195 protein-coding genes, 4 tRNA genes, 8 pseudogenes and 1 CRISPR repeat array are annotated in these 212,771 nt (G+C 63.8%); of the genes and pseudogenes, 109 read left to right on the plus strand and 98 right to left on the minus strand.

Annotated features, from left to right (window positions below):
- Positions 1–586: pseudogene (locus tag C486_RS00940) on the minus strand (thiolase family protein); the annotation flags it as partial.
- 198 nt (positions 587–784) lie between these two features.
- On the opposite strand from C486_RS00940, the gene C486_RS00945 reads away from it, so the two are divergent.
- The gene (locus C486_RS00945) at positions 785–1,783 is read left to right on the plus strand and encodes a DHH family phosphoesterase (RefSeq protein ID WP_049910030.1); all 999 of its coding nucleotides are present in this window, start codon (positions 785–787) and stop codon (positions 1,781–1,783) included.
- Positions 1,784–1,852: 69 nt separating this feature from the next.
- Here the strand turns inward: C486_RS00945 and C486_RS00950 are convergent, their stop codons facing one another.
- Positions 1,853–2,317 carry an Hsp20/alpha crystallin family protein gene (locus C486_RS00950; protein ID WP_008452025.1) on the minus strand — a complete coding sequence of 155 codons (465 nt, stop codon included), beginning with the start codon at positions 2,315–2,317 and terminating at the stop codon, positions 1,853–1,855.
- A 152-nt stretch (positions 2,318–2,469) separates the two neighbouring features.
- Here C486_RS00950 and C486_RS00955 point away from each other — a divergent pair, with 152 nt between their 5' ends.
- Positions 2,470–3,159: a type 1 glutamine amidotransferase domain-containing protein gene (locus C486_RS00955; RefSeq protein ID WP_008452027.1), complete on the plus strand. Its 690-nt coding sequence runs from the start codon at positions 2,470–2,472 to the stop codon at positions 3,157–3,159.
- A gap of 146 nt (positions 3,160–3,305) precedes the next feature.
- On the opposite strand, the gene C486_RS00960 is transcribed toward C486_RS00955, so the two are convergent.
- A complete protein-coding gene (locus C486_RS00960; RefSeq protein WP_008452030.1) occupies positions 3,306–3,488 on the minus strand; it encodes a hypothetical protein in 183 nt (60 codons plus the stop codon).
- Between the two features lie 162 nt (positions 3,489–3,650).
- Here C486_RS00960 and C486_RS00965 point away from each other — a divergent pair, with 162 nt between their 5' ends.
- From C486_RS00965 to C486_RS00995, 7 genes and pseudogenes are all read left to right on the plus strand, one after another.
- Positions 3,651–3,875: a HalOD1 output domain-containing protein gene (locus tag C486_RS00965; RefSeq protein ID WP_008452031.1), complete on the plus strand. Its 225-nt coding sequence runs from the start codon at positions 3,651–3,653 to the stop codon at positions 3,873–3,875.
- A gap of 307 nt (positions 3,876–4,182) precedes the next feature.
- A complete protein-coding gene (locus C486_RS00970; protein ID WP_008452033.1) occupies positions 4,183–4,383 on the plus strand; it encodes a hypothetical protein in 201 nt (66 codons plus the stop codon).
- A 76-nt stretch (positions 4,384–4,459) separates the two neighbouring features.
- The gene (locus C486_RS00975) at positions 4,460–4,909 is read left to right on the plus strand and encodes an RNA-binding protein (protein ID WP_008452035.1); all 450 of its coding nucleotides are present in this window, start codon (positions 4,460–4,462) and stop codon (positions 4,907–4,909) included.
- Between the two features lie 194 nt (positions 4,910–5,103).
- Entirely contained in the window at positions 5,104–5,697 is a 594-nt protein-coding gene (locus C486_RS00980) for a TetR/AcrR family transcriptional regulator (RefSeq protein ID WP_008452036.1), read from the plus strand.
- Positions 5,694–7,169 carry an MATE family efflux transporter gene (locus C486_RS00985; RefSeq protein WP_008452038.1) on the plus strand — a complete coding sequence of 492 codons (1,476 nt, stop codon included), beginning with the start codon at positions 5,694–5,696 and terminating at the stop codon, positions 7,167–7,169. Before C486_RS00980 ends, C486_RS00985 begins: the two co-directional genes overlap by 4 nt.
- 145 nt (positions 7,170–7,314) lie before the next feature.
- A pseudogene (locus C486_RS00990) lies at positions 7,315–7,737 on the plus strand (cation:proton antiporter); the annotation flags it as partial.
- A 37-nt stretch (positions 7,738–7,774) separates the two neighbouring features.
- Positions 7,775–9,535: a YcaO-like family protein gene (locus C486_RS00995; protein WP_008452042.1), complete on the plus strand. Its 1,761-nt coding sequence runs from the start codon at positions 7,775–7,777 to the stop codon at positions 9,533–9,535.
- A 90-nt stretch (positions 9,536–9,625) separates the two neighbouring features.
- Here C486_RS00995 and C486_RS01000 read toward each other — a convergent pair whose 3' ends face one another.
- Complete coding sequence (locus C486_RS01000) at positions 9,626–10,165, minus strand: hypothetical protein (RefSeq protein ID WP_008452044.1); 540 nt, start codon at positions 10,163–10,165, stop codon at positions 9,626–9,628.
- Between the two features lie 165 nt (positions 10,166–10,330).
- On the opposite strand from C486_RS01000, the gene C486_RS01005 reads away from it, so the two are divergent.
- On the plus strand, positions 10,331–10,810 hold the full coding sequence (locus C486_RS01005; protein WP_008452045.1) for a cupin domain-containing protein: 480 nt from the start codon (positions 10,331–10,333) through the stop codon (positions 10,808–10,810).
- Positions 10,811–10,958: 148 nt separating this feature from the next.
- The gene (gene cmk, locus C486_RS01010) at positions 10,959–11,570 is read left to right on the plus strand and encodes a (d)CMP kinase (protein ID WP_008452047.1); all 612 of its coding nucleotides are present in this window, start codon (positions 10,959–10,961) and stop codon (positions 11,568–11,570) included.
- A gap of 67 nt (positions 11,571–11,637) precedes the next feature.
- Here cmk and guaB read toward each other — a convergent pair whose 3' ends face one another.
- Positions 11,638–13,140 (minus strand): IMP dehydrogenase, encoded by a 1,503-nt coding sequence (guaB, locus tag C486_RS01015; RefSeq protein WP_008452048.1) that lies wholly within the window; start codon positions 13,138–13,140, stop codon positions 11,638–11,640.
- 544 nt (positions 13,141–13,684) lie between these two features.
- Here guaB and C486_RS01020 point away from each other — a divergent pair.
- Positions 13,685–14,605, plus strand: coding sequence for a DUF5794 domain-containing protein (locus C486_RS01020; protein ID WP_008452053.1), 921 nt, complete (start codon positions 13,685–13,687; stop codon positions 14,603–14,605).
- A 57-nt stretch (positions 14,606–14,662) separates the two neighbouring features.
- Positions 14,663–14,837: transfer RNA gene (locus C486_RS20710), tRNA-Trp, on the plus strand.
- 386 nt (positions 14,838–15,223) lie between these two features.
- Here the strand turns inward: C486_RS20710 and C486_RS01025 are convergent.
- A complete protein-coding gene (locus C486_RS01025) occupies positions 15,224–16,249 on the minus strand; it encodes a hypothetical protein (protein ID WP_008452056.1) in 1,026 nt (341 codons plus the stop codon).
- A 412-nt stretch (positions 16,250–16,661) separates the two neighbouring features.
- On the opposite strand from C486_RS01025, the gene C486_RS01030 reads away from it, so the two are divergent.
- Positions 16,662–17,723, plus strand: a complete 1,062-nt coding sequence (locus tag C486_RS01030; protein ID WP_008452057.1) for a GIDE domain-containing protein — start codon at positions 16,662–16,664, stop codon at positions 17,721–17,723.
- 133 nt (positions 17,724–17,856) lie between these two features.
- On the opposite strand, the gene C486_RS01035 is transcribed toward C486_RS01030, so the two are convergent.
- Complete coding sequence (locus tag C486_RS01035) at positions 17,857–18,567, minus strand: helix-turn-helix domain-containing protein (protein ID WP_008452058.1); 711 nt, start codon at positions 18,565–18,567, stop codon at positions 17,857–17,859.
- Between the two features lie 128 nt (positions 18,568–18,695).
- Between C486_RS01035 and C486_RS01040 the strand changes: the two genes are divergently transcribed.
- Complete coding sequence (locus C486_RS01040) at positions 18,696–19,340, plus strand: metal-dependent hydrolase (protein WP_008452060.1); 645 nt, start codon at positions 18,696–18,698, stop codon at positions 19,338–19,340.
- A 63-nt stretch (positions 19,341–19,403) separates the two neighbouring features.
- On the opposite strand, the gene C486_RS01045 is transcribed toward C486_RS01040, so the two are convergent.
- The gene (locus tag C486_RS01045; RefSeq protein WP_008452061.1) at positions 19,404–20,165 is read right to left on the minus strand and encodes a competence/damage-inducible protein A; all 762 of its coding nucleotides are present in this window, start codon (positions 20,163–20,165) and stop codon (positions 19,404–19,406) included.
- A gap of 358 nt (positions 20,166–20,523) precedes the next feature.
- Between C486_RS01045 and C486_RS01050 the strand changes: the two genes are divergently transcribed.
- From C486_RS01050 to C486_RS01075, 6 genes are all read left to right on the plus strand, one after another.
- Positions 20,524–21,885, plus strand: coding sequence for a hemolysin family protein (locus C486_RS01050; protein ID WP_008452065.1), 1,362 nt, complete (start codon positions 20,524–20,526; stop codon positions 21,883–21,885).
- Between the two features lie 250 nt (positions 21,886–22,135).
- Complete coding sequence (locus C486_RS01055) at positions 22,136–23,086, plus strand: hypothetical protein (protein ID WP_008452067.1); 951 nt, start codon at positions 22,136–22,138, stop codon at positions 23,084–23,086.
- Positions 23,087–23,287: 201 nt separating this feature from the next.
- The gene (locus C486_RS01060; protein ID WP_008452069.1) at positions 23,288–23,518 is read left to right on the plus strand and encodes an AbrB/MazE/SpoVT family DNA-binding domain-containing protein; all 231 of its coding nucleotides are present in this window, start codon (positions 23,288–23,290) and stop codon (positions 23,516–23,518) included.
- Positions 23,519–23,893, plus strand: coding sequence for a PIN domain-containing protein (locus C486_RS01065; RefSeq protein WP_008452070.1), 375 nt, complete (start codon positions 23,519–23,521; stop codon positions 23,891–23,893). It begins immediately after the preceding gene.
- A gap of 43 nt (positions 23,894–23,936) precedes the next feature.
- Positions 23,937–25,439, plus strand: coding sequence for a replication factor C large subunit (locus tag C486_RS01070; protein ID WP_008452072.1), 1,503 nt, complete (start codon positions 23,937–23,939; stop codon positions 25,437–25,439).
- Positions 25,440–25,580: 141 nt separating this feature from the next.
- A complete protein-coding gene (locus C486_RS01075) occupies positions 25,581–25,778 on the plus strand; it encodes a hypothetical protein (RefSeq protein ID WP_049888096.1) in 198 nt (65 codons plus the stop codon).
- A gap of 17 nt (positions 25,779–25,795) precedes the next feature.
- Here the strand turns inward: C486_RS01075 and bioD are convergent, their stop codons facing one another.
- The 5 genes from bioD to rbcL all read right to left on the minus strand — a co-directional run bounded on the left by bioD (position 25,796) and on the right by rbcL (position 31,445).
- Positions 25,796–26,503 carry a dethiobiotin synthase gene (gene bioD / locus C486_RS01080; RefSeq protein WP_008452075.1) on the minus strand — a complete coding sequence of 236 codons (708 nt, stop codon included), beginning with the start codon at positions 26,501–26,503 and terminating at the stop codon, positions 25,796–25,798.
- Positions 26,500–27,723 carry an aminotransferase class I/II-fold pyridoxal phosphate-dependent enzyme gene (locus tag C486_RS01085; RefSeq protein ID WP_014863182.1) on the minus strand — a complete coding sequence of 408 codons (1,224 nt, stop codon included), beginning with the start codon at positions 27,721–27,723 and terminating at the stop codon, positions 26,500–26,502. Before C486_RS01085 ends, bioD begins: the two co-directional genes overlap by 4 nt.
- A gap of 144 nt (positions 27,724–27,867) precedes the next feature.
- Positions 27,868–28,926, minus strand: coding sequence for a hypothetical protein (locus C486_RS01090; protein ID WP_008452080.1), 1,059 nt, complete (start codon positions 28,924–28,926; stop codon positions 27,868–27,870).
- A 30-nt stretch (positions 28,927–28,956) separates the two neighbouring features.
- Positions 28,957–30,060 (minus strand): biotin synthase BioB, encoded by a 1,104-nt coding sequence (gene bioB / locus C486_RS01095; RefSeq protein ID WP_008452082.1) that lies wholly within the window; start codon positions 30,058–30,060, stop codon positions 28,957–28,959.
- Positions 30,061–30,194: 134 nt separating this feature from the next.
- On the minus strand, positions 30,195–31,445 hold the full coding sequence (rbcL, locus tag C486_RS01100) for a type III ribulose-bisphosphate carboxylase (RefSeq protein WP_049910031.1): 1,251 nt from the start codon (positions 31,443–31,445) through the stop codon (positions 30,195–30,197).
- A 274-nt stretch (positions 31,446–31,719) separates the two neighbouring features.
- Here rbcL and C486_RS01105 point away from each other — a divergent pair, with 274 nt between their 5' ends.
- Positions 31,720–32,604 (plus strand): hypothetical protein, encoded by an 885-nt coding sequence (locus C486_RS01105; RefSeq protein WP_008452085.1) that lies wholly within the window; start codon positions 31,720–31,722, stop codon positions 32,602–32,604.
- Positions 32,605–32,728: 124 nt separating this feature from the next.
- On the opposite strand, the gene C486_RS01110 is transcribed toward C486_RS01105, so the two are convergent.
- From C486_RS01110 to sucC, 3 genes are all read right to left on the minus strand, one after another.
- The gene (locus C486_RS01110; protein WP_169316567.1) at positions 32,729–32,884 is read right to left on the minus strand and encodes a hypothetical protein; all 156 of its coding nucleotides are present in this window, start codon (positions 32,882–32,884) and stop codon (positions 32,729–32,731) included.
- 185 nt (positions 32,885–33,069) lie between these two features.
- On the minus strand, positions 33,070–33,942 hold the full coding sequence (sucD, locus tag C486_RS01115) for a succinate--CoA ligase subunit alpha (RefSeq protein ID WP_008452089.1): 873 nt from the start codon (positions 33,940–33,942) through the stop codon (positions 33,070–33,072).
- Entirely contained in the window at positions 33,939–35,090 is a 1,152-nt protein-coding gene (gene sucC, locus C486_RS01120) for an ADP-forming succinate--CoA ligase subunit beta (RefSeq protein WP_008452091.1), read from the minus strand. The genes sucD and sucC overlap by 4 nt, the downstream gene beginning before the upstream one ends.
- A gap of 356 nt (positions 35,091–35,446) precedes the next feature.
- Between sucC and C486_RS01125 the strand changes: the two genes are divergently transcribed.
- A complete protein-coding gene (locus C486_RS01125) occupies positions 35,447–36,280 on the plus strand; it encodes a UbiA family prenyltransferase (RefSeq protein ID WP_008452093.1) in 834 nt (277 codons plus the stop codon).
- Between the two features lie 136 nt (positions 36,281–36,416).
- Here C486_RS01125 and C486_RS01130 read toward each other — a convergent pair whose 3' ends face one another.
- Complete coding sequence (locus C486_RS01130; protein ID WP_008452095.1) at positions 36,417–36,644, minus strand: DUF5795 family protein; 228 nt, start codon at positions 36,642–36,644, stop codon at positions 36,417–36,419.
- Positions 36,645–36,987: 343 nt separating this feature from the next.
- Positions 36,988–37,785, minus strand: a complete 798-nt coding sequence (locus tag C486_RS01135) for a helix-turn-helix transcriptional regulator (protein WP_008452099.1) — start codon at positions 37,783–37,785, stop codon at positions 36,988–36,990.
- Between the two features lie 179 nt (positions 37,786–37,964).
- On the opposite strand from C486_RS01135, the gene C486_RS01140 reads away from it, so the two are divergent.
- A complete protein-coding gene (locus C486_RS01140; protein WP_008452101.1) occupies positions 37,965–38,294 on the plus strand; it encodes a hypothetical protein in 330 nt (109 codons plus the stop codon).
- Here C486_RS01140 and C486_RS01145 read toward each other — a convergent pair.
- The 3 genes from C486_RS01145 to lrp all read right to left on the minus strand — a co-directional run bounded on the left by C486_RS01145 (position 38,291) and on the right by lrp (position 40,041).
- Positions 38,291–39,064 (minus strand): MOSC domain-containing protein, encoded by a 774-nt coding sequence (locus tag C486_RS01145; protein WP_008452102.1) that lies wholly within the window; start codon positions 39,062–39,064, stop codon positions 38,291–38,293. The genes C486_RS01140 and C486_RS01145 overlap by 4 nt on opposite strands.
- Positions 39,065–39,201: 137 nt before the next feature.
- Positions 39,202–39,456, minus strand: a complete 255-nt coding sequence (locus C486_RS01150) for a HalOD1 output domain-containing protein (protein WP_008452104.1) — start codon at positions 39,454–39,456, stop codon at positions 39,202–39,204.
- 129 nt (positions 39,457–39,585) lie between these two features.
- Positions 39,586–40,041: an HTH-type transcriptional regulator Lrp gene (lrp, locus tag C486_RS01155; protein ID WP_008452106.1), complete on the minus strand. Its 456-nt coding sequence runs from the start codon at positions 40,039–40,041 to the stop codon at positions 39,586–39,588.
- A 246-nt stretch (positions 40,042–40,287) separates the two neighbouring features.
- Here lrp and C486_RS22725 point away from each other — a divergent pair, with 246 nt between their 5' ends.
- On the plus strand, positions 40,288–40,605 hold the full coding sequence (locus C486_RS22725) for a hypothetical protein (RefSeq protein ID WP_008452108.1): 318 nt from the start codon (positions 40,288–40,290) through the stop codon (positions 40,603–40,605).
- Between the two features lie 191 nt (positions 40,606–40,796).
- On the opposite strand, the gene C486_RS01165 is transcribed toward C486_RS22725, so the two are convergent.
- Positions 40,797–40,871: transfer RNA gene (locus C486_RS01165), tRNA-Glu, on the minus strand.
- Positions 40,872–41,280: 409 nt separating this feature from the next.
- Here C486_RS01165 and C486_RS01170 point away from each other — a divergent pair.
- On the plus strand, positions 41,281–42,018 hold the full coding sequence (locus C486_RS01170; RefSeq protein ID WP_008452110.1) for a fumarylacetoacetate hydrolase family protein: 738 nt from the start codon (positions 41,281–41,283) through the stop codon (positions 42,016–42,018).
- A gap of 72 nt (positions 42,019–42,090) precedes the next feature.
- On the plus strand, positions 42,091–42,795 hold the full coding sequence (locus tag C486_RS01175; RefSeq protein WP_008452112.1) for an MBL fold metallo-hydrolase: 705 nt from the start codon (positions 42,091–42,093) through the stop codon (positions 42,793–42,795).
- A gap of 107 nt (positions 42,796–42,902) precedes the next feature.
- Here C486_RS01175 and C486_RS01180 read toward each other — a convergent pair whose 3' ends face one another.
- Entirely contained in the window at positions 42,903–43,208 is a 306-nt protein-coding gene (locus C486_RS01180) for a hypothetical protein (RefSeq protein ID WP_008452114.1), read from the minus strand.
- Between the two features lie 248 nt (positions 43,209–43,456).
- On the opposite strand from C486_RS01180, the gene C486_RS01185 reads away from it, so the two are divergent.
- Entirely contained in the window at positions 43,457–44,809 is a 1,353-nt protein-coding gene (locus C486_RS01185; protein ID WP_008452116.1) for an Nramp family divalent metal transporter, read from the plus strand.
- A 275-nt stretch (positions 44,810–45,084) separates the two neighbouring features.
- Here C486_RS01185 and C486_RS01190 read toward each other — a convergent pair whose 3' ends face one another.
- The 7 genes from C486_RS01190 to C486_RS01220 all read right to left on the minus strand — a co-directional run bounded on the left by C486_RS01190 (position 45,085) and on the right by C486_RS01220 (position 54,593).
- A complete protein-coding gene (locus tag C486_RS01190; protein WP_008452118.1) occupies positions 45,085–46,176 on the minus strand; it encodes a DNA topoisomerase IV subunit A in 1,092 nt (363 codons plus the stop codon).
- Entirely contained in the window at positions 46,173–48,656 is a 2,484-nt protein-coding gene (locus tag C486_RS01195; protein WP_008452119.1) for a DNA topoisomerase VI subunit B, read from the minus strand. Before C486_RS01195 ends, C486_RS01190 begins: the two co-directional genes overlap by 4 nt.
- 119 nt (positions 48,657–48,775) lie before the next feature.
- On the minus strand, positions 48,776–49,132 hold the full coding sequence (locus C486_RS01200) for a DsrE family protein (RefSeq protein ID WP_008452121.1): 357 nt from the start codon (positions 49,130–49,132) through the stop codon (positions 48,776–48,778).
- 150 nt (positions 49,133–49,282) lie between these two features.
- Positions 49,283–50,722 (minus strand): dihydrolipoyl dehydrogenase, encoded by a 1,440-nt coding sequence (locus C486_RS01205; RefSeq protein ID WP_008452123.1) that lies wholly within the window; start codon positions 50,720–50,722, stop codon positions 49,283–49,285.
- Positions 50,723–50,829: 107 nt separating this feature from the next.
- On the minus strand, positions 50,830–51,834 hold the full coding sequence (locus C486_RS01210) for a hypothetical protein (RefSeq protein WP_008452125.1): 1,005 nt from the start codon (positions 51,832–51,834) through the stop codon (positions 50,830–50,832).
- On the minus strand, positions 51,831–53,090 hold the full coding sequence (locus tag C486_RS01215) for a hypothetical protein (protein ID WP_008452126.1): 1,260 nt from the start codon (positions 53,088–53,090) through the stop codon (positions 51,831–51,833). The genes C486_RS01210 and C486_RS01215 overlap by 4 nt, the downstream gene beginning before the upstream one ends.
- 264 nt (positions 53,091–53,354) lie before the next feature.
- A complete protein-coding gene (locus C486_RS01220) occupies positions 53,355–54,593 on the minus strand; it encodes an NRAMP family divalent metal transporter (RefSeq protein WP_008452128.1) in 1,239 nt (412 codons plus the stop codon).
- A gap of 419 nt (positions 54,594–55,012) precedes the next feature.
- On the opposite strand from C486_RS01220, the gene psmA reads away from it, so the two are divergent.
- The 4 genes from psmA (at position 55,013) to gyrA (ending at position 61,011) form a co-directional block, all read left to right on the plus strand.
- Positions 55,013–55,756, plus strand: a complete 744-nt coding sequence (gene psmA / locus C486_RS01225; protein ID WP_008452130.1) for an archaeal proteasome endopeptidase complex subunit alpha — start codon at positions 55,013–55,015, stop codon at positions 55,754–55,756.
- Positions 55,749–56,468 carry an archaeal proteasome endopeptidase complex subunit beta gene (gene psmB / locus C486_RS01230; protein WP_008452132.1) on the plus strand — a complete coding sequence of 240 codons (720 nt, stop codon included), beginning with the start codon at positions 55,749–55,751 and terminating at the stop codon, positions 56,466–56,468. The genes psmA and psmB overlap by 8 nt, the downstream gene beginning before the upstream one ends.
- A gap of 112 nt (positions 56,469–56,580) precedes the next feature.
- Complete coding sequence (gene gyrB / locus C486_RS01235) at positions 56,581–58,509, plus strand: DNA topoisomerase (ATP-hydrolyzing) subunit B (RefSeq protein ID WP_008452133.1); 1,929 nt, start codon at positions 56,581–56,583, stop codon at positions 58,507–58,509.
- A gap of 18 nt (positions 58,510–58,527) precedes the next feature.
- The gene (gene gyrA / locus C486_RS01240; RefSeq protein ID WP_008452135.1) at positions 58,528–61,011 is read left to right on the plus strand and encodes a DNA gyrase subunit A; all 2,484 of its coding nucleotides are present in this window, start codon (positions 58,528–58,530) and stop codon (positions 61,009–61,011) included.
- 176 nt (positions 61,012–61,187) lie between these two features.
- On the opposite strand, the gene C486_RS01245 is transcribed toward gyrA, so the two are convergent.
- Together C486_RS01245 and C486_RS01250 are read right to left on the minus strand one after the other, a co-directional pair.
- A complete protein-coding gene (locus C486_RS01245; protein WP_008452137.1) occupies positions 61,188–61,721 on the minus strand; it encodes an Rrf2 family transcriptional regulator in 534 nt (177 codons plus the stop codon).
- 174 nt (positions 61,722–61,895) lie between these two features.
- Positions 61,896–62,576: a metal-dependent transcriptional regulator gene (locus tag C486_RS01250; RefSeq protein ID WP_008452138.1), complete on the minus strand. Its 681-nt coding sequence runs from the start codon at positions 62,574–62,576 to the stop codon at positions 61,896–61,898.
- Positions 62,577–62,673: 97 nt separating this feature from the next.
- Between C486_RS01250 and rocF the strand changes: the two genes are divergently transcribed.
- Both rocF and C486_RS01260 read left to right on the plus strand, forming a co-directional pair.
- A complete protein-coding gene (gene rocF, locus C486_RS01255) occupies positions 62,674–63,594 on the plus strand; it encodes an arginase (RefSeq protein ID WP_008452140.1) in 921 nt (306 codons plus the stop codon).
- A 103-nt stretch (positions 63,595–63,697) separates the two neighbouring features.
- Entirely contained in the window at positions 63,698–64,867 is a 1,170-nt protein-coding gene (locus C486_RS01260) for an NAD(P)/FAD-dependent oxidoreductase (RefSeq protein WP_008452143.1), read from the plus strand.
- Positions 64,868–64,995: 128 nt separating this feature from the next.
- Here the strand turns inward: C486_RS01260 and C486_RS01265 are convergent, their stop codons facing one another.
- The 3 genes from C486_RS01265 to C486_RS01275 all read right to left on the minus strand — a co-directional run bounded on the left by C486_RS01265 (position 64,996) and on the right by C486_RS01275 (position 67,614).
- Entirely contained in the window at positions 64,996–66,051 is a 1,056-nt protein-coding gene (locus C486_RS01265; protein WP_008452145.1) for a DUF4013 domain-containing protein, read from the minus strand.
- Between the two features lie 122 nt (positions 66,052–66,173).
- Positions 66,174–66,707, minus strand: a complete 534-nt coding sequence (locus C486_RS01270) for an acyltransferase (protein ID WP_008452146.1) — start codon at positions 66,705–66,707, stop codon at positions 66,174–66,176.
- A gap of 97 nt (positions 66,708–66,804) precedes the next feature.
- A complete protein-coding gene (locus C486_RS01275) occupies positions 66,805–67,614 on the minus strand; it encodes an Nmad3 family putative nucleotide modification protein (protein ID WP_049910032.1) in 810 nt (269 codons plus the stop codon).
- Between the two features lie 386 nt (positions 67,615–68,000).
- Between C486_RS01275 and C486_RS01280 the strand changes: the two genes are divergently transcribed.
- The 3 genes from C486_RS01280 to C486_RS01290 all read left to right on the plus strand — a co-directional run bounded on the left by C486_RS01280 (position 68,001) and on the right by C486_RS01290 (position 72,834).
- On the plus strand, positions 68,001–68,735 hold the full coding sequence (locus tag C486_RS01280; RefSeq protein ID WP_008452150.1) for an MBL fold metallo-hydrolase: 735 nt from the start codon (positions 68,001–68,003) through the stop codon (positions 68,733–68,735).
- Positions 68,736–68,950: 215 nt separating this feature from the next.
- The gene (locus tag C486_RS01285; RefSeq protein WP_008452151.1) at positions 68,951–72,082 is read left to right on the plus strand and encodes an efflux RND transporter permease subunit; all 3,132 of its coding nucleotides are present in this window, start codon (positions 68,951–68,953) and stop codon (positions 72,080–72,082) included.
- Positions 72,079–72,834 (plus strand): TrmB family transcriptional regulator, encoded by a 756-nt coding sequence (locus tag C486_RS01290; protein WP_008452153.1) that lies wholly within the window; start codon positions 72,079–72,081, stop codon positions 72,832–72,834. Before C486_RS01285 ends, C486_RS01290 begins: the two co-directional genes overlap by 4 nt.
- 27 nt (positions 72,835–72,861) lie before the next feature.
- On the opposite strand, the gene C486_RS01295 is transcribed toward C486_RS01290, so the two are convergent.
- Complete coding sequence (locus C486_RS01295) at positions 72,862–73,929, minus strand: mRNA surveillance protein pelota (RefSeq protein WP_008452155.1); 1,068 nt, start codon at positions 73,927–73,929, stop codon at positions 72,862–72,864.
- Positions 73,930–74,122: 193 nt separating this feature from the next.
- Between C486_RS01295 and C486_RS01300 the strand changes: the two genes are divergently transcribed.
- From C486_RS01300 to C486_RS01315, 4 genes are all read left to right on the plus strand, one after another.
- On the plus strand, positions 74,123–74,740 hold the full coding sequence (locus tag C486_RS01300; protein WP_008452156.1) for a hypothetical protein: 618 nt from the start codon (positions 74,123–74,125) through the stop codon (positions 74,738–74,740).
- A 279-nt stretch (positions 74,741–75,019) separates the two neighbouring features.
- Positions 75,020–75,562 (plus strand): HTH domain-containing protein, encoded by a 543-nt coding sequence (locus tag C486_RS01305; protein WP_008452158.1) that lies wholly within the window; start codon positions 75,020–75,022, stop codon positions 75,560–75,562.
- A gap of 436 nt (positions 75,563–75,998) precedes the next feature.
- Complete coding sequence (locus tag C486_RS01310; protein WP_008452160.1) at positions 75,999–77,039, plus strand: lysylphosphatidylglycerol synthase transmembrane domain-containing protein; 1,041 nt, start codon at positions 75,999–76,001, stop codon at positions 77,037–77,039.
- 173 nt (positions 77,040–77,212) lie between these two features.
- Entirely contained in the window at positions 77,213–78,490 is a 1,278-nt protein-coding gene (locus C486_RS01315; protein ID WP_014863221.1) for a glycosyltransferase, read from the plus strand.
- Positions 78,491–78,623: 133 nt separating this feature from the next.
- On the opposite strand, the gene rqcH is transcribed toward C486_RS01315, so the two are convergent.
- The gene (gene rqcH / locus C486_RS01320) at positions 78,624–80,792 is read right to left on the minus strand and encodes a ribosome rescue protein RqcH (RefSeq protein WP_008452163.1); all 2,169 of its coding nucleotides are present in this window, start codon (positions 80,790–80,792) and stop codon (positions 78,624–78,626) included.
- Between the two features lie 278 nt (positions 80,793–81,070).
- Here rqcH and C486_RS01325 point away from each other — a divergent pair, with 278 nt between their 5' ends.
- The 3 genes and pseudogenes from C486_RS01325 to C486_RS19765 all read left to right on the plus strand — a co-directional run bounded on the left by C486_RS01325 (position 81,071) and on the right by C486_RS19765 (position 82,584).
- Positions 81,071–81,715: a hypothetical protein gene (locus C486_RS01325; protein ID WP_008452165.1), complete on the plus strand. Its 645-nt coding sequence runs from the start codon at positions 81,071–81,073 to the stop codon at positions 81,713–81,715.
- Between the two features lie 201 nt (positions 81,716–81,916).
- Entirely contained in the window at positions 81,917–82,162 is a 246-nt protein-coding gene (locus tag C486_RS01330) for a hypothetical protein (RefSeq protein WP_008452167.1), read from the plus strand.
- A 62-nt stretch (positions 82,163–82,224) separates the two neighbouring features.
- Positions 82,225–82,584: pseudogene (locus tag C486_RS19765) on the plus strand (hypothetical protein).
- A gap of 434 nt (positions 82,585–83,018) precedes the next feature.
- Here C486_RS19765 and C486_RS01335 read toward each other — a convergent pair.
- A complete protein-coding gene (locus tag C486_RS01335) occupies positions 83,019–84,737 on the minus strand; it encodes a tRNA uridine(34) 5-carboxymethylaminomethyl modification radical SAM/GNAT enzyme Elp3 (protein WP_394295327.1) in 1,719 nt (572 codons plus the stop codon).
- Between the two features lie 65 nt (positions 84,738–84,802).
- Here C486_RS01335 and mbhE point away from each other — a divergent pair, with 65 nt between their 5' ends.
- The 7 genes from mbhE to mnhG all read left to right on the plus strand — a co-directional run bounded on the left by mbhE (position 84,803) and on the right by mnhG (position 91,019).
- Entirely contained in the window at positions 84,803–87,235 is a 2,433-nt protein-coding gene (gene mbhE / locus C486_RS01340; RefSeq protein ID WP_049909994.1) for a hydrogen gas-evolving membrane-bound hydrogenase subunit E, read from the plus strand.
- Complete coding sequence (locus C486_RS01345; protein ID WP_008452175.1) at positions 87,232–87,696, plus strand: MnhB domain-containing protein; 465 nt, start codon at positions 87,232–87,234, stop codon at positions 87,694–87,696. The genes mbhE and C486_RS01345 overlap by 4 nt, the downstream gene beginning before the upstream one ends.
- Positions 87,693–88,046 carry a sodium:proton antiporter gene (locus C486_RS01350; RefSeq protein ID WP_008452176.1) on the plus strand — a complete coding sequence of 118 codons (354 nt, stop codon included), beginning with the start codon at positions 87,693–87,695 and terminating at the stop codon, positions 88,044–88,046. Before C486_RS01345 ends, C486_RS01350 begins: the two co-directional genes overlap by 4 nt.
- Before the next feature lie 73 nt (positions 88,047–88,119).
- A complete protein-coding gene (locus C486_RS01355) occupies positions 88,120–89,769 on the plus strand; it encodes a Na+/H+ antiporter subunit D (protein ID WP_008452179.1) in 1,650 nt (549 codons plus the stop codon).
- On the plus strand, positions 89,769–90,374 hold the full coding sequence (locus C486_RS01360) for a Na+/H+ antiporter subunit E (RefSeq protein ID WP_008452180.1): 606 nt from the start codon (positions 89,769–89,771) through the stop codon (positions 90,372–90,374). Before C486_RS01355 ends, C486_RS01360 begins: the two co-directional genes overlap by 1 nt.
- Positions 90,367–90,657 (plus strand): monovalent cation/H+ antiporter complex subunit F, encoded by a 291-nt coding sequence (locus C486_RS01365; protein ID WP_008452182.1) that lies wholly within the window; start codon positions 90,367–90,369, stop codon positions 90,655–90,657. Before C486_RS01360 ends, C486_RS01365 begins: the two co-directional genes overlap by 8 nt.
- Positions 90,654–91,019: a monovalent cation/H(+) antiporter subunit G gene (mnhG, locus tag C486_RS01370; protein ID WP_008452184.1), complete on the plus strand. Its 366-nt coding sequence runs from the start codon at positions 90,654–90,656 to the stop codon at positions 91,017–91,019. Before C486_RS01365 ends, mnhG begins: the two co-directional genes overlap by 4 nt.
- Before the next feature lie 5 nt (positions 91,020–91,024).
- Here mnhG and C486_RS01375 read toward each other — a convergent pair whose 3' ends face one another.
- The 5 genes from C486_RS01375 to C486_RS22095 all read right to left on the minus strand — a co-directional run bounded on the left by C486_RS01375 (position 91,025) and on the right by C486_RS22095 (position 94,872).
- Positions 91,025–91,519: an SHOCT domain-containing protein gene (locus tag C486_RS01375; protein ID WP_008452185.1), complete on the minus strand. Its 495-nt coding sequence runs from the start codon at positions 91,517–91,519 to the stop codon at positions 91,025–91,027.
- A 123-nt stretch (positions 91,520–91,642) separates the two neighbouring features.
- Complete coding sequence (locus tag C486_RS01380; RefSeq protein ID WP_008452187.1) at positions 91,643–92,095, minus strand: response regulator; 453 nt, start codon at positions 92,093–92,095, stop codon at positions 91,643–91,645.
- A 110-nt stretch (positions 92,096–92,205) separates the two neighbouring features.
- Positions 92,206–93,780 (minus strand): DUF790 family protein, encoded by a 1,575-nt coding sequence (locus C486_RS01385; protein ID WP_008452189.1) that lies wholly within the window; start codon positions 93,778–93,780, stop codon positions 92,206–92,208.
- A gap of 381 nt (positions 93,781–94,161) precedes the next feature.
- On the minus strand, positions 94,162–94,557 hold the full coding sequence (locus C486_RS01395; protein WP_008452193.1) for an OsmC family protein: 396 nt from the start codon (positions 94,555–94,557) through the stop codon (positions 94,162–94,164).
- Between the two features lie 138 nt (positions 94,558–94,695).
- Entirely contained in the window at positions 94,696–94,872 is a 177-nt protein-coding gene (locus C486_RS22095; protein WP_241432449.1) for an FxLYD domain-containing protein, read from the minus strand.
- A gap of 9 nt (positions 94,873–94,881) precedes the next feature.
- Between C486_RS22095 and C486_RS22100 the strand changes: the two genes are divergently transcribed.
- Entirely contained in the window at positions 94,882–95,076 is a 195-nt protein-coding gene (locus C486_RS22100; protein ID WP_083865980.1) for a hypothetical protein, read from the plus strand.
- Positions 95,077–95,172: 96 nt separating this feature from the next.
- On the opposite strand, the gene C486_RS01400 is transcribed toward C486_RS22100, so the two are convergent.
- Positions 95,173–95,898, minus strand: a complete 726-nt coding sequence (locus tag C486_RS01400; RefSeq protein WP_008452194.1) for a metal-dependent hydrolase — start codon at positions 95,896–95,898, stop codon at positions 95,173–95,175.
- Positions 95,899–96,294: 396 nt separating this feature from the next.
- Between C486_RS01400 and C486_RS01405 the strand changes: the two genes are divergently transcribed.
- The 3 genes from C486_RS01405 to C486_RS01415 all read left to right on the plus strand — a co-directional run bounded on the left by C486_RS01405 (position 96,295) and on the right by C486_RS01415 (position 99,389).
- Positions 96,295–96,558: a hypothetical protein gene (locus tag C486_RS01405; RefSeq protein ID WP_008452197.1), complete on the plus strand. Its 264-nt coding sequence runs from the start codon at positions 96,295–96,297 to the stop codon at positions 96,556–96,558.
- Between the two features lie 90 nt (positions 96,559–96,648).
- Positions 96,649–98,856 (plus strand): DHH family phosphoesterase, encoded by a 2,208-nt coding sequence (locus C486_RS01410; RefSeq protein WP_008452198.1) that lies wholly within the window; start codon positions 96,649–96,651, stop codon positions 98,854–98,856.
- A 149-nt stretch (positions 98,857–99,005) separates the two neighbouring features.
- Positions 99,006–99,389: a hypothetical protein gene (locus C486_RS01415; RefSeq protein WP_008452200.1), complete on the plus strand. Its 384-nt coding sequence runs from the start codon at positions 99,006–99,008 to the stop codon at positions 99,387–99,389.
- Positions 99,390–99,473: 84 nt separating this feature from the next.
- Here C486_RS01415 and C486_RS01420 read toward each other — a convergent pair whose 3' ends face one another.
- Both C486_RS01420 and C486_RS01425 read right to left on the minus strand, forming a co-directional pair.
- Positions 99,474–99,989, minus strand: a complete 516-nt coding sequence (locus C486_RS01420) for a DUF7122 family protein (protein WP_008452202.1) — start codon at positions 99,987–99,989, stop codon at positions 99,474–99,476.
- Complete coding sequence (locus C486_RS01425) at positions 99,989–100,897, minus strand: RsmB/NOP family class I SAM-dependent RNA methyltransferase (protein ID WP_008452204.1); 909 nt, start codon at positions 100,895–100,897, stop codon at positions 99,989–99,991. Before C486_RS01425 ends, C486_RS01420 begins: the two co-directional genes overlap by 1 nt.
- Before the next feature lie 354 nt (positions 100,898–101,251).
- On the opposite strand from C486_RS01425, the gene C486_RS01435 reads away from it, so the two are divergent.
- Together C486_RS01435 and C486_RS01445 are read left to right on the plus strand one after the other, a co-directional pair.
- A complete protein-coding gene (locus C486_RS01435) occupies positions 101,252–101,998 on the plus strand; it encodes a proteasome assembly chaperone family protein (RefSeq protein WP_049910003.1) in 747 nt (248 codons plus the stop codon).
- 641 nt (positions 101,999–102,639) lie between these two features.
- Positions 102,640–104,016 (plus strand): geranylgeranyl reductase family protein, encoded by a 1,377-nt coding sequence (locus C486_RS01445; protein ID WP_008452212.1) that lies wholly within the window; start codon positions 102,640–102,642, stop codon positions 104,014–104,016.
- Here C486_RS01445 and C486_RS01450 read toward each other — a convergent pair.
- The gene (locus tag C486_RS01450; RefSeq protein ID WP_008452214.1) at positions 103,983–104,195 is read right to left on the minus strand and encodes a hypothetical protein; all 213 of its coding nucleotides are present in this window, start codon (positions 104,193–104,195) and stop codon (positions 103,983–103,985) included. The two genes, C486_RS01445 and C486_RS01450, sit on opposite strands and share 34 nt — an antisense overlap.
- Positions 104,196–104,310: 115 nt before the next feature.
- Here C486_RS01450 and C486_RS01455 point away from each other — a divergent pair, with 115 nt between their 5' ends.
- The 3 genes from C486_RS01455 (at position 104,311) to C486_RS01465 (ending at position 106,307) form a co-directional block, all read left to right on the plus strand.
- Positions 104,311–105,153 carry an aldo/keto reductase gene (locus C486_RS01455; protein ID WP_008452216.1) on the plus strand — a complete coding sequence of 281 codons (843 nt, stop codon included), beginning with the start codon at positions 104,311–104,313 and terminating at the stop codon, positions 105,151–105,153.
- A 119-nt stretch (positions 105,154–105,272) separates the two neighbouring features.
- Positions 105,273–106,040 (plus strand): hypothetical protein, encoded by a 768-nt coding sequence (locus tag C486_RS01460; RefSeq protein ID WP_049910005.1) that lies wholly within the window; start codon positions 105,273–105,275, stop codon positions 106,038–106,040.
- Positions 106,041–106,118: 78 nt separating this feature from the next.
- Positions 106,119–106,307, plus strand: coding sequence for a DUF7333 family protein (locus tag C486_RS01465; protein WP_008452220.1), 189 nt, complete (start codon positions 106,119–106,121; stop codon positions 106,305–106,307).
- A 51-nt stretch (positions 106,308–106,358) separates the two neighbouring features.
- Here the strand turns inward: C486_RS01465 and C486_RS01470 are convergent, their stop codons facing one another.
- Positions 106,359–107,594: an AGE family epimerase/isomerase gene (locus tag C486_RS01470; RefSeq protein ID WP_008452221.1), complete on the minus strand. Its 1,236-nt coding sequence runs from the start codon at positions 107,592–107,594 to the stop codon at positions 106,359–106,361.
- A gap of 109 nt (positions 107,595–107,703) precedes the next feature.
- Entirely contained in the window at positions 107,704–108,675 is a 972-nt protein-coding gene (locus C486_RS01475; RefSeq protein WP_008452224.1) for a phosphoadenosine phosphosulfate reductase family protein, read from the minus strand.
- 310 nt (positions 108,676–108,985) lie between these two features.
- Here C486_RS01475 and C486_RS01480 point away from each other — a divergent pair, with 310 nt between their 5' ends.
- On the plus strand, positions 108,986–109,732 hold the full coding sequence (locus C486_RS01480) for an SDR family NAD(P)-dependent oxidoreductase (RefSeq protein WP_008452227.1): 747 nt from the start codon (positions 108,986–108,988) through the stop codon (positions 109,730–109,732).
- On the opposite strand, the gene C486_RS01485 is transcribed toward C486_RS01480, so the two are convergent.
- The gene (locus C486_RS01485) at positions 109,729–110,238 is read right to left on the minus strand and encodes a hypothetical protein (RefSeq protein ID WP_008452229.1); all 510 of its coding nucleotides are present in this window, start codon (positions 110,236–110,238) and stop codon (positions 109,729–109,731) included. The genes C486_RS01480 and C486_RS01485 overlap by 4 nt on opposite strands.
- Positions 110,239–110,359: 121 nt before the next feature.
- Here C486_RS01485 and C486_RS01490 point away from each other — a divergent pair, with 121 nt between their 5' ends.
- Positions 110,360–110,926 carry a hypothetical protein gene (locus C486_RS01490; RefSeq protein ID WP_008452231.1) on the plus strand — a complete coding sequence of 189 codons (567 nt, stop codon included), beginning with the start codon at positions 110,360–110,362 and terminating at the stop codon, positions 110,924–110,926.
- Positions 110,927–110,994: 68 nt separating this feature from the next.
- On the opposite strand, the gene C486_RS01495 is transcribed toward C486_RS01490, so the two are convergent.
- The 5 genes from C486_RS01495 to C486_RS20715 all read right to left on the minus strand — a co-directional run bounded on the left by C486_RS01495 (position 110,995) and on the right by C486_RS20715 (position 113,903).
- Positions 110,995–111,579, minus strand: coding sequence for a DUF7110 family protein (locus C486_RS01495; protein ID WP_008452233.1), 585 nt, complete (start codon positions 111,577–111,579; stop codon positions 110,995–110,997).
- Between the two features lie 119 nt (positions 111,580–111,698).
- Positions 111,699–112,043 carry a glutaredoxin family protein gene (locus C486_RS01500; RefSeq protein WP_008452234.1) on the minus strand — a complete coding sequence of 115 codons (345 nt, stop codon included), beginning with the start codon at positions 112,041–112,043 and terminating at the stop codon, positions 111,699–111,701.
- Between the two features lie 128 nt (positions 112,044–112,171).
- Entirely contained in the window at positions 112,172–112,969 is a 798-nt protein-coding gene (locus C486_RS01505; protein WP_008452236.1) for a succinylglutamate desuccinylase/aspartoacylase domain-containing protein, read from the minus strand.
- A 249-nt stretch (positions 112,970–113,218) separates the two neighbouring features.
- Positions 113,219–113,713: a DUF309 domain-containing protein gene (locus C486_RS01510; RefSeq protein WP_008452238.1), complete on the minus strand. Its 495-nt coding sequence runs from the start codon at positions 113,711–113,713 to the stop codon at positions 113,219–113,221.
- A complete protein-coding gene (locus C486_RS20715) occupies positions 113,706–113,903 on the minus strand; it encodes a hypothetical protein (RefSeq protein WP_152419097.1) in 198 nt (65 codons plus the stop codon). Before C486_RS20715 ends, C486_RS01510 begins: the two co-directional genes overlap by 8 nt.
- Positions 113,904–114,005: 102 nt before the next feature.
- Here C486_RS20715 and C486_RS22550 point away from each other — a divergent pair, with 102 nt between their 5' ends.
- Both C486_RS22550 and C486_RS21280 read left to right on the plus strand, forming a co-directional pair.
- Positions 114,006–114,134, plus strand: a complete 129-nt coding sequence (locus C486_RS22550; protein WP_008452240.1) for a hypothetical protein — start codon at positions 114,006–114,008, stop codon at positions 114,132–114,134.
- Between the two features lie 40 nt (positions 114,135–114,174).
- Complete coding sequence (locus tag C486_RS21280; protein ID WP_160164285.1) at positions 114,175–114,351, plus strand: hypothetical protein; 177 nt, start codon at positions 114,175–114,177, stop codon at positions 114,349–114,351.
- Positions 114,352–114,377: 26 nt separating this feature from the next.
- Here the strand turns inward: C486_RS21280 and C486_RS01520 are convergent, their stop codons facing one another.
- The 5 genes and pseudogenes from C486_RS01520 to C486_RS01535 form a co-directional block, all read right to left on the minus strand.
- The gene (locus C486_RS01520; protein WP_152419098.1) at positions 114,378–114,668 is read right to left on the minus strand and encodes a hypothetical protein; all 291 of its coding nucleotides are present in this window, start codon (positions 114,666–114,668) and stop codon (positions 114,378–114,380) included.
- 35 nt (positions 114,669–114,703) lie between these two features.
- Positions 114,704–115,204, minus strand: a complete 501-nt coding sequence (locus C486_RS01525) for a hypothetical protein (RefSeq protein WP_008452246.1) — start codon at positions 115,202–115,204, stop codon at positions 114,704–114,706.
- Positions 115,205–115,940: 736 nt separating this feature from the next.
- The gene (locus C486_RS20720) at positions 115,941–117,173 is read right to left on the minus strand and encodes a C39 family peptidase (protein ID WP_152419099.1); all 1,233 of its coding nucleotides are present in this window, start codon (positions 117,171–117,173) and stop codon (positions 115,941–115,943) included.
- 131 nt (positions 117,174–117,304) lie between these two features.
- A pseudogene (locus C486_RS19780) lies at positions 117,305–117,757 on the minus strand (DDE-type integrase/transposase/recombinase); the annotation flags it as partial.
- 423 nt (positions 117,758–118,180) lie between these two features.
- Positions 118,181–118,447 (minus strand): hypothetical protein, encoded by a 267-nt coding sequence (locus tag C486_RS01535; protein ID WP_228371023.1) that lies wholly within the window; start codon positions 118,445–118,447, stop codon positions 118,181–118,183.
- Between the two features lie 270 nt (positions 118,448–118,717).
- On the opposite strand from C486_RS01535, the gene C486_RS01540 reads away from it, so the two are divergent.
- The 19 genes and pseudogenes from C486_RS01540 (at position 118,718) to C486_RS01620 (ending at position 146,622) form a co-directional block, all read left to right on the plus strand.
- Positions 118,718–118,800: transfer RNA gene (locus C486_RS01540), tRNA-Leu, on the plus strand.
- A gap of 293 nt (positions 118,801–119,093) precedes the next feature.
- The gene (locus C486_RS19785; protein WP_008452252.1) at positions 119,094–120,323 is read left to right on the plus strand and encodes an AAA family ATPase; all 1,230 of its coding nucleotides are present in this window, start codon (positions 119,094–119,096) and stop codon (positions 120,321–120,323) included.
- A gap of 6 nt (positions 120,324–120,329) precedes the next feature.
- Positions 120,330–122,111 (plus strand): 5-methylcytosine restriction system specificity protein McrC, encoded by a 1,782-nt coding sequence (locus C486_RS19790; RefSeq protein WP_083865981.1) that lies wholly within the window; start codon positions 120,330–120,332, stop codon positions 122,109–122,111.
- 421 nt (positions 122,112–122,532) lie between these two features.
- A complete protein-coding gene (locus C486_RS01550) occupies positions 122,533–122,718 on the plus strand; it encodes a hypothetical protein (protein ID WP_049910034.1) in 186 nt (61 codons plus the stop codon).
- Positions 122,719–122,930: 212 nt separating this feature from the next.
- Positions 122,931–123,734 carry an inositol monophosphatase family protein gene (locus tag C486_RS01555; protein WP_008452259.1) on the plus strand — a complete coding sequence of 268 codons (804 nt, stop codon included), beginning with the start codon at positions 122,931–122,933 and terminating at the stop codon, positions 123,732–123,734.
- A gap of 87 nt (positions 123,735–123,821) precedes the next feature.
- A complete protein-coding gene (locus C486_RS01560) occupies positions 123,822–124,949 on the plus strand; it encodes a DUF63 family protein (RefSeq protein ID WP_008452261.1) in 1,128 nt (375 codons plus the stop codon).
- A 131-nt stretch (positions 124,950–125,080) separates the two neighbouring features.
- Positions 125,081–125,347 (plus strand): annotated as a pseudogene (locus C486_RS01565) (nucleolar-like protein); the annotation flags it as partial.
- A gap of 841 nt (positions 125,348–126,188) precedes the next feature.
- On the plus strand, positions 126,189–126,995 hold the full coding sequence (cas6, locus tag C486_RS01570; protein WP_008452266.1) for a CRISPR-associated endoribonuclease Cas6: 807 nt from the start codon (positions 126,189–126,191) through the stop codon (positions 126,993–126,995).
- Positions 126,988–129,117 carry a type I-B CRISPR-associated protein Cas8b/Csh1 gene (gene cas8b, locus C486_RS01575; RefSeq protein ID WP_008452268.1) on the plus strand — a complete coding sequence of 710 codons (2,130 nt, stop codon included), beginning with the start codon at positions 126,988–126,990 and terminating at the stop codon, positions 129,115–129,117. The genes cas6 and cas8b overlap by 8 nt, the downstream gene beginning before the upstream one ends.
- A complete protein-coding gene (cas7b, locus tag C486_RS01580; protein WP_008452272.1) occupies positions 129,110–130,162 on the plus strand; it encodes a type I-B CRISPR-associated protein Cas7/Csh2 in 1,053 nt (350 codons plus the stop codon). The genes cas8b and cas7b overlap by 8 nt, the downstream gene beginning before the upstream one ends.
- A gap of 3 nt (positions 130,163–130,165) precedes the next feature.
- Entirely contained in the window at positions 130,166–130,954 is a 789-nt protein-coding gene (gene cas5b, locus C486_RS01585) for a type I-B CRISPR-associated protein Cas5b (protein WP_008452273.1), read from the plus strand.
- Complete coding sequence (locus tag C486_RS01590) at positions 130,954–133,533, plus strand: CRISPR-associated endonuclease Cas3'' (protein WP_008452275.1); 2,580 nt, start codon at positions 130,954–130,956, stop codon at positions 133,531–133,533. The genes cas5b and C486_RS01590 overlap by 1 nt, the downstream gene beginning before the upstream one ends.
- Entirely contained in the window at positions 133,530–134,090 is a 561-nt protein-coding gene (gene cas4 / locus C486_RS01595) for a CRISPR-associated protein Cas4 (protein ID WP_008452277.1), read from the plus strand. The genes C486_RS01590 and cas4 overlap by 4 nt, the downstream gene beginning before the upstream one ends.
- Before the next feature lie 2 nt (positions 134,091–134,092).
- Positions 134,093–135,085 carry a type I-B CRISPR-associated endonuclease Cas1b gene (gene cas1b, locus C486_RS01600; RefSeq protein ID WP_008452280.1) on the plus strand — a complete coding sequence of 331 codons (993 nt, stop codon included), beginning with the start codon at positions 134,093–134,095 and terminating at the stop codon, positions 135,083–135,085.
- Positions 135,086–135,087: 2 nt separating this feature from the next.
- Complete coding sequence (cas2, locus tag C486_RS01605; RefSeq protein WP_008452282.1) at positions 135,088–135,351, plus strand: CRISPR-associated endonuclease Cas2; 264 nt, start codon at positions 135,088–135,090, stop codon at positions 135,349–135,351.
- Between the two features lie 112 nt (positions 135,352–135,463).
- Positions 135,464–143,097: direct repeats of the CRISPR family, unit length 30 nt; unit sequence GTTACAGACGGACCCTTGTGGGGTCGAAGC.
- A 689-nt stretch (positions 143,098–143,786) separates the two neighbouring features.
- The gene (locus C486_RS21990) at positions 143,787–144,107 is read left to right on the plus strand and encodes a hypothetical protein (protein WP_206536959.1); all 321 of its coding nucleotides are present in this window, start codon (positions 143,787–143,789) and stop codon (positions 144,105–144,107) included.
- Positions 144,104–144,592, plus strand: a complete 489-nt coding sequence (locus C486_RS21995; protein ID WP_206536960.1) for a tyrosine-type recombinase/integrase — start codon at positions 144,104–144,106, stop codon at positions 144,590–144,592. The genes C486_RS21990 and C486_RS21995 overlap by 4 nt, the downstream gene beginning before the upstream one ends.
- 514 nt (positions 144,593–145,106) lie before the next feature.
- Complete coding sequence (locus tag C486_RS01615) at positions 145,107–145,994, plus strand: NOP5/NOP56 family protein (RefSeq protein ID WP_049910018.1); 888 nt, start codon at positions 145,107–145,109, stop codon at positions 145,992–145,994.
- Entirely contained in the window at positions 145,987–146,622 is a 636-nt protein-coding gene (locus C486_RS01620; protein WP_008452295.1) for a fibrillarin-like rRNA/tRNA 2'-O-methyltransferase, read from the plus strand. Before C486_RS01615 ends, C486_RS01620 begins: the two co-directional genes overlap by 8 nt.
- Before the next feature lie 29 nt (positions 146,623–146,651).
- Here the strand turns inward: C486_RS01620 and C486_RS19795 are convergent.
- Both C486_RS19795 and C486_RS01625 read right to left on the minus strand, forming a co-directional pair.
- Positions 146,652–147,153 (minus strand): annotated as a pseudogene (locus C486_RS19795) (IS6 family transposase); the annotation flags it as partial.
- 78 nt (positions 147,154–147,231) lie between these two features.
- Complete coding sequence (locus C486_RS01625; protein WP_014863272.1) at positions 147,232–147,501, minus strand: PhiH1 repressor; 270 nt, start codon at positions 147,499–147,501, stop codon at positions 147,232–147,234.
- 215 nt (positions 147,502–147,716) lie between these two features.
- Here C486_RS01625 and C486_RS22105 point away from each other — a divergent pair, with 215 nt between their 5' ends.
- Positions 147,717–148,172: a hypothetical protein gene (locus C486_RS22105; RefSeq protein ID WP_008452301.1), complete on the plus strand. Its 456-nt coding sequence runs from the start codon at positions 147,717–147,719 to the stop codon at positions 148,170–148,172.
- Positions 148,154–148,309, plus strand: coding sequence for a hypothetical protein (locus C486_RS21480; protein WP_008452303.1), 156 nt, complete (start codon positions 148,154–148,156; stop codon positions 148,307–148,309). The genes C486_RS22105 and C486_RS21480 overlap by 19 nt, the downstream gene beginning before the upstream one ends.
- A gap of 49 nt (positions 148,310–148,358) precedes the next feature.
- Here C486_RS21480 and C486_RS01635 read toward each other — a convergent pair whose 3' ends face one another.
- Positions 148,359–148,961 carry a DUF7282 domain-containing protein gene (locus tag C486_RS01635; protein WP_008452304.1) on the minus strand — a complete coding sequence of 201 codons (603 nt, stop codon included), beginning with the start codon at positions 148,959–148,961 and terminating at the stop codon, positions 148,359–148,361.
- A 465-nt stretch (positions 148,962–149,426) separates the two neighbouring features.
- Here C486_RS01635 and C486_RS01640 point away from each other — a divergent pair, with 465 nt between their 5' ends.
- Positions 149,427–150,143 (plus strand): hypothetical protein, encoded by a 717-nt coding sequence (locus C486_RS01640; RefSeq protein WP_008452306.1) that lies wholly within the window; start codon positions 149,427–149,429, stop codon positions 150,141–150,143.
- A 162-nt stretch (positions 150,144–150,305) separates the two neighbouring features.
- Positions 150,306–151,388 (plus strand): glutamate--cysteine ligase, encoded by a 1,083-nt coding sequence (locus C486_RS01645; RefSeq protein WP_008452310.1) that lies wholly within the window; start codon positions 150,306–150,308, stop codon positions 151,386–151,388.
- Positions 151,389–151,523: 135 nt separating this feature from the next.
- Here C486_RS01645 and C486_RS01650 read toward each other — a convergent pair whose 3' ends face one another.
- Complete coding sequence (locus tag C486_RS01650) at positions 151,524–152,828, minus strand: dicarboxylate/amino acid:cation symporter (RefSeq protein WP_008452311.1); 1,305 nt, start codon at positions 152,826–152,828, stop codon at positions 151,524–151,526.
- 259 nt (positions 152,829–153,087) lie between these two features.
- On the opposite strand from C486_RS01650, the gene C486_RS01655 reads away from it, so the two are divergent.
- Complete coding sequence (locus tag C486_RS01655) at positions 153,088–153,771, plus strand: helix-turn-helix domain-containing protein (RefSeq protein ID WP_008452313.1); 684 nt, start codon at positions 153,088–153,090, stop codon at positions 153,769–153,771.
- 29 nt (positions 153,772–153,800) lie between these two features.
- On the opposite strand, the gene C486_RS01660 is transcribed toward C486_RS01655, so the two are convergent.
- A complete protein-coding gene (locus C486_RS01660) occupies positions 153,801–154,925 on the minus strand; it encodes a M24 family metallopeptidase (protein ID WP_008452315.1) in 1,125 nt (374 codons plus the stop codon).
- A 487-nt stretch (positions 154,926–155,412) separates the two neighbouring features.
- On the opposite strand from C486_RS01660, the gene C486_RS01670 reads away from it, so the two are divergent.
- The gene (locus tag C486_RS01670; protein WP_008452320.1) at positions 155,413–156,117 is read left to right on the plus strand and encodes a ferritin-like domain-containing protein; all 705 of its coding nucleotides are present in this window, start codon (positions 155,413–155,415) and stop codon (positions 156,115–156,117) included.
- A 146-nt stretch (positions 156,118–156,263) separates the two neighbouring features.
- Complete coding sequence (locus C486_RS01675; RefSeq protein ID WP_049910020.1) at positions 156,264–157,142, plus strand: cytochrome oxidase assembly protein; 879 nt, start codon at positions 156,264–156,266, stop codon at positions 157,140–157,142.
- Between the two features lie 23 nt (positions 157,143–157,165).
- On the opposite strand, the gene C486_RS01680 is transcribed toward C486_RS01675, so the two are convergent.
- Positions 157,166–157,657: a metal-dependent hydrolase gene (locus C486_RS01680; protein ID WP_008452324.1), complete on the minus strand. Its 492-nt coding sequence runs from the start codon at positions 157,655–157,657 to the stop codon at positions 157,166–157,168.
- A gap of 138 nt (positions 157,658–157,795) precedes the next feature.
- On the opposite strand from C486_RS01680, the gene C486_RS01685 reads away from it, so the two are divergent.
- The gene (locus C486_RS01685; RefSeq protein ID WP_008452326.1) at positions 157,796–158,428 is read left to right on the plus strand and encodes a uracil-DNA glycosylase family protein; all 633 of its coding nucleotides are present in this window, start codon (positions 157,796–157,798) and stop codon (positions 158,426–158,428) included.
- A gap of 12 nt (positions 158,429–158,440) precedes the next feature.
- Here the strand turns inward: C486_RS01685 and C486_RS01690 are convergent, their stop codons facing one another.
- Positions 158,441–158,743, minus strand: coding sequence for a cupin domain-containing protein (locus tag C486_RS01690; RefSeq protein WP_008452329.1), 303 nt, complete (start codon positions 158,741–158,743; stop codon positions 158,441–158,443).
- Positions 158,744–158,894: 151 nt separating this feature from the next.
- Between C486_RS01690 and C486_RS01695 the strand changes: the two genes are divergently transcribed.
- From C486_RS01695 to C486_RS01710, 4 genes are all read left to right on the plus strand, one after another.
- Positions 158,895–159,956, plus strand: coding sequence for a S1C family serine protease (locus tag C486_RS01695; RefSeq protein ID WP_049910040.1), 1,062 nt, complete (start codon positions 158,895–158,897; stop codon positions 159,954–159,956).
- A gap of 164 nt (positions 159,957–160,120) precedes the next feature.
- The gene (locus C486_RS01700; protein WP_008452332.1) at positions 160,121–161,278 is read left to right on the plus strand and encodes a multicopper oxidase domain-containing protein; all 1,158 of its coding nucleotides are present in this window, start codon (positions 160,121–160,123) and stop codon (positions 161,276–161,278) included.
- 124 nt (positions 161,279–161,402) lie between these two features.
- Positions 161,403–162,578 carry a tubulin/FtsZ family protein gene (locus tag C486_RS01705; RefSeq protein ID WP_008452334.1) on the plus strand — a complete coding sequence of 392 codons (1,176 nt, stop codon included), beginning with the start codon at positions 161,403–161,405 and terminating at the stop codon, positions 162,576–162,578.
- A gap of 35 nt (positions 162,579–162,613) precedes the next feature.
- On the plus strand, positions 162,614–163,792 hold the full coding sequence (locus C486_RS01710) for a tubulin/FtsZ family protein (RefSeq protein ID WP_008452336.1): 1,179 nt from the start codon (positions 162,614–162,616) through the stop codon (positions 163,790–163,792).
- Between the two features lie 26 nt (positions 163,793–163,818).
- Here the strand turns inward: C486_RS01710 and C486_RS01715 are convergent, their stop codons facing one another.
- Positions 163,819–164,049 carry a hypothetical protein gene (locus C486_RS01715; RefSeq protein WP_008452337.1) on the minus strand — a complete coding sequence of 77 codons (231 nt, stop codon included), beginning with the start codon at positions 164,047–164,049 and terminating at the stop codon, positions 163,819–163,821.
- Positions 164,046–165,020, minus strand: coding sequence for a transcription initiation factor IIB (locus tag C486_RS01720; RefSeq protein WP_008452339.1), 975 nt, complete (start codon positions 165,018–165,020; stop codon positions 164,046–164,048). The genes C486_RS01715 and C486_RS01720 overlap by 4 nt, the downstream gene beginning before the upstream one ends.
- 193 nt (positions 165,021–165,213) lie before the next feature.
- On the opposite strand from C486_RS01720, the gene C486_RS01725 reads away from it, so the two are divergent.
- A complete protein-coding gene (locus C486_RS01725; protein WP_008452341.1) occupies positions 165,214–165,627 on the plus strand; it encodes a DUF5830 family protein in 414 nt (137 codons plus the stop codon).
- Here C486_RS01725 and C486_RS01730 read toward each other — a convergent pair.
- The gene (locus C486_RS01730; RefSeq protein WP_008452343.1) at positions 165,624–166,805 is read right to left on the minus strand and encodes a DUF7115 domain-containing protein; all 1,182 of its coding nucleotides are present in this window, start codon (positions 166,803–166,805) and stop codon (positions 165,624–165,626) included. The genes C486_RS01725 and C486_RS01730 overlap by 4 nt on opposite strands.
- A 102-nt stretch (positions 166,806–166,907) precedes the next feature.
- Between C486_RS01730 and C486_RS01735 the strand changes: the two genes are divergently transcribed.
- The 3 genes from C486_RS01735 (at position 166,908) to C486_RS01745 (ending at position 168,829) form a co-directional block, all read left to right on the plus strand.
- A tRNA-Met gene (locus C486_RS01735) sits at positions 166,908–167,058 on the plus strand.
- A gap of 432 nt (positions 167,059–167,490) precedes the next feature.
- Positions 167,491–167,781, plus strand: a complete 291-nt coding sequence (locus tag C486_RS01740) for a hypothetical protein (protein ID WP_008452345.1) — start codon at positions 167,491–167,493, stop codon at positions 167,779–167,781.
- Between the two features lie 286 nt (positions 167,782–168,067).
- Complete coding sequence (locus tag C486_RS01745) at positions 168,068–168,829, plus strand: ParB/RepB/Spo0J family partition protein (RefSeq protein WP_008452347.1); 762 nt, start codon at positions 168,068–168,070, stop codon at positions 168,827–168,829.
- Here the strand turns inward: C486_RS01745 and C486_RS01750 are convergent, their stop codons facing one another.
- The 6 genes from C486_RS01750 to C486_RS22110 form a co-directional block, all read right to left on the minus strand.
- Positions 168,830–169,885, minus strand: coding sequence for a hypothetical protein (locus tag C486_RS01750; RefSeq protein WP_241432450.1), 1,056 nt, complete (start codon positions 169,883–169,885; stop codon positions 168,830–168,832). It lies immediately after the preceding gene.
- Positions 169,886–171,197: 1,312 nt separating this feature from the next.
- On the minus strand, positions 171,198–171,935 hold the full coding sequence (locus C486_RS01755; protein WP_008452351.1) for a cell surface glycoprotein: 738 nt from the start codon (positions 171,933–171,935) through the stop codon (positions 171,198–171,200).
- Between the two features lie 309 nt (positions 171,936–172,244).
- Positions 172,245–172,499 carry a hypothetical protein gene (locus C486_RS01760; protein ID WP_008452353.1) on the minus strand — a complete coding sequence of 85 codons (255 nt, stop codon included), beginning with the start codon at positions 172,497–172,499 and terminating at the stop codon, positions 172,245–172,247.
- A 77-nt stretch (positions 172,500–172,576) separates the two neighbouring features.
- The gene (locus C486_RS01765; protein ID WP_008452355.1) at positions 172,577–174,010 is read right to left on the minus strand and encodes an FAD-dependent oxidoreductase; all 1,434 of its coding nucleotides are present in this window, start codon (positions 174,008–174,010) and stop codon (positions 172,577–172,579) included.
- 130 nt (positions 174,011–174,140) lie between these two features.
- On the minus strand, positions 174,141–174,680 hold the full coding sequence (locus tag C486_RS01770; protein ID WP_008452357.1) for a FixH family protein: 540 nt from the start codon (positions 174,678–174,680) through the stop codon (positions 174,141–174,143).
- A 340-nt stretch (positions 174,681–175,020) separates the two neighbouring features.
- Positions 175,021–175,491 carry a hypothetical protein gene (locus tag C486_RS22110; RefSeq protein WP_241432451.1) on the minus strand — a complete coding sequence of 157 codons (471 nt, stop codon included), beginning with the start codon at positions 175,489–175,491 and terminating at the stop codon, positions 175,021–175,023.
- Positions 175,492–175,512: 21 nt separating this feature from the next.
- Between C486_RS22110 and C486_RS22115 the strand changes: the two genes are divergently transcribed.
- Complete coding sequence (locus C486_RS22115; protein ID WP_241432452.1) at positions 175,513–175,656, plus strand: hypothetical protein; 144 nt, start codon at positions 175,513–175,515, stop codon at positions 175,654–175,656.
- Between the two features lie 697 nt (positions 175,657–176,353).
- On the opposite strand, the gene C486_RS01780 is transcribed toward C486_RS22115, so the two are convergent.
- The 4 genes from C486_RS01780 to C486_RS01795 form a co-directional block, all read right to left on the minus strand.
- Positions 176,354–177,451, minus strand: a complete 1,098-nt coding sequence (locus tag C486_RS01780; protein ID WP_008452360.1) for a glycosyltransferase — start codon at positions 177,449–177,451, stop codon at positions 176,354–176,356.
- Positions 177,452–178,435 (minus strand): glycosyltransferase family 4 protein, encoded by a 984-nt coding sequence (locus C486_RS01785; RefSeq protein ID WP_008452363.1) that lies wholly within the window; start codon positions 178,433–178,435, stop codon positions 177,452–177,454.
- Between the two features lie 92 nt (positions 178,436–178,527).
- Positions 178,528–179,394: a hypothetical protein gene (locus C486_RS01790; RefSeq protein ID WP_008452365.1), complete on the minus strand. Its 867-nt coding sequence runs from the start codon at positions 179,392–179,394 to the stop codon at positions 178,528–178,530.
- A 123-nt stretch (positions 179,395–179,517) separates the two neighbouring features.
- Positions 179,518–181,194, minus strand: coding sequence for a sulfatase (locus C486_RS01795; RefSeq protein WP_275039786.1), 1,677 nt, complete (start codon positions 181,192–181,194; stop codon positions 179,518–179,520).
- Positions 181,195–181,456: 262 nt separating this feature from the next.
- On the opposite strand from C486_RS01795, the gene C486_RS01800 reads away from it, so the two are divergent.
- On the plus strand, positions 181,457–182,476 hold the full coding sequence (locus C486_RS01800; RefSeq protein ID WP_008452369.1) for a lysylphosphatidylglycerol synthase transmembrane domain-containing protein: 1,020 nt from the start codon (positions 181,457–181,459) through the stop codon (positions 182,474–182,476).
- A gap of 57 nt (positions 182,477–182,533) precedes the next feature.
- Positions 182,534–183,046 (plus strand): metal-dependent hydrolase, encoded by a 513-nt coding sequence (locus C486_RS01805; RefSeq protein WP_008452372.1) that lies wholly within the window; start codon positions 182,534–182,536, stop codon positions 183,044–183,046.
- Positions 183,047–183,081: 35 nt separating this feature from the next.
- Here C486_RS01805 and C486_RS01810 read toward each other — a convergent pair whose 3' ends face one another.
- Positions 183,082–183,546 carry a metal-dependent hydrolase gene (locus C486_RS01810; RefSeq protein WP_008452373.1) on the minus strand — a complete coding sequence of 155 codons (465 nt, stop codon included), beginning with the start codon at positions 183,544–183,546 and terminating at the stop codon, positions 183,082–183,084.
- 158 nt (positions 183,547–183,704) lie between these two features.
- Here C486_RS01810 and C486_RS01815 point away from each other — a divergent pair, with 158 nt between their 5' ends.
- The gene (locus tag C486_RS01815; protein WP_008452375.1) at positions 183,705–184,226 is read left to right on the plus strand and encodes a DedA family protein; all 522 of its coding nucleotides are present in this window, start codon (positions 183,705–183,707) and stop codon (positions 184,224–184,226) included.
- A gap of 132 nt (positions 184,227–184,358) precedes the next feature.
- Here C486_RS01815 and C486_RS01820 read toward each other — a convergent pair whose 3' ends face one another.
- The 8 genes from C486_RS01820 to C486_RS01855 form a co-directional block, all read right to left on the minus strand.
- Positions 184,359–185,216: a hypothetical protein gene (locus tag C486_RS01820; RefSeq protein WP_008452376.1), complete on the minus strand. Its 858-nt coding sequence runs from the start codon at positions 185,214–185,216 to the stop codon at positions 184,359–184,361.
- Between the two features lie 177 nt (positions 185,217–185,393).
- The gene (locus C486_RS01825) at positions 185,394–186,791 is read right to left on the minus strand and encodes an aryl-sulfate sulfotransferase (RefSeq protein WP_008452378.1); all 1,398 of its coding nucleotides are present in this window, start codon (positions 186,789–186,791) and stop codon (positions 185,394–185,396) included.
- Between the two features lie 106 nt (positions 186,792–186,897).
- Entirely contained in the window at positions 186,898–187,776 is an 879-nt protein-coding gene (locus C486_RS01830; protein WP_008452380.1) for a universal stress protein, read from the minus strand.
- A 115-nt stretch (positions 187,777–187,891) separates the two neighbouring features.
- Complete coding sequence (locus tag C486_RS01835; protein WP_008452382.1) at positions 187,892–189,049, minus strand: DUF4367 domain-containing protein; 1,158 nt, start codon at positions 189,047–189,049, stop codon at positions 187,892–187,894.
- Between the two features lie 280 nt (positions 189,050–189,329).
- Positions 189,330–189,629, minus strand: a complete 300-nt coding sequence (locus tag C486_RS01840; protein WP_049910025.1) for a HalOD1 output domain-containing protein — start codon at positions 189,627–189,629, stop codon at positions 189,330–189,332.
- A 120-nt stretch (positions 189,630–189,749) separates the two neighbouring features.
- Positions 189,750–192,893 carry a PAS domain S-box protein gene (locus C486_RS01845; protein ID WP_008452386.1) on the minus strand — a complete coding sequence of 1,048 codons (3,144 nt, stop codon included), beginning with the start codon at positions 192,891–192,893 and terminating at the stop codon, positions 189,750–189,752.
- Positions 192,894–192,945: 52 nt separating this feature from the next.
- Positions 192,946–194,001, minus strand: a complete 1,056-nt coding sequence (locus tag C486_RS01850) for a DNA-methyltransferase (RefSeq protein ID WP_008452388.1) — start codon at positions 193,999–194,001, stop codon at positions 192,946–192,948.
- A gap of 179 nt (positions 194,002–194,180) precedes the next feature.
- Positions 194,181–194,735, minus strand: coding sequence for a hypothetical protein (locus C486_RS01855; RefSeq protein ID WP_008452389.1), 555 nt, complete (start codon positions 194,733–194,735; stop codon positions 194,181–194,183).
- A gap of 311 nt (positions 194,736–195,046) precedes the next feature.
- Between C486_RS01855 and C486_RS01860 the strand changes: the two genes are divergently transcribed.
- Positions 195,047–195,682, plus strand: coding sequence for a hypothetical protein (locus C486_RS01860; RefSeq protein WP_008452393.1), 636 nt, complete (start codon positions 195,047–195,049; stop codon positions 195,680–195,682).
- A gap of 8 nt (positions 195,683–195,690) precedes the next feature.
- On the opposite strand, the gene C486_RS01865 is transcribed toward C486_RS01860, so the two are convergent.
- Positions 195,691–196,284, minus strand: coding sequence for an NADPH-dependent FMN reductase (locus C486_RS01865; protein ID WP_014863318.1), 594 nt, complete (start codon positions 196,282–196,284; stop codon positions 195,691–195,693).
- 135 nt (positions 196,285–196,419) lie between these two features.
- Between C486_RS01865 and C486_RS01870 the strand changes: the two genes are divergently transcribed.
- Complete coding sequence (locus C486_RS01870; protein WP_008452397.1) at positions 196,420–197,406, plus strand: nucleoside recognition domain protein; 987 nt, start codon at positions 196,420–196,422, stop codon at positions 197,404–197,406.
- A 91-nt stretch (positions 197,407–197,497) separates the two neighbouring features.
- Here the strand turns inward: C486_RS01870 and C486_RS01875 are convergent, their stop codons facing one another.
- Together C486_RS01875 and C486_RS01880 are read right to left on the minus strand one after the other, a co-directional pair.
- Positions 197,498–197,896, minus strand: a complete 399-nt coding sequence (locus C486_RS01875) for a hypothetical protein (protein ID WP_049910028.1) — start codon at positions 197,894–197,896, stop codon at positions 197,498–197,500.
- A 261-nt stretch (positions 197,897–198,157) separates the two neighbouring features.
- Entirely contained in the window at positions 198,158–199,153 is a 996-nt protein-coding gene (locus C486_RS01880) for a linear amide C-N hydrolase (RefSeq protein ID WP_008452401.1), read from the minus strand.
- A 295-nt stretch (positions 199,154–199,448) separates the two neighbouring features.
- On the opposite strand from C486_RS01880, the gene C486_RS21485 reads away from it, so the two are divergent.
- The gene (locus C486_RS21485) at positions 199,449–199,589 is read left to right on the plus strand and encodes a hypothetical protein (protein ID WP_008452403.1); all 141 of its coding nucleotides are present in this window, start codon (positions 199,449–199,451) and stop codon (positions 199,587–199,589) included.
- 86 nt (positions 199,590–199,675) lie between these two features.
- Here C486_RS21485 and C486_RS01885 read toward each other — a convergent pair whose 3' ends face one another.
- Positions 199,676–200,086: a hypothetical protein gene (locus C486_RS01885; RefSeq protein WP_008452404.1), complete on the minus strand. Its 411-nt coding sequence runs from the start codon at positions 200,084–200,086 to the stop codon at positions 199,676–199,678.
- Between the two features lie 309 nt (positions 200,087–200,395).
- Between C486_RS01885 and C486_RS01890 the strand changes: the two genes are divergently transcribed.
- Complete coding sequence (locus tag C486_RS01890; protein ID WP_008452406.1) at positions 200,396–201,853, plus strand: MATE family efflux transporter; 1,458 nt, start codon at positions 200,396–200,398, stop codon at positions 201,851–201,853.
- 866 nt (positions 201,854–202,719) lie between these two features.
- Here the strand turns inward: C486_RS01890 and C486_RS01895 are convergent.
- Together C486_RS01895 and rdfA are read right to left on the minus strand one after the other, a co-directional pair.
- A complete protein-coding gene (locus C486_RS01895; RefSeq protein WP_008452408.1) occupies positions 202,720–204,675 on the minus strand; it encodes an archaea-specific SMC-related protein in 1,956 nt (651 codons plus the stop codon).
- 63 nt (positions 204,676–204,738) lie between these two features.
- Complete coding sequence (gene rdfA, locus C486_RS01900; protein ID WP_008452409.1) at positions 204,739–205,365, minus strand: rod-determining factor RdfA; 627 nt, start codon at positions 205,363–205,365, stop codon at positions 204,739–204,741.
- 720 nt (positions 205,366–206,085) lie between these two features.
- Here rdfA and C486_RS01910 point away from each other — a divergent pair.
- Positions 206,086–208,302 (plus strand): NADP-dependent malic enzyme, encoded by a 2,217-nt coding sequence (locus tag C486_RS01910; protein WP_008452414.1) that lies wholly within the window; start codon positions 206,086–206,088, stop codon positions 208,300–208,302.
- A 24-nt stretch (positions 208,303–208,326) separates the two neighbouring features.
- Here the strand turns inward: C486_RS01910 and C486_RS01915 are convergent.
- Positions 208,327–208,722: pseudogene (locus C486_RS01915) on the minus strand (oxidoreductase); the annotation flags it as partial.
- Between the two features lie 385 nt (positions 208,723–209,107).
- Positions 209,108–210,547, minus strand: a complete 1,440-nt coding sequence (gene xacF, locus C486_RS01925; protein ID WP_008452419.1) for a 2,5-dioxovalerate dehydrogenase — start codon at positions 210,545–210,547, stop codon at positions 209,108–209,110.
- Between the two features lie 118 nt (positions 210,548–210,665).
- Here xacF and C486_RS01930 point away from each other — a divergent pair.
- Positions 210,666–211,396, plus strand: a pseudogene (locus C486_RS01930) (IS6 family transposase); the annotation flags it as partial.
- Between the two features lie 486 nt (positions 211,397–211,882).
- Here C486_RS01930 and C486_RS01935 read toward each other — a convergent pair.
- Positions 211,883–212,771 (minus strand): zinc ribbon domain-containing protein (locus C486_RS01935; protein ID WP_008452424.1); only part of this gene is annotated, 889 nt, incomplete at its 5' end.

The following is a 212,771-nucleotide window of genomic DNA, read 5'->3' on the forward strand; positions in this document are numbered from 1 at the left end:
CTCGCGCGTGGTGCCGTACTGCTCCATGTGGACCGAGGCCATCTGGGCGTAGACGCCCGAGAAGGTGGTCCCCGAGAGGCGCTCCCACTCGGTCTCCCCGGAGACGCCGAGCCAGTACTTCGTCGCGTCCGAACTCATGTCGGACATGACCTCGAAGCCGCCGGCGAGAACGACGTCCGCCATCCCCGACTTGACGGCTTGGACGGCCTGTCGCACGGCGAAGCCGCTGGCCGCGCAGGCGTTCTCGACGCGCGTCGTCGGCACGCCGTCGAGGCCGACGTGTTCGGTCACGGCCGGCCCGGAGAGGCCCAGCTGCCTGCCGCCGACGCCGAGAGTACCGACGAACGCCTCGTCGATGTCCCCGGCCTCGAGTCCCTTCGGTACGCTGTCCGTCGCCGCGTCGAACGCCGTNGCCGCCGACGCCGAGAGTACCGACGAACGCCTCGTCGATGTCCCCGGCCTCGAGTCCCTTCGGTACGCTGTCCGTCGCCGCGTCGAACGCCGTACGGAACAGGGACCGGTAGCTCTCCGCGGGGAAAGCCCCGTAGTCCGACTGTCCTGCGCCGACGAGATATGCGTCTCGCATACACACTGTTTAGTGAGCCGGATGAAATAAGTGCCCGATTCGCACGGCTCGCGCCAGATAGCCCGTTTCGAGCCCACCGTCACGGGCGACCCGGCGATGGTCCTGTTGGACGGGACCGGAGCCGACACGTCCCGGCTCAGTTTCGTCGCTCCTGAGACGCGACGCGGGATTCAAGCGTTTCGTTCCCGTACGCCGAATATGTCTCGTGCGGCCGACCTCGTGTCCGTCCTCGAGCGGATCGACTCGCTGGCGATCGTCTGTCACGACAATCCCGATCCGGACTGTCTCGCCAGCGCGCTCGCACTCGAGGCGATCGCGTCCGACCACGCGGTCGAGGACGTGACGATCACCTACGGCGGCGAGATTTCCCACCAGCAAAACCGTGCGTTCGTCAACTTACTCGAGATCAGTCTCCGGACACTCTCGGAGACGACGATCGAGGAGTACGACAGCGTGAGCTTCGTTGACCACACCAGACCGGGCGCGAACACCGAGGTCCCGGCAAGCGTCACTCCCGATGTCGTCATCGATCACCATCCAGGCGAGTCGGCCGGTGCCGCGTTCGAGGACGTTCGCGCCGACTACGGCGCGACGGCGACGATCTTCGTCGAGTACCTCCAGGAACTCGAGGTCGATCTGACGTCGCGGCTGGCTTCCGCGTTGCTCTTCGCGCTCCACCGCGAGCGGCTGGACTTCGTCCGCGAACCCACGCGACGGGAGTACGAGGCGGCGCTCGCGGTCTACCCCGACGCGGAACTCGAGATCCTAGAGCAACTGTACGGCAGCGCGTTCTCGCCGGGGACGCTGGACGCGATCGGACGGGCGATCGTCAGCCGCGAACGCCGAGGCTCGTCGCTCGTCGCGAGCGTGGGCAAGACCGGTGAAACCGACGCGTTGCCACAGGCGGCGGATTACCTACTCAATCTCGAGGGCGTCGATACGGTACTGGTCTACGGCGTCGTCGGCGACGCGATCCGGCTGAGCGGCCGTTCGATCGATCCGCGAGTCCACATGGGCGAGACGCTGGAGGCGGGCTTCGATACACTCGGTGCGGTCGGCGGTCACCACGACATGGCGGGCGGTCGAATCGAACTCGGTCTCTTCGCGGACGAAGGCGGGGACGAGGACGAACTGCTGTCCTTCGTGGGCGGACGACTCAGCCGCCGGTTTTTCGACGCGCTGAACCTCGACGAGTGACGCCGACGGGAATCACCGAGATGCTCAGAGCCGGCGGCAACGAGCGAGCGACTCGCCGACGCGGGTCCGCTAGTCGATATCGATCGAGTGTGCGTCGGTCGAGGGCTCGTGCTTCGGCAGTCGAATCGTCAGGATGCCGTTGTTGACGCTCGCTCGAACCGCATCGACGTCGACCGGCTCCGGCACCCGAATCTGACGGCTGAACGACTGCGTTTTCCGTTCGCGCCGAATGTACGTCTCCTCGTCGCCGCCGGTCTCTCGTCGCTGCTCCCGCTCGCCGGACACCGCCACTGTCTGCCCGGAGAGGCGCAACTCGAGGTCGTCGCTCTCGTACCCGGGGACGTCGACGGTGACGACGAACTCGTCACCCTCGTCCGTGAGGTCCAGACTCGTCTCGGCACCGCTCATCGAGAGATCGAGCTGACTTCGGGTGTCGACCTGCGATTCCCACGATCGGGCCGCCGTTTCGATCTGCCGGTTCAGTCGGTCGAGCAGGTCGTCGATACCGTCGAACGGACGCGGTCGGTCTGCCATGAGATCACCTCCCGAAGATAGGGCGTCGACGGCGAAAAAAGCCACCCTTGGTCACCGTGATGCTCCCACAGACGAACCTGTTAGCGCAGGGACTTGCGGCAGAACCGAGGGGTGGGCTGGTCGTTTTTACGCTCCTCGTCGTAGAGGGGGGTATGACGGACGCACTATTCGTCGTCAGCGAAGAAGGATACTGGGGAGAGGAATGCGTCGAGCCGCTCGAGACGCTCTCGAACGCGGGCGTCGAGATCACGGTCGCGACGCCGTCGGGGAGTCCGCCGGTCATCGACGAGCGGTCGCTCGACCCCGACGAGGTCGGCGAGGAGACCGCCGAACACGTCCGCGAAGTCCACGAGACCGACGAGCGACTGAACGATCCGATCCCGGTCGCACAGGCCGACGCCGAGGGGTACGACACCGTCGTCTTCCCCGGCGGCCACGGCACCGCGTGGGATATCAACCAGGACAAACACGCTCGCGAACTCCTCCGGGACATCGTCGAGGGTCACGGCAAGGCGCTCGTCGTCTGCCACGCCGTCGGCATGCTCGGGTTCGCCCGTGACAGCCACGGCGCGTTCATCGTCAACGGACGCGACGTGACCGGATTCCCCAACGAGTGGGAGGAGGGCATCGTCGACGAGGCCGATCGCATGCCTGACGGTCGCAAACTGCCCTACTGGACCGAAGACGAAGTGACAGCGGCCGGCGGCAACTGGGACGCCGAACTCGAGTCGGAGACCAGCGTCACCGTCGACGGCGACCTGATCACCGCCCGCGGGCCCGGTTCCTCGAGCGCGGCCGCCGAAACCCTCCTCGAGGAACTCGACGTCGAACTCGAGGCCTAAACGGACCGAGAGCCGATTCGCCGCGGTCGCTGTTCTTCGATCGAGGCGTCCGTCCCTGCGAGTCCGTTCCAGGCGGTCGCCGTGTCGCCGAACCAAGAGCACACGCCGAGTCGGCTGTGACGGTATGTGACCGCGTCTGAGCTCCGTTATTCGCCGTCGTAGACTCGCGTGTACTGCAAAACTAACCGGTCTTTCTCATCCGTGTCGGTCTCCACGGCAAAGACATCACCCCGCTCGATGTCGAACTCCCGGGTAATCGCCGCTGGAATGGAGAGATCCATCGTCGCGGTCCCTTTTCGCCCACGTACCTTCACAGTCTTCTTCACCATCGTACGTCCTGTTGGCGTCGATACGCAGATACACCTTTTTAGGTATATTGCGTACAATGTACATCGATGATTATTCTATTGACCTGTTCAAAATCCTTAAAACGCTTAGGCATCAACACACGATTGAAAACACGGGGAACGGCCCCAGCAAACCCGAAACCCATGATCGTACGCCAGATCCAGGGGAGTGATTCCCCGAGTCATACCGTCCTCCGCGCTGTCGCTACGGAAACGAATACACCAGTCCTGGAGCTCGAGCCGTTGTACGAGACGATCGACCCCGAGTCCCTCAATACACTCGTCACCGGTGATGCCGCTGTCCGCGTCGCATTCGACTACCAGGACTTCACAGTGACCGTTGATGCGGAGCGAGTGGTTCTCGAATGAGCCGGGTTTGCCTCCGTCGTGTGACGTATCACCCCGGTTTCCTGGTAGCCGTGTGTCGTTCCTTCCGATCGTCCCACCCAAGCCGAGTGCCACACTGAACACACAGCCGTCGTGCGCTCAGGTGTGCAGTGACGGTCCGTGGGTACGCTCTCCGTTGAACTCCGCTTCTGGACACCGCTTTCTCCATCCGAATCGTTCCGAGAACCTCGTCACGCGGCCTGCAACGACGGTTACGTCCGCCTGACGGCGACGATACTGGGACGTCCAAATCAGTCCCTTTTTACACGCAGACGGGGAACCACAATTCATGAGCTTCGAGGAAGACGATCGCGTCGTCCTACACGACGAGCACAGCGAGTTCGACGGCGAAACCGGCACCGTCTCCCAGACGATGGAGTCGATGTTCGGCGACGTTACCTACACCATCAGCTTCGACGACGGTCAGGAGGCCGGCGTCCCAGAGGACGATCTCGAGGCGGCTGCTGCCGACGACGCCGACGACGAGTAAACACCACTTGCGGCCCGGCCTCTCGAGTCCCGTCACCATCGCGCCCGCACTCACCACACCGACTTTCGAATCGCAGATGCCACAAATCCCGCTTCACTACGTCGATTTACGGACGTTCTGTTACGCCACCGAGGACGAAAAACGCGTCGAGGAAGCGCTTCGCACCTTCCTCCCCGACGGCGACGATGAGCCGTTCGAGATCGAGCGCACCGAGAGCGAAGGCCACTACGGCGACCGTATCCTCGTCCTCTCGGCCCGCGTCGAGAACGCCGACGATCTCCGACACGTCCTTTCGCGGCTGGCCGACCTCGAGCGCTTCGACGAACTGATGGACGAACTCGACGAACGGGTCACCGAGAACACCGAACTCTTCTTGCGACTCGACAAGCAGGCGGCCTTCGCGGGGGACGTCCGCCTCGGACAGGGAATCACCTTCCGCGGGAAGGTCGAGGCCTACCCGGCGAAGAAGGAACAAGCCGTCGAGAACGCCGAAACGGTTCTCGAGCGCCTGCGCGACCGGGAGTAAGCCTCGCCGATCGCTCCGAAGCGAACCGGCTCAGTCCGGTCTCCGAGAGCGAGTTCGACGCGTCTCAGCCCTCCCGGGGTGATCCCGTCTGATTCGACCGAACGTGATCGCCGGTTGCGAAGGGCTTTTGACTGGCCAGTCAGTAAGTTCGTGTAGAGATTTTCTGAATGACAGATGGGACGATTGACGATCTCATGGACGCAACGTACGGCGCGCTGTGCAAGCACGGCTACGCGGAGTTGACGATGCAGGACATCGCCGAGGAATCGAGCAAAAGCAAGGGAACCCTTCACTATCACTTCGAGGGGAAACAGGACCTCCTCGAGTCGTTTCTGGCGTTTCTCCTGAACAGGTTCGAGGAGCGGACGCGGACGATTCCCGGGGAGACGCCGACCGAGCGACTTCACGAGTTCCTCGATGAGTTGCTGACCCCGACCGACGAGGAGTCCGCAGAGGAGTTCCGGACGGCGATCCTCGAGATCAAGGCCCAGTCACCGTACAACGAGGCCTATCGGGAGCAACTGGCCGAGTTTGACAGGGCGCTCCACGAGCGTCTCACAAGCCTCATCGCGGACGGTCTCGAGGCCGGGGAGTTCCGCGCTGATGTCGATCCGGACGAGACGGCCGACTTCCTCGTCACGGTCTCGAACGGGACGGAGACGCGAGCGGCCGCGGTCGATCGGTCTCCGGAGCGAACGAAACGTCACGTCCACCAGTACATCGACGAATTCCTCCTGGCGGACGACACGGACACGACGGTCGACGACGAGATGGAGGCTGCCGAATGAGCCTCCTGGATCGGCTTTCCCGACTGTTTAGAACGGGTCTCCTGAATCGAATTTCCCGACTGTTCAAAGGTCGCGACGAGTTCGATCTCACCTCGGGCGGCATCGCGAAACCGCTGTTTTACCTGTCGCTGCCGATCATCGTGACGAATCTGCTGCAGACGGCCTACAACCTCATCGATACGTTCTGGCTCGGCCAGTACAATACCGAGGCGCTCGCGGCGATCAGCTTTGCGTTCCCGATGGTTTTCCTGCTCATCTCCGTCGGGATGGGGCTATCGGTCGCCGGTAGCGTCTTGGTTGCACAGCATATCGGTTCCGACGAGGAAGCCAAGGCCGAGTACGCTGCCTCCCAGACAGTCGCGCTGTCGCTGCTCGGCGCGTCGCTGCTGGGGCTCATCGGCTACGTTTTCGTCGAGGGACTGCTCGGACTCTTCGGCGCGTCACAGGACGTGTTACCGCTGGCGACCGACTACATGCAGGTTATCTCGCTGGGGATGCCGTTCATGTTCGGCTTCTTCGTCTTCATCGCGCTCATGCGGGGTTACGGCGACACGATCACGCCGATGCTGGTCATGTTCGGCTCCGTCCTGCTCAACGTCGTCCTCGACCCGTTCCTGATCTTCGGCTGGGGGCCGTTCCCGAGGTTAGGGATCGAGGGGGCGGCGATTGCGACGGTCTTCTCCCGTTCGCTCGCGCTCGTCGTCGGACTCGCGATCATGTTCCGCGGGACACGCGGGGTCAAGATTCGGCTCCAACAGATGCGTCCGGACCTCGCCTTTGCCGAAAAAATCGTCTCGATCGGCTTTCCCGCGTCCATCGAAGGCATGGGACGAGCCCTGTCGATCAACCTGCTGTTGGTGATCGTCGGCCTGTTCCCAACCCACGTCGTCGCCGCCTACGGCATCGGCACCCGCGTGTTCTCGGTCGTCTTCCTCCCGGCGATCGCGGTCGCCCGCGGCGTCGAGACGATGACCGGCCAGAACGTCGGGGCGGACAAACCGGACCGCGCGGCGGCCGCTGCCGACTTCGCCGCCCGAACCATGTTCCTCGTCCTCGGTGCGATGGGTATCGTCGCGTGGTTCGGCGCACGCCCCATCACCGCCGCCTTCACCAACGACGCCCAGGTCATCGAGGTGGGCGTTACCTTCCTCCGGTATGTCGCACCGTCTTTCGGCTTCATCGGCGTCATGCGGGCCTACAACGGTAGCTTCCGTGGAACCGGGAAAACACTCACCGCAGCGGCGATCGTCCTCGTCACGTACGCTGCCGTCCGGCTCCCGATCGCCTACTCCCTCTCGCAGACGACGATGGAGTACCGCGGCATCTGGATCGCCTTTGCCGTCTCGAACGTTGTCGGTGCCGGCCTCGCCTACGGCTGGTACCGACGGGGCACCTGGCGAGACGTCGCCGTCACCGAGGGCCCGTCGGGGCCGGCGATCGGTGACGACCTCGAGACCAGTACCGACGACTGACCGCCCTATCCAGTCAAGTGGCTGTGTGCCGTCACAGCCGACTGACCTCAGTTTCGAGAGGTGAGTCACCAGTGAGTCCACACCGGCAGGACCGACCGCGGGCCCCACGACACGTTCGACCGCCGGACGACGGGTGGCCGTAACGATGGTCGAAACCGTTTCCATCGATATCCTGAGCCTCCTCCTCGTTCTCTCGGTTGCGTGGGCGTTCGGTGCGATCGCCGAGCGCTTCGGCTATCCGACGATGATGGGCGAACTGGTCGCCGGCATCGCCTTCGGCCCCGCGCTGTTCGGACTCCTGCGCCCCTCGGAACTCCTCTCGGTCCTCTCCGAGCTCGGGGTATTCCTCCTGATGGTCTACGTCGGCATGGAGGTCGATCTGCGGGAACTGTTCGAATTCGGCCCTCAGTCCCTGCTGATCGCTTTCGGCGCGTTCGTCATTCCGTTCGGCCTCGGCTACGCGGCCGGCGTCTGGCTCGGCGTCTCCGTCGGCGCGGCGCTCTTTCTCGGACTCGCAATGGCCGCCACGTCGCTGGCTACGAAGTCCCGCATTCTCGCCGATCTCGAGCGGGGCGTTTTTGCCGCCTGCGCCTGCAGGGAGGAGTATGCAAGTCCACGTCGTGGGTGACGACCCGGTTCGCGAGGCGGTCGTCACCGCGCTCGATGACGTCGATATCGGTGTCCGCGAGGCCGAGCCGGCGGCGCTCACGGACGCCCGTTTCGCGGTCGTCAGCGACGTCGCCGGTTCGGCGACGTTCGACCGAGCGACCGAGGCCGCCCGCACGGGCGGAACGCCCTGGATCGCCGTCGAGATCGGCGGCGTCGGAGGCCACCCGATGCCGGACGTCGACGCCGCGATCACTGGATTCGCGCCTTCGACGGGGTGTTTCGACTGTCTGCGCGCCCGCGTCGCGTCGAACGTCGAAGAGCGGGCCGACGGGCCACAGGCCGACCGCAGCGAAGCGCGATTCGCCGGGGCGGTCGCCGGCCGGGAGTGCGTGCGCGTCCTCTCGGGCGACGAGCGATCGATCATGGGGCAGGTACTCGAGGTGCCCCACGCCCGACGCCGGCTGCTGCCTGTGCCTGGATGCGAGTGTGCCGACGGCGGCCGGGATCGCGCGCTCGACCGCGACGCCGCGTCGCTCACCCTCGACGCCGCTGTCGACCGCGCTGAGGGGGCGATCGACGACCGCGTCGGACCGATCACCAGTATCGGCGAGATCGAGTCGTTCCCGGCACCCTACTACCTGTCGACGGTCGCGGACACCGCCGCATACAGCGACGCGAGCGCACCGCGACAGGCGGCTGGCGTCGCGACCGACTGGAACGCAGCACTGATGAAAGCCGTCGGCGAGGGCCTCGAGCGCTACTGCGCCGGCGTCTACCGCGAGGCCGATTTCGTCCGCGCGAGCGAGGACGCCCTCGAGAACGCGGTCGCACCGACAGCCTTCGTTCGGCCAGCCGACGCGCCGGCCGATGACGGGCGCGACGACCGCCGGTGGGTTCCCGGCGAGGACCTCGTGACCGGCGAGACCGCGCACCTGCCCGCCGCGGCGGTGCAGTTCCCCCAGCCCGGCGCGTCGCCGCTCCCGGCGATCACGACCGGGCTGGGACTGGGCTCCTCGACCGTCGATGCGCTGCTTTCGGGGCTGACAGAAGTCATCGAGCGCGACGCGACGATGGTCGCGTGGTACTCGACGTTCGACCCCCTCGAACTGTCGGTCGAGACGGACGCCTTCGGCACGCTCGAGCGCCGTGCCCGGAGCGAGGGGCTGTCGGTGACGCCGCTGCTTGTCACACAGGACATCGACGTTCCCGTCGTCGCCGTCGCGGTTCATCGCGACCCGGACGGGCTCGAGGGGGACGGAGTCGGAGCCGACGACGACGCCTGGCCGGCATTCGCCGTCGGCTCGGCGGCCGGACTCGACGCCGCGGCGGCCGCGACATCGGCGCTCGAGGAGGCGCTCCAGAACTGGATGGAACTCCGCCATCTCGGACCGGCGGAGGCCGACGATGCCGGCGGGGAGATCGGCGAGTACGCCTCGTTCCCGGAGCGGGCGCGAGCGTTCGTCGACACCGAGCGGACAGTTCCGGCGGCGAGCGTCGGCCCCGATCCCGTGCCGACCGGCCGCGACCGGCTCGAGGCGCTGTGTTCGCGGACGGCCGATGTCGGACTGACGCCGTACGCCGCCCGGTTGACGACCCGCGATATCGACGACCTCGGGTTCGAAGCCGTCCGCGTCCTGGTTCCGGGCGCACAACCGCTGTTCACCGACGAGCCGTGCTTCGGCGAGCGAGCGCGGACGGTCCCGACGGCACTCGGCTTCGAACCGCGCCTCGAGCGGGCGTTCCATCCGTATCCCTGACGCGGTCGCCGATCCCGTCCGGTATCGTCGCCGCTGACCGTCACTGCACACCTGCTCGCAGGATGGCTGTGGGATGGCGTGTGAATCGGTTCAGTCAGTACTATCGCCGTCGGACGGGGGCTCGCGTTCGGTTGCCGGCGCGTCCCCGGTTCCCGACTCGCCGTCGCTCGGCTCGGATTCGTTCATCGCGGGGCCGGCCGATTCGGAGCCGTTCGTCACGGTTTCGTGCGGTTCGGGCTCGGCGGTCGGCCCCGGACCGTCCGCTTCCTCGCTCCGTTGGACATCCAAAATGAGATCGTCGTCGGTGATCCGTACGTTCACGAACGTCGTGTTCGGCGTGATCGTGACTTCCCTGAACGCCAACTCCTCGCCATCCCGGCCGTACTTGACCACGCGAAGTGTCTGCTCGACTGCATCGAGATGCGGGGGCGAGGCCGACTGGTTCGCCGTGATCGTGTAACTCTCGTCGTAGGTCCGCTGTTTCGTCCCGGGCTTGTACGCCTCGAGCGTGATATCGTAGTGGCGTTCAGCCTCACTGTGGATCTCGATGGGCACCAGCCCCTGGAAACTGCCCTGATAGTGCTCCTCGAGCGCCTCGAGACAGCCCGAGAGCCCGACGATCGCGCCCATCCCGGCGGTCCGAAGTACCGTACGGCGGTTCACGTGTGTGGCTCCGGGTCGGACGACTGTATGCGTTACTCTTCTTGGAACACGATCCGGCAGCGGACACAGTCGTAGACTACGTCAGTCATCGCCACCCATGGGACTTTTGTCTCGAGAGACGAACGACAACACATGGAGAAAGTCGCGATCGACGACGTCGACATCGAACGCAACCCCATGGATGTCCACTCGGTGAGACGGCCGGTCTCGGACGCGCTCGGCTTCTCGGATTTCGCGATGAACTACTTCGAACTCGAGCCCGGCGAGTCGTTCTCGGGCGGGATGCACACCCACTACGACCAGGAAGAAGTCTTCTACATACAGGCCGGGACCGCGACGTTCGACACTGACGACGGGACGGTCACGGTCGACGAGGGCGAGGTCATCCGGTTCGAGCCCGGCGACTTCCAGCACGGCTACAACGACGGCGACGGGAAGGTCGTCGGGTTCGCCTTCGGCGCGCCCAAGTCCAAACACGACTGGGACCAACTCGAGTCACTGGTCTACTGCCAGGACTGCGAGGCCGAGGTCGGCCACGGCCTCGACCTCACCGCCGACGGGGACTTCCGGCTGACCTGTACCGAGTGCGGACACGCGTTCGTGCCGCAGTAGCGGTCGCGCGGGTACGACCGACGGCGATCGAGTCCGGATCGTCCACACCTGTGTGACGCGTTCGGCTCCAGACCCCGCACGACACACCGAGCGAAACCGGGCCCGAAAGAGGGGAACGTTGTTGGTGTGGGGCCGCGATAATCGACGTATGGCTGCACAAGACAGTTCGAGTGCGGAGATCGACACGTCCCTCTTTATCACCGTCTCCGGGCCACCGGGCTGCGGTGCAACGACCCTCTGTGAGCGACTCGCCGATGCGATCGGCTGTCCGTACGTCTCGGGGGGCGACATCTTCCGCGAGCTTGCCGACGATCGGGAGATGAGCCTCAACCAACTGACCGCGAAGGCCGACGAGTCCGACGAGATCGACCGCGCGTTAGACCAGCGACTCCAACAGATCGCAGAGGAGTGGGGCATGGCCAACAAACCGTTCATCCTCGAGTCCCGGCTGGCTGGCTGGCTCGCCGGCGACCGCGCGGACCTGCGGATCTGGCTCGACGCCCCGGAACCCGTCCGCCTCGAGCGGATCGACGACCGCACGGAGACCGAGGCCGAGATGCGGGTTCGGGAAGTCAGCGAGGCGGGCCGCTACGAATCGTACTACGAGATCGACATCGGCGACCGCTCGTTCTACGATCTACACATCAACACCGCCCGCTGGAGCAAGGCCGGCGTGTTTACGCTGGCCCGAGCGGCGATCGAGGAGTACGATCCGGAACTCGACGAAGGCGCGTTCACCACCCCGTCGATGGACATCTAAGGCCGCCGGTCCGCGAGCCGTCACACTGTGTCCCTTCCAGCCGCGTGTGCCGTGCCGGATCGGTGTGTTAGTTGCTGTCGGGCGAGTAGTTCGGCGCTTCGTCGGTAATCACGACGTCGTGAGCGTGGCTTTCGGCCTGTCCGGCCGAGGAGACGCGGACGAACTCGCTGCGTTGCTTGAATTCGGGGATCGTCGCCGCACCAACGTAGCCCATGCCCGACTGCATGCCGCCGGCGAGCTGGTGGAGTTCGGATTTGAGCGTTCCCTTGTAGGGGGTCGCCGCTTCGACACCTTCGGGGACGTACTCGTCTTCCTCCTCGGGTTCGTCCTTGAGATAGCGGTCGCCGTCGCCGGATTTCATCGCACCGACCGACCCCATGCCGCGGTACTGTTTGTACTTCTTGCCGTTCATGGTGACGACGCGGCCGGGCGCTTCGTCGGTGCCGGCGAAGTACGAGCCAAGCATGACCGCGTCGGCACCGGCGGCGATCGCCTTGATCGCGTCGCCGGAGTAGCGGATACCGCCGTCCGCGATCACGGGCACGTCGTGTTCGGCGGCCACGTCTGCGACCTGCGCGACGGCCGTGATCTGTGGCATGCCCGAGCCCGAGACGACGCGGGTGGTACAGATCGATCCCGGTCCGATGCCGACCTTCAGCCCGTCGGCGAAGTCGACGAGGGCTTCGGCCGCTTCTCGCGTCCCGATGTTGCCCACGACGACGTCCGCGTCGACGGCGTCCGTAATCTCGCGGGCCCCCTCGATGACGTTCCGGTTGTGCGCGTGCGCGGTGTCGATAAAGATGATATCCGCACCGGCCTCGTCGGCGGCCGTCGCACGGTCCTGCTCGAACGGGCTGACGGCGACGCCACAGCGGAGGCGGCCGTCCTCGTCGCGGACGGCCTCCTTGTACTCGCGGCGCTGGAGGATGCCCTGCATTGTGACCAGTCCCACGAGGAGGTTCTCGTCGTCGACGACCGGAACGCGCTCGATCTTGTGATCGTACATCAACTCGAACGCGTCGCGGGAGTCGACGTCCTCGGGAGCCGTGATGACCTCGTCGGTCATCGCTTCGGTGACCGGATCGTCCTCGTTGACCTCGAGGTGGGGCCGAATGTCCGTACTCGAGATGATCCCCAGGACTTCGCCGTTGGTGTTGACGACGGGTGCGCCGCCGACGCCGTGGCGAGCCATCAGTTCGTCGACCTCGCGGACGGACATCTCCGGAGAAGCGGTGACGACCGAATCCAGCGGGATGATGAGTTCGTCGGCGCTCTTGACGCGACCGATCTCCTCGACCATCTCGTCAACGTTCATGTTGCGATGGAGCACGCCGAGACCGCCGTGGCGGGCCATTGCGATGGCCATGTCGCTCTCGGTGACGGTGTCCATCGCCGCCGAGAGGATCGGGACGGAGACCTCGACGTTTTTCGAGACGTTCGACGTGAGGTCAGCGTCGTCGGGTTCGACGCGACTCTCCTTGGGGCGGAGAAGGACATCGTCGAACGTTAGCGCTTCCGGTACCTGCAGTTTCGAAGAATAGGGCTCGTGCTCGGGAACGTCGTTCGCCATGTAAACCGTCAGACCCCCCGGGCAAAAAGCGTTGCGAGATATCCGCGGGTGTCAACGGTTGACGCCCCCAGAAACGGGTACTGCTGCCCGCTAGCACCTGGACCCGCGATCCCGTTTTGGACGGCCGTCCCCCTCGAGCGGACGGCTTCCTTCCTGATCTTTCGTGTGCGAATGAGAACCATTGTGTCTGCCTGGACGCGGGGCAATCTCGGTTACGAGTGCCCACATCCGAGTCAGACCTGTTCATTTCCGTTCGGATCTGGCCGCCGCTGTCGAAACGCTACCGGATCGTGAAATGGTGTCCCACGCAACGTTTATTGACAATCCACCCATCTGTCGGAGTATGTTCGCTGTGAGTGCAGCCGACGCCCGAACCGCTGGCCGGATGAGTGCCGCCTCCGTTGCCACTTTCGGGAATTTTACACAGAAACTCACAGCTCGAGGCCTTCTTCCCACTCCGATCGACTGGCGTCCGGACCGATCGGGACGGGATTGTCCATCATATCACCCGCAGGCCTCGGGTCATGGCCATCGACTCTGATCGATGAGTACGTCACAACACCCAGTCGCGCTCCAGATGGAGCGTATCATCGGGGGTAACGCCAGGCTCCTCGCGCTGGTCATGATGCTGCCGCTAGTCGACGGCGTCTTCCCCGCGTTGATCCTGGCCGGGGCGCTCAACCAACCGCTCGATGCGATTCAGATCGGGCTATTGATCTTCGGCGGGAGCGCCACCGTCGCCGTGATCCTTGCGGAGATGGACGGGACGCCCCGCGAGCAGGCGGCGGTCGTCCTGCTCGTTGGTATCCCACTGATACTGCTGTCGGCAGTTCAGGCCGCGCTCGCGCCGGCGATCGAGAGCGTGATCGATATCGTCATCTTCGAGCGGTTCGCGGCGCTGGTGATCGCCGCCATCGCGGCCAAGACCGCCAGCGCGACGATCGGCGACTACCTCCCCAACCCCGCCGTCATCATCGGGCTGGGGCTGGTCGCGAGTCTCGAGCCCTCCGGGGCGACGTTCTCGCTGATGACCGAGCCTGCACTCGTGGCCAACGCGACGCTGGCCGCGGCCGTCGGCGTCGCCTTCGCGCTGGCCATCGCGCTGACTGGGCCGTACCTGCGGGAGTACATGGACATCGACCGGTTCCGCTTCGGGAGTGCCGTCGCGCTCGGCCTGCTCCCGCCGTCCCTACTCTGGATGGCCTTCGGGCAGGCCCCGCTGGTCGCCCTGCTCGTCGCCGCCCTGTTCGCCGTCGAGTTCCCGTTCCGGGAGTCCGACGACGCCGACTCGGGCCCCGAGCCGGACGCCGACGTAGACGACACGACCGCGCGGATGGGCGCGGTGACCGACGGCGGGGGCGCAAGCGCCTCGAGCGAGCCGCCGGCCGCGGAGCGCGACGAGGAGCCGAACGCGTATCCGGGCGACGATGGGACGGACACCGCGGGACGGGCCCCGTGGCTGTAGGGCGATTCCGGTCCGAATCGAAACCACTTTACGGTACATCCCCCAACTGGGACTCGAGGGGTCGTGGCCAAGCCAGGCATGGCGGCTGACTCCAGAGGCAACGCGCCCGGGACGACACTCCAGACTGATATACTGATCGGGCACCTGATCAGTGCTCGTGTGATGACCCTCTGGAGTTCCGAGGCGCACCGGAGATATCAGTAGATCGGGGGTTCAAATCCCTCCGACCCCATTCTCATCTTAACTTTAACGTAACCCTTCAGAGAGAAAGATCTTGGAGAATACCCTATTTTTCGGGGTGGTGCGCATGACGGTTTTCGAGCGCACCGAGTATACTCGATACTTCAGTTATCGGTGCCGTCACCCATGGTGTCGATGGCAATGCCTCAATCGAGCGGACGACTTCGTCATCTGGGGACGAGTCTGTCACGATCACCACATCTCATCGACGGTGGCGACTTCCGTGATCGGCTGTACCCTGCTCTCCAGTTACTGACGATCGCTCTCGAGGACCGCGGGCTCGTCGAGTGTGCTATACCAGGGGCCACAGAAGCGGCCGAAGCTCCTCCTTGTGGAGGCTGAGGCTGCTGCCCTCTATGTAGTTTGTCTGAAGCAGTTTTACTCGGCGAACTCGATATTGGTGTATTTGAAGGGGTACGTTCTCACGCCTTCCTCGCTGCAGTAGTCGGCTAACTCCCTTACGGGCGTTTGTTTCCAATCAGAGCCGTTCTCAGTCAGTTGCTCAACGAATACAACGTTGACTGCTTCGTATCCCCTCTCTTCTGGATCAAGTCGCTCCGTCACAAGGCCAGTGTTGGGATCTTCGTCTTCTGTCTTGACGACACGATCTCCTGGCTCAAAGGGATTCTTCGCTAACTCCAGATTCGAGTACTTATACGGATACGTCCGTATGTTCTGATCGTCGCAGTACGATGCAAGCTTAGCGGGGTGGATCTCTCTCCAATCCCCTGGTCCCTCATCCAGTTGCGGAACGAACGCTACGTTGACCGCTTCATAGCTTAACTTCTCTGGCGGCAATCGCTCAATCACAACGGCAGTGTCCGAATCCTCCTCTTCTCCCTTCACGACCCGATCGCCAGGTGTGAATGGATTCTTCGGGTTCTGCTTCATTTGAGCAGTGCTCGGCCCGAGTTCGATCAGTTCGTTCATCGGTCGCGCAGCGAGGTGGTCCAGTTTGTCCGGCTCGTCGCCAGAATATTCCTCCTGCGTTTCCGCCTTCGATTTCAGCGTCTCTACGCGCTCCCAGCCGAGTAGAATCAGGGCATCTTCGTTATCCCGATGCCACGCCATCACGATGATATCATCTTGGTCATCCGTCTCGAGCATTCGCTCTGGAAGAAATGCAGAGACGTCACGCGAAGTCTTCACATCTATCTCATAGCCGAAGACCTCGAAGTCATAACCAGAGAAGCTTTCTGGATTACATCTCCGCATAGCATATTCGTTTTCCCAGTCCCACATTTCGACAGGGATAAATTCTCGACAGAACCGTTCGAATGCCATTTCCCCTAGGTTTCCAATTCGTTTCACGTCAACGTCGCCTGCGTTCGTTTCCGTGACCTGTTTGAGTGCCTGGTGATGCGCACGCTCCTGGTCGATCTCGTCGGGAGTATATCGGTACATACTATCGGAGATAACTGCTGAATCTGGTTGGCCAGATAAAAAGTCTACCTATCATCGGTCTTCCTCGTGCCACAACTGCTCTGACCGACTCTGCCACCCACCGACCAACCCAGTATGGTCGGGTCCGGATCGTCACCAGTTCGCTAAACCAGAGGCCATAGAAGCGGTCTCAGCCCTCGCCAGCAGGACCCTCGGCCGCTTCTAATTAGTAGATACGAACAGTCCACTCTGTTGAATCGGTGCTGAGTCACGCGGTTCACACAGTCGGTCACTGTTGATAATGGCGACTGTCGGGACGTTTTCACGGAACTTCGATACCAGCCAAGCGCTCGCACGGCATCGCCGAGCGCTTCCTGACCGCTGGTGGACTCGCCCGAAACTGTTAGGCTCATCCACACGTCAGCGGACGGTAATGGCTTCCCTCACAGCGTCGGCGATCGGAACGGTCACTGCAGCCGCGATCTCCGGTCTCGATCTGGTCGTCTTGCTCGGTCTCCTACACGTATGGGGGCTCGTTGTCGGGATCGACGCCGCCAACGACAACGTGCTGTCGGGACTCGACTGGGCCAGACGCCGGTTCCACGTCGGCACACGATTGTATGCACTCCTCATGCTCGGTGCGACAGTCGTCGTCTGGCTGCCGTTTGCCGTCGGTTCGTACCCGTTCTTCGGAGCCGGTCCCGTCGGCGGATCGCAGCGCGTTATCGTCCCCATCGCCGTCGGTGGCCTACTGGTCGGCAGCGGGTGGTATTTCCTCGGCGGGCTGCTCACGACGCTCCGTTCCTATGTCTCCCTTCGGCGGGCGACCGTCACCGACGCCGGTGCCGTCGAAGGCGGGCTCGTCGCCGTCTCCGGACGCGTCGCTCCGCTCCGCGAGCCGCTCGAGGCACCCCTCACTGGCTGTGACGCGGTCTGGTATCAACTCACGGTGACGACGCTCCGCTCGGCTGATGACGAAGACTGGCCCGGGGGCGCTGCCGACTCACTGCTTCGGAGCGTCATGACGTACTCGACCGATCCGCCCCGTCTGCTCGCGGATCGGCGGACCCCGTTCGCCATCGAAACCGATACCGGCCGAGTCGTCGTCGATCCCACGGCGGCGGCGGCGTGCCGACTCGAGCGGACGGCGTCGAGACGGATCGCCGCCGACGAGCGTCCGCCGGAACCGCTCGCGAGTCGGCTCCGGGAGGCGGCCGACTTCGAGATCAGTGACCGTGATCGGTGCTACCGCGAGGGGGCCCTCGCGGTCGGCGAGACGGCAACCGTACTGGGCGTCGTCGACTCCGCGGACGGCAAGGGGTCGATCGCCGCGACCGACGACTGGCGCACCGATTTCATTGTCGCTTCCGGGAGCACCCGGGAGGTTGCTCGAGCCCTGCGAGAGACGATCAGTGGCTGTGCCCTCGCCGCGGTCGTCTTGATCGGCAGCGGGACCGCCCTCCTGTGGTGGTTCGCTGGACACGGCCTCCCGTGAACTCGTCGAAAGAAACTGAGATCGGAGCATCAGGCGGTCGGAGTGTCCGCAGTGAGCGACAGCCGAATGGGCCGCCAAGTTGTCCGACTGGAACCGGTTCCTAATACCGTCTCGATAACCGACCCCGCGGGAACTAGTCGAGGGTCATGAGGTGCTCGAGTACGTCGTCGAGCGGGGCCGAGGTGACCGCCAGCGAGTAGCCGTCGATGCGCGCGAGTTCCCGCGCGTGGTCCCAGAGGTCCGCCTCTTCGAGCCCGTGAAGGATCACGGCGTTCGGCGTCGGATTGACGACCCGCAGCGCGATGCCGACGCCCTCACCCTGCGTGACGTTCGTGAACACGAGGACGCGGTTCGTACTCTGCCCGTAGAGGCGAAAGAACTCCTCGCTCGAGAGGCGGGTGATCGCCTCGATGCTGTCGATGACGGTGTGGCCGCTGACCTGCTCGGTCCCGCTCGAGGCCACTTCGGTCGCCTCGAGATCGTCGTACAGTCGCGTGAGGGGAAGCGAGGTGGCGTACTCCCGGAGGTCGTAGACGACATCGCTCTCGAAGCCAGCCGAGAGGACGCGGCCGTACTGTCGAATGCGCTCCCCGCCGCGGCGTTCGTCGATCGCGAGCATCCCCTCGACGAGTCGCCCGACGACGCCGATACCGGGGCTCTCCCGGCGGCCGCTCTCGTAGTCGGAGATGACCGACGACGAGACATCGAGTTCGGCCGCGAGATCGGTCTGTGAGACGTCGAAGTCGGTCCGCCACTTCCGAAGCGTCGCACCGGGGTCCTCACTCAGCGTGATCTCCCCGGCGATTTTCTCCGCGAGTTCCCGTTTCGGTCCGCGTCCGCTCATACCCGACCGTCTCCCGGTCGATGCAAGTAGCTACCGGAGACCGACCGCCCGTCAGGACCGAGAGTCGACGCTCGGTTCCGACTCGAGCGACCCAACAGTCAAGCCCTCGCGGTTCGAGTCCGCGGAACGTGCCATCGACCGTCGTCCACGTCGCGTTCGCAGGCTTGCTCGGGGTCGCACTGCTCGGCGACGAGTTCGATACCCGTGCAATCGCGATCGTGATGGGCTGTGCCGCCGTCCTCGATCTCGATACGCTGATCGGCATCGTCGTCCCCGGGACGCATCGTGCGGCGTTGCACAACGTCTGGATCGTTCTCGTCCCCGCCGCCGCGTTACTGTGGGACGGGACGATCCGCGAGGAATCGATGCTCCGGGATCGGTGGGGGAGCTACGGCCACCGCGTCGCGTGGGTCAGTTTGGCCGGACTGCTCTTCGCCCACGTCCTGTTCGACGCGTTCTTCAACGGCGTCAATCTCTTTTGGCCGCTCCACGACCGATTCTACGACCTGTCGGGATCGCTGCTCGTGACCGATCAACGCGGCCTCGTCCAGACGTTCGTCGAACTCGACGCCGGCCGTCTGGCGGAGTCGACGGCCCGCGGGACCACCGAGAACACCCATTACAGAACCGGGTTCGATCCCACTCGAGACGAGCCGGCGACCGCCGTCGAGCGGATCTTCCCCATCGCGGCGACCGGTGAACGATTCGTGCTCACCGTCGCCGGGTTCGGAACGGTGCTCGTTCGGATCGTCGAAGGGCGGCGGGCCGACTGAGAGCGACGGTCGACCGCGGCCAGGCGAGCCGACCATCCGCTGTCGCGAGTCACAGCGGAACGGTCACTCGGATGCCCCCTCGCTCGCGGACGGCGGCGCGGTCGTCTCGACGCGCTCGCGGAGCCACGCTATCGCCTCCTCAACCGTTTCCGGGTCAGTACTCGAGACGCGAATCCGTCCGGGCCGGTTCTCGCTGCGCGGATAGCTGCCGACTGAAACGTCGAAGCGCTCGGTAACCCCCTCGAGCGCCTCGTGCAGCGATCCCTCGGGTGCCGGCGTGTACAGCGTCTCCGCGGTCGAATCGCCCTCGAACTCGTCGGCGACCGATTCGAACATCGCCCGCATCTCGTCGGGGATGCCGGCGAAGACGTAGACGTTCTCGACGAGACAGCCCGGTGCCCATCCCTCGTTGACGACGATCGGCGTCGCACCCTCCGGAATCGAGGCTGCGGCGTCGATATCCAGCTGGAGATCGTACTCCTCGACCATCTCGGGGTTCTCGTCGCGGAACGCGGCCGCCTTCTCGACGAGTCGCTCCCGGATCTCGCCGTGGACGACGAACTCGCGTCCCAAGCCGTCGGCGACGGCTTCGACGGTCACGTCGTCGGGCGTGCCGCCGATGCCGCCGGTGACGATCACCGCGTCGAAGGCATCGCTCCAGCGGTCGACGTAGTCCGCGATGAGAGCGCGGTCGTCGGGGATCGTCAGGATTCGCTGGACCGTGCTGCCACGTTCGGTGAGCCGCTCGGCCAGCCACGATGCGTTCGTATTGGTCGTCGATCCCGCGAGAATCTCGTCGCCGACGGTGACGATCGCGACGTCCATAGCCGCGGTTCGGCGGCCGGCCAGTTATCCGCTCGGGTTCCGGCCGGCGGTCGGTCGGGGACGGGACCGAGGTCCGATCGCCGGACACGTACCCGCGTGATCGAACACGCGCTCGCGGCCGTCGGAACTGATCCCCGATCGTCGATCGCCAGCGCCACGATTTTGTAAGCCCTGTGCCAAGTGACCGTATGGGAGTGTTCACCGGCGACGAGCGGTTCGCTGTGTCCCCGTCGCCGAACGATAGCCGCCGCCCGTCCGGTGCTGACACGGCGGCGGAGCGAACCGACGATCGAACCCGACGCGGATTCGATGCGAGCCCGACGACGCGGGAGCCGTCGCGACGACCGGGGTGGGCCCGATGGTAGCCGCCGACCTCGCCTTCTCGTTCGGGCGGCTCCTCTTTGCCCTCTTCCTGGTTTTCCTGAACGGCTTTTTCGTCGCCGCTGAGTTCGCGTACGTCCGCATTCGGCCGACACAGATCGAAGAACTCGTCGCGGACGGGCGGTCGTCGGCGAAGCTCGTCCAGGAGGCCGAGGAGAATCTAGACGACTACCTCGCGACGACCCAACTCGGCATTACGATCGCCTCGCTGGGGCTCGGCTGGGTCGGCGAACCGGCCATCGCTTCGCTGCTCGAGCCCGTTCTGGGACCGGTGCTTCCCGCAGGAACGCTTCATCTGGTCTCCATCGCGATCGGGTTCAGTATCATCACGTTCCTGCACGTCGTCTTCGGGGAGCTCGCGCCCAAGACCCTCGCTATCGCGGACGCCGAGCGGATCGCGTTGCTCGTCGCCGCGCCGATGAAGGTCTTCTACTACGTCTTCATCCCTGGGATTATCGTCTTCAACGGCACGGCGAACTTCTTCACGCGGTTCATCGGCGTTGCGCCGGCCTCCGAGCGCGACGAGGGCCACAGCGAAGAGGAGATCCGACGGATCGTCGCCCAGTCGGGCGAACAGGGTGTCGTCGATGCGGACGAAGTCGAGATGATCGAATCCGTCTTCGACCTCGGTGAGACGGTCGCTCGCGAAGTCATGATTCCCCGTCCCGATGTCGTTACCGTCCGTGCCGGCATGCCCCTCTCCGAACTTCGCGGCATCGCCGCCAGCGGGAGCTACACGCGATTCCCTGTCGTCGACGACGACGCCGACGAACCGGTCGTCGGATTCGTTCACGCGAAGGACGTTCTCAAAGCCATCGAAGCCACAGACAGCGACGACGGCCGAGCGGGCGACGAACCGACCGCACGCGACCTCGCTCGAGAGGTCCTCATCGTCCCCGAAACGCGCCGCATCGACGAAATCCTCGCCGAGTTCCGCCAGCGCAACGTCCAACTGGCCGTCGTCATCGACGAGTGGGGTACGTTCGAGGGCATTCTGACCATCGAGGACGTCATCGAGGAGGTGGTCGGCGAGATCCAAGACGAGTTCGACGTCGCCGACATGGTGCCCTCGATCGACGACCTCGCCGACGGTCGATACGCCATGGACGGCGGCGTCCCGCTCGCCGATGTCAACGAAGCGCTCGGCACGACCTTCGAAGGCGACGCGTTCGATACCATCGGCGGCCTAGTGTTGAGTCGCATCGGCCGCGCTCCCGAAGTCGGGGACGCGATCGAAGTCGACGGCTACGAACTCACCGTCGACGACGTGGAGGGGACGCGCATCTCGCGGGTGACCGTCAGCGAGGCCGTGCCGGAGGCCGACGAGTCGTCCCACTGACGCCATCGACGGGGGTTCGCTGCGTACTCGATGGGTGGCGCACTCGAGCGGGCCGACCACCACCAGTCCGAGGTGGTCTCCCGTGTCGAATCGCAGAGTGGTGTCGCGGTCGGACGCGACGGCCCGCGACGGAGGTGGTGTTCCGGGACGACGGGCGGATGGGGCGGACGGGCATGTACGTGTCGATGACTGTACTCGAACATGATATACGTGCTATGTTTTTATCAAGTGAGATGTCCTCCGTCGGGATATGAACCGACGGACGTTCGTGATCGTCTCCGGTCTCGGACTCGGTCTCGCGGGCTGTCTGAATCCGCGTGCCGATACGCCCACGGATTCGAACGGGTTGCGTAGCGATCCCGACCTCGCCGCCGAGAACGCGACGGACGGGGGCACCGAAGAGACGGGCCGGAACGGCGATCCGTCAACAGACACCGAGGCCGAGACGGAGACGGAGACTGCGGGGACCGGTGACGACTCCGGCGGCGAGAGCGGGGACGCGGGGCCAGCCGTCACGTTTCCCTCGTGCACTCGAGCGGAGGTTACGGGGACGTTCGCGGCCGACGATGTCGCCTTCGCGAGCACGGACTTCTATGAGGACGGACTGTACGGAAACACCATGCTCGAGGACGGGATCGTGTTCGGCGAGGACGTGGCTGCACCGTTCTCCGGTACGGTCGCGTTCGAGATCGGGGAGACCGCGGCCGTTCGCGAGGCGGCCGACGAGATCGTCGTCGAGTTGCCGCCCTACGGCAGTGACGGGACCGTCATCTCGTCGGTCACGACCGAGCGGGAGGCATATCTCACCGGCGGTGTCACCCATGGAAATCCGCACGCCCGCGAGTGTCTGCGCGAAATCGACGCCGGCGATGGCGGGGATACCGCCGTCGAAACCTCTGCCGCGTTCGAGATCGTGCGTCTCGAGACGAACGCGCCGATCGACGCCGGCGATGTCCTCGACGTGAGTGCGACGATCGAGAACACCGGCGGCACCGACGGCACGCACGACCTCGCGTTGATCGTCGGCCACAGTTCCGAACGGGTCGACCGGCGGACAGTGAGCCTCGCGGCCGGCGAACGGACGACCATCACGACGGGGTACGAAACGCCGCGCGTCGACGCCGATCAGGAGTTTCCCGTCCGCATCGAAGCGGGCGACGCCGCGGCCGAACGGTCCGTGCTCGTCCACGGGACGGACTGAGACCCCTCGCGCTCACGCCGGTCTCCGACGCCCACGTCGAGACAGCGCCTCCTCGAATCGAACAGCGGTCGGGGGGCTCGAGCGACGACACGCTCGAGGCGTCGTCCCGTCTCGAGCGAGGGTCGGTCACGATTGACAGGCAGAATGGGTATTCCCACATATCGGGGAACGTTTTTATTTTCACCCATCGTACACCGAGGTATGTCAGACGTAGCGCTGGACGACCGTGGCCGTCTCACGCTCCCGAAGGAGGTCCGAGAGCGATACGGGGACCGATATCACGTCGTCCAACTTCCCGACGGGGTCAAACTGGTACCGGTCGCCAACGACCCGCTGGAGGCACTCAGGGAGGAATTCGCGGACATCGAGAAGTCGGCCGACGACCTTCGTGACGAAGCACGTGAAGCGTCGCTCGACGAGGCCGGACGATAGATGTATGCGGAAACCGATTTCCTGCTCGCGCTGATTAAGGACGATGACTGGCTCGGAGACGCCGCCGAGTCGGTGTACCGAGACCACCGCGACGAGTTATGGACGTCACAGTTCACGCTTATCGAACTCCTGATGGTCGCGTACCGCGAGGAACGTGATACCGAACGCGTCGTTTCCAATGCCGCCACCCTCGTCGAAGTACGCGGTGACGTGGACACGGTCATTACGGCGGCGACGTACGTGGAAGACCACGATTTCACACCATTCGACGCGCTTCACCTCGTCGAATCGAACGGTGACCCCATCGTCTCGAGCGACGATACGTATGCGGACGTTACGTCCCGTCTTGACCTGCGGTCGGTCACCGAGGAGTGATGCTCCGCAATCCCTAAACGCCGAACACACCAATGACAGTGCAATGACCGACTGGACCGAGACGTACCGTCCGACGACGCTGTCGGAGGTACGCGGCAACAACAAGGCCCGCGACCAACTCGAGGAGTGGGCCGAGACGTGGGACGACCACCGCAAGTCGGTGATCGTCCACGGCAGTCCCGGCGTGGGGAAGACCTCCGCCGCCCACGCGCTGGCCGGTGACATGGGGTGGCCGGTGATGGAACTCAACGCAAGCGACAGCCGCGGGGCCGATGTCATCGAGAAGATTGCCGGCGAGGCCGCCAAGAGCGGGACCCTCACCGGCGGCGAGGCGGGTCGCCGGCTCGTCGTTCTCGACGAGGCGGACAACTTCCACGGGAACGCCGACTACGGCGGGTCTCGAGAGGTCACGCGCGTCGTCAAGGACGCAAGCCAGCCGATCGTCCTCGTCGCAAACGAGTTTTACGAGATGAGCAAATCGCTGCGAAACGCCTGTGAGACGATCGAGTTCCGCGATGTCTCGAAGCGGTCGATCGTCCCCGTCTTGCGGGACATCTGTCGGCGCGAAGGAGTCGAATTCGAGGAAGAGGCCCTCGAGAAGATCGCCGAGTCGACCAGCGGCGACCTGCGCTCGGCGGTCAACGACCTGCAGGCGGTCGCCGAGGAGGCCGAGCGCCTGACCGTCGACGACGTGGTGACGAGCGAGCGCGACACCACCGAGGGGATCTTCGATTTCCTCGACGAACTGATCAAAGAGAAGGACGCCGAGGGTGCGCTGCGGGCCGCCTACGACGTCGACGAGACGCCGGACGATCTGCTCAACTGGATCGAGGACAACGTGCCGAAAGACTACGAAGGGGCCGAACTCGCCGACGCCTACGAGTTCCTCTCGAACGCCGACCGCTGGCTGGGGCGGGTCCGGGCGACACAGGACTACTCCTACTGGCGGTACGCGACCGACAACATGACCGCCGGCGTCGCCGCTTCGAGACGGGGCGAGAAGGGCGGCTGGACCCGCTACGGCCCGCCGAGCTACTGGTCGAAACTCGGCCGTACCAAAGGGACCCGGAACACCCGCGATTCGATCGCCGAGCGCATCGCCGAGCGGGAAGGCGCAAGCGTCGCAACCGCCCGCCGGGAGATCCTCCCCTTCCTGTCGGCGATGACCCACCACTGCAAGAACCGGGCACTGACCGTCCGCATGGCCGCGGCCTACGATCTCGACGAATCCGAGGTCTCCTTCGTTACCGGCAGCGGATCGGACACCAACAAAGTCGAATCGGTCGTCGCGGACGCCGCCGAACTGAAAGCCGAAACAGCGGTCGAGCACTCGGGCACCGCCTTCTTCGAGGCCGAGCGCTCGAGCGATGACGACGGGACGGCCGCCGCTGCGACCGACGACAGCGGCGACAGCGACGACTCGAGCGGGCAGCAGGCGCTCACGGCGGCGACATCGGACGAGAGTGACACCGGCTCCGTGTCGGACGACACGTCGTCGGCCGACGACCCCGACGACGATCAGGCCGGGCTGAGCGACTTCATGTGACCGGCGTGCCGTCGGCGGCGCACCGACACCGGGTGACGGCGGGGCGGCGTTCGGATACCCTCGCCAACATATGTCTACATATTGACTGACCGGCACTATTACGTCGCTGAACGATGAGTGTACCTCTTGGTGACCCGCCGAATGACTAACCCACATAGCTGCCCGCTCTGTACGGAGACGTACGACGACCGCAACGCCCTTCGCGTCCACCTCGAGGTGACCCACCGGAAATCCGAGGTCGTCTCCTCTCTGGTCGAACTCGACGCGGCAGTGACCGATATGTCGTCCGACCACGAGTCGACGACGGTCGACGAAGAACCACAGGCGCCGTCCGCCTGAGCGAGTGCGAATACGGATCAGCGGTCTTCTACCGGGAGTCGATCACGAAACGCCGCCGACAGTGCGTCGCTGACGCCCGCAGCGAGGGCAGGCGGCTCGAGATCGCCATCGGTTTCGGTCCCATCCAGCGGCGGGACCGTCGTGACCGGGTAGCCGGTCATCCGCTCGAGTTCGTCGGGATTCGTCCGCTCGGCGGTCGTTTCGCCTGCGTACTCGTTGACGACGATCCCACAGATATCGATGTCCCGGGCCTCGAGCGCATCGACCGAGAGTGCGGTGTGGTTGAGTGTGCCCAGTCCCGACCGCGTGACGACGACTGCCGCGGCCGCGAGGTCGGCGACGAGATCGAGGACCTCCCGGTCGCCGGCCAGCGGGACGCGGAGGCCGCCGATCCCCTCAACGACCGGGACCGGGGTCGCCTCGATCTCCCGCTCGCAGGCCACACGGAGCGCCTCGTAGGAGAGGTCCTCCCCGGCAACCTCGGCCGCGACCCGCGGTGCAAGCGCTGGCTCGAGATAGCGGGGACAGGTCGCGGCCGCCGGAGCGCCACAGGCCGCGGCGACGAACGCCGCGTCGTCGTCCGGCGGATGCCCGGTCTGGGCCGGTTTGATCGCCCGTGCGTCGTAGCCCTCCTCGCGGAGCAGGCGCGTGAGCCCGGCCGTCACGACGGTCTTCCCGACACCCGTTCCGGTGCCGACGACGGCGATCGGTTGCCGGGCGCTCACAACAGTCCGACCTCCTTGCCCGCGGCACGAAACGCCTCGAGACAGGCGATGATGTCGCTCCGATCGTGGGTAGCCATCGGAACGACGCGGATGCGACTGGTTCCCTCCGGAACCGTCGGCGGCCGGATCGCCGGCGCGATGACGTCCCGTTCGCGGACCCCGTCGGCGAGCGTGATGGCGTCCTTGCGGTCGCCCACGATGACGGGGAGGATCTGGGAGTCGCCCCACACTTCGAAGCCCATCGATTCGAGGCCGTCCCGGAGATGGGCGACGTTCTCCCAGAGTCGCTCCCGGACACCGCCGTGACGGGCGACGTGGAGCGCCTCGCTTGCCGCTGCGGCCGCCGGCGGCGCGAGCCCGGTCGAGAAGACGAACGAACGCGCGTCGTTGAGCACGCATTCGATCAACTCCGCGCTGCCGGCGATATACCCGCCTTGACTGGCCAGCGCTTTCGAGAGCGTCCCCATCTGTACGTGGACGCGGTCCTCGAGCCCTTCCGCCTGAACGACGCCGCCGCCGTTCGCGTAGAGGCCGGTCGCGTGGGCCTCGTCGACCATCACCCACGCGCCGAACTCCGCGGCGGCGGCACAGATCGCATCAAGGGGCGCGACGGTGCCGTCCATGCTGAACACCGAATCGGTGACGATCAGCCAGGACTCGTCGGCCGGCTCCCGGCCGTTTCGAGCAGCCCGCTCGGCCCGGTCCGCGAGCTTCGATCGCAGGCTCGCCGCATCGCAGTGATCGTAGACGACCGTCTCGGCGTCCGTGAGTCGACAGCCGTCGATGATGCTCGCGTGATTCAACTCGTCGGAGAAGACGATGTCCGGCTCGAGCGCCGTGATCGTGCCGACGTTCGCGGCGTACCCCGACGAAAAGGCCAGCGCGCGCTCGGTGCCTTTCACCTCGGCGAGTTGCCGCTCGAGGTCCCGGTGGACCATCGTATCGCCGGTGACGAGTCGGCTCGCCCCGGCACCCGTCCCGACGGTCGCGGCGGCCTGCCGGGCCGCGTCCTGTATCCGCTGGTCGTCGGTCAATCCCAAGTAGTTGTTCGAGGCGAAGACGAGCGCCTTCGCCGTCTCGAGGACGGGCAACTCGCCGCCCGATGGCTCGGCGAAGTAGCCGTGCTCGGCAACCCGGTCGACGGGCGAGAGGGTACGTTTCAAGTCGTGCTCCTCGAGCGTCTCGAGTCGGTTCTCGAGGTCGAACCCGCGGTCGGCCATTCGGCTAAACCGACTCAGCGCCATGGTTTGATTCTCACGGTTCGGATCGAGTGGCCGGATCGGCGTTGCTGCGGCTCGAGGAGCCCGATATGCGATAGTTCCGGGTGGCGTCGTCGTCTCCCATCGAAACGACCCCCCACGGGGTTAGAAGCCGGGCAGCAGGTCGGCCGGGCCGAAGACGCCGTACTCGCCCGCTCGGTTCCGGCGGACGCCGGCTTTCAGATAGCCCAGCGCGGGCCCGTTGACGTTGGCCTCCATGCTCGTGTCGTCGCCCAGTTGGAACGTGTTCGTCGCCGTCTCGCCGTCGAAGGTGCGGCCGGTCACGCGAACCGTCGTCGTCGTCGGCTTCTCGTCGTTGCGAACGTCGAGAACCCCGCCGACGGTGACGTCGTCGGCGTCACAGACGCCCGCGCGCTCGAGCAGGACATCGTCGGCGTGTTCCATGTCCTCGAACTCGATGACGCCGTCGTGGTCGTCGATGATGGCTTCGATCTCGGACTCGGAGAGCGCGCGCGCGGTTTCGATGTCGTACCCGGGCAGGTGGGCGATGTCCTCGCGGACGGTGCCGCGGTTGTCCTCGTATCCGGACTTGAGACCGACGCCCCACCAGATGTCGACGTCAGTGACCTCGACGAACGACTGGGCGGCTAGCGCGGCGGCACCGGTCAGCAGGCCGGGTGTCGCGCCCGCCCCGCAGATGAACGTGATGCCCGCGTCCTCGAACTCGTCGCTGCGCTCGTCGAGCATGTCGATCACGCGCGAGCGCTTGAGCACGTCGATCATGACCCCGGAGTAGCCGCCGTCGACGAATCGGTCGGCGGTGCGGGGAATGAAGTCGTGTTCGTAGTTCGGCAGCGCCAACAGCACGGCGTCGATCCGGTCGCCGCGGTCGATGATCTCCTGAATGGCGTCCTCGCTCGGACGGGCCTGACTCGAGGCGACGACGCCCCTATCCTCGCCGTGTTGTTTGACGCCGCTCTCGGCGGTCGCCGCGCCCGTGCCGCCGTCGGTCGCGACCTCGCTGTCGATGTTCCCTTCCGTCGCCGCCAGCAGTTCGTCGACGTCGAGGCCGTCGAAGTCGATGGCGACGCCGTGGCGGTCACACGCCGCGACGGGCGTCAACGCGTCCTTGTGCTGGCTCACTTCGAGCGCTCGTCGGCCGATACCTCCGGTTCCGAGTACCGCAAACGTGATTTCGTCCATGGATGTCGATGTGCTGAATGCGTCGTATCGTCAGTCGTCGCTCGGTTCCGCGCCCGCACTCGCCGTCTCGGTCGCCGAGTCCGCCGCCTCGCTGTGACGGGCCTTGACCGCTTCCGGATCGAAGTCGTTCGTGTCCGTATTGGGCTCCAGCCCCGCACGCTCGACAATCTCCAAGTCCTCGCCGGGTGACTGCCCGCCGGTCGTCAGGTAGTCGCCGGTGAGGAGACCGTCCGCGCCGGCCTCGAGCGGCAGGTGCTGCTCGTCGGGTGCCAAGTTGACCTCACGGCCGCCGGTCAGGCGGACCCGCGACTCGGGGTGGAGCAGTTTGTATACCGCAACCGTCTTGACGATCTCGTCGGTCGAGATGTCGACTCCTTGCTCGGCCAGCGGCGTTCCCGCGACCGGATTGAGCACGTTCACCGGCAGCGAGGAGATCCCGATGTCCTGCAGGGCGATCGCGGCCTCGACCCGGTCGGTCGGCGTCTCGCCCATCCCGAGGATCACGCCCGCACAGAGGTCCATCCCGGCCTCCTTGGCCACCTCGAGGGTCTCTACCCGGTCCTCGAAGCTGTGCGAATCGACGATCTCGGGGAAGTAGTTCGGCGAGGTCTCGATGTTGTGATTGTAGTGATTGATCCCTTCCTCGGCGAGGATCGCGGCCTCTTCCTCGGTCAGAATGCCCAGTGAGGCGTCGACCTCGAGATCGCACTCGTCGCGGACGCGGCGGATCGACTCGAGGACTTCTTCCCACTCGTCGGGGCGGTGTTCCTTCGAGACGCCCTTCTCGGCGACGACGATGCCGAACCGCTGGGCACCGTCGCGTTCGGCCCGTTTCGCGGCCTCGAGGATCTTCTCGGGGCCGAGGAAGCCGTAGGTGTCGATGCCGGTGTCGAAGTGGACCGACTGCGCACAGAAGCCACAGTCCTCGGCGCAGTTGCCGGCCTTCGCGTTGACGATCGAGCAGGCGTCGACCGTGCCGTCGCCGAAGTGATCGCGTACGGCCGCACCCGCCTCCGCGAGCGCGTCGGTCGGCTGGGCCATCAACGCGACCCCGTCGGTCCGATCGAGCCGCTCGCCGGCCATCACCCGCTCGAGCGCGTCGTCGACCGTCTCGTTTCCAGTCTCGTAAACCACGCTATGATGTGTGGTTAACAAGACTATAATGATTGTGGATTTTCACGGTGGGTGACCCGTCACGGTCCGTCTCAGTTGTCGCCTTCGTCGACCGCACCTGCGTCGATCGCTGTCAGGTGGTCCGAGTCGACCCGTTACCGCGGTGTCTCCGCGCCCCACTTCTCGAGGGCCGTCGCCAGTTCCGCGTGGTCGTCGGCGTAGGTCTCGAGGTCCGTGCCCGCCATCGAGGCCTCGACGGACTGTCGGAGCGCTTTCGCACCCGCGTGCGTGCCGTCCGGGTGGCCGTGGATGCCGCCGCCGGCCTGCACGATGATGTCGGTTCCCAGCGCGTCGATGAGTTGATCGACCACGCCGGGATGCAGTCCGCCGGAGGCGACCGGGAGGACGGGCCTGAGACCGTGACAGTCGCTCGTGAGCCACTCGTTGATCCCCGGCGTGTCCTCGTTCGCGAGCTTTCCCAACCCCGCGGTCCCGGTGTGGATGTGGTCGACGCCACAGAGGCGGGCGATCTGGGCGATGACGCGCATCGATACCCCATGGTGGTCCAGTCGGTCGAAGGCGGCGTGCATCGCGCGGTGGGCGTGGATCGCCAGCCCGTGGTCCTCGCAACGCTCCCGAACCGACTGGACGGCCGCCCAGCCACAGGTGATCACGTCGACCATGACGAACCCGCCGCCGTGTTCGGCGACGAGGTCGACCCGCTCGAGCATCTCGGTGGTCTCGGCGGTCACGTTCACGAGGTAGTCCTTGCGCTCGCCGGTCTCCTCCTGGGCGCGGTCGCGGGCGGCGAGGCTCTCGGCGAGTCGGTCCGCGAAGGGGTTAAACGCCTGATCGGTGAGGTTCTCGTCGTCTTTCAGCAGGTCGACACCGCCGCGCCAGGCCTCCTCGCCGATCCGGGCATGGGCGTCGGTCGAGAGGCCCACCTTGGGTTTCGGCACCGTCGCCAACACCGGCCGCTCGCCCGCGTCCAGTTTCTCGCGCGCGACGCTTGGCCCGAACTGCGGGCCCGGGAACCCGCTCGTGATCGATTCCGGCCAATCGCAGTCCTCGAGTCGGATCGAGTCGACGGCTTTCATCCCCAGGATGTTGCCGGCGATACACGAGAGGATCTGGGGCATGCTGCCGGCCTCGAACAGTGCGGTCGGGTACGCGACCGTAACCGTCCGTCCGTCAATGCCACAGGCGACTGCACCGAGCTCCGTGAGTTCGTCCTCGTCGACGTGTAAGGCGGCCCAAGTGCCGTTCGATGACTCCGAGGCGACGCGACTCGCCGCCGCCTCCATCGACATCCCCGCGGCCGGTTCGATCGTGAATTCACAGACTAGTTCCGTCCCAGCGGGCTCGTATCCGAGGTCCAGAAAGTCGTCGTACTCGATCCCTGTCATGATACCGTCCGACATACGACGCGTCGAGTAATAGTGCTTGTGCCGGCTCCCGGCGAGTCGCTACGAATGGGCAATATATGCCGACTTTAGCCACGAACGACGATTTTCCCGATTGTCTCTCGTTCCGCTCGTATTCTGCCCGATCGTCAACCCCAACCACCATCGATGGCCGCTAACGGCCAGTACACTAATATTTCACTTCCCAAATCTATCGCGCCGGGAAAAATTCCGAAAATTAAAGTCGTGTGATAATCCACTAGTAGCAAGCGGGTTCATGACAGATAGTACGACAAACAGTCCGGGCGACAGTGGGTTCGACGTGGATGCGAGCACCGACGAGCTGTTCGGGGACCTCGAGGAAACCGACACGGGAACTGGGCAGCGAACGGAACGGGAGGACGACGCCGACGGTGACGAGCCGGACGAGGTCGAAGACAGGACGGCCGCCGAAGTCTTCGATCAGCTCCGTGCCGAAACCGCGGACGAGGGCGGTACCGACGACGTGCTCGCGGACGAAACGCCGGACGACATCATCGCGAGCGCGGCGGAGCCGGACCCCGACCCGGCGACGCCCGTCGACGACGACCTGCTCGCTGACGAGGACGAACTCACGGATCTGCTTCTCACTGGCCGCACGAAAGACGGGGAATTCCTCTGGGTCGACACCGCTGATTCCGACGACCGACGGGACGACGAACCCGACGATTCCACTCCCCCCACGACTGCGGAGTCCGACAGCGGCGACACCGAGACGCCGACCGCCGAGACACAGGCCGACTCACGGACTGCGACGACGACCGCCGGGTCCGTGGAGCCCTCCGACGGCGACCCCACCCTCGAGCACGGGACGGACAGCGCCGTCGAGCCCGACGCGGCTGCGGTGACCGAAACGGACGCGGAGAGCGACGCCGACGCCACACGCGATACGAACGCCGCTCCGGAGACGCCGTCGGACGCGGATGCCGACTCGTCGGTCCAACGCGACGAGGCGGAGTCGCGTCTCGAGGACGGGACGGATGCATCCGCGGTCGACGGTCCCGACACGGCCGACCGCGATACCGATGCCGACGGGAGTGATCTCGATGCGACCGAGACCGAGTCCGCGGCCGACGACGACGCGGCGGGACTGCTCGGACGAGTGCGGTCGCTGTTCGGCTGATCGTTCCGAGCCCTCGAACGCGCGCCGCGAACCCGCGTCCGGTCGCCGAGAAATCCGCGCCGTCCGTATCGCGACGGCCCGGAACTGACCCGTTGTCCTTCTCGTCCCGTCGCCTCGAGTCCAATCACACCTCGGGATGCCATGCGAGCCCGTCCCATCGAACCGTGTACGCGTTTGCACCACACTCCGGACATTGCGTCCCGCCCGTCGTCGGATCGGTCGTCCGCTCCGGGATCGTCTGCGTGGAGCCACAGCGATCACATTCGAGCCAGACCGGCATACTCACACTGACGCGCCGGACGACCATGATCGTGCTGCGGGAGAGCGACGGGGGCCGGCGCTGGGCGGTCATAGTACTGGACGCAGGACCTGCCGCCGCTCGAGTGGGCTCGAAACGGGACGCGAGACCGCAACGGTCGGCCCGCGATTGCAGTTCCGGACCGACGCCTACGCGAGACGGCAGCGTTACGCGAGGAACTCTTCGATGTGGTCGGCGACTTCTTCGGGGGTGTCGCCGACGGGGACGCCGGCGTCGTTGAGGGCGCTGATCTTGCTCTCTGCGGTTCCCGTGCCGGAGCCGGAGACGATCGCGCCGGCGTGACCCATCCGCTTGCCCGGCGGTGCGGTGCGGCCGGCGATGAAGCCGGCGACCGGCGTGTCGACGTAGTCGTCGATGAACGCGGCCGCTTCCTCCTCGTCTTCGCCGCCGATCTCCCCGCACATGACGATGGCGTCGGTGTCGGGGTCGTCCTCGAACAGTTCGAGGGCGTCGACGAAGTCGGTCCCGATGATCGGGTCGCCACCGATGCCGATGGCGGTCGTCTGGCCGATCCCGCGATTGGTCAAGCTATCGACGACCTGGTAGGTCAGGGTCCCGGAGCGGGAGACGAGCCCGACGTTCCCCTCGGCGAAGATGTTCCCGGGGAGAATGCCGAGTTTCGCCTCGCCGGGCGTGATGAGGCCGGGACAGTTCGGACCGATGAGTCGGGTCTCCGTCTCGGAGAGGCGCTTGTTGACGCGCGCCATGTCCTGGGTCGGGATGCCTTCCGTGATCGCGACCGCGAGGTCAAGCTCCGAGTCGAGCGATTCGAAAATCGCGTCACCGGCAAAGGCCGGCGGAACGAAGATCACGGACGTATCCGCGTTCTCCTCGTCGACGGCCTCGTGGACCGTATCGTAGACCGGCACGCCGCTGACCTCCTGGCCACCCTTGCCGGGGACCGCACCGGCGACGACGTTGGTGCCGTACTCCATCATCTGTTCGGCGTGGAACTTGCCTTCCCCGCCGGTGATGCCCTGTACCACGACGCGCGTGTCGTCGTCGACTAGTACGCTCATTGGTCGTTCACCTCCCCAGCGTACTCGACAGCACGCTGAACCGCGTCCTCGAGGGTCTGTTCGACCGTCACGAGGTCCTCGTTGAGAATCTCCATGCCTTCCTCCCAGTTCGTGCCGGCCAGTCGGACGACGACTGGCTTGGGGATCTCATCGAACTGCTCGAGCGCCTCGTTGATCCCCCGGGCGACCTCGTCGCCGCGGGTGATCCCGCCGAAGATGTTGAAGACGACCGAATCGACGTTGTCGTCGGAGAAGACCATGTCAAGCGCGTTCGCGATGCGGGCGGCCTTCGCGCCGCCGCCCACGTCGAGGAAGTTGGCGGGTTCGCCGCCGTAGTGGTCGACCAGGTCGAGCGTCGTCATCACGAGCCCGGCACCGTTGCCGATGATCCCCGTGTTGCCATCGAGACGGACATAGTCGAAGCCGTACTCGTCGGCCTTCTGCTCGAGATCGTCGCCGCCGGCCGCTTCCTCTTCCATCTCGGCGAGTTCGGGCTGGCGGAACAGAGCGTCCTCGTCGATGTTCATCACAGCGTCGGCCGCGATGACCTCGTCGTCGGCCGTGACCATCAGCGGGTTGATCTCGGCGTCGGCTCCGTCTTTGTCGTCCCAGAGCTGGTAGAGCGTGGTGAGGACGCTCGAGACGTCGCGCGCGACCGACTGGTCGACGCCGGCGTCGTAGACGGCTTTGCGGGCCTGGTATGGGTGCATCCCGAAGGAGGGATCGATGTGTTCGCGGGCGATCGCGTCGGGATCTTCCTCGGCGACTTCCTCGATGTTGACGCCGCCTTTGGTCGAGACCATCGCGACGGGCTTGCCCTCGCCGCGGTCCATCGTGATCCCCACGTAGAGTTCGTTCACGAAGTCGACCGCTTCCTCGACGAGGACCCGATCGACGTGATACCCTTTCAGATCCATGCCGAGAATGGAGTCGGCCGCGTCCCGGGCCTCGTCCGCGTCCTCGACGAGTTTAATTCCGCCGGCCTTCCCACGGCCGCCGACCTGTACCTGCGCTTTCACCGCTACTGGGTATCCGATTTCCTCGGCCGCGGATACCACACCGTCGACGTCGGACGCGAGTTGCGAGTCCGGCGTCGGAATCCCGGCATCGGCGAAGACGGTCTTCGCCTGATATTCGTGTAATTTCATGCCATTCGAACGGGCGTGCCGACCTTGCTTAAATCATGCCAGTTTCCACTCGCCGCGGGCGTTCTATCGACGTGCAGCAACGACACCGGGTGCGTCACGGCCGTCCTGTTTTCTCAACCGCTCTCTTTGTGTGGGTTCTCAACTGAGGGCGGGTGTGACCTACCCGCACGTCCGGACTCCGGGCGGATTCCTCGCGATGAAGAGGTCGGCCGATCGCTCGGACGGGTCTCCCGCGACGCTCGCGGCGACCGGCCGACAGGAGCCGACACAGCATTCAAACGTCGCCTCTCCTAAGGGCACGGACAAGGGGCACCGCCGTGAGAAATTCCACCGCGACGCATCGCCCACCCGGCTGGGTGGCATCCGTCAAGACCGGGCTCCGGGTTCTGGTCCATAGCAACCTCTTCATCTCGCTTGCGACGGTCAGCGTCGCCGTGACGACCGTTCTTCTCGCAAACCTGCCGCTCGAGCCCCTACCGCTGTTCATCGTTTTTGCGGCGACGATGTTCGTCTACACCGTCAACCGGTTTACCGACCTCGCGGAGGACGAACGGAACGTCCCACAGCGTGCGGCGTTTACCAAGCGGTACGGAACGCTCTGGTTGGCCGTTGGGGTCGGCCTCTACGTCGCCGCAGTCGGACTCGCCGTCGCGGTCGGCGTTCCCGGCGCGGTGTACATGTTCCTCCCGCTCGTGGTCGTACTCCTGTACTCCGTCGGCGGGGTCAAGCAACTCTTTCTCGTGAAGAACCTCGTGGTCGGCTTCGCCTGGGGCGCGATCCCGTTGGGCGTCGGCTACTACTACGGCCAGTTGCGCTCGCCGGCGATCCTGTTTCTGTTCGGGTATATCACGACCATGATCACCATCGCCGCGGTGATCTTCGACGTGAAGGACATCGAGGGGGACCTCGCGGAGGGCATCCCGACGGTCCCCAACCTGTTCGGCCCGCGCTGGACCCGCCTCCTGTCGTTGCTGGCGACCGTCGCCGTCGCCGCAGCGGTGATCGCCCTCGTCGTCGGTGGCGCGATCGCACACGAGTTCCTCGTCGTGCTCGCGATGAACGCCTACGTCTGTGCGTACATCCCCTTCGCGACCACCGATCGCGGGCCGCTGTACTACGGGTTCGTCGTCGACGGCGAACACGTCTTCCTCGCGGCCGTCGTCGCCGCGCTCGAGTGGCTGATCTGGTAGCGGCTGCGCTCGACGCGACACGCACTGGCAGCGTCACGACAGCCAAAAAGGACACGACACCGCGTTCCGTTCGACGGCGAGTGCCGCGACGACAGCGGCCGCTATCGGTCGGCCGTCGACGCTCGGCTCGGGCGGTTCAGTCGCGGTCGGCTTCGCTCCAGTCGCAGTCCTGGCACTTCCAGCCGGTGACGAGTTCGGTGACCGACGGCATGTAAACAACCCGCAAGACGTTCCCGGTACACTCCGGACACTCTTCGTCGGCCTCCTCGATCGAGTCGACCTCCATCACGGCGTCGCCCTCGACGAGTTCCGCGAGTTTTTCGGCCGTCACCATTCGCCCCTGAACGACGCGATTCTCGCTCACACTCGGGCTACCGGCCGCGATACCCTAAGCGTTTCCTGATTCGGTCGTCGCCTCGAGCGAGATCGATTGGGGCGGGATCGGAGCGCGTCGCGATCGAAAACCGAAGCGGTTCCAGCGGGTCGGAACCGGGGCCGGCGTCGCAGCGGCCCTCGCTATCGTCCGTCCGTCGGCAACCCCATCCAGTAGCCGTCAGCGGCGTCCGAGAGCGCGCTTGCGGGTCTCCACCTACCGCATCGTAGTTGCCGAGTCGAAGTGATATCAGTGTATCCCGCACAGCATGTGCACGGCGTGCACGCACCGCGGTCGCGGACCGACCGGAAGCGTCCCCGATCACCAGCGGCGGCTACTCGAGGCTGTCCATCGCCGTTGCGTGCCGTTCGAGGGCGTCGAATCGATCGATCGCCCACTCCCTGACTCGCGTCTCGGTCGACTCGAGCAGCGCCGTCGGGAGCCCGTTCTCGTCGTGGACGCCGATCTGAACCGCGTCGTCGACGATCCCCAGATAGAATGGCACTTCGTTGGCGACGACCGCGACGGAAAGCGACTCGGCGTCGGCCATCGCCGCGAACGTGTCCGCGACCGGCGGCTCCGTCCGCAGCGTCTCCGCGACTGACTCGGTGACGAGCAACTCGAAGACGGCCCCCGATTCGAGTGCTTCCCGCGACGTCTCGAGCGGTTTCGCCGCCGTCGCCGGCAGCATGGCCCTGACGTACTCCGCGTCGGAGAGACTCGCCGCGCGGTATTCGGTCGGCGCGTAGGGGTTTGCCGTCGTGGACTCGACGACCGTCGCGTCGACCAGCCCCTCGAGATCGAAGTCGAGTTCGATCGCCGGAATCCGCTCGAGCACCGGCCGTAACCGAACCATCGCGTCGACCCGGTCCAGCGTTTCCGTCACCGCCCCCGTCGCGAGGGCCCCGGCCGACGTGAGTTCGTACCGTCGACCCCGTTCGCGGAGCAGTCCGCGTTCTCCCAATCCATCCAGATTTCGTTGTAGCGTCGTTCGCACGACATCGACCTCGGCCCGTAGCGCATCCTTCGAAACGGCACCCTCCGCTGCCAGCGTCTCGAGGATCCGTACTCGGGTCGGTGAACGCGCCACGTACTCGAGCGTCTCGATCGCAGCCCCCGTTCGATCACCCATCACGTCTCGGTTCTCCAACCGAGCCCACTTTATCGCACTGGCCACTGCCGGGGCGCTTCGTCCCCGTACCCGCAATCCGAGCGACCGCTATGGTCGAGCGCTGTAACCGATTGGGACGCCGTGATCGGCCTGTGTCTGCGGGCACAATCGTATAGACGGTCACGGCCGAACCAGCGAATATGGAGACGCGCTGGGCGACCGTCGACGGCGTCACCCTCGAACTACCGGCCGACAGTACCGTCAACGAACTCCGGGACGCGCTCTACAAACCCGACGACGCGGTGCTGGTCGCGGTAACGGGTGATCTCGTCTCGGTCGTCCACGACGAGGATCGACGGCTCTCCGAACTGGTCGCCGGCTGTGCCGAGACCTATTACTTCCGGCGGCGGGACGGTCCCGAGCGAAACGACCTGCTGGCCGCGCCGGAACTCGAGGACGCACTGGCCGACTCGAGCGACGGCCGGGAGGTTGCCGAGACGACGTTCCAGCGGCCGGGCATCGACCACTAGTTCCGGCTGATTTCGACCGGGTCACCGACGCGGAGCGTCCGGCCGCGATCGGACGCGGGGACACGCGTGATAAGCATCAGCGAGTAGTAGTGATCGAACGCGTCGAGGTCGGCCCACTCGGGAAACGTCTCCTCTCGCTTTCGAACGAACCGCGTTCGGAACTCCTCGGTCGGGTCGCCCGTATCGGGATCGCGCCGGGGGACGACACAGCGGCCACAGGGTGTCACCCCGTCGAATCGGATGCCACCGATCTCGAACGCCGGTGCGTTCGCGCCGACGAATCGATCTTCCCAGAACGGGTCGACGCCGGCGACCTCGATGTTCGCTCGGAGTCGTCGTCGTGCACCCGCGACGGTCATCCCGTCGAACCAGGACGCGACCGTCTCGAGCGTCGCCGTACTGACCACCGACGGCCCCATCTCGCGCCGATCGACGAACCCCAGCGACGTGTCCCGCTCGAACGACAGTTCGACGTCGAAAAACTCGCTGAACCAGGTGGCGGCAGTTTCGCGGTCGGCCTCGAGATCGAACTGCCGCTCCTCGCCGTCGGACGTCTCGACCGCGAGCAGGCCCGTCGCGGGATCGTAATCGGTCTCGAGAGCGTGGACGCGCTCAGTCCGTTTGCCGTTGAGAACGTCACCACCGGTATCGAACAGTGCGTACTCCCTGTCGTGGGCCACCGTCCCGCCTTCGAGAACATCGGCCGCCTCGAGATCGATGCCGTCGAGTCCCTTCACCGGATACACCCTGAGCCGGGCAAGTCGCGCCATTGCCACCACGTACCGGGCGAACCCCTATCAGTCTTCTTTCGATCAGGATCGGAATGCAACTCACGGCCGCGGTTCGTGGCCCTCCATCGGCGATCGAACCGCGCAATCGAGCGATCGCTCGGAGCCGATCCCCGCGATCAGTCGATCGTCACGACAGGATCGTCGCGCTGATCGAACTCGACCGTTATCTCGTGGTCAGCGTACGAAAACCCGATCCGACCGGCCCGGCGCTCGCCCGATTCGGTCGTCGCAAAGATCGCTGCGAGGGCATCGGGATCGACCGCCTCGAACAACGGCGGCAACGACAGCGGATCGATGCCCTCGAGCGTCGCGACGCCGGTGACGATACGCTCGTGCACCTCGTCGGTGTCGACTGCGAGGGATTGGCCCATCGGTATCTACCGCCACATCGTGCTATTAATAACTTGCGGAACGACCGATTGTTGTGGTTATTACCGAACCAAACAAGTGTTGTCACGTATCGTTCGCGATCCGGGTCGGAGACCGCGGTCTTCGGCGGCTTACTCCGTGTCGAGTTCGAACTGTTCGTTCTCCGAGACGGAGTTGAGAACGATGCTCGTATTCGACTGATTGATGTCGGGATCGGTGATCAGCGTCTTGATCTGATCGTTCATATCGTCCGTGTCCTGAAACTTCCCGATGGCGATCACGTCGTAGTCACCAGTGACTTCGTACACCGAGATCATCTGCCGGTGCTCTCGCAGCGTCTCCGTGATCTCGGGGAGGGCGTTCCCTTCGGCTTTGAATTGCATGACGGCGGTGACGTCGTAACCGACGGCATCGTAGTCGACTTTCGGTGTGTAGCCCTCGATCACGCCCTCGTCCTCGAGATCGGAGAGGTGGTTCGAGACGGTCGTGACGGAGACATCGAGTTCCTCGGCGAGGCTTCGCAGACTCGCGCGGCCGTCGTCGAGCAGTTCGTTGACCAGATCGGCATCCAAGTGTTCGTAGGTCATTGTCCGATATAAATTCCTCCTCGTACTAGGGGTTTACGAATATCCAGTTCTATCCGGTTCTATTGAGACGGTGTTGCGATGTGTGCGGACAAGTCGTGCGGAGGGGTGAATTAGTGACCGGCTCCCGAGCCACCGTCGCGGTCGCTCGCCGGAGACACCACCGTCCCTCGGTGCCCGATTGACGCGTATATGACTCGCGAACAATTCAATGAACGCGGTCATAGAGACCGAGCCGAAACGACCCGTATGACCGACCTACTCGTGGGGGCAGTCCTTTTGCTCTGCCTCCTTCCGTCGCTGCTTTTCCTGGGGTTCTGGAATGGACTCGTCCGCATGCAACGGAGTTCACTGATCGCTCGGACGAACTCCCGTGCTGGCCACTCCGACCCTCGCGTCACGTGGAGCGATGTCATCGACGCGTACACCGATCCACGACACCGCTTTCTCGCGGCCCCGTCAGAACCGCAGTCGGCGACTACTCGTGACGGACGGTGTGCCGTATGTGCCACAGCGAACGACTCGATCGCGTCGTTCTGTCGCAACTGTGGCCACAAACTCGAGTGAGACGATCGCCCGCCGCTCACGGAGCGGTCGCCTCGTCGCTTCCTACCGGCCACGCGGGCGGATCGCCACCTGTGACCTGTCTCGGGAGCGAACGCGAGGCGTCCCGGAAATCGCCTCGCTTCGCTCGGACATCCGTGCGTCGGCTGCCGGAGCGTTCGCTCCCCGTTTCGTTACGTCGATCCTCAGGAGAATGCTCCGTCTGGGATTTGAACCCAGGTCATCGGCTCGAAAGGCCGAAATGATTGGCCGGACTACACCAACGGAGCGTGCTTCGCAACTGGTTGTTGCCGAGGGCTAATGAAAAACGTTCCGTTCCGATCCAGCAGTGTCACGAGATCACGCACGCTAACCCGTTATTTCGCCGACAACAGACGGTATCGCCCGCTCGCGGACGCTGACTACTACCACCCCTTGCTCTCGGTCAGCCGGGCGACCAGCTCGAGGCGGGAGAGCGAGCGTGGTCACCGAACCTTATCGGACCGGCGAGTCGCTGTCAGTACGAGGGTGAGAACCGTTGTCCGACGACCCGTCGAGCGAGACGACGCCGGTCTCCGAGGAAACGGGTCGGAGTGGGCGACGCTTTGTTTGCCGTGGCTGGACGCCCGGTCGTGGCCGTCGGCCGGGCAACACCCGCCTCCTCAATCCTTTTTAGCCCCTGCGCCCATTCCATTGAGCATGAAATACGTCCGCTTTCGCGATCCGGCCGGTGCGGTCCGCCGCGGCGAGTACGAGAACGGGACGGTTCGGTTCGGCACCGAGCGCTACGCGCTCGAGGACGACGATATCGATGTCCTCCCGCCGTCGGAGCCCTCGAAAGTCGTTTGCATCGGGAAGAACTACGCCGCCCACGCCGCGGAGTTCGACTCCGAGGTCCCCGACCGCCCGATGCTGTTCCTGAAGCCGCCGAACGCGCTCGCGGCCCACGGCGACACCGTGTCCCCGCCCGCGGGCAAGGACCGGATCGACTACGAGGCCGAACTCGGCGTCGTCATCAGCGAGCAGTGCCGGCACGTCTCCGAGGCCGACGCGATGGACGTCGTGGAAGGGTTCACCTGCGTCAACGATCTCTCGAATCGCGACGACCAGCGCCAGGAGCAAAACTGGATCCGCGGCAAGGCGTTCGACGGCGCTGCGCCCATGGGTCCCGTCCTCGCGACGCCCGATGAAGTGCCCGCCGACGCGTCGGTGCGGACGCGAGTCAACGGCGAGCCGAAACAGGACGGCTCCCGCGAGCAACTCATCTTCTCGATCCCCGAACTGATCGCCGAGATCACGACCTACCTCACCTTGGAGCCCGGCGACGTGATCGCGACCGGCACGCCCGAGGGCGTCGGGCCCCTGTCCGACGGCGACGAGATCGAGATCGAAATCGAGGGCGTCGGCACGCTCGAGCACGCTGTCCGGATTCCCTGAGTTGCGAGCCACGAACCGCGCCGCCGACGCGATCGGTGAACCTTTTTCGGGTCGCTCGAGGAACCACGAGGCATGACGGTCCGATTCGACGCGATAACGCTCGAGTGGCTCGGCCTCGCGACCGTCAGGCTCGAGGGACAGACCGGCGCGGTCGTCTACACGGACCCCGGCCCGGAACGAGCCGGCGTTCTGGACGGCTCCGAGCCTCGGGACGGGGATTTGATACTCGTTTCTCACGACCACCACTACGATCCCGACTCGATTCGACGGGTCGCTCGCGATGATGCACTGGTCGTCGTCCACGAATCGATCGACGGAAGCGAGATCGAGGGGATCAGCGAGCGACCCGAGGACCTGCCGTTCGATGTCGAACGCGTCCGCGCGGACGAGTCGTTCGTCCTCGGACCGCTCGATCTCTTCACGACGCCGGCGTACAACGACCCCGACGGGCCGCACACGAACGAGGAGGGCGTGCCCTATCACCCCGAGGGACGAGGCTGTGGCTTCGGCATCACGATCGACGGCGTGACGGTCTTTTGGCCCGGCGATACTGATGGCCACGACGTTCACGACACCGTGTCCGTCGATTGCTTCCTGCCGCCGATCGACGGCACAGTCACGATGGATCGCCACGCGGCCGCGTCGCTGGCCGACCGAATCGAGCCCGACCTCGTGGTCCCGGTCCGCTACGATACCGTCCCCGAGACCGAAGCCGACGTGGACGCGTTCGTCGTCGACGTCGCGAGACGCGGGATTCCGGTCGCCCTCGACGGATAGACGACACGACGGCCGCGCCGCGAGCGCCCCTCTCTCGAGCGACGAGCGCGGCTACGGCGGTCGTCACGGACACGTTAGAGGTGGTCGGGAAACACGTTGCGGTGGGATCAGACGCCCAGTCGCGACCAGACGAACACCGTGAGACCGACGAGTACCACCACTGCGAACGCCGCCCACTGCCCGAACCCGGTGTCCGCGATCGGTGCGAACAGATCGACGAGGCCGGTCCCTTGCAGGAGGCCCAGACCGAGCACCACCATGGCACCGATGGCGATGAGACCGATCGAGACGCCCTCCTTTAACATCCACGCGGTTTCGTCGGCCTCTTGGGCGGAGGAGGTCGTCGGCTCGTCGATCGCCTCCTCGTCGGGCTCGCTGTGCAACGGCCGTTCGCTGTCGTTGTCGTCGGCCATATCACGAGTCTAGCCGAGACGACCCGCCACAGACGGGAACCGATTGCACCTGCAGTCACAGGGCACCGACGGGAGACTCACCCATCTAACCGACATGATCGGTACCGATTCGAAAGTCGCACATTATAAGTGCCCCGTGGGGAATTCTCCGACAGTCATGATGGTTGTTACCATAGCCGGAGAGACGGTCCGACTCACCCCCGCGTTCCCGGGCAACGGGACGACACCCGGAACGATCGGTGATCCGGATGGGCAGTGAGGAGACGACGGTCCCCGAACCGGACCTCGAGTACCCGGAGCAGGACTGGCGGGGGTTTTTCAGGGAACACTTCGGCCCGTCGATGCTGTGGGCCCTGATCAGTATCGGTGGGAGCCACATCGTGCTCGCACCCACCCTCGGCGGGACCTTCGGACTCGTCGCGATCTGGATGTTCGGTCTCATCTACGCCGCGAAGTACGGTGCCTGGGAGCTCGGCATCCGGTACAACTACGGCGCGGGCGCGAACCCGATCGAAGCCTACGATCAGCTCCCCGGTCCCAAGAACTGGGCGCTCTGGGTGACGCTCCTCGTGTTCACCGGGATGTACACGTTCATCACGGCCAGCGTCGGAATGAGCACGGCCGCGTTCGTCGCCGCGCTCACGCCCGAGTGGGTCACCGCTCCCATCGCGTACGTCGTCTTCGTCGGCGGCGCGGGGCTGCTCGTCGTCGTCTCGCGGTACAGCCTGCTCGAGACGGCTCTGATCGCCTTTACCATCGCGCTGGGTCTGCTTGTCCTCCTGGGCGTGATCGTCGGCCCGCCGGCGGGCGATATCGTCCTCGAGACGGCCTTTGCGGTGCCCGATCCAACCGGGCCGGTCTTTGTCGGACTGTTCGCCGCCGCCGCGGGTTTCGCGCCGACCGGCTTCAGTACGAGCATCCTGATCGGGAGCTGGAGCATGGCGAAAGGCGACGGCGCGAGCGAACTCGAGGAGCGAGGGCTCGATCCCGACGACCCGAAACACCACGACTACATCCGGGCGTGGATCCGGACCGGTCGCCGCGACTTCAATATCGGCTACGCGTTCAGCTTCCTGCTGATCGTCGCCATGGTGATGCTGGCGTCGAACGTGCTCTATCCGGAGCCGCCGACGGATACGAACCTCGCGGTTGCGATCGGCTCAATCCTGAGCGACTCCTTCGGCGAGTGGTCGTCCTACGCCATGCTGCTCGGCGGGTTCGCCGCGCTGTACTCGACGGTCATCACGCTCCTGGATGGGGCTGCCCGCGCCACCGGTGACATCCTTCCGATGGCCCTCGAGAACGACGACATCGACAGCGAACGGGTACGAAAACTGGTCGTCGTCGGCGTCGTCGCCGTCAGCAGCGCGATGGTTCTCGCGTTGGGCGAGGTTCCGGTGACGCTGTTGCTCTCCGTCGCCGCGGTGTTAGCGGTCACCGAGATATTTTTCTACCCGGCCAACTGGTACGTCGTCGAGAAGAATCTGCCCGACCCGTTCCGTCCCTCGCGGGTCTGGCACGCGTACTACGTCGTCAGCCTGCTCTTGGTGTTGCTTTTCGGGGCGATGGGAGCGGCGGTTCGACTCGGGGTCATCGGTTGACTGCCCGGGTTGGAACGCCGACGGCTCCACGGAATTCGTGTCGCAGTCACCGACGGACGACGATGCGCAGTGACCGCCCGCTCGAGCGGATACGGGCCGCGAGCCAGCGGGGACGATCGGCCGCGATGCGAACGCGGAACGGAACCGTGTCCGCAATCGCCGTTCGCGGGGATCGGTCGCACTCGAGACACGGACAGCGACCTCGAAGCGGAACCCGATCGCGTCCGGCCCGACCCGTCTGTGGGGTCGCCGGGAAATCGGTCCAGCAGCCCGTCTCAGAGGACGCCCATCTCGTCCAGTCGCTCCGGCAGATAGGTTTCGGTCACGAAGTCGAGGCCGTGAGACGCCAGCGACTGCTGTTCGGACTTCTTCCCGAGGTCGAGTTGCAGTTCGATCTGTTCCTCCCAGTACTCGGTCTGGAACCGCGGGTCCTCGAGTTCGCTCTCTAAAGCGTTGATGTCCGAGTCGGAGAGCGGGTCGGTCGGCAGTTCGTACTCGACAATGTCGGCGGGCTGGATGCCGATGAAGTCCGCTTCGGGGGTCGCGAGGTACTCCGACAGGTGGGCGGACTTGATCGAGCCGTAGGCGACGGAGCCGTAGATGCGGTACGACCACGGGTCGCCGTCGGTAAACACGGTCACCGGGAGCCCGAGTTCGTCGTGGAGTCGCTTGGTGATCCGACGGGTCGCCCGCGCGGGTTGGCCCTTGAGATGGACGATCAGGGCGTTGTACTCCTCGTCGAACCCGTTCTCGACCAGTCGGTCCCGCATGCCACCGGTTTCGACGGCGAGAATGAAGTCGGCGTCACAGTCGAGAAACTCGATCGTGTCCGGGTTGTTCGGGATCTGGTACCCGCCCTCCCCGACGTCTTCCTGACAGTGGATCTCGCGTTCGCCCCGCCGGGTCTGCTCGCGGAGGTGCAGCGGCCCCATGAGGGTCGCACCGGATTCTTCGGGGCGCATGTGGAAGTCCTCGCGAGTGACCCCGGAGACGATTTCGAGGTCCTCGACCATGCTGTTGGACTCGTCCTGGTCGTTGAACTGGGCCTCGTCGTTGTCCCAACTCTCGGAGAGATAGTAGAGTTCACGCAGGGTCGACGAACGGTCCGCCTCGAGCTGGTCGGCGAGGAACTCGATCGTGTAGACCGCTTTCAGGAGCTTTCGCGCGCCGCGGACGGAGTTGGCCGATCGCGTCGACTCGCGGTCGCCGTAGACCCAGACATCCATCTCCTCGTCGTACTCGATGTTGTTCTTCGTCCGCGTCGGCACGGACATGTGGGGGATCTCGCCCAGTTCGAACTGGTCGTAGAACTGCGCCGCGAGATCGATCAACTGTTCTCGTGCCTGTTGGGTGTCGTCTGCGCTCATTGGTTTACGGTCAGTTTCTCGCTTTCGACGCCTTTGATGTCCAGATCGAACGTCGCGTCGGCCGGGACCTCGTACTCGAGGGCCGCCTCGTCGTCGCTTCCCACCTCGGGTTCCCACTTGACGAACCACTCGCCGTCCATCTCGACGACCGTCGCGCCGTCCGAGAGGGCGGTCGGCTCCGCCGAAACGATGTCGGTGATCTCGAGGGATTCGTTCGTACTCGAGTTGTTTTCGACCACGACCGAGACCGCCTGTCCGTCGCCGTTTTCGGTCACGTCGCGCTCGACGAGGACGTTGTTCATGATGCGGGCGATCGCGTCGTCGATGTCGGGCTCGTCGCGGCCGGTCACTTCGGCGACTTTTGTGGCCATCTCCGGGAGGATCTTCCCAAGGACGTTCTGTTTCTTCCGGCGCTGTTGCATCGACCGGCGCTTGTTGAGGTAGCTCTTGAGGTCGCGGGCCGCCTCCCTGATCGCGAGCTCGATCTCGTCTTCGATCTCCGGGACGTTCGCGACGGCGTCTTTCGACTCGCTCGTGAAGGGAACGTTCGTCGAGGCGACGTGGATCATGATTACGACCGGCCCGTTCGGCAGTCCGGAGCCCCCGGGCTGGTCGAGCCCGTAGTTGCGCCAGCCGATCGACTTGACCACGTCCGTCGTCGCACAGGCACCGCGCTGATAGACCAGCGGCACGCGGTTCGCGAATCGCATGACGTCGCCGGTACCCTCCGCCGGTAACTCGCCGCCGTAGGCGATCCCCGCCTCGACGATGAACGGATCGCCGCCGGAGACGCCCGCATCGCGGGTCGCGGAGGCGTAGAAGTCCGCATCGAACTCCTTCTTGAGACCGGCGGTGATGAGGTCCTCGGAGATCGGTGCGAGACACCGCGTCGGCGGTGCCATGATGTCGGTCGCGCGCATCGCGTCGACGAGGTCGCTGGTGGCGTCGCGGTCGCCGTCGAGTTCCCGGACGAGCGGCGGGTCGTCCGGCACGGTGGCCATCACGTCCCAGATCGCATCGGTGACGTTCCCGCGGGCCGTCTCGCCGAAGGAGACGTCGTCGTACTCCTCGGTGAGGTCGGCGACCCGGTCGACGTGTTCCCGGAGGTCCGTGCGGGTGAGTCGGTGGCGAACGTTCCCGCCGTCCTCCTCGTCGCTCTCGAGTTCGGCGTCGAACTTGGCGGCGAGTCGGTCGGCGAAGGCGTGGATGATCTCGTCGTCCTTGCGGGTACTCGTCGCCTCATCCGCGAGGTCGGAGAGGTCGGCGACCAGCCGGGAATCGCTGTCTCCCTCGGCCCCGTCGCTCTCGTCCGTCTCCGCGTCCGCCTCGGCGTCGATCAGTTCGAGCCAGACCGCTTCGACTGCGTTCTCGCGGACGGTGTCGCCGAACGTCGTTCCGTGCTCGTCCTCGACCGCTTCGGCCGCCGATTCGACCGTCTCGAGCAGTTCGTGGTGTGCGATGCGGTCGTGGTCGGCGACGCCGTCGGCGATGGCCGCGGCGAACGCCGCCGTCGCCTCGGCACCCTTGTTCGCCGTCGCGTCCTCGACCGCGGCGTGGAGGTCAACGGCCTCGTGTGTGGCCGGCGGCCGCCAGCGCATTTCGCGGCCGTAGTAGCGGTCGCGGAACGCGTCGATGATCGAGTCGGCGGTCTTCTTGCCGACGCGGGTGAACTCCTCCTGGACGAACCCCGAGACCGTCTGGGAGTCCGTCGCCGTCAGCATCTTCATCACGGTGCCGAGTTCGACGCCGTGGGGGTGGGGCCGGATCTCCTCGGTCTCCTCGGGAAGCTGGTCGGTCGCGCGCTCGAACTTGAAGTGTTCCTGCGGTTCGCGCAACTCGAGGCGGGCGTGGGGGTTGACGACCGCCGTGTGCTTGATGTAGTCGTGGAGTTGCTGACGGGCGCGCATGTTCGCCTCCATCTCGAGTTCGATGCGCGTCCCGTGGGGGCGATCCCAGGTGGTCGTCTCCTCGACGCTGATCTCGGGCTCGTTGGTATCGGTGTCGACGATGAGTTCGAAGTACTCGGCCTCCTCGGAGCCCTGCGTGCGACTGGTGATCTTGGCGGGTTTGCCGCTGGTCAGTTGGGCGTAGAGCACGGCAGCGGAAATCCCGATCCCCTGCTGTCCGCGAGATTGTTCGCGTGCGTGGAAGCGAGAGCCGTAGAGCAGTTTCCCGAAAACCTTCGGGAGCGATTCCTTGGTCAACCCCGGACCGTTGTCCTCGACGATCAGGCGATAGTAGTCGCCGACTTCCTGAATTTCGACGTAGATATCCGGGAGAATACCCGACTCCTCGGCGGCGTCCAAGGCGTTGTCGACGGCCTCCTTGACGGCCGTGACGAGGCCTCGAGCGCCGCTGTCGAAGCCGAGCATGTGCTTGTTCTTCTCGAAGAACTCGGCGATGGAGATCGACTGCTGGCTCTCGGCCAGCTCCTCGGCGATCCCCGGCTCGTCACCGAGTGTCGACTGGAACGACGTCATCGTCACCCTGTACTAACGGCGGGGCTAAAAGCTGTGTGCTACCGGAGTGAAAGTGAATCCGCAGCGGCGTTTTCACTGCGTCGGTGCCACAACCCGGGACGTTTGCGGGCTCCACCCCGTTAGTAGGTGATGATCCCGTAGTCGTCGGCGACCAGCGAACGGATGCTCGGGTGGCCCTCATTGTCGTCGATCGTGACGACCCCGGCATCGTCGATCGCATCCTCGACGCCGAACGCGCCCGCGCAGTAGTCACAGGCCGCCGCCTCGTCGCTGACCGACCGATAGAGGTCGTGGTAGTCGTGGTCCTCGTCTTCCAGTTCCGGAATCCACTGGGTCCCGGCCCCGTCGAAGATGAGTTCGAGGTCGTCGTCGGGGTTCTCGGCGAACTCCCTGGCCGCCTCGAGACCGTTGACGAGTCGCCCGGTATCGCTGTGCGATTCGGTGCCTGCCAGGATTACGATTGCTGCGTTCGTCATTAGGGAGGAAGGTATGCCGGTGGACTACAAAAGGGAACGGCGGTCGTGTGCCGCGGTCGAAGAGCCGTCGCGGCGGCGACTGTCAGTCGACTCGAGGCGTGCGATATCGGGGACGGAACGCGACGGGCGGTCTCATCCTGCCGGATGGTGTCAGTGATCGTGGCTGTGATCGTGATCGTACCCGCCACCCTGCGTAAACTGCCCCGAGAAGGCCCGCTGGACGACCTCCGAGAGCGCGGGGTGGATGTGGACCGACTCCCGGATGTCCCGAACCGTCCCGGAGCCGGCCGTCATCGCGACGACGACCTCCTGGATGAGATCCGAGGCGTCGGGACCGATGATGTGACAGCCGAGGATTTCCCCCTCGAGGTCGATGATCGGCTTGACGAACCCCTCGGCGTTCATCGCCGATCCGCGGGCGGTATCCTCGTAGCGGTAGGTCCGCTTCGCATACTCCCGCCCGGCGTCGCGAAGTTCTTGCTCGGTGAGGCCGACGCCGGCGACTTCCGGCGAGCCGAAGACGGCGAAGGGCATCGCCGAGTAGTCGACCGGCTCGAGGACCTCGCCAAACAGGTTCCGTGCGACGGCCTGCGCCTCGTGGTTCGCGTTGTGTTTCAGCAGATACTCGCCGACGATATCGCCCAGCGCCCAGACGCCGTCGGCAGTCGTCCGTAGGTACTCGTCCGTCTCGACGAAGCCGGCTGCGTCGGTTTCGATGCCGGCGGCCGCGACGTTCAGCGTGTCCGTGTTGGGAACGCGGCCGGCCGCGACGAGCAGTTCGTCGCCGGTGACCGAGACGGGATCGACGTCGCGTCCGTCCCCCTCGGGTTCCGGAAACGGGCGCGCTTCGACAGTGATCGACTCTCCCGACTGCATGGCCGCAGTGGCCTCGGAGCCAGTGTAGACGTCGAACCGGTCAGCGTAGCGCTCAGTGAACGCGGCGGCGACCTCCGCGTCGGCGTCGGGCAGCAGGTGTGGGCGGCGGCCGATGATCGACACGTCGCTGCCGAAGGTGCCGAAGAATCGTCCCAGTTCGGCGGCGATGTAGCCGCCGCCGACGATGACCAGGTGATCCGGCGGGGACTCGAGTTGGAGCGCCTCGCGGCTGGTGAGGGAGTCGACGGACTCGATACCGTCGATCGGCGGGACTGCCGGGCGGGTCCCGGCCGCCACGAGGACGGTGTCGGCGGTGAGCTGCTCGCCGTCGTGATCGCCGCCGGCGAGTTCGATCGTCCGCTCGTCGACGAACCGGGCCTCCGCTTGGTACAGGTCATGGCGGTCCGACGAGGCGAGGCCGCGCTCGATCGAGTCGGAACTGCCGTGGACGTCCGCGGTGACCCCGCGGACGATCTCGGCGAAGTCGACGTCCTCGACGGTCGCGTCGATGTGGAACGCATCAGCCTGCTCGATCGTTTCCAGCACATCGGCGTGATACAACAACCGTTTCGAGGGGATACAGCCCCGATTCAGACAGGTCCCGCCGAGCCGTCCCTTCTCGACGATCGCGACCGACTGGCCCTGATTCGCCGCCGCGTTCGCCACGTCGAGCCCCGATCCGGAGCCGATGACGAGGAAGTCGTACTCCTCCATGGGCGGCAGACGGCCCCCGAGGCAATGAATACCGGGCCGCGTTTCCGCGGGACCCGAGCGGAATCCGCGCCGGTGGTGTTCGAAAACTACCGAAAACCGACCCTGTGCTACTCCTCTACCGGCGGCCACTCCCAGGCGTCCGCCTCGACCACGCCGAGGAGTCGCCGTCGCCGGTCAGTCAGGTCGGCGAGCGCCTCGGCGAAGGCCTCGTCGGAAACGGTCGGGATATCGTCCTCGCGCAGGCGATCGAGGTCCGGCGCTCGCGGGACCGACGGCGCGGGATCGATGAACGACTCGTCCAACGTCTCGAGGTAGCTCCGTGCGCTCGAGCGCCCGTTTTCGACGAGTGCAGGGTCGAGCCCCGCCTCCTCGGGCATCGCGTATCGGGATAGCATGAGCGCCTCGTCGAGGATCGGAACGGCGACGGCCGAGGCCCGCTCGGCCTGCTCGCTGTGGTAGTAGTGCAGGATCGGGTAGGATTTGTGTTGTTCGGCGAGGGAACTGAGATCCGCCGCGAGCGACTCGACGGTCAGCTCGAGCCCGCGGAAATCCGTGCCGTTCCAGCCGGTTCGGAGGACCGCCTCGCTGCGGGTTCCCAACCCCGTCACGGTGCTGGCGAAGGAGCGTTTGTCGGCGACGGCACCGAGGACTGTCAGGACGTAGGAGACGCCGAGCGTGACGAAGGCCATTCCGGAGGCCGTCGTGAACGCGCTGGCGACCTCCCAGACGTTACCGCCGTACACGGGAGTGTAGTCGCCGTTACCGTCCGTGAACATCGTGTAGGCGACGTAGTAGAACCGCCCCCACCAGTCGGCGGGACCGCCGGTCCGGCTGTTGACGACGGCGAGGGGCTCGCTCGAGAAGATGATCGTCCAGCCGATCCAGATGAGGCCGATCCACATCGCGAGCGTAAGGATAAGAATGAGCGGGCCGGCGAGGCTGAGCGCCCGGTTGCGGTCCCCCGTCGCGGCGCGTAGCCCCTTCCAGACGCCGGTCGTGAACCGACCGGAAACGGGGCCGGAGCCGCCGTCGACCCACAGCGTCGTCCAGATGATGTCGACGATTCCGGTGCCGAGGACGGCGATCCCGACGACGAGAGAGACCGGGTTCATTCGGCGACCGCCCGCTCCTCGATGACCGCGGCCAGCACCTGCGCGATCTCGGCGTTGGTCTCGGGGCTGTAGTGGCCACCCTCACCGCGCTCGACGTACAGCGACTCGACATCGCCGTCGTCGGGGACGAGATGCGTGGCCATGTCGATCGTCGTCAACGCGTCGTATCGATCCTCGAGTCGCTCGAGCAGGTCGCCGTAGATGGGGCCGTGTTCTGACTCGTAGGTCGCGTACCGAAGTTGCTGGACCATCACGAACGTCGGCTCGAAATCCCGTTCGGCCGCGTAGTCGACGAACTCCTCGACGAGCGCATCGAAGAGGAACGCGTGGGTCTCGAACAGCCGCTCGTGATACCGGACGCGAGGGTGCTCCAGTCGCAGTGCCGACCGGGTCTGGGCGAGATCGAAGTCGATCCCCGGCAGCGATTGGCCGAGTCGCCGCTCGAGTTCCTTTGCGGCCGTATACGCCGCATACCGGACGTGTTCGTTCCGCTCGAGGAAGGCCGCGGTGTAGGGTCGGGTCGCGAAATGTGGTTTGAACCAGTGATCGTAGTGGAAGTCGTACTCCCGGAGGACGTCGGCTTTCGACTCGAGATCGAGCAACTCCGCCTTCTCGTCGACGGGGCTCTCGATCCGTTCTAACTCGCCGTCCTCGAGGACGTACCGAGGCTTGACCGCGAGGACGTTCCCGAACTCCTGATAGTGTTTCCAGACCGAGAGGATGCGCGCGATCGAGGACGCGGTGACGACCATGAACACGTGGTCGGTCGGGTCGTCCGGATACTGGCGCTTGAGCCGCATGAGCGCCTGGTCGAGGCCGTAGTTCCCGCCGCCGTAGTTGGCGACGTGAGTGTCGAGTTCCGCCGCGAGATAGTGTTGGAACGTCTCGTCGTTGTCGACCTCCCGGCAGAAGCAGTAGGAGTCGCCGTAGGTCGAGACGGTGAGCTCGGCGTCGGGGTCGCGCGCTGCCGCCGGACAGACCCGGCTCGCGTACTCGTCGGTGGCGTAGGTCACGACGCTCCGGACCTCCTCGCCGGGAAGATGGTCACCGGTGTCTTTCTGTTTTTTCCGGTTCGGCTGGGGACACCAGCCCAGTTCGGGGTCGAAGCTGCTGAACTTGTCCAGTAACTCCCGATCGATCTCGGGGAACTCCTCGGTGGCGACCGACGGAATCACTTCGAGCGCCCGATACGACACGACCTCGAGAACCACCGCACAACCGACGAGAACGAGCACGCCGGCGACGAGCGGAAGCATCGGCCCAGCCTACCAGAACGGGGGATAAGTCGATTGTGCTGGAGCATGCCACATTCGGAACGACGGCGACGGCCGTCCCGTTTCGCTCCGGTGGACCGGATCGGCGAGGGTCTCGACGGGCAACTCCCGACGAGGGAAGGGGGCAGTCGAGACGCACGAACGGTCCAGTGAGCGGGCCGAAAAGCAGTTCGGACGGCGGTGAGACCCGTTCCCGACGTCTCCACACCGGGACCGCTGACTCCGTCGCCCGCCAACGGGCCGCTCTCAGAGGAGGTCGACGATCGATCGAGTCAGCGATTCGGCCGTCACGAGCGAGATCAGGAACATCAGCACCACGGCGGCGAGGAAGACCGCTTGCTCGAGTCGACTCGGATCGACGTATCGCTTGATCGCCGCGAACAGCGCCAGCGCCGTGATCGGCAGGCCGATGACACCGTTGACCGCGGGCATCAGGAGCGCCAGTCTGACGGGTGTGAACTCGGTAAACGCCAGGATCGGGATCGCAAGGGCGACGGAGAGCCCGATGAGGAAGTGAACGGTCCGGCGGAAATGCATGTCGCCGAACTGCGTGTGCAGTGCGTAGGATTGGGGCACCATGAACCCGGCGGCGAACAGCGTGCCAGTCGCGCTGGTAAAGGATGCAGCGCCGACGGCGAGGACGAACACGCCGAGGACCCACGGTCCGATCATGTCCATGAGCGGCTGTGCGGGTGCGGTTAGCGTGAGCGTCCCGTCGGGAACGGCCATCGCCGCCGCGATGATCACCGTCGCGCTGAGGACGACGACGGCGGCCAGTCCGAACGTGTGGTCTTTCCGGTACCGGGAGACGGCCTCCCAGTCCTTTTCGTGTTGCATGCTCGTCTGAATGAAGAAGTTCGGATAGTAGACCGTCGTCCCCATCAGCGCGATGATCATCGTCAGGTAGTCGAAGTCAGCGGAAATCGTCGGGACGAAACCGAGGGCGACCCCTCCAAGCGACGGCTGGAGGTTCGCGACGATAACGAGATACGAGGCGAAGATCCCGAGCACGAGCGTGGCAATGACGCCCTCGATACGGCTGTAGACGCGGAGTTCGACCAGCGAGATCCCGAGCGCAGCCATGACGATAATTCCCACGTACAAGCTCGAGAGCGGGGTGAGAAAGACCAGTGCGGCCCCGGCGAGCGCGTAGTTGGCGACGCTCCAGAACTGCATGATGAATGCGATCCCGATGGCGAACGGTTTCGCCGCCGTCGGCCCGATCACGTCCCTGATGTACTCCATGAGCGGTTGGTTTCTCGCCGCCAGCCGGGCCGACATTTCGTGCATCGTTAGCCCGACGGCGAGCGCCAGCGGCATGACCCACAACAGACCGAACCCGAAGCTGACGCCCGCCTGCGTCAGAATGTACACGGACCCGGCTCCGAAAATATTCGCCGCAAGGAGGAGCCCGAGCCCGTATTGCTGAATGGTTTCTTTGGCCTTTTCGACGGAAACGTCCACCGCGGTACTGTGTTTTTCCATGAGTCGTGGCGTCCCGAAAAGCGGCAGGTGTCTCGGCCACCTCGAGCCACCGACGGCCGCCGGTCGCGAGGCGGGCCGGCCGGAATGCACGCACCTGTACGGAATGCTGTACCGGAACGACGGCCGGGGATCGGTTGAGGGGAACGCTTGAGATAGCAGACGGCTCTTTCGGTGGCCGGCTCGAGAACGGTCGTCGGCACCGGAATCCGATACGTGTCTTGGAAACGGGTGCGACGCCGTCGGACCGTGCGGACGACCGCCGAGCGGCTCCGAACGACCACGCCGCGATCCCGCGCTCGCGGCGTATGCTGGCAGTACGTTCTTGTGTGTCCGGGACGGACCGACCGTCGTAGGCCAGGTTGCCTTCAGAAGAAGGCCTATATATTTCTATCCCTTACCAGAGGTGAAGACTGAAATCTATGCAAGGACAATCCAATCAGCAGGCGTACGATCGGGGAATCACCATTTTCTCCCCGGACGGACGCCTCTACCAGGTCGAGTACGCCCGCGAGGCCGTCAAGCGCGGCACCGCGAGCGTCGGTCTTCGAACGTCCGATGGCGTCGTTCTCGCCGCCAATCGGCAGGTCAGTTCGCCGCTCATGGAACGCGAGAGCGTCGAAAAGATCCACAAGGCCGACGACCACGTCGGCGTCGCGAGCGCCGGTCACGTCGCCGACGCCCGCCAACTCGTCGATCTCGCTCGCCGCCGCGCGCAGGGAGAACAGCTCCGGTACGGCCAGCGAATCGGCGTCGAAACGCTGACCCGTGCGGTCACCGACCACATCCAGGAGTACACACAGACCGGCGGTGCCCGGCCGTTCGGCGTCGCCCTCCTCGTCGGCGGCATCGACGACGGCGAGCCGAAACTGTTCGAGACCGACCCTTCGGGGACGGACTACGAGTGGAAGGCGGCCGCCATCGGCGGCGATCGCGACACCATCCAGGGCTACCTTGAGGAGCACTACCGTGAAGACCTCGACGTCGACGGCGGCATCGAACTCGCCTTGAGCGCGCTCAGCGCGGCCGAGGACGACCTCGTCGACGCCGTCGACGTCGATGTCGCGACGGTCACGACCGACGACGAATCGTTCCACTCGGTCGAACCCGACCGCCTCGAGTCGATCCTCGCGGAGATCGACACGCCGGAGGAGACCGATGAATAACTGGAATCAGCCGTCGACACCCCAGGGGAACGGCGACCCGTCGCCGTACGAGCCCGAACTGGGCTCGCTTCCTGCTGGCAGCCAGGCGAGCGACGACTACGGCGAGAACGTCAACTCCACGGGGACGACGACCATCGGCATCACGACCGACGCGGGCGTCGTCATCGCGACGGACATGCGTGCCAGTCTGGGCGGGCGGTTCGTCTCGAACAAGGACGTCCAGAAGGTCGAGCAGATCCACCCCACGGGTGCGCTGACGCTGGTCGGTTCGGTCGGCGGCGCGCAGTCGTTCATCCGAACGCTTCGCGCCGAGGTCAACCTCTATGAATCGCGTCGCGGCGAGCCGATGCCCATCGAGGCGCTGGCAACGCTTGCGGGTAACTTCGCCCGCGGCGGTCCGTTCCGTGCGATCAACCCCATCCTCGGCGGCGTCGACGACGAGGGGAGCCATGTCTACAGCATCGATCCTGCCGGCGGCGTGATGGCCGACGACTACACCGTCACCGGCAGCGGGATGCAACTCGCCTACGGCCTCCTTGAGCAGGAGTACGAGGACGACCTCTCGCTCGAGGCCGCCCAGTCGGTGGCTGCTCGTGCGATCAAAAGTGCCGTCGAGCGCGATACCGTCTCCGGGAACGGCGTCTTCCTCGCGGCGGTCACCGACGAGGGCGTCGACATTCGGGGCCACGACGACTTCGACGCGGTTATCTAGGCCACGCACGGGGCCGTTCGTCCGGCGTTGTTCCGGCGCTGTCCTGGTCGCGCTCGCGCGCGTACACGTGACTTTTATTAGGGCCGGACTGCTATCCGAAAGCAGGTTTTACATGTCCCAGGAAAGCGAGTACGGAGCCGGACAGATTCAGGTCTTGGAAGGCCTGGAGGCTGTACGAAAGCGTCCGGCGATGTACATCGGCTCTACCGATTCTCGAGGACTCCACCATCTAGTCTACGAAGTGGTGGACAACTCGATCGACGAGGCACTGGCCGGCCACTGCGACGACATCACCGTCTCGATCCACGAGGACGGCTCGGTGAGCGTCGCGGACGACGGCCGTGGTATCCCCGTCGATACACACGAGGAGTACGACCGCCCTGCGCTCGAGGTCATTCTGACCGTCCTCCATGCCGGCGGCAAGTTCGACAACAAGTCCTATCAGGTCTCCGGCGGCCTCCACGGCGTCGGCGTCTCCGTCGTCAACGCCCTCTCCGAACGCCTCGAGGCCGAGGTCAAACGCGACGGTGTCTTCCGTCACGCGTTCGAGGCCGGGGAACCCGTTGGCGACATGGAGCGCGTACGCGACATGGAACCCGACGACGAAACGGGCACGGAGATCCGGTTCTGGCCGGATACCGACATCTTCGAGACCGGCGAGATCTCGTTTTCGACGCTGTCGAACCGGCTTCGAGAACTGGCATTCCTCAACTCGGGGGTTCGCATCACGCTCCGCGACGAGCGCGAGGAGACCGATGCGGGCGATCCAGTCACCGAGACCTACGAGTACGACGGCGGCATCCGCGAGTTCGTCAACTATCTGAACGAGACGCGCTCGGCGATGCACGACGACGTCATCTACTTCGAGGACGAAGCACAGAACATCCAGGTCGAAGTCGCGATGCAGGCCACCGAGGAGTTGCAGGGGTCGATCCACGCCTTCGCGAACAACATCAACACCCGCGAGGGTGGGACCCACCTCACCGGCTTCAAGACCGCGCTGACGCGGTGTGTCAACGACTACGCCAACGAGAACGACCTCCTCTCGGACCTCGATGACAACCTCAAAGGCGAGGACATCCGCGAGGGGTTGACGGCGGTCATCTCGATCAAACACCCCGATCCCCAGTTCGAGGGGCAGACGAAGACGAAACTCGGCAACTCCGAAGTACGGGGCATCGTCGAGAGCGCCATGCACGAGGGGCTTGGCACCTACTTCGAGGAACACCCCGACACCGCCGAGGCGATCGTTGCCAAAGCAGTCGAGGCCGCGAAGGCCCGGATGGCCGCCCAGAAGGCCGAGGAACTCACCCGCCGGAAATCCGCCCTGGAGTCCACCTCGTTGCCCGGGAAACTGGCGGACTGCCAGACCAAAGACCCCGACGAGGCCGAACTGTTCATCGCGGAGGGCGACTCCGCGGGCGGCAGCGCGAAACAGGCCCGGAACCCCGACTTCCAGGCCATCCTCCCCATCAAGGGGAAGATTCTGAACGTCGAAAAACACCGTCTCGATCGCATCCTCGAGAACGACGAGATCCGGAACATGATCACCGCCATCGGGGCGGGGATCGGCGACGAGTTCGACATCGAAGACGTCCGCTACAAGAAGATCATCATGGCGACCGACGCCGACGTTGACGGGGCCCACATCCGAACGCTCCTGTTGACGTTCTTCTACCGGCACATGCGCCCGCTGCTCGAGGGTGGGTACGTCTACGCGACCCAGCCGCCGCTGTACCGCATCCGGTATCGCGGGGAGACCTACGACGCGATGACGGAGGCCGAACGCGACGCGATCGTCGCGGAGAAATGTGACGGCACCCCTTCGCAAGTCCAACGGTTCAAGGGACTCGGCGAGATGAACCCCGAACAGCTCTGGGAGACGACGATGAACCCTGACAACCGCATCTTAAAGCAGATCACCATCGAGGACGCGGCCGCGGCGGACAAGATGTTCTCCGTCCTGATGGGAGACGCCGTCGAACCCCGCAAGCAGTTCATCAAGGACCACGCCCCCGAAGCCGAGTGGATCGACATATAGACGACGTGATGTAACCATATGAGTTCAGACGTACCCGATCCGACGGACGTAGAGGCACGGTCAGTCGAAAACGTCCGTATCGAAGACGAGATGGAGCAGAGTTACATCGACTACGCGATGAGCGTCATCGCCGGTCGCGCACTACCGGACGCCCGTGACGGACTCAAACCCGTCCACCGGCGCATCCTCTATGCGATGCACGAGATGGGTGTCTCGAGCGGCTCGAGCCACCGCAAGTCCTCCTCGATCGTCGGGGAGACAATGGGTGACTACCACCCACACGGCGACAGCGCGATTTACGACACCTTGGTCCGGATGGCCCAGGATTTCTCGATGCGATATCCGCTGGTCGACGGCCAGGGGAACTTCGGCTCGATGGACGGCGATCCGGCCGCCGCACCCCGATACACGGAGGCCCGGATGGCCCCCGTCGCCGAGGAGTTGCTCGAGGACATCGACAAGGATACGGTCGACTTCTCGGCGAACTACGACGACCGCCTCCAAGAGCCCGACGTGCTTCCGGCGGCGTTCCCGAACCTGCTTGTCAACGGGTCCTCGGGGATCGCGGTCGGGATGTCGACGAACATCCCGCCGCACAACTTGGGCGAAGTCATCGACGCGACGATCGAACTGATCGACGATCCCGACGCGACCGTCGACGACCTGATGGAGCACGTCAACGGCCCCGACTTCCCGACGGGCGCGAACATCGTCGGCCGGGATGCGATCTACTCGGCGTACAAGACCGGTCGCGGCCGCCTCCGCGTTCGCGCCGAGTTCGAGGTCGAGGAATGGAAATCGAACCGGGAGCGGATCGTCGTCACCGAACTCCCCTTCCAGGCCAACAAGGCTCGTCTGGTCGAGCGCATCGCCGATGACGTCAACGAGGGCGAGCTCGACGGGATCACCGACCTGCGCGACGAGTCCGACCGCGATGGTGTCCGTATCGTCATCGAACTCAAACGCGGGGCCAACGCCGAGGTCGTCAAGAACAAACTGCTCGAGAACCATCTCGAGCGAACGTTCGGCGTGATCAACCTCGCGCTGGTCGATGGCCAGCCGCGCGTGCTCTCGCTCAAGGAGACGCTCGAGGAGTACATCTCCCACCGTCGCGAGGTCGTCCGCCGACGCAGCGAGTACGACCTCGCGGAAGCCGAGGATCGAGCACACATTCTCGAGGGGCGGCTAACGGCCGTCGAGAACGCCGAGGACGTGGTCGAGTTGATCCGGGACAGCGAGACGCGGTCGGACGCGAAGGAGAATCTCCAGGCGGCCTACGACTTCTCCGCGGACCAGGCCGACCACATCGTCCGCATGCAACTGGGTAGCCTCACCTCGATGGAGGCCGCCGAGATCAACGAGGAGTACGAGGAGGTCCAGGCCGAGATCGAACGGCTGACGGCGATCCTCGAGAGCGAGGACGAACTGCTCTCGGTCATCAAAGACGAACTCCGCGAAATCAAAGACGAGTACGCCGACGACCGTCGGACCTCGATCATCGAAGACGAGGGGACGGTCACTCACGAGGATCTCATCCCGGAAGAGGAGGTGTTCGTGGTCATGACCGAAGACGACTACGTCAAGCGGATGCCGATCGAGCAGTTCGACCCCCAGGGTCGCGGCGGGAAAGGGATAATCGGCGCGGACGTCAAAACGGACGACAGCGTCTCGACGGTCTTCCGGGCGAACACTCACGATTACCTGCTGTGCTTTACGAATCAGGGTGCAGTCTACCGGCTCAAGACCTACGAGATCCCGGAGATGGGACGGACCGCACGCGGGAAATCCGCCGTCAACATCCTCGATCTCGATCCCGGTGAGGACATCACGGCTATCGTCGACACGGACGCCTTCGGCGACGACGAGTTCGTGACGATGGCGACCCGGAACGGCTACGTCAAGCGGACCGCCGGCGAGGAGTTCGACAACATCCTCTCGACGGGCATCATCGCCGCGGACCTGGAAGACGGCGACGAACTCGTCGACGTCGAGGTCACCGACGGCTCGCAGGACCTCGTCATCGCGACCGAAGGCGGCATGACGATCCGCTTCGACGAGGCGGAAGTCCGAGCGATGGGCCGGAACGCACGCGGCGTCAACGGCATCAAACTACAGGAGGGCGATGCCGTGGCTGGCCTCGTCGCGACCGACGAGGACGACGAGCAGGCGCTGTTGACCGTCACGGAGAACGGCTACGGCAAGCGGACGCTGCTCTCCGCGTATCGTACCCAGTCCCGGTACGGCAAGGGGCTGATCGATATCAAGACCGGTGAACGAAACGGTCCCGTGACGGCCGTCAAGGCGGTCGACGACGACGATCAACTCGTGGTGATGAGCGAGCGCGGCCAGATCGTCCGGACCCGCGTCGACGAGATCTCGACCGTCGGCCGCAACACGATGGGCGTGATCGTCATGGAAGTCGAAGACGATGACGCGGTCGCCGCGGTCGACGACATCCCCGCGTCGGCGACCGCCGACGACGCGTCCGACGCGGCCGACTAACGCGTTTTCGGCGGCCGAACACGACTCGAGACAGGCAGTTGGGGTCGGTCGACGGCAGGAGAACGAACGGTCGCGGAGTCGCCGAGATGTCCGCTGCTCGCGCGGCCGTCATACGAGCGGAGATCAAGAGACGGTGGCAACGCTCGAAGAGAGGGAGAACGCGGCCGCCCGGCGGATCAGTGAGCCGGTTCCTCGGCGGGCGCGACCATGTCGTCGATCCGCAGGATGAGGATGTTGTTCGTGTCGTCTTTGCCGTCGACTGTCCCCTCGATGAGGAGCTTCGAGAGCGGCGTCGGACCGACGGTGACGGAGTCGTCCTCGTGAATCTCGCTGAGTGTGCCCTGAATGTGGACCTCCGCGCGGCAGAGTTCCGGATGGTGAACGCTCGAGAGGTCGATCTCTTCGATGATGGTGTCGTCGATGGGCTCGCCCTCGTGTTGCATCGGGACGGCGGCGGGTTCGTCCATCTGCTGGATCTCGAGGGCCTCGTAGGCGGCTGCCGTCGGTTTGTACCCGCCTTTCGGGCCGGGGACGCCTTCGACCAGTTGGAGGGCCTTGAGGCTCTGCATCTGGTTGCGGATCGTCCCCGGGTTGCGGTCGACCTGTTCGGCGATATCCTCGCCTTTGATGGCGTCTTCGGTCTCCTTGTGGAGGTTCGTGAGCGCGCGGAGAATTTTCTTCTGGCTCGGCGTGAGTTCGATTGATGACATAGGTATTTATTCGTATTTGGATTCCTTAAACCCGGCGGGTCAGCGGAATCGTTTCGCCAGGATTGTGACGTTTGAATCGGGTATGGGAAGGTGTTTCTCTTCGTTCGTCGGGGAGAGTAGACTGTGGAGTCGCTTGCCAGCGAGTTGGAAAGAGCGGGTCGCAGTCCGGATCGGCTACGCCTCGGGCTCTGCGGGCGCTGCGACCCAGACGTGGCTCGCGACGGACTCCGGCAGTGACACGGGATCGTCGGCCTCGCTCGAGCGGGCCGTCACCATCCCGAAGGGCGCGATTTCGATGATCTCGAGTTCGACGCCGGGTTCGACGCCGTGCTCGGCGAGATAGGAGAGGACTTCCGGATCGCGGTCGGCGACCTCGGCGACGGTCACGACGGTCCCCTCCTCGAACTCGGCGATCGATTTCCCCTCAGGCCGCGTCGGGGGTTCGAGGTCGGCGCTCGGAATCGGCGAGCCGTGGGGGTCGACCTCGGGTTCGCCGAGGGCGTCCGCGACGCGCGCCTCGAAGTCCTCGCTGATGTGGTGTTCGAGTCGATCGGCCTCCGCGTGGACCTCCGACCAGTCGTAATCGAGGTGCTCGGTGAGGTAGGCCTCGAGCAGCCGGTGATGGCGGACGATCTCCAGGGCGACGGTCTCGCCCTCGTCGGTCAGGGTCACGCCACGATACTTCTCGCGATCGACGAGTTCCCGGTCCTCGAGTTTGTCGAGCATACTGGTGACCGTCGGCGACGTGACATCCAGCTCCTCGGCGATCTCAGAGGTCTTGATCCGATCGTCGGTCTCGCGTTGAAGCTGGTAGATCGCTTTGAGGTAGTCTTCCATCACGTCGCTCAGCATCATGCTATGCCGAGTTTAGACGGGTCTAACCCTAAAGCTGTCGCCAGAGCGACCGCACCGCAATCGCCACGACCAAGCCGGGCGGTGATCTATCGGGCGTATGGAACGGACCGTCAGAATCATCGGGGCACCGATGGACTACGGAGCGAACCGCCGCGGCGTCGACATGGGACCGTCAGCGATTCGATACGCGGACCTCGCGGACGGCCTCGAGCGAGCAGGCGTCGACCCGATCGATGACGGCGACTTGACGATGCCGCGGGCCGAAGAGCGCGATCCGGACGCCGATCAGCCCAGACGGGGGGACGCGAAGTTCCTCCGGGAGATCGAGGACGTCTGTAAGCGGGTGCGCGATCGGGTCGCGACAACGCTCGCGGACGGCGAGTTCCCGCTCGTGCTGGGCGGGGATCATTCGGTCGCGATCGGGTCGCTGACTGGTTCGGCACGCGACGCCGACCTCGGGGCGATCTGGTTCGACGCCCACGCCGACCTCAACACGCCCGAAACCTCTCCCAGCGGGAACGTCCACGGGATGCCGCTGGCCGCCGCCCTCGGCCGCGGCGCGTTCGGCGAAACGGAGTGGGCACCTGCGCCTCGGCTCCAGGAGTCGTCGATTGCTTACGTCGGACTCCGGAGCATCGACGACCGCGAGCGCGAACTGATCCGTGAAAGCGAGATCACCGCCTTCACCATGGCCGACATCGATCAGCGGGGCATCTCCGCGGTCGTCGACGACGCCCTCGCGGTCGCGACCGACGGCACCGACGGCGTCCACGTGAGCCTCGACCTCGACTGGCTCGATCCCAAGACGGCACCCGGGGTTGGCACTCCCGTCCGCGGCGGTGTCACCTACCGGGAAGCCCACGCCGCGCTCGAGACGCTGTCCCGACGCGACGAGGCGGAGGGGATCCTCCGATCAATGGACGTCGTCGAAGTGAACCCAATCCTAGACGAGGGGAACGAAACGGCGACGCTAGCGGCGGAGCTAACGGCCAGCACGTTCGGCAAACGAATCCTCTGAGGGCACTGGCGACGGGGTTCGGCCGAGCCGACGGCCTGTCAATCGTAACCATGCCGAGTCCTGTTTCAACAGCTTTGTATCATAGTGCTTCCCAGTGTGGCATATGACTGAGAACGTCGTCGTGCTCGGTGCTGGATACGCCGGTACTGGTGCAATCAACAAGCTCCAGTCGGAGCTCGGGGGTAACGCGCGGCTGACCTGGATCGCCGATGTCGACTATCATCTCGTGCTACACGAAGCACACCGCGTTATTCGGGACCCGGACGTTCGATCCGACATCACGTTCCCGACCACGCAGATCGCCGACCCGTCGACCCGGTTCATCCAGGACGAAGTCACCGGCCTCGACATCGACGAACAGGTCGTCGAACTCGCCGACGGCGACGATGTCGAGTACGATTACGTCCTCGTCGGACTCGGCAGCCAGACCGCCTACTACGGCATTCCGGGCCTCGAGGAGCACTCCCTGACCCTCAAGAGCTTGGACGACGCCCTCGAGATCCACGAGGCCGTCAGCGACGCCAGCCGCGACGCAACCCGTGGCGAGCCCGCACAGGTCGTCATCGGCGGTGCCGGCCTCTCCGGCATCCAGACTGCCGGCGAGATCGCCGAGTTCCGCGACGAACACCGCGCACCCATCGAGATCCATCTCGTCGAAGCACTCGAGGAGATCTTCCCGGGCAACGATCCGGAGATTCAACAGGCGCTGCGCGACCTGCTCGAGCAAGCGGGCGTCCAGATCCATACGGACGACCCGATCACCGAGGCCACTGCGGATCACATCGAGTTCGACGAGGGCGAGCCCCTCGACCACGACGTTCTCGTCTGGACCGGCGGCATCACGGGACGGGACGCGATGGAGACCGCTGACCTCGAGAAGGAACACAACCGCGTCAACACCGGTGCGAACTTCCAGACCTCCGACGAGCGCGTGTTCGCGATCGGCGACTCGGCGATCATCGATCAGGGCGACCAGCCCGCACCGCCGACGGCACAGGCCGCCTGGCAGGCCGCGGAGGTCGCCGGCGAGAACATCGCGCGTGCGATTGAGAACCGACCGCTCCGGACTTGGGAACACGAGGACAAAGGGACGGTCGTCTCCGTCGGCGAAAAGGCGGTCGCCCACGACGTGAAGCCGGCCTTCGGGATTTCCCTGCCCGTCGACACCTTCGGCGGTCTCCCGGCCCAGAACCTGAAAAAGATGATCGCAGCCCGCTGGATCGCCGACGTTACCTCCTGGAACGAAGCGCGGAAGTCCTGGTCGTCGCTGTAGTCCCGGCGTTTGAACCCGGGATTAGGTGTGAGTCGCCCCAATCGAGACGGTTTGCTCGCCGTCTCGCGGGCCACTCCCATCGCGGACCGTTTGTGCTCGAAGTCGGCGCGATCCGTCCGACCCGACCGCTATCGCAGGCCGAGCGATGCGTCGGGATCGACGGGTTCGACGTCGCCGGCCGCCGCCGCTTCGTTATAGATGTAGCCCCACATGGCGAACGCGAGGTTCGCAGTGTACGCCGTGAACACGAAGTACAGCGGAATCAGCAGGACGATACCGAAAACGGTGATCGCGAGGAGCACCGCAGCGATACTGGCCGCGATCGACAGGATGATCCAGAACACGAACAGGAGGACGACGCCCTTGAGATAGTGTCGCGAGAGCGCGAACTCGAGGAGGCGGCCGTTTGAAAACGTCTCGGTGAGGCTGCCCGTGCCGATCAGGACGGGGACGATCGCGCCGGCGACGTAGACGCACGCGAAGACGAGCAGCGTCCCGATCGCGAGGAGGGTGAGCATGAGCGCCGACGACTCCCCGACCACGGCTATCGCGCCGAGGAACGCGGCCACGAGCACACTGATTGCGAGTACGACGCCGAGATAGACGCCGACGAGGAGCAGGCCGTCCGTTCCCAGTCCACCCCAGTCGTCGAACGAGGGGACATCGCCGTCTCCCCGCGCCGCCGCGCGACCGACGCGATAGGAGTAGCCGTAGGAAAACAGCAGCGGCACGAGCAGAACGGACAAGAGAAGGAGGACGGAATCGATCAGCAGCGGCTTGCCGCCCTTCCCGAGCGGGAACGCAAACGAGAACTCGAAGATATCCCTGTCGTGGTAGCGCGGTTCCGACGCGGCGGTCGGCCCCGGTTCCCGGTGGGCCGTCGCCGCGCCACTGGTTGCCGTGGCATCGGCGCTCCCCCACCCGGAGTCGTCCTCCGTCGAATCAGTGCTCGACCACCCGGACGTATCGTCGCTTGCAGAAGTATCCGTTGTCCATCCGGACGTGTCAGTACGTGCCGAGTCGTTACTCGACCACCCGGACGTGTCGTCGCTTCCGGACTCGTCGGTCGACCAGCCCGACGCGGTTCCTGTGTCATTGTCCGCCCCGGTTAATTTCCCCCCACACTCCGGGCAGAGGATGGTCCCCGGTTCGTATTCCTCGTCACAGTCGTGACAGTACGACATGGGCAGGAATTCGTTCACGTTGGTATAGTAATTCTGTTCCCGATGACACTCGTCGTGACTGAAACGAGACGACGGCCAGGCGGACCACACGACGACATCGGAAGGTGACCGCGCGGAGACGGTTACGTCGCGGCCGGAACGTCGCCCTCGTCGCCCATCTGCCGGGCCGGGACGCCGGCAACCGTCGCTCCGGGCGGTACGTCGCGTGTCACCAGGGAGTTCGCCGCGACGCTTGCCCCCTCGCCGATCTCGACGCCCGGGAGGACGATTGTGCCGGCCCCGATCATCGCCCGCTCGCCGACGACGACCTCGCCCGTTCGATACTCGTCCTGGAGGAACTCGTGACAGAGGATCGTCGCGTCGTAGCCGACGATCGCGCCCGCCTCGACCGTGATCAAATCCGGCCAGAAGACATCCGGTGTCGCCTCGAGTCCCCACGAGACGCCCGCGCCGACCGTGACGCCGATCCGGCGGAGGAGCCAGCGCTTGAGTCGGAGGCTGGGCGAAATCCTGACGAGCCAGACGACGACGTAGTTGATCGCGACCCGGAGCGGGTTGCGAGCGGCGGTCCAGTGGGCCAGCGAGTTTCGCGGTCCGGGCGTCGCGTGACGCTCGAGGCGGTCGTGTCGCGGCGTCGGTTCGTCTGAAGCTGTCACTGACTGTCACGTTAGACACAGTGGTACATCAAACCGAGCGATGCGGAGCCGGCTCTCGACGCGACGAGCGCGATCGAGTCGAACGAACGCCGGCCCGTCAGTCGCGCCCGTCCCGCGGGGCCGTGCGATCACCGGGGAGACCGACCAGCTCCCGGAACGCAGCGCCCGAGAGTGCACACCGGTAGGCGGGCTTGAACATCATGTTCGCGCCGCCGGCCCGAACGTTCCACTCGTCGGCGATCTCTTCGCGCAAGTAGTACTGCGCCCGCTCGTTGCCATCCCTGACGTAGTAGTCGCTGAGCCGGATCGGATCGCGCTCGAAGAGGCCACCCGGCTCACGGCCGTCGACGATCACGACCGGCTTCTCGAGATACAACTCGCCGTCCCGGGCGCGTTTCGCGTGGGCGTTCGCCGGATGCGCCTCGAGAACGGCCGCGCGTTCGGCCGGCGGCGTGTCCGGACCGACGACGACCACGTCGTCAACGGTGATGTAGCCGATCAGGTAGCGGTGAGCGCGGTCCCCGCCGGGCCGTCGCAGACCGGCGTAGAACCCAACGACGTCGCCCGGCTCGAGCGCGCGCAGCCGCGAGACGTAGCCGCTGGTCCGGTGTTCACCGTACGTCAGCCCCTCGAAGTTCGGGTCCCGATGGAGCGGCCAGGACTCGAGGGCCTCACCGGTGACGGTTTCGGTCCCGTCGTGGACCGGCTGGGGGGTGATGCGGGTCGTCAGGTCCGCGGCAGTGCCGTCACCGGCTCGGAGCTCCCACGAACCGAGCGTTTCGGACTCGTCGGTCGCCCGCGTTTTCTCCGGGATCGGGACGTATTCGAACCGGCCGTCGTCGTAGAGCGGGGCCAGCGCGCCGACGTTCGTGCTGTCAGCGCCGACGCCAGCGAGAACGACAGTCATGGCTTCGTCTCCGTCGATCGGATCGACGGGGCGATAAAGCCGCCGATCGGTCGCCGAACCCCGCCGGCGGTGTCGTCGCGACTGGCTGTCACGGGCGGTCCACGCCGTCTCGCTCTCCGGCAACCGACTCGAGGCGAAGACGGCGCTTTCGCGGGGGCACGGACCGACTCGAGCCGCTCGACACGCTTCCGAACGGCTCGGGGCCGGGCTCTTCGAACAGCAGGCCCGACCTCGGTACTGAGGGCGTGGATACGGAACGTGGCCCCAGACCGCCGCCGCGGACCGATCGGATTCATCTTCTTGCTGTAGCGAGGAAAACCACTCCCCTTAGGGCGGGCGAGGATGTCACAACAACTGTTATCGGGACGGCCGTTCCAAAGCCGCGTATGCGTGTCACCTTTCTCGGCACGGGCAGCGCGATGCCCACCGGCGAACGCTTTCAGGCGGGGATTCTCGTGCAGGACGATGGCCGAACGCTGCTGCTAGATTGCGGTGCCGGCGTGCTCCAGCGACTCCAACAGTCCGGCGTCGGCTACGAGAACGTCTCGACCGTCCTCCTGACCCATCACCATCTCGACCACGTCGCCGATCTGCTGCCGCTGTTGAAGGCCCGCTGGCTCGCCGGCGAGGACCACCTCGAGATCGTCGGTCCGCAGGGGACCAAGGGGTTGGTCGACGATCTGCTTTCGGTCTACGACTACATGCAGGACAAAGTCGACCTGCAGGTTCGAGAGGTCGTTCCCGGTGACTTTTCGGTGGCGGGATTCGATGTCGCCGCCTACGAGACGCGCCATTCGCTGCCATGTTTGGCCTACCGGTTCGACGACCGCTTTACCTTCAGCGGCGACAGCGAGGCCTTCGCCGGGCTGGCGAACTTCGCGGAGGGATCGGCGATCCTCGCCCACGATTGCTCGTTCCCCGACGATGTCGACGTCTCTAACCACCCGACGCCCGAGACGCTGGGTCGACAACTGGACGGCCGCGACATCGGGCGCGTCTACCTGACCCACCTCTATCCCCACACCGACGGCCGCCACGAGGAGATGCTCGAGTCGATCGGTGCCCACTACGACGGCGATGTCCGGTTCGCCGAGGACCTCATGACGGTTTCTATCGAGTAGCCGCGCCGATCGCCGCCCGAATCGCTGCCTCTGAGTCTCGTTGTGCAACGACCACGAAGTACTGACAGTCGTGACCGTGTGAGTTTATTCTATTCCACTATCTGTAATATCAATCCATCTAGTAGACGGAACACGTATGTACCGCCGCGTTTGTAGGATCGTAACAACAGTATGGCTCCCACCGATGAGACGAACACGAACGGAGCGGTGACCGAATGAGCGTTCCCGACCGGCTCGCGGACGCGATCACCACGCACACACGACTCGTACTCGTGGTCCTCCTCGTCTCGACGGCGTTGATCGGTGCCGGCATGCCGATGGTCGACGACGACTCCTCGCTCGACCAGTTCGAGAGCGACTCGGCGGAAGCGAACGCCCTCGAGCGCATCAACGAGAACTTCACGAGCCAGCAACAGGAGAACACGACCAGCGTACAGCTGATCACGCGCGGCGACGACGTTCTCACGAGGGAGTCGCTGCGCTCGTCGCTCGAACTCCAGCAGGAACTCCGGGCGAACGAGTCGATCGAGTCGACGCTCGCCGAGAACCAGTCGATCACCGGCATCGAGAACCTCGTCGCCATCACGGCGATCAGAACCGAGCGGGCCGCCGACCTGAACGAGACGAGAGCGGGTCTCGAGGACGGCCTCAACGAGACGGTCGAGTTGCAGCGGCAGTACGAGGCGTTGAACCAGTCGGTCGAGCGTAGTTCGACTGACGCACCGACAGCAACCGCTTCGACTACCGCGTCCGCCGAAAACGCCTCGGCCAGCGAGTCGACTACGGACACTTCGACCACCGAATCCGCCGAAAACGCCTCGAGTAGCGAGTCGACCGAACCCGACTCCATCAGCGAGGACGAATACCGGATTCGATCGGCCGACCTCGAGGCGCAGTTCGATGTCGTCGTCGCAAACGCGACGGCGGGGCTCACCGAGGCCCAGACGGCCCAGTATGCGTCTGCAGTTCAGGAGGTGCGGGAGATCGAATCGCAGCGCGCCGAGCTCCGGTCGGAAACGGCGACCCCGGTGGACGACTCCGACTATCAGCGGCTCTCCGCGCGACTCGAGGAGGCGTATCGGGCCGGCACGGCCGGCGTACTCGAGGACGAGTACGCGGCGCTGGACCGTGAGGACCGGCCGCCACTCGACGAGCAGATCGCGGCGCTCGAGGACCTAAGCGACGAGGAGTACGAGCGTACCCTCGAGCGCACGCTTCCGTCGAACGGCTCCGACGACAGCGTCGCGACCGCGTTACTGCCTTCCTCCTACGAGCCCGGACGGACCGCGGCCGACGCGCGGCTGACCTCCGTGATCCAGTCGACGGCCGCCGGCGACGCGAGCGGCATGGAAGCCGGCGCGGTCAGCGATCGAATCGTCGAGAGTCAACTCGACATTCGCGACCTGGCGGAGAGCCAGGAGCAGTCGTATCTCGTCTTCGGCGGCGGTCTCATGACCGACGAGATCGACCGGTCGATGGGCGACAGTCTCGCTATCGTCGGGCCGCTCGCGCTCCTGTTCGTCGTGGTCGCGCTGGTCGTCGCCTACCGCGACCTGCTCGATATCGTCCTCGGAATCATCGGCATCGTCGCCGTCCTCGTCTGGACGTTCGGCGTCATGGGCTGGGCCGGAATCGCGTTCAACCAGATGTTCGTGGCAGTACCGGTGCTGTTGATCGGGCTCTCGATCGATTACGCGATCCACGTCTTCATGCGCCACCGGGAACAGCGCGCGGCCGACGGTCCTGACGGGACGGTCCGCGGCTCGATGACGGTCGCGCTCGCAGGCGTCGGTGTCGCCCTCGTCTGGGTGACCGCCACGACCGTCATCGGCTTCCTCTCGAACCTCGTCAGCCCGATCGGCCCCATTCGGGAGTTCGGCATCGTCAGCGCGGTCGGGATCGTCGCCGCGCTGATCGTCTTCGGCGCGTTGATCCCCGCCGCCAAGATCGAACTCGACGAGTTCCTCGAAGGCCGTGGCCTCGACCGCCGCAAGCGAGCCTTCGGGACCGGCGATAGCCGTTTCGGCGACGTGCTCGCCATCGGCGCGACCGCCGCCCGGAAAGCCCCGCTTGCCGTCCTTCTCGTCGCTCTCCTGCTCTCCGCGGGCGGTGTCTACGGTGCGACGCAGGTCGACACCAGCTTCGAACAGGAGGACTTCATCGCTGACAGCCCGCCGGACTGGACCGACTCTCTGCCCGGGCCGGCACAGCCCGGCGAGTATCAGGCCAAAGACGACCTCGAGTACGTCAACCAGCATTTCCAGCGCCAGGACAGTCAGGCACAGCTCCTCGTCGAGGGGAACGTGACCGATCCCGACGCGCTCGAGCGGATGGACGTCGCTCGAGCGGAGATCGCCGTGGACGACGATGTCGTCTACACGCTGGCGACCGGCGACGAGGACGTTCAGGACCCGCTCTCGACGATGGAACGGGTCGCGAGACAGAACGAGTCGTTCAACGAGTCGTTCACCGCGGCCGACACCGATGACGACAACGTCCCCGACGTGAACGTGTCGGCGCTATACGACCAGCTCTTCGAGATCGACGGGGAGGCTGCAACGCAGGTCCTCCATCGAACCGACGACGGAGAGTACCAGTCGGCGCGGCTGATTATCGCCGTACAGGGCGACGCCGCGAACAGTGAGACGACACGCGAGATGCGCGATATCGCCGGCACCATCGAGGACGGCAGCGACGGCCGCTGGAGCGCCACCGCGACCGGCGACCCGATCGTCGGGTACGTCGTCGAGCAGGACCTGCTCGATACCGTCCTCGAGAGCCTGCTGCTCACGCTCGTGGCGGTCTTCGTCTTCCTGACCGTCGCCTACCGGCTGACGGGGAGCAGCGCGACGCTGGGGATCGTGACGTTGCTCCCGGTCGCGTTCTCGGTGAGTTGGATTCTGGGGACGATGTACTGGATCGGCATGCCGTTTAACGTCCTGACGGGGATGATTACGAGTCTCACGATCGGACTCGGCGTCGCCTACAGCATCCACGTCAGCGACCGCTACGCGCTCGAACTCGAGCGGCAGGGCAACGTCTGGGCGGCGCTTCGGACGACCGTTACCGGGACCGGGGGCGCGTTGCTCGGCAGCGCGGCCACGACCGTCGGCGGGTTCGGCACGCTCGCGCTCGCGATCCTCCCGGCACTCCAGCAGTTCGGGATCATCACTGCGCTGACGATCACGTACGCGTTCCTCGCGAGCGTTGTCGTGCTCCCGGCGTTGTTGGTCCTGTGGACGCGGTACTTCGGACCGGACGTCTCGTTCGACCCGTCCGAGCTGCAGCCGGGAACGCCGACCGCGAGCGACGGCGGCATCGACTCGACTCGAGGTGACGACGAGTGAGCGGCGACGAAACCGCGGCCATCGACGCCTTCGAACAACTGGGTCTCACCAGCTACGAGGCCAAGGTGTTCATCGCACTGCATCGGTTGAGCGCGGGCACGGCCAGGGACATCGCCGACATCACGGACGTGCCGCGCTCGCAGGTCTACAGCGTCGCCGAGAGCTTGGAGGACCGCGGCCTGCTCGAGGTCCAGCAGTCGAACCCGATTCGGTACCGCCCGGTCAGCGTCGAGGAGGCTCGAGAGACGCTGCGGAGCCAGTTCGAGCGAGAACAGGAGCGGGCGTTCGAATACGTCGCAGCCGTCGAACGCGAACCCGAGGGTGAAGAAACCCGAGAGGACATCTGGACGGTTCGCGGACGGGATCGCGTCGACGACCGGACGGTCGACATCCTCTCACAGGCCGAGCAGCGGATCGTCTTCGGGACCCGCCTCCCGGAATTCGTCACGCCGCCGATCGAACGGACGCTCGCCGAGCGCGCGGCGGCCGGCGTCTCGGTCTCCGTCGTGAGCGGCCGGGACGCCGTCCGGGAGCAGTTCGCCGCCGTTGACGGCGTCACCATCGAACGTCCGCCGGCCCACCGGACGGACGATCAGCGGTCGGGTCGGATCGTCATCGCCGACGACGACGGCATCCTGCTGAGCGTCCGGGGCGGCGCGGACGGCGAAACCGCGATCTGGAGTTCGGGCTCGCTGTTTGCCTCCGTGCTCATCCAACTGATCGAAGCCAGCGACGAGCTAGCCGTCGAGTGAGCGCACGGCCCCGCGGGCGTCGGCCGCTCACTCGAGGCGATATCGCAACAGTGCCGCGATCCCGCCGAGGTTCGAGAGCTGCTGGCCGGGGGGGAACTCGCTCGAGAAGACCGTCACCTCGCCGCCTTTCTGCTCGGTCGTCCGGACGATGTCGTCGACGCTGATCGCCCACTCGCCGTCGGGTCCGCGTTCCCGCTGCAATCGATCGTCGAGCACGAGCAGGCGTTCGATCGCGCCGAACTCCGCGGCCTGTTTGACCTGTTCGGGACCGTACGCCGCCTTCGCGCCGTCGGCGATGCGCCGCGTGAGTTCGTCGATGTACTCGGCCTCGCTCTCGATGCGAGTCTCCTCCTGGACGTCCGCGACCGCGCCGCGTTTGAGCACCTCGTGGACCCCGCGGTCGCCGACGGCCGCCGTGTCGACCATCGTGACCAGGTCGGCCACGTCGCGTTCGTTCTCCTCGAGATACTTGTAGGCGTCTTGCTTCGTAAAGCCCGGCCCCGCGAGGATGATCGCGTCGACCTCGAGGCGTTTGAGGACCGTCGCAAGTTCGTCGAACAGTTCCGAGCGCCCGCGTGCGTACTCGCCTTTGCCGGTCGTGCCGGTGATCGTCGCCCGCTCCTCGGTGCCGTACTGGGCGACGGTGTGGACATGGGCCTGTCCCTCCTCGACGGTCGCGATCGCCACGTCCGGGTTCTCAGTGGCTTCCTCGGCCTCCTCGAGACGGGCCGTCTGATCGGGTTTGAACCGCTTCTCGATCGAGAGTTCGTCGCGCGGTTCCACGTTGAGGGTGTGATGAAAGTGCAACTGATCCTCGCGCGAACAGGCGACGATCTCGCCGCCGACCCGCAGCCGATTGGCGAACTTGTGGAACTCGACGGTCTCGACGGCGAGTGCCACCCACATGTGCTCGCGTTCGCCGCCAGTGTCGCGCATCTGATCGTCGTTGCGCTGAATGCGCCGGGTCGTATCGCCCGCGACGCGGTCGCCGGGCTCGAGGACGTACTGTAAGTGCCAGAGGTCGTCGACGCTCTCGGGGACGACCGTCACCCGTTCGCGGCCGCCCTCGACCTGCTCCCGGTCTTTGATCTGCATGGGAGTTCGTTTGCAGGGTGACGGTAAGTGGACTGCGATCGGGTCGTCTCGATCGGCGACGCGCTCGCGCTTCGGTGGACGTTCGATCCCCCTGCGCTCGGGAGGGATCGTGACCGGCGACGTTCCATGTTACTTGCCCACGTCTTTCACAGTTAGGGGCTGCGGCTATCCGCGTTGCGCGCCAACACTACCTATGAACCTCGGACACATTTCCCAACTCGAAGACTTCGGCACCCGGTCGCTTGTCACCCACGCGATCATGGCGGTGACGTTTACCAGTGCGATCGCCGTCGGGCTGTTCGTCGACGGTCAGGTCGGCCTCGTCTCGTTCGTCGCGTTCCTCAACTTCACCGCCGGCGTGTGGGTCGCACAGTCGACGCACTCGCTCGGCAACGCCCGAACCGACGATTCCTACGACGGGATTCTGTCGGTGTTGTTCGATACGACCGGCGAGAAGACCTACCACGGGTTCGATACCGGCCGACTCGCGCGACTGCTCACGCTGATCGCGGCCGTGACGGCGGTTTCGCTGCTGGTCTCCGGACAGGTCCTCTCCGGTACGGTCGCCTCGATCGGTGCCGTCGCGATCGGCGTCGTCGCGCTCGTGACCGCGATGGTCGGGTTCCTGATCGCGATGGGGTCGTCCTACGATGCGGCCGAGCGCCGAGCGGTCCGCAACATCGACCGCACCGACGAGGACACCGACCCGGAACAGTCGCCCATCCCGACGACCGAGTTCGACGACGCCTCCGATATCCGCATCTCGATTCACGAGATGCACATGGACGACTCGGCCGCGAAACGACGGTAACGATCCGGGACGAACACGTTTCTCATCAACCGATCGGGGGCAACCCGGCGTCGGTTTGCCGCCTCTTTCTCACTCCGGGCGACGTGTCGCGACGACGCACGGTCGACCGCACGGGACGGACGGGTGAAACCGACAGCCCGTCTCGGGGCGTCGCAACGCTCGCGCGTAATTCGACGACTGATCTGATGGGGGAGCCGACAGTCGGCGTCGCCCGGACGTTGTTAGCTTTATAGTCCTGACTGGTGGCGGCGATGATGTGGTTGCCACCGAACAGCAATAATGAGAGACGCAAACCCAGCCTCCACGGAGACGGTCCGGATCGAGGTGTTTCTCCGAAACAACGCCTCCGCGGCCGTCGTGGAACCGCTCAAATCGATCGTTTCGCGAGCGCGGTGCCTCGAGGAGCGAGCGATAGCGGCCGACGTGCGCGTCAAAACGTGGACATCGGTACGGACTGCGCTCGAGGAACTCGGCGACGCCAGGCCGTCGGTCTCACTCACCGTCGACGCGTTCGAGTCCTGGGCCGACCGCGAAGGGTACACGCTTCGCCCGGCGTTCGACCAACACGAGACCGAATCGCTGCTCGAGCACCGTCCTGCCACCGAAATTCAGGTCCCGACGGTGTGCGTCGCCGTCTACGAGGACGACGATCTCCAGTGTGTCGCACCCTGTTCGGACGGTGACCGCACCTACACCGTCGAGGAGTGCCTCGACGCACTCGAGGACGGCAGCACCCGTCCGTTCCCCGACCGAGGCGAGCCGATTCGGGACGGGTTGGGCGGCACTATCGAGTCCTCCGCGCAAACGAAGCACGGAGAATAACACGCCGCTCGAGGCCGGACCCGGCGGCCGCCTCGCTCGATTCTCGAGTCCCCTTCCATCGCTGAGTCGCCACTCCAGAGACGGATTGGTTCAGCACGCTTACTCGAGGGAGACGCTGAATCGACGGAAAAGTCAACGTGGATATCGGCGATTGAATCAGCGAAAGACAGGGGACAGCCGCGTCCTCCATTCAGGTGAGCGAACCCGCTCGGATCGACCGCCCGTGTAGTGATCCGCCGAATGAACTAAGTTTAAATGCGATCCGGCCGTTCAGCCGGACATGAAATTCAGCCCTATCCGATCAGTGAGCATCTCTTTATTGTCCTCTCGTCAACGACCGGCCCCCATCTCGAACCATGTGTTCCTCGACTAATACCGTCTCTATCGGCACGTGCAACTCCCTGCCACTGGATTGCGTTCCCACTGAGACAAAGTAATGTCATCCGAGGAGCTCTTCGATTGGCGGTCCATCCTGATCGGATTCGTCGGTGCCGGACTCGTTCTCGCGTTGCTGCTCTTCCTTGTCGGCGTCGATGGAATTGTTGCACAACTGCGTCGGGCCCAGCCTCCCGTCATCGCCATCCTGCTTGGTCTCATCCCGCTCTGGCTCGTCGCTTGGGGGCTCTGTCTCCACACCGTCTTGCGCGCGCTGGGAACACCAACCTCTCGAGTGCGGTCAATCGTCGTGTTTACTGCTGCGACCTTCGCGAATCAAGTCACCCCGTTCGGGCAGGCCGGCGGTGAACCAATCAGTGCCTTCTTGATTTCCGAGGCTGCCGACACGGAGTACGAGAACGGGTTGGCCGCCATCGCGAGCGTCGATACCCTGCATTTTTTCCCCTCGATCGGGATGGGGCTCGTCGGTATCGGGCTGTTCGTCTTGCGTGGGTTCGATTTCGGCCGGAACCTACTCCTTGCTAGTCTCACTGTAACGGCACTCCTCGTCGGGTTTGTTCTCACGCTGACGCTCGGATGGCGGTTCCACCATCGGATCGAGACACTGGTTCTCTCTGTGCTTCCGCCGATCGTTCGCTGGGTTGGCGGCACCGTCCCACGCGTTAGCGCACCGACGCGAGCGGACATCGAACATCGCGTAAATGGGTTCTTCGATTCGATCGCACGGATCGCTAGCAATCCGCGGCTCCTGGTCCTGGCTGGCCTGTTCTCGTGTCTCGGGTGGCTCACGCTGTCGATCTGTCTTTGGATCTCGCTTGCGTCGATCGGAGTTACCGTCCCCTTCATGGCGATGCTCATCGTACTGCCCGTCGCCAGCATCGCCGGAGTATTCCCGCTTCCAGGCGGCATCGGTGGCGTCGAGACGGCGTTTATCGTTCTAGTCGTCTCCACAACCGGAGTTGCGACGACGGCTGCGACGGCCGCCGTCGTCATCTATCGGGGAGCGACCTACTGGGTTCCGATGCTGGTCGGTGGCGGTATCACTGCCGTTATCCTCGACAACCTGCATCGTCGTTATTAATATCGAACGAGTCGCGAGCTTCTTCACCCGTCGAGCTGTGTGATCCGTTATTTTAAAGAAATGTTGACAACTGTTGGAAGATGTAACGCTGCTCAGGGATGCTCTATATGGAAGATTTGTGAATGTTAAACAACATATGAAGGTTTATGTTGCCATCGTTACAAGCCGGGAGTATGGCATCCCTCCATCGATATCTCCTAACCACTGGTATCGTTGCCTGCGTTCTCGCTCTCACGGCACTCACACTGATGGCCGATTTTCTCGCCATCGTCGTCATCGGACACGCCCTTCCGCTCCTCGGTGCCGTCTTCGACACTCGTGTCTGGCTCGTGGTTGCGTTCGCGGCCCTCGCGATCTCGTTGCTGTTGTATCTCTCGTCGCTGTTGCGGGAGGATCCCGACGCGCTGGTCCATTCGGGCCGGTCCGTCGAAGCGTTGGTTCCCGTCCACGACGAACCCGAGGTACTACACCGCTCGGTGGAACGACTGGCAGCCTCGACCTACGAGGACCTCACCGTCACGATCGTCTGCGAACCGGATGATCACTCCGCTATCGAACGGGCTGGCGATTTGGCGGCCGACTACGAGTGTGTCAACTATATTCAGAATCGTCGGTCGGGATCGAAGGCAGGCGCGCTCAACGATGCCATCGAACGGAGCGATGCCGACGTGATCGCGATGTTCGATGCCGATCAAGAACCCCACCCGGAACTGATCGCCCACGGGATGGCCGCGTTACGAGAACACGACATCGCGCGAGTCCGGAGCCTTCCCCGGCCGACTGGCCTCATAGAATCGCTCGCGTACTACGAGTATCTGCTGCTCTTTTTCCTGCCACAGAAACTCGCTCGCTCTCTGCTGGGACTTCGCATCGTCGGCAGCCGCAGTGTCCTCATAGAGCGATCGGTCTTCGATGAGGTGGGACGGTTCGACGAGGGAGCGCTGACCGAGGATATGGACTTCACTCATCGGTGTCACCAAGCCAACCTCTCGATCCGGGAACTATCGTATTATCCCTGTTTCGAGGAGGCAGCGCACACGCTGCGGGACTGGTGGGGACAGCGGGTTCGCTGGATCACGGGCCATCTCTCTATTTGTCACGGTCACGTCCACGACTGGCGTAATCTGTCTGATCCGGCGTATCTCAGTTCGCTCCTGTCACTCGTGGGGACGTTCGTTGCGGGGATTGTCCTCTCGGTAACCGTCCCGAAACTCATACTGGCGTCGCTCTCGTATCCCAGTGTCGTCGCTGCGGGACTGGCTGGTATCTACGGCATCGTACTCACAACCCGTGTCATCGACAACTACACCGCCGGCATTGACGGATTTGATCTCGCGTGGCTCCTCATCCCGGTCTCGCTGACGCTCTACGGACTCGTCGTCGTGCAAGTCGTCGTCAGCTATGCCCTCGGGCGGGAAGTCACCTGGTACCAGGTGGAAAAACACGGCTGACCGACGCGACTTCGTTCGGATAACTCCGCTTTCCCGATCGGAGTCAAAACACGAACTGATCTATCAACGGTGTTCTGAAGCGCCCGCCGCTCCCGACGGTATCCGCCGATCGTAGCCGCCAGCACTCCAGGCCTCAGTCGTCCGCGATCCGACTGCCACCCGGCGGCATAAAGTGTTGAATCCGGTCCGGACTAGCGATCTTGCGGACGAACGTCTCGTCCTCGAAGCGCTCGCGGAAGCGCCGATAGAGCCGTTTGGCCGCGTCCGCCTGGGCGTACCGCCCGGGCTCGAGTTCGATCGTCGTCACTGCCTGTCCCTCGATTGCCGACGGCGGGCCGCCGATGACGCGGGTATACGGCTCGCACTGAATCCCGACCGCCGCACCGACCGCCGTATCCCGGTAGTAAGTCCGGTCGCCCCGGATCGCGAACCCGCCTTTCTCCAAGTACTCGCCGCTCTCGGGGGTCTTCGAGACCTGATCGGAGTCGACGGCGTAGACGTCGCCCGCGTAGCGACCGTCCTTCCAGACCGACGAGTAGGAGACGGAGAACTGCGCCGCTTCCGCGACGCTCGAGTCGGGGAGGTCGATGTCGCTCGAGGAGGCCTCGCTCGGGTCGGTCGCCTTCAACACGGTGACGGGGCCGCCGTGGGCCTGCGTGTGAAGGACTTTGTCCCCGGGCTCGAGGTACTTCTTTACGAGTTCCTCGTTCTGGTCGGCGTTTCGACCGCCGATCACGAGGAAGCCGTCGCTGGTGTGGAACCAGCGGAAGCGATCGAACCAGGGCTCGTTCTCGCGGATCGGGATGGACGACTCCGAGAGCCAGTCGCGCGGGAGGTCGTCCCCATCTGCGTCGGTCTCGTCGTCGTCTTCGCCGCCGCTTTCGTCGGCTTCCCACTCGTCGCGGCGGCGCTTGGCGTCCGCTAAGTCCTGGCGAGTGTTCTCGATGGCCGCGAGCGCGCCGTCTTTCTTCTCCTCGACGCGTTTGGCCTCGGTGTAGAGCCGATCCGCGTTCTGTTCGACGCCCTGCTGGGCGTCGAGATCGATCCGTTCATCGTCGATCTCGACGGTAACCGTACCGTCGCTGCCATCGATATCGACGATGGCCTCCGCGGCGTCGATACCCTGTTCGGCACCTTCTTCGAACCGCTCCCTGATCTCGTCCCACGAGCGCTCCCGCTCGCGGGCCCCCTGGATCGTCGAGAGGATCTCGTCGACCAGCCCGTACTCCGCGTAGAGCAGTTCTGCCTGCTCGCGCAACGACGCGGCCTCCTGTTCGAATCCCTCAATCGCCCCCTGCTGTTGCTCGATGATGCGCTCGTGTTTGGCGATCTCCGACTCGAAGTCGGGCCGCTGGTCGGTCGGATCGGGCTCTTCCTCCGCCGCGAGCTCCAGCCGGAAGAAGTAATCGTCAAGCGCCGAGAGAAACGAATCGTAGGGCTCGCCCTCGAGGTCGTCGTGTTCCTCGAGCGGGAACGGCGTGACGTCGACGACGCGGGCGGCACCGCTTTCGGCTGTCCCGTCACCGTCCGCATCGTCGCCCGCCGCGTCGTCGGGCTCGAGATAGAGCCGCGGATCGAAGGTCCCGTTCCGGATGTCGAGCGCGAGGCGTTCGATGGTCTCGTAGAGCCGGCCGTAGACCTCTTCGTCGGCGTCGTCGATGTCCATGCCCTTCTCGACGCCGGCGCGGGTACACACCTCCTCGGCGTAGAGCCCGCCGAAATTCAGTTGGGTCGCGAGCGTCCGGACCACGTCCGTATCGGAGTCGTCCATCTCGTGGTCGAACGCCTCTCGCGAGACCGTCAGCGGGTTCGTTCGAGTGTCGGGGAACTCATAGCGCGAGCCCGGGACGACGGTCCGGGACTTCAGGCGGACGGTCTCGAGGCAGTCGATCACCTCGTACTCGCCGTCGGTGACGGCGACGTTGCCCTGTCCGAACAGTTCGACGATGATTCGGGTCGTGCCGTCGTCGCGCTCGAAGACGAATTCGAGGATGCGGTCGAACTCGTACTGTTCGACGCCCGCGAAGTCCGCGCCCGACAGTCGGTTCCGGAGCATCATCGCGAACTGTGGCGGCCGACCGGGGGCGTCGGGCACCCGCTCGGGGGCGACCGTGTGGGCCCGCTTGACCTCGCCGACCTCGAGGATGAGTTCCATGCGACCCCGATCGAAGTCCCGCATCTTGAGCCGGACGAGGTCGTCGCCGTAGAGGTACGCTTTGTCGACCTTCGCTCCCTCGTAGGCACCGAGTTCCCCGACGAGGGCGGCGAGATCGACGCTGGTGAGCTCCCGCTTTGGATCCATACCACACACTGCCCGGCCCGGTCAAAAAGACGTGTCGCTCCGACGCCCACGCGTCCGCCCCGCCCGGCGACCGCCGGCCTTGTCCTCCTCGCCCGTGAGTGAGCCCGCTGACTCGCACGGCACCGGGACGCTGCCGAGGTCGGAAAGCCTAATCCGTGCCAGCACGCAGAAGGAGCCATGCACGAGGCTACCGGTGGAGCCACCCGCGAGTCGACCGGCTCGATGTCGGGTGACGGACAGGGGTCCCGATCGCACACTCCCCACGGGGGGCGGACCGTATGAGCGCGGGCGACGACCAACCGTGGGAGAACGTCTCTCGGTTTCCGGACTTCCTCGAGCATCTCGAGGGGCAGGGCGGTGCCACGGTCAGCGGGATCGTCGACCGGATCGAGGCGGACATCGACATGGACGGGGTCGTCTACCACGACCGGGGCATCCGATCGCCGGGCTACGACGCCACCTTCGTTCCCGAGTCCGAGGGGGATCGACTGCGACCCGCGTTCAGCGTCGAACTCAATGCCGTCGGTCCGCGCAGCATCTGGGCGGTGTTCGACGCGACGCTCTCCTGGGACTTCTACCTGCTCGAGTCGGCGGGCATCGCGGCGATTGCCTGGGTGAGCGACGAGGAGTACAACGCCGAGGAGGCCGGGATGTTCCTGTCGAAACACGACGCCCTCGCCGCGGGTCGGTTCTCCTTTGGCACCTTCATCTACGCGGACGAGGACTGGCAGGAACAACTGGCTCTCATCGAGGGAACCGACACCCCTGCCTTCCTCCAACGCGACGACGGCAGCACGCTCGTGCCGACCAGTCAGTCCGATTTCTACAACGTCGTCAACTCGACGCCGACGGAGTTTCGCACCAACGGCGGCGGTGCGCCCGCCCACCTCGGGCTGCTCGAACTCGAGGTCACGATCGACTGACGGCGGTCCCTCGGTCGGGACGCGAGCGGCGGAGTCGGCTTCGGCCCACCCGATCCGAAGCCCCATCATGTCAGAATTCGAACTGCAGCTATACTCTCACGAGAGAACCGAGTTCTCGCCGTCGCCAGTGTCTTCTTTTTCGCCGGACTGGGCGTCGGAATCGTCCTCGAGATCGACCACCTCCTCTTCGGTGTCCTCGTAATGATCGTGATTCCGATCCTCGGACCGCAGTTGTATCTCGCGGCGACCGACGGCGACGACGAGTTCGCGCCACGAACGCGGGTTCGAACCGCAGTCGGCGTCAGTCTGTTCTTGCTGCTGTCGTTTTCCGGGGTTGCCGGCGGGACCGACCGGACGCTTGTCGGCCTGCTTGCCGCCGGACTGCTGATCGGCTATCTCGCTTCCGAGGGCGTCGGCGGCTACCGGAGTACGCGTGAGGTAGTGTGAGACCGCGGTCGGCGACCGCGTCGAACGGAAGCGTTTTGCCCGCCCGCCCGAACCGGGTCGATATATCGCCGCTCGGGGATGTCGTCATCGTCGCGACCATTGCGGGCTGTATGACGGGGATCGGCGCACTCCCGATTCTGTGTACCGACCGCAATCAGCCACCGCGTCTACGACGGCTCGCTCGGCCTCGCAGCGGGAATCGTGGTCGGCGCTGCCGTCTTCGCGCTCGTACTCCCCGGCCTCGAGTTGGGCTCGCCGCTCGAGGTCGTCGCCGGACCCTCGCCGCCGGCGCGATGATCGCCGTCGTTTTCCGAGAACTCATCCCCTCGAGTCACGGCCACGGGTACGCCGATACCGCGACGGCGGCGTTCGTCCTCGGCTTCGCTCTCATGATCGTCGTCGACACCGTTCTCGCGGTCTAAACCGTCCCACACACCACGCTTCCGATGGCGGCTCGCACGAAAGAGCGGCGACTCAGCAAGCCACGGTCCTTCTCGGGGTACTCAGGACCCACGTCACGTTCGTCTCCGTTTCTCCCGCGGTGCTACTCGAGACGGCCATCGGAACCGAACGCGGAAAAGGATCCGGGCGACGAGCGCGCCGCAACGGTCGCCCCAGGGGATCGAGCGACCGGATGGCGGAATCGGCGCACCCGAACGGGACAGTGCGGTGTGTCGCTGTCGAAGTGGGGGGAGTCGACAGCGGACCGACGATCGTCGGCATCGGATAGTAGACCCGTACCCCCTATAAATTTTGTGCCATTCCTTGAGGATGAAATAAGGGAACGGCGTCGAACAGCCGTGATCGTTCCGCGTCGGCGGATGGACTCGACGCCGGGACGCTCGACTCCCTCGTGTCAGAGTCGCTTGCTGACGTACGGTCCGTCCTGATGGTAGCCGAGCTTGTTCCGGTAGTACTCCCGCGCGCCGATGCCGGAGATCACGCTGACCTTGTCGTAGCCGGCGTCGGCGGCGAGTTCCTCGGCGCGGGCCATCAGCCGGCGGCCGTACCCCTGATGCTGGTGTTGGTCCGTCTCGCTTTCGTCGCCCATCGCGACTTCCGACCCGTAAACGTGGAGTTCCCGGACCAGCGCCGCGTTCTCGAGTTCCGGCCGAACGGGGTCGTTGGGGAACCGGAGTCGGCAGAAGCCGACCAGCAGGTCCTTCTCGAAGTCCTCGACGGAAATGAAGTGCTCGGTGCCGCCACAGGCCTCGTAGCGCATCACGTCGAGATCGACTGTTTCGGGTTCGTCGTCGTGCATCCCGGCCTCACGACAGCGGATGCACTCACACTCCCAGCCGTGTTCGTCCATGCGCTTGCGCGCGAGCTGCCGGAGGTTCGACTTCCAGACGCCAGCATCGATGAAGTCCGCCGGGATGTCCCGCTGGACGCGCTGGAGCCGCGTGTACCGGGGGATCATGTCCTTGATCTCCGCGATCAGATCCGCCGCTTCGTCGTTCGAGAGGGGCTCGTACTCGTCTTTGTGCCACCAATCGTAGGTCGCAGTGCCCCACCTGTCTCTTATACACATCTCTGAGCGGNAGATGTGTATAAGAGACAGCATCTCCTTGCTCATCCCCGGCTGGCCCGGCATCATGTGAAAGCCCACTTTGAACGCCGAGTCGCGCAGCCGCTGGTTGGCGTCGATCGAGGCCTGTGCGCCGTGGCCGCGGTGCATGTCGCGGTTGATCCGCTCGTAGGTCGTCTGTACCCCCACCTCGACTTTGGTGCCGCCGAGATCGAGCATTCGGTCGATCTGTTCGGGGTCACACCAGTCGGGTTTCGTCTCGAACGTCGTCCCGATGTTACGGATGTCCGCGGTCTCGTTTTCGGCGATGACGTCCTCGAGGTATTTCCACTCGTACGCCTCGGGATCTTCGGCGAAGCTAACCCCCTGTGCCGGCTCGGGCTCTTTGTCGACGTCGTAGTCGTTCATCGCCTCGAGGGCTCGCTTGACGAACCACTCCTGATAGTCGTGGCTGCGGGCGGTCATCGTCCCACCCATCAGGATCAGTTCGACCTTGTCGACGGGGTGGCCGATCTGGCGCAGTTGCTCGAGTCGCAGCGTCACCTGGCCGTAGGGATCGTACTCGTTTTGGACGCCGCGGGCGGCGGCGGGCTCCTCGCCGGTGTAACTCTGCGAGGAAGAGAACTCGGAGTCGGGGCCGCCGGGGCAGTAGAGACACTTGCCGTGGGGACACCGCTCGGGCGAGGTCATGATCGCGACCGGCGAGACGCCGGAGGCCGTCCGGACCGGCTTGCGCTGGAGCACGGTCTCCAAGTCCTCCCGGTGCTCCTCGGGCGCGTAGTCCAGCAACTCGGAGTTCTTCGGCACCTTGGGTGCCGAGTGTTCCGAACAGGCCTCGAGTTTGGCTTTCTCGACCTCGTCGCGCTCGACCTCGCCGGCGAGGATCCGCTCGACGAGCGTCTCACAGACCCGCTCGAACGCTTCGGTTTCGGTCGGTTCTGGCGTCTCGGTACTCACTACACGTGATTCGTCGCCGTTCGCGAATAAGCGTGTCGGACTCCCGGATCGAGTCGCCGATTCGAGCCGACGCGCGTGCGTCGATTCCACGTACAGTCGCGGCTTCCGAAAGGTAATCGTTTAAGGGTGGTCTCCCCCTACCCTCGGCGTACTGAATGTCTCCCGACCTGGCGATGGTCATCGCCGCGGTCGCGTTACCGTTCGTCGTTGCAGCACTCACGCCGGTCGTCTTTCGCGTCCTCGGAGAGGGAACCGGGTTCGCCGGGACCGTCGTGGCGCTCACCTCGTTCGGCCTCCTCGCGACCCAGTACGGGTCGGAAGGGACCGTCGGACTCGAGTGGGTCCCCTCCCTCGACCTCGCGCTCCGGTTCTACGTGGACGGCTGGGCGCTGCTGTTCGCGATGTTAGCGTGTGGTATCGGCGCGCTGATCTTCGCCTACTCGCCCGCGTACATGCACGGCGAATCGAGCCTCGTCAGGTACTACGCCGCATTGCTCGCCTTCATGGGCTCGATCGTCGGCGTCGCGCTCGCCGCCGACCTGATCGCGATGTTCCTCTTCTGGGAACTCACCAGCCTCGCATCGTTCGTTCTCATCGGCTACTACACCGCGGACGACTCCTCACAGTACGCCGCCCGGATGGCCATGCTCATCACCGTCGGCGGCGGCCTCTTCCTGCTCGTCGGCCTCCTCTTGCTCTCGCTGGTCGCGAGCGATGTCCTCGGTTCCGGCGCTGCGTTCAACCTCGCAGCGATGCTCGAGAACCCTGAAACGATGCAAGCGGCCCTGCGAGAGCGGGGATTGTTCCTCCCGGTGCTCGGACTGCTCGCGATCGGCGCGGGGACCAAGTCGGCACAGGTGCCGCTTCACTTCTGGCTGCCGAACGCGATGGCAGCGCCGACGCCCGTCTCGGCGTTTCTCCACTCCGCGACGATGGTCAAGGTCGGCGTCTACTTCATCGGCCGGGTCCGCCCGATGCTCGTGAGCACCGAGTGGCTGTTCCTCTTTGCGACGCTCGGCCTGACGACGATGACGGTCTGTGCGATCCTGGCCGTCGCCTCGACGGACATCAAGGAACTGCTCGCTTACTCGACGGCGAGCCATCTCGGGCTGATGGTCGCCGGCTTCGGCTTTACGTCGGTCTACGGCGCGGAGACCGGCGTCTTCCACCTGCTCAACCACGCGCTGTTCAAGGCCGCGCTGTTCCTCGTCGCCGGCATCATCGCCCACGAGGCGGGGACGCGAGAGATCGACGAACTCAGCGGGCTCCGCCACGATCTGCCGGTGACAGCGGTGATTACGACCGTCGTCGCGCTCAGCATGGCTGGCATTCCGCCGTTCAATGGGTTCTACTCGAAGGAACTCCTCTTCGAGGCCGCAGTCGAGGCGAGCCATCACCACGACATCGGCCTGCTGGGCTGGCTCTACCCTGCCGTTGCCGTCTTCGGCAGCATCTTTACCGTCCTCTACTCGCTGCGATTCCTCTCTCTGTTCTTCGGCGAGCGACCCGAGGCGCTCGGCCACGTCCACCGGCCGCCTGTCACCATGCTCGTCCCACCGGCCGTACTGGCGCTGCTCGCCGCGGTCGTCAGCGTCGATCCCCAACTCGCCGTTGACGCCATCGTCCAGTCCGGACTCGAAGCGACGGCGGTCGAGCCCCATGCCATGCACGTCGGCCTCCCGACGTCCTACTCGCCCGCGCTGGGGATGAGCGCCGTCACGATCGGCGTCGGGCTCGTCGCGTACCCGTCCTACGGTCGGCTCCACGACGCGATTCGATCGATCCCGCGGGCAGTGCCGCCGATCGGAGCGAGCTGGTGGTACGATACCGCCGTCGACGGCCTCAGCGACGAGGGGCGAGCGTTCGCCGAAACGGTCCACGACGGCACCCTCCGTACGTACGCGACGTGGACGCTGACGGCGACTTGTACGCTCGCGCTCGCCGGCTTCGTCGCGGCCGGTGCCATCGTGCCGACCGAACTGGGCGTCGAGGTCTCGCTCGCCATCGCCCTCGTCTTGCTCGTTGCCGTGATCGGCGGCGTCGCCGTCGCGACGGCCGGCTCACACATCGCCGGCGTGCTCACCCTGTCGATCCTCGGGTTCATGGTCGCCATTTTCTATATCCTCGCGAGCGCACCCGACCTCGCCCTGACTCAGCTCGTCGTCGAGACGCTGGTGCTCGTGATCTTCCTGCTCGTGATCGAGGAGATCCCCGAGCGCTACGAGGTCGAGATCGGGGCGGTCGCCCGCGACGCCGTCCTCTCGGTCCTCGTCGGCGCGACCGCGTTCGTCACCGTCCTCGTCACGACCGGGACCCGTCCCGACGGCCCGAGCGAGATCGCTCGTGCCTACGCCGAACAGGCCATTCCGCGGGGTGGCGGGGCCAACATCGTCAACGTCACCCTCGTCGACTTCCGTGGCTTCGATACCCTTGGCGAACTCGCCGTGATCACACTCGCCGCGATTTCGATCCTGACGCTGATCGTCATGCGTGACCGCGACGGCGACCGAACCGCGATTCGCGACGGCGATGAACTGACCGGCGACGATTCCGCGGGGCCACCCAGCGACGGGGGTGCCGACGAATGACGACAGTCATCATGCGCACGACCGCTCGAGCGATCGTCCCGATCATCCTGGTCGTCGCGATCTCGCTGTTCTTCGACGGACACAACCTCCCCGGCGGCGGGTTTATCGGCGGCGTGCTCACGACGACGGCATTCGCGATCGTCTACATGGGCTTCGGGCTCGACTTCTTGGAGCGCGGCATCCTCGGCCGCGATGTCGACCCCGGCAAGGAGCCGTCGCGGGACCGCGTCGTACTGGCGTATCGTCGCCTCTTCGCCTACGGCTTCGCGCTCGCCGTCGCCAGCGGTCTCGCGCCGCTGCTGTTCGGCAAGCCGTTCCTCACGCAGACGTTCGCGATGCTCGAGGGGGTCCCGATCTACGATCATCTCGAGGTCGCGAGCGCGCTCGCGTTCGACTTCGGCGTCTACTGCGTGGTCGTCGGTGGACTGCTGACGATCCTCTCGGTGGTGGGAGCCGAATGACCGGGGTCGTCCTCGCGGCCGCGATCGGGACGCTCTTCGCCCTCGGGACGTTCCTGCTCTTGCGCCGGGACCTCATCCGGGTCGTCTGGGGGCTGGCGATCATCAGCCAGGCCGCGAACGTCTATCTGCTGGCGATGGGCGGGATCGCACCGGCGACCGCCGAGTCGGTACCGATCCTGGCGGGTCACGGCGAGCACGTTCCGGAGACGGCCGATCCGCTGGTACAGGCGCTCGTGTTGACCGCGATCGTCATCGGGTTCGGCATGACCGCGTTCGCGCTCGTGCTGTCGTATCGGGTCTACGAGGAACACGACACGCTCGACGTAACTGAACTCGGTGAGAGCGAATGACGACGATGGCGACAACGACGACGATGATGAGTACCCGAAACCGGACGCCGACGGCGACGACGGGTGAGCGCCGATGACGGCGATGCCCGTCGGCACGGCATCGACGCTCGTGATCGCACCGATGCTGGTCGTCCTCGTCGCGGCTGCCGGAACGCTGCTGCTCGGTCGGCACCCCCGCGCTCGGACGGCCGTCAGTCTCGCCGGCGGAGCGGGCTACGCGATCGCGGTCGCGGCGATCGACTGGTATATCGTCCTCGCGCCGGACGCACCCGGAATCGCGACGTACCAGGTCGGTGACTTGCCGGCCCCCTTCGGGATCACGCTCGTCGCCGACGGCCTGTCGGCGTTCATGCTAACAATGGTCGCGACCCTCGGCATCGCGTCGCTGGTCTTCTCGACCAGACACCTCCCCGACGGCGAGAGACGCAGTTACTACTTCCCGCTCTTTCACTTCCTCGCGCTGGGTGTCACCGGTGCGTTCCTCACCGGCGATCTGTTCAACCTCTTCGTCTGGTTCGAGGTGATGTTGATGGCCAGTTACGTCTTCGTCGCCTACAGCGGCGGTCCCCAGCACACCCGCGCCGCGTTCTGGTACGTCTCGCTCAACCTGCTTGCCAGCGCCGTCTTCCTGCTCGGCGTCGGCGGCATCTACGCGACGACCGGGACGCTCAACATGGCCGATCTCGCACAGCGGCTCGCGAACCCGGCGGCCTACGGCCTCGAGCCCGTTCCGGTCGTCGGTCTGCTGGGCCTGTTGCTGTCGGTGTTCGCGATCAAGGCCGGTCTCGTCCCGTTCCAGTTCTGGATTCCGACTGCCTACCGGGCCGCGCCACCCCAGATTACCGCCCTCCTGGCGGGGGCGACGAAAAAAGTCGGCATCTACGCCATCATCCGACTCTCCTTTACGGTCTTTGCGGGTGCGGAGGTCGCCATCGACCTCCCGCTTCCGCTCGTCGGCGTTGCGATCACCGGCGACTCGCCGCTGCCGTTTATCGGTGCGGCGCTGTTCGTCATGGCGGCCGGCAGCATCCTTCTTGGCGGTATCGGTGCCGTCGGCCGTGACTCCATGGAAGGGGTCTTCGCGTACTCGAGCATCGGCCAGGTCGGGTTCATCGCGATCCCGGTCGCGATCGCAACGACGGCGGCCGGCCCGGAGCTGCGCAGGTTCGCGATCATCGCCGCGCTGGTGTACGCGCTCAACCACACCCTGGCGAAGGGGCTGCTCTTCCTCGCGGTCGGGACGGTCAGGTCCGCGACGGGAACGAGTCGCTTCGCCGACCTCGGTGGCCTGGCCAAGCGGTCGCCGCCGCTCGCACTCGCCGTGTTCGTTGGCTCGCTTGCACTCGTCGGTATCCCGCCACTGTCCGGCTTCTTCGGGAAGTTCCTCGTCTTCGACGCCGCCGCTCGAGCGGGCTCCGGGCCCGTTCTCGTCCTCCTGCTCGTCGGATCGCTGTTGACGATCGCCTACGCGACCCGCCTCTGGAATCGGAGTTTCTGGGGTGCACGGACGGACGCCGTCGAGGCTGCGACCGTCGACCCCGTTCAGGTCGCGATCCTCGTCGGCCTCGCGGTCGCGATCATCGCGGTCGGCGTCGGCTTCGAACCCGTTTACGAGTTCGCGGAGACCGCTGCCGAGGCCGCGCTCGATACTGAGGGGTACGTCGACGCCGTCGATCCGCAGGCGGCGAGCGACTTGGGCGGCTTGAACGGAGGTGGACACTGATGCGAGTTCGGACCTGGCCGGTCGTCGGCGTCGTCTTCGCCGTTCTGTGGGTGTTCGTCGTCGGGCAGCCGCTGACACCCATCTCGCTCGTCCGCGGCTTCCTCTCCGGATTGCTCGTCGGGCTGCCGGTGGCGTTCGTCTTCCGGCGACTATACGGCAAGTACGTGGATCTCGGGCGAGGGATTCGAGCGCTCCCCTACGCCGGGCTCTACCTGGGTGCGTTCAGCTTGGAACTCCTGCGGGCGAACCTCGACGTCGCCTATCGGGTGCTGTCGCCCGGCATGCCGATCGAGCCGGAAGTGATTCTGGTCCCGCTGCGAGTCGAGTCCGACGTCGCGATCACGGTCATCGCAAACAGCATCACGATCACGCCCGGCACCGTGACGTTGGATTACGACGAGGAGACCAACGCGCTGTACGTCCACGGCGTCAACGGCCGCCACCCCGAGGCGATCGCCGAACCGATCCGCACCTGGGAGGACTACGCCCTCGAACTGTTCGACGAGGACGCATCGCCGTCGGACCCGCCGCCGGACATCGTCGTCTCCGGCGGGGAAAGAGACAGGGGGCCGGATCGCCAAGCGGGAGGTGTCGGCGATGACTGAGAGCGATCCCGCCGTCCTCGAGACGGCGATCCAAGCCGCGTTGGTCCTCGTTAGCGGGCTCTGTGTCCTGTGTGGCTATCGCGTGATCCGCGGGCCGACGAACCCGGACCGTGTGGTCGCCTTAGACGCCATCGCGACGAACGTCGTCGCGATCGCGGTCCTGTTCGCCCTGTTGACCGGTCGGGGGCTGTTCATCACCGTGAGCCTCGTGCTCGCGATCATCGGCTTCATCGCGACCGTCGCCGTCGCCAAGTTCGTCACCGACGGCGAGGTGATCGAATGATTCACACGATCATCGTCATCGCGCTGCTCGTCGTCGGCGTTTTCTTCCTGACCGTCGGGACCATCGGGCTGTTACGGCTGCCGAACGTCTACAACCGGATGCACGCCACGAGCAAGCCGACGACGCTCGGCACCGCCGCGATCTTCCTAGCCGGCTTCGCGGAGTTCGGCCCCGGCAGCGAGGGGCTGACCGCGCTCATCGGGATCGTCTTCCTTTTCCTGACGGTCCCCACCGGTTCGCACATGATCGCCCGCGCCGCCGAGCGGATCGGCATTCCGTTCCTGGGCAGCGTCACCTGGCCCGATCCGTCGGCGGTCGAGCGCTCGGATCGATCCGACGAGGCCGAGTCGACCGACGAGTAGGGTCGTCAGCGTTCGCCCTCTCGCTCTCGGTGTCGCTCCCGTTCCCGATCGACGGTTCGGGCCGGCTGACGCTGTTCTCGAGCCCGCTCCCGGGCGTCCGCGAGCGTTTCGGTATCCAGCAGCCGCTCGAGTTTGCGCTCGAACTGTGCGTCGGTCAATTCACCCGCGGCGTAGCGTTCGCGAAGGGTCTCGAGTGCGTCGTGATCGTTGGTGACGGCGTCCGTCGGCGTCGTCCCGCGGTCCTGTTCTATCTCGTCCGTCGCCGGGGCGTTCCGTTCCCGATCGTCCGCGGGTGTCTCGTCGAACAGTAGCTCGACTATCGGGACGACTGCGATGTAACCGACGAGCAACGCCGCGAGCCACCAGCCCTGATCTGTGACCATCGCACCGAGCCAGATCGCCGTGACGAGCAGCGACGCGATGCCGGATGCGTTCTCACGAACCCGAGTCGATAGCTGCTCCCCAGTGCGATCGGTACCGGTCCCCTCGATCGCATCCATACGACGGCTTCGTACCGGGACCGCAAATACGTTATCGGGCCACGGTTTCGGCGGCCGGTATCGCCTGCCGCGGTTGGCCGCGTCGCTCCGCAGGTGCGAGACGTCGCGTTCCGACGGGAGCCCCTACGACGGGACCGGCGGCAGCGTCGCTTCGTCGAACCAGAACGCCTCGACCGCACGCCAGATGTCGGCGAACTCGCTGGGGTCGGTCGGCTTCGTGAGGTACGCGTTCGCAGCCAGTTCGTAGCTCCTGACGATGTCTTCGGTCGCCGCCGAACTGGAGAGGACGAGCACCGGCAACGAGGCCAGGTTCGGATCGTCCCTGATCGTCTCGAGGACTTCGAACCCGTCCGTGCCGGGCAGGTTCAGGTCCAGCAAGACGAGATCGATATCCGGACCGGACGCGGTCGCCGCTCGCTCTTGTAGGAACTCGAGGGCGGCGTCGCCGTCGGGGATCGCGTGGAACGTCGTGTCGAACCCCGCCGATTTGAAGGCTTCCTCGATGAGCCGAACGTCGCCGGGATTGTCCTCGACGAGCAGGAGAGAGCCGGGACCGGTGGAGAGAGACGGTGGCACGATCCGGCACTTTTCCCCACAGGGGAATAAGCCTACGTACAAAGCACGTTGGCTACGGGCCACCCGTGGTCGATTCGACGCTCACACCGGCGCTGCCGCCGCCGGACCGGTCACTCCCGTTCGACGAGCGTGCCGCCGGCCAACCCCTCCCACGCGACGCGATACCCGAGCCGCGAGAGCACCGCGCTCGAGTCGTCGATACCGGCCTCCGCCAGGACCGTTTCGGCGTCGGCGAGTTCCATACCGGGTTCGATCTCGGCGGCGAGCGCGTCGAGCACGGCGGGCCGGATCAGCGTCCGCCCGACGCGGTCGTGCTCGGGGACGGACGTGTCCGCGAGCGCGTCCGCACTCACGCCGTGGCGAGCGGCCAGCGTCTCCAGCGTAATCACGGCTTCGTCCGGCCGCAGTTCGTCGGGAAGCGCGGCCGCGCTCTCGGCGACGAGCTGCCGCTCGTACTCCCGGAGAACGTCAACGACGTCTTTGACTCGCACCGTCCCGGAGTACGGAATCGCTCGGTGGTCGCGGGCGGCGATGTCCTCGCCCACGCCGAGGGACTCGTCGACGGCGACCAGCATGTCCACGTCCTCGAGTCCCGACAGCTGTGAGAGTTTCTTCGCGACGTACTCGGGCGTCCAGAAGCCCATGATCTCGAAAAAGAGGCGGAAATCGCCGTGGGCGTACTCGAAGGCAAAGTCCGGAATCATCACTCGCGTCCCCGTCGCGAGCGGCTCCGGCTCGCGGACGAGCTCCCACTCGAGGTCGAGGGTCGAGAACCGAGCCGCGAAGTCGGCTTCGACGCCGCTGTCGAACGAAACAGCCGTCACCGGGTCGGCGTCGGGGACGCGGATCGGGTCCTCGTGGGACAGCGAGAGGGTCCGTTCGGTCCCGCGGTCGTCGATCGTTGCCGCGAGCGACCACCGCTCGCTCGTGGCGACCGTCCGGAGGAGTCGAGCGAAGCGGGTCCCGTACCGCCGCGTCGATCGAAAGAGATGGGTCGGGCCGGTGACGACGACTTCGCGGTCCGACATTCCGGCCGCTCCCTCGCGATCGGTCCGCCGGATCTCGTACATCAATCGCAGGCGCTTGATCGCCGAGATCAGTGCTTTCGGGTCGCTCGAGCGGACGCGGAGTTCTGTGGCATCGAACAGCGCCGTCTGCGCCAGCGAGAGGTTGTACTGGGCGACCAGTCCGTCGGGATCCCAGCGCGGGTCGACCGCGGTCAGGACCTGGCGGTCCTCGAGATCGGCGTAGAGGGCCGTTTCGAGTTCGTCCGCCGACACATCGAGCGACTCGCTCCCGCGGCTCAGTGCCGCCGCGCGCTCGTCCTCGGTGACGACGCCGACCGTCTCGGCGGCCTCGAACGCGGCCCGGCGGGCACGGTCGGGCGCGATCGCCGCGTCGGTCTCGAACGTCGCCTCGCGCTCGAGCAGCGCCGAGAATCCGCGCACGAGTTTGAAATCGGTGATGTCGCCCGCGTGTGGTGGCTCGCTCGAGTCACCCGAGCCGTCTGGCGTCCCGCGCTCGAGGTCGGTCAGCGCGGACTCGAGGGCGGCGCGTGGCTCGCCGACGTGACCCTGATACGTGCCGATGGCGCGAGCGGCGAGCGGACGGTGGCTCCGGTCCGCGAACTGGGGCTGGTAGCCCCCGCCGGCCCGCGAGACGCGGAGCAGGTCCTTCGTCAGCATCGGGTTCGTGTCGGCGCGGCGTCGCCAAAAGTCACCCGGACGGGCGGCGGCGACGATCGCCACCCGTCGCGCGGACGCCGGCGGCCACGTTCATCCGTCGATTGCCGGTCGAGGGCCGACTGAGTATCTCCGTCCCGCTCGAGCAGCGCTCCGGATCGGTCGGTCCGGCGCGCGCCGTGGCTGTGTCGATTGTGGCCCACACGGGACCCCCCAGTCGGATTCGCCAACCCGCTTCGCTCGAGTCGCGCCGCGTCATGGACGGATTCGTGTCGCAACCCCTCGAACGGCTAGCCGGCCGAGGCTGCCCGATCGTCACGAACTGGCCGGACGTACTAACTCCCAGTAGAAGCAACTGGACCGTTCGAATTTCGCCCGCCGACCTCAGAACGCGTTGCTCTCGAAAGTCGTGTCCGCGTGCAGGCTGTCTTTCAGCGCGTCGTGGACTTTGCAGAGTTCGAAGGCGCGGTCGATGATTTCGTCGCCGGTGTCGTCGTCCACGTCGGCCTCGACGCGAACGTCGAACCGGACCGACTCGAGTTTGTCGTCGTCGTTGAGGTCGCCGTCGATGTCGATCTCGATCCGTCCGAGGTCGTCGACCCCGCGCTGTTGGCCGCCAACGCGCAGCGCCGGTACATAACAGGAGCCGTAGGCGGCGAGCAGCGTCTCGAGCGTATCGGGGGCCGCCTCACCGTTGGCGTCGACCGTCGTCTCGAAGTCGCGAATCTCGTTCGTCGCGCTATATCCCTCGTCGGAAACGGTGGTGACCTGCTTCGCCATAGCAGTCGAATCGTCAACGGGCGGTGCTGTAAACGTTTGTGATCGCGGGAGAGGCACATCTCGATCGGGGTCATTCCGAGTGAGCGTGCGTCCACTCGGACCAGAATCGGCTGAATACCGCGGCTACCGAAGCAGCACTCATATATTTGTCACGTCTCCCTCACCCTCGTATTCCGCGACTCGAGATGGATCATCACCAAGGAACAGCGCTTCGAACTCCCAAACGCGACCAGCGGCGAGGTCGGAGGTGTTATCCAGACTTTCCTCGAATACCCTGCGTTTGCAGTGGCATTCGTTTCCCCGCTCCGAGTCCATTAATCAAATATGGTGGTTTTCAATAGACGGGCAGCGAACACACTCAGCATCGTCTCGACCCTGGTAGACAGCGCGCTGGCGTTCCGGCGCGGCCGTCGAAAGAGCGGCCTTCTGCTCCTCGCTGCGGCCGCACTTTCGTCTCGAGTCCCCGGCCTCGGGACAGCCGTGTCGTTGTTTCTCCGACTCGTTCGCCGGTTCCGATAGCTCAAGCGGGCATCGGCGACCGGGACTGAGCGCGAGGCGACCAGGACGACAAGAAAGCGCGCCGACGGTCGATACGCGCGGCGCGTTCGATCCCCGTTACTCGAGTGTGAACGGCTCGTCGGCCTCGAGCGTGTGGACGTCGGTGTCGCTGCCGATCCCACGGACCTCACTGGCGAACTCCTCGGGGTCCTGCTCGATCGGCGGGAAGGTGTCGTAGTGTTGTGGGAATACGTGGTCGACATCGAGCCAGTCGACGGCGATCGCCGCCTGCATCGGGCCCATGGTGAAGTGGTCGCCGATCGGAACCGTGGCGGCGTCGGGCTCGAGATACGGGCCGATAACCTCGCGCATCTCGGTCATGAGCGACGTATCGCCCGCGTTGTAGAACGTCGTCGCCTCGTCGTCGCTGCCCTGCGTCGGTTTCGTATCCGAAATGACGAACCCGGCCGGCATCCCGCCGCTCGTCTCGTTTTCGGTCATGATCCCGTTGGTGTGGTCGGCGCGGGTCATCGTGACGTAGGCATCGCCACACTCGACGGTTCCGCCGAGGTTCATCCCCATGCCGCCGACGGCATCCGCGAAGCCGAACTCCGCCTCGCAGTAGGAGACGAGTTCCGGCGTCGCGACCAGCGTCGCGTCCGAAAACGCCCCCGCGTGGGCGATGTGATCGGCGTGGCCGTGTGTCAACAGGACGTAGTCCGGCGTATCGATATCGGACGGCTCGAGGTCGGTCTTCGGATTGTCGAAGAACGGATCGATCAGCAGCTCGGTCTCCCCAACGGTGACGTGCCACGTCGAGTGGCCGTGCCAAGTGAGTTCCATAGCGACCGATGGATTCGGACGAGACCACAATAAAGGTGGGCGAGGTCCGACCGGGCCGCCGCACATTGCGTCGCCCGACGGACCGCGTGTGGCCCCGCACTGTCCGCAACGACTGGTTTCCGACCGGTGGCGGACATGTACAATCACCAACTCTTATACGTTCGGCCTCGGACGGATAGGACGCCGCAAGCGAACTGACACACCACGCGTGCGGTCTGGGATCGCATTCCGATCGGCTCCGGTGTACCGCGACCGCCCGTTCCGTTGCGATCGCCAGGCGGATCCACTCTCACCCATTCGGCACCCAACCACTGCGACCCCCGTGGCGTTCACGGGGCGTCAGCACACTGGGCGGCGATGCCGTGGCGTTTTTTACCCGGGGGCCGTACGGCGACTATGCTCGCACTCACGCTCGAGGAGTTCATGCTTGAGCTCAACGACGGCGCGATCAAGAACGTCGGACCGAACAACAAGGAAGCGACGGCCAAACTGTTCGACGTCGACACCGCCGAGGCACGGGAGTTCGGCGACAAGCGTATTAAACTCGTCTTCGAAGATGAGGACGACAACGAAGTACAAGTCTCGCTGTTCCCGGAGGACGTTCGGCGGATCGCCGACGATATCGAGGCGCTCGAGGAGGATTCGCCGGTTTTCGACTGACCGCGGGGCTATACCGCGGCTGTAACGGTGACCCGCGTCGCGAACGCATTTCGACAACCGTTTTAGGGCGAAACCGCTTGGTTCGAGTAGATGGGTAACTGTATCATCTGCGGCACACCCGTTGACGGCGAGATCTGTGAGAGTCACGAGGAGGATGCCGTTTTCGAATTTCGCGGCACGTCTGCCTCGCAGCTCACACCCGGTCGCTACTACCGGGGAACCGTCGACGGCTACGCCGACTTCGGTGTCTTCGTCGACATCGGAGACCACGTCACCGGCCTGTTGCATCGAAGCGAACTCGACCAACGACTCGAGAGTCTCGACTGGGAACCGGGGGACGACGTCTTCGTCCAGGTGCTCGACGTTCGAGACAACGGTAACGTCGACCTCGGCTGGTCGATCCGCCAGCGCGAACGCGAGTTCCGCGGCAAACTGATCCAGACGGGCGACGACGAGTTCCGACCCGAGGAGTTCGAAGACGACGCCGACGAGTCGGACACCGAGACGACGACCGAACCCACAACGTCCGAGGAGTCAGCTGCCGACAGCGACGGTCTCACCGACGACCGAGCGGCGACGGCCGGCGAGTTGCAGGCCGCCGCCGACGAAACCCAACCCGAATCGGAGACGGACGCCGTCGACGAGCAATCCCCGGCCGCGGACCCCGCCGGCTCCGTCGCGAGCAGCGGTTCGGTCGCGACCGAATCCGCCGCCGCCTCGACGCCGGCCACTGATGCCGAACCGGACGCCGAATCCGAACCCACACTCAAGCGCACGACCATCGGCTCCATCGAGAACCAGGTCGGCAACGTCGTCCATCTCGAGGGCGAGATCACCGGCGTTCGCCAGACCAGTGGTCCGACCGTCTTCGAACTGCGCGACGAGACCGCCACTGTCGAGTGTGCGGCCTTCGAGGAAGCCGGCGTTCGCGCCTACCCCGACGTCGAACTCGACGACGTCGTCGCTCTGGAGGGCGAAGTCGAACACCACCACGGCGACCTGCAGGTCGAGACCGAATCCCTCGATATTCTCGAGGGCGACGAGCGAGACACCGTCGTCGACCGCCTCGAGAGCGCGCTCGAACGCGAGGCCCGCCCGGCCGATGTCGAGTTGCTGGCCGATCACGACGCGGTCGCGGCCGTCAAAGCGAACATCGCCGACGCGGCGACCGCGATCCGACGGGCCGTCATGGAAGCCCGGCCGATCGTCGTTCGCCACGGCGCGACCGCCGACGGCTACGTGGCCGGTGCCGCCATCGAGCGTGCCGTGCTCCCGCTGATTCGCGAAAAACACACCCGCGAGGACGCGGAGTACCACTACTTCGAGCGACGCCCGCTCGACGGCCGCGTCTACGACATGGACGCCGCCACCAACGACGTCACCGCGATGCTCGAGGCACGCGAGCGCCACGGCGAGCAGGTCCCGCTCGTCGTCCTCGTCGATGCCGGATCGACCGTCGAGTCCACCGACGGCTACGAACTGCTCTCGCTGTACGACGCCGAGGCACTCGTCATCGACGACAGCCGAGCCGACGACGCGGTTACCGACGCCGTCGGCGTCGATGTCGCACCGTCGCTGGCCGGCGTCGACGTCGGTGCTGTCACTTCGACCGCGCTGGCAACGAACGTCGCCGCCCACGTCAACGACGACGTGCGCGACGACCTCGAGCACCTCCCCGCAGTCAGCTACTGGGAGGACACGCCCGAGGCGTACCTCGAGCTCGCGACCGAAGCCGGCTACGACGAGACCGGCGTCTCCGAGCGCCGCGAAGCCATCGAGCTCGAGGCCTACTATCAGTCCTACAAGGACAAGCGCGAACTCGTGATCGACCTGCTGTTCGGCGACGGCGACGACTCCGAACGGCCCCGGGACGGCGATCTCGCGGCCCACGTCTCCGAGCAGTTCCGCGACAAACTCGAGACCGAACTCGAGACGGCCCGCGAGAACCTCACGGTAGAAGGCGTCAACGGCGTCACCGTCTCCGTGCTCGATACGGACGCCTTCACCCACCGCTACAACTTCCCGACGACGATCCTGCTGCTGGACGCGCTCCACCGCAGCGAACGGGACCGAACGGACTCGCCGTACGTCACGCTCGGCGTCGGCGACGACGAACTCCACGTCCGCGCGACGGCCACGGTCGACGTCCGCGATCTCGGCGATTCGATCGCCGAGGCGGTACCCAACGGCGGCGTCAGCGTCGTCGGCGGCCAGGACGGCCACGTCGAGTTCCTACCCGGCGAACGCGACGCGGTCCGCGAGGCAGCGCTCGAGGCGCTCGGCGAGACGCTCGCGTAAGACCCGTCTTCTGCCGTCATCTGCCGATCGAACAGCGACGGCTCCGGCTATCGGTCCGTTTCGGTCGGCCGATGGGAGATGGATACGACTGCTCGCGGCCACGAATTTAGTTCAGCAGGTTTAATTCAATCGCTCTGAAACGGTGTCGCATGGCGGCGTCGACGTGGTGGTACGGCATCGTTCCGTTTCCCGTCGTGGTACTGACGACGGTGATCACTCGTGTCGCGTTCCGCGCGTTCGTTGCTGCGACTCATCCGTCGACTGACGCGCCGCTGGGTGCGGGCGTCGCCTGGTTCGTCCTACAGACGCTCTCGTTCTGGATGGGGATCCTCGTGGCCGTGGTCGTCCTCGGGTGTTTGCTCGCGGACTGCCGGGCGCTCAGCGGGAACGAGGCGTGGTCGCCGAGCAGTTGGTGGGGTGTCGCCGGCGTCGTCCATCTCGGCGGGGCCGTCTTCCCGAAACTCTTGCTCCTCTCGGTGCCGGCGCTTGCCGCGTATCTGTACCGTCGCCACGTCCGTCTCGGACGCCCCTGAGAGAACACACGTCGGGGGCGTGTCTCGCTGCGGCCATCCATCGCGTATTCGGCCCCAGTCCCCGCGTGGACCTGGACAGTATCGCTACGGCTCGAGGTCCCGTTGCCGGCCCTTCGGGACCATCGAGCGGAGTTCGCCGTGGACGTAGAGGCCGACGCCGATCGCTTCGGCCTCGCCCGCGATCTCGTGGGCGGCGATCAGATACCCCCAGTCGCCGTCCCACCACTCGAGCATCTGGTCCTCACCAGCGGCGAAGCGACGCGCCTGCTCGCGGTCGAGGTCGATCACGCACTCGGTGGCGTGGTCGCCAAAGCGTTGGACGACGTCCGTCGTGGGTTTCCAGTGTTCCTGTCGCGTGCGGAGACAGGTCATCCCGATCGCTTCGATCTCCAGCGGCGTCGGGGCCTCGCCGCGGTAAATCCAGATCTTTCCCGCCCCCTTCTCCCAGAAGGTGTAGTCGTCGAACGTCGCCGGTGGGATGCCGAATCGATCCGCGAAGTAGTCGACTACCGCCTCGCGCGTCGCTCGCCCGTCGACGGTGCGTTCGGCTTCGGTCGCGGGGAGCCGGTCGAACCGCTGGCCGTCGTTGCCGTCGGCCATCAGGCGGTCACCTCCAGTTTCGCGACGAAGAACCCGCCGGTGTCGTTCTGGTGAGGATAGATCCGGGCCGCCCGCTCGAGACGCTCGTCGAACGTCTCGCCGTCCCACGCCGTCAGTCCCGGCGCGTGCTCCAGTTCGAGGTCGAAGTCGACGACGCGACAGGGCTCGTTGTCGAGGGCATGCTGGACGACGGCTTCGTTCTCTTCGGGGGCGAAGGTACACGTCGAGTAGACGACCGTCCCGCCCTCGCGGGTGGCCTGGATCGCTCGCCGGATGATCCCCTTCTGGATGCCCGCCACGGAGGAGATGTGGCCCTCCGACCAGTTGTCGAGCGCGTCGGGGTTCTTCCGGATCGTCCCTTCACACGAACAGGGCGCGTCGACGAGGGTCCGGTCGAACGCGTCGAAGTCGAATCGCTCGAGCGAGTAGTTGCGCGCGTCGGCGTTGGTCACGGCGAGGCCGGTCGCGCCGAGTCGCTCGGCGTTGAACCGCAGCGCCGAGATGCGGCCGAGGTTGTTGTCGTTCGCGACGACCGTCCCGCGGTCGTCCATTAGCGCCGCAATCTGGGTCGCCTTGCCGCCGGGAGCGGCACAGCAGTCCCAGACCCGGTCGCCGGGCTGTGGCTCGAGAACAACCGGCGGCACCGCCGAGACCTCCTCCTGGCCGTGGGTAAAGCCATGGAAGGAGGTCCACGTCGATCCCGGCGAGTCGATCTCGAGGGTCAGAACGCGCGGGTTCCAGTCGGCTTGGTCGTAGTCGACGCCCGCCTCGTTGAGGGCCGCGAGCGTCCGCTCGACCGAGGCCTTGATCGTGTTGACGCGGACGGCGTTGCCAAGCGGCCGCTCACAGGCCGCGAGGAACGCGTCGAAGTCGTCGATAATCGGTCGATACCGCTCGAGTGGCTCCATTGGCTCGGGGTTCGAGCGACTGGCGCTTGTGGGTTTCGAAGCCGACGCCGAACCGCCGGGCGCTCAGTCCCGGCAGGGCGACACCAGATCGAACGCGACACCGGCCGCGCGACGCCGCCGAGGATGGGACCGACGACGAGTTCGGTGGACGCATCGATGAGCATTCCTCCCGTCTCGAGATCAGGAACAGCAGTGCAACCACCAGTAGGCGGAGCGTCCCGACCGCGTCGAAAATCGCGATGGCCTCCGCCGTACGGACGAGCGCGTAGCGGGTGTCGGCATCACGGTCGGCGGTCTGGTCGCGGTCCGTTTCCGGCCCCCGATTTTATGCCGGTGACGGCCATCGGTCGGTGTATGGCAGGCATCCGCGTTCACGGACCGGAGCCGGACCTCGAAAACCCCACGCTCGTCGAGGGGTTTCCGGGCGTCGGCCTCGTCGGAAAGATCGCGACCGACCACCTCGTCGAACAACTCGACATGCGCTACTACGCGAGCGTCAACTGCGAGGGGCTACCCCGGATCGGCGTCTATCGCAGCGGCGACCGGACGGCGCGGCCGCCGGTGCGTCTCTACGTCAGCGAGGAGCACAACCTCATCGCCCTCCAGAGCGATGCGCCGATCGCGTCCCAGGCCGTTCAAAGCGTCGCCGACTGTCTGACCGGCTGGATCATCGACCGCGCGGCGACGCCGATCTACCTCAGCGGCCTCCCCGCCGAACGCGAGAACGGAACCCGTCCCGACCTCTACGGCATCGCGACCGGCGACGCCGGCGACCGACTCGAGTCGACCGAGATCGCGATGCCGCCGGAGGACGGCGTCATCACGGGGCCGACGGGGGCGCTCATCAACCGCGCCGCACACGAGGACTACGGGAGCCTCGCCCTCGTCGTCGAGTGTAACCATCAGTTCCCCGACCCCGAAGCCGCGAGCGTCCTGCTCGAGGACGGGATCGGGCCGGTGGCGGGCATCGAAATCGACGTGCAGGAACTCGTCGACCGGGCCGAGGAGATCCGCGCGAAGCGAGAGCAACTGGCCCAGCAGATGCAGGCGATCGGTCAAGACGAGAGTTCGCAGGCCCAGCCGCTGCGAATGTATCAGTGAATTGCGGGGGCAATCGAGGCTATCGCATCAGTTAACATAATTCAGACAGCACTCGTCCTGTCTGTGGTTCTCGCTCGCTTCGTTCGTTCCGAATCACGATCCCCGCATCCGATTGGATGTATACTTGCAGTGTTCTGGAACTGGCTAATTCCGAAACGGTGGAACGAGGTTGCAGGCCGCTGCGGCCACCAGACACGCAGCAATGACGAAGAGACTGCTGAGTGCCGTCGACGACTCAATGAGAATCCCCCTCACTCCGATGAAGAGAAACAACAACGAGAATCCGAGAAGGGAAATGGTTCCAACGACGTCTAACGCCCCATCCCCGACAGCGAGTCGGGTAGTCGTATAGTGGTCCGCTCGATCCGGATCACTATCCATCCCGCGGTCCTTTTTTGTACCGGGAACCATTTATGTGTGTGTATTGCCACGAGCGCGTATAAACATTACCATTGACAAATACCGCAGATTTGCTACGGAAATAACAGACAGTGACGGATAGTAGAATAGTGAACTCGTCGCTATCGGGGTTCTGATCGAACACGCTTTCCGGTTCGATCCGATGTGACGAAAGTCCCGTCCTGCCGAATTGCGAGTCCTTGCGTATTTTTGTTTCCCGAACGTATCCTGGCTGAACAGCAATGACTATCGCTACGGAATCGTCCGATATGGTCGTCGTCGGCGGGGGAACGGGTGGCTGTTTCGCCGCCGCAACTGCCGCCCGGGAGGGGTTGGACGTCGTCCTCCTCGAGCGAAAGAGCGAGGCGGAGGGCGGTCGCATCGCCTGCGGCGACGGCATCAAAGGGGCGAGTACGTTTCCCGATGTCGTCGACCGGGAGCGACTCAGAGAGGCCGCGTTTACCAACGAGGGCATTTCCCGAGGGCTCTTCGAGAACCCACAGTCCGGCGAGTCGATCGAGATTCCGTTCGACGAGACGGGTGCAGTGATCGACCGCTTCGAATACGGTCAGGTACTGCTCGCGGAAACCGAGCGCGCCGGGGCGGAGATCCACTACGATACCGTCGTCAACGACGTGGTACAGCCCGACGACAGCGTCGAGGGCGTGACAGCGATCAGGGACGGCGAGCCGCTCGAGTACCGGGCCGACGTCGTCGTCGACGCCGCGGGGGCGCTGTCCGTGCTGCAGGATCGGACCGATCTCTCGGGGTCGACGTTCGACACGAACGTCGATTACACGCACTTCTGTTCGGCCTACCGCGAGGTGCTCGAGGTCCCCGAGCCGGTCGACTGGGATGATGCCTTGGTCTTCAAGCCGACCGAGGAACTGGGCTACCTCTGGTACTTCCCGCGGTCGGCGACGGAAATCAACGTCGGACTGGGGTTCCAGATGAGTCAGGAACCGATCGAACTGGTCGACGTGCTGAAAGACGACATCGCGACCCGTCCGGAGTTCGCTGACGCGACGGTGAAGAACAAACTGGGTGCGGCGTTACCGACGCGGCGACCGTACGACTCCGCCGTGCATCCGGGCTACGTCGCCGTCGGTGACGCCGCCGGGCACGTCAACCCCTGTACCGGTGGCGGGATTCCCGGTGCCGCGAAGGCGGGCTACTGGGCCGCCTCGATCGCCGCCGAGGCGATTTCCGACGGCGACGTGAGCGAGGCCGCGCTGTGGGAGTACAACGAGCGCGTCCAGACCGGGTTCGGCAAGCGCTTCGCGGCGATGGACTGCTACAACATCTTCGGTACCGCCCACGACCTGGACGACCTCGTTTCGATCGTCACCGCAATCCCCGGCCAGCAACTCGTCGACGCCATCGGCAAGAAAGGAACCGCCGACATGAGCCTCCGACTCAAGCTCAAGACGCTGCTCAAAACGATCGGTCACTGGGGCGTTCTCTCCGAACTCTACAAGGTCCAGCAGACCGCCGGCTCGCTCAAGGACGTCTACGAGAGCTACCCCAGCGGGCCGGAGCACTTCGACGCCTGGCGACGCGAGCGCGACGCCGTGATGGACCGACTCTATGAGATCACCGGTGCCGAACCGAAGTACTGACTCGATCGACAGACGCCGAACACGCCGAGGCTGATCTCGTCCAGCGACCGCAGCGCCAGCGGGACGCGGGTGACGAGGGGATCGCGCGTCGCGCCGACGAGCGCGAACGCGATCAGTCCGACCGTGCTCATCACGACGAACGGATCGGCTGTCAGCAGCGGACCGATGGTCTGACCCACTGGATTCGACACGGATGGGAGCACCGTGAGCGCTCCGTCCCGGCTCCGTCGCTTGAACCCCGAACGCCTCACCGCAACCCAAACCCATTTTCGGACGCTGTGCCTTCGACCCCTTATGGGAACTGAAGACGCCGAAACGGTCGCGCCGGGAACGTGTCCGACCGCAGACGAGATGCCGATGCTCGGACTCGGCACCTGGCAGAACGACGATGCCGAACAGTGCGCCGAAAGCGTCCGCACGGCCCTCGACGCGGGCTATCGACACATCGACACCGCACAGGTCTACGACAACGAGGCAGCCGTCGGCGAGGGCATCGCGCAGGCCGATGTCGACCGCGACGACATCTTTCTCGCGACCAAGATCTGGATCGCGAACCTCGAGCACGACGATGTCCTCGAGACCGCTCGAGACAGTCTCGAGCGGCTCGGGGTTGACTACGTCGACCTGCTGTACGTCCACTGGCCGGCCGGCGAGTACGACCCCGAAGGGACCCTCTCGGCCCTCTCCGAACTGTTCGACGAGGGCCTGATCGAGAACGTCGGCGTCAGTAACTTCCAGCCCGAGCAACTCGCGGAGGCCATCGACGTCTGTGATGTGCCGATCTTCGCGAATCAGGTCGAGTTACACCCGCTGTTGCCCCAATCTGAGCTCCGGACGGCCTGCGAGAACGACGATATCGAGGTCGTCGCCTACTCGCCGCTGGCCCGCGGAGCGGTGTTCGACCAGCCCGAGATCCAGGCGGTCGCGGAGAAACACGGCGTCACCGAGGCGCAGGTCAGTCTCGCCTGGGCCCGCGAGAAGGGCGTCACCGCGATCCCGAAAGCAACCGGTGAGGACCACATCGAGGACAACTGGGCATCGCTGACGGTCGATCTCGACCAGGACGACATCGACACGATCGACGCGATCGACGAGACGAGTCGCGAGGTCGATCCCGACTTCGCGCCCTGGAACTGAGCGACGACATCGGTTCTCGACCCGGCCTGCGAGAGCCGCTCGAGGTGACGATCTGCTGACCGGTCGGCGGCGACGAAAAAGCAGGAAAGTTTACGGTACATCGGCTTTTTGGCTCGCGTATGTCTACCCGCTCGCGAAGCGGCGGTGGTGGGTTCGTCGGCGCGGTGAGAACCGACGTTCGCCGGTTGCACGGAGCCTGGATGGAACTCGTCTTTCCTCGGCAGCGCGGTCGCGGTCACTCCGTCATGGGCAAGTGGGAACCGGAGACGCTCCCGCAGAAGATCGGCTATCACGGCTGGAGCACCCTGGGACTCATCGGCTTGCTCGTTCTCTATCCGCTTACCGTCCTCGGCCTCGCAACCCGCTACTACGCGGCGAAACTCGACTCGACGCAGACGCGACTCGGAATCATCGGCGTGACGGCGGTGGCGCTGGTCGGCTGGGGCGCGCTGACGCTCATCTGGGGGGCGATGTCCTATCTCGAGCAGGTCGACGTCCCGATCAACGCCGTCCTCGCGGTCGGCCTCGCCAGCATCGTCGCGACGGTCTCGACGGCCCTCGCGGCGACGTGTTCGAAGTTCGGGGGCCGCGGAACGACGGTCGGGCTCGCGTACCCGTTCGCGATGACCGCGTTGTTCCTGCCGCCGGTCGTCGCCGCGCTCGTCACGCCGTCGCTTGAGGCGGTCGTCCTCGAACCCAGCTACGACCTCGCCGTCTGGGTGCTCGACAACGTGTTGTTCGTCGGCGGCGTAAACGACTACCTCCGCGGGAATTTCACCCTCGAGGGAGCCGCCTACGCCGGGATGTGGGTCGGCCTCTCGTTCCCGCTTGGCTGGTTCCTCGGCGGCGTCGTCGAGTTGGCGAACCTGGTTCGCCCCTCCGAATAGCCCACCTGTTCTCTTCCCCGTCGTGAACGGGCTGCCGATTCCCGGTACCATTAGGGGCTTCCCTCCTAACGATCGGTCATGGAGTTCGATGGAACGAAGACGGCAGTGGCATTTCTCGTCGTAATCGCACTCGGTGTCGGAGGCATGCTCGCGACACCGATGGGAACGGACACCATCCTGATGATGGTCGCACCGTCGATGATCGTGTTCGGGTTGCTCATGCTCGTCCTCGGCGTCAAACACGGCGAGTATCGGGCGACTCGCTGATCGGGTCGACCGAAGCCGGTCCGAACGGTCGAACCGAACCCCGGGTATTCCTCACCGCTCGTCCGCTCGAGGCCCGAACGACGACCGCCCGTCGGCCTCGAGCGCTCGCAGACCGAGCCAGCAGTTCGTCAGCGGATGGTAGCCGGGTTCGACCGCCGGTCCGTGGTTCGGCCCGTCGCGGTCGTGGGCACGCGTGAGGCGCTCGTACCAGTTGCCGTACCGCGGATTGATCAGGTGTTCGCCCGCGTACGCCCAGAGCCGGTCGTACCACTCGAGGGCTGCCGGCGATGCCCGATCCGTCTCGCGGTCGGCCCGGCACAACAGCGCGCTCGCGCCGATCGCCTCGGCGTGCACCCAGCCGTACTTGTCGGGGACGATCGGTTCCCCGTCGGCCGTAACGGTGTAATAGAGGCCGCCGTACTCGTCGTCCCACCCCAACTCGACGGCGGTCTCGAAGAGGTCGCGGGCGCGCTCGAGCAGCCAGTCCTCGGGCCGGTGGGTAGCCAGCAGCGCCAACAGCTTCGCCCACTCGGCGTGATGGCCGGGCTGGTACCCCGGTGGTCTGAACCGGTGGCGGGGACTGTCGGCGTTGTACGACCGGTCCGGCTCCCACGTCTCCGTGAAGTGCTCCCAGAGGAGTCCGTCGGTCGCCGCAGTGACATCGCGAGTGAACCGGTCGGCGACCGTCATTGCCCGCTCGAGATACCGCTCCGTGTCCGTCGCCTCGTACGCGGCGATCAGGGCCTCGCAGGCGTGCATATTGGCGTTCTGGCCGCGATAGGAGGCGAGATCCCAGTCCGGCGACGCGCGGTCGGCGTAGAGTCCGTGGGTCGATTCCCAGAACCGCTCTTCTAAAACGCCGAACGCGCGCTCGAGTTCGGCTCGAGCGCCGGGGAGCCCCGCCTGCAGCGCCCGGGCGGCGGCAAGCAGGACGAACGCGTGGCCGTAACAGTGCCGTGTCCGGTCAGTCGGCGTCCGCCCGTCGAGGAGCCAGTCGTATCCCGCTCGTTCGTCGTCCCAGTGGACGGTCGAGAGGAATCGAAGGCCATGTTCGGCGGCGTACTCACACCAGGTCGGCCCGTCGGCGAGGACGCCCAGGCTGAAGTTGTGGACGCCGCGAGCCGTCGCGACGAGGTGTTTCGTTCGGGCGTCGTAGACGTGGCCGTCGCGTTCGTCGAGCTGTGCGACGTAGCCGCCGACGGCCGTATCCAGACAGTCCGGATAGTAGAAGTTCAATACGTCCCGAAACCGGTGACGGAGGCCGGCCCGCGTTCGGTAGACGGTCATCAGGGCGCGTGTTCACCCGAATCGGCAATAAAGGCGAGCGAACGCGGCACGTGTTCGACGGCCCGACCCGTCGAACCGAATGGGTCAAAGACTGATCGTTACGCCGAATTCACATGTACCCGAGGTCGCGCAGGCGCTCCATCAGGTCCTCCTTGTCCTGGGCGCGGCCCGCGCGCTCGGTCGTGCCCTCGAGGTCCTGCAACCAGGCGGGGTCCTCGTCGGACTTTTCCGTGCTGACTTCGCTGCCCAGCGAGCGGAAGCCGGCGAAGTACTTCGGCGAGATCGGGATGTCGTCCTGTTCGACGCCCTCGGGAAGGTCGTCGTCGGCCTCGGGGACGTAGCCCTCTTCGGGGAAGTTCTCGACGGTATCCGGGACCACGAAGTTCCAGAAGGCCTCCCAGACGGCGGCCTCGTCGAACTGCAGGATGGGCTGGATGCGGTCGTGGGGTGGGTAGATGTCGGGATCGTGGCGCGGCGAGAAGAACGTCTCGTCGGCGCGGGCCTCCTGTTCGTCCCAGCGGACGCCGGAGATGACGCCGTCGATGTCGTGCTCCTCGAGCGCGTCGTTGAGCGCGACCGTCTTCAGCAGGTGGTTGCCGACGTAGGTGTCGAGCAGGAACGGGAACGTGTCCTCCTCGTACTCGAGAATCTCGCGGACGTGGTGTTGGTTGTGCTCGGAGAGGTCGGCGATATCGATGTCGTCGCCGGGCTCTAAGCCGTGTTTGTCGACGTACTCGCCGACATCCTCGTTGCGCGCGTAGATGACCTCGAGATCCCACTCGTCGGCCCAGTGGTCGACGAAGTCGTGAATCTCGTCGAAGTGCTGGTAGTGGTCGATGAAGACTGCTGGGGGTACCTCGAGGTCGAAGCGGTCGGCGACCTCCTTGATGAAATACAGCGTGAGCGTCGAGTCCTTGCCGCCGGTCCACATGACCGCCGGGTTCTCGTACTCCGCCAAGCCCTCGCGGGTGACCTCGATCGCCTTCTCGATCTTGTCCTGGATGTGTGGATACTCGTCGGGGTCTTCGCCGTCGCCGTCGGAATAATCGACGGCCGCGTAGTCGGGAGCGGTCTCAGCCATATCGTAATTAGATATAATTAGGAGGTGTAAATCTTTTGGGTCGGCGGAAACACCTGTCGGCAGTCAGCTTCTGCGCCGTCGGGTCGCTCGCCGGTCCCACGCCACCCGAGGTCCCCGTTCGATAACGCCGTCGGTAGACGGTCCTTTGAGCGTCCGAGCGCGGTCGTAATCTACCCGTCAAGCGGCGCTCGAGTCGCGATTCCCACCCTTCGATTCGGCGCTCACACTGGACACTCGGATCGTCTGCGAGCGACTAAGGGCGACGGGCTGGCGAACGTATTACTCGATGGCCCCGAAAGAACCCGTTTGCATGCCGACACTACACGACGAGACGATCATCGTGACCGGTGCGAGCAAAGGACTGGGGCGCTCGATGGCGCTCCACCTCTCGGAGCGCGGCGCGAACGTCGTCCTCGTGGCCCGAAGCGAGGACGACCTCGCGGCCGTCGCGGACGCGGCCGACGGCGAGACGCTGGTCGCCCCGGCGGACGTGCGCGACCCCGATGCCATCGACGACGTCGTCCGTTCGACGGTCGAGCGCTTCGGAACCCCCAACACGCTGGTCAACAACGCCGGAGTACCGGGCCGACACTTCGGCGACGACCGTGGCGCTCTCGTCAACACGGCCGACGCGGAGTGGACCCGAATCATCGAGACCAACCTCACCGGCGTCGCGCTCTTCACGAAGCGCGTCCTCGAGGCGATGCTCGCGGCCGACGAGACTGCGGGCAACATTGTCAACGTCTCCTCGGGGCTCGGGACGGCTGCGGTCCCCAACGCTGCGCCGTACGTCACCTCCAAATGGGGTCTCGAAGGGTTCACACGGGCGGTCGCGCTCGAGGTCGAATCCGACGGGATCAACGTCAACGCGATCGATCCCGGCGGCCGGGTCAACACGCGGATCTGGGCACACCTCCCCGACGCCGAACGACAGGAGATCCTGCAACCGGACGTGATGGACGACGCCGCTGCGCTGCTCGCGGCACAGGGGCCCGACGGCGTCACCGGCGAGTCGATGACCACCGACGAGTGGGAGGACCGACTCACCGAAAGCTAGGGGTTCGGGTCGCAGTCGTACGACACGTCCCGAATCGTCGTTTCCTCATAGATGTAGATCGGGTCGGACACCGCGATCTGGAGGGTCACGTCGGCCGTCCCGGCGTCCGTGACGGTGTCCGAACACGATAGGACGACCTCGCCGGACTCCCCTTGGGTCAGCGACGCTGGCGACCCGCTGACCACGAGCGTGTCGTCGGACGCACCCGCGATGGCGGTGACCTCGGCGCTGACGGTCGTATAGTCGGTGACATATCTGTTCTCGAGCGTGGCAACCGTCCGTGGTTGCTCATTCGTATAACAGATGAACCAAAAACAATCGTAGTTGGAGATCTCCCTGGAACTGTACTCGTTCTGTATCGAGAGGTACGCGTCGGTCTCCGCAGCGACGGAGGCGGATGTGTCCCGCTGTGCGACGAGTTGCTCGACGGAGCCGAGCTGTGCGACACCGAGTACCGCACCCAGCACGACCAACAGTGCGCCGAACGCCTTCAGGGATCGGTTCATGGGCGGCTCTGAAATCGTCGGGTGACGCTCGGAGTCACACGGCGATTCGATTGATACCGAATTATTATATAGGAACGGTCTTAAACTTTGATATACGCGCGGCCGAGGGAGTTACTGAATTATGAAACGTCGAACGGTTTTGATCGGGTTCGGTGCGATGGTCGCCGGCGGTGGGGCCGCGTTCGGTACCGGCGCGTTCAGCCGAACCGACGCGGATCGCGGGGTCAGCGTTTCTACCACGGTCGACGACGCCGCCCTCTTGGGACTCGCGTCCGGGTCGGGAGACGACGGCGGTTTCGTGACCGGGGGGAGCGAGGGGACGATCAGCATCGAACTGACAGCGGTCGACAACGGTGCGACCGATCCGGGACAAGGTGTCAATGATGAGTCAGTAACGGCGTTTCCGAGACTCATCGAAGCGACAAATCAATCGTCACACACGCTCGAGATATTCGTGGCGGTGCCGCCGACCGGTGGCATCATGCTCTTTCCCGAGGGCGGCTTCTCCGGCCCCGAACGGATCGCCCGACTCGACGTGCCCGAGAATTACGTTACGCTCACGCAGGGTGAGACGACGGAGTTGGGGCTCGCGCTCGACGCCGGCTACGGAACGGGCAGCATTCCCGGGACGATCGCCGACGGTGATTCGGTCGAACTCGAACTCCGTACGAGCGATCCGAACGGCTGACCCGCTGCCAGTGAAACGACGGTCCGCGCTGTCGTGTCCTCCGCCCGTTGCCGACGGCTCGGCCGCTCTCAGTCGGTGATGAACTTGTTATCCCGCCAGTTGACGCCGCCCTGCCCGGAGCCGTGGTCGCGCGGGCCTTCGACGACTTCGATGTCCGCCGGTCGGGGTTCGCCGTCGACGATTCTGGTCGCCTCGAGATCGCCGTCCTGCTCCGAGATCGCCGTCAGGGTGCCTTTCTCGGCGGCCTCGGCGATGCCACAGAGGACGAGGAACATCTGATACTGCAACAGCGAGTTCTGGAGGACGGTCTCGCGGTCGCCTTTGAACGCGGCGAACTCAACGAGTTCGGACTCGATCTCTTCTTCCTCTTCCTCGTCCCAACTGAAGGACTTCTGACGGCGCTCGTCCGGGTCCTCTTCGTAGACCCGGTTTTCGGTGACGCTGGCTTTGAGCTGTGCCGTCGGGGTGTACTTACTCACCGACTGATCCTCGGCGACGGCTTTGAGTATCAGCGTGTTGTTTCGCCGCGTGATCTCGACATCGGTGATGCCGTCGGGGAAGGTCGCGTCGTCGATGTGATCACGAAGGTCTTCGAGTGGCAGTTCGAGCGTCGAATGCAGCCGATAAACGTGTCTGGATTCCTCTGTTGACATTGTGGGAAGGTGTGTACGGCGATAGTCGTGGTCTGTGAGTACGAGCGCGTGACTTATATGACCTGCTATTAGATCCGTGAACTATCAAACGGGATAAATCACTCCCGAGTGACCGTCACTTACGCGTCAGTGAGTGTGTCCTCGAGTTCGCCGCGCTCGTCGAGTTCCTCGAGAACGTCGGAGCCGCCGACGAACTCGCCGTCGACGAACGTCTGCGGGATGGTCTCCCAGCCGCTCTCCTCGTTGAGAGCCACCCGGAACTCGTCGAGTGACTCGAGAACGTCGACGGTCTCGTAGTCGTCGCGGTACTGGTCGATGAGCCCGAGTGCCTTGCGGGAGTAGCCACACTGGGGCATGAGTTCGGTCCCCTTCATGAAGAGGACGACCTCGTTTTCCGCGATAGCGTCGGCGACCTGCTGGTTGACTTCGTCCTGGTCGAGACCCTGGTTCGGTGGGAACTCCATGAGCAACGGTACGGCGGTGGCGGGGATATGCCTTGTGTCATCCACACTCCCGAGTCCGATCGCGGCCGGTCGGCTCCGGGTCGGACACCAGTAGGGTCGGGAGGACGGTGGGTCGTCGGGGCGACCGGTCAGTCGGCCGCGGTCGTCGTCTCGATGACGTCGAGTTTCTCCGCGGCGTAGCCGAAGACGTCCCGATACCCGTTCGAGGACATGAGGACGGGATAGAAGCGTTCGTCGGCGACCTGTTCGTCGCCGTCGGCGGCGGCGAAGGGGGCGCCCGCCTCGACCGGCGTGAAGTTCTCGACGAAGACCTCGTAGGTGTCGGCCTGCTGTTTCCGGATGACGTCGGTGAGCCGATAGACGGGGAGTTCGCGGTCGACAGTGTCGCCGGGCAACGCGCCGACAGCGGTGAGGAAGGCGCGAGTCAGTCGATCGGCGTTCTGGGCCGCCGTCTCAGAGCCCTGGAGGCCACACTCGACTTCGACGGTGTCGACGGCGGAAAAGAGCCGTCCCTCCGCGAAGTTGCTCGTTTCGACCATCGCCGCTACGGGCAGTTGCGGGACGATGTCCGTCGCCGTCTCGCTGACTCCGTTGACGATCGCGAAGGGATCGGCGTGGCTCTGCGTGGAGTGCATCGAGAACGTCAGACAGCCCTCGAGTTCCGAGACGAGCGCGGCCGCGAGCTGCCCTTCGTGGGTCTCGGCGTCCGGATCGCCGGGGAACGTACGGTTGAGGTCCTCGTCGATGAAGCGAACCCGTCGTTCCAGCGCCGCCTCGTTGGCGACGACGAGTTTGACGGGACGGTTGACGGTCGGGCGTTCGTCGAGGAGCCGCTCGACGGCACGGACGCCACAGGGTTCGTCCCCGTGGATGCCCGCGACGACTGCGATCTTCGGCGTTCCCGACCCGAGCTGTGCAACTCTCATTGGACGATAATTGGGCCGCGACGTGAAAGGCGATTCGGTCTCTCACAGAACCGACCGGTCAGCGCTCGTGACCGGGCAGCCGGGACCGCGACAGGGGCAGTCGCTGTGGGCAGCGCCGCCCACCCGATCGGGGCGGACCTGTCACGTCCACGGAGTCACGGCGCGGCCGTGGGCTCCACGGGTCGATCGGTGTCTCCCGTCTCGAGAGGCCGGGCGGTCGGCAGGCGGGCGGGATCGTCCCACCGGCGGTTAGTCGAGTTCGTGGACGTACTCGAAATCGATCGCCGTCGCTTCCGGTCGGCTGCCGTCGAGTGCGATCCGCCAGCCGTGCAGCGCCGTCGGATCGTCCAGCGCGTTCGTGATCGTCGTCCGGACGTCGAGCACGTCGACGCCGTAGTAGTCGTTCGGAACGTCACTGAGGTACTGCCCCGCGGTCTCGAAGAGGCTCCGCATTCCGTCGTCGTTCTCGAAGTCGAAGTGTTTGTAGGCACCCGCGGCGACCTGCACCAGCCCGTGCAGAAACGCGCTTTCCGTGGTCCCGCGTCCGTAGTTGTACCACTCCGCTTCGAAGCAGTCGTGTGACTCGTGGAACGCGCCGGCGTTAAACAGGGCGACGCCGTGGACCACGGCCCGACGCAGCGTGCCGTGTTTCCACCCGTTCGATTCGGGCCGCTCCCGACGCCAGCCGGTCGGGTTCCCCTCGGTGGGTGGCCCGACGGTGTAGTCCCGAGTGTGGTCATCCATGGGTCGTACTGAGCCGCTGGTGTGGCTCGGTGCCGCTCGAGCGCGCCCACTCGCGTGCGCCGCGGACCGGGGCGGCGACCGGCCTGCCGTCACTGCCGGCGGTCCAGTGTGGCGTGGCGTGACCCCGGTGCCCCGCGGACGGGGGTCGTCCCGCCGACTCGAGGGACGGGGCGCTGGTGTGCTCGGCCATAGTCGATCGGAGGGCCGGTACGCGGGTAATTCCGTCGGTTATGCACACCCTATCGCTTGTAGGCACCGAATTTATGACGGTTCGACCCATCGGACGGACTAGATGGCACAGCCTTACGGCCGGTGTGAGGACTGCGGCGAACGCCTCTACGCCCACATCGAGGGCGGGTACCAGTGTCTGAACTGTAAGCGGCGGTATACGGCGGCCGACCTCGAGACCCGGACGGCCTGAGCGTCGGGGCCGGTCCGCCGTCGTCGCGCCCGTGCTCGAGATGGTGGTCGAACCCGAAGAGCGGGTGGTCCTCGTCGACACCACCCGGCGGCGGATGGCCGCGTCGGCGGGGCTGACCTGTGGTTCGTCGCCGAATCGGGCCGGCGAGACGATCGTGACGGGACCGAAGACGGCGGCTCGAGGCGTCGATGCGATCGAAACGAGACAGCAATGTTGACAGGGAGCACGGGCGTCTCGACGAACTCAGAGTATGCCACGAAGGAAGAGAAACGGCTCACGGTGGAGTGACTCGGCAATATCGTGACGCACGATTACGATGGCCAGCAAAGCGACTCCGAGAAGGAGAATGAGGACGCCAAAAAGGTCAGACGCGAGGAGTTGCGTTGCTTCCGATGCCGTCGCCAATACGACGCTGGAAAGCACGGCAAACGAGTTATTCAAATAGTGGAGGCCGATCGGATACAGCGGTGCAACCCATAACAGGTCCGTGACACCCCGGCGCTCGAACGTGGCGTAAACGCCGACGGCGAGCATGCTCAGAAGGGAAGGAAAAAGCACGCGATACAGGATCACTCGGCGGACAGGCCACTCAGCTGGGACAGTGGCCCCTCTGGAAACAACCGAAAGAACACGGCCCGTAACAAAACGAGGACACCAAGTACCCCCCCGAACAACAGCGCCCAAATCGATGGGGAAACACCGCCTGTTTCCGCCAGATAGTGGATGTACAGGCTTGCAACGGCCCATGACAGGGTGAATGCAGCTAGGGCTCCGAGCACGATTGAGGCGAGGATCCGAGTCACTGCCGTGTCACCGGACTGGATCCGATTGCCGGAACCGAGAACTGCCGAACTGAGTCGGATTCCGTGTGCCAGCGTACCGACCAGAACGGAAAAGGCGAGGAGACCAGGAATCAGTGTTGTTACCGGAAACCAAAGCAATTCGTGGACGGTGTCCAAAAGAATCACGGATTCGTTGACTACCCCGGCCATCAAGAGGATCGAAAGGACGGCGAGGATGGGTTCAGCTACTCGTCTCTCGACCGGGCTATTAAGGCCGAAGGCGGACATGGCGTGCAATAAACACCCATTCCGACAGTAATAAACCTACTGTAGATCGGAGGTAGCCGCCTGTATCGATCGAACCGAGTCGATGTCTGCTAGGAACGTGTCTGTGCTGCACACGCGTCCTCACTTCAACATAACTCCCGGAACTTCTCACTGATTATGGGTTACAACAGAGTGACGCATGTTCTTCTGTGAGTGAGCAGCTCAAGTCAATTTCTACTACACCGCGTGCGCCGACTCAGCAAGATCGGCGAGTAACACCTACTCAGCGTCGGGACAGTACCGACCATGCGCCAAGACTTTGTTGTTCGAACTATGGATCAGACATGAGTGGCTTGATTTAGCCTTTCACCGTCTGGGAGTTTCGAACATCGGTGTGTCGATGGTAGGTCGTTCGGTTGATCCAGCGAAACGAGGTCCGAATCACTTGAGTCGATGATCCGAACTACGCGGATCGTCGCGTGGGCCCCATCTGTTCGCATTTGACCGTCTGTCCTTGGTGCGGTGTGGAAACACCGTCTCAAGTTGGGTGAGCCGTACTCGAGCTGCCAGTGCTGTGTATCCATGAGTTTGAACTCGGCGACGAATCGCTCGAGCGCGTCGAGAAGGGCCGTGAGTTCCTAGTCGTCAACCGTTCATAAAAAGTATGATCTCAGATCTTATCAATGCTGCCGCGATAGACGGTGAAACGACGTTCGACCTCAGTGTTGCTCAACTAGACAGTCATTTTTGGTGTACATTATGGATCAATTGACTGCACGAGGAACAGGAGGGTTGTACTTTTCAAAGTAATTTCGTTGATATCTCCGTACGTGTCATGAGTAGTTACGTACAGCGTGGGTTCCGTCGGATTCCACACAGGGTCGTCGCCTTCCTCATATTCGTAGGCCGTTTCAGAGTGGCCGACCGCTATGCCTTTGAGATCTTCTACGTCATCTATTTCGCTTTTGTCAAGGCTACTGTTAAACCAGTGGCTTATCACACAGGGGTTCCCCGAATCGATCTGGTTTTTGATCTCCGAACGGCGCTCCCACACAGTATTCGAGGCACTATACGAGGAGTCGTAGTCCTCAATACCGTCGTCGAAGTCCGTGGGAACTGTCTCGCCATCGCTGTTGGTGCCCATAAGATCGTTGAGTTCCCACATCAAATCACAGTCGCGAGAAGATATGTTCTCATGATATCCAATACACATAGACGAGGCAGCGGGAGTACAGCCAACCCAATCGGGGCCACACAGGTTTGCGTCCCAATTCGGGACGCCGCTGATGCTTTCCGTAGAGAGCGAACTGAACGATGTCTCTTTAACCTCTTCTAGGGTTATTCGATCGGCAGTCGACTCTCTGTCGGTCTGTATAGTTGATTCTGGCTTCGAAACTGCACTTATCGGCGCTGTAAATCCGTGTTTTAGGTCGACGAATGTCGACTTTCCGTTCTCTGCAGCCTCGGCGCCTGCGACGTTCGTCGTTGGAACCTCAACCCCGAAACACATTGGGTTGTTATATATGAACCGCACCCCATCTTCAAGACGTCCGACCTCGCTTTGAAGCGTTCGGTTGTGTTGCAGTTGGGTCTGTGGTGCGAACCCAGTGCTGCACCTGATAACCCCGGGTGAGTCCGGCCGAGCGCTCACCGCTATGTGTCCGACTTCTTTTCCATCAGTTTCAATCGGATAGACCCAAGCGGCCGGCCTGTACGTTCCAGTCTCAGAGACGGAATAGAACAGTTCCGGCTGAGCGAGTCCTTCCGGATTGAGGTCTGAAAACTGTTCGCGCGTGCTGTTGTGTTCAACACGAGATTTCGCTATCTGACGTGCTATCGACTCGGAAATTCTATCGGACCGCACCACTGCGGCCGAGTTGCCCTCGGCCATCCCTAGTGCGGAGCCCGTCATTGTAGGCGTTGCCAGCACGGCGGATAGGCCGCCGATTCTTTTCAGAACAGTTCGTCGTTTACTGGAATTACCAGACATAACGTCTGTAGATTATGGTTGTAATACTATAAAGTTTTTCTGTGCTACTATTATTAGTAGATTTCAACTACTATCGTTCGTTAAGCAAGATGTGATTCGCATGCTTTCGGCGGCTTATTGAGAGGCACTGCCTAGTTCAGGACCTCCTTGACCGGCGTCTTTCCGTCGAAAGCTTGCTGTGGTCTCTGACGGTTGTAGTACTGCATGGAATGTTCAAGACATTCGCGGACGCTCGCCCGACTGCCCACCCACGTATTATGGAAGCGGTTGATGTGTATTTTGAGGGCGTGAAACCACTTTTCGATCAGGTTTCGATCGGTATAGTTAACCCGGAACGTTCAATCCTACTCGAGAGAGTGCAGTCTGAGAGCCGAATTGATCGACAAGAAACTCAGCCTCGGAAAGATCGTGTTTCTCGCGGAGTTTCTGCAGAAACGCAGCCGCCGGATCAGTGCTATGTCGACTAAACAGCGCGACATCGAGAATTGTTTTTGTCTCAACATCTATTGCAGCATACAGCCAAGACTACTCGCCGTTGATCTTGACAGCAGTTCGTCAACAGCACCCCGTGACGGCGTCGCCGTCCGCTCGTTCTCTCAAGATTCTTCTCAATCCGCGTCATAGCGCTCGCTGAGCAGGTCTGCGACCAGTAGCCCAAATCAACTCAACAGCCTGTCCATTTCTCAAACTGGCTCAACTATAGTAGCAACTGAAAGTCATTGCACACCTGATCGCACGACAGCGTTACGATCAGTGTGTAAATCGTTTCAGTTGCTACTATAGATAGTGCCGCTTTTCAGAGTTTTTTAACAGCCCGATGAGAAGTACGATTCCCGCTGGAACGAGGAGCCACCAGTCGGGCAAGAAATCGTCCGGAGGAACGGTTACGGCTAGATCCGTCATCACAGGAGCCGTAAAAGAGAGATGCGAGTAGATGGTGATATTGCGGCTGCTATCTGACTGGACTGGAAGATCGTTCCATGGCCGCTACCACGTGACGTGGTGCTTCAAGCGCTATCGTCGTGATCGACTTTGATCGTTACTTCATCGGCAGTATATCGTTTGTACGCAGCATAGGCAACGTTACCGATCCCGAGAGTCCACCACAGAGTTAATGCAGCAACGATGAGGTGGCCGAGGGCTGACCCCCAGTCCTTGTCCTTCACGCGGGCGCTTCGTTCCCCCTGGCTTTTCACCTGGTATCCCTGCGTGATGTAGTCGTCAATAACTCGCTCCATTTCGCGTTGGTCGTCAACTCGTCGAATCCGACTCATAGTAACCAAACTGATACGGCAGGGATATAAATATTGATGTTCACTGACTATATTCCCACGGGCGATTTGCCGTTAGACAGTAATAGTTTTATCCACTGGTTATTTGTAATATACTCGTAGTAGCATTATTCAGACACTAAATGGGTAAGTTGAATGATAGCATACATGAGCTATCGCGTTTCCGTAGCTGATGAGTGTCTCTATCGGAGGAAACTACCGAGAGCGAAACCGGGCCATTTAACCCACATACGGACCTACGACAGAGTGCGTGCGAGGGTAGCCAAGCGGTCAACGGCGGCGGACTCAAGATCCGCTCTCGTAGGAGTTCGTGGGTTCGATCCCCTCCCCTCGCACTGACCACAGTGCGCGGCAAGACGGAGCGTCTTGCCCTCGCAAACTTCTGATGGCCGTAAAATAAGTTCGCAAGAAGTTGTAGTATATACTAAACGACATATTTTGGGGAGGGGTTCGTCACTATACAGACACGCCCTATCAGTAGAACCATCAAAACAAGGATTCCTTGTCAGCCCCCACAAAAATTGGCGTGGGATACTTGACCAGATAATATTAGAATTTCTTCTCAATCTTATGTGGCGTAATATACTAGACGTATGGTTTTATGCATGTGGATTACTTATCATATTCTATGGCAACTAGTGATGGGGCAGACACATATACTGTTGAGAATATTAAGGAACTACTGGATCGTCCATTAAAATCAAATACGGAGATGGCAGTTGATGTTGTGAAAAATGCTGCAGACGAAAAAGCACTCAAACTACTGATAAAAGAACACAATATCGACACAGTTCACGACGGTAAAAAAGGGCTTGGTCCTGTTAGACAAGCACTATTGGAGTCGGAAAAAGCACCCAGAAGCTTAAAACAGAAAGTTGCAACTCGTGGCGATGACACTACAGAATTGGAAAGTCTCGTGCCCGATTCCGCTCGAAAGTCGGCATTAGGGGCTTTAGAAGCAGGAAAGCCAGTTGTGCTCTATGGACCAACAGGTACTGGTAAAACTACATTTGCTAAACAACTAGCCCTAGAGACAAGTGTCGGGTATACGCTAGAGACAGCATCTCCATCTTGGACAAAACAAGATATCATCGGCCGAGTGGAGCCTGAATACGATAAGGATACTATTAGCTACCGCAAAGAACCAGGTTGCGTCTCTAAAGCTGTTCTTCGAGCACGAGACTTCAGTGAGGATTATGCTGTAATAATCGATGAGCTAACACGTTCAGATATCTCTAAGATTTTTGGTCCACTCTATACTGCCATTGAAAACAACCATCAAACCATTTTCACTACTGACAATGGAAGGACTGTTGAGTTAGATCCAAGTGTGAATATTATATGTACAATGAATATGTCAGATCGCACAGTAAATGAACTTGATAATGCAATCACTCGACGGTTTGCAATGATTGAAATATCTGAGTACGAACAAGACGATCGACAGACATTGTTCTCAACATGGATAGATAAGCACCTGACTGATACCATGGTTGATCCGGAGGAGCTTAAAAGGCTGTTTGAAACAGATTATTCCCGTCTAAATGGAATTGGTAGTGAGAGCAACAACGATGGAGTCATGCAGTTTGGTCCCATGCACTACGAGGACGTTGCAAACTTCATTGGTAAAACAACAAAAGTTGATGGGGTCTATGAAGATGAACCGCGTCTCGCCGTTGGTGAAGGATTTAGAACATATATTGTCCCTCGGTTGTTGAATTCAGCAACATATTCACAGATTAACAAGCTTGTAGACCATTATGAGATACTAGATGATGAATTCGCATTTGATCTGTCACGTGCAACGGAGCTAGTACAGTCTGAACTTGAATCAGAAGAGCAGAGAATGGGTACATAACCCATCATGAGTAGCAGTACTCTCCCGCATCGAGTACAAATTCGAGAGCGGGACGAGAAGACGATCGAAGATTGTCCACCAGAAATTGGGAAGCAACTCCAACGGGCTGCATTTGATAAGGTAGCCGCGAATGAGTTTGAAAAAACTCGTACTACGATAGGCAATGAAGAGGAACGTAGCGTTGTGAAAGCCACCGTAGATGACGGAACGCTCACGATATCTGTTGAGGATGTAGTGGGCGTAGTTAACCTCACCCCCACGTCGAAATTACAAATAAATCCCAAGATTGGTTGGGAAGAAATATTAGAGATGTTTCTTGCTATTCAGCAACGCAACCGCTCTCTAAGATATCATGGAATCCCGATAGATGATTTTCTCTCAGAAGACATAGAAATAAATGATATATTTGTAGTAATCACCATAAATTTTCTAAATAGCATTCAACCAATCCATCGAAACGGATTCATTAGACAATTCAAAAATGAACAATACGATGCTGTGAGCGGCCGTGGGAGAATTAATGTCGAAGAGAGTTTATTGAACAAATCACGCGGAATCCCTAAACATCGGTTTGTTCAGAAGAAAGTAGATTATTCAACACCAGCAAACAGTCTCATCTACTTAGCCGGAAAACAACTGCTGCGCTTATTTCAGGATTCTGCCGGAGAGTATGAGCATAGCCATTTCTTCCAGATATTTAGCGAATTACGAGAACAGATAAGATATTTTGATGATATAGGCATTTCTGACGAAGGTATAAGTCTGAAAGAGATTAAGAAGACAGATGTTAAGGATCTTCCAAGACAACGTCGTTACTACGAAGAAGCAGTCAAAACCTCTAAGACCATCCTTTCATCTACAACAGGACAGTCGCTTGAATCTGGCCGAGAAGATTTGACAATTGATTTTATCCTCGACATGGATCAAGTCTTTGAGACTTTCTCCCAATTAATTCTAGAAGAAGAAATCAAGCGTCTCAATGATATCTCTCCTCACAATGTTGATGGAGAAGTAACTGTAGAGTATGAGCCTACCTTACAAATATTTGATGATGATACTGTGGGGACATATCGACCAGACCATGTCCTTAAAAATTCAGAAGAAGTCATCGCAGTTCTTGACAGCAAATACTACTCACGAAATAATGATCCAAGTCAGCGAGGAGAAGTCCGATCTCGTATGTTCAGTTATGCTTATCTATTGGACGCCGACGATATGGCGTTTCTTTGTCCATTTGGAGAACCGGTTTCAAGAAAACTCGCCCTTCGCGAAGGAGAAGTAACACTAGTCAGGCCTGGGGGCGACTTCAGTATTGACTCCTACCGGGAGGCGATTCGTAGCTATCTTGAATCTCAGTTCGACATCGATAGATCAATTGAAGAACTTCGTGATGATCTTAGCTATCGAATTGCGCATCAAGATGTTAGGACAATAGATATAGATAATATATCCCAATATCCTTCACTTCAAGTAGGAAGAAATAATATCACTTCCTTTGCTCGAGGAGTCCGTAGGTCTGCGATTCAACAATCAACCGAGGCTGCACGATTCGACAATCTCTCAAAGTCATTTCGACATAAACTACTTAGTCAGATCAAAAACGGGTTTTCACCAGCTGACCAATATGATTTTTGTATCCCCCTATTCATACCAAATAATGCAAATGAAAACATTCCACACGAGAAGGACAATTGGGAAGGTGAGGCGATAAAATACTACAATGTACGAACCCGACATGGAGAAATAGTTGAGGTTTCAGATCCAAAATACATAAAACTAAAATGGTAAGGGTATTGGACACACTCAATATTATCTAAACTCCGATTAATATACATTCGACAGCGAGCACAACGACAAGACAAATAGCGGATCAATAGTAGACTCGAGCCCGATCCGTTCCGCGCTATAAGCAGTAGATATAAGTCCCAACACGTCAACTGGTAAAGTGGAAGTCACGCTCCAGAATATAGGGGGCTGCACGCAAATGCCCCGGGTGCTGAGACACCCGAGACGTGGCTTCCAAAGCGACCCGCTTTGGTTGCCATGCTTGCATACATTCTACCGGGATATAAACGTCCCGCACGACCGCGGAATCGCCCGACGGAATTAGCTTCGGCTGTGCATCGATGGTCGCGGAGTGGTCGGTATGCGTAGCGGCCGCGACGAATCCGAGAGCGACGACACCGCCGCCGACTGCGATGAGACCGCCATCGACCGCGACAGCAGCGCCGCCGACCGCGACGACACCGCTGCCGACCGCGACGGTTCGTCGCCCCCCGACTGTCCCCGCTGTGGCGAACGGATCGCGTTCCTCACCGTCTCCGGTCCCATGACCGGCTCGGTCAGCCCCTGTGGCTGTTCGGTGCCGCCCGCACTCGTTCACCGCGAGGACTAGGGGCTCCCTCGAGCCTCGGCGGGCAGCCGGCCGGGCGGCGGGGGCCATCGGAACCACCACCACGTCGACATCGACCGTCGATCGGCCGGCCCGTAAACGGGGCCTCGAGCGCGTTCTCCGGCCTGACAGTGGCGTCGCTCCCTGAGCGAACCGGTCGGGCCGCGGACGGACAGGTAGGACCACTTTTCACTCACGACTCCCGACGATGGGATATGAACGAGCCCCAGTCGGACACCAGACGGGCGGCCGTCGCGATGCAGGCCGCCGCCGACGGTGCCACCGTCGCGGCGAATTCGTTTCGAACCGACCTCGACGTTGAGCACAAAGACGGGAAAACCGACGTCGTGACGCAGGTCGATCGGGACGCACAGGAGACGGTCATCGAGACCATCCGGACGGCGTTCCCGGACGATCCGGTCGTCGGCGAAGAGGAGGACGCGCTGAAGACGGTCCCCGAAACGGGTCCGGCCTGGATCGTCGACCCCATCGACGGCACGAACAACTACGTGCGGGGCTCGCGCGCCTTCGGCACCGCCGTTGCGGCCGTCGTCGACGGCGAGCCGGTCGCCGCCGCGTTCGACTGTCCCGCGCTCTCGGACACGTACCGCGTCGGCCCGGATGGCGTCTTCCGCAACGGCGACCCGCTGTCGGTCAGCGACTGCACCGACCCCGAAACCGCCACCGTCTGCCCGACCTTTTGGTGGGACTTCGACCAGCGCGACCAGTACGCCACGGCCGCCCGCGCGGTCGTCGACCGGTTCGGCGACATGCGCCGCTACGGCTGTACCCAACTCGAACTCGCGCTGGTCGCCTCGGGCACGCTCGAGGGGACGATGACGAACCTGCAAACGAACCCGTGGGACACCGTCGCCGGCGTGCAGTCGATCCGCGCGGCCGGCGGAGTCGTCACCGATCTCGAGGGAAACCGCTGGCGACACGACAGCACGGGCCTGGTCGCCTCGAACGGCGCGGTACACGACGACCTGCTCGCCGCGACCCGCGACATCGTCGCGTAGGCCACGAGCCGACCCCGGTCAGCCGATCGGAGAGTCCCGCGCATTGAAACCGGAAACGGTAAGCGGCCGCCACTATCGGATTCCGGTATGGACGACTTCATCGACCGGTTCGGGGCCGAGCGCGTCTGGGCCGCGACCGTCGCGAGTCTCGCCGCCGTCGTGGTCCTCGGCGCGGTCCTGTTCCCCCAGCGAGTGTACGTCGATTTCATCTGGCAATACTTCTGGGGGCCGGTCGTCGCCGACGCGCACAGCTGGGAGTGCGTCGCCTGGGCCGGCGGCCAAGAACTCCCCTGTAGCGAGGCCGGTGCCGGCGCTGGTCCGACCGCCGAACCGGGCTATACGTTCGTCTCCTATGGCGGCTACATCCCGACGCTGGTCCTGTTACTGACCGGGATCATCTTCCTCATTCGCCGCCTCGAGATCGAGCGGTACCGCGCGGGCTTTTTCGCCCTGTTCCCGTTCATGCTCTTTGGCGGCGCGCTGCGGGTCGTCGAGGACGTCAACGCGACGGCCTTCGAAGCGACCGGCGAGATGGCCATCCACCTCCCGTGGTCCGGGTTCATCATCAGTCCGCTGATCTACTTTACCGTCTTCTTCATCGCCCTCTTCGCGGTCGTAACCTCGGTGTGGCTCGACCGTAACGGCTACGTTTCGGGCTACGAGTACCCGCTGGCCGGGATCGGGACCGCGGCGCTGACGATCACGATCGCGTATCTGGGGTTCGTCGCCGCGACGGAACCCTACGCGGCGTTCCACCCGCTCATTCCGCTCGTCGTACTCGTCGGCGCAACGCTGACGACGGCGATCACCTGGCTCACACTCGAGCGCGTCGCCCCGGAACTGAACCGCGGCACCCGGTCGATGGGGCTCGTCGTCATCTGGGCTCACGCGGTCGACGGGGTCGCGAACGTCGTCGGACTCGACTGGGCGACTTCCCTCGGCCTGCCGACCAACCTCGTCCCGAAACACCCGATCAACCGGGCGATCGCTAACACGACGGCCGACGTGTTGCCCGCCAATGTCGTCGCCGCCACCGGCTCGGCCTGGCCGTTCCTGCTCGTCAAGATCGCGGCCGCCGTCTTCGTCATCTGGATCTTCGACGAGACAGTCTTCGAGGACAGCCCCCGCTACGCCGTCTTGCTCATGATCACCGTCGTCGCCGTCGGCCTGGGTCCCGGGACCCGCGACATGCTGCGGGCGACGTTCGGCGTCTGATCGGCTCCGGTTCGCGTGTTATCGTGTTCGGCTCGTCGCTCACGTGCGCTCGAGTCCAAGCTCACGCCGACCGCCCGAGCGGCGCGACCGCGAACGGGGACTTTAATCGCCCGCGGCGGGAACGAGCGTGCATGAGTGAGACGAACGGGTGGTTCGCGGCCGGGGACCGCGACGATCCCGACGCGACGATGACCGCGATTCGCGAGGGCAGCGCCGACGAGCCCCGTAATTGGCCCGCCCTCGCGGTCGAGGCCGGGTTCGCGAGCGAGACCGAGGAGTACTACGACGCCCTCCGCGAGGCGACGACGGCCGCGACGCGGGCCGCGGTGACCGAACGCGAGCGGGCCGACGACCGCCAACTCGTCCACGCCATCCGGGCAATGGACGACATGGGACGAATACTATTATAGAATCTGTGTTTCATCCCGTTCTGGATTTCTCCCTGCTGCGACTCTGGCACCGGACTCCGTAGGCTCTGCTCGAGGTTATTTCAATCCTGGACGTGTGATGAAGACCAAAGGACCAAACTAAACACTACCCTTCCCTCCAATGGAGTGGAAATAGTAGAGTGGACTACTACTAAAGGTAGTTGGATGCTTCAGAATTATCATAGAAGTTCAAGCACATTGAGTGGAACCTTATGAGTTGAGCAGTGGTATTCTCCTGTCTTGTTGGGACGCGATGTAGATCAGCATTAGAATTTTCTTGTTAGCTCCAGCTGTAGGATGGAAGTAAGGGTTATGTGGCCTCCCCTCTAATGATCATAGCGCCGGTATCAGGGCACCACTTGTGCAAGGGGAGATGCCCTGATTCCGTCAATACCGAGCAGCTAAACCCCACTCGGGCTGCGCTAGCAGCATGTCGGCGTACGCGTCGGTCCGATTTAGGGGTTTGGTTGCTCCGAAGAGAGTCATCAATATGAGTCCACCAATCACACGACCCGACATTCGGCCGACGTTGAACTGGATCGAACGATCGCATATCCACGACGAGAAGACGGCAGAAGACAGACAAAACAACTAAATCAAATTCCGGTCTCTCAACGCATGCCCGCAGTACAGATCGATTTCAGTTGGATCCCGGAGCAGTTGAAGTTTGTTCGGACCCGCTGTGGGCCAAAGCTAGTTTCAGATGGACCCTTTTGGGTTCCACTTTCGCTCTAGCACAATCACATTTATTATGATGCAATCGGTAAGCGTACTGCAATGACATAATGACACGAAGTAGGGAGATACACGAATGCGAGTGATAGCACACCTGCACGCGCGTGCGGACACGGCTTACGACAACACGTACCATCATAAGCTTCGGGGTCGAATCTGGAACGCGCTTGACGGGACCGAATACGACGAAATACACGACGAGGATCGTCCGAAGGGATTCACGTACAGCAATCCATTTCCACCAGGAGATATGCGGGAGGGCGACGAGCGAACGTTACTCGTAGCGTCGCCGCACGAAGAACTACTCGCCAACGTCGCTGCCGATTTCAAAGACGATCGGGAGTTGAACATTGGCGAGATGCCCTTCCACGTCAATTCGGTCAACGGACTAGCGACCGATGTGGGAGAACCGGGTACGTCGGGTACGATCGAGACGGGGACGGGCGTGCTGGTTCGGATCCCGCCGTGGCGTTTCGAGGAGTACGACATCGAAACCGACCACGACGAGGCGGAATTCTGGCGACCAGAACATACGATGGAGCCGTTCCACAACCAGATCGAGAACAACCTCGACAAGAAACACGACCGGTTTTGTCCCGACTACCTGCCCGGGCCGTCCGAAACTAGCGACGACTTGTTCGACGGCGCAGACCTGATCAAGACGTTCTCAATCCCGGTGACCGTGACACAGGGTCAACGCGAGACGTGGGTGTTGAGCAAATGGCGATTCGACTACACCGTCCGCGATGACCACCACCGACGCCACCTGAATCTCGCGCTCGACACCGGTATCGGCGAGCGGAATTCGCTCGGGTTCGGGTTCGTCAACATCACCGAGAAAGAGGACCAGCGATCGGGACGGAGGGAGCGCGTCGATGCTTGAGCCCAAGCAGTTCCGCAAGGAGTACGATGGAGAACTGGAAGACGAACTCCCGGAGCGGCCGGTCTCGTCGCTCCGGGACATCCAGCACCTCTACGGACGACTGTACACGCTGGCGACGGCCGGTGGCGGCGACTACGCGGCGTATCTGACACCCGATCAGGCCAACGACCTGATCGGCGCGGAAGAGAGCCTGATCGTCGTCCGGGTCGATATCTCCGGCGACCGGCCCGCACTCGACGCAGATGAACCCGTCAAGATCACCCAGTACGCCGTCGATCTCGTCCAGAAAGTCGCCCACTGCAAGTACAACGCCGCGCGCGGGATCGACCACAGCGTTACTCACCGCTCGGGACGTAACAGCGATCCTGAGAAGTTGGCCCGCTACGCCTGCGAGCGCCTGACCAAGTGGGCGACTGACGATGTCGTTCAGGATGTTGCCGACGAACATCCGGATGGAGAGGTCATTCGCGGGCTGGCAACCGTCGGCGATGAGGAATCGAACCTCGACCGGATCCGGTCCGCAGTCAAAGCCGAACTCGGCGGTTCGACTACGGCACTCCTAACCGTACAGGTCCGCCGAGAAGCGGGTGCGGACTACGAGTGGCCCGGCGACGTGCCAGTGTTCAATGAGGCGATGCGTGCACGGAAACTCTCGAAACTGGTCTCGAAGGGACAGGCGACGAACTCCGCTGGCCAGGCCACTGATCTGATCAGCGGTGAGCGCACCCGAACCGTCGGCACTGCGGAGGATCCACTTAACTACTTCCTCGGCAAGCAGATGGAGAAGTTCCCGGGGCTGGATCCGGACGAAGCGTGGCGGAGCCACCCCATCTCCGAGGACGGGGCAGTCACGCTGATGAACGCCGAGGAGTTCGTCGACGCCTGTTCCTACCGGACGTTCAACGCCGACGTGTACTACCTCCCGTACTTCCTCGGTCGACCGACGCCTGCGGAGAGCTACAACCTGTACGCGGCGCTTCACAGCGTCACACAGGCCGACGACATGGGTCCGGTCCAGACGCTCTACGACGAGTTGGGTGATCACGAAGCGAATTCCGAGGGCCGATTGCGATTTTACGTCGCAGCGGTCATGAAACACCAGATGTCCCGCTTCGACGTGTACGGTGAGACGCTGAACGGCCGGATCCACTACCCGACTGATGTCGGCCAGAAACACGAGAAGGTCGCTGAAAGCTGGGTCTTCGACGAGGACGACGACAGGAATGAAGACCGAACACCGCCGATTCCCTCCCACGAGGAGTGGGCGCTGACGGCCCCGTTTGACCACGAGCAGAAGGTGCGCGAGATGGTCGCGTCAGGTGCCTACCTCTACAGGACCTTTCCCTTCACCGACGAGGACACCGATGCGACGGTCGATGACGAGCGAATCGATATCCACGTCTCGATACTTGCTGGCGACCCTGTCCCGCGGCATCAACTCATCAGCGCCTACGTTGAGCGACTGCTCGATCGAGACGGCGACGACGTACCGGAACTCCTGATCGCCTCCCAGTTCGCACAGTTGTGCGCGCTCGAAAACGCCGATCTCGTGACGACGGACACCGGCGATACCGAATCGACACTGATCGACGGTCCCGATTACGACACCATGGAACCAGAACACGCACGAAACGACGGCGGTACGGCCGCCCTCGATCGCACCGAGAAACTCGAATCGTTCATCGAACAGACGGACAGTCTTGACGACCCCGAACGGAAGGGGGCGTTCCTGCTCGGTACGCTCGTCGGCCAAGTCGGCACCTACCAGCAGGGCTACCACGACCGGTCGACTACCGTCATCGACCAGTACCCGATCAAGTCGATGACCAAAACCAAGATCAAGCGTATCACCCAGGAGGTAATCGACAAAGATGTCGTCTACTCCCGAGAGATGGCCAAGAAAGGATCGAATATCAACTCAACGATGTACAAAGAAGTCACGAACGCTATCGTCGAAACTATGGCTGGAAACGATCCGTCAGGCTGGGTGATCAGCACCGATGATTTGCGCTTCTACTACGCCCTGGGCCTGACCTACGGTATGAACGACCGATCGACGAACGAGGACGACGCAACGACCGACGACGAAACCACCGATGAATCCCCTGACACCAATGAGTGAACATTACCCCACTGTCTCGAACAGATCCGAGATCGTCTTCACGTACGACGCAGTCGACGCGAACCCCAACGGTAACCCTCTCAGCGGCGCGAACCGACCACGGATCGACCCTCATACGGATCAGGCGATCGTCACCGATGTTCGCCTCAAGCGCTACCTGCGGGATCAACTACAGGACGACGGCCACGGCGTCTACATTCGCAACGTCAAGGAAGACGGCGATCAGGCGACTCGCGAAGACCTCCTCGAGGACCGGCTCAAAGACATCGATCTCGACGATGTCGACGAGGACGATATCGAGAACGCCGTCTTCAGTCAGTTCCTCGAAAACAGCGCCGACATTCGCTACTTCGGTGCGACGATGAGCGTCGACATGGACGACGAGAAAGTCGACCATCTCCCGGATCATTTCACTGGTCCCGTCCAGTTCTCGCCCGGCAAGTCGCTCCACCGAGTCATGGAGAACGAGGAGTACAACAGCCTCACCAGCGTCATCGCGACCGGCGACGACAAGGCACAGGGCGGGTTCGACCTCGACGACCATCGGATCCAGTACGCCTTCATCGGGTTCCACGGGCTCGTCGACGAACACGGGGCCGAAGACACGCTCCTGTCGGATCGGGACGTGCGGCGGCTGGATACGCTGTGCTGGCGTGCGCTGAAGAATCAGACGATCAGCCGAAGCAAGGTCGGACAGGAGCCCCGGCTCTACCTCAGAGTCGAGTACGCCGACGAGAGCTTCCATCTCGGTGGGCTCGATCAGGACCTCGAGCTCGACGGTGAGGAATCCAACCCCATCGAGGAACTTCGGAACGTCCGTGACATCTGTGTCGACGTGTCGGCACTGCTCGAGCGACTCGAGGATGCGTCCGATCGGATCGATACCGTCCACGTCGTCGCCAGCGATGTCCTCGAAGTCTCCGTCGACAGTGAGACGGGCGGCAACGAGTTCCTCTACGACGCCCTCGAATCGGCGGTCGGTAATGAATCCGTCCGGGTGATCGATGTGTACGAAGACGCGAAAGCAACCGCGCCGGAGGAGTGACCTGTGACCGAGCACGCACCGACCGGATCGGGACTCCCCGATGGGGCTGAGACGTGCCTGTCGTTCACGGTCAGCGGACCCTGGGGACACTTCCGGCGTATCGAGGGTAACATCGTGAAACAGACGTATCGGGTCATCCCGCGGACGACTGTCGCCGGCTTGATCGCCGCGATGCTGGGCATCGAACGCGACGGCTACTACGATCTGTTCGCCCCGGGCGAGTCGCTGGTCGCAATCGAACCGACGAGCGAACTGCGGACGATGAAGCTACCGATGAACACGCTCTCGACCGCCGACGAACACTTGTCGTCGCTGAACCCTCGCGGGAAACTTTCCATCAAACTCCCCGATCCGTCCAAGCCCCGACAGCAGCACAATTACGAGGTCCTCGTCGATCCTGCCTATCGAATCGACGTGTGGCTCGACAATGACGAGCGGTACAACCAGCTCCGCTCGCTGCTCGAATCGGGGGAGTCGTACTACGTCCCGAGCCTCGGTCTCTCTGAGTACTTGGCGACAGTCGATTACCACGGTGAGTTCCCGATCGAGCAGGGTCCCAGCGATGACACGGTGGCTATCGACTCGACCGTCCCCGAGGCTGTTGACTCGATCATTCCTGATCCGGAGACACGCTACCAGATCGAGCAGACGCCCGCGTTCATGGAACGTGACGACGGTGGCCGGACGACAAGTGCGTTCGTCTCCTACGCCTACAACCCAGACGGTGGACCTCTCACGTTCACTGACGTGTCGACGTACTCGGTCGATGATCGAACCGTGGTGTTCACCTGATGGTGGATGCGCCGATCTCTCATCCCGCCGAGGACGGCGATGAGGCGACGTTCCTCCTCGATCACCTAGACGAGGTGGCCGGGCGGGCCGAGTCCGTCGTCTCCGCGGACGCAACGACGATCGGCGGCGACCCGCTCACTGAGATGATAGCGATCGTGGCACGGTGTCACGACTTCGGGAAGGCGACGACGTGGTTTCAGGAGTACGTGATCGACAAGCGAGATACTAGCAAGCGGACGAACCACTCCCTGTTCGGGGCCTATCTCGGGTACTACGTCCTCGACCGGCTAGGCTACGACAGCGAGGACTGCCTGGCGGCCCTCGTTGCGCTCGCGAAACATCACGGCCGGCTCCCCGATGTCGAGGAATACGTCGAAGACATTTCGCGCTTCGAGAACAAGAGTGAGGCGAGCAACGAGCGCCAGCGAGTCGTGATCGAACAGGTCGGGAACGTCGACGACCATCGCCGGACGTTCGCACGGTCGTTCGTCGCTGACGCGACCGACGGTAACGGGTCGTGGGACGAGTTCGTCGAGCGGATCGAGGACGAGGAGGATTCCCTGTTCGATACAGTCTTCGAACATGTCTCCATGTTCGCCCTCGGCAGCGACCGCTCGGCACCTTCCGACGAGTTCTACGAACTGCTCCTCCAGCTTTGGAGTGGACTGATCCTCGCCGACAAAACGGTGGCTGCCGGTATCGAAGACGACCATCTCGCCGCGTCCGACCCGGACGCTCGTACGCTCTCGGAGTACATTGCGGACCTGGGAGGAGATGCCGACGAAGACAGTAAGGCCGACGCTCTCGATACGCTCCGTGATGAGGCGAGAAAAGACGTACTCGACGGTGTCGACCAGTTCCGCGACTCGGATGCGTCAATCGCAACGCTAACACTGCCAACCGGAATGGGCAAGACGCTGACCGGTCTCAATGCTGCCCTCGCACTCCGAAACGAAGGTGAACGTGTCGTCTACGCGCTCCCGTTCACCTCCGTGATCGATCAAGTCGCCGACGAACTCACAGACGTGTTCGACACCGACGCTCGAGACGATCTGTTGACGATCCATCACCACCTGGCCGAGACGGTGACGAAACTCGGTGATCCAGATGATGATCCCGACGGGCATGCCCGACTCGCGGAGATGGTTGCCGAGAGCTGGCGTTCCGGGATGACGCTCACGACGTTCGTCCAACTCTTCGAGAGCCTCGTTGGCCCGAGTAACACCCAGTCGATGAAACTGCCGGCGCTGTACGATTCCGTGATCGTGCTAGACGAGCCCCAGGCGTTGCCAATGGAGTGGTGGAAGCTCGTCCGCCGTATCACGACGATCCTCACAGAAGAGTATGACGCGACGATCATCGCTATGACTGCAACCCAGCCGGCAGCAAACGACGAGGATGGCGCGTCTCAAGCCCTGTTCGACGACGCGTTCGAACTGGTCAACGACGTGAATAGATACTTCGACCACTTCGAACGAGTCGAGTACGAGGTTCACGATTCTGTACTCGCGTTCGATGACACCGACGCGACAGTAGACTACGAGACCGCTGGCCGGACGATCCTCAACGAGACCGGCGAGACCGAGTCGGTACTCGCGATCTGTAACACCATCGACAGCGCCACCGAACTCACGGATGCGATCGAGGAACGCGAGGCGGTCGTCGACGTTGGTCGGTGTCTCGAGGAGGAACTCGGCGGTGACGGTGTCGACGTGGAAGCTCTCGTCGAGCGGGTTAAGGCGGCCTTCGGCCCGGACGAACGAGCGCTCGTCCACCTTTCTACTCGCCTTCGTCCGCGTGACCGACTCGCGCTCATCGAAGCGACGAAGCGACTCACTGAGCGCGACGTACCGGTCGTGGCAGTGTCGACGCAGCTCATCGAGGCCGGCGTCGATATCAGCTTCGATCGAGTGTACCGCGACATCGCACCGATCGATAGCGTCGTTCAGGCGGCGGGTCGGTGTAACCGGTCGTTCGAGAGTGACCTCGGAACGGTGACGCTTTGGTGGCTCGCTCCACCAGCGGGCACGACCAAGACCCCAGCACAGGCTGTTTACGACTCTGAGGGCGTAAGCACGATATCGCTGACCGCCAGGACGCTCGACGCGATCGATGCAAGCGACGGAACCGTCGCCGAACGGACGATGACCCGCGAGGCTGTCCAGCACTACTACGGACTCATCGCCGACCGGAATCCGGGATCCCCGCAGTACGTTGAGTGGGTCGATGAGGCAAACGGAGCGGAGCTCGGGGACCTCTCGCTGATCGGCAAACGCGAGAGCGTCGACGTAGTTGTCTGCCGGACTGACGTTGATCGAGACCTAGTCGATGCGATGGAGATCGCTCTCGACGAGTTCGACTACGGGACATTCGGCGACCGCCGCGACGAAGCCAAGGACATCACGGTCTCGCTTCCGATCTACAGTCAGGACTCGACCGAGGCCGAGACGGTCAAGGATCTCAAAAAACTCGACGATACCGATCTCCGCGTTCTCAGGCGACCGGAGAGTAAAACCTACTTTGACGAGACGAACGGCCTCGCAGTCGAGGGACCGTCCGTCGACGACCGGTTCCTATGACTGACTTGTCGGCCGACCCCGTCGAGCGGTTTCTCACCGCGGCCAGAGACGAGACCGCCGAATTCCCCTTCCGGCTGACCGGTGTCATGTTCCAGTACTACGTCGTCTGTGAGCGAGAATTGTGGTTTCTCAGCCGCGACGTGGAGATAGACCGCGACACGCCAGAGATCGTCCGCGGCAGCGACGTGGACGACTCGGCCTATTCGGATAAGCGCCGAGACGTGCGCGTTGACGGGATCATCGCGATCGACGTGCTGGACAGCGGTGAGATCCTGGAAGTCAAACCCTCGTCGTCGATGACCGAACCAGCGCGGTTGCAGTTGCTGTTCTATCTCTGGTATCTCGATCGGGTCACTGGCGTCGAGAAGACCGGCGTCTTGGCACATCCAACAGAGAAACGACGTGAGACAATCGAACTAACCCCGGAAACCAGCGCCGAAGTCGAATCGGCTATCCGCGGGATTCGCGAGGTCGTAACCGCAGAATCACCGCCACCGGCCGAGGAGAAACCAGTCTGTGACTCGTGTGCCTATCACGACTTCTGCTGGAGCTGTTGACCATGAACGACAACTACCACGTGTTTTCCGATGGACGGATCGAACGCCAGGACGACACGGTGCGTGTCGTCACCGACGACGGCGAGAAAAAGTACCTCCCGGTCGAGAACGCCGAGGCGATCTTCCTCCATGGCCAGATCGAGTACAACACTCGTTTCATTTCATTCCTCAACCAGGAAGGCGTCGCAGTCCATGTCTTCGGCTGGCACGACCATTACGCCGGCTCAATTATGCCAAAACGGGGCCAGACCTCCGGCCAGACAATCGTTGATCAGGTCCGGGCCTACGACGACCCGGACCATCGCCTCGAACTGGCGAAGGCGTTCGTCGATGGGAGCATCCATAATATGCGCTCGAACGTCACCTACTACAATGGGCGTGGGCACGACTTCGAGCATGTGCTGGAGGAACTGGAGGATTCACGGGCGTCGCTCGACGGAATGGGAACGATCGACGAGACGATGGGCGTCGAAGCGCGCGCCCGGAAGGCGTACTATTCGACCTTCGACGAGATCCTTCCCGAGGGATTTGTCTTCGGCGGCAGGCAGTATAACCCACCGAATAACGAAGTCAATAGCCTGATTTCCTTCGGCAACTCGCTGGTCTACGCGAACATCGTCTCGGCGATCCGCGCGACTGCACTGGATCCGACGGTCAGTTACCTCCACGAACCCGGTGAACGGCGATACTCGCTGGCACTGGATATCGCCGACCTGTTCAAGCCGCTGCTCGCCGATCGAGTCATCTTCAGGCTCGTCAACCGCGGCCAGCTAACTACCGACGACTTTGAAGACGATATGAACTCCTGTCTCCTGAGCGAAGTCGGCCGTAAAACCTACTCGAAAGCATACGAGGAGACTCTCGACGAGACGATCGACCATCCGGACTTAGGAAAAAAGGTAAGCTACCAGTATCTCCTCCGTGTCGAAGCGTACAAACTGAAAAAACATCTCCTGACCGGCGAGGAATACGTCCCGTTCCGACGGTGGTGGTGAGTGTGGTCTACATCGTCGTGGTCTACGACATGGAAGCCGACCGGACCCACAAGATGCTGAAGTTCCTTCGGAGATATCTCACACACGTCCAAAACTCCGTGCTCGAGGGGGACGTGACTGAGGGCGACCTCGAAAAGATCCGATCCGGCGTCAATGAAGTGCTCAAACCCGGAGAGTCGACGATTATCTACCGCGTCTCCTCTGAGAAGATGGTCGAGAGAACCGTCTTTGGTGACGATCCTGCTGCCGATGATCAGTTCCTCTAACCGTCCCCGGTTGTTTCATCGACCCCAGGGGGTTCAGAGGTTATCGAGGGTCGACGGAAACGATGAAGTGTGAACGGCCAATAGAGCTGTTTACGTGGTCTGACTGGCCATGGTTACAGACGGACCCTTGTGGGGTCGAAGCGGAGTAGATCGTGCCGCCCGGGCGATCGTCGAGCCATGTTACAGACGGACCCTTGTGGGGTCGAAGCTTCGTCGTAGTACAGCGTCATCAGAGAACCTCCAGGTTACAGACGGACCCTTGTGGGGTCGAAGCTCCTCGTTGACCATCACGCAACTCTGGACCTCGTAGTGTTACAGACGGACCCTTGTGGGGTCGAAGCTCAGGGTCCTCCATGACGCCCACGTAAGCCTCGTACTGTTACAGACGGACCCTTGTGGGGTCGAAGCTTACTCAACGAGTCGATGCCATTGGTATCACAGAAAGTTACAGACGGACCCTTGTGGGGTCGAAGCGACAGGCAGTTGATCGTCACCGCGTGGGGGAGTTGTTACAGACGGACCCTTGTGGGGTCGAAGCCTAGGAGCCACAACAGGTGAAATTATCACAACACTGTTACAGACGGACCCTTGTGGGGTCGAAGCACGGGGCCGAGCCGAACTCGGTGTCGGTGAACGGTTACAGACGGACCCTTGTGGGGTCGAAGCTCGAGGAGGCCTTCATCCTCGAGTTTCTGCATCCGAGTTACAGACGGACCCTTGTGGGGTCGAAGCACTACTCATGAACCTCACTGACAAAGAGAAAGAGCTGTTACAGACGGACCCTTGTGGGGTCGAAGCGACGGTTAACCGCGTTCACAAGGCAAAATAGGGACAGTTACAGACGGACCCTTGTGGGGTCGAAGCCCCATCGCCGACGTGACCGACGCGAACGTGACCGTGTTACAGACGGACCCTTGTGGGGTCGAAGCCAAACGTTCCAAAACCTCTAACTGTTACAAACGCTATGGTTACAGACGGACCCTTGTGGGGTCGAAGCCGGCAGATACAATCGAACAATCGGATACAATTCACGGTTACAGACGGACCCTTGTGGGGTCGAAGCGAGTCCTGGTCGTCGTGGTCGGCGAGGGCCAGTCCAAGTTACAGACGGACCCTTGTGGGGTCGAAGCAAGCACATCCGCCCGGAGACAGTCAGCGCTCGGACCTGTTACAGACGGACCCTTGTGGGGTCGAAGCTCCCCGCCCCAAGGGGCGGGGTTTCCTCGCTACAGGTTACAGACGGACCCTTGTGGGGTCGAAGCCGGGAGGAGTTCGGGAGCGTCGACAGCGACGTCCAGGTTACAGACGGACCCTTGTGGGGTCGAAGCCTCCCCGCCCCAAGGGGCGGGGTTTCCTCGCTACAGGTTACAGACGGACCCTTGTGGGGTCGAAGCTCGAGCGCGATCCCAGCGCCGTCGGCGGCCACCGCGTTACAGACGGACCCTTGTGGGGTCGAAGCGCCGTCGGGAGCGTCCCAACGGTTGATCGTGCCAAGGTTACAGACGGACCCTTGTGGGGTCGAAGCGGTCGGCCAAGATCGACGCCTCGCGTGCGGGGCTTAGTTACAGACGGACCCTTGTGGGGTCGAAGCGATTTCGGCGTCTATTACCAAGCTGCAGACTATGGTTACAGACGGACCCTTGTGGGGTCGAAGCCTCGAGATCCAGATCGCTAATCGGTTCGAGGTCGTGTTACAGACGGACCCTTGTGGGGTCGAAGCGGGACGCCCTTTGCCTCTGCCAGCGCCGCGACGGAGTTACAGACGGACCCTTGTGGGGTCGAAGCGTCAAACAAGACGTTTGTCGTATGGCAAGGGGCCGAGTTACAGACGGACCCTTGTGGGGTCGAAGCGACGCTCCCGTCTGGATTGAGTAGGGTAAACTGGGTTACAGACGGACCCTTGTGGGGTCGAAGCGATATACGCCAGGCCATGAAGCGCCGCGAAGACCTGGTTACAGACGGACCCTTGTGGGGTCGAAGCGTCGTCCAGCGCCCAGGTGAGCTGGAAGAGAAGAGTTACAGACGGACCCTTGTGGGGTCGAAGCCCGTCGACGGCGGTATCGGTCGGCCTTCCGGGTCGGGTTACAGACGGACCCTTGTGGGGTCGAAGCAATTCCAGGCCGCCTTCGTCGCTCCCGGTCCCGGAGGTTACAGACGGACCCTTGTGGGGTCGAAGCGCCTGGACGGCATACGGAAAGTAAACCCATGAGAGTTACAGACGGACCCTTGTGGGGTCGAAGCTCTCGGAGAACGTCGACGGCGATTACGTCGTCGTCGTTACAGACGGACCCTTGTGGGGTCGAAGCTCATAATGCGGCTGGGGACTGTTCCCCAGGTCTATCGTTACAGACGGACCCTTGTGGGGTCGAAGCCGGTGAAACCTGGGGTCCCTGGACGGTTAAGCGGGTTACAGACGGACCCTTGTGGGGTCGAAGCTTCGGACCCGTCGAAGAACGGCGACGTCGGGTCGTCGTTACAGACGGACCCTTGTGGGGTCGAAGCCTTCCGAGCGGGGCCGGTGGCACGGCCGCGTTCGGGTTACAGACGGACCCTTGTGGGGTCGAAGCTGCTATCAGGCTGTGCATGGGGTTGTTAAAGATGCGTTACAGACGGACCCTTGTGGGGTCGAAGCGTTACTCTGCATCTCAGACATCGGCTCCCCGCAACGTGTTACAGACGGACCCTTGTGGGNCGGACCCTTGTGGGGTCGAAGCGTTACTCTGCATCTCAGACATCGGCTCCCCGCAACGTGTTACAGACGGACCCTTGTGGGGTCGAAGCACCTACGTCGATCCGGTGGACATCGACCCGATGGAGGGTTACAGACGGACCCTTGTGGGGTCGAAGCCTGGATACCGAGGCCGTATCGATCTTCTCCAGAAACGTTACAGACGGACCCTTGTGGGGTCGAAGCGAATCCTCGAGGATCGGCGGCCAGCTGGCCGAACACGGTTACAGACGGACCCTTGTGGGGTCGAAGCGTCGACCAGCGTCGCCGGCACGATCGCCCGAGCCGCGTTACAGACGGACCCTTGTGGGGTCGAAGCGCGCTGATCGTATCCCGGCAGATGGCGCTGGGCCCAGTTACAGACGGACCCTTGTGGGGTCGAAGCTGAGGCTACTAAACGGCGACGTGCTGCAGTACTGGTTACAGACGGACCCTTGTGGGGTCGAAGCACGAGCAGGATGACGAATAGACGAATGTCCAACTGGTTACAGACGGACCCTTGTGGGGTCGAAGCCTTTGTATGATTCGTGGGGTGAACGGTATGCGAGTTACAGACGGACCCTTGTGGGGTCGAAGCCTCCGCTTCGGTGAGCCCCACGGAGTCGGTGCTGGTTACAGACGGACCCTTGTGGGGTCGAAGCATTGATCCTGATGGTGATGAGCACTGTATTAGTGCTGTTACAGACGGACCCTTGTGGGGTCGAAGCAGCACGTACGATCCTGAAACAATGGCCCGGTATCTTGTTACAGACGGACCCTTGTGGGGTCGAAGCGTCGAGATGGCCGACGACGGCCCTCGGCGTCGCGTTACAGACGGACCCTTGTGGGGTCGNCAGACGGACCCTTGTGGGGTCGAAGCGTCGAGATGGCCGACGACGGCCCTCGGCGTCGCGTTACAGACGGACCCTTGTGGGGTCGAAGCCCGCTCGAGCAGACCGGCGTCGATGTCGTCTGGTACGGTTACAGACGGACCCTTGTGGGGTCGAAGCCAGGTACTGTCGAGCGTCGACGCGTCAGCGCCGGGTTACAGACGGACCCTTGTGGGGTCGAAGCCGACGAACGTGATGGTGGGGGCATCGATGTCGAGTTACAGACGGACCCTTGTGGGGTCGAAGCAAGAACACGAACCGCTCGACGGTCTTCGCGAAGGGTTACAGACGGACCCTTGTGGGGTCGAAGCACGCTGGGAGCGACGCCGTCCGCGTGACGGACTTCGAGTTACAGACGGACCCTTGTGGGGTCGAAGCGCGACAAGCTCGGCTCAAAAGAACCGGGCCCCGAGTTACAGACGGACCCTTGTGGGGTCGAAGCGATTCCGTGCCAGAGGCCTTCGCCGGGTGCGGCCCGGTTACAGACGGACCCTTGTGGGGTCGAAGCAGATCGATGCCAGCCGAGAACACCCTGACGGGTCGTGTTACAGACGGACCCTTGTGGGGTCGAAGCTAAATAGGAAACCCATACAATGTATGAGCACAGGGGTTACAGACGGACCCTTGTGGGGTCGAAGCGACCAAGGCGATAACATCGCGATCGAGGCCGACATGGTTACAGACGGACCCTTGTGGGGTCGAAGCGAGGCCTCGAGTGCGACCGATCTACTCGAGCACGTCGTTACAGACGGACCCTTGTGGGGTCGAAGCATCCAGCGCTGGGCGAACGACGTTGGCCTGATCGGGTTACAGACGGACCCTTGTGGGGTCGAAGCACTACGAGGAGTTTGGAACGACCGGGAACTACACCGTTACAGACGGACCCTTGTGGGGTCGAAGCTGCGCTATGAAGAAACAGGTGAGGAAAGCATATGAGGTTACAGACGGACCCTTGTGGGGTCGAAGCGAGTACGACATCGTCGGCGTCAACGGCTGGCCGAGTTACAGACGGACCCTTGTGGGGTCGAAGCATGCAGTACGCGCACGCTGCGCACACGTGTCCGGTGTGTTACAGACGGACCCTTGTGGGGTCGAAGCCTCGCCGTAGTACGTCTCGATCTCCTGTTTGATCCCGGTTACAGACGGACCCTTGTGGGGTCGAAGCGCAGTCGGATCTCCATGCCGAAGTCCTCGTCGCTGCCGTTACAGACGGACCCTTGTGGGGTCGAAGCCCTGTCGACGTCGACGGAGGTGAGTCCGCGTGACGGGTTACAGACGGACCCTTGTGGGGTCGAAGCGATACCGACCGCGATCGTGTCATTTGCATTGAGGTGGGTTACAGACGGACCCTTGTGGGGTCGAAGCGACCAGAGTGACTCGACGTCGTCGGATGACGACTCCGGTTACAGACGGACCCTTGTGGGGTCGAAGCGTCGAGATGGCCGACGACGGCCCTCGGCGTCGCGTTACAGACGGACCCTTGTGGGGTCGNCAGACGGACCCTTGTGGGGTCGAAGCGTCGAGATGGCCGACGACGGCCCTCGGCGTCGCGTTACAGACGGACCCTTGTGGGGTCGAAGCGGAGTCTGGTGCGTCGGGGCAACGAACGCGGTGGACGGTTACAGACGGACCCTTGTGGGGTCGAAGCGCCGAACGGCCAGTGATCGGTGGGATGTCGGCCCGTTACAGACGGACCCTTGTGGGGTCGAAGCGATGGCCTCGCGCCACTCGTCCTCGTCCCAATCGTGTTACAGACGGACCCTTGTGGGGTCGAAGCTAGTCGGTGCTATCGGAATCGGAGTGTATCGTAGTGTTACAGACGGACCCTTGTGGGGTCGAAGCCTGGGCTTCCTCGAGGAGTTCCTTTGCGCGTCGAACCAGCGTTACAGACGGACCCTTGTGGGGTCGAAGCTCTCGAGTGTTGTTGGTATCAACTCTGAACACATACTGTTACAGACGGACCCTTGTGGGGTCGAAGCCAACAGTACATGCGAATGGTATGGTGGCTAATCGAGGTTACAGACGGACCCTTGTGGGGTCGAAGCCAGTACGAAGGTCCCGACGGCCCGCCAGAAACGTGGTCCCGTTACAGACGGACCCTTGTGGGGTCGAAGCACGTGCGTCTCTTTAATCTGATGGACTGGGTCATCGGTTACAGACGGACCCTTGTGGGGTCGAAGCCACTCCGGCCAGAGGACCTCCTCGCGATCGTAGTCCTGGTTACAGACGGACCCTTGTGGGGTCGAAGCCGGGGATGCCTTTCGTGTAGTCGAGCCGATCCAAGTTACAGACGGACCCTTGTGGGGTCGAAGCAATGTCGTCACTCATCTCCATCACCGTCCTCGTCGTTACAGACGGACCCTTGTGGGGTCGAAGCTGCGACAACGTGCTCACCTCCGTTGCGGAGAGACTGAGTTACAGACGGACCCTTGTGGGGTCGAAGCCCTGATACAGCCCGTCCTCGGACTTTTCGCTATCGGTTACAGACGGACCCTTGTGGGGTCGAAGCGCTCTCATCGTGCTCGTCGCGAGCGGCCGGCTCGGGTTACAGACGGACCCTTGTGGGGTCGAAGCTCGGCCGACGGCTCGAGGCCGTCCTCGCCCTCGATGGTTACAGACGGACCCTTGTGGGGTCGAAGCAAATTCGGGCGGGAGGACCATACACTCGTGAGCCGGTTACAGACGGACCCTTGTGGGGTCGAAGCTTGCAACGTGGTGTTTACACCGTCCGGGCCGTCCGCGTTACAGACGGACCCTTGTGGGGTCGAAGCTCTTTGCGTGCTATGTCCGTGCCGTCATTAGTGCCCGTTACAGACGGACCCTTGTGGGGTCGAAGCACCTCTTGCACGCCGCTTTCCCGGTCCTTTGCCGCCGGTTACAGACGGACCCTTGTGGGGTCGAAGCCGTGGCGGCCCCTCGGTCGGCTCGAATCGGATGCGTTACAGACGGACCCTTGTGGGGTCGAAGCCCGCCCATAGCCCACCGCGAAAGGTGGTTTCTCCGGTTACAGACGGACCCTTGTGGGGTCGAAGCATCATTTCGATGGGGGTGCTGGTGATCGGCTGGCTCGTTACAGACGGACCCTTGTGGGGTCGAAGCAAGACACGGATTCGATCGCGTCGATGGAGTCGCGGAGTTACAGACGGACCCTTGTGGGGTCGAAGCAAGGACACCGGCGCGGACCGCAAACGCCACCTCGGTTACAGACGGACCCTTGTGGGGTCGAAGCCAAGCTCACGCAATGCGAACGGGTCATACACCGCCGGTTACAGACGGACCCTTGTGGGGTCGAAGCGTCGTCAGCGAGACGTAGAGCGTGGACAGCTGGTTACAGACGGACCCTTGTGGGGTCGAAGCTACTATAGTCGGACCGTCCGACCGCACCCGCCAACCGGTTACAGACGGACCCTTGTGGGGTCGAAGCATCGCTCGCCTGGATCGCCACGAGACAGATTCGCGTCGTTACAGACGGACCCTTGTGGGGTCGAAGCTCGCAGTACGGTCGGGGGCAGTCTCCTTCGTCGTAGTTACAGACGGACCCTTGTGGGGTCGAAGCGCGGGTCATGTGCCGATCACGCAGGTTTCCTGCTCGGTTACAGACGGACCCTTGTGGGGTCGAAGCTCCCGGAGGATACGACGCGCCTCCCGGTAGACCTCGTTACAGACGGACCCTTGTGGGGTCGAAGCTGGACGTGTCGTGAGACCTGGCCGCGCGAAGACATCCGTTACAGACGGACCCTTGTGGGGTCGAAGCAGCCGGCGGATTCGCGCCCTTGAACCTCACGAACTGTTACAGACGGACCCTTGTGGGGTCGAAGCACGCCGAGTTCCGCGACGTAACCGGCGCGAAGCTGGGTTACAGACGGACCCTTGTGGGGTCGAAGCGCCGAACTCGGTGAACTCGAAGATGATCGGTGGGATAGTTACAGACGGACCCTTGTGGGGTCGAAGCCACGGACGACGAGATTCGTGCGGTGATCGAGAGCGTTACAGACGGACCCTTGTGGGGTCGAAGCAAACTCAAGTGCTTTGCACCGACACGAACGCCGCATGTTACAGACGGACCCTTGTGGGGTCGAAGCAAACGCCAGCAGAAACGTACCGAACACCAGACAGCGAGTTACAGACGGACCCTTGTGGGGTCGAAGACTCTATAAGAAGGAAAATAGGAACAGATTTGCGGTCAACTCTACTCGTGCCGATCAATTGACGATCTCCACGACACCCGACCAACTTGGCCGGTCAGAGACGTTGGAATCTTTGATCTCTTCAGAACCTAATACGGCCATTTCAGTCGGTTGAAAAGACTGTTTAGCCGATGTAAGGGGAACAGTATCCGATACCAAAATCCGGTTTCGACTGATGTTTGGGTAAACCCCAAACAACTGTCGGTTCCATTGGAACCATCCCCGACTATTTCGACCCGGCTCAATAGATGATAAACCGCTGTTCATACACAAACTGGAGACGGCCGTTTCGCCCGGCGAAAAAAGACGGTTTAGCTGACAAAAGGGACGACAGCGTTCAACACCAAAGGAGATCTCGGCCGACATTCGGGAAGCCCCGCCCAACTACCAGTATCAGTGGGTTAGTCCCGACTACGTCGAGGAGTTCCTAATCGCCCTCCGTGATGGAAACGTTGGCCGGCACAGTCACACTCGTAACATCCAGACCGTCTACTTCGAATATTTCAGCCGGTCGAAGCGTTCTACACTTGGTTGAAGTGGCATACGGAGTATCCGCATGTCTACCACCTCGTCAGGATGGCGGCTATCGAAGGTGGTTATACCCGAGAAGTATGGAACCGAAAGCTCAAGCAGAACGACAAACGGTGACCTATGGTCGAAAACGACCGACAAACGCTTGCAGAAGCGTTCGACCGCGAGATAGATCCACTCGCCGAGTACGCCACCACGTTCGATGAAGTCGATATCGACGTTTTTGGCATGTTCCTCAAGGACGTACTGGAGTCGGAGAACCCGACTGAGTCGACTATCGACTCTTACGAACGCTCCATCAGGGAGTGGACGGAGTTCATGGAAGTGCAGGATCGCCATCCTGCTTGGCTAATGAGGACCACGTCAAACGGTTCGTCCGACGCGAATTGGACGAAAAGGGGAACACCCAACGAACGGCAAAAAAGAAGCTCTGGGAGTTGAACAAGATCTACAGGTACTGGCAGAACGGTGCCGAGTTCCCACATCCGATCGACTACAACCCGTTCCAGATAGCGAAAAAGAAGATGTTGCTATCTACAAAGCGAATTAAGGAGCCACCACGCATCTCCGTCGAGGAATTCAGGAACATCGTCGCCGATGTGAAACACGTTCGCGATCGGGCGTTCATCGTCACCCAGCTCAAGTTAGGGCTCCGGGCGTCAGAGATGGCGAACATCAAGATAAGCGAGATCAACCTCGTCAGCCAAGAGGTAGAGAACCACTACGAGGAGATGGGTACGTTGCCCTCCATCTCTTGGTTCGATAACGCCGTCTACATTCCGCACGACAGACAGGGTAATAAGTCTGAACGGCCCCGGGTACTGCCGATAGACGACGAACTGCGTCGCCTCTGGGTTCGGTATCTTCTGGTCCGTCCGGACAACGGCGAACCTTGGTTGTTCCTCAGCCACACGAACAACACGTAGATGGATGATGAAGGAATCAACAACGCCTGGAAACGTCATTTCCACCCCGAATACGAGGAAACCCCCCACATCATCGAGCCGTGACATCACACTACGGCAGTCATCGGTTTACGACTTACTGGCGCGTCGAGCAGGATCTCAACCGAGAGTTAATTAAGTACATGCGAGGCGATACGTCAGCAGGTGGTGTGACCGATCCCGCCGGTGGCATCGACCACTATATCCACAGTTACTATGAGGACATCGAACCGGTATATCGGGAACGTGTCTTCAAATTAGGAGTGTGACAAGGGCGTAACCTCCGAATCGGAACCGGTAATAGAGGAGCCTCGCCTCTTTGTTCAGATATCCGAAGTCTTATAGATTCAAGGAGTATCGTCGATGTCTACCAGCACGTCGTAGATCGATCGTTTCCCACGATTCACCGAGAACGTCGATACGGAAACCACTACGAAGGGCGGCACAGCCTCGCATTTCGAGAACGCATATACGGGACCGGTCTCTTAGGAGAGACATGAACGATAGGAGTTCCACAAGTGCGGGGTGGTTCGTGGACATCGATCCAGCGGATGTAGAAGCGGCTACAGAGGCTATTCGAGAGGAGACTGCTGAGGTACCTCGAAATTGGCCTGCCGAAGCCGTAGAGGCGGGTTTCGCGGACGACGAAGCCGACTATTACGCCAAACTCCGCGAGTCCACGGTCGAATCCACCCGCGAAGCTGTCAGAGAGCGAGAAGCGGCAGATGATCAACAGCTAAAACATAGTATTCGGGCCATGGACGACTGCAATCGGACAGCCAACGAACTCGCCGAGCGACTGGCGGAGTGGGCCGGGACCGTCGATCCAGACGCGGGAACCGGCGTCGAGTACGCCAGAGCACTCGCACGCGGGGAGGCCGACGACGACATCGCGGAGCCCGTGATCGGATCGCTCGCCGAACGCGTCGCCGACCTCGCCGACGAGGCCGACGACCTCCGGGAGTTCGTCGATCGCCAGACCCCGGCCGTCGCGCCGAACCTCTCGGCGCTGTCCGATCCGGTCCTCGCGGCGCGACTGATCGCGCTGGCCGGCGGCTTAGAGGAACTCGCGAAGAAACCGAGCGGCACGGTACAGGTATTGGGCGCGGAGGACGCCCTGTTCGCCCACCTGCGCGGGCACGCGCCCTCGCCCAAACACGGGATCATCTACACGCACGACGCCGTGCGGGGCACCCACCCCGAGAATCGCGGCTCGGCGGCGCGCGCAGTGGCCGGCAAACTCTCCATCGCCGCCCGCGTCGATCACTACTCCGGTGAGTTAAAGCCCGAACTCGAGGCGGAACTCGCCGAGCGGATCGAGACGATTCAGGCCCGGACGACGGACGAGGACGCCGGGACCGACGGAGGTGCCGCCGATGAGTGAGCAGCTTCCGGAAGGGGTCAAGCGCCGCGCGTTCGACGGGACCGACCGCCTCGCGACGCGAGGGGAGCCGGTCTACGGCGAGCCGACGGACGGGGCGTGGCGCGCGTGGAACCCACACCGATCCAAGCTCGGCGCGATGCTCGAGGTGGGCATGGACACCGGCCTCGAGGGCGGCGAGACCGTGCTCTATCTGGGGGCCGCGAGCGGGACGACGGTGAGCCACGTCGCCGATTTCGCGGGCCCGACCTACGCGGTCGAGTTCGCCGCGCGGCCGGTGCGGGATTTGCTCGAGACCGCGGACTCGCGCGAGCGGCTCTTTCCGCTCCTGAAAGACGCCCGGAAGCCGGCGACCTACGCCCACGTCGTCGAGTCGGACGTGGACGTGATCGTCCAGGACGTGGCGACGCGGGGGCAGGCGCGGGTCGCGCTCGAGAACCGGCAGTTCCTGGCCGACGACGGGCGGCTCTTACTGGCTGTGAAGGCGCGGAGTGAGGACGTGACACGGGAGCCCGCAGCTGTGTTCGAGGACGTTCGTGAGGAGTTAGCGGCGGGGTACGAGGTTTTGGAGGCGAAAAGACTCGAGGAGTATCATACGGATCACCTTGGGATCGTAGCGCGGCCGCGGTGAGTTATATTATGGGAGGTTGGTATTCACAACCATTTTCGATCAGTATAGTTGACCTGACCGCTCAGTCCAACTCGGGAGAGGGCAGTCGATAGCCAAATTGATCAACGAGAAACTTAGCCTCGGAGAGCTGGTTTTTCTCACGGGTTTCCTGCAGAAACGCAGTCGCCGGATCAGTGCCATGCCGACTGAACAACGCAACGTCAAGAAGCAACGTTGTCTCGATATCTATTGCACCATATAGCCACGCTCACCCTCCGTTGATCTTGATATCGGTTTCGTCGACAGCGGCCCGCGACGGCTTTGCCGTTGCGGGTCGTATTCGCTATCAACCAGGCAACGAATCCAGTTCCAGATCGCTCCGTAAGAGCGTTCGACGCCTAATCCCGCGAGAATCCTTGTTGTCTCCCGAAGCGAACAACCGGGCTGGTGGAGGCTGACGGCGAACGCCCTGACGGATGTCGCCGTCCGTTCATTCTCCCACTATTCTTCTAAATTCCCCTCATAGATCTCGCTGAGCAGGTCTACGGGCATCTTAATCATAATATTATCTGGCTCAAAGAGTTGAAAAGTGACAGAGTGGATGTTAGTCTTCCTCAGTCCGCTTCAACATTATTCAGTAGACCGTGTTTCTAATTCTCTCGCATCAAGTTCACTCCGAAGATACCGTTCACCGATCTCGGTGATCGTGTAGACGCCGTTTCCGATATTCTGAGTAAGGCCGTATTCCTCGAGTTTCATACATCGGTTATTAATATGTTGTCGTGAGAATGGAATCGGCCCCTCTTCTTTGATCTTCGTCGGAGATCGAGGGCCGTTCTCGGCCAAGAACTCGAGAATCCTATCATCAGCGAGAACCATCCAGTCGGCAGAAACCCGCATACTACTCCGATACCCTCACGCTATCAAATCCTCGTCGGAAAGCAACTCTGGAAGCTAGAGGGATTGGATGAAATCTATAGGCAATTATACCAACTTTGAGCAAATATAGTTTCTCGTGGAGTGATACACGGATGTGACTGTCGGAGTCCTCCGAAAGCAGTCCAGTGCTGTAGACACCGGGCTGCAATCAGCTCCCAAAACCACTACCGGAAGCCATGTCCGACGACGATTCGCGGGACCTTCAAAACCCCGCTCGAGCAGACGCATCACCCCCAACAAGCGACCGATCGGCGGCTGGCAGCACGACCTGGACCGGCCTCACTGCCCTCCAGCGCGACTGTCTCGAGGCGGTCGCCCGTTGCGAGCACACGGGCGACACCACGGACGAACGGGCGATTACGTACGCCCTCGAGTACGCCTACCCCTCCGTCGACTACGCCCAGCTCCACTCAACGCTGGCCATGCTCACCGCACACGAGTTGGTCACCAGCCGGCGGGTCGACGAAGGGACGAGCGAGTATACCCCCACCGACGCGGGACGGGCGCTGCTGGCACGGCGCGCCACCCAGCTCGCGGCCGCCTGCGGCGTCGCGATCGGCGACCGCTCCGCCGCGGAACTCGAAGCGATCGAGAACGCAGCCGTTCCACCGAAATGCGATCGGGACGGCTGACCGGGGCTCGAAGCGAGGACCCACTGCGCTGTCCCGACTGCGGCGCGGTAATCCCCGAACGCGACCCGCTGGTCGGCTGGTGGCTCTGTGATGACTGCATGCTCGCGGTCGCCGACGACGGTACGTGGATCACCTGAGACGATCGCTCGAGACGCACGAACCGGTGGGAAAAACGGACGGCGGTCGCTACGGCTCCGACCCGTTGTCCATCATATCGTCATCCCTGATATCGTCGTCCATCGTCTCGTTCATCCCATCCTCGAGCGTGATTAGCGCGTCGTCGATCACCGGCTCGCCGTCACTCGTGTAGGGGCCGTCGGCCTCGGGGAACTCGTACGTCTGGTTGTCGTTGGTGTCCTGATGGGGCATCGCGATCAACACCTGACTCTCCTCGAGGGACTCGTTGAACTCGACGGTCACGTTTTCGTGGTCGCCGGACGCTAAGTAGGTGGAGTTACCCAGGACGTCCCCGGGCTCGTACTCCTCGGACATGTTCGTGACGGTCTCGCTCTCGTCTGCCGTCATGTTGTCCGTTGCGTTTTCGTCGACGAGCGCGGCCGCGTGGATGGCGACGAAGCCGCCCTCGGGGAGCGTCGTGTTATTGACGACGACTGCCGACCCGTTCGACGTTTGATTCTCGAAGGTCACCGTGGCCGTTTCGTTCTCCGTCTCGTTGTCTTGGGCCGTGCTGGCGTCGATCGCGGCGAACGCGATGCTCGCCCCCGAGAGGAGGACGAGCGTCGCGATGACTGTGACGCCGACGGTTCTTGCACGCGGTAGCATAACCATCGCTGATACCGTTACAGTTCGACAAAAACCGGCGGTTTCGTTCGACCGTTTCAGGAGTAGAAACAGCCACATTCGACGGCACGGACGAGCGGGGTAAGAGAGCTATTCCGACCTCACGCAGTGGCGTAATAGCGTTCTGTTGGGGGCGTCTTGAGGGAGACACCGAACCCACAGTAGCGTTCGAAACGGTCCCGCGGTGTGGGGGTCCCGTCTCCTCGAGAGGGGTGGCTGACCTCGCGACAGCAGGGGGCACGGCGTCGGGACGCTCCGCCGGACGTGGGATGGCGGTCGAACACACGCAGCCCGTGGAATCCCGATTCGAGGGGGCCGACTGAATCGAGGAACACACTGATCGTGTAGCCGTCGTGCAAGCAGGTGTGCAGGACGTGCAATGGCGACGCTAGCTCAAGTACGTCTTTCACCCAGTAGAAGAGTTTTACAAACCCCACCTGTAGACGGAAGGAGATGATGTTCAATCGACGACGATTCCTCGCCGGGACCGCCCTCGCAACGATCGCATCGGCCGGCTGTCTACAGGCCGACGACGAGAGCGGGACCCGGACCGGAAACGGGAGCAGGAACGGTGACGACGATTCGGAACCGACGACCGCAGTTCCGGAAGACCCTCGCGTCGACGACCCGCCGTACGACATCGAGGAGCAACCGTCAGACCCCGAGGAGTGGAAGCAGCTGCTCCTCTGTGAGAACATGTCGGGGGACTCCGACCTCGAGTTCCAGACGGTGCCGGCTCCCCGGGCCGACCTGCTGCTCCGGACGGCCGAGACCGAGGCCGAGGCGTACGCCGTTCGCGCCCTCACGAGCGCGGCGGAGGTCCGCGAGGTGTTCGAACTCGGTGATGGCGGCAGTGACGGGGGGCCTGAAGAGCCCATCGACGCGATCGACTTCGAGGAGAGCGTCCTGCTCGTCGTCGAATCCGGCTTCGGTTCGGGCTCGGTCACCCATCACTGGAAGCGCGCTGAGGCGACCGACCGCGGTGTCCACCTCCACGGGTGTCATACGACGCCGTTCAAGCAGACGAACGACTTCATCGCGCGACACTCGGTGGTTCGCGTCGAACGCCCCGAGACCTTCGAACTCGCCCGCGTGAGCCTCACTGTCGGCGCGGAGCGACGCGTCCACTTCAACTCTACCGAAGGTGTGGTCACCGTCGACGCCGAGTAGCGATCCCGTTCGTCTCGAGGAGGGGTGACGCCCGGCCAAACTCGACGGTCATCGCGACGCGAGTCGGCGTTCCGATCGGCCGACGGCGGTGCGTCGTTCGGTTCCCGGCCGAACGCTCCGACTCCAAACCGTATTTACTGTCGGCGACGAAAGCAGGGCACGATGGAACGCGGGTCGCGGGAATCGTTTACGCGCATGGGGACGCTGGGGATCGAGGAGGAGTGTTTCGTCGTCGACGACGACGGCCGCCCCACCAGCGGGACCGACGAACTCGTCTACGAACACGACCCCCCCGAAATCCTCGCGGACCGCCTGGATCACGAACTGTTCAAGTTCGTCATCGAGACCCAGACGCCGTTGATCGAAACCCCGGCCGACGCCCGCGACTCGCTGCTCGAGATCCGGCGGGCGCTGGTCGAACACGCCGAGGCCCACGGCTATCGCATCGCCGCCGCCGGGCTCCACCCGCTCGCGAAGTGGCGCGAACTCGAGCACGCGGAGAAACCCCGCTATCGCTCACAACTCGACCGGATTCAGTACCCACAACACCGGAACACGACCGCGGGGGTCCACGTCCACGTCGGCGTCGACGATGCCGACAAGGCGGTCTGGATCGCCAACGAACTGCGGTGGTACGTCCCGATCATGCTCGCCCTTTCGGCGAACTCGCCGTACTGGAACGGGTTCGACACCGGGCTCCAGTCCGCCCGCGCCAAGATCTTCGAAGCGCTTCCCAACACCGGCATGCCGACCCACTTCGAGGACTTCGAGGCGTTCGACCGGTTCGAACGCCGGATGCTCGAGACCGAGTCGATCAGCGATCGCGGCGAACTCTGGTACGACGTGCGGCCCCACACCGCCCACGGCACCGTCGAGATCCGCACGCCCGACGGCCAGGCCGATCCCGACGTCGTGATGGCCTTCGTCGAGTACGCCCACGCGCTGGTCGAGGCTCTGGCCGAGGAGTACGAGGACGGCGCGAGCGGCCACCAGCACCGCCGGGAACTGCTCGACGAGAACAAGTGGCGAGCGATCCGGTACGGCCAGTCGGCGTCCGTTATCGACCGCGATCTCGAGTCGACTGTCGATCTGGGTGAACTCGTCGATCGGGAGTGTGAACGGCTCGGAATCGACGGGATCAAGCGCGTCTACGAGTCCGAGAGCGGCGCGGACCGGCAGCGCCGGTTGCTCGAAGAATCGGGGCCGGACGCGCTCTGTGAGTCGCTCATGGTGCAGACTCACTGAGTCCGTGCCGGTCGCGCAGGACTTCGGATAATACCCGCAGCGCCGTTCGGTGCGACGCGCGGATACGATACGGTCGCGATCCGGGATCGGATCGTCTCGATTCGGATTTCGGGGAGTCGTCTATCGCGGTCTCGGTTAGTCGTCCGTCGTACTCACGGACTCTTCGGCGAGGCCAACCGGTGTGTCGGTCCAGACGCCGCCCGTGAGATCGATCGCGTCGTTCCACTTTGCGACTACCGTAGTCACTGCTAGGTCACCGGCGATGTTGTTCATCGTCCGAAGGCGGTCGAGCAGCGGATCGATGCCCGCGATCATCCCGATGACCTCGAGCGGGAGGCCGACCTGTGTCAACACCGCGGTCATCATGACGAGGCTTGCGCTGGGAACGCCCGCGGTGCCGATACTCGCGAGGAGTGCGGTAAGCAGGATGGCGAACTGCTCGGCGAGCGTCAGGGAGACACCGGCCATGTTCGCGGCGAAAACCGCGACGATGCCGAGGTACATCGATGTGCCGTCCATATTGATGGTCGCACCTAGCGGCAGTGAGAAGCCGTACACACGCTCTTCGATGCGGAGGTTCTCGTCGGCGTCCGACATCGTGATGGGAAGCGTCGCGGTCGAGGACCGGATGCTGAGCGCTGTGATGAGCGCCTCCTTGATACCACGCAGGAAGGCCACCGGCGACGCGCCGACCGCCCCGCGGATGAGCAAGAGGAGGTAGACGAGGGTGATCTGGAGAGCGATCGCGACCGCGAGAGTCAGCGAGAGGGTGAAGTAGGCGCGGATCGCTTTCACGCCGACCTCCCCGAACAACGACGCCATGAGCGCGAACACACCGATGACGCCGAACTCCATAATCCCCCAGACGATTTTGAACATGACCTCCGCACCGGCGTCGACGGCGTCGAAGATGGTCTCAATGCCGTTCCGGACCGCTGAATCCGGTTCGGCTTCCGCTCGGACGATCGTCATCCCGAGGCCGAAGATGAGGGTGAAAAAGATGACCGCGAGGATGTTCCCCTCGGCTATCGCGGCGAACGGGTTCTCGGGGACGATACTGAATATCTGGTCCACGAGCGACGGCGTCTGTTCGGTCTGGACATCCGTCTGGGTGATGGTCATCCCTGTGCCGGGATCGATGAGATTGCTCACGCCCAGCCCCATCGCGATAGCGACGGCCGTCGTGGCGATATACAGGACTACGACCTGTCCGCCGACCTTCCCCAGATTCTTCGGGGAGAGTTCCCGCGTCGCCATCAGCAACGTAAAGATGATGATGGGGACGATGATCATCTCGAGTAATCGAACGAATAGATCACCGACCGGCTGCAGCGACGTTGCCGGCTGACCGACTACCAGCCCAACGAGAGCACCGAGAACGAACGCGACCGCGATTCGGTGAACGATCGGAACTGCTCGGTATTGTTTCCATGCTGACATAAATGATCTAGCCTGATCTTCAATATAAAATTTTGGAATCAAGTGATAATTCTTCCGGGTTAGGAATCGGCACCAGCCGCGGTGGGACTCCCGCCGTACACAATCCGAGCCGATCGATAGTCCGATCGAGTCGCCCACCACCGGCAGAGACTGCGTTGAAACCGTTCCGCCTGGCTTGTTCGATGGTCTCCGAACACCGCCGCGTCGGCCCCGCAAAGGTTTAACTCCGCTCGAGGCCTCGTCCTGTACGAGTAGACACATGAGTTCCGACGACACCGACGAGGGTCCGATCGACGGCGCGAACGATCGAGACGAATCGCTCGAGGGAGCGGACGAGTTCGCCGAGCGCGACGGGGACGCCGGTGGTCGCAGCCCGCCCGTCGAGGAGCTCGATCAGCGGATCGTCGACCTGCTCTCGTGGATCCTCGACACGGAGACCCGCGCAAAGATTTACGTGTATCTCTTGGCGACCCCCGGCAGCACCTCCGAGGAGGTCGCGAAGGGAACCGGCCTCTATCCGAGCACCGTCCGTGAGGCGCTCGCGGAACTCCACGAGGAAGAGCGGGTCACCCGAGAGAAGCGGGCCAACGAGGGGGCCGGGAACAACCCCTACGAGTACACGGCGATCCAGCCAAGCGACCTCGTCGGCGGCGTCGTCGATCAGGTCCAACAGGAGCTGAACACCATCTTCACGCTCGATCGGGTCATCGACCGCGAGGCCGAACGCGAGTCGCGAACCGGACTCGAGGACGACATCGAACCCGTCACGATCACCGTCGACGACACGGCTCCGACGGCGGACACCGACGCCGACTCGAGCGCCGATGACACCGATGTCATCGAATTCGAGGACGACACGCGGCTCGATGCCGGCGACGAGGCGGCCGCGGACGGCGACGAGAACGAGAACGACGACCCGGGCACGCACACGGGCGAGGAGTAAAACGGACAGCCGCGCCCGTCGCCCCCTCGTCACTCCTCGAGTTCGAGGATGGCGTGTCGCTCGAGTTCCAGGTCGTGGTCGACCGCGCTGACGGTCGTCGTCGGCCAGCGGTCCATCGCCGTCAGCACCTCGATGTCGTCTTCGGTGACCAGCGCCGTGTCTTCGCTTTTCGCCCCCTGGACCGTCGGATTCCATGCGTAGGCCATCGGTGTGTCGACCGGCGCGCCGTGGCCCGGCGTGGCGATCCACTCCCGGCCCGCGAACCCGGCGGCACCGCCCTGATGATGGCGTTCCCACTCGCCCTCGTAGCCGACCGCGTCGTATGCGTCCTGAATCGCCGCAAAAACGTCGCCGGCGGTCCCGACGCTTTCGGCCCCGCTGTCCCCGTTTCCGGCTGCCGCTTGCGTCGCGGCCAGTGCCGTCGCCTCGACGCGAGCCGCGGCCTCGTGTCGCGATGCCAGCCATGCGGGTGGATCGAAGGCGACGGTACGGGTACAACTCGCGTGAAGGCCGGCCCGCTCGGCGGTTACGGAGACGAGCGCGTAGTCGCCGAGTTCGGCCTCAGTCGGCGTATAGTGGCGATACTGCTGGACCCGTTCCGACCCGCCGACGAGCACGACCGGTGCCTCGATCCCGCGAGCGGAGAGTGCGATCCGCAGCGCCGAGGCGGCCTCGTGTTCGGTGTCGCCGGTCTGCAGTTCCCGACAGACGGACTCGACGGCGGCTGCCGTCTGCGCACCGAGCTCGCGGTACCGCTCGCGGTCGCGTTCGGTCAACGGCTGGCGCAACGGCGTCGGGTCGACGGACTCGAAGCTGGGGATGTCGATATCGGCCGCGGCTCGCTCGTCGGTCCCGACGAAATCGGCGACGGCGTCGGCCAGCGACGACGCGTACCACGGGAACCGCTCCACGGAAACCGCGTCCGCGTCGAGGTCGGGAAGTTCCTCCGCGACGATGCGGTCGGCTTCGATGGTGTCCGTCACCACGGTTAGGCCGTCGCCGTCGTAGCCGACCGCGGCGACTCCGTGATCGCTCTCGCGGTCGACAACGCTGTTTCCACCGGTGAGCCACGCAAACGAGTTCGGCCGGGCGAACCAGACCGAATCGAGGTCGTGAGACTCGAGGTAAGCCTCGAGTCGTTCGCGTTTGTCCATGTCAGATGGTGGCGAGGGCGGGTCTTGAAAGCGGCGAACGCCGAGCCGTCGAGCGGTGTGACTATCGACGGCCCCGACCGTCGTCGGAGTCGGGTCGCGACCGTACGGTGTCCCTACTCGCACTCATGTCGACCCTGTCCGTCACCGGGTGGCCGAACGACCGTCACTCATGCACGTCGTTCTCCCCGTGGCTTCGAACGATGACGAACTGCCCGTCGATCGTCTCCAGCGGTTTGGTGGTTCGCAGCGGTATCGCACGGCACTGTTGCCGTGAGACGGGTGACTGTGGGATCGCGTTGCCGCGACCCCCTCGAGACGGGATCGGTTTCGGCGGCTCCCGACGACCCGTTTCGATGCCCATCGCACGGATAAATACGCTCTTTCCCAGCGAAATACAGCTGTAGGCGAAAGTGAACGTTGGACGCGGAAACGATACCCCGATACTTAGCGTCGATTCGTGGAAGGTCGGGTCGGGTCGTACCCATCCATGACTGATGACAATTCAAACCGCTTCGGCCTCGGTCGGCGACCGGTCCTCGGTGGCCTCGCCGGAGCAGTGGCGACCGGTGCTGTCGGAACCGCGGCGGCCAGTCGTCAACAGCACGACGGCTCGACCGCTGACACGATACAGGACGACTCGGCGGCCGGACCGCCCGACGCAGTCCCCAACGAGTTCGAGAACGACTTCGAAATCATCAATTACGCGCTCACCCTGGAATACCTGGAAGCGGAGTTCTACACGCGTGGCATTCAAAACATCGACGACGCAGCCCTCGAACAGCAGTTCGAGGGGTGGGGCCCGATCCAGGAGCGGGTCGCGGATCGACTCCGCGTCGTTCGGGATCACGAACGCACCCACGTGGAAGTCCTTGAACAGTCACTCGAGACGCTGGGCGGCGACCCCATCGAGCGGCCGACGTTCGACTTCGGTACGGCCGTCCAGGAGTCGGCGGAGTTCATCGCCACCGCCGCCACGCTCGAGGACATCGGCGTCTCGGCGTACGCGGGTGCAGCACCGTTTCTCGACATGGCCGAACTCGTTCCTCCGGCGCTCAGTATCCACAGCGTCGAGGCGCGACACGCGTCGTTCCTGCGGGAGTTGAACGGCGAGAGCGGGTTTCCGATGGCCTTCGACCAGCCCCGTTCCCGCTCGGAGGTTCTCGAGTTGGCGGGTGATTTCATCGTCGAGTAGCCGACGGACTCGGCGTGCGGTATTTTTTCGCTCGTCACTCGAGCGCCGGTCGCGGCCCGTCGCCGGCGACGGATATGCAACTCCCACGGCACTGCATCACTCGGTCAACCTAAGTACGGCCCGTCCTAACCTCCGACAGAACGCCCGTGTCGTACGACAATCACACGCCAAACTCGAGGTTACGGTCGTTGATCGATCGGTTCGGCTTTCCGCACCTGCTGAGCGCGACGCTCGTCCTCGTCGCGGCGACGATCCTGCTCGGTATCGCGGCGAAGGCGACGGGTTCAGGGTTGGCCTGCGAGGCCAACTGGCCCCAGTGCGACGCCGGGCCGTACAACCTGTTGCCGGGGAGCTTGCCGAGTTTCTACGAGTGGTTCCACCGCTTCGTGGCGATGTTCGCCGGGTTCGCCATCATCGGCTCCGCGGTCGCGGCCTGGCGACTGCCCGACGTCGACCGGCGCATCGCTGGACTGGTCGCCCTGGGGATGGTGCTGACGCCGGTACAGGTCGCACTCGGTCGGGAAACCGTCAAGCAATACACGATAGATATCCTCTCGCTGCACTTCTGGACGGCGGTGACGATCTTCACGCTGTTCCTCGTCGCCACCGTCCTGGTCTGGACACCGCGGCTGACGGGGACGCACGTTACCGGCGCGCTCGTGCTCGGAACCGTGGCCCTCCCCGCACACGTCGTTCTCAGTCCGGTCGTTGGGTCCGAGATATCGACGTACTCACCGACGATGCAGATGACACAATACGGTGTGACGCTCACGCTGTTGGGTGCGGCCATCGTCGCGGCGATGGTCGGTCGCCGCCGCTTTACCGGCCGCGCCATCGCACCGCTGCTTGCGGCACCGCCGCTCGTGATCGCCGTGCTCTTTTTCGGCCGCCAGGCGGTCAACCCGGCGCTCGAGGGACCGTACCTCGTGACCGCGGTTGCGCTGCTCGTCACGTTCGTCGCCGGCATCGTGCTCACTCGCGGTGACGACGCTTCGAGCGGGACGGCGGACGCGCGCTCGCGGTAGCGCCGAGCCGTTGCGGCCGAGACTCAACTGAGAGCGACGACGAGAGCGGCCCCGGCGAGGACGGCACTGAGTCCGAGACCGAACAGACCGTAGTTGGCAACCGGGTTCGCCGCCGTGGTGATCCCGACGGAGTAGCGACGGCGCGAGAGCGGCCAGAACGGACGAACACCCATCGGCGTCAGCGCGTCGACGAGGAGGTGTGATCCGATGGAGACGAAGCCGACGAGGAACGCGAGGGAAACGAATCCGAGATCGGCAAACGCGGACGAGGCGTCGACGAGAACGGCGGCCAACGCGGCGAGGGCGACACCGACGAGCAGTGCGAACGGAACCGTGTGAGTCGGGCCGCGATGGTCGATCAGCGGCAGTCGGTGATCCCAGTCGGGAAGCGTCGACAGGCCGACACAGACGAGGCCGCCGACGATCGCGACCTCGGCGAACCCTGCGAGTGCAACGACGGTGCCGATCGGAGCGTACACCAGGAGTGCACCACCGTAGTGCCCCTCCTGATACATACACAACACGTTCTTAGAGGTGAAATATAAACCCACCGTCACCCGTCCGACCGGCCACCCGAACGACAGGCGTGTGGCCCTTGCCGGCGGTCGGCCGCTATCGTGGCGGTTTTGACCGCGGGTCCCCTCCGGTCGCGCGTGCAAAACGTCACCGACAGGACGAGCAATCCGTTCGGACTCCGACCGCCGTTCGACCGCTCCGACCCTGGCGACCAGGCGGCCGTCTTCGGCTACGGTGACGCCAACGCCGATTTCCACGTTATCGGCGACCATCCCGGCATCCACGGCGGCGAAACCACTGGCGTTCCGTTCACCGAAACCGAAGCCGGGCGCGCCGTCCAAAGCGTCGTCCGCGATGTCGGCTTCGCGAGCGGGCCGCGGGACGCGCCCGTCTTCGAGAACTGCGTTTTGAGCTACGTGCACATGTGTGCGCTCCCGGCGGGACGGACACCGACCGATGCGGAGTACGCCGACCTCGAGCGGTTCTTCGACGCCGAACTCCGGGCGATCAACGCCCACGTTCTACTGCCGGTCGGCGCTCACGCGACCGATCACGTCCTCCGGACGTACACGACGCAACGTCGCCGATTCGACCTCGATATGGCGTCGCTGCACGCCCGGGACATCCGCGGTCGGGGCTTCATGGTCGTCCCGATCCGGGAGCCGGCCGCGTGGGCCGACGGCGATCGCGAGACTATCGTCTCGACGCTCGAGGACCTGCTCGCGAGCGATTACCGCCAGACGAAAGGCGTCGCGACGACGGTCGGCTGACCGGACGGCGTGTTACTCTTCTTTCGGTGCGAAGACGACCAGCGCCGTACTGTCGTCGACCGCGTAGGGCGAGACGTCCTGATCCCCGTCGAACTGGACGGCATCACCCGACTCGGGGTCGTAGACCTCGTCGCCGAGCGTGAGTTCGATCGCGCCGCTGCGGACGTACAAGACGACGTTCGACTCCGGATGGCGGTGTTTCGGGACGCGCTCGTCCGCCGAGAGCCGTAAGCGGACCGTTCGCGGGCTGTGATCCGCGAATACCTCGGCATGCGGTGCGTCCTCGAGCCGATCGATGGATGTGATGTCGGGCATACGAAAACGGAGACGGGTCGTGGGCTTGTACCTACGGACGAACGGGTTCGGACCGCGGACGATCGGCCGTGTCGGACCGGGTCCCGACCGATCGCAACTGTCACCGTCGCTAACGTATACGTCGATCGAGCCGAAACATTCGACCGAACCGATGACTCCGACCCGGAGACGACTGCTTAGAGGCAGCGCCAGTGCACTGATCGTCGGGCTGGCCGGGTGTGCTGCGATCCCATCGGGCCCGGACTCCACGGACGACACGCCGTCGCCCGTGGGTGACGGTACGTACACGTCGGTCTACGAGGACGCGATCGATTCCGTCGTCATGATTCGGACGGGACAGGGACAGGGAACCGGATTCGTCGTCGACGATGCACACGTCGTGACGAACGCCCACGTCGTCGGTCGGTCAACCGCGGTCGACGTGCGGTTCACCGACGGACGGTGGCGTTCGGGATCGGTCGTCGGAACCGACCCGCACAGCGACCTGGCCGCAGTCGCGGTCGACACCGTCCCATCGGCCGCGACGCCGCTGCCGTTCGTCGACGACCAGCCCAGCGTCGGCCGGGAAGTGGTCGCGATCGGAAACCCGTTTAACCTCGAGGGAACGGTGACGACGGGGATCGTCAGCGGCACCGATCGGTCGATTCCGGCACCGACCGGCTACAGCATCCCCGACGCGATCCAGACCGACGCCGCCGTCAATCCGGGCAACAGCGGCGGCCCGTTGATGACGCTGGGGGGACGCGTCGCGGCGGTCATCAACTCCGGCGGCGGAGACAACATCGCATTCGGCATCTCCGCGGCACTGACCGAACGCGTCGTCCCCCAACTCGTCGAGGCCGGCGAGTACGATCACGCCTACGCGGGCGTCTCCGTCACTGCCGCGACGCCCGGCATCGCGGCGGCCAACGGCCTCGGGGATTCGCGCGGCCTGCTCGTAGTCGAGGTCGCCGACGGAGCCCCCGCAGAGGGGATCCTCGAGCCGAGTACCCGCACGCGCTATTACGACGGCGAGCGGGTCCCGGTCGGCGGTGACGTCCTCCTCGCCGTCGACGGAACGGAACTGACGACCAAGGAGGACCTGGGCAGCTATCTCGCGCTCGAGACGCGACCCGGCGACACGGTCGAGTTGACGATCTCCCGGTCGGGCTCCGAACTGACCGTCCCGATCGAACTCGGAACGCGACCGCTGCGTCGCGGACCGTACCGATAGACGGCGTCGGCGGTCGCTGCGAAATCGTCCATCCATGTCTGTCGCTAGCTATGGTCAGACACGAACTCGGTTAAGTAGTACTGGAGAACATGTTCTCGGTACTTCCCGACCCGTAAGAACCGGCTCGCCCCGTTATACGTCGGCTGTTCTTAGGATCGGTTGTCATGAGTGATCGAATCGGCGCACCCGGACTGGGGCTATCGCGACGCGAATTCGTTGCTGCGACCGGCGGGGCGGCGGCACTGACCGGGCTGGCGGGCTGTACGGGTCAAGGGGCACAACAGGACCCACAGCCCGAGGAGTCGTCCGAGGGGGCGTCGGACGCATCGGAGCCCACACTCCCGTGGACGAGTTCGCCGGAGGTCGTCCAGGTCGACGAGCAGGGCGGGAGCGTGACGCTGCAGTCGGTGTCGGCCCAACACGCCGTCCATCCGATGGACTCGATGGGCGGGCCGGTGGAACTGCCGCGAGTCTGGGCGTTCAAGGCCGACGACGGCGACCCCAGCGTCCCCGGTCCGATCCTCCGGACGACCGAGGGCAACGATATCGAGGTAACGCTCGACAACACGGGCAACGATCACCCCCACACGCTGCACTTCCACGGGGCACAGAAGACCTGGGAGAACGACGGCGTCCCCACGACGACGGGGATCACGGTCAATCCCGGCGAGAAACACACCTACACCATTCCGGCGAACGTCCCGGGGACGCACCTCTACCACTGCCACTACCAGACCCATCGCCACATCGACATGGGGATGTACGGACTCTTCCGCGTCGATCCGAAGGGGTACGAGCCCGCGGACAAGGAATACTTCTTCACGCTGAAGGACTGGGATTCCCGCGTGAACCGTCAGATAGTGGGCGAGGATGTCGACTACAGTCCCCGCAACCGCAACCCCGACGTGTTCACGATCAACGGCAAGAGCCTCCCGCGGACGCTCCACCCCGAGGAGGGCTCGCCGATCATCGTCGACCACGGCGACACCGTCCGCCTCCACATGGTCAACGCGGGCTATATGTCCCACCCGATGCACACCCACAACCACCGCTTCCGTCTGGTCGAGAAAGACGGCGGTCAGCTCCCCGAGGCGGCCCAGTACGAACAGGACATCACGAATATCGCGCCCGCGGAACGTCACACCGTCGAGTTTGAGGCCAACGCCGACCCTGGTATCTACCTCATGCACTGCCACAAGGTCAACCACGCGATGAACGGGGACGTCTACCCCGGTGGCATGGTCAACGGCATCGTCTACCGCGACGCGATGGACACCGATGTCTTCGCCGATCTCATGTCGTACGCCGGCTACGAGGGATAGACACCCCCGTCCCGGCGATCACGCTCGAGGGCGTGGTCGTTCGCTCCGCTGCTGTGACACATCGTGAACAGATAACAAGTACGTAATCAAAAACGAGTTATTCATGGGTCGAGATAGGTCGCCTATGAAGCTCGCGACAATTGGCGTTGGAAACGCCGGCAGCAAGATTATCGACCGGATGCTCGAGTTCGAAGACAAAACCGGTCGCTCCCTCTGTCGGCACGTTCTGGTGATCAACTCCGCCAGGACCGACCTCGCCAAACCGGACTACGTACCCGAAGACAGGCGAATTCTGATCGGCGACACTCACAAGAAGGCGAAAGGACACGGCGTCGGCGGCGACGTGGAGGTCGGCGCGGAGGTCGCCAAACACGACATCGACGAGATCCGGCGGGCGTTCGACGACGTGGAAATCCACGAAGTAGACGCCATCATCGTCGCGGCGGGGCTGGGCGGCGGGACCGGGAGCGGTGCGGGCCCGGTCGTGATCGAAGAACTCCAGAAGATGTACGACGAGCCGGTCTACGGGCTCGGGATTCTCCCCGGCGAGTACGAGGGCGGACGCCCCGCGTTGAACGCCGCGCGATCGCTGCAATCGTTCGTCCAGAAAGTCGACAACTTCATCGCCTTCGACAATGATGCCTGGCGTTCCCGCGGGCAGACCATCGAAGAAGGCTACGAGCAGATGAACCGGGAGCTCGCCGTCCGTATCGTGACGCTGCTCGCCGCCGGGGAGATCGACGAGACGGACGTCGCGGAGAACGCGATGGACTCGAGCGACATCATGCGGACGCTCGACACCGACGGCGTTTCCTCGATCGGCTACGCCTCGACGACCATCAGTGGCGACACCGACGACGGGCTGTTGAACAGGTTCCGCGAGGACGAAACGCCGGTCGGGGACGCCACCGACGCCGCGAAAATCAAGGGACTCGTTCGGCGCGCCGTCAACTCCCGGCTGACGATCCCCTGTGAAGTCACCAGTGCGGACCGGGCGCTGATCATCCTCTCGGGACCCTCGGAGTTGATCTCCCGAAAGGGAATCGAGAGCGCCCGACAGTGGCTCGAGAACGAGGCCGACACCGTCGATATCCTCGCCGGCGACGATCCACGGCCCAACGCGTCCGAACTCTCAGCCGTGGTCTTGCTCTCGAACGTGACCGAGACGCCACGTGTCGACGAGATCCAGCGCCAGGCCGTCGACGCACAGGACAAGATCGCGGAACTCGAGGCCGCCCGCGAAGAGGAGATTAACGAGCTGATCACCGACGAGAACGACGAACTCGACCCGGTCGTGTAACACGGCGAGGATACCATGTCAAGGAACATTTACCAATGAAGCTCGCTCTCATCGGCGTTGGTCACGCCGGCTCACGGATCGTCGACCGAGCGCTCGAGCGGGAGTTAGAGACCGGCCGGGACCTCTGTAACGGGAACGTCCTCGTCTTCGATACTGCGGCGGACGCCTTCGGCGACATCACCCACGTTCCGTCGGAGTGTCAGGTACGCTTCGGGGACATCCATCCGGACGTTGACGCCGACGGCGTCGGGGGCGATCCGGACCTCGGTGTCACGGTCGCCCGCGAGGACGTTCAGGAACTTCGCCGCGCGTTCGATGCCGTCGATTTCAACACCATCGACGGCTTGTTGCTCGTCGCGGGGCTCGGCGGCGGCACTGGTGGCGGCGCGGGTGCAGTACTGCTCGAGGAGTTGCAGGAGATCTGTGATAAGCCAATCTACGCGCTCGGTGTGTTGCCGGAGGCTGACGAGCCCGAACGCTGTGCGCTCACCGCGTCCCGGGCGCTCCAGTCGTTCGTCGGGATCGCCGACAACGTGATCTGCTTCGACAACGACGCGTGGCGGTCGACGGTTTCGTACACCGACACGGCGGAGTCCGAGTCCGACCGGCCCTACGACGAACTCGACCGCACCGTGGTCTCGCACGTCCTGACGGCGTTCGGAGCCAGCGAGTCGGCAGCGATGACGACGGCCGCCGAGAACCGGATCGACGCCAGCGACATCACACGAACGCTCGAGACGGGCGGCGTCTCCTCGATCGGCCGGGCGACCCTCGAACTCGACCGGTCCGACGACGGCCTCTCCTGGCTCCCGTCGTGGCTTCCGCTCCCGTCGTGGCTCGAGGGGGACGCCATCGACGGCCCGGCCGACGCCGCCGAGGTCAAACGACTCGTTCGCCGGGCGATCGACTCACAGCTCACGCTCCCCTGTGCGGTCGACAGCACGTACCGCGTGCTGGTCGTCCTCTCCGGACCGCCGACGGCGGTCTCCCGAAAGGGGTTCGAGAGCGCCCGCTACTGGCTCGAGCAAGAAACGGGGACCGTCGAGGTCCTCGCCGGTGACGAACCCCGTCCCGACTCCGCGACGCTCACGGCGACGGTGTTGCTCTCGACCGTCACGGACGTCCCCAGAATCGACGCCCTTCAGGAGCGCGGTCGCACGGCCATGGAGGCGGTCGACGAGTCCGAGGCCGGCGAAACCGAATTCGTCTGGTGACCGCACACGAGCCGCGTCGCCGCCGCTTAGATGGGGCCGTCGTCAGGTCCGTCGACGAGCTGTCGCCGGCCCGCCGCGGTGACGTCGTACCGCCGGTAGCCGATCGACCGGAGCTCCCCCCGGTCGCGGAGGCTGGCACAGACCGTCTCGACCGCGACCGGGTGTTCGTCGATCGCAGCAGCGAGGTCGACGACGTAGCAGGGGGACTGTTCCGCCAGCGCTGCCAGAACCGCCCGCTCGAGTTCGCGTCGGGTCATCGGTGGTCGCGACTCTCCTCGTAGGCGTCGAGGAGTTCGCGATATCGGTTCCGGACCGTCACCGAACTGACGCCGGTTTCCTCGCCGACGGTCGCCTGCGTGACTCGTTCGTTCGTCAGTCGGGCCGCGCCGTAGATCGCCGCGGCGGCCAATCCGGCCGGGCTCCGCCCGCTGTGGAGGTCGTGGGCCTTGGCCGCCTCGAGTATCTCCCGGGCCAGCCGTTCGGCGTCGTCGCTGACCTCGAGCGCCGACGCGTACTGTGGAAGATAGTGAATCGGATCGGCGGGTTCGATCCGGAGTCCGAGTTCGCTCGAGAGGTACCGATACGCGCGCTGAACCGGGAGCTTCTCGACGCGGCTGACCGATTCGAACGCGACGAGCGTCCGGGGGGTTCCGTGTTGTCGCGCGGCCGCGTACAGGCAGGCGGTCGCCATCGCCTCGATCGATCGCCCGGGGAGCAGGTCCTCGTCGACGGCACGACGGTACAGGACGCCGGCGGTTTCGCGACACGGCTTCGGCAGGCCGAGCGCCGACGCCATGCGTTCGATCTCGCCGAAGGCCTGTTTCAGGTTCCGTTCCTGCGCGTTCTTCGAGGAGTACCGCTCGTTCCAGGTCCGCAACCGCCGGAGCCGCTCGCGCTTGCGCTCCGAAACCCGGTTGCCGTACGCGTCCTCGTCTCGCCAGCCGATCGTCGTGCTCAGTCCCCGATCGTGTTTGATCGACGAGACCGGTGGGCCGACCCGGCGTCGGTCCTCCTCGTCGTCGAGACACAGCCACTCCGGGCCGTAATCGATCGCGTCCGCATCGAGGACGAGCCCACACTCCGTACACGTCCGCTCGCCGTGTTCCGCATCGTGACGGATCGAGCCGGAACATTCCGGACACTCCGCCCCCTGTCGCTCGGGAGGATGCTCGCGCTCTCCGTTCCGGGTCGATCCCTCGACAGCCGTATCGACAGTCGTCTGACTCATTGGTTTCTCTCCGCCGGACTCCGTGCTCCGGCCGTGTGATGCCTTTGCTTGGACTGGCGTGAAGCGGAGGTATCAACGACCGGTGGATTCCCACGGCGTGGGAACGGCCGCCGGCGTTCTTCTCTCCCCGATCCATGGCGGTTGAACTCGAGAGCGACAACGTTTATTCCGACCGAGCCAACAGCACAGACCGATGGATCACGACGGCGATCGGACCGGAGCCGATGGCGACGCCGACCCGTTCGAAGCCGACGACGACCGCGTCGCCCTCGGCTTGGCGTTGCTCGCCCGCCTCGAGCACGAATCGCTCTCGCTGGCCGATGCCGTCGACCGAATCGAGACGGTGACGAGCGACCCGACGATAACGCGGACGATCCTCGATGAGGCCGAACTCCGGGGCATCATCGACCGCGACGACGGGATCGTCCGCCCGAAGAGTCGCCAGTACGTCCGCTTCGGGCAGGACGTCATCACGAAAGAAGGGGACTTTTCCTGTCGACGCTGTGGTTCGGGGCTCTCGACCGGCTATTTCATCGACCTCGAGGCCGGTGAACTCGGTCCCTTCGGCTCGTCGTGTATTCGAAAAGTGACCGGTCGGGACGACTAACGCCCCTGCCGGAGCTCCGCGATCAACTGCTCGATCGTCTGTTGTTGTCGCTCGATGATCTCGCTCTGACGGTCGACTGCCTCCTCGAGCGACTCGACTCGCTCGAGGAGTTCGGGGTCGGTTTCGGCCACGACCGCCCGGTCGGCTTCCGCAGTCGCCGCGCCGGCGTCGTCAGGGGACGACGGAGTCGCCTCGGCGGCCTCGAACACCGATCCCGTCTCCGCCTCCGCGACGTCCGTCGTCCCGTCGCGGTTGGACGCGTGATCGTGATCAGCAGTCGGCGTTGCCGCCCGCGATGTCGACGATGCTGGCTGGCTCTCACTCCTATCGGCTCTCGTCGTCGTTGACCCGCTATCGGCGGTCGCGGTCTCGTCTCTACGACCGCCGGCCAGCGACTCGGTCGCCCCTGCCTCCCTCGTCCCGGTCGCCGGCTCACCGGTCACGTCGCGGTCGTCCGGTTCGGGCGGGTCGGCATCGAGCGGGTCCACGCCACCGCCGAAATCGACCGCCCCCTCGCTACTGGCCGACGACTCGTCATCGTCGCCAACTGCCTCGTTCAGTTCCGCCAGCGAGCCGACATCGTGGTAGTCGAACAGCGCCCGCTTGAGTCGCTCCCGGAGGTCGTTCGCCTGTTCGTTCGGCGCCTTGATCCGCTGGGGCCGACCGTTCGCGGTGAGCACGATCTGTGTGGCAACGCTCCCGTCCTCGAAGTCGAGGTTGGTCACGTCGCCGAAGTGATACTCCTCGTAATCCCCGTCCCAGACGGCACTGCCGATGTGTTTGACGAGTCGATCGCTCGTGATAATGAGCGTCAGCTCGCTAAAGCGGTAGGTCTTGACGACCGTCTCGCCCGGATCGGTGATCCCGTTCCCGTTCAAGACGCCGGCGAGGACGGGGTGTAACACGTCATCGGTCTTCCCGCCGGGCACGGTAAACGTTCGCTCGCCGTCGAGGGGATACTCGAGAACGAATTTCGTCTTGCGTCGGCCCTCGGAGATTGTCAGGCGGTCGGCGTCGTGGGGGAATTCGTCTGCCGATTCGTCGCTCAGCAGTCCGTCGGCGCGGTACACGATCGTCCTCGTGGGGGTAATGAAGAGTTCGTCATCGCTTCCAAGAGAGACACGCGCCGCGATCTCCTCGCCGTCGAGAGTAGACTGGACGATACCGGGAACGCTCATGCAGCGGAGTTCGTAATACCATGTGATAAATCCGTGGGTCCACGTTGCACGGCGACTCCGAATACAAAGCTTAAAGAAACACACCCCACTACTCGTAATCGAGCCCGGGTGGCTTAGCTGGACATAGCGCCGCACTCATAGGGTTCAGAGATTCGGTGCGGTTTCGCCTTGGAAGCCTCCGTGTCCCTCGAGGACTGCCGAGCCTCGAACCTGGGACATGCGGAGATCGAGGGTTCGGAGCCCTCCCCGGGCACTACTTCCTTCCAGTACATGCCTACGTGAGATTCCTCTCATCGACGTGGGTAAGTCCGTTCCAAGAGGTTTGGGCACCGCAACCGAGCGAACCGCCTCACCCCCAAAAGAGGACAGTCGGATAGCCACAGCCGCGACGAGAAAGGCGACGGCGGGAAGAGCGTCCATCTCGGATACTTGCCCAGGACTGTCGCGGCTGAGTCGGTGCCTCGCCGCCGGCGGACGACCGCCGGCCAGGCACGGTACTATACCGGGGCGACGGCCAGCCGCTACACGCATTCAGGAGAATCTGATTGTATTGTTCGTGCCAAATCTAATTAGGCTAGACTATTATTTACTGACGTATAATATATTAGTCCGCATGTTGGATAAACGTGTACCAAGTCGGAGATCGTTTGTAAAGAAGACGGCAGCGGTACTGACTGTCGGGAGTGTGGCCGCCACCGGCACGGCGGCAGCAGCCTACGAGAACGAAGTCGTCGTGGAGGCGCCCGGTGGTGCAAGCGGGAAGTTCGACATCGAAGTCCCTGATGCAAGCGCCAAGTACAAGAGCCAGGAATTCTTCCAGCGAGATCACCTCGAGCGGGACAATCGCGACGATACTGCGGTCGCGAAGGGGTACGTGGGCGGCGGCAAGGACCGCATCCTCTTCGACGGCGATCCCAACGATGTCGTCGAACTGGACGTGCCCGATAGTCTCGAAATCACGATCCGGTCGGCATAGAACGCGGCCTCGCGCCGCTGTGACACGTCACGGCGTATCGACACGAGATACCGTCCCCGCTACATATTTTTCGCACCACTGGCGGTCCCGTCGTCCGTCGATCGCTTGCAGTCCCTCCACAGGTCCCGATAGTAAGTTAGCTGTTACTGCCGCTGGATGTCTTCGAGGCGGCCGATGAACCCGGATAACGTCCTCGAGTGCGGTGAGACTGATGGGTGTGTGACAATCATCGGATAGAACGTGTCAATTATACCGCTCAAACACGTTCGTTCGATAGAGTGTACCGATGTCTGATACGAGCTCGGAGGGGCCGTCGATCGGGCCCGGCGACATCGTCATCGATGCCGATGATACGTCACCCAGTCCCGCGGTCGTGGTCAAAACACCGAATGCGGTCGCGGCGGACTGGCGTGTTCCCGGAGGCACCGTCGCGGACTCGAATCCGGACTACCCAGCCACCGATCCGGTCGTCGTTGTCGTCTTTCGGGACGACCTCGAGGATGCGTATCCGCGCTACACCGGTGGACTCCCACTCGCACTCGCCCAGATAAACCGGGACGGGCTCCGCCACTACTCGTTTCCGAAGTCGAGACTCCGCCGGATCGGTCAACTGGAGCCGACGCAACTCACACTCGACGCCATCGATCCGAATCCGTACCACTCGCGGAACTTCTCCGTGGAGGAAAACCGCGACTACATCGCCGCGATCCGTGACCGCGGTCGCCCCGATCCACCCCCGATCGTTCGGGATTGTGGTGACCGCTTCGAACTCCTCAACGGTCACAAGCGCGTCTGGGCCAGCTACGTCGCGGGGCTGGAGTCGATACCCTGTGATATCCATTACGAGCGGGAACTGTACGCGGCGAGAACGTGGGCTCGGTACCATCTGCAGGGCTACTCCGAGTCCCAGCGCCACGTGGCACTCCGACGGATCGAGTCGCGTCTCGATGGGCAGCAGGCTGCGTACATCCAGCGGGAGTACATCGACAGTGGAGAGACCGGGCCGAAAACGGAAGACACGGCGGACGGCGAGCGGACCGAGGCCTGACTACTCCCGCGGTCCGATTCGGACGACGAACCGTTCGGGTCCCGTCTCGGGCAGTTCGGAGAGGAAAACGCCCTGTTCTTCGGGCTGGGAGGGGACGGCGATCTCCCGGGCGACTTCCGACGGGGCACCGCCCATGCTAATCGCGGGTTCATCGGTTGCGGTCCAGTAGACGTGCGCTTCGTCTCCCGATTCGAATGCCGTTGGGAAGGTCGCCCCTCGTTGTGGCTGCGAGACGTTCGCATCCCGGAGTATGAGTTCGGTATCGGCGGACACGGCGGGCCCCCCTGCGTGGTCGAGGACGAGCGCCGAACCGTCCTCGGAAAGTTCGCCCTCGATCCGAACGGCGTCGCTGACGAAGTCGGGCTCGGAAACGGGTACGTCGCCCAGCTCGGTCACGTCGTACTGATACATAGTGGTGGTCGCTTGCTCAGCGTCAGCGGGCTCTGCAGCGGTAAGCTCCGTCTCAATCGAGCGGATATAACCTGCTGCGGCGATCTCCATCCGAACGTCGATCGCGTCGACATCGAGATCGAGTTCTCGTGCCGTTTCCTCGTCGGTGCTACTTGCCTCGAACACGTACACCTCTTGGTCGTCACCGGTTACGTCGACCCGCTCGAGCTCGGCCACGGAAACGATTCGTGACACGGTCTCTGTATCGATATATGGCGGCGTAATGCCGTCCGGATTGAACGTGTGCGTGATCCGACTGATACGCGCAGTGCCGGTAAACCACACTGCTTGCCTCCCGTCGCTACTGAGATTCCTGGCGATGTCGTCCGCTTTGACGAGCGTCCCGGCCTCACCACTGCGGATCGTCTGCGTAGTCGGCTGAGAGGCCCCCATTTCGGAGGCGTTTTCGATGCGTTCCTCCTCGGAGGTGAAGGACCGGTCGTCGAGCGTGCGCCGATGCTGGGTTAGTAACGCCTCGGTTTCGGGGAGTTCCTGCAGATCGGCGAACGGCCCCTCCGGTCCGTCCGACTCGTCACTGCTACTGTTACACCCCGCAAGTACTGCCGTCGCACCGCCGATCCCCATCAGGACATGGCGTCGTTCCATACGCACCCGTTACGTTCATCTCACTTGATCCTTCTGTGAGATGAGTGGTATCGCGTGTGTTCCGATCACCACTGTGGTCGTGACTCCCCGGCCTCGCCTGCGAGATTCGCCGACGCGAATCGAGTCAGCGTTCGATTCCGCGTCCGGGTTCGAGGCGATAATTCGGTGAGCTCGAGGTCGGCCGAGCGGCATCGCCGGCGTTGTCCGTCCGAGAGACTACAAGAGTAACGCCAGCGGAGGGGCCGACATGCTAATCCATTCTGGCGCGATTCGACTCACTCGCAGTGGTGCTCGAGAAACAGCCGGTCGAGGCTGTCGTCGGAGTCCCAGCCCCTGCCGAGGTGGGGGAGGCAGGGGGAGGGGAAACCGAGATCGGAACACATCGTGGCTATTGACGTCCGGGCCGATCTCGGGAGGCGAGGACCGTCTGTCTCGGATTGGCTGATTCCGTCAGGGCAACGACTGAATCGTTCCTCGCCAGCTACGGCTTCGTCGTTGTGCGGCATAAACTTGTTGGCCAACTGCTACGTCCTGCGAGCATACCCAGGCCAGAACGAACGGAGACAGACCTGACGGACGAGCAGTGTCCTGGTCGGAACTCCCGGCCAGGGGCCGGCAGCGGGACGGCACCTCCATGGTGTGTCCAGTGGTGGGTGAACCTGGGATCACGATGGCGTCGAGTGTGCCAACCGACCGCAGATGCGGCGAGAGCGTGTCGATATCTCGGAGCGGATCGACGGTTGGAGTCTTGTGTCTCTCGCCATCGGTACCTCGCGTCGGTCACCATTCGTTCCATCTCCAACAGAGACAGGTAACAGCAGTGTTACCGGTCGGTTCCGACTCGTCGCCGGCCACTTCGTCCGACTGCTGGTCTTCCGCGTGCTGTCGGTCTCGGGTCAGTCGTTCGGCTGGAATTCGCCGGCGGGGCTGCTCTACCGTTCGCGACCGATCTCCGGTGCGATTTCGGGAACGTCCTCGAACGCTCGCGATGGCAGGTCGAGACACTGACCGTTCGAAAGGGCAGGTCGATTCCAACGGAGTCGGAATCGGCCAACTGTTGATATAGATGCCACCGAACGTATCGACTGTCGCGTACCTGCTGTGCGCGACAGACTTCGATCCAATCAGCCCCTTGGCAGCACTCCTGGACCCGGCGGCGGGCACATCCCATCCGTCACCGGACCCGCCGCCGTTCCGAGACGCGCCGGTCCGAGGAGAACCGTGGTTGTCACGAAAGCGAGTCACCGTTGGCTCCGCGTCCAGCGTGGTGCTCCGCCTCGAGACACGAGTCGGGACCGCAGTTGCCGTGCGATTACTCGACCTCGAGCGACCAGTCGCCGTCGGCCTGGACGTCGATCCAGACGGTACCCGGATGGTCGACCGTCGTTTCGCTCTCGACTGTGCCGATCTCGTTGAACACTTCCTCGCCGGCGAACTGACCGCTATCGGCCTCGGTATAGGCCATGACGATGAAATTACTCTCGCCAGCGTGTTCGCCGCTGATGGTCGCTGTGTCCTCGATCGCCACCGGTCCAACGACGGCCGGACCCGTATCACTCGCCTCGGCGGGCGGTGTATGGATCGCCGCATCGGGTGCACGCGGCTGTCCGACGTGGAGGGTCCAGTCGCCGTCAGCAGCGACATCGAGCACGTAGTCGCCCGCCGATGTCGCGATTGCGGTCGCGCCATCGACTGCGCCGGTCTCGTTGACGAGGACAGCCTCGTCGTCGCCGCCAAGCAGCACGACGAAATCCGAGGTGCCATCGTGATCGAAGGCGAGGGTCGTGAGTCCGCTGTCGAGCGAGAGGTCGGTAACGCTCTTCCGGCCGCTGCCCTCGTAGCGCTCCGCCTCAGGATCGAACAGCGGGTCGTCGCGATCGATCGTCTCTCCGATCGAACGCAGTGTGTCGACGTCCGACCCCGCCGACCCGTCGCTAGTGTCGGTCCCGTTCCCGCCGTTGCCCTCGTCGGCAGAATCATCACTCGAGCACCCCGCAAGCACGGTCGATACTGCGACGCCGCTTCCCAGGAGCAGTGTTCGGCGGTTCATATCACCCTAATTGGATGGGTTGTTGATACGTGTTTCGGGCGGGCCGCCGTCCGAACTGCCATCCGGGTCGGGTGTTTGGAACGCATCTCGCGGTGGCGTCGGCTTTCGGCGACGAGTACGACGCGGTGCTTGTCAATCGAGCCACCGACCGACGGTCGCTCGGACCGAGTCCCGTTCGGACCGTTTCGAGGCGAGACGACCCGACTCAGCCGCACCGATCTCGAGGCCGCTCGCTGCGCTGCGCGGATGTCGGCAGGGTCCTTGGCCGCGAGTGGAACCCACCGTCGACTGGACCGGCACCGCAGGTGATCAGGTGTCGGCGGACGCCTCGTCCCAGTCAGCGAAGCAGTCCGCGGGCCGTACGTCCCGTATCGCATCCATTCCCTCGCTCGGAATGTGTTTGAAACAGCGCGGTTCCCCCTCCGATTCGGCGATCCACGCCGCCTCGTCGCCGCACTCCGCACATCGTGGCGCTCCGCCGACCCGTAAGGCGATCCACCACCGGAGCCCCTCAAGCCGATCCCGGACCCGGGTGCGGAGACGCGAGAGCGTGCCGTCGGTCATGAGGTTTCGATCTGTCGTGGGTGAACCACTTGGTAGTTCCCGATCCGCCTCGCCGGCGGCGGTCGGTGGCGTGGCGATCACGGCTCCGAGTCGGCGTCTCGCAGCGTCCCGGCGAGTACCTTCGCGGCGACCAGAACCGGGTCCCACGTGGTATTGAACGGCGGCGCGTACGCGAGGTCGTAGTTCTCGACATCGGTGACGGTCGCCTTCGCCTCGAGCGCTGCGACGATGGCGTGACTCCGATGGACCGCACCCTCGCCGTACTCGCTGACGAGGCTTGCACCGAGGACGCGACCGGAATCGCGATCGGCGGTCAGCGTGACGGTGACGGTCCCGTCAGCGGGGTAATAGCCAGCGCGCGATTTCGCCGTCACCGTCTCGGTTACCGGATCGAACCCCGCCGCACGGGCCTCCTCGTGGTCCAGAACCCCGGTTCGAGCGGCCTCGCTGTCGAAGGCCTTGACCGCCGCCGTGCCGGCGATGTCGCCCCCTTCGGTCGGCGTCCCGGTGACGGTCCGGCCGATCGCGCGGCCGTGCCGGTTCGCGGTCAACGCCAGCGGGACGTACGCTGGCTCGCCGGTAACGACGTGTGTCGCCTCGGCGCAGTCGCCCGCGGCGTAGACATCGGAGACGTTCGTCTCGCGATAGGCGTCGGTAGCGATCGCCCCGGTCTCGCCGAGGGCAATCCCGGCGGCCTCGGCGAGGTCGGTCCGCGGACGAACGCCGGTGCCGAGCAACGCCATCTCGGCCTCGATGCGGTCGTCGGCCGTGACGACCGCCTCGACGCGGTCATTACCCGACAGTGCCCGGACCTCGGCATCGAGGTGGAGCACGACGTCCTCGTCTCGGAGGTGCTCGGCGACGTACTCGCTCGTTTCGTCGCTGAACCCCTTCAAGACGCGGTCGCCGCGCTGGAACAGGTTCACTTCGAAGCCGTTCGCCGCCAGCGCCTCGGCCATCTCGATCCCGATGTAGCCGCCGCCGACGACCGCGACCGGACCGGTGCAGTCCTCGAGGTACCGACAGGCCGGCCCCCGGTCGGGCTGTTGGAGGTCCGCGTCGTCGCGCGCTCTGGCGACGTACTCGCGCAGTTCCCGCCCGTCGCTCATCGAGCCGAGGGTGTACACGCCGTCCCGGTCGACCCCGTCAATGGGCGGCACCACCGACTCCGCGCCCGTCGCGATCAGCAGGTGGCCGTACGGCTGGACGACCGTTCCGGACTCGCGTTCGGCGGTGACCGTCCGCTCGTCGGTGTCGATGGCGACGACCTCGTGGCCGGTCCGGAGGTCGATGTCGCGTTCCTCGCGAAACTCCTCGGGGGTCACCGAGACGAGATCCTCGAGCGACTGGATCTCCCCTTTGATGTAGTAGGGAAGTCCGCAGGCACCGTAGGACACCCACTCGCCCCGCTCGAAGACGACGATATCGCGGTCGGGAGCGGCACGCCTGGCCTTGCTCGCCGCTGACATTCCCGCTGCGTCACCGCCGACGACGACGAACGGATCGCTCATACCACCACTAGAGTCCAGCGAGCCATATAACTGCTAACTGCCCATGCACCGTCAGCGCCGAAGCAGCGACGGGACGTCGATCGGAGCCGAAGCAGGTCACCACTCCGGCGACGAACCGACCGACCCGGCGTTATCGGCGACGACGGAGGACCATCACGCCCGCTGCTGCGATCCCGACAATACCGACGGCGACAGCAGTGGTAGTCGCCGATGCGAAACTGGCAGACTGCGTTTCGTTCCCGTCGGACTGCGACTCGTCGCTGCCGGCGCTGGACTGGGCATCGTCACCTGGATATTCGAGGGTGGCACGATCGGTAACCGTTTTCTCGAAGTGTGTGTGCACCGCTTCCCCGTTGATGGTCCCTTCCAGGTGGACGACGTAGTCGCCCGCCTCGGTGAAGACGACCGGGGCTTCGTAGACGCCCGGCTCGCCGTACTTTTCGCTGCTCTCGAGGGCCGTCTTCTCGTGCCCCTCCAACTGGATCGAGACGGTCAGGTTCTCCGAGACGTTCTCGACCGGCTCGCCCGATTCCGCGTCGACGATCTCGAACTCGAGCCACATCCGCTCGCCGGTGACCAGCGGCTCGTCCGCGCCGCCGAAAGTCACCTCGTTCCCGGCGACATCTTGGGTGTCGTGAGCCACGGCCGGCCCAACGGCGCTGAGCAGCACTAACGCGGTCACTCCGATTACAAGCAGGTATCTCGTCTGTCTCATCGTATCCGGGACGACGAGCCACGGTATCTATGTCGTTCTGGTTCGATTCTCGGACGGGAATGTAACGTGAGAGACAACACGATAATCGCGAGCGCGCTCCTCGAACGACGTCACGCGGCTCGTGTACGGCCACAGCGACGAGTCCTCGTCGGATGCGACTCGTGACGGTCTCTATTTCTGATCGAAGCAACGGATGTGAGGAACGCCGCGACGGAGCCGATTAACGGCGCAGAGGGGGAAATGAGACCGTGCGGTTCCACAGGTGTACAGCGGAGACCGAAAAGCAACAGCGTTTCTACCAGTCGAGTTCGGTGCTGAGTGCTTCGAATACCCTCGCGACGGCTTCGTATCGTTCGGCCGAATCAAACTGCAACTGCCTCGGCTTCGTAGGGCCAATTTTATTGATTATCTTTGCTATTGTCAAGTCCGAACCGATTTCCCACTCAAGACGGATCTCGCGGCGTTCGTCGTCTAGATCAACGCTGGTTATGTTCGTCAGCTTGTTACACCCCTCGCCCTCGAGACAGAGGTTCGGCGGCGAGAGCTCATAGTGTTGCCCATCAGCGTACCAATCGGCGAGTGTTCCGGCTGGAAGGAGTGCTGCCGATTCGCTTTCAATACTGCTCCGAATAGCAATGTCGAGATCGGGACTCACGGACGCATCGATCTTGAACGTTGGATGATCCGGGACGTAAGTGAGCAGTCGCTGTCCGTCTCGAGACGCGTCTAAACGCGTTAGCGAGACGAACCGGTGAAAGGAAGTCATCGACAGTAACTCCGAGAGACTGTGTCTAACATCATCGACATCTCCCCTGAAACGTTCGTCGTTCACACGAGCGAACGCGTCACGGAGGGATGCGACGAGATCCGGGTGATCGTCAGCCAACTGATCTTCGGACAGCCAGATATCGACGGTGTCCGCGTGATCTAATGCCGCGTCAATCGCGGCGTTCGTCGCGCGAATCCCGGCCGCTTGATCGCCGGTTACGATCAAGACGTGCGTCGGGTTGAACTCGGAGTTTTGTTGGGACATCGATGTCGATTACACGAGCGGCACACCAACCGGCGGTGCGACAGTACTCGCAGCGAGGGAGTACGCGAGGGCCGTCACCACGACTCCTGGAATTGCAACTCCGGCTGCATCTGCGGCCCTATTGATTGCGTTTTCGAACGCATCCCGGAGAGCGGACACACTCGGAGCGCCATCCCCCGATCCGCAGACGGCGTACACCATTTACTCTCGTGCTCTTCTCCAACCCAGATACAGTTACCGGTGTGACCAATCCAGATATTGAGTCCGTCACGATAGTCTCTTTCCGGGAATATTGCGAAACGGCCGTCCGGCATCGGCGGCGGATCGGGCTCATCACATTCGAGTGAATGACCACTATCGTCGCACGGACACACCAGTTATAACCGACCATCACGTTCTCCGTCGTTACGCGCACCGTGTTTCAGTTCTCGTCAAAACCGACAGATCGCTTTAGGGTCTGCCCATCTTCTGGTTTGTGTGAGTGATGACTAACGGCGCAGTTACGACGATTGCACCTCGGGAATATCCCCCTACGCTCGGTATATCCGTTACTGGTGACCGTACTGAGCGAACGCGAGCAGCTCAGATGTAGCGTTCAGCTCCGCTCTTCCTCGGAGAATCGCCACGGGCTCTCGACATCCGTCGCCGCCTCGTCCCTCGAGAGCGGGACATTGTGATACAGTTGCTCGAGGTGGTCCATGGTGTAGCCGACCGAGTAGCGCTCGACGGCCGCTCTGGTCTCGCGGTCGGTCGCCAGACAGGTCTCGATGGCCTCGACCATCGAATCGAGATCGCCGTACGCGAAGCGCTCGCCGTTGTCGGGACCGATCGTCCGGTCGAACGGCGGCGCGTCGGTAGCCGCGACGGGCGTCCCGCAGGCGTTCGCCTCGAGCGTCGAGAGCCCGAGGGTATCGGCGGTCGAGGCGGTGACGAAGGTGTCGATCGAGGAGTAAAAGGTCGGCAGCTCCTCGCGGGGGAGGAAGTCCCGGAATTCGACGTTGTCCGGTGCTGCCCGCTCGAGGGAGTCGCGGTACGGGCCCTCGCCGACGATGACGAAATCGTACGCCGGTAGCGCTTCGGCGGCCCGGAGGATCTCGTTGACGTTTTTCTCCATGCTGAGTCGGCCGCTGTAGCCGATGACGGTCCGATCAGGATACCAGTCCGCCGCGGTGGGCTGGAAGAAGTCCATATCGATCCCGACCGGGAGCTGGACGTGTTCGACATCGCGCTCGATCCGCTCCGTCGACGCGGTCACGACGTCGAAGCTCCTGAGGAAGGCGTTCTCGCCGGGCACGTACAGCTTCGAGAGCAGCCCCGCGATCGACTCGAGTTTGATGCTCTGGTGGAAGTACTCCTCGAGAGGCGTGTGATGCGTGTAGATCGTCGGTAGATCGTGTTTCCAGGCGTAGTACCGGCCGAGGATACCGATCGGTGCGGGGCCGTGACAGTGAACGACGTCGAGGTCGGGGAGCGTCGATGCCCGTCTGGCGAGCGGGATTCGGTAGCCGGCGTAGAACGGGTTCGGCAGCGATCTGACGGGGAACTCGCGATCACCGGGCTCGTAGTCGCCGTCCGGATAGATGACGGACACCTCGTGGCCCTTGCGTTCTAACTCCTCGCGCCAGAGTTTGATCGTATACGTTACGCCGTCTATCTCGGGAAAATAGCTGTCGGTAAAGAATCCGATTTTCATTCAGCACACCTCGTCGTACAGCGACTGATATCGGTTCGCGACCGTCGACAGCGAGAACGCCTCGCTGCGGCGGGCGGCGTTCGTTCCGAGCCGGTTCCGGAGCGTCGGCTCTTTGAGTCGCTCGAGCGCAGCCGCGAACCCGTCTACGCCCGCGTCGGCAACCTTCAGACAGTCCTCGCCGTCCTCGAGCCACGAGAACGTCTCGATATCCCGGACGAGGAGTGGTTTCCCGGCAGTCATCGCCTCCAGCAGCGCGATCCCCTCGTTTTCCTCGTGGGTCGGGAAACAGAAGATGTCGCCCGCCGCGTACGCACCGCGGATGTCGTCGACGAAGCCGGTGAACGTACAGTTGTCAGGGGCGTCCTCGATCAGGCGCGTCGTCTCCCGTCCCTTCAGGGAGAGGTCCAGCGGGCCGAACCACGCGAAGTCGAGGGCCGGCAGCCGACGCGCCAGTTCGACGAACGTCTCGAGGCCCTTGCGCTTGATCACGTGGCCGACGAGGAAGACGGTCGGCGGGCTGAGATCGTACCGATCGCGGTACTCGGCCTCGAGCGACTCGAACCCCGCGAGTTTCGCTCGATCGACGCCGTTCGAGATGACCGTCGTCGGCATGTCGGTGTAGGTTTCGATGAGGTCCCGGTTGTACTCCGACGGACAGACCAGCGCGTCGGCCAGCCCGTAGGCCCACCGGAGGTAGGGTGACAGCGGTTTCGCGAGGGCGTTGGTAAATCGGAAGCTGTCCCCGAAGTCCTCCGCGGTCACGTGTGTGTTCGCGACGACGGGCACGCCCAGTGACCGGGCCCGCTTTGCGTACCAGACCGAGCGCGGCCCCATGAGATTACAGTGGAACACGTCGGCGTCGAGCGTCGGCTCGACCGTATACTCGAGGTCCAGTCGATCCAGCATCTTCCGCTGGTGGACGACGGACTCGTGAATGCCGCCGGTGACGTGGTCCTCGAACTCGAAGTAGTGGCTGATCTTCATCCCGGATCCCCTGTCTGAACGCGATTACCGCCCGATGCGCGAGCGTTTCGGTCCGAACCGGCGGTCGCGTGCGCCGTCCGACCGCGCGGGACTCACTCGACTTCGAGCCACGGCACCTCCATCAGCGGCGGAATGTGCGTTTCGATGTGGTGTTCCCAGACGCCCTCTTCGCCGAAGGCCTCGCCGTGGTCGGCGGTCACGACGACGCGCCCGTCCAGTTCCTCGACCAGGTCGGCGACGGACTCGAGTGCGATCCGGAGGTTCTCCTCGTAGAGCTCCAGTGCCGCCTCTCGCGTGCCGTTCTTGACGAGGTCGGTCGGATCGAGTTCGAGCCACAGGCCCGCCTTCTGGGCAAGTTCACTCCCCTCGAGCGTGGTCTCGACTTTCGGCCGGATCGAGTCGCCGAGCGACGAGAGCGCACCACCATCGTCGCCGCCGTCCGTTCCCTTCTCGGCTGCCTCCTGTTTGCGGATCCCCTTCTGGATCTGTTTGAGTTTCTGTCCTTTCCCACGGGAGAGGTAGGGAGCGTGTGGCTGCATGTAGTGCAGCACCGTCCGTTCGGCCTCCGCGACGGCCTCGCGGTTGTTTCGGAACGCCTCCGCGAGGCTCTCGGGCGGGACCGTTCCGAGGTCGTCGTCCCACCCGGACTTCCAGACGTCGAAGACGTCGCTGATGTGCTCCGCCGCCGACCACTCGTAGTCACAACTCGCCCCCCACTTGAGTTCGTTCAGCGGAATTCCGAGATCGTTGATAAAGGGATTCCCCGAGAAGTACGCGATATCGTGCTCGCCGGTAAAAGTCCGATACGCCCACTCCGGCGTCGAGGACCCCGTACTCCAGCGCTTCTCCAAGGTTCCGTCGAGATACTCGTCGTACACCGCACTGAACACGTCGTATCGACACGCATCCAGCACCAGACAATAATCCCACTCCGACTCGAGGAAGTGCTGGTCGTCCATCCGTTGTGGCTACCTTTCGATTCGACCCCTGTATTCTTATTGGTTCCTGAAAGTCACCGGTATCGCCCCAATCGGCCGATTTATCGGTTATTACCGCATCTCGCCGACGATCGATGCGGCGGTTCATTCGAGATAGCCGAGCTCGCGCAGCCGATCTCGAGTCGCCGCGTCGGCCTCGGCGAAGGCGTCCGACTCGCCGGCGGCTGGGTCGCTCGGAACGTCCCACCCGCCGCCGACGGCGTCCTCGAATCGGGCGAGCGCCCGTTCGGTTGCGGCGACGATATCGTCGTCAGACGGATCGATCGGCGACTCCTCGCGTGGATCGTCGTCGAGCCGATACCCTTCGTCCGCGACGAGATCGGCGCGGACGTACTTGGCGTCGGTGCTACGAGCGGCCCGGAACCGCGAGTAGGCCCGGTGGTCCGCCGGGAGCGTGATGCCGGCCTCGCTGGCTTTCTGCTTCAAGTGGTGGAGTTCGATGACCGGTCGGGCGTACTCCACGAACGCGTACTCGGTCCCGTCGTGGCCGTCGATGACGGCTCGCTGGCCCGGGTCCGGGTCCGCGACTTCGTCGAAGGCCCTGTACTCGCTCGAGAGCAGCGAGCGCGTCGAATCGCGTGCGACGGGGTCGTTTCCCGTCCCGGTCCCGGCGACCGCGGTGGGCTCGACGGCCAGCGCATCGAGCGTCGTGTGATAGAGATCGAGCAATTCGACGAGATCGTCGCGCCGCCCGGCTCCGAGGGCGGGATGTTTCACCAGCAGCGGGACGTTGATCAGGTCGTCGTAGAGGGCGAACTCGTGGCCGTAGAGGCCGTGTTCGCCGTGGAGTTCGCCGTGGTCCGAACAGACGATGACCGTCGTCTCCGCCCACCGGTCGGTCGCGCGCAGCCAGTCGAACAGGCGACCGAGTTCGGCGTCCATGTGGGCGATCTCGGCGTCGTACAGTCCGCGAATGGCCGCCCACTCCTCGTCGTCGATCTCCCGGACGCCGGCGTTGTACTCCTTCGAGTGCTGGCAGACGGCGTCCGGATCGACGCCGGGCGCGAACGTCTCGCGATACGTCGCGGGCGGATAGTAGGGCAAATGCGCGTCCATCAGGTTGACGAACGCGAACCAGCCGCGGTCGCTCTCGCTGCCGTCGATGAACGACATCGTCCGATCGATGACCGACGGCGTCTTCGTGTCGGCCCCGTCGCCGCTGGCCAGCCGCTCGTGGGCCATCGCCCCGAGCCTGACGAGCGTCGACGCCAGCTCGCGCAGATAGTCGCTGTCGTTGACGACACGCCATGCGCCGGCCAGCGGCCCGGTGAGCACGTCTCGAGGGAGGACTTCGAAAAACGAGTCGTGTTCGTCGAACCCGTCAGTCAGCCCGGTGTAGGGCGTGATCCAGGCGTTCGAGGAGAAACACGCCGTTTCGTACCCCGCAGCCGACAGGGCCGACGCGAGAGTCGCGGCGTCGTCGAGGTACGGGCTCCCCTGATCGGCTCCGTGCTGGCTCGGATAGCGTCCGGTGAACAGCGAGGCGTGGACCGGCAACGTCCACGGTGCGGGCGCGACCGCCGACTCGAAGACGGTGCTCTCCGCGGCGAACCGGGACAGGACCGGCGTCGTCGCCCGGTCGTAGCCGTACGGACCGAGGTGATCCTTCCGGACCGTGTCCAAGACGACGAACAGAACGTTTGCTGGCGGCGTCTCGCCTCGCCTCGCGCGGCCCGCTGTGCGTCCTCGAGTCGTCGACCGCGAGTCCGCCCCGTGGCTGGCACGCGGAGACGACGCTACCGGGTGCGCGAAATCAGTCATCGGACCACTGGGCCACTTGGCGGGTCGGTAATTTGTTATAGAGCAAATACAGCGTGAAAACCGCTTGTACTCCGTCGTAATAGGGTATTGAGCCGTAGCGGTCGCCGTCGATCCACTGCCCGATTGCCAGCCAATCCCGGATTACAACCGTTCCGAAGCGACCGCTGGCGTCGGAGCGAGTTCGACCGAGCGTCCGTCATCCGACCGACAAACGATTGACACCGATCAGACGTTTCAAGTCGGACGACGATCCATATCGGCTATGGACGAGCGAAACCGGCGCGCGTTTCTCATCGGCGTTTTCGGAGCGATCGCGCTCCTCGCCGTCCTGTTTTTCGTCGTTGGTGCGCGCCCGATTCTCGACTCGTTGCTCTCGGCCGACCCCGTCCTCGTCGCGGCGACGTTCGGCCTCGCGATCTGTTGGCTCGCCGCCTGGAGCCTGATGCTTCGAACCGTCCTCGCGACGCTCGGCGTCGAGATACCGCTCGTCAAGTCGTTTTTCGTCTACGCCGGGGCCGTCTTCGCCAACAACGTCACCCCGTTCGGCCAGGCCGGGGGCGAACCGGTCGCGGCGCTGCTCATCTCCCGGGTCTCCGACTCGCGCTACGAAACCGGGCTCGTCGGCATCGCCAGCGTCGACGTCCTCAACGTCATCCCGTCGATCTCGCTCGTCTTCGTCGGCGTCGGGTACTACGCGACCACCGCCGCCGTCGATGACCGCCTCGAGACGGCCGTCGGGTCGGCCGTCGTGTTGCTCAGTGCCATCACGATCGTGATGGTGCTCGTCTGGCGGTCCCGGGAGACGATCATCGAGCGACTTCCGGCCATCATCGCGCCCCGCATCGGGCGACTCGGCCTCGAACGATTCGATTCCGAGACGCTCGAGGACGACCTGACGGACCGAATGGGGCGGTTCTTCGAGAACATCGAGCGGATCGCGACGAACCGATGGCGTCTCGGCGTGATCATCGGACTCTCGCTGTGTGGGTGGCTCTTCCAGGCCGCGGCGCTGCTGGCGGCGTTTGCCGCCTTAGGGCACAGCGTTCCGGTGTACGTCCTGCTGTTCGCGATTCCGCTCGCGAACATCGCCGGTGCGGCCCCGCTCCCGGGCGGCCTCGGTGGGATCGAGGCCGCGTTCGTCACGCTGCTGGTCCCGACGACGGGTGTCGCGGCGTCGGTCGTCACGGCGGCCGTCCTACTCTTCAGGGGCGCGTTCTACTGGCTGCCGATCCTCATCGGCGGCGCGTCCGTGTCCGCGTTCGGCATTCGGACCGTCACCTGAGCGGGCCGATCCGAGCAGTTAACCCGCCGGGACTCCGAAGACGAACGACCGACCGCGATGTACCGGGACGGCCACGCCGGATTCAACGCGCTCCTGTACGCGCCCTTCCTCCCCGTGATCAGCACCGGCTACTCGCTCGAGATGGCGCTCTGGGGTGCGGTGCTGGCGCTCGCCGCGGCGACCCTGCCCGACTTCGATCAGGGACTTCCGTGGATCGATCACCGCGGGCCGACGCACACCGTCTGGTTCGCCCTCCTGGTCGGGCTGGGTGCCGGTGTGGGGACGGTGCTCGTCGCCCACACGGGGTTCGGTTCCGGGGGCTGGTTCGGCTTCGGGTTTGGATTCGTCGTGGGGACCTGCGGTATCCTCGCCCATCTCGCGGGCGACATCGTGACGCCGATGGGAATCAGCCCGTTTGCGCCCGTCTCGCGGGTCCACGTGACCCTCGACTGGTTCAAATCGAAAAACGAGCGGATCAATCGGACGGTCCTACTCGCCGGCACGGTCGCGTTGCTCGTATCACTGCTTCTGGCGATCGGCGACCCCACAGCGGGTGCGCCGGCAGGCTGAGCGACCGCGCGCTCGAGCGCCGGTTTCAAGTGCGGTTACGCGAGCCACGGGATGTCGTCGGTTCGGGACGCGAGGATGCCGATCGAGAGCGCCCAGAGCAGGACCGTCCCGATCGGCCCGTGTACGTCGAGCCCCGCGTTCCAACTCAGCCGCAGCGGGAACAGCCACGGCACGCCCATCGTCGAGAGCGAATCGATCACGAGGTGTGAGCCGAGCCCGAGGGCGACGGCGAGCGCGACCGATCGCCGTCGGGACACGACGTACGCTCCGCCGACGACCGCCAGCGCGAACAGCGGGGCGTGTGTGATGCCGCGGTGAACGAACGGCCACCCCCAGTCCGCCGGAAAGAGGAAGTCCGCGTCCGGCGCGAACCCGAATCCGAGGCCCAGCCACGCCCCCGTTCGCCGGTCGACGCTGGTGAAGCCACGAACGAGCGCGTAGCCGACGACTGCATGTGTGACGAACGCGACGGTGAGAAACGTTAGCCGCCCGAGGTCCATCGATGCCGCCCCCTACGCCCGTCCGTCAGGTATAGTTTGTGTCATTGATCGGAGTGTCATCGTCGCCGATCGAAGCGCGTCGATACGTACGCAGGTAGCAGGCGCAAGCCGATGCTTTCAGTGGTCGAGTGGTGTCAGATCCGAGACGAACGACTGGCATGGTCCCGCTACAACTCACCGAGACACCGGACTGGCTCGAGTCGCTGTTCACGTCGAAGCTGGGGTTCGTGGTGCTGTTCGGGATCTGCATCCTCGAGGGCGCGATGTTGTTGCGGTTCATGCCGAGCGAACTCGTCGTCCCGGCTGCGCTGGCGCTGATCGGGTCGTCGATCGTCGAGGCCGTCGCGATCGTCGTCCTCGCGGTCGTTGGGACGACGATCGGACAACTCCTCCTGTTCGGGGTCGTCCGGCGGGCCGGCCGGGAGTACGCCCTCCGAACGCGCTGGGTCCCGATCACCGAGTCGCGACTCGAGCGGTTCGACGGCTGGTTCGACCGCTGGGGGCCGCTGGCCGTGCCGGTGAGCAATACGTTGTTGTTCGTCCGGGGGCTGCTCACCGTCCCCGCCGGCCTCTCCGAGATGGACCGGCGCTCGTTTCTCGTGCTGTCGGCGGCCGGCTCGCTGTCGTTCCAGTCGATCCTCGCGGCCCTCTACCTGCTCGGCGGCTATCTCCTCGTTTGACGGCATCGGGACCGCGTCTGCGAGCCTCGGCGGCCGACGACGGGACCGCGATTTCTCGAGGCCGGCGGGGGAGCGACCGAAACCGAACCGACAGAGAGCGGGCAGGAGAACGGATTCGAACACTGTCGGTAGCTACCATTCGACATAGGTGAGGTACTCGACGCCGTCGTACTCGAGGAGCCACGTGCCGTAGAACTCGGCCTCACGAATGCCCTCGTGCGCTCGAATCCGGTCGACCACCGACCGGAAGGCATCGTCGTCCTCGAAATACCCCTCGCTGATCGCCTCCTCGACGACCGCACGTTCGGCATCTGAGAGGCCCGCGAGCGTGAACAGGTACCGCGATCGAACGCGATCGGCGAACGGTTCGACGCCGGACACGACGTCGGTCACCTCGTACCGGTACTCGGTCTCGGTGGTGGTTCGTGAATCGACCGTAACCCGATATCGACTCCCGTCGTGGACGACGATGTCGTACTGCTGCTTCGGAACGAACACCGACTCGGTCCCGACGTCCGCTGCCGTTCCGTAGTCGACGCCCATGTCGTCGCCGTCCTGATTGGGTGGGGCAGTTGCCGAGACGATCGGGGCAAGGCGCTGGCGATCCACGCCGGGAAGGTCGTCGTAGTCGATCTCACCGAGTTCCGTCGTCGAATCGGCCGGGTCGAAATCGATGCGAACCTCGTAGACCGTCACCGGCTCGCTCCCGAGTCGCGTCTCCGAGACGCGGTAAAAGGAGTCGTCGATCCGGACCGTGTCGGTGCGGTCGAACAGGTCGGACCGCCCCCTCCGCACGGCCGACCCGTTCTCGCTGGCGGTCGACACGAGCGTGTACTCCTCCGAACCGGGTTCGGCCGTTATCGACACCGCAGCCGCGATTTCGTCCGCCGTCGCTGCGTCCAGATCGAGGACGACGGCCGGATGGCCGCACCCGGCAATCGGGACCGCGAGGCAGACCGCCCCGCTTGCGAGGACCTGGCGACGGTGCATGCTCCGCTCGACAGACAGGGAACACGAAAGGTTTCCGGTTCACTCGCCCCCGCATCGATCGACAGGCCCGCGCTGTTCGGTATTGCAACGTCGCTGAGCGGGTGGGAACTCGAGCGGTGTTCGTCCCGGTAGCCTACTCGGCGGTGGAACGGAACCCGACTCGCCGCTGGCGCGACCTCAGTCACCCTCCCGATAAACCGGCAGCCGAAACCCGATCCCGGCGTCCCGGAGTTGCCACCTGACCTCGAGCCCCGCCCAGAGCAGCCCCGTCAGGAGCCCGATGGCGACCGCCGCGAACTCCGAGGGCCCCATCCAGACCGGCGTCGCAAAGAGGAGGGCGTTGTAGATCCGGTGGGGGAGAATCGACCGAATGTGCTCCCCCAGAACGGCGAGCGGATCGACCCCGAGAACTTCCCCGCCGTCGTCGCCTTCGGATTCCGTTCGCGACTCGAGGCCGAGTTCCCGGGCGCTGTGCCCACCCGCACTCTCCGCGCCGGTCTCGAGGCGTTCGGCGTCGTAGGGGAGCGTGGATTCGACCTGCCAGACGATCTCGCCTGCGTCGTCGATTTCCATGACGCGGTTGCCGTGGGTGTCGGTGACGAGCGTGTTCCCGTTCGGTAAGCGGTCGACGTCTCGCGGCCACTGCATCCGGTCGTCTGCCCACTCCCAAGTGCGGGTCCACGCGCCGTCTTCGCGCTGGAACTCCTGTACGCGGCCGTTCTCGGAGTCGGCGACGACGACGGCCGGCCCGCCGCGACTCTCGGGGATGTAGTCGGGATTGTGCTGCTCGTACTGGATATCGTACTCGTCTTCGGCACCGAGCGTCCAGTCCTCGAGCAGCCCCGCCTGCCGGTCGAGGAAGACGACCTGATCCTGATTACGCAGGCTGACCATGATCCGACCCGCCATCTCGCCGCTGTCGATGTACTCGACGTCGTTGATATGCGCCCAGTCGCCGGGATATCCGCCACCGCCCTCGAGGGGGAACTCGCTTTGGGCGTCCCAGAGCCACTCGACGATCTCCGTTTCGGTGTTCACGACGAACACCTGATCCGCGACGATATCGGCGACGACGACGTGGGTCTCGTTGATGCGATCCGCGTCGTGCCACTCGCCGGCGGTCTCCTTGTGATCGTAGCGCTCGTAGAGCACGTCGACATCGCCGGTCGAGAGGTTCACCCGTTCGATGACGTTCAGCGCACAGGGCGGCTCGGAACAGGTCGGTCCCGCGGTGTGGATCGTGTCCGTCGCGGTGTACTCGACGGTTAGCGGCTCGCCCGCGACCGGATCGATGTCGAAGTACTTCGTCCGCGTATTGTTGTAATAGCGGACCTCGCCGTCGGGCGCGTACGCGGTGATCGTTCCCGCTCGGCCCGACTCAGTGACGACCGTGTGGTTCCCCGTCGGCGGCGCGTCCGGAACGGCCTCGGCCGACGCCGTCGAAAGACTGTTGCTGGACGCGACGGCGACCGCCGCCGCCGAGAGGAGGATCACGACGACGAACGCGACTCGGAGCCGATTTCGCGAGAGGTGCGAGCCGGCGCGAGCGAGCGTGGCGCGCGATCGGGTAAACATCTCACTCCCTACTCCCCCGTCGTCCGGGGTAGCATTGTTCGTCGTTTGCAGTTCCTGACAGTCGCAGCCGGCGACCGATCGACGGTGACGGGTCCGTCCGGCGCGGTCAGTCGTCCACTTCGGCCTTCCTCGTGGTGAGGACTGGCACCGGCGACGTCCGGATTACGCGCTCGGTGAAACTCCCGAGGAGGTGACGGTCGAGTCCGGTGTGCCCGTGGGTCCCCATTACCACGAGGTCGATCCCCTCCGCGTCGGTGTAAGACGAAATCTCTCGCGGGACCGAACCGGCTCGAATGGTGGTCGTGATCTCGTCGACGCCCGCTCGTCGAGCGGCCGCTTCGGCCTCGTCGAGTACCCCCTGTACGTTCTCCTCGAGTTGCTCGGGGAGCGGCGTCGATCCCGCATCGATCACCTCCGGCAGCTCGTCGACGACCGACAGCAGGTGTAACGTCGCGCCGTAGCGTTCAGCCAGCGCCGAGCCCAACTCCAGTGCCGCCCCCGCGTGGTCGCTCCCATCGGTCGGGACGAGCACGTCGGTGTAGGGGTACGTCCGTGTCGCGTCCTCGGCCGCGCGAACGGTCACGACGGGAACCGAACACTGGTTGACGACGGCGTCCGTCGTGCTCCCGAGGACGTATTCACTGATGCCGCGTCGTCCGTGGGCCCCCATTACGACGAGATCGAACTCGTTCGTGGTGGCATAGTCGGCGATCACGGTTCGCGGGTCTCCCTGCACGACGTTCGTCGCGACGGACACGCCGCGGTCCGCCGCCAACGCGGCGGCGTCGTCGAGGATGTCCGCCCCCTCTAGCTCGAGGGCATCGACGACATCGGTGCCGAGTCGGGTCAAGCTCGGCTCGTTCGTGTCCGCAACGTAGAGCAACTGGACCGTCGCGTCCCGTTCGGCGGCGATAGCCAGCGCGTGCTCGAGGGCCGCCGTTGCAGGATCGCTTCCGTCCGTCGGGACGAGGATTCGACTAGTCATGGGTGCGAGTTCAACGTCGATCCGCTTACGTTTAGTGGAAAAACGAGCGGCGGTCAGCGGGAGACGGTCGAGCGTCGTCGCTGAATGCTGGATGCGATGGCGAGTTCGGTGTGAGTCACTCGCACGTGAGCGACTCGGCGACCTCGATGCTCTCCTCCTTCGAGAGATCACCGGAGACGCTGTATTTGGTGGAGTCACAGTTCACGTTCAGGACGGACGTGGTGGTCCCCTCGAATTCGAATTCCGCGTAATAGCCGGTGTGGTCGCCGACCTCGACTGCTTCGTATCGGTCGAGTTCGTCGTAGTTGCCGCCGGTCGCGCTGTGATGGCGTTTCGTGACGTGGAACACGTCGTCGCCGTCAGTCACGTACTGGAGCGAGAGCATCGAGAAGTCGGTGTTCTCAATGACGCTCCCTTCCGCGAAGTGGTATCCTTCGGGGACGGCAGGCGAGGGCACCGACTGCGTCGTGTCCGCCCGGAGTTCGGAGAGCGAATCGTAGGTCGTTCGATCGAGCGGCGAGTTGTCCGGCGTGTCCGCGTCCGCTGGGATGTCGATGGTGAACCGGTCGTCGGCGATCGGTTCATTTAGGCTGACGTTCCGAATATCCATGACCATCTCGTATTCGTAGTTCTCGCCGCTGGCGTCGCGTGTCAGTTTGGTGGGGAAGTAGGTGTCCGTATCGATCCAGAGGGTCGTGTCGGCGGAGTCAGCCATCGTGTTGGATTCCGTCGGGGTCATGTCCAGGCGATAGGTCGCTTCACCATCGATCGTCTCTTGCCCTTCGTAGGCGAATTCGTTTTCAGTGATGAGTTGGTCGATCGATGTCTGCGGACCCGTCTCGCCGGTGTGATCGAACCGACTGACCTGGTTGTTCTCGACGTCGTAGGTTACCGTCTCGCTTTCGTTGCTGACGGTGATCGTTTCCATCCGCTCGGAGTTAGTTTCCGTCCGAACGCGGTCGTTCTCGGCATCGATCCACAGCCGATTTTCGACGGACGACGTCCGGTCGCTATCGAACGTCATGTTCATCTCGTAGGTCATCACGACCGTGTCCAACGAGGCCATGCGATCCGTGAACGTCTCGACGACCTCACCGTCGGTGGGCGGTGAATCGGCGGCGTCTGTCGCCGTCGACTGCGTTGCTTGCGTGGGCTGTTCGACGGTTGTCGGCTGGCTGGAAACCGCGCCCGCCCCGGTGGCAACGCTCGAGAGGACGAGCAGCGATCCGAGGGTGACTGCGATCAGTGCAGTACGGAGTGAGTCGGGAACCATTGCGTCTCACTCTCGCGTCGCTCATCCAATAAAGAGGGGCAGCGACATTCCGGATCTGAACGCACTACCCAAAATATAAGTATACCCAAACACCCGAATAAAATTAGATAGGGCTGTCTCGGCAAGAGCACTCGTGATTCGGACCCGTGGGAGTACGGTGGGTCCGACTCAGCGGGACAGCGCATGGACTCCGCTACCGGGTGGTAGGCGATCGGTTTCGTCGCGGTCCCGAGCGGGAGCCGTCGCACATGCGAGCGCCCCGACGAGACTCGGAGGAACGTTACGTGGATTCGACGCGGATCTCGCCGTCCGCAGTGACAGTGACCAGACAGTTGCTGTACTCGAACGTGACCGATCCGTCGGATCGAAGTCCATCCGCACGGGGTTCGAACAGTCGCTCGAGCGCGTCGGCGTTGATCGAGTAATGGAGCGGCTCGAGTTCGGTAACGGCTTTGTCGCGGAACGTTGCGACGGCGTCCGCTACGGCAACGCTTAGCGGTTCGTCGTCGAGTCGATCATACTGCACCGAATAGTGATCCTCCATCGCCGTCGATGGTGATCGTGAACTCATCTCAGTCATTGGTAATACGTATCCCCAGTACGGCCGTGGGAAGCTACTCATCCGTTCACGAGTTGTCGCAAAGAGCCTGATCGTTAACTGTGTAATGACTGCTGATTGAGGTGGTTAATCAGTTAACCCCTACGTAGTCGACCCCTCGAACAGCGCCGCGAACAGTTTCCGTTCGGCGGACCGAACGTGTTTGTGGAAGGCGGGCGACGAGATGCCGAGTGACGAAGCGATCTCTTCGCCGTTGGCCCGTCGGGGCCACTCGAAGAACCCGCCGTGGTAGGCCGTCTGGACGACCTCGTGCTGTCGATCGGTGAGTTGCTCGAGCAGGGTACTGCGCGCAGGGCCACCGAGCGTCGACCGGTCCGCGGTCGACTCTTCGCGCCGGGCGACCAGCGACACCGCTGGACCGCTTCGGGAGATTCCCGAGAGGACATCGCGGACCTCGGCCGTCTCCGGAACATCGATGATCGCACGCCCGCCGGAGGGGTCCGCACCGAGTTCCCGCAACCGAGCGCCGTGGGCATCGACGATCGAGCCGAGGAAGGGCTCGGTCAGTCGTACCTGGAGGAGCATCTCGTCCTCGTGCTCGGCGATCGTCGACACTGCGGCAACCCCGTTGATCGCGGACCGATCGACGGTCACCGCGGGATCGTCGCCCGGGTCCTCGACGGCGACGAAAACGATCTGTGAACCGTCCGCCCGCCTCGTTGCACCCTCGTACGTGAGTGCATCGTCGAGTACGTCCGCGAGCCGACACAGGGTCGCATCGGCAGCGATCTCGAGTTCGACTTCGGTGTGGTCGTCGCCTACGAGCGCGTTCTTTCGCTTGACGGCGTCGATCGCGTAGGCGATGGTTTCGCCGAGTTCGGCCAGCATCGATCGCAGCGTCTCGTCGAACGCGTTCCGTTCCTCGCCGTAGATCGACAGGACGCCGTAGAGGAATCCGTCGTAGACGAGCGGCACTGCGTACGCGGACTGGAAGTTTCGCGAGAGCGCCTTGCCCCGCCACTCGCCGTCATGGATCGACTCGGCGACGTTGTCGACGTAGACCGGATTCCGCGTCCGAGCTGCCCGGCCCGTCGGTTCGGCGGCCGACTCGGCGACCGTCGTCACCGCGACGGCGTCGAGATACCCCCGGTCGGACCCGGCGCGGGATCGCGACCGGAGTTCGTTCCCGCTCGGGTCCGGCTCGCCGATCCAGGCCAGCGAGCACGACTCGAGGTCCGCAAGGCGCTCGGGAACGCCGCGTTCGATCTCGGCCCGCGAGTCGGCCAGCAGGAGATGTTGTTCGATCTCCTGGCGCACCTCGTTGGCGGCGTTGAGTCGCTCGAGGTGCCGGTTTTGCTGCTTGAGTTCGTGCTCGCGGTCGTGGAGCCGGCGCGTCCGACCGATACGATCGAGCGCGGCTTCCGCCGTCGCCGCGAACAACTGAACGAGTTCGACGGTGTCCTCGTCGTACTCGCTGGCGGCAGTCGACAGGGCGACCAGTACCCCGTGTTCGCCAAGCGGAACGTAGAGCCCGCTCCGTGCGGCTGTGGTCTCGTCGTAGACGTTGTTTTTCCCGCTGATATCGTCGTAGACGGCCGATTCGCCGGTGACGAACGCCTCCCAGGCGATGCTTTCGTCGGGCCGAAGCCGCGATGGCGGATCGAGCGCGGGCTCGAGGGTCGGCGAACGCGCCTCGGCGGCGAGCTCGTTGTGCTGGTCGTCGTACCGGTAGACGACGCTGTCGAGGTCCAGTACGTCGGTTGCGACGTCGACGATGTACTCGCAGGCAGCCTCCTTCGAATCGACGCTCAGCAGGTGGCTGGTCGCCTCGTGTAACGCGTTGAGCGTCTCCTGGTACTGCACCCGTTCGGTGACGTCGTTCGCGACGCCGAGAACCCGATCGACAGCCCCGTCGTCGTCCGTGATCGGCCGATACCACGCCTCGAAGACCCGGTCCCCGAGCGGCCGCTGCGAGTGGACCGTCTCCCCCTCGAGGGCCGCCTGGATGTCAGCACAGGCATCCGGATACGCCGCAAGCAGGTCGGTGAACGACTGCCCAACGATGTCAGTCGAATCGAACCCGAGGTTCGTGAGCCCGCGTCCCTCCGAGAGCGTGAAGGTTCCCTCGTCGTCGAGGACGAACAACACGACCGGGACGTTCTCGACGAGGGTCTGCAGGCGTTCCGTCCGTTCGGTCAAGTCCTGCTCGCGTTCGACGCGCTCGGTTACGTCCTGCCAGTAGACGGAGAGTCCCGCCGGTGACGGATAGAGACGGGCTTCGATCCAGCTGTCACAGCGCTCGAGATAGCCCTCGAACGTGCGGCGTTCCTGGTGTTCCATCGCCTCGAGCGCCTCACGCTGGAATACTGACCCTTCCAACTCCGGGAACACGTCGAATATCCGTCGGCCGAGCAGATCGGCCCTGGTGAAATCGAGGTGCTCGAGCGCGCGGTCGTTGATGTAGGAGAACCGCCAGTCCCCGTCGAGGGCGTAGAACGCGTCGGTGACTCGTTTGAACGACTCGTCGAGCTCCTGTTCGATGCGGTGGTGTTCGGTGATATCCCGAATCGAGGCGACGATCCCGTCGACGATGCCGTCATCGAGTCGATTCGTCAACACGGCTTTGTGGACGTACCAGTACCCGTCGGAGTGTTGGCACGTGTATTCGATGGTCCGCGTCGTTCCGCAGTCGGCCGCGCGGATGGCGTCGAACTCCTCGGCCACCGACTGGCTGTCGTCGGGATGGACGTGCTCGAGGATGTCGTTGCCGCAGAGTTCCTCCGTCTCGAACCCGCCGACGCGCTCGACCGACGGACTGATGTACGTAATCTCGCCGTCGGTGTCGACGACGAGCAGGAGATCCGACGACTGTTCGATCAGCGTCTGGTACCACTCCGCCTGCCGCGTCGTCGATCGCTGTATCGCGGTGAACTCGACCGCCCGCCGGAGCCGTCGAGCCAGGATCGCCGGCTCCTGAATCGTCGTCTTGGCGATCACCTCGGGATCGCCGCGGAGGTCGTCGATCGACTCGGCGCGGGCCGGATCGGCGGCATAGACGACGGGAGACGCCTCGCCGACGGTACCGAGAACGTCCCGGTCGTCAGTCAGGACGCAATCGACCTCGTCGAGCCGATCGTCGGGGAGGTCGTTCGGGGTCGGGACCGAGTCCATCACGGCTACCGATTCGTCGGCGAGCCCCGCCGTCGCCCCCTGGATCCACTCGGAGGAGCCGACGGGGAGGACTCGGACCGGGGTCGTCTCACCGTCCTCGAGACCGCAGGTCATAGTGTTGCGTAAACGGGAACGAATAAAAAGCCCGCGTCGGTTCAGGTGCGGCTCACTCGAGGGAAAGCGGCCCATGTTCGACTCGGTAACCGTCCTCGATCCCGTCGACTGAGCGCACCTCGCGCAGACGAATGCCGCGTTCCATCTTCGTGACGACCGGGGTGTCGTAGTAGTCGGCCTCGTACTCGAATCCCGCCCCCTCGTCGCGTCGGCGGTCGACGAACGCCCGGTGGCGCTCGAGGCGCGCGCGACCGACCGACCGCGACAGCGCCGGCACCTCGTCGACGCCGTCGTCGAACACCCCGAGGAAGGCATCCTCGAGTTCGGAGCCGACGGAGTTCCGCCCGGCACACATCGCCGCCAGCGTGGTCGTCCCGGTGCCCCAGAACGGGTCGAGGACGGTGTCGCCGTAGGCCGAGTACATACAGATCAGCCGATAGGGGATCTCGAGCGGATAGGCCGCGGACCGCTCGCGGAGGTCGTCGTCGGCCGGCCCGTCGATCGCCTGTAGCTCGCCGGTTACGTCGGTCCAGACGTCGGTAAACCAGCGGTTGCGTTCCTCCCAGAAATAGGCGGCCTCGTAGCGCCGGTCGGCCCGCGGTTCGAACTCGCGGCTCCGGGACCCCTTCCTGAAGACCAGAATGTACTCGTGTTCCAGCGTGACGTAGGCGTTCGGCGGGATCATCCCGCTGCCCATGAACTTGGCCGCGCTGTTTGCCGGCTTGCGCCAGAGCACGTCCGGCAGCGGCTCGAACCCTCGCTCCTCGAAGGCCTCGAGTACGCGCGCGTGGTTCGGATAGACGCGGAAACTGCCGTCGACCGACCGGGTCGCGTCGCCGACGTTGATGCAGGCGATCCCGCCGTCGACCAGGACGCGCTCGAGTTCGTCCCAGACGCGCTCGAGTTGGGCGTGCATCGCCTCGAAGGCGTCGTAGCCGTCCCCGGCAGCCAGCGCGTCGCCGATCGCGGGATCGAGGTCGGTAAACAGGTCGTCCCACATTTCGATCATCGGATACGGCGGGGAGGTCACGACGAGTTCGACGGACTCGTCGTCGACTCCCGAGAGCTCCCGGGAGTCGCCGACGAACACGCGATGGGTCGTCTCCATTGGCTCACACTGTCGGCGTGGCTCCCTTATCTCCTTCGTCAAGGCGGCGACTCGAGCCGTCGGCTGGAGACACGGCCGTCCCGAGACGACGGCACGGACGACAACGGGACACCGGTCGGAACACGCGGCGAGTCCGCGCTAAAACAGGGCTGCCACGGTACGTCCACCGGCGACGGTCGCTACTCCTCCGTTTCCTCGTCTGTCTCCTCGCCCTCGGCCGCTTCGGGTTCCGGTTCGGGTTCGTCCTCGTCGTCGCTCTCTCCGGTCGTCGCCGGTTCGAACTCCTCGATCGGCTCCCACTCCTCTTCCTCGCTGGACGAGAGGCGACGCCGAAGCACCACGGCCCCGACGATGGCACCGACCGCCAGGAGGAATTTCGGGAGTCGCGAACGGGATCCGTCTTCGGTCTCTTCGGATTCACTGGTCATGTTGGGTGTCGTTTCGGTCGATTCGTCGGCTGTTTGTATTACGTCTTCGATGAGTTTCGGTTCCTCTAGATCCTCGATCGTCGACTCCTCGAGTGCGGGCGACTGGCGTCCCACCAGAAAGCCGACGGCCGCACCGAGGCCGAACAGCGCCCCCGCAAGCGGCAGGCGGCCCCCGGATCGGGACCCGTCTGACTCCTCGACGGCCTCGAGAATCGACTCGCGCATCGGCGATTCCATCCCCCGAGTAACCGCTTCCTTGACGAGGAGCTCCGACAACGTTTCGTCTTGTCGTTCCATCTCGGGCATAATCCGCCACGACCACACCGCCGTACATAGTTCTATTCCCCGTTTCCGTCAGCCACCCGGCTTCGCCGCGGCGTATTCGAAGGTTACTCACTGCGACGCGGCGGCTAACTCCGTGCTACCGCCGCGCCGCCGTGGCTTCGATGACCAGTCGGATCGGCGGTTCACAGCGGCTGTCCGTTCGCTCGAGCAGCCGCCGCGATAATACATCGAGTGCGTCCCGCGATCTCTGATCGTCTCGACGCGGCGCGTCACCGCTCTGCCGGGAGAACGACTTCCATAACGAAAGGGATCGGGCCGAAACCGGTCGCGATATGAGCGTCATCCGCCAGCCGGAGGTGCTCGGCCGAACGACGCGACGGCGCGTTGTCGGCGTCGCCGCCGCGCTCTCGGCTGCGGCTGTCGAGACGGCCGGCGTCGGGCTCTGGTTTGGCCTCGTGGTCGGCTCGCGGACGATAGCGGCCGCGCTGGCGGGGCTGGGCGTGCTCTTCTGTGGAGCGCTGCTCAGAACCGGCGTCTTCGGTGCGACGGTCACCGACCTCGAGACCCTCGTGGAACCCGCCCGGCTCGGTGCGGCGCTCGTGCTGACGGCCGGCTGGATCGTCTGGCTGTTCGTCGCCGAACTGATCGGGGGGAGCGTCGGTGTCGCCGTCGGAACGGCCGTTCTCGCGGGCATCCTCACCGGACAGTTCGCCCTCGAGCGCCGCGTGTTTCGACCGCGGGCGGCCGACGGGGCGACGGTCGTCCCGGGACTGGTGCTGGCCGCCGGCGCATCGGTCCTGCTCGCGACGGCCTGGTTTCTCGACAGGGGGCTCTCCGCACCGCCGCTCTCGCTGGGATTTACGACGATCGTCGTCGAACTCACCGCCCTGCACATCGGTCTCCTCGCCTTCGCCCTCTCGGGCGCTCTCGCCCATCAGCGCCGATTACAGCGCGCGCTCGATCCCTGACGGCCCGCTCACTTCCCCTGTGCGCCCACGTTCTGATCGCTCTCGAAAGAGTCCGGGTCCGGCTCGATCCTCGCGTACTGGACCGCGCGCCGACCCAGCGTTCGGACCCGTTTCTCGAGGGCCGGATCGACGAACTCGCCGTCCTCGAGCGCCGCGCTCGCGTTCGGCACCGCCGCCTCGTGGGGGATCACCCACGCGTTCAGCGCTCGACAGACCGAGCGCATGTGCTCTAAGGCCGTGACGGGGAAGGCCCCGCCCGAGACCGCGAGCAGTCCGACGGTCGTATCCGCGAACTCGTCGAAGCCACAGTAGTCGAGCGCCGTCTTGAGCGGCGAGGCGTAGGAGCCGTGGTACATCGGGGAGCCGAGGATAATGGTATCCGCCGCACGAACGCGCTCGGCCAGGAGCTCGGCATCCCCAGCGTCTTCGCGGTCACGGTCTGCGTCGAAGATCGGTAACTCGTACGTCCGGAGATCGAGCAGTTCGGTGGTCGTGCCCGCCCCTGCGGCGGCGTCGAGGACGGCCTCGAGTGCGGTCCGGGTGTGGCTCTCCGCGCGGAGGCTGCCACAGAGTGCAGCCACGTGGACATCGCTGTCGCTCATGCTCGCCCCGACGACCGGCAGCGGGAAAAGACGCCCGAAAAAACCGGTCGCTGTGCGATCACGACCCGCCGCGGTGGCTTCATCTCGGTCGCCCGATCCAACGCCCATTTCTCTCAGGAATGCGAACGGGTCCTCGTGCAGTCGATCCTCTCCGTCCTGCTCGAGGAGGCGCTCCCGCGCGTGCTGACGATCACCCTTCTGATCGGCGCGGGCGTGGGTCTGGCCAACCTCGCGGTCGAGTACGGACTCGTCACGGTCATCGCCCGGGTGGGCCGCTATCTCACGGAGCCAGCGAACCTGCCACCGGAGGTCGGGACCGCCGTCCTGACGAACACCGTCTCGGTGACAGCGGGATACGGCATGCTCGCGGAGTTCCGCGAGGACGGCCTCCTCGACGATCGCGCCACGCTGATCGCCGTGGTCATCAACACGTTCTTCGGCTTCCTCCAGCACATCTTCACCTACTACGGCCCGGTCCTCGTGCCGATCCTGGGGCTCCAGGTCGGGCTCATGTACGTCGGCGCTCGCGCCGGCATCTCGCTTGCGATCTCGCTCGTCGGCCTGCTCGCCGGCTCCGTCCTCCTGCGTGGCTCCGAGTACGACCGCGGCGTCGTCGAGCCCGAAACGCCCGACGCGGACGTGCGCACCCATCGGGAGAAGATCCGAACCGCCGGGGCAAGCACGCTCGAGCGCCTGCGTTCGATCGTTCCGCGACTGACGATCGTCTACGCGCTGGTCTTCGTCGCGCTCGCGCGCTCGGAGCGGATTCTCGACGGGATCGGGGCGGTCGGGGTCGACGATCCGGGTGCGCTCCTCGAGCCGGTCGCCGGCCTGCTCGGGCTGCCGGGTGCGGCGGTGCCGGTGATCCTCGTCTCGCTGGTGGACCCGACGACCGGCGCGATCACCGTCGCGCCCCTGATCGGCGACGTGTTGACGCCGGACGAAGCGGTGATCACGCTGCTGGTCGGCAGCCTCGTCTCGCTGACGATCGGGACGGTCAAACGCTCGATCCCGTTCCAGTTCGGTATCTGGGGGGCGGAGTTCGGGACGAAAGTGATCGTCGTCAACGTCTGTCTGAAAGCCGCCTTCATTCTCGTTGCGATCGGCGTTTTCCTCGCGTAGGCGTGTTTCGGCGACCGAACCGCACGCTCACATCGAGAGTCGGCGCGAGCGCTACGCGGCGAGAAGCGGCGAAACGAAAAAGCGGGCGACCTTATGCGGCGGTCGTGTTCGTGCTCGAGGTCTTGATGCTGCCGTAGACGCCGGCGAGCGAGAGGACCGCGATGAGCGCTCCCGCGACGCCGTTGATGCCGAGCACCAGTTGCCGTTCGACGCCGAACGCGACCGTCGGCGCGACCGCGATCCAGATGCCAAGCACCGCGAGGATCCCCGCGAGCACGATACTCGGCGACCGCTGCTCACCGGTTCGATACGCGTGTACCGACGCGAGGAACGCGGTCAACCCACCGATGAGAACGTTGTGTATCCCCATCGTTCCCGTGACCGTGAAAACCGCCGTCGATACCATAACGAACGCGCCAAGGGCCGCCGACAGCCCGGCCGTTCGCTCGACTAACACCGACGAACTATCCGCTGGTCGTGTCCGACTCATACGTCGGAGTAGTGAGCGCCACCTATTTGAGAGCGTCGATCGTATCCGATAGCTGGTACCTTCACTGGCCGCGAGAGATGCGGGATCGGTCCGGAGCCGGCACCGAACCGGCTGCTCGCTGTCGTTTACTCGCCACGTGGCACCTTTCGAGCGGCTGTCGTTCCGAGACGGCGCCGATACCCTCCGAACGGGAGCTCATTACTGGCCATCCTTCGTGACCGCCGCCGTGGTCGTATCGGTGCCTGCGGAACGCAGGTCAGCTCAACTCGATGGAGCGGAGACGCCGAGAAACTCGAACGGCTCAGTCTCGACGAGTTCGCTGGCGACATCGCCAGCGAAGACGTTCGTCTGATTCGCACCGAGCGACAGCGATCGAGTCCCGGCAGCGGCGGCGAAGTCGATTCCCTCGAGGTCCAGCCAGAAGACGTTCGGCGAGAGCGCCGACTCGAAGTAGTAACGCCGGTCTCGATGATCGGCGACCGTCCGCCAGCGCGTCGAGGAGATGTGTGGTTCGTCCGGCGTGCTGATCCCGTACGGCACGGAGACGTTGCGGATCGCACCGAAGACGCTCGCCGTTGCGGTCCGGCGGTTTCGTGTCTGCGGGATCGCGTCCACGTAGAAACTCGCGCGGGCGAATCGGTCGGCCGGTCGGTTCGTTCCCGGTAACATGACGGTGCCACCGATTTCCGACCAGTACTCGTCGAGTGCGAGTTGCTGGTCGAACGGCGGGGAGTTCGTCATCACCTGATACGTCCGGTCGTGATGGATCGTTAACTCGCCGTCGACGTACTCGAGGACGGCGCTGTCACCCGTAGCGTCCGATATGGACAGGTGTAGGGTGGCGAACCGGCCCTCGTCGGGGATGTCGTCGGACACGACGACGAAGTCCTCCGTTCGGTGATTCTCAACCGCCTCGGCTACCGTCGCGAAGTTGTCGAGGACGTACTGCGCCCACAGCGAGATCGAGAGTCCGGGCGTGTCGCCGTCCCACTCCGGATACTCGGATTCGGTGAGCCACAGGACGTTCGCAACCAGTCCCGCCTCGTTCATCCCGTCGGTCGTCGCGAGATCGTACGCGGAGGCGATGACACTGCCGTACTCGGCGGTCCACTCCATCGAGGCCGGACCGACGTTGCCCGTTCGCTCCAGTCCGCGTGGGAAGACCCAGATGTTGGTCCCGATCTCGCTGTGCCAGTCCATCGACCGGCCGGTGAGGACGATGTCTTCGGGTCCGAGATACACCAATCGCGTACACATCTACGGCCACCCTCCGATCGCTCGACCGCTGTGTGTTCTACGCCCGAACATGATCCTGCCGTACCTCGAGCAGGGTGATAAGTTCCGTCCGGTCCGAACTGATACGTCACGGCTGGGTAGTAGTCGCTTTTAGCTCTCGTGAACGCTCGCGGACTCGTCACCCTCCGTTCCAAGCGGAGACAGCCGAAGCCGATCCGAGAGACAGCGCTCGGCTCTCGACACCGAGAGGCGCACGCTACGGGTCCGCGCTCGGCCGCCGGTGAAACTTAAGCCAACTCGAGTGGTAGCCCACACCATGGCATACCGGCTCCAGTGCGACAGTTGTGACCTTGCGACCGAGTACACCGATTGGGCCGCCGCGAACAGCGACGCCAGCGATCACGAGGCCGAGTACGCCGACCACTGGGTAAGTATCGTCGATCTACAGGAGGCCTGACTGGCGTTCGGCGGTCCGAGAGAGGTGGCGGCACGGCTGTCCGTCGAGACCGAACTCCGTTTCTCTCTCGACCCCGATCACCCCTCTCACTCGAGGGTGGGGTCGTCCTCGAGAGCGGCCGACAGGATCGCCGTGTGGACCGTTCGACTGTCGGTTTCCTGAATCGTGGCCGCGGCCTGAAAGCGCTCGCGGGCCCGCGTCACCGTCCGTGGCTCGGCGGCGAGATGCGCGAGGGTGAACGCGTCGGCATCGACCGCTCGAGCAGCCGCGAAGTCCGCCGCGTCGTACAGGGCCGCGAACTCCGCGACCACGTCCGAGACGAGCCGAGCGGTCGCGTCAGCACTCGGATCGCCCACTGGAACGCCGGTATCGGACGGATCGAAGTAGCCCTCGTAGTCGACGACGCCGGCCGATTCGTACAGGAACGCCTCGAGCGCGTCGAAAACCGGTTCCGAGACGTAGACGCCGAACAGCTTGTATCGATCGTCGTGAGTCATCACGTAGCACCCCGTATCGCTTGCCGTACGCGATGCTCTCGAGGGTCATAAACCCGTCAGGTCTCAGACGATATCGATCCGCGGACGGGAGAGTCGATCGGCCGCGTCCCCGAAGCGGACCGCTGGGATCGCACCGTCCGTGCGCCTCGGGTGCCGGCCCCACTCGTTCGTGTCCCAACGCGGTGGTACGCGTGGTGTGTTCCCGACCCACGCTAGCCCTCGGCCATTCCGCGGAATCGTCCATGACGTACTGCTGAGAGATAAAACGTTTTAGCGCTGAGTCGCGTCCCGTCTAGCGTGGCTTCTCGAGTGCCGAATCCGCTCCGGTGGCTCCTGCTGTCGATCGGGTCCCTGCTCGCGCGGGCGGGGATCGTCGACGCCCAGCGCATCGAGCGGACCACCGATCTCGCCTGGCCGCGGATCGTTACCGGCATCGCCCGGATGTCGAAATCAGCGGCGGACGTGGCGATGGTCGGGATCGCCCTGGGTCCGGCGGCGATCGCCGGCGTCGGCTTCGCGACCCCGTTCTGGTCGATCGCGTTCGCCGTCGGCGGCGGGGTCGCCGGGGCGACGATCAGCCTCGTCTCGCAGCGCTACAGCGCGCGAGCGACCGAGCAGTTGTCGCTTGCGGTGACGACCAGCGCACTCGTCGTCACCGTCATCACCGTTCCGCTCGCCGTCCTCTACTGGACCGTTCCCGAGCGACTGATCGGACTCGTCGGGAACGACGCAGCATCGATCGCCTACGGCGCTGCCTATCTCCGGGTCCTCGCCCTCGGCGTCCCCTTCGCCGCGGTCAACCTGATCGCCAGTCGGACGCTCGTCGGTGCCGACGACGCGTGGACTCCCATGATCGTCCGCGCTGGCGGCGCGATCGCCAACGTCGCTATCAACGCCGTCTTGCTGTTCGTCCTCGAGTGGGGCGTCGTCGGCGCGGCGATCGGGACGGTGCTGGCGAACGTCCTCGTGCTGGCGGCGTTCGTCACCGGGTTCACCGTCGGCCGGCTCCCCGTGATCGGGGCGTTCCCCGTGACGATCGACCGTTCGCGGCCGTATACGTCCCTCGCGGATATCCGGAACGTGATCGACATCGGGACCCCGCTCGTGTTTACGAACGTCGCCAGGCGGGCCGCACAGTTCCCGATGCTCGCTATCGTCGCACTGTTCGGCCCGAACGTGGTGGCCGCCTACGTCGTCGCACGCCGCGTCCGGGATCTGATGGATACGCCGGGCTGGGGCTTCTCCCTGGCCTCGAGCAGTCTCGTCGGTCAGGAACTCGGCACCGGTGACGAGAGCGACGCCGACACGTACGGCCGAGAGGTGCTCTGGTTCGGCACCGCCGTCTATCTCTGCAGCGCGGCCGCCGTCCTCGTCGTCGCCGAACAGGTCGGCCGGCTGTTCGTCGACGATCCGTCGATCCTGCCGCTGGTGACGACCTTCATCGTCGTGGCCTGCGTGAGCGTCGTCTTCCGCGGCGTCAGCGGCGGCGCGACCGGGCCACTCCGCGCGAGCGGGGATACCCGCTGGCCGTTCTACGGCCAGGTACTCGGGCTCTACGTCTTCGCGCTTCCCGTCGCCGCTCTCGGGGCCGTCTCGATTCCCCTCGGTCCCGTCGGAGCCGTCACGCCGCTCGGGATCGGCGCGCTCTACGCGGCGCTGCTCCTCGAGACGCTCGTTCCGGCGGTCGTCACGTACCACCGGTTCGCCGCCGGCCACTGGAAGGTCATCAGTCGCGGCTATCGGCCCGAGTCCACGCCCGGTGACTGAGGCGCCATCGGGACCCGAGCGCAGTTAGGGCAGGTCGCCGCTGCCGCGTCGGACGGGTTGGTCTCGAGGAACGGAATCTCGCGGGTCTCGACGAGGCTCTTGAACGACACAGCGCCGTTTCGCCGATCGTTTCGGGAACGATCCCCAGTCGCTGGAGCAATACGGTCCCGATGGGTCACCCAGCGGCGGTCCGGTTCGGGCTCGGTGTCGCTGACCCCTGTTTCCCCGGTCAAATCGGGTCCGCGAGCGTCCGACCGATCCAATGGTAGCAGTCTCCTCGGTACACCTTACCTCGGCGTCGGGCCCCATGATCAGCGTCGAGTGCTCGAGCGAGAGAGAGAGAGCGATGCCGTCCGTTTCCCGGAAACGAGGCGATAGTACGACCGAACAATCACCTTTCTATCTATCACTAGAGACAGACATATCTTTGCCGACACCGAGACGGGTCCCGTTCGCCGTGTCAGCTCCCGTTCGGCTGTACCAGCCATCTACTCGCTCTGTATGCGATATTCGTCTCGGTTCGACGATCTCGGCCCACCGGCCTCATCAAATGATCGGATCTCTTATAATAGTCGAAGAGCTGGCTTATTCGAGCCCATACGCGGCAAATCTGGCAGTCTGATCGAGGACAGGGGTCACTGTGAACTGTCGTCCGTTCGGGAACCCGATCTCCGCATCACATATTTTGGCTCTTATGATTCCACGTATCTATCGATGTTGTATACTGTTGTCGCCAGTCGGCCGGTGAACGCGTCCGATCGATCGAGACCGGTGACTGGACCGCAGGAATCCTATCGATGGGATCGAAGCACCACTGTCGACGGGAGCACAGCGAGACTGCGTTGGGAGACCACTGACTGTGAGCGTTAAATCTCTTCGACGTACGTATACGACTCCGACAGCGCCTCGGCGTCCTCGCGAAGCAAGGCGACGACCAGACAGTCGACGTACTCCTCGAAGTATTCGACGAGATCGGCGATCCGGTTCGAGTCGATCGCCTCGAGCGAGTCCAACAGCATGAACGGCACGATTTCGTGGACGTCGTGGACCAGATAGCCGGCGAGCGCAAAGACCAGTCCCGTGACCTCGCGTTCGCTCTCCGAGAGGTGGTCGACGGTGTCCTCATAGGTCCGGCCGTCCTCGGTCGTGCGGACGATGTGGAGTTCGAACGCAGTTCGCGTGACCTTCCGCCGCCCTTCCCGGACCGTCTGCTCGCGTCGTTCGATCCAGATGCGATCGATGTTTCGATACTCCAGAATCGAGAGGATCGATTCCATATGATCGTTGAACGCGTCGACCGCGTTCGCTTCGATCCGGTCGACGCGCGTTCTGAGGTCGGTGAGCTCCGCTTCAACGGTCTCGCGGCGGTCCTCGAGATCGCTTCGTTCCTCGATTTGCCCTTCGATCTCCTCGATCCGTTCCTGTACGTCGTCGCGGTCGGCCTCGAGGTCCTCGAGTTCGAGTTCGAGTCGGTTCAGTTCGCGATGCGTGTCGATGACGTCGCCGTACTCGGTGTTTTCGAACGTTTCGGCGTCTGACTCGAGATCGGCGATTCGTGCCTGCTGTTCCTCGAGATCGACTTCGAGCTCCGCGATACGCTGGGAGCGCCGCTCGAGATCACCCTCGATCGCCTCGAGCCGGGTTTCGATCTCCCCGCGCTTCCGGCGTCGGTCCCGGAGTTCCTTCTGTCGGTCTGAGAGGTCGTCGATCCGCTCTTGGAGGTCGCTCCGCTCGGAGAGCTTTCGCTGGCGCAGCGAGCGCAACCGCTCGAGCGTCGATTCGATCCGGTCGCGGTCGACCTGAGAGCCACACGTCCAACAGACGACGTCGTCCGAATCCACGAGCAGTTGGTCGGTGAGATCGTTGCCATCCCCCGTGGCCGCCTCATCGGACTCGTCGAGGTCGATGTCGAACCCGTCGTCAGCGAGTCGCTCCTCGTTGAACCGGATCACACTCTGGAGTTCGCTGACGGTCGTGTCGAGCGACCGTTTCCGGTTGCGAAGCTCCTGAACCCGCCCCTCGAGCCGGTCCGATGACTCCTCCTTGTCGTCGAACGCCTCGAGTTCAGCCTCGAGTTCATCCCGTTCCCGTTCGAGTTCGGCGTAACTCTCCCGCTCTGTCTCGAGGTCGTACTCGATCGACTCGAGTTCGGTTCGCGCGTCCTGCAGGTCGGCGAACGCGGATTCGATCTCGTCCTTTCGCTCCCGACTCGCCTCGATATCGAGGTCGAACGCGTCGAGGTCGGCCTCGAGGTCGTCGATCCGCTCGCTCGTCGTCTCGATCTCGTCCTCGAGCGTGGCGCGGTCGGCTTCGAGGGCGGGGAGTTCGCTATCGAGTTGGGCGAGTTGCTCGAGGCGCTCGTCGAGGTCGCGCTTTTCGGCCTCGAGCGTGTTGATCTCCGCTTCGATCTCGTCGGTATCGATCGGTTGCATGATGAGGTCGCGGAGATCGGCGCCCCGCCTGACGGCACGACGCGCCTCGTTGGACTCGAGCAGGAAGGCGAACAGATCGGCGAGTTCCGGATCGTCGAGGTACGGCTCGCCGTCGAAGACGACATCGCCGTCGCGCCGCTCGAGAAACCGTGTGTACTGTTCGTCGTCGAAGGCCAGTTCGACGCGACCGGCGTCCGCGTCGCCTTTCAGTGACGATCGACGACTGCCCAGCGCCGCCATGATCGTCTGGAGGAACGACGTTCGGTTCGTCGCGTTCCGGCCAGTCAGGACGTTCACGCCGGGTTGAAGCCGTACTTCGGTACTGTCGATGCCGCCGATGTTCTCGGCCGCGACGGTGATCGACGAGGTGACTGACTCTGGAGATGACACGACTGCCTTTTCTCGCCGCTGAACTAAATGCTATTTGGTTACGGCCGTTATTCCGCGACGGACTCACACGGCATCGGACCCGTCACAGTCACAGCCGCCCTGATCGAGCAAGTCCGCGATCGGGTAGTCGGCACCGCAGTTTCCACAGATCGTCCGCACGTCGACGAACACCTCGTATTCCCGGTCCGTGATCTCGCCGGCATTCCCGAGTTCCTCGAGCGTCGATTCCGTGATGACCTGCGTCCGGCCGGCGAGACGCTGGACGGTCTCTTTCTTCCGTTCGATGCGATCCTCGGTGTCTTCCTCCGGAAGGGAGGCGTCCCGAACGTTCGTGAGATACGTATAGATCGTCTGGTGAGTCACGAAATCGGACTGAACGTCGTCCATATCGACCCCCGATCGCTCGAGTTCGCGTCGTTTTCGAACCGCGTCGGACCGCGACACGTCGTCGTTCGTCAGCGTTCGATAGAGCGAGCCGATATCCGTATCGAGGACGGACGAGCCCGCATCGCGCACGGCCGCCCGGAGCACGGCCTGATTGAACTCGGTCGCGAGGTCGCGCAGACTCGTCCGCTCGGTTCCGTCACCGACCCACTCGGCCTCCAATCGCTCCCCCCACTCCTCGAGATCGTACCGATCCATCACTCGCTCGACTTTCGTTCGACGTCCGCCACTCGAGTCGTCTGTCATACCCAATGTCACTGATGCCCGTCGTACAAATGTTGTGATTACCGTCAGGGGACCTTGAAGTTCATTTGGGGTGCTTGAACGCCAGCAAACCGAACCGATACTGTAACGATCGGTATGGATGGAGGAGCGCTGGCTGTCATTGAGCTCATATATTTCCGTCTGTTATATCCGTCCTATGGGCGACCGAAGGGGCGTTCAGTGCTCCGTCCGCGGTATCGATGCCGTTCGAACTATCGGATTGGAGTTACCGCCACGGGTGCGTTTTGATCCGATGAGTTACAGACCCGATTCGGATGGCAAGGAGGGCGATTGCGGCCGACCGGTGACGGGGCCAGTTACTGATCTATGGCTGTAAACGTAACGGGCGGAGTGTCGAGTTTCCGTTCAGACGCTCCGCTACGTCGTCTCGGCGGACCGGTGATCGCGGTCAGTATCTTCGACCCGTGACGCGGCTCGTGAGCATCGAGTTGGAGGAGACGATGACTGCCGTCGTCCGTTTGATATGATCACTCACGTGCACTTAGTCACACGGCCGTCTCGAAAGCGCGACTGGAAGACGACATCGCCGCCGCCGGCCGATCGTGTCGGTATCTCGACCGCGGCGCGGTCCATGCCGCGGTACGGACCGATCACGTTTCTGAGAGACATCCGTTCCGGGTCGCGCAGCCAACGAGCACAGCCGTACTCTTTTGTCGGTCCGCCGGAGACACACGACCACACATGGACGAAGACGCGCTCGAGTATCATCGGACCGACCCGCCTGGCAAACTCGAAATCGCGACGACGAAGCCGACGAACACGCAACGGGACCTCTCGCTTGCGTACTCGCCCGGCGTCGCCGCGCCGTGTCGGGAGATCGACGCGGACGCGGGCGAGGCCTACCAGTACACGACGAAGGGCAACCTCGTCGGCGTGATCTCCAACGGCTCGGCGGTCCTCGGGCTCGGCGACATCGGCGCACAGGCATCCAAGCCAGTCATGGAGGGGAAAGGCGTGCTGTTCAAACGGTTCGCCGACATCGATGTCTTCGATATCGAACTCGATCTGGACGACACGGACGCGTTCGTCGAGTCGGTCGCCGCGATGGAGCCGACGTTCGGCGGCATCAATCTCGAGGACATCGCAGCGCCCGAGTGTTTCGAGATCGAAGAGCGACTCCGCGAGCGCCTGTCGATTCCCGTCTTCCACGACGACCAGCACGGGACCGCCATCATCAGCGGTGCCGCCCTGCTCAACGCCGTCGAGATTTCCGGGAAGGACCTCGCGGACATCGAGGTCACTTTCGCCGGCGCGGGCGCAGCCGCGGTCGCGACGGCCGAGTTCTACGTCTCGCTTGGCGTCCGTCGGGAGCACATCACCATGTGTGATATCGACGGGCTGCTGACGACCGACCGGGCCGAATCCGGAGACTTGGACGCGTACAGTCGACAGTTCGCTCGAGAGCTCCCCGAAGGCGATCTCGCGGACGCGATGCGGGATGCCGACGTGTTCGTCGGCCTCTCGGCCGGCGGCATCGTCAGTCAGGAGACTGTCTCTTATACACATCTCNAGATGTGTATAAGAGACAGGGCCAAGGCCGCCCGCGACGATACCGTCATCATGGCAACGGGACGGTCCGACTACCCGAACCAGGTGAACAACGTTCTTGGGTTCCCGTTTATCTTCCGCGGCGCGCTTGACGTCCGCGCCACCGAGATCAACGAGGAGATGAAAGTCGCCGCGGCGAGGGCGCTGGCCGATCTGGCCACGCAGGACGTCCCGGACTCGGTGGTCAAAGCCTACGGCGACCACCCGCTCCAGTTCGGCCCCGACTACATTATTCCCAAACCCCTCGACGCCCGCGTCCTCTTCGAGGTCGCTCCCGCGGTCGCACGCGCGGCGATCGACTCCGGTGCGGCCCGCATCGAGTGCGATATCGACACGTACGTCGAACGACTCGAGGCACGCCTCGGCAAGTCCCGCGAGATGATGCGCGTCGTCCTCAACAAGGCGAAAGCCGATCCGCAGCGCATCGCGCTGGCCGAGGGCACCGACGAAACGATCGTGCGAGCGGCGTCCCAGCTCGTCGAACGGGGCATCGCGGAGCCAGTCCTGATCGGCGACGCGGACGAGGTGGGGCGTACGGTCGCGAACCTCGGCCTCGAGTTCGATCCGACCGTCGTCGATCCCGAGAGCGGCGATTACGAGGCGTACATCGATCACCTCTACGAACGGCGGAAGCGAAACGGCATCACGCGCCGCGAGGCGGCGTCGATGATCCGCGACGACACCAACTACTTCGGGAGCGTCATGGTCGACCGCGGCGACGCCGACGCGATGCTCACAGGACTGACGAACCACTACCCGTCCGCGCTCCGGCCGCCACTGCAGGTGATCGGCACGGCCGACGACGCCGAGTACGCCGCCGGCGTCTACATGCTGACGTTCAAGAACCGCGTGCTCTTCGTCGCCGACGCGACGGTCAATCAGGCCCCTACCGAGGACGTTCTTGAGGAAGTCACCCGTCACACCGCCGAGCTGGCCCGCCGGTTCGACGTCGAGCCCCGCGCCGCTCTGCTCTCGTACTCGGACTTCGGCAGCGTCGACAACGAGGGGACGCACAAACCCCGCGAAGCGGCCCGCCGGCTCCGCGAGGACCCGACCGTCGAGTTCCCCGTCGACGGGGAGATGCAGGCCGATACCGCCGTCGTCGAGGAGATGCTCACCGGCACGTACGAGTTCACCGCCCTCGAGAAACCGGCGAACGTGCTGGTCTTCCCGAACCTCGAGGCCGGGAACATCGGCTACAAACTGCTCCAGCGGCTGGGCGGGGCCGACGCCATCGGCCCGATGCTGGTCGGCATGGACGAACCGGTCCACGTCCTCCAGCGTGGCGATGAGGTCAAGGACATCGTGAACCTCGCGGCCGTGGCGACGGTCGACGCACAGCAAGGGTAGCGCTCGACGGCCGCCCGTCGTGGGTCACGCGAGTTCGACCGGCTCACCCCGTTCCGCGGAGTCGTGGAGCGCCTCGATGATCCGCCTGTCACGCAACCCGTGTCGGCCGTCGGGATCGATCTCGCCGTCGCCGAGGAGCCGGTCGGCGAAGTAATCGATCGCCGCTTCCATCTCGTGTTCCGCGTCGAAGCTGTCGTGTTCGACCGTGACCGAGAGGTCGCCGCGCGAGAGGTGGAGCGAACACTCCCCGTGAAACGCTGGTCGCAGTTCGATCCGCCCCTCCGTTCCCGTGATCTTGAGGTGGATGTCCTCGTGGGCGTTCTGGCTCGCGGTCGAGATCATCTGGACGTCGTCCTCGAAAACCAGCAGCGACGAGGCGCGCTCGTCGGGGATGTCGGCAAAGGCCTCGTGGCTCGAGATCGAGCCGTCCGCCACGGAGCGGAGGCCCCGAGGGATGGGGCCCCGGTCTGCAGTCTCTCGAGGCTGATAGCCGCGCCCATCGTTGCTGAACGACCCCGTGTTGATCGACAGGCGGCGACGCCGCCGTCACCCGCGCAATTCACTGCGGAACGCTCGGATCGAGCCCGTGAGCGGTCCGAGTTCCGGCAGAACGGGTGTCGGATCCGATCCCGAGCTTACAGGCGTATCCTTGTAATTTCTCCGTCGGGAATGTGGGATCGTCGCACGATCCGTTCGGTAGTAAATAACGCGCTCTCGCTCTTTGAACACGCGGACGACGCCGTCGGCCGCCGTCACCGAAAAAACGGTACCGGTGCCGATCACTGTCGAGCGAGTCGTCCGCTCGTCAATAGTTGTCGTAGACCGTCTTGCTGATGCTGTAGAAGTCGAGGCCCGCGTCGCCCTGCTCGCGGTAGGTTTCACTCGAGGAGTCCTTCACGCCGCCGAAGGGGACGTGGAGTTCGACGCCGGTCGTCTTCTCGTTGATCTTCACGACGCCGGCTTCGATCTCCTCGGCGAAGCGGTTGGCCTCGGTGTGGTCGTCGGTGACGACGCTCGCCGAGAGCCCATAGTCGACGTCGTTGGCGACGGCCAGCGCCTCGTCGAAGTCGCCGACTGGAATAACTGCGAGCACCGGGCCGAAGACTTCCTCCTGAGCGATGCGCATCTCGGAGTCGACGCCCGAGAAGACCGCCGGCTCGACGAAGTAGCCCTCGCGGTCGAGCGCCGAGCCGCCGTACTCGAGGGTCGCGCCCTCGTCCCGTGCGATATCGACGTACTCGAGCGTGCTCTCGAGTTCGGATTCGCTGACGTGGGGACCCATACCGGGGTCGTCGAGTCCGTGGCCGTGCTCGATCGCGGCGGCGCGGTCAACGACGGCATCGACGAATTCGTCGTAGACGTCCTCGTGGACGATCGCGCGGGAAGTGGCCGTACAGGCCTGACCGGTGACGCCGAACGCGCCGCCAGCGACGATTGTGGCGGCTTTATCGATGTCCGCCGTGTCGCTGACAACGGTTGGATTCTTCCCGCCCATTTCGAGCTGGACGCGCTTGCCGTCTTCCGTCGCGGTGTCGTAGACGGTGTTCCCGACCGTCGTGCTGCCGGTGAAGGAGACGGCGTCGATGTCCTCGTGGCTCGCGATGGTCCCGCCGACTTCGCTGCCGGGCCCGGTGACGACGTTGATGACGCCGTCCGGAAGGCCAGCTTCCTCGAGCGCGCTCGCCATCTCGTGGACGACGCCGGGCGCGAGCGTGGCGGGCTTGATGACGACCGCGTTGCCCGCGGCCAGCGCCGGTGCGATCTTCCAGGCCGGAATGGCGATGGGATAGTTCCACGGGGTGATCAGGCCCGCGACGCCCAGCGGCTCGGTTTTCGTGTAGAGATTCGTGTCACGCGCGCTCGGACTCTTGATCGTGCCGCCGATGTCGCTGGCCTTCGAGCCGTAGTAGCGGAAGATGTCGACGGCCCGCTGTACCTCGCCGCCGGCCTCGCTCCGGGTCTTGCCTTCCTCCCGGACGAGCAGTTCGGTCAGTTCGTCCTTGCGCTCGGCGAGGAGCGAGCCGGTCTTCGCGAGGATCCGACCCCGCTCGGGGCCGGGCGTCGCCCCCCACTCGCCGCTCGCCTCGTGCGCCGCGTCGATCGCTCGCTCGGTGTCCTCGGCGTCGGACTCCGGATAGGTCGCGACGACGTCCCCGGGAGTCGCGGGATCGGTCGTTTCGAAGGTTTCCCCAGTGTGCGATTCGCACCACTCGCCGCGAACGTAGTTCAACCGCTGGTCGGGCATACAATCTGACATCACCCCGTTCGGTCATAATTCTTGCCGTTCCGACTCTTCCGGCCGGCTGGCACTGTCTAGTTGAGCCAGTTTGAGGAACGAGCAGGCCGTTGAGTGAACTGGTTAGATGCTCGCAGACCTGCTCAGCGAGAGCTACGACGCGGATTTAGACGAAGTTTGGGAGAACGAACGGACGGCGACGCCCGTCAGGGCGTTCGCCGTCCGCCTCCATCAGACCGGTTGTTCCGTCAGAGAAACAACAACGGTGCTGGCAGAATTAGGCGTTGAACGCTCTCACGGAGCGGTCTGGAACTGGGTGCATCGGCTGGCTGACAGCGGACGCGACCCGCCGACGTCCACGAGAGCGTTGCTCTCGTGCGGCCCATCAGAACGTGGAGCGTTCTGCGGACGGCGAAGTCGTCGCGGGTCGCCGTCAACGAGACCGCTGTCACAATCAACGGCGAGCAGTCTTGGCTGTACGCTGCAATCGACGTCGACACGAAGATGATACTCAACGTCGCATTGTTTGGTCGACCTGGCACCGATCCGGCGGTTGCGTTCCTGCACGGACTCACGGAAAAACACGACTGTTCGGAGGCGGTGTTTCTCGTCGATCAGTACGGCTATCGGACTTCCATTGCCCGATTTGGGCTGAGCGGTCGGGTGAACTACGTGGAGCGAAACCTGATCGAAAAGTGGTTTCACACGCTCAAGATGCGGGTCGACCGCTTCCATAATTCGTGGGTTGGCAGTCGGGCGAACGTCCGCGAATTTCTTGCACAGTTCATGCACTACTACGACCACCAGCGACCCCATCAGGCACTCGATGGACGGACGCCAGCTGCGGAGGTGCTAAACCAGACAGTGCCTTTGATCTCGTTGTGTTCGACGAGACGGGTGATTCGGATCAATGATCAACAGTACTAGCCGTATACTGCCGTCTATCCCAAATCAAACGTATTTCTCTATGTCTGGCTTTTTCGACAATTATTACTTACTTTGAAGTGCTGTTTTTATATCCTCTGTAGTGAAATAATATGTTGAGAACGCCGTGTTTTTCGTCGATGGAGTAAACTATATCCAGACTGTACTCCGTCGATCTGGGTTCCGATTTCGATATGAAAAACAGGCTGATCGAAACACTATTCCATATGTACATGTTAATATTGGAATGCATACTTCTACGCTCTCAAACTACTTTAGCCATGCAAAACCGTCAACAGCTGAATCGTGGCTTCAACCCTCCTTCGTCTGGCACAGTGCGACAAGCTAAACACGACTCCACCGGACTGCCAAAGAAATAAAACCGGCCAAAATCGGGTTCAGTGACGGGGTAGAAGCGTGCTACTCGTCTGCGGGCCGCATCTTGAAGCCGTAGCGAGTGACGCCTTCCTGCGTGTAAATCCGGCGGATTGTCGCCTCGATCCGATCGCCGACCGCGAAGTCGGCAGGGTCCGCATCGGTGCCCATCGCCGGGGCACTGACCGTCTCGTCGCCGCTATCGGTCTCGAGCGCGACGATCGCGGCCGCGTAGTCGCCCGACTGAGCCTGCTGTTCGGCGAACTCCGGTGGCGCGCCGCCCTGGGAGATGGTCGTGACGGCCTCGATCGTCCCCTCGTCCGCGAGTTCGACGGGGTCGTAGTCGGCGAGCGCGCCGCAGTCGTCACAGGCACCGTCCGGCGGGAAGGAAAGCGCACCGCACTCCGAACAGCGACCCGCCTCGAGCCGGTAGCGTTGGGGGAGCGAGCGCCGCCAGGAGGGGACGCTGACGTAGGCACCGCCGCCCGAGGGGGGGCCAGTGGTCACGACGCCGCGCTGGCGCAGGTATTCGGCGTAGGAAAGCGGATCCGATCCTTCGAGCGCGGTGACGGCCGGCACCTCGCCGTCGGCCTCGACAACGAAGGCGTCCGCGCCCGCGCCACTGCCCTGGGAGACGGCGAGAACGGATTCGTAGCCGTCCGCGAGTGCGGTCGCCAGCGAGACGGGGACGCTCGCAGCGCCGAGGTCGCCCAGTTCGTGGACCGTCGCAGCGGCCCGGATCTCCTCGGTCCCGACGCCGGCCGCGCCCGCGGCGCGGTAGGGGAGTTTCCCGTCGGGGGCCTGAATCGCGACCGCGTCGGGATCGGGCTCGTCCTCGAGGCCGGCGACGGCACCGCCGATCGTCTCGGTAAAGGCCTGCCGGTCGTACTGGGTGATTCCCAGTCCCTGTGTCTCGTCCTCGCCGGCGTTGCGG

Origin of the sequence: Natrinema gari JCM 14663, from assembly GCF_000337175.1 — an archaeon.
Taxonomy (GTDB): domain Archaea; phylum Halobacteriota; class Halobacteria; order Halobacteriales; family Natrialbaceae; genus Natrinema; species Natrinema gari.

Coding starts and splice junctions, on each gene's coding strand:
- C486_RS00945 (WP_049910030.1), top strand. CDS start 785: ATGTCTCGTGCGGCCGACCTCGTGTCCGTCCTCGAGCGGATCGACTCG.
- C486_RS00950 (WP_008452025.1), bottom strand. CDS start 2,317: ATGGCAGACCGACCGCGTCCGTTCGACGGTATCGACGACCTGCTCGAC.
- C486_RS00955 (WP_008452027.1), top strand. CDS start 2,470: ATGACGGACGCACTATTCGTCGTCAGCGAAGAAGGATACTGGGGAGAG.
- C486_RS00960 (WP_008452030.1), bottom strand. CDS start 3,488: ATGGTGAAGAAGACTGTGAAGGTACGTGGGCGAAAAGGGACCGCGACG.
- C486_RS00965 (WP_008452031.1), top strand. CDS start 3,651: ATGATCGTACGCCAGATCCAGGGGAGTGATTCCCCGAGTCATACCGTC.
- C486_RS00970 (WP_008452033.1), top strand. CDS start 4,183: ATGAGCTTCGAGGAAGACGATCGCGTCGTCCTACACGACGAGCACAGC.
- C486_RS00975 (WP_008452035.1), top strand. CDS start 4,460: ATGCCACAAATCCCGCTTCACTACGTCGATTTACGGACGTTCTGTTAC.
- C486_RS00980 (WP_008452036.1), top strand. CDS start 5,104: ATGGACGCAACGTACGGCGCGCTGTGCAAGCACGGCTACGCGGAGTTG.
- C486_RS00985 (WP_008452038.1), top strand. CDS start 5,694: ATGAGCCTCCTGGATCGGCTTTCCCGACTGTTTAGAACGGGTCTCCTG.
- C486_RS00995 (WP_008452042.1), top strand. CDS start 7,775: ATGCAAGTCCACGTCGTGGGTGACGACCCGGTTCGCGAGGCGGTCGTC.
- C486_RS01000 (WP_008452044.1), bottom strand. CDS start 10,165: ATGGGCGCGATCGTCGGGCTCTCGGGCTGTCTCGAGGCGCTCGAGGAG.
- C486_RS01005 (WP_008452045.1), top strand. CDS start 10,331: ATGGAGAAAGTCGCGATCGACGACGTCGACATCGAACGCAACCCCATG.
- cmk (WP_008452047.1), top strand. CDS start 10,959: ATGGCTGCACAAGACAGTTCGAGTGCGGAGATCGACACGTCCCTCTTT.
- guaB (WP_008452048.1), bottom strand. CDS start 13,140: ATGGCGAACGACGTTCCCGAGCACGAGCCCTATTCTTCGAAACTGCAG.
- C486_RS01020 (WP_008452053.1), top strand. CDS start 13,685: ATGAGTACGTCACAACACCCAGTCGCGCTCCAGATGGAGCGTATCATC.
- C486_RS01025 (WP_008452056.1), bottom strand. CDS start 16,249: ATGTACCGATATACTCCCGACGAGATCGACCAGGAGCGTGCGCATCAC.
- C486_RS01030 (WP_008452057.1), top strand. CDS start 16,662: ATGGCTTCCCTCACAGCGTCGGCGATCGGAACGGTCACTGCAGCCGCG.
- C486_RS01035 (WP_008452058.1), bottom strand. CDS start 18,567: ATGAGCGGACGCGGACCGAAACGGGAACTCGCGGAGAAAATCGCCGGG.
- C486_RS01045 (WP_008452061.1), bottom strand. CDS start 20,165: ATGGACGTCGCGATCGTCACCGTCGGCGACGAGATTCTCGCGGGATCG.
- C486_RS01050 (WP_008452065.1), top strand. CDS start 20,524: ATGGTAGCCGCCGACCTCGCCTTCTCGTTCGGGCGGCTCCTCTTTGCC.
- C486_RS01055 (WP_008452067.1), top strand. CDS start 22,136: ATGAACCGACGGACGTTCGTGATCGTCTCCGGTCTCGGACTCGGTCTC.
- C486_RS01060 (WP_008452069.1), top strand. CDS start 23,288: ATGTCAGACGTAGCGCTGGACGACCGTGGCCGTCTCACGCTCCCGAAG.
- C486_RS01065 (WP_008452070.1), top strand. CDS start 23,519: ATGTATGCGGAAACCGATTTCCTGCTCGCGCTGATTAAGGACGATGAC.
- C486_RS01070 (WP_008452072.1), top strand. CDS start 23,937: ATGACCGACTGGACCGAGACGTACCGTCCGACGACGCTGTCGGAGGTA.
- C486_RS01075 (WP_049888096.1), top strand. CDS start 25,581: ATGACTAACCCACATAGCTGCCCGCTCTGTACGGAGACGTACGACGAC.
- C486_RS01085 (WP_014863182.1), bottom strand. CDS start 27,723: ATGGCCGACCGCGGGTTCGACCTCGAGAACCGACTCGAGACGCTCGAG.
- C486_RS01090 (WP_008452080.1), bottom strand. CDS start 28,926: ATGGACGAAATCACGTTTGCGGTACTCGGAACCGGAGGTATCGGCCGA.
- rbcL (WP_049910031.1), bottom strand. CDS start 31,445: ATGACAGGGATCGAGTACGACGACTTTCTGGACCTCGGATACGAGCCC.
- C486_RS01105 (WP_008452085.1), top strand. CDS start 31,720: ATGACAGATAGTACGACAAACAGTCCGGGCGACAGTGGGTTCGACGTG.
- C486_RS01110 (WP_169316567.1), bottom strand. CDS start 32,884: ATGCCGGTCTGGCTCGAATGTGATCGCTGTGGCTCCACGCAGACGATC.
- sucD (WP_008452089.1), bottom strand. CDS start 33,942: ATGAGCGTACTAGTCGACGACGACACGCGCGTCGTGGTACAGGGCATC.
- sucC (WP_008452091.1), bottom strand. CDS start 35,090: ATGAAATTACACGAATATCAGGCGAAGACCGTCTTCGCCGATGCCGGG.
- C486_RS01135 (WP_008452099.1), bottom strand. CDS start 37,785: ATGGGTGATCGAACGGGGGCTGCGATCGAGACGCTCGAGTACGTGGCG.
- C486_RS01140 (WP_008452101.1), top strand. CDS start 37,965: ATGGAGACGCGCTGGGCGACCGTCGACGGCGTCACCCTCGAACTACCG.
- C486_RS01145 (WP_008452102.1), bottom strand. CDS start 39,064: ATGGCGCGACTTGCCCGGCTCAGGGTGTATCCGGTGAAGGGACTCGAC.
- C486_RS01150 (WP_008452104.1), bottom strand. CDS start 39,456: ATGGGCCAATCCCTCGCAGTCGACACCGACGAGGTGCACGAGCGTATC.
- lrp (WP_008452106.1), bottom strand. CDS start 40,041: ATGACCTACGAACACTTGGATGCCGATCTGGTCAACGAACTGCTCGAC.
- C486_RS22725 (WP_008452108.1), top strand. CDS start 40,288: ATGACCGACCTACTCGTGGGGGCAGTCCTTTTGCTCTGCCTCCTTCCG.
- C486_RS01170 (WP_008452110.1), top strand. CDS start 41,281: ATGAAATACGTCCGCTTTCGCGATCCGGCCGGTGCGGTCCGCCGCGGC.
- C486_RS01175 (WP_008452112.1), top strand. CDS start 42,091: ATGACGGTCCGATTCGACGCGATAACGCTCGAGTGGCTCGGCCTCGCG.
- C486_RS01180 (WP_008452114.1), bottom strand. CDS start 43,208: ATGGCCGACGACAACGACAGCGAACGGCCGTTGCACAGCGAGCCCGAC.
- C486_RS01185 (WP_008452116.1), top strand. CDS start 43,457: ATGGGCAGTGAGGAGACGACGGTCCCCGAACCGGACCTCGAGTACCCG.
- C486_RS01190 (WP_008452118.1), bottom strand. CDS start 46,176: ATGAGCGCAGACGACACCCAACAGGCACGAGAACAGTTGATCGATCTC.
- C486_RS01195 (WP_008452119.1), bottom strand. CDS start 48,656: ATGACGTCGTTCCAGTCGACACTCGGTGACGAGCCGGGGATCGCCGAG.
- C486_RS01200 (WP_008452121.1), bottom strand. CDS start 49,132: ATGACGAACGCAGCAATCGTAATCCTGGCAGGCACCGAATCGCACAGC.
- C486_RS01205 (WP_008452123.1), bottom strand. CDS start 50,722: ATGGAGGAGTACGACTTCCTCGTCATCGGCTCCGGATCGGGGCTCGAC.
- C486_RS01210 (WP_008452125.1), bottom strand. CDS start 51,834: ATGAACCCGGTCTCTCTCGTCGTCGGGATCGCCGTCCTCGGCACCGGA.
- C486_RS01215 (WP_008452126.1), bottom strand. CDS start 53,090: ATGCTTCCGCTCGTCGCCGGCGTGCTCGTTCTCGTCGGTTGTGCGGTG.
- C486_RS01220 (WP_008452128.1), bottom strand. CDS start 54,593: ATGGAAAAACACAGTACCGCGGTGGACGTTTCCGTCGAAAAGGCCAAA.
- psmA (WP_008452130.1), top strand. CDS start 55,013: ATGCAAGGACAATCCAATCAGCAGGCGTACGATCGGGGAATCACCATT.
- psmB (WP_008452132.1), top strand. CDS start 55,749: ATGAATAACTGGAATCAGCCGTCGACACCCCAGGGGAACGGCGACCCG.
- gyrB (WP_008452133.1), top strand. CDS start 56,581: ATGTCCCAGGAAAGCGAGTACGGAGCCGGACAGATTCAGGTCTTGGAA.
- gyrA (WP_008452135.1), top strand. CDS start 58,528: ATGAGTTCAGACGTACCCGATCCGACGGACGTAGAGGCACGGTCAGTC.
- C486_RS01245 (WP_008452137.1), bottom strand. CDS start 61,721: ATGTCATCAATCGAACTCACGCCGAGCCAGAAGAAAATTCTCCGCGCG.
- C486_RS01250 (WP_008452138.1), bottom strand. CDS start 62,576: ATGATGCTGAGCGACGTGATGGAAGACTACCTCAAAGCGATCTACCAG.
- rocF (WP_008452140.1), top strand. CDS start 62,674: ATGGAACGGACCGTCAGAATCATCGGGGCACCGATGGACTACGGAGCG.
- C486_RS01260 (WP_008452143.1), top strand. CDS start 63,698: ATGACTGAGAACGTCGTCGTGCTCGGTGCTGGATACGCCGGTACTGGT.
- C486_RS01265 (WP_008452145.1), bottom strand. CDS start 66,051: ATGTCGTACTGTCACGACTGTGACGAGGAATACGAACCGGGGACCATC.
- C486_RS01275 (WP_049910032.1), bottom strand. CDS start 67,614: ATGACTGTCGTTCTCGCTGGCGTCGGCGCTGACAGCACGAACGTCGGC.
- C486_RS01280 (WP_008452150.1), top strand. CDS start 68,001: ATGCGTGTCACCTTTCTCGGCACGGGCAGCGCGATGCCCACCGGCGAA.
- C486_RS01285 (WP_008452151.1), top strand. CDS start 68,951: ATGAGCGTTCCCGACCGGCTCGCGGACGCGATCACCACGCACACACGA.
- C486_RS01295 (WP_008452155.1), bottom strand. CDS start 73,929: ATGCAGATCAAAGACCGGGAGCAGGTCGAGGGCGGCCGCGAACGGGTG.
- C486_RS01300 (WP_008452156.1), top strand. CDS start 74,123: ATGAACCTCGGACACATTTCCCAACTCGAAGACTTCGGCACCCGGTCG.
- C486_RS01305 (WP_008452158.1), top strand. CDS start 75,020: ATGAGAGACGCAAACCCAGCCTCCACGGAGACGGTCCGGATCGAGGTG.
- C486_RS01310 (WP_008452160.1), top strand. CDS start 75,999: ATGTCATCCGAGGAGCTCTTCGATTGGCGGTCCATCCTGATCGGATTC.
- C486_RS01315 (WP_014863221.1), top strand. CDS start 77,213: ATGGCATCCCTCCATCGATATCTCCTAACCACTGGTATCGTTGCCTGC.
- rqcH (WP_008452163.1), bottom strand. CDS start 80,792: ATGGATCCAAAGCGGGAGCTCACCAGCGTCGATCTCGCCGCCCTCGTC.
- C486_RS01325 (WP_008452165.1), top strand. CDS start 81,071: ATGAGCGCGGGCGACGACCAACCGTGGGAGAACGTCTCTCGGTTTCCG.
- C486_RS01330 (WP_008452167.1), top strand. CDS start 81,917: ATGATCGTGATTCCGATCCTCGGACCGCAGTTGTATCTCGCGGCGACC.
- mbhE (WP_049909994.1), top strand. CDS start 84,803: ATGTCTCCCGACCTGGCGATGGTCATCGCCGCGGTCGCGTTACCGTTC.
- C486_RS01345 (WP_008452175.1), top strand. CDS start 87,232: ATGACGACAGTCATCATGCGCACGACCGCTCGAGCGATCGTCCCGATC.
- C486_RS01350 (WP_008452176.1), top strand. CDS start 87,693: ATGACCGGGGTCGTCCTCGCGGCCGCGATCGGGACGCTCTTCGCCCTC.
- C486_RS01355 (WP_008452179.1), top strand. CDS start 88,120: ATGACGGCGATGCCCGTCGGCACGGCATCGACGCTCGTGATCGCACCG.
- C486_RS01360 (WP_008452180.1), top strand. CDS start 89,769: ATGCGAGTTCGGACCTGGCCGGTCGTCGGCGTCGTCTTCGCCGTTCTG.
- C486_RS01365 (WP_008452182.1), top strand. CDS start 90,367: ATGACTGAGAGCGATCCCGCCGTCCTCGAGACGGCGATCCAAGCCGCG.
- mnhG (WP_008452184.1), top strand. CDS start 90,654: ATGATTCACACGATCATCGTCATCGCGCTGCTCGTCGTCGGCGTTTTC.
- C486_RS01375 (WP_008452185.1), bottom strand. CDS start 91,519: ATGGATGCGATCGAGGGGACCGGTACCGATCGCACTGGGGAGCAGCTA.
- C486_RS01385 (WP_008452189.1), bottom strand. CDS start 93,780: ATGCTGACGAAGGACCTGCTCCGCGTCTCGCGGGCCGGCGGGGGCTAC.
- C486_RS01395 (WP_008452193.1), bottom strand. CDS start 94,557: ATGGCGAAGCAGGTCACCACCGTTTCCGACGAGGGATATAGCGCGACG.
- C486_RS22095 (WP_241432449.1), bottom strand. CDS start 94,872: ATGGACTCGGAGCGGGGAAACGAATGCCACTGCAAACGCAGGGTATTC.
- C486_RS22100 (WP_083865980.1), top strand. CDS start 94,882: ATGGTGGTTTTCAATAGACGGGCAGCGAACACACTCAGCATCGTCTCG.
- C486_RS01400 (WP_008452194.1), bottom strand. CDS start 95,898: ATGGAACTCACTTGGCACGGCCACTCGACGTGGCACGTCACCGTTGGG.
- C486_RS01405 (WP_008452197.1), top strand. CDS start 96,295: ATGCTCGCACTCACGCTCGAGGAGTTCATGCTTGAGCTCAACGACGGC.
- C486_RS01410 (WP_008452198.1), top strand. CDS start 96,649: ATGGGTAACTGTATCATCTGCGGCACACCCGTTGACGGCGAGATCTGT.
- C486_RS01415 (WP_008452200.1), top strand. CDS start 99,006: ATGGCGGCGTCGACGTGGTGGTACGGCATCGTTCCGTTTCCCGTCGTG.
- C486_RS01420 (WP_008452202.1), bottom strand. CDS start 99,989: ATGGCCGACGGCAACGACGGCCAGCGGTTCGACCGGCTCCCCGCGACC.
- C486_RS01425 (WP_008452204.1), bottom strand. CDS start 100,897: ATGGAGCCACTCGAGCGGTATCGACCGATTATCGACGACTTCGACGCG.
- C486_RS01435 (WP_049910003.1), top strand. CDS start 101,252: ATGGCAGGCATCCGCGTTCACGGACCGGAGCCGGACCTCGAAAACCCC.
- C486_RS01445 (WP_008452212.1), top strand. CDS start 102,640: ATGACTATCGCTACGGAATCGTCCGATATGGTCGTCGTCGGCGGGGGA.
- C486_RS01455 (WP_008452216.1), top strand. CDS start 104,311: ATGGGAACTGAAGACGCCGAAACGGTCGCGCCGGGAACGTGTCCGACC.
- C486_RS01460 (WP_049910005.1), top strand. CDS start 105,273: ATGTCTACCCGCTCGCGAAGCGGCGGTGGTGGGTTCGTCGGCGCGGTG.
- C486_RS01465 (WP_008452220.1), top strand. CDS start 106,119: ATGGAGTTCGATGGAACGAAGACGGCAGTGGCATTTCTCGTCGTAATC.
- C486_RS01470 (WP_008452221.1), bottom strand. CDS start 107,594: ATGACCGTCTACCGAACGCGGGCCGGCCTCCGTCACCGGTTTCGGGAC.
- C486_RS01475 (WP_008452224.1), bottom strand. CDS start 108,675: ATGGCTGAGACCGCTCCCGACTACGCGGCCGTCGATTATTCCGACGGC.
- C486_RS01480 (WP_008452227.1), top strand. CDS start 108,986: ATGCCGACACTACACGACGAGACGATCATCGTGACCGGTGCGAGCAAA.
- C486_RS01485 (WP_008452229.1), bottom strand. CDS start 110,238: ATGAACCGATCCCTGAAGGCGTTCGGCGCACTGTTGGTCGTGCTGGGT.
- C486_RS01490 (WP_008452231.1), top strand. CDS start 110,360: ATGAAACGTCGAACGGTTTTGATCGGGTTCGGTGCGATGGTCGCCGGC.
- C486_RS01495 (WP_008452233.1), bottom strand. CDS start 111,579: ATGTCAACAGAGGAATCCAGACACGTTTATCGGCTGCATTCGACGCTC.
- C486_RS01500 (WP_008452234.1), bottom strand. CDS start 112,043: ATGGAGTTCCCACCGAACCAGGGTCTCGACCAGGACGAAGTCAACCAG.
- C486_RS01505 (WP_008452236.1), bottom strand. CDS start 112,969: ATGAGAGTTGCACAGCTCGGGTCGGGAACGCCGAAGATCGCAGTCGTC.
- C486_RS01510 (WP_008452238.1), bottom strand. CDS start 113,713: ATGGATGACCACACTCGGGACTACACCGTCGGGCCACCCACCGAGGGG.
- C486_RS20715 (WP_152419097.1), bottom strand. CDS start 113,903: ATGGCCGAGCACACCAGCGCCCCGTCCCTCGAGTCGGCGGGACGACCC.
- C486_RS22550 (WP_008452240.1), top strand. CDS start 114,006: ATGGCACAGCCTTACGGCCGGTGTGAGGACTGCGGCGAACGCCTCTAC.
- C486_RS21280 (WP_160164285.1), top strand. CDS start 114,175: ATGGTGGTCGAACCCGAAGAGCGGGTGGTCCTCGTCGACACCACCCGG.
- C486_RS01520 (WP_152419098.1), bottom strand. CDS start 114,668: ATGCTCGCCGTCGGCGTTTACGCCACGTTCGAGCGCCGGGGTGTCACG.
- C486_RS01525 (WP_008452246.1), bottom strand. CDS start 115,204: ATGTCCGCCTTCGGCCTTAATAGCCCGGTCGAGAGACGAGTAGCTGAA.
- C486_RS20720 (WP_152419099.1), bottom strand. CDS start 117,173: ATGTCTGGTAATTCCAGTAAACGACGAACTGTTCTGAAAAGAATCGGC.
- C486_RS01535 (WP_228371023.1), bottom strand. CDS start 118,447: ATGAGTCGGATTCGACGAGTTGACGACCAACGCGAAATGGAGCGAGTT.
- C486_RS19785 (WP_008452252.1), top strand. CDS start 119,094: ATGGCAACTAGTGATGGGGCAGACACATATACTGTTGAGAATATTAAG.
- C486_RS19790 (WP_083865981.1), top strand. CDS start 120,330: ATGAGTAGCAGTACTCTCCCGCATCGAGTACAAATTCGAGAGCGGGAC.
- C486_RS01555 (WP_008452259.1), top strand. CDS start 122,931: ATGAACGAGCCCCAGTCGGACACCAGACGGGCGGCCGTCGCGATGCAG.
- C486_RS01560 (WP_008452261.1), top strand. CDS start 123,822: ATGGACGACTTCATCGACCGGTTCGGGGCCGAGCGCGTCTGGGCCGCG.
- cas6 (WP_008452266.1), top strand. CDS start 126,189: ATGCGAGTGATAGCACACCTGCACGCGCGTGCGGACACGGCTTACGAC.
- cas8b (WP_008452268.1), top strand. CDS start 126,988: ATGCTTGAGCCCAAGCAGTTCCGCAAGGAGTACGATGGAGAACTGGAA.
- cas7b (WP_008452272.1), top strand. CDS start 129,110: ATGAGTGAACATTACCCCACTGTCTCGAACAGATCCGAGATCGTCTTC.
- C486_RS01590 (WP_008452275.1), top strand. CDS start 130,954: ATGGTGGATGCGCCGATCTCTCATCCCGCCGAGGACGGCGATGAGGCG.
- cas4 (WP_008452277.1), top strand. CDS start 133,530: ATGACTGACTTGTCGGCCGACCCCGTCGAGCGGTTTCTCACCGCGGCC.
- cas1b (WP_008452280.1), top strand. CDS start 134,093: ATGAACGACAACTACCACGTGTTTTCCGATGGACGGATCGAACGCCAG.
- C486_RS21990 (WP_206536959.1), top strand. CDS start 143,787: ATGGTCGAAAACGACCGACAAACGCTTGCAGAAGCGTTCGACCGCGAG.
- C486_RS01615 (WP_049910018.1), top strand. CDS start 145,107: ATGAACGATAGGAGTTCCACAAGTGCGGGGTGGTTCGTGGACATCGAT.
- C486_RS01620 (WP_008452295.1), top strand. CDS start 145,987: ATGAGTGAGCAGCTTCCGGAAGGGGTCAAGCGCCGCGCGTTCGACGGG.
- C486_RS01625 (WP_014863272.1), bottom strand. CDS start 147,501: ATGCGGGTTTCTGCCGACTGGATGGTTCTCGCTGATGATAGGATTCTC.
- C486_RS22105 (WP_008452301.1), top strand. CDS start 147,717: ATGTCCGACGACGATTCGCGGGACCTTCAAAACCCCGCTCGAGCAGAC.
- C486_RS21480 (WP_008452303.1), top strand. CDS start 148,154: ATGCGATCGGGACGGCTGACCGGGGCTCGAAGCGAGGACCCACTGCGC.
- C486_RS01635 (WP_008452304.1), bottom strand. CDS start 148,961: ATGGTTATGCTACCGCGTGCAAGAACCGTCGGCGTCACAGTCATCGCG.
- C486_RS01640 (WP_008452306.1), top strand. CDS start 149,427: ATGATGTTCAATCGACGACGATTCCTCGCCGGGACCGCCCTCGCAACG.
- C486_RS01645 (WP_008452310.1), top strand. CDS start 150,306: ATGGAACGCGGGTCGCGGGAATCGTTTACGCGCATGGGGACGCTGGGG.
- C486_RS01650 (WP_008452311.1), bottom strand. CDS start 152,828: ATGTCAGCATGGAAACAATACCGAGCAGTTCCGATCGTTCACCGAATC.
- C486_RS01655 (WP_008452313.1), top strand. CDS start 153,088: ATGAGTTCCGACGACACCGACGAGGGTCCGATCGACGGCGCGAACGAT.
- C486_RS01660 (WP_008452315.1), bottom strand. CDS start 154,925: ATGGACAAACGCGAACGACTCGAGGCTTACCTCGAGTCTCACGACCTC.
- C486_RS01670 (WP_008452320.1), top strand. CDS start 155,413: ATGACTGATGACAATTCAAACCGCTTCGGCCTCGGTCGGCGACCGGTC.
- C486_RS01680 (WP_008452324.1), bottom strand. CDS start 157,657: ATGTATCAGGAGGGGCACTACGGTGGTGCACTCCTGGTGTACGCTCCG.
- C486_RS01690 (WP_008452329.1), bottom strand. CDS start 158,743: ATGCCCGACATCACATCCATCGATCGGCTCGAGGACGCACCGCATGCC.
- C486_RS01695 (WP_049910040.1), top strand. CDS start 158,895: ATGACTCCGACCCGGAGACGACTGCTTAGAGGCAGCGCCAGTGCACTG.
- C486_RS01700 (WP_008452332.1), top strand. CDS start 160,121: ATGAGTGATCGAATCGGCGCACCCGGACTGGGGCTATCGCGACGCGAA.
- C486_RS01705 (WP_008452334.1), top strand. CDS start 161,403: ATGAAGCTCGCGACAATTGGCGTTGGAAACGCCGGCAGCAAGATTATC.
- C486_RS01710 (WP_008452336.1), top strand. CDS start 162,614: ATGAAGCTCGCTCTCATCGGCGTTGGTCACGCCGGCTCACGGATCGTC.
- C486_RS01715 (WP_008452337.1), bottom strand. CDS start 164,049: ATGACCCGACGCGAACTCGAGCGGGCGGTTCTGGCAGCGCTGGCGGAA.
- C486_RS01720 (WP_008452339.1), bottom strand. CDS start 165,020: ATGAGTCAGACGACTGTCGATACGGCTGTCGAGGGATCGACCCGGAAC.
- C486_RS01725 (WP_008452341.1), top strand. CDS start 165,214: ATGGATCACGACGGCGATCGGACCGGAGCCGATGGCGACGCCGACCCG.
- C486_RS01730 (WP_008452343.1), bottom strand. CDS start 166,805: ATGAGCGTTCCCGGTATCGTCCAGTCTACTCTCGACGGCGAGGAGATC.
- C486_RS01745 (WP_008452347.1), top strand. CDS start 168,068: ATGTCTGATACGAGCTCGGAGGGGCCGTCGATCGGGCCCGGCGACATC.
- C486_RS01750 (WP_241432450.1), bottom strand. CDS start 169,885: ATGGAACGACGCCATGTCCTGATGGGGATCGGCGGTGCGACGGCAGTA.
- C486_RS01755 (WP_008452351.1), bottom strand. CDS start 171,935: ATGAACCGCCGAACACTGCTCCTGGGAAGCGGCGTCGCAGTATCGACC.
- C486_RS01760 (WP_008452353.1), bottom strand. CDS start 172,499: ATGACCGACGGCACGCTCTCGCGTCTCCGCACCCGGGTCCGGGATCGG.
- C486_RS01765 (WP_008452355.1), bottom strand. CDS start 174,010: ATGAGCGATCCGTTCGTCGTCGTCGGCGGTGACGCAGCGGGAATGTCA.
- C486_RS22110 (WP_241432451.1), bottom strand. CDS start 175,491: ATGACTTCCTTTCACCGGTTCGTCTCGCTAACGCGTTTAGACGCGTCT.
- C486_RS01780 (WP_008452360.1), bottom strand. CDS start 177,451: ATGAAAATCGGATTCTTTACCGACAGCTATTTTCCCGAGATAGACGGC.
- C486_RS01785 (WP_008452363.1), bottom strand. CDS start 178,435: ATGAAGATCAGCCACTACTTCGAGTTCGAGGACCACGTCACCGGCGGC.
- C486_RS01790 (WP_008452365.1), bottom strand. CDS start 179,394: ATGGACGACCAGCACTTCCTCGAGTCGGAGTGGGATTATTGTCTGGTG.
- C486_RS01795 (WP_275039786.1), bottom strand. CDS start 181,194: ATGACTGATTTCGCGCACCCGGTAGCGTCGTCTCCGCGTGCCAGCCAC.
- C486_RS01800 (WP_008452369.1), top strand. CDS start 181,457: ATGGACGAGCGAAACCGGCGCGCGTTTCTCATCGGCGTTTTCGGAGCG.
- C486_RS01805 (WP_008452372.1), top strand. CDS start 182,534: ATGTACCGGGACGGCCACGCCGGATTCAACGCGCTCCTGTACGCGCCC.
- C486_RS01810 (WP_008452373.1), bottom strand. CDS start 183,546: ATGGACCTCGGGCGGCTAACGTTTCTCACCGTCGCGTTCGTCACACAT.
- C486_RS01815 (WP_008452375.1), top strand. CDS start 183,705: ATGGTCCCGCTACAACTCACCGAGACACCGGACTGGCTCGAGTCGCTG.
- C486_RS01820 (WP_008452376.1), bottom strand. CDS start 185,216: ATGCACCGTCGCCAGGTCCTCGCAAGCGGGGCGGTCTGCCTCGCGGTC.
- C486_RS01825 (WP_008452378.1), bottom strand. CDS start 186,791: ATGTTTACCCGATCGCGCGCCACGCTCGCTCGCGCCGGCTCGCACCTC.
- C486_RS01830 (WP_008452380.1), bottom strand. CDS start 187,776: ATGACTAGTCGAATCCTCGTCCCGACGGACGGAAGCGATCCTGCAACG.
- C486_RS01835 (WP_008452382.1), bottom strand. CDS start 189,049: ATGGTTCCCGACTCACTCCGTACTGCACTGATCGCAGTCACCCTCGGA.
- C486_RS01840 (WP_049910025.1), bottom strand. CDS start 189,629: ATGACTGAGATGAGTTCACGATCACCATCGACGGCGATGGAGGATCAC.
- C486_RS01845 (WP_008452386.1), bottom strand. CDS start 192,893: ATGACCTGCGGTCTCGAGGACGGTGAGACGACCCCGGTCCGAGTCCTC.
- C486_RS01850 (WP_008452388.1), bottom strand. CDS start 194,001: ATGGAGACGACCCATCGCGTGTTCGTCGGCGACTCCCGGGAGCTCTCG.
- C486_RS01855 (WP_008452389.1), bottom strand. CDS start 194,735: ATGCCCGAGATGGAACGACAAGACGAAACGTTGTCGGAGCTCCTCGTC.
- C486_RS01860 (WP_008452393.1), top strand. CDS start 195,047: ATGAGCGTCATCCGCCAGCCGGAGGTGCTCGGCCGAACGACGCGACGG.
- C486_RS01865 (WP_014863318.1), bottom strand. CDS start 196,284: ATGAGCGACAGCGATGTCCACGTGGCTGCACTCTGTGGCAGCCTCCGC.
- C486_RS01875 (WP_049910028.1), bottom strand. CDS start 197,896: ATGAGTCGGACACGACCAGCGGATAGTTCGTCGGTGTTAGTCGAGCGA.
- C486_RS01880 (WP_008452401.1), bottom strand. CDS start 199,153: ATGTGTACGCGATTGGTGTATCTCGGACCCGAAGACATCGTCCTCACC.
- C486_RS21485 (WP_008452403.1), top strand. CDS start 199,449: ATGGCATACCGGCTCCAGTGCGACAGTTGTGACCTTGCGACCGAGTAC.
- C486_RS01885 (WP_008452404.1), bottom strand. CDS start 200,086: ATGACTCACGACGATCGATACAAGCTGTTCGGCGTCTACGTCTCGGAA.
- rdfA (WP_008452409.1), bottom strand. CDS start 205,365: ATGACAGACGACTCGAGTGGCGGACGTCGAACGAAAGTCGAGCGAGTG.
- xacF (WP_008452419.1), bottom strand. CDS start 210,547: ATGCCCGACCAGCGGTTGAACTACGTTCGCGGCGAGTGGTGCGAATCG.